Origin of the sequence: Streptomyces odontomachicola, assembly GCF_039605595.1 — a bacterium.
Lineage (GTDB): Bacteria > Actinomycetota > Actinomycetes > Streptomycetales > Streptomycetaceae > Streptomyces.
The window spans coordinates 1-225,588 of record NZ_JBCFOK010000007.1 but is presented as its reverse complement, the minus strand read 5'-3'; the positions used below and the strand labels follow the sequence as shown (position 1 = coordinate 225,588).

The following is a 225,588-nucleotide window of genomic DNA, read 5'->3' as shown; positions in this document are numbered from 1 at the left end:
TTCCTGACCGCGTTCTTCCGCACGCTGCCGAGCACCGTCGCCGAGGCCGCCTTCATCGACGGCGCCTCGCACACCAGGACCTTCTTCCAGGTCATGCTGCCGATGGCGAAGCCGGGGCTGATCAGCGTCGGCATCTTCAACTTCCTCGGCCAGTGGAACCAGTACATGCTGCCGACGGTCCTCAACACCCAGAGCGACCACAAGGTGCTGGCACAGGGCCTGGTCGAACTCGCCGTCAGCCAGGGCTACAAGGGCGACTGGTCGGGGCTCTTCGCGGGCCTGGTGATGGCGATGCTGCCGGTGCTCGCCGCGTACATCATCTTCCAGCGCCAGGTGGTGGCCGGGCTCACGGCGGGCGCGGTGAAGTAGCCGGACGGCGCACCGGCCGCCGCGCGCTCCGAACCGCGGCGCGCTCCGAACCGCTGGGCGGCCCCGGATTCCCGGGGCCGCCCGTCCGCGTGCGCTCACCCTCCGTAGAATCGGTCACATCTGAGCGCGGCCGCCGCCAGGTGCCGATGAAGGACTTGACGGGGGATAACCGCTCGGGCTCTGCTTAGAGTTCATATGTTGGAAACGGGTCGTATCCCGAAGACGTGGTGCGGCCGACGTGCCGGCGGTCGTGCCGGCCGTCGAGGCGGGAGTGTTGTCAGTGGTGGAGACACCGGGTTCGCAGTCCTCGCTGCACCGGGCGAATCTCGAACGGGTCGTGCGCGCCGTACGGATGGCCGGTTCGCTCACACAGGCCGAGATCGCGCGCACCACGGGCCTCTCGGCCGCGACCGTCTCCAACATCGTGCGGGAGCTGAAGGACGGCGGAACGGTCCAGGTCACCCCCACCTCCTCGGGCGGCCGCAGAGCACGCGCGGTCTCGCTGAGCGGGGACGCGGGCGCCGTGGTCGGGGTCGACTTCGGGCACTCCCACCTGCGCGTGGCGGTCGGCAACCTGGCGCACCAGGTCCTCGCCGAGGAGGCCGAGCCGATCGACGTGGACGCGTCGGCGGCCGAGGGCTTCGACCGCGCGGAACAGCTCGTACAGCGCCTCATCGAGGCCACCGGCATCCCGCGCGAGAAGCTGATCGGCGTCGGCCTGGGCGTGCCGGGCCCGATCGACGTGGCCTCGGGCGCGCTGGGCTCCACCGCGATCCTGCCGGGCTGGGCGGGCATCAACCCGCGCGAGGAGCTGGCCTCGCGCCTGGGCGTCCCGGTGTACGTGGACAACGACGCCAACCTCGGCGCGCTGGGCGAGCAGGTGTGGGGCGCCGGCGGCGGCTCGGCCGACCTGGCGTACATCAAGGTCGCCAGCGGCGTGGGCGCCGGGCTGGTCGTGAACGGCCAGATCTACCGCGGGCCCGGCGGTACGGCGGGCGAGATCGGGCACATCACGCTGGACGAGTCGGGCCCCGTGTGCCGCTGCGGCAACCGCGGCTGCCTGGAGACCTTCACCGCGGCCCGCTATGTGCTGCCGCTGCTGCACTCCAGTCACGGCACGGATCTGACCATGGCCAAGGTGGTGCAGCTCGCGGGGGAGGGCGACCCGGGCTGCCGGCGCGTGATCGCCGACATAGGGCGCAACATCGGCAGCGGCGTGGCCAGCCTCTGCAACCTTCTCAACCCGTCCCGCGTGGTGCTCGGCGGCGACCTCGCCGAGGCCGGTGACCTGGTCCTGGACCCCGTGCGCGATTCGGTCGCGCGCTATGCGATCCCCAGCGCCGCGCGGCAGTTGGCGGTCGTCCCCGGCACCCTCGGGGGCCGCGCCGAGGTGCTGGGCGCGCTGGCGCTGGTGCTCAGCGAGATGGGCGACGCCTCGCTGCTGGACGCGGTGGCCTCGGCGGGGGAGGGCGAGCCCGTCGGCGACGCGGGGGCCGACTCCGCCGGTACGGGGGCCCGTTCGGGCACCGCGGCGGACAACGGCAGCGGAGGGTCCGCGGGGCCGGGCGGCGAGGAGCCGGTGGCGGCCACGCGGGTGTGAGGAGGGGCGGCGCCGCAACTGTGGGGCGGCGCCTGGAAGTTGGCGCTTCGGGCCGGGGTTCGGCCCGCGGTTCGGCTCGCGGCGGTGTTCGCCGTTCCCTCGGCGACCCCTTCGCCGTTCCCTTCAACGTTCCGATTGCTAACGCATGGCATCGTTGCCATCTCGTTAAGGATTAACTTCTTGACGGTTGCCCTCCGTGCGAGTTGGCTTCCCGTCATCTCGGCCGCAACGGCGCGGCCCCATCACGGAGGTGAATCCTCGTGCAGGCAATCCTCAGGAAGACCCGGGTGCGTCGCGTCGTCGTCTCAGCGGCCGCGCTCTCCCTGGCCGCCGTCTCCCTCGCCGGCTGCGGCAAGGCCGGCGGCGGCAACGGCGGCAGCGGTGGCGGTGACGACAAGACCATCGGGCTGCTGCTCCCGGAGAACAAGACCACGCGCTACGAGACCTTCGACCGTCCGTACATGGAGAAGAAGATCAAGGCGCTGTGCTCGGACTGCACGGTGAAGTACAACAACGCGACGCAGGACGCCGAGACGCAGAAGAAGCAGTTCGACGCGCTGATCACACAGGGCGTCAAGGTGATCATCCTGGACGCCGTGGACGCGCAGGCCACCAGGTCGTGGGTGGACCAGGCGGCCAAGAAGGGCGTGAAGGTCGTCGCGTACGACCGTCTCGCCGAGGGTGATATATCGGCGTATGTCTCCTACGACAACGAGAAGATCGGCCGCCTCCAGGGCGAGGCGCTGGTCGAGGCGCTCGGGAGCAAGGCCAAGAGCAGCCGGGTCGTGATGATCAACGGTTCGCCGACCGACCCGAACGCGCCGCTCTTCAAGAAGGGCGCGCACAGCGTGCTGGACAAGGGCGTCCAGAAGATCGTCTACGAGCAGGACATCCCGGACTGGTCGCCCGACCAGGCCAACCAGAAGATGAACGCCGCGATCACCAAGCTCGGCAAGAGCGGCTTCGACGGGGTCTACTCGGCGAACGACGGCATGGCGGGCGGCATCTCCACCGCGATGAAGAAGGGCGGCGTGAAGAACGTGCCGCTCGGCGGCCAGGACGCCGAACTCGCGGGCCTCCAGCGGATCGTGAGCGGCGACCAGAGCTTCACGATCTACAAGGCGATCAAGCCGGAGGCGGAGACCACGGCGGAGATCGCGGTCAACCTGCTCAAGGGCAAGAAGACCGACTCGCTGACTCCGAAGACGGTGGACAGCAAGAGCAAGAAGGGCATCCCCGCCCAGCTCTACAGCGCCAAGATCGTGACCAAGGACAACATCAAGGACACGATCATCAAGGACAAGGTCTACAAGGCCGGCCAGATCTGCACGGCGAACTTCGCCAAGGACTGCGCGGCAGTGGGCTTGCGCTGACGCCGACGTATCCGCCGGAAAACAACGATCGGAGCAGGCCAAGTGCCCAACGAACCCGTGTTGGCGCTGCGTGGCATATCGAAGCGGTTCGGTGCCGTGCAGGCGCTCACCAATGTGGATCTCGAGGTCAGCGGCGGCGAGGTGCTCGCGCTCGTCGGCGACAACGGCGCGGGCAAGTCCACGCTGGTGAAGACCGTCGCGGGGGTGCACCCCATCGACGGCGGCGCGATCGAGTGGGAGGGCGCGCCGGTCACGGTCCACCGCCCGCACGACGCGCAGGAGTTGGGGATCGCGACCGTCTACCAGGACCTCGCGCTCTGCGACAACCTGGACGTGGTCGCGAACCTCTTCCTCGGCAGCGAGCTGCGCGGCGCGAAGGGCGCCCGCGGCGTGGTCCTCAACGAGATCGCCATGGAGAAGCGGGCCAAGGAGCTGCTGGACACGCTGTCCATCCGCATCCCCAGCGTGCGCATCCCCGTCGCCTCGCTGTCCGGCGGGCAGCGGCAGGTGGTGGCCATCGCCCGCGCCCTCATCGGCGACCCGAAGGTGGTCATCCTCGACGAGCCCACCGCCGCGCTCGGCGTCGAGCAGACCGCGCAGGTCCTCGACCTGGTGGAGCGGCTGCGGGAGCGCGGCCTCGCGGTCATCCTCATCAGCCACAACATGGCCGACGTGCAGGCCGTCGCCGACCGCGTCGCGGTGCTGCGGCTCGGCAGGAACAACGGGGTCTTCCCGGTCGCGGAGACCTCGCACGAGACCATCGTCGCCGCGATCACCGGAGCCTCCGACAACGCGGTGACCCGGCGCCGGGCCCGTACCGGAGAGGCGAACACGGAGGGGTCGAAGTGAGCGAGACCGTCGACAAGGCAGGCGGCCCGCCGGCGCCGGGCAACGGCGCCCCGGAGGTCGTCGACCCGCGCCTCCTCGTACGCGAGCAGGGATTCGCGGGCTATGCGCGGGACTTCGCGCGGCGGGTGCGCGGCGGCGAGCTGGGTTCGCTGCCGGTCATCCTCGGCCTGATCGTCATCGCCGTGGTCTTCCAGTCGCTGAACTCCAGCTTCCTGTCAGCGGGAAGCCTCAGCGACATCGGCGTCTACATCGCCGGTACGGGGATCATGGCCACCGGCATCGTGTTCGTGCTGCTGCTCGGCGAGATCGACCTGTCGGTCGGCTCGGTGGCCGGCGTGGGCGCCGCGGTGTGGGCGGTGCTGAGCGTCACCCACGGGGTGAGCGACGGGCTGTCCGTGGTGATCGCGGTGCTGGCGGGGCTCGCCATCGGCGCGCTGCACGGCTTCTTCTTCGCCAAGGTCGGGGTGCCGGCCTTCGTGGTCACGCTGGCCGGCTTCCTCGGCTGGAGCGGCCTGCAGATCTACCTGATGGGCGAGGAGGGCAGCATCAACACGCCCTCCGGCAGCCTCGTGGAGAACCTCACCGGCTACTACTTCGAGGACGTCGCCGCCGCGTACGGCCTCGCGCTGGTCGCCGTGCTGGCCTACGGCGGCGTCCAACTGGTGGACGCCAGGCGCCGGGTCGCCGCGCGGCTGCCGTCCCGGCCGATGAGCGAGATCCTGCTGCGTACGGGGGCCGTGGCGGTGGTGTCCTTCGCGGTGGCCGTGGTGCTGAACCAGTACCGCGGGCTGCCGCTGGCGCTGGTCCTCTTCCTCGCGGTGCTGGTGGTCGCGGACTACGTGGTGCGGCGTACGACGTACGGGCGGCAGATCTTCGCGGTGGGCGGCAACGCGGAGGCGGCGCGGCGCGCGGGCATCAACGTGGAGCGCGTGCGCATCACGGTGTTCGCCATCGCGGGGATGCTCGCCGCGTTCGGCGGGCTGTTCATCGCCAGCCTCTCCGGCGGCGCGAACAAGAGCCTCGGTGCCGGGAACACCCTGATGAACGTGATCGCCGCCGCGGTGATCGGCGGCACGAGCCTGTTCGGGGGACGCGGCAAGATCTGGTCGGCGCTGCTGGGCATCCTGGTGATCCAGTCCATCCAGCAGGGCCTCAACCTGCTGGGCATGGCCAGCGAGATCCAGTACATGATCACCGGCGCGGTCCTGCTGGCAGCGGTCGTGATCGACTCGGTGTCGCGCAGGACGCAGAAGACGGCCGGGCGCACGTAGTTCCGCTGCCGCGGTGGGCCGATGTGCGGTGTGGCCGGCGCTCTGACCGCCGGTCCGGTGGGTGCGTGGTTGCTTTCCGCCGCGGCGGATACGTGGGTGGTTGCTTTCCGCCTGTGCCTCACGGGGCTGCCTGCGACGCTCAGCGCCTCCGGCAGCCCCTTGCCTCCGCTGCGGCGGAGGGTCGCGTTCCGCGTGCGCCCGGAGCGCACCGCTGTGGCTGTGCTTCCGCGCGGCGACCCGCTGCGCCGTGGCGATGGCGCCGTACCCCCTCTCCCGCCGCAGCGGCGGGTGCGTACGGCGGTGGCGGCCGGCGGTGGCGGCGTGGCCTGCGGTGGGCAGGGATAGCGGGGCCGGAACCGTCGTGGGGAACCGCAGGAGGCGATGCGGAGGTCCAGCCGTAGGAGGGGGTCACTTCGCGGGAGACAGCGCCCGGCCGGGGTGACTCAGATCGCACCGCCGGATCACCCTCCCCGCCCCGGGAACATTAGACTCGGCGGAATCGGCACTGCCCGAACAGCACAGCTCGACAGCAAGGAGGCACCTGTGCAGAAGGGGCCGCGCGCAGCGCGTCCGTCCGGCGATGCGGAGACCGGTGAGCGGCGCACGCTGCTCAGCCGCATCGCGGGCCCGCGCGATCTCGACCGGCTGAGCCAGGAGGAGCTGGAGCAGCTGGCACGGGAGATCCGGACCTTCCTCATCGAGTCGGTCTCCAAGACCGGAGGACACCTGGGCCCCAATCTGGGCGTGGTCGAGCTCACCCTCGCCCTGCACCGGGTCTTCCACTCCCCGCAGGACAAGGTGCTCTTCGACACCGGCCACCAGAGTTACGTGCACAAGCTGCTCACGGGCCGCCAGGACTTCACGGGGCTCCGCACGAAGGGCGGCCTCTCCGGCTACCCCTCGCGGGCCGAGTCCGAGCACGACGTGATCGAGAACAGCCACGCCTCGACCGTCCTGGGCTGGGCCGACGGCCTGGCCAAGGCCAACGAGGTGCGCAAGAAGGACGACCACGTGGTCGCCGTGATCGGCGACGGCGCGCTCACCGGCGGCATGGCCTGGGAGGCGCTGAACAACATCGCCGCGGCCAAGGACCGCCCGCTGGTCATCGTCGTGAACGACAACGAGCGCTCGTACTCGCCCACGATCGGCGGCCTGGCCAACCACCTCGCCACCCTGCGCACGACCAACGGCTACGAGCGCTTCCTCGCCCGCGGCAAGGAGGTGCTCAACCGCACCCCGGTCGTCGGCAGGCCGCTGTACGACACCCTGCACGGCGCCAAGAAGGGCCTGAAGGACTTCATCTCGCCGCAGGGCATGTTCGAGGACCTCGGCCTGAAGTACGTGGGCCCGATCGACGGCCACGACAGCGAGGCCCTGGAGTCGGCGCTCCAGCGCGCCAAGCGCTTCGGCGGCCCGGTCATCGTGCACTGCCTCACCGAGAAGGGCCACGGCTATCAGCCGGCCCGCCAGCACGAGGCCGACCAGATGCACGCCGTCGGCGTCATCCACCCGGACACCGGCCTGCCGGTGAAGTCCTCGGGCGCCGACTGGACCTCGGTGTTCGGCGAGGAGATGGTCAAGCTCGGCCGCGAGCGCGAGGACATCGTGGCCATCACGGCGGCGATGATGCGCCCGGTGGGGCTGCACGCGTTCGCGCAGGAGTTCCCCGACCGGGTCTACGACGTGGGCATCGCCGAGCAGCACGGCGCGGTCTCCGCCGCCGGGCTCGCCACCGGCGGCCTGCACCCGGTGTTCGCGGTGTACGCCACGTTCCTCAACCGGGCATTCGACCAGGTGCTGATGGACGTCGCCCTGCACAAGTGCGGCGTCACCTTCGTACTCGACCGTGCCGGCATCACCGGCTCCGACGGCGCCTCGCACAACGGCATGTGGGACATGTCGGTGCTGCAGTGCGTGCCGGGGCTGCGGATCGCCGCGCCGCGTGACGCCGACCAGGTGCGGGCCCAGCTCCGCGAGGCGGTGCAGGTGGACGACGCGCCGACCGTCGTCCGCTATTCGAAGGGCGCGGTCGGCCAGCCGGTCGCCGCCGTCGGGCGCGTGGGCGGCATGGACGTCCTCCGCGAGGCCGGTGAGCAGCGCCCCGACGTGCTGCTGGTCTCGGTCGGCGCGCTGGCGCCGATGTGCCTGGAGGTGGCCGAGCTGCTGGAGAAGCAGGGCATCTCGACCACGGTGGTGGACCCGCGCTGGGTCAAACCCGTGGACGAGGCCCTGGCGCCGCTGGCCGACGAGCACCGCGTGGTCGTCACGGTGGAGGACAACAGCCGCGCGGGCGGCGTCGGTTCGGCCGTCGCGCAGGCGCTGCGCGACGCGGGCGTGGACGTGCCGCTGCGGGACTTCGGCATCCCGGAGCGCTTCCTCGACCACGCCTCGGTCTCCGAGATCAAGGCCGAGATCGGGCTCACCGCGCCGGACATCGCACGTCAGGTGACGGGCCTGGTGGCCCGCATCGACGGACGGTACGACGACGAGCACGCCCCCGGTGCCCCGGAGGCCGCGCGCGACTGAGCGGAGCCTTCTCGGTAGGCGGAGTCATTGAGGCAGGCAGAGCCTTCGAGTCAGCCTTCGAGGCCGTGTGATTGCGGCCCCGTGTCCGAAAGACGGACAGCGCGTCCGTCTTTCGGTGGCTGAGATCTACTCTGTGCCACAGCCCCCGGCCGGGCCGGACCACCCCAGCGGTGTCCGGCCCGGCCGACGTGTGTGCGGCCGCGCCGGTCGCGTCGCACGAGTCGCTTCCCCTCGAGGGGGTAGCCTCCGGGGCGTCCATGGATCAATTCCGGCCAACCGGCCAGCGGACAAGTGGTGCACGGAGGACTGCCGATGAGCACAGTGCAGAGAGGACCGGAGCGCAGAGGCGGAGGTCTCTTCGCGACGAAATCCGTCGAGCAGTCGATCCAGGACACCGACGAGCCGGGCACCCGGCTGAGGAAGTCGCTCAGCGCCTTCGACCTGATGATCTACGGCGTCGGCATCGTCATCGGCACCGGCATCTTCGTGGTCACCGGCACCGTCGCGAAGCAGTACGCGGGCCCGGCCGTCGCGCTCTCCTTCGTCGTCGCCGCGGTCGTGTGCGGCCTCGCGGCCATGTGCTACGCCGAGTTCGCCTCCACCGTGCCGGTGGCCGGATCGGCGTACACCTTCTCCTACGCCTCGCTCGGCGAGCTGCCCGCCTGGATCATCGGCTGGGACCTGGTGCTCGAACTCGCCCTGGGCGCCTCGACGGTGGCCGGCGGCTGGTCGCAGTACATCGTCCAGCTCCTCGACAGCATCGGCATCACGGTGCCGGCGGCCCTCACGCACGGCGGCGACGGCTTCGGCTTCGACGTGTTCGCGGCGCTGCTCGTGCTGGTGATCACCGGCGTACTGCTGGCCGGAATGAAGCTCTCGGCGCGGGTCACCTCGGCCGTCGTCGCGGTGAAGATCACCGTGGTGCTGGTGGTCATCATCGCCGGCGCGTTCTTCATCGTCGGCGACAACTACCAGCCCTTCATCCCGCCGTCGCACGGCGTCGAGGCGGGCACCTCGGGGCTGCTGACGCCGCTGTCCCAGGAGCTGTTCGGCTTCACGCCCTCGCAGTTCGGCATCATGGGCATCTTCTCCGCCGCAGCCGTCGTCTTCTTCGCGTTCATCGGCTTCGACATCGTCGCCACCGCGGCCGAGGAGACCAAGAAGCCCCAACGGGACATGCCCCGCGGCATCTTCGGCTCCCTCGCGATCTGCACCGCGCTGTACGTGGCCGTCTCGCTGGTCGTCACCGGCATGCGGAAGTACAGCGAACTCGACGACGCGGCCCCGCTGGCCTCCGCCTTCAAGGCCGTCGGGCAGGACTTCTTCTCCGGGCTCATCTCCTTCGGCGCGGCCGTCGGCCTCACCTCCGTGGTGATGCTGCTGCTCCTCGGCCAGACCCGGGTGTTCTTCGCGATGAGCCGGGACGGGCTGCTGCCCCGCGCCTTCTCCAAGGTGCACCCCAGGTTCGGCACCCCGTACCGCACCACGATCCTGCTCGGCGTCGTCGTCGCGCTGATCGCAGGCTTCTTCTCGGTGACCGAGCTGACCGAGATGGTCAACATCGGCACCCTGTTCGCCTTCGTGGTCGTCTCGCTCGGCGTGATCATCCTGCGCCGCACCCGTCCCGAACTGCCGCGCGCCTTCCGTACGCCGTGGGTGCCCGTGGTGCCGATCCTCTCGGTGCTGGCCTGCCTGTGGCTGATGCTCAACCTGAGCATCGAGACGTGGCTGCGGTTCGGCGCGTGGATGGTGCTGGGCGTGATCGTGTACTTCGCGTACGGCCGCCGCAACAGCCGGCTGCGCCAGCGCCGTGCGGAGCAGGTGACCGAGGGCTGAGTACCGGGGGCCCGTGCTGAGGGCTCCCTTTCGTCCGCTTTGCGACGGCGGGGCGTATAGGTTGGCGGCATGCCGTCGCCTTCCGCCCCGTCGTCGTCTGCGTACGCCGCATCGCGCCCGTCCCCCTCGCGCGGGGGCGGGCGCGGCGTCGTGTCCGGCGGGCGCGCGGGCTACTGGCCGCGGCTGCTCCCCGTCCTCGCGGCGCTCGCCGTGCTGACCCGGCTGCCCTCCTTCGCGCGGCCCGTCTGGAACCCGGACGAGGGCTTCCTCGCCACCCAGGCGCGCATGCTCGCCGGCGGCGGCAGGCTCTACGACACGGTCGTGGACCGCAAGCCGCCGCTCGTCCCGTGGCTCTACCAGGGCGCGTTCGCCCTCTTCGGCGACGGCTCGCTGTGGCCGCTGCGGGTGGCCGCGGTGCTCGCCGTGCTGGCCGGCGCCGCGCTCGCCGCCTCGCTGGCGCGCCGCCGCTGGGGCGAGCGCGCGGGGGCCGTCGCCGGAGTGCTGTACGTCCTCGCCTCGGTGGGGCTCAATCCGGAGGACACCCAGGCCGCGACGTTCGAGGTCTTCATGCTGCCGTGGACGGTGGCGGCGGTGTGGTGCGCGGACCGCGGACGTTGGCTGTTCGCGGGGCTGTCCGTGGCGGGCGCGATGCTGTGCAAGCAGACCGGGGGAGCGGTGCTGTTGCCGGTGCTGTTCCTGCTGTGGCGCGACAGGGCCGGGTGGTGGGCGCTGTTGCGCGCGCTGGTCGGCGCCGCCGCGCCGGTGGTGGCGTGCGCGGTGGCCTTCGGGCCTGGGCGGTTCGTGTACTGGCTGGCGACCGGTTCCGGGGCGTACGCCTCCGTGGCGGGCGCCGGGATGCGGGCGCTGACCCGCGGCCTGGGCAGCACCGGGATCCTGCTGCTGGCCTGCGCGCCGTTCGTGCTGGCGCTGCTGTACGCGGGGGTGGCGCGGCGCGAGGGGGCGCTGCGGGGGACGGCCGACCTGTGGGTGTGGCTGGGGAGTTCGGTGCTGGGTGTGCTGGTGGGGTTCCAGTTCTACGGCCACTATTTCCTGCAACTGGTGCCGCCGCTGGCCCTGCTGGGGGCGGCCGCGCTGTGCGCGTTGCGGCCGCGGACCGCTGTTGTGGCCGTTGCCGCGACGGGGGTGCTGTGCGCCGGGTATGTGGGGTGGGGTTACGTCGCCGAGCGCGCCGAGCTGGATCATGCGCGGCGGGTGGCGGCGGCGGTCCGCTCCCATGCGTCGCCCCCTGAATCGGTGCTGTTGTGGGGCATGCACCCCGAGGGCTATTGGTTCGCCGACAGGGCCCCGGCCTCGCGCTATCTGACCGCGGGTTTCCTGACGAACTTCAGCGGTGGGCGGGGCGGAGTGCGGGTCGGCGAGCAGTACGCGATGGACGGCGCGTGGGCGCATTTCCGGGGGGAGTTGGCGCGCGAGCGGCCCGCCGTGATCGTGGACGACGCGCGGGGGGCGGAGTACGGGGTGCCGCGCACGCCGACGTTGCGCGCTTACGTGGCGCGGCACTATGTGCGCGCGGGCACGGTCGATGGAGCGGTGCTGTACGTGCCGCGGCGATAGGCCCGATGGGTGCGGCCCGGGCGGGGTGGCGGTCCGCTGTGCCCACACTCCCCACGGCGCGAATCGTCCAACTAGAGGTCTAGACAACGGACTTGCCCTCCGGGTCTACTGAGCCGCGTTGCGTGCCGAGACGAGGAGGTGTCGGGAGTGACCCCTGCGCTGGGACGGCGCCGATTCCTGGCCGCGGCCGGGGCCGCGGCCACCACCACGGCGCTCGGCGGCTGCGCCGGCCTCACCGGCGGCTACGCGCCCGACGGCCTCGTCGTGCACTCGCAGCTCGGCGGCAACGCACCGGGCGCCCCCGCCTGGGCGCGGGCCTCCGACGCCTTCCGGCGGCAGAACCCGCACATGCCGCTGAAGGTCCTCACCAACGCGGACGACCTCCAACAGGTCTACGAGACCGCCAAGCTGGCCGGCAAGGAAGCCGACGTCGTGCTGGTCAACCTCTGGGACAAGGCGCTCGCCTGGACCGACGTCGGCGCGACCGTCCCGGTGAACCGCTACCTCGACGCCTGGGGCCTCCGCGACCGCGTCATCGGCGCGCCCCTCCGCGAGTGGACGGACAAGCGGGGCCGCATCCAGGGCTTCCCCTTCCTGCGGACCAACTGGCCCGTGGTGTTCAACGAGAAGCTGCTGCACAGCGCGGGGGTGGCGGAGATACCCCGTACCCACGACGCCCTCATCGACGCGGCGAAGAAGCTGCGCCGCAAACGCATCACGCCCGTCGCCATCGGCGGCAACGACTGGAGCGGCCAGAAGCTGCTGCTCCAGATCATGCAGGCGTACGTACGGGCCGACGAGGCGAAGCACGTGATGGCCAGCGGCGACTTCAGCGGCTCGCCGGGCGCGCGGCGCGGCATCGAACTGTTCGTGGAGCTGCGCGACGCCGGCGTCTTCGGCGAGGACGCGCAGGGCGTCACCTCCGACCTGATGACCACCCAGGTCGCCACCGAGAAGGCCGCCTCGGCCTCGCTGATGTCCTCCGCGATGGCCAAGATCCCCAACGGTCCCGCCCGGCACATGACCGTCGGCGGCTTCCCCGTACCCGGCGACGCCGTCTACCCGAAGCCGACCATCATGCGCGCCAACGCCTCCCAGGGCATCTGGGTCAGCCCCAACGGCGAGCGGAAGATCGAGCGCGTGGAGCGGTTCGTGCGCTTCATGTACAGCGAGGAGACCGTGCGCACCTTCGTGCACGGGGGCCGCGACGTCGCCCTGCACACCGACGCGCTCAGCACCGGATTCCCGCTGGTCGCGCAGGGGCAGCGGCTCGGCGAGGGCGAGGACAGCCCGGTCAGCGAGGTGGTGTGCCCCGACATCCACATCCCCGCCGCCGTGACCCAGCCGCTCATCCAGGCCACCGGCACCGCGTTCGGCCCCGGGGCCGGCGCGCGGAAGGTCCGTACGGCCATGGAGCACGCCTACCGCAGCACCGACACCTGACGAAGCCGGACGGCCGACGCCCGACTCCCCTTACGCGCCCACCTCTTGGAGGCCGCCATGTCCACGGCATCCACGTCCGCCTCGGCGACCGCGACGACGCTCGCCCCGGACCCGCGGCATGCGGGCGGCGCGCCACCGGCCGGCGGGAGGGCGGTGCCGCGCTCGCCCACCAAGGGCCCCACGTGGCTCGCGGTGCCCGCGCTGGCCTGGTACCTGGTCTTCATGCTCGGTCCGGTGGCCGCCATCTTCGTGATCGCCTCGCTGCACTGGCCCGGCATGCTCCAGCCGCGCAGCTTCGCGGCGCTGGACAACTACCGCACGGTGCTGGCCGATCCGGTGTTCTGGCAGGCCGTGCGCAATACCGGGGTGCAGCTCGCCGTCGCGTTGCCGGTGATGCTGGTGTGCGCGTACATGCTGGCGTACTACCTCGTACAACGCCCGCCCGGGCACAGGCCGTTGCGCTATCTGCTCTTCGTGCCAGGCCTGATCTCCACGCCGGCGAAGGCGATGTTCTTCTACGCGGCGCTCTCCCCCGACGGCCTGGTCAACGGCATCCTGCGGGACCTCGGCCTGGGCTCGCTCGCGCGCGTGTGGCTGGCCGATCCGGACACGGCGCTGTACGGGATCGTCGCGCTGGACATCTGGGCGGGCATCGGCTTCACCGCCGTGCTGATCGCGGCGCGGCTCGGCAGCGTGGGGGACGAGATCGCGGAGGCGGCGCAGCTGGACGGCGCGGGGCACTGGCGCGCGATGTGGCGCATCCACTTCCCGATCGTGCGCGACTACGTCGGCGTGGTCGCGATGCTCCAGTTCCTGTGGACCCTCTTCGGCTCGGCGCAGCACGTGCTGCTGCTGACCAAGGGAGGCCCGGGCGACTCCTCCACGACGCTCGCGTATCTCGTGTACCAAAAGGCGTTCCTGCAAGCCGACTTGGGATACAGCCAGGCCGTCGGGGTGTTCCTCTTCGCCGCCGGGCTGGCCGGAATGCTGCTGATCCGCCGCGCGCTGCGGCCGAGCCACTGACCGCCGAGCCACTGACCGCCGTACGAGCCACCGAGGAGGTCCCCATGAGCACCCGCTCCGGACGGCGGCTGCGTCCCGCCTGGATACCCGCGCACCTGCTCGCCTGGGGGTACGCGGCGCTGCTCGTCGTGCCCCTCTACTACTTCCTGGTCTCCGCCTTCAAGGACAACGGGGGGATCTTCGGCAGCCCGCTGGGCCTCCCGGACGGCGCGCTCTCCGGCGGCGCGCTGAGCAACTTCACCGGCTCCTTCCGGCTCGCCGGGCTCGGCGGCGCGATCGCCAACTCCGCGCTGGTGACCGCAGGGGGACTGGTGGTGACCCTGCTGCTCGCCGTGCCCGCCTCCTTCGCGCTGGCCCGCAGCAGGGGCGCGGCCGGGCGGATCATGGAGCGGGTCTTCTCGCTGGGCTTCCTGGTGCCGACCTTCGCGGCGCTCTTCCCCACCTTCCTGCTGGCAGCGGCCACCGGCCTCTTCCACACCCGCACCTTCATGGTGCTGCTGCTCCCCGCCACCGCGATGCCGCTCTCCGTCGTCCTGCTCACCCAGTTCATGCGGGCGGTGCCGGGCGAGCTGGAGGAGGCGGCGCGGATGGACGGCGCGGGCACCTTCGCGGTGCTGCGCCACGTCTACCTGCCGGTCTGCCTGCCGGGCATCGCCGCGATCGTGCTGCTCAACTTCCTCAACTTCTGGAACGAGTACCTGTATTCGCTCATCCTCATCGGCCCCGACCCCGAGCTCCGCACCATCCAGGTGGCGCTTCCCACACTGGTCGCCACCGCCGGAACGGACTACGGACTGCTCGCGGCGGGCACGGTGATCACACTGGTGCCGGTGTTCGCCGTGTACTCGCTGCTCCAGAAGCGGATGCAGGCGGCGCTGCTGAGCGGTGCGGTCAAGATGTGAGCCCGCGCCGCGCGACCACTGAGCGCGCCCGCCGCCGGAGGACACCCGCCGCTCAACGACGAGTGAGGAGAGCTGAGCTTTCATGAAGCGCTTCAGTGACCGGCTGGCCCACGACCCCGACGTGCTGCCCTGGCTCGGCGTGAACTTCTGGTCCAGGACCGGCGGCCCGCTGATGTGGCGTTCGTACGACCCGCGCACGGTACGCGAGGAGCTGCGGGTGCTGCGCGAGCACGGGCTGAACATGACCCGCTCGTTCTTCTACTGGCCGGACTTCATGCCGACCCCGTACACCGTCGACGAGGCGCTGTGCGTGCACTTCGCCGACTTCCTGGACGCGCACCGCGAGTACGGCATGAAGACCGTGCCGACCTTCATCGTCGGCCACATGTCGGGGGAGAACTGGGACCCCTCGTGGCGGGGCGGCCGCGACCTGTACGGCGACGTGTGGATGGTGTCCCGCCAGGCGTGGTTTGCCAAGGAGATGACCCGCCGCTTCCACCGGCACCCGGCCATCACGGGCTGGCTGGTCAGCAACGAGATGCCGATCTACGGGCGGGTGCCGGGACAGGACCCGGCGCCCCGCGAACACGTCAACTCCTGGGCCGAGGCCATCGTCAACGCGGTCCGCGCCACCGGGGCCCCGCAGCCCGTCTCGCTGGGCGACGGCGCCTGGGGCATGGAGGTCATGGGCAAGGAGAACGGGTTCTCGCTGCGCGAGACCGCCGAGCTGATCGACTTCGCGGGCCCGCATGTGTACCGGATGGAGAACGACCGGATACGCCAGCACCATCGCGCCGCCTTCGAGTGCGAGCTGGCGGCCGTCGCCCGCAAGCCCGTGATCCTGGAGGAGTTCGGGCTCTCCACGGACTTCGTCTCGGAGGAGAACGCCGGGGTCTACTACCGCCAGACCCTGCACCACTCGCTCCTCGCGGGCGCCACCGGCTGGATCGCCTGGAACAACACCGACTACGACGCGCTGGCGGCGCAGCCCCCGTACGACCACCACGGCTTCGAGATGCACTTCGGCGTGACCGACACCCAGGGCCGCCCGAAGGCGCCGCTGCGCGAACTCGCCGCCTTCTCCGAGGTGCTGGAGCAGGTCGACTTCGGCAACTGCCGGCGCGCGGACAGCGACGCCGCGCTGATCGTCCCGGCCTTCCTGGAACGCGGCTTCCCCGTGGGGTACGCGGCCGACCGCCCGGTCGTCTTCGAGTCGCTGCGCCAGGGCTACACCGCGGCGCGCGAGGCGGACCTGCCGCCGGTCCTCGTACGCGAACAGGACGGGCTCCCCGAGGGCCCCGCAGCGGAGGGCGTGCGGCTCCATCTGCTGCCCTCCACGCGGCAGTTGCTCGCTCCCACCCGCCGCCACCTGGAGCGGCTGGCGCGCGGCGGGGCGACCGTCTACCTCTCGTACTGCTCCGGCGAGCAGGGCACCACCCGCGGGCCGTGGTTCCAGGACCTCAACGGGCTGTTCGGCGTGGAACTCCAGCTCTCCTACGGTCTCGCCGAGCCCATCGAGGACGACACCGTCGAGCTGACCTTCACCGAGGACTTCGGGAGCATCGCGGCGGGCGAGACGCTCCGCTTCGACCTGGGCGGCTACCGGGGGAGCGACGACAGCAGGGCCTTCCTGCCGGTCGTGCCGACCGGTTCGCGTGTGGTGGCGACCGACGGACACGGGCGCCCCGCGGTGCTCCGGCACGCGCTGGGGGAGGGGGAGACGGTGCTGTGCACGTACCCCCTGGAGTATCTGGCGGCGCGCACCCCGCGGGTCAATCCCGAGCAGACGTACCGGCTGTACGAGGCGCTCGCTGAGGTCGCGGGGGCCTCGCGCCCCGTGCGCACGGGCACCCCGCTGGTGTCGGCCGACGCCCTCGTGCACGAGGACGGCCGCCGCTTCGTGTGGCTGATCAGCCAGGCGGCCGAGCGGACGACGGTGCGCCCCGGCGTGGACGGCTCGCTGCACGAGCTCGGCACCGGCAAGGAGACGGCCGCGGTCGAGCTGGAGCCGTACGGCGTACGGGTGCTGGAGCTGCGCGGCGCCTCCGGCGGGGTGTGAGAGGGGCCTCCGGCGGGGTGTGACCGGTTCTGACCGGCTCGATCGCCGGAACCGGGGGCGGCGGGCCTGGCATCATCCCAGGCATGCAGAGTGACCTCTTCAAGGACGAGTATCTCGCCAAGGACCCGGCCGCCTCCGGGATGTCCCTCCAGAACGGCAAGTCCATCAAGTACGCCGTGAACGGGGAGTGTTACGCGCGCCAGGGCGCGATGGTCGCCTTCCGCGGGAACCTCCAGTTCGAGCGCCAGGGCCAGGGCGTCGGCGGCTACATCAAGCGCAAGGTCACCGGCGAGGGCCTGCCGCTGATGGCGGTGCGCGGGCAGGGCGAGGCGTGGTTCGCGCACGAGGCGGCGAGCTGCTTCATCGTGGACATAGCCCCCGGTGACGCGCTGAGCATCAACGGCCGCCACGTCCTGGTCTTCGACTCCTCGCTCTCCTACGACGTGAAGATGGTCAAGGGCGCGGGGATGACCGGCGGCGGCCTGTTCAACAGCGTGTTCACCGGCCAGGGCAGGCTCGGCATCACCTGCGAGGGGGAGCCGATCGTGATCCCCGTACGCCCGCAGCAGCCGGTGTACGTCGACACGGATGCGGTGGTGGGGTGGAGCGCGCAGCTCTCCCCGTCCCTGCACCGCTCGCAGAGCGTGGGCTCCATGCTGCGGGGTGGCTCGGGCGAGGCGGTCCAACTCGCCCTGGAGGGCGAGGGCTTCGTGATCGTGCGGCCCAGCGAGCTGCATCCGCAGCCGGCCGCGTCCTGAGACCTGGCCTTTGACCGCCGGTCGGGCGCGCTGTGGGTCGCCTTCCGCTGCGGCGGGATGTGGGTTGGGTGGTTGCGACGGCTTTGTGAGTTACGGGTCGGCTTACGACGCTCCGCGCCTCCAGCCGCCCCTCGCTCCCGCCTGTGGCGAACGCCGGTAGCGCTTCCTCCTCACGAGCTGTGGGCAGTCGTTCCGCAGGGGCGGAACGGGTGGGCACAGCGGACGTAAGCCCCCCCCGCCCTCCGCAACCCCGTTGCCAACGGGGCCCGGGGCGAAGCCCCGGAAACGCCGACGGCGCCCGTACCCAGGGAAGTTGGGTGCGGGCGCCGTCCGCGTACAAGAGAGGCGTCACGCAGGGACGCTGGCCACCCCAGGCCCCAGGAAGCGCTTCCCGACCGCGCGCTCGGACACACCCGCGCGATCCAGGTACGGCGTGATCCCACCGAGGTGGAAGGGCCACCCGGCCCCGGTGATCAGGCACAGGTCGATGTCCTGAGCCTCCGCCACCACACCGTCGTCCAGCATGATCCGGATCTCCTCGGCGATCGCGTCCAGCGCCCGGTCCCGCACCTGCTCCTCGCTCAGCACGGTGTCCCCGACCTGGAACAGCGAGGCGACCTCGGGGTCCAGCTCCTGCGTACCCGGGACGTACAGGTTCCGCTTGCCCGCCTCGACGACCCGCCCGAGGTTCTCGGAGACGCCGAAGCGCTCCGGGAAGGCCGCGTTGAGCGTGCCGGCCACGTGGTGGGCGACCGCGGGGCCGACCAGCTCCAGCAGCACGATCGGCGACATCGGCAGCCCCAGCGGCGCCAGCGCGCGGTCCGCGACCTCGACCGGCGTGCCCTCGTCGATGGACCGCAGCACCTCGCCGAGGAACCGGGTCAGCACGCGGTTCACGACGAAGGCCGGCGCGTCCTTCACGAGCACCGCGGTCTTCTTCAGCGACTTCGCGACCGAGAAGGCGGTCGCCAGCGACGCGTCGTCGGTCTTCTCGCCGCGCACGATCTCCAGCAGCGGCAGGATCGCGACCGGGTTGAAGAAGTGGAAGCCCACGACCCGCTCGGGGTGCTTGAGCTGCGAGGCCATCTCGCTGATCGACAGCGAGGAGGTGTTCGTGGCGAGGATCGCGTGCTCCGGCACGGCCGCCTCGACCTCGGCGAACACCTTCTGCTTGACGCCCATCTCCTCGAAGACGGCCTCGATCACGAAGTCCGCGTCGGCAAAGGCGGTGGCCTTGTCCAGCGAGCCGGTGACCAGGGCCTTCAGGCGGTTCGCCTTGTCCTGGTTGACGCGGCCCTTGAGCAGCAGCTTGTCGATCTCCTCGTGGACGTAGCCCACGCCCTTGTCGACCCGCTCCTGGTCGATGTCGGTCAGCACGACCGGCACCTCAAGGCGCCGCGCGAAGAGCAGCGCGAGCTGCGAGGCCATCAGGCCCGCGCCCACGACGCCGACCTTGGTGACCGGGCGGGCCAGGTTCTTGTCCGGCGCGCCCGCGGGCTTCTTCGCGCGCTTCTGCACGAGGTTGAACGCGTAGATGCCGCTGCGCAGCTCGCCGCCCATGATGAGGTCGGCGAGCGCCTTGTCCTCCTCCTCGAAGGCCGCGCGCAGGTCGCCGTCCTTGGCCTTGGCGATGATGTCCAGCGCCCGGTAGGCGGCGGGAGCGGCGCCGTGCACCTTGCTGTCGGCGATGCCCTTGCCGCGCTCGACGGCCTGGTCCCACGCCTCGTCACGGTCGACCTCGGCGCGTACGACCTCCAGCTCGCCCTTCAGCACGGACGCGGTCCAGCGCAGCGACTCCTCCAGGAAGTCCGCGCCCTCGAAGATCGCGTCGGCGATGCCCAGCTCGTAGACCTGCTTGCCCTTGAGCTGCTTGTTCTGGTTGAGCGAGTTCTCGATGATCACCGAGACCGCGCGGTCGGCGCCGATCAGGTTCGGCAGCAGCGCGCAGCCGCCCCAGCCCGGTACGAGGCCGAGGAAGACCTCGGGCAGCGAGAACGCCGGCAGCGCCTTGGAGACGGTGCGGTACGTGCAGTGCAGACCGACCTCGACGCCGCCGCCCATGGCCGCGCCGTTGTAGTACGCGAAGGTCGGCACCGCGAGGTTCGACAGCCGCTTGAAGACGGCGTGCCCGCCGCGGCCGATGGCCAGCGCGTCCTCGTGCTTCGTCAGCACCTCGACGCCCTTGAGGTCGGCGCCGACGGCGAAGATGAACGGCTTGCCGGTGATGCCGACGCCGACGATGGAGCCCTCGGAAGCCTCCTTCTCGACCTGGTCGACGGCCTCGTCCAGCTTGGCCAGCGACTGCGGCCCGAAGGTGGTCGGCTTGGTGTGGTCCAGGCCGTTGTCCAGCGTGATCAGGGCGAACCTGCCCGCACCGCCGGGCAGGTCGAGGTGGCGCACGTGCGCCTCCGTCACGACCTCGTCAGGGAAGACCTCTGCCGCGCCCTTGAGCGTCTCTGCGATGTTGCTGCTCACTTGTTGCCCTCCCAGTGGGGGTTCTCCCAGATGACGGTCCCGCCCATGCCGAAGCCGACGCACATGGTCGTCAGGCCGTACCGCACGTTGGGCTGCTGCTCGAACTGCCGCGCCAGCTGCGTCATCAGCCGCACGCCGGAGGAGGCCAGCGGGTGCCCGAAGGCGATGGCGCCGCCGTACTGGTTGACCCGCGGGTCGTCGTCGGCGATGCCGTAGTGGTCCAGCAGCGCCAGGACCTGCACGGCGAAGGCCTCGTTGATCTCGAAGAGCCCGATGTCGTCGATCGAGAGACCGGCCTGCGCGAGCGCCTTCTCCGTCGCGGGCACCGGACCGACGCCCATGACCTCGGGCTCCACACCGGCGAAGGAGTACGAGACGAGCCGCATCTTGACCGGGAGCTCGAGCTCCCGCGCCACGTCCTCGGCGGCGAGGAGGGAGGCGGTGGCGCCGTCGTTGAGGCCCGCCGCGTTGCCCGGGGTCACGCGCCCGTGCGCGCGGAACGGCGTCTTGAGCCCGGCCAGCATCTCCAGGGTGGTCCCGGGCCGCATCGGCTCGTCCTGGGTGGCCAGGCCCCAGCCGGTCTCCCCGGCCTCGGCGTTCGTACGCCGCACCGAGACGGGCACCAGGTCGGCCTGGATGTTGCCGTTGGCGTACGCCTTGGCGGCCTTCTCCTGGCTGCGCGCCGCGTACTCGTCGGCACGCTGCTTGGACAGGTGCGGGAAGCGGTCGTGCAGGTTCTCCGCCGTCATGCCCATGAACATGGCGGACTGGTCGACCAGCTTCTCCGACACGAAGCGCGGGTTGGGGTCGACGCCCTCGCCCATCGGGTGCCGCCCCATGTGCTCGACACCGCCGGCCACGACGAGGTCGTACGCGCCGAAGGAGATGGACCCTGCGGTGGTCGTCACCGCGGTCATCGCACCGGCGCACATACGGTCGATGGAGTAGCCGGGAACGGTCTGCGGCAGCCCGGCGAGGATCCCGGCGGTCCGGCCGAGGGTCAGGCCCTGGTCGCCGATCTGGGTGGTCGCGGCGAGCGCGACCTCGTCGATGCGCTCCGGCGGCAGGTCCGGGTTCCGGCGCAGCAGCTCCCGGATGCACTTGACGACCAGGTCGTCCGCGCGGGTCTCGTGATAGATGCCCTTGGGGCCCGCCTTGCCGAACGGGGTACGGACGCCGTCGACGAAGACGACGTCCCTAGCGGTACGAGGCACGTTGGCTCTCCTCCAGGTGCGGTGTGTACGCCGAGCGGCGCGCTTCCCGCCGCCCATGCTACTTGTCGGTAACCACCAGGCAAGAGCCGCCCTGGGTGAGGGGCACACGTCACATCGAGCAGCGGCGAGCAGCCGAGAAATGTCTTCCGCCGCAGCGGCGAGCAACCACGCGCACAAAGCCACCGGCGGTGACAGCGCGAAGCGCGCCGCGGCGACAGCCGGAAAGAAGCCGGCAGCGAAAAGCGGCCGGAGCGGAAAGGCACCGAAGGGCGGCGTTAGCCGTCCTTCGCGGTCAGCTCTCCTTCGCGGCCAACGCCCCCGCGAGGAGCGGGGCCGTCTGGGAGATCTGCCACTCGCGCGCGCCCAGCGCCCGCAGCGCCTCCACGACGCCCTCCTCGGACGCGGCGGGCGGCTGCCAGCACAGCCTGCGCACGGTGTCGGGGGTGAGCAGATTCTCCTGCGGCAGGTCCAGCTCCTCGGCGCGGGCCACCACGGCGGCCTTCGCCGCGGTCAGCCGCGCGGCGGCCGCCGGGTCCTTGTCGGCCCAGGAACGGGGCGGAGGCGGTCCGTTCAACGGCTGGCCCTGCTGGGGCAGCTGCTCCTCGGGCAGCGCCTTCGCGCGCTCCACGGCGGCCTGCCACTGCTCGAGCTGCTTGCGCCCCATGCGGTGCCCGAAGCCCGAAAGGCCGGCCAGCGCCTGCGCGTTGGCCGGGACCGCCAGCGCGGCCTCCACGATCGCCGCGTCCGAGAGCACCTTGCCGGGGGAGACGTCACGCTTCTGCGCGATGCGGTCCCGCGCGGTCCACAGCTCCCGCACGACGGCCATCTGGCGGCGCCTGCGCACCTTGTGCATGCCCGAGGTGCGGCGCCAGGGGTCCTTGCGCGGGGGCGGCGGCGGGGCCGAGGCGATGGCGTCGAACTCCTCGCGGGCCCAGGCGAGTTTGCCCTGCCGCTCCAGCTCCTCCTCGAGCGCGTCCCGCAGGTCGACCAGCAGCTCCACGTCCAGCGCCGCATACCGCAGCCAGGGCTCGGGCAGCGGGCGGGTGGACCAGTCCACGGCGGAGTGGCCCTTCTCCAGGGCATACCCCAGGACGTTCTCCACCATCGCGCCGAGGCCGACCCGCGCGAACCCGGCGAGCCGCCCCGCGAGCTCGGTGTCGAACAGCCTGCTGGGCAGCATGCCTATATCGCGCAGACAGGGCAGGTCCTGGGTCGCCGCGTGCAGCACCCACTCCGCGTCCCCCAGCGCGCTCCCCAGGTCGGAGAGGTCCGGGCAGGCCACCGGGTCGATCAGCGCGCTGCCCGCGCCCTCGCGGCGGAGCTGGATCAGATAGGCGCGCTGTCCGTACCGGTAACCCGAGGCGCGCTCGGCGTCCACGGCGACCGGCCCTCGGCCCCCGGCGAAGGCGGCGATGAGCGCGGCGAGCCCGTCAGCGTCCGCTGTCACCGGGGGGATGCCCTCGCGGGGTGCGAGCAGGGGGACCGGCGCCGGACCCGAGTCGTGGCGGGTGCCGTCGGAAGAGCCCGGGGACGGGGTCTGAGCTGCGGGTGCTGATGCGGTCTCTTGGGCGTCGGTCACCCGTCAAGGGTAGCGGCGCGCACCGACGGCGAAACGCCCGCCGACGGAACGTTCCATCGGCGGGCGTCGCACCGCGTGCACGCGGCGGGCCTCAGTGGATGATGCCGGTGCGCAGGGCCACCGCGACCATGCCGGCGCGGTCGCCGGTGCCGAGCTTGCGGGCGATGCGCGCGAGGTGGCTCTTCACGGTGAGCGCGGAGAGCCCCATCGAGACGCCGATGGCCTTGTTGGACTGGCCCTCGGCGACCAGCCGCAGCACCTCGACCTCGCGGCCCGAGAGCTCGCGCAGTCCGCCGGGGTGACCTGGACCGCCGGGCCCGCCGCCGGGCCGGCGGTGCAGCCTGTTGGCCGCGGCGCCGATCGGGGCAGCGCCGTGCCGGGTGGGCATGGCGCCGCCGAGGTTGTTGCGTGTGCCGGTGACGACGTAACCCTTGACGCCTCCGGCGAGGGCGTTGCGTACCGCGCTGATGTCGTCGGCCGCGGAGAGGGCGAGGCCGTTCGGCCAGCCCGCGGCGCGGGTCTCGGACAGGAGGCTGAGCCCCGAGCCGTCGGGGAGGTGGACGTCGGCCACGCAGATGTCGCGTGGATTGCCGACTCGGGGACGGGCCTCCGCGATCGACGACGCCTCGATGACGTCCCGCACGCCGAGGGCCCAGAGGTGCCGGGTGACGGTGGAACGCACACGGGGGTCGGCGACGACGACCATGGCCGTCGGCTTGTTCGGGCGGTAGGCGACCAGGCTTGTGGGGTGCTCAAGCAGAACAGACACCGGGCCTCCTGGGGAGTGGGACGGAACCGACTCGGCGACCGGGGAACTCCGGACGAGTCGGGGTGTTCCGGGTGGAAGGGTCACTCACTCCTTCGGCAGCTCCCGCGGCCGCCTTTAGAGAAAGATCACGAAACGGTGAGAGCGTTCCCGCGGAATCAAAAGCCCGCTCGACCCCGCCCGCGCCCGCCCCTCCCGAAGCCCCCGCGCCCCTCCCGTACGCCCCGTCACCACTTCTGACGTCACATCAGGTGGTGCTCGTGCCACCCCCTTCCGGTTCCCGCCCTGCCGCGCTGCCGCCGCTGTCGCCGCTCAGGCCGGGCGCGGGCCGCGCCGCTGCGGGAGCGGCACCACGGGGGCGCCGTCGCCGCCCTCCGGCGGGAGGCCCGCGCACTGGCAGAGCAGTTCGCACCAGGCCGTCAGGTGCGCCGCCAACTCCGGTGCCGCGGTGGGCGATCCGCCCTCCGGGGTCCAGCTCGCGCGGAGCTCCAGCTCGCTCTCGGGCGGCCGGTCGCCGAGCCGCCCGAAGAACTGCGAGCCGACACGGGTGACCGTGCCGCTCGGCTCCCCGTACCCGGCCGAGCGCGCCTCCAGGGCGCCCGTCAGCCAGGACCAGGTCACCTCGGGCAGCAGGGGGTCGTCGGCCATCTCCGCCTCCAGCTCGGCGCGGGCAAGCGTGACGATGCGGAAGGTGGACTGCCACGCCTCCTGCCCGTCCGGGTCGTGGAGCAGGACGAATCTGCCGTCCGCCAGTTCCTCCCGCTCCTCCTCCGTACTGCCTCCCGCGCCGCCTGCCGTGCCGCGCGCCGCCAGGACGGTCGCCTCCAGCGCGTAGCTGTGCGGGGCGAGCCGTTGGGGCGCGGGGAGTTCGCTGAGCCGGACCTCCTGCCGCGGCCTGGTGCCGATCAGGGCGTCGACGGCCTGCCGGAAGAGCGGTGGGAGTTGATCCCCGCCCCCCTCCGTACCGCCGCCTGATCCCTCCGTCATCTGTGGTCGAGCCGCTGCCATGGGCGGAAGGGTAGGCGGAAGCGGCGGCCCGTTCGCGGAGGGACACTCGCGGGCGTGCGAGACTTCTGGGCGTGAGTGCCAACGAAAGCCTTGCGGCTCAGCAGACGAATCACGCGCACGCCGCGGACCCCGCCCAGTCGGTCTTTCTGAAGGCGTGCCGGCGCGAGCCGGTCCCGCACACGCCGGTGTGGTTCATGCGGCAGGCCGGGCGCTCGCTGCCGGAGTACCGCAAGCTGCGCGAGGGCATCGCGATGCTCGACTCGTGCATGCGGCCCGACCTCGTCACCGAGATCACGCTGCAGCCCGTGCGCCGGCACAACGTGGACGCCGCGATCTACTTCAGCGACATCGTCGTCCCCCTCAAGGCGATCGGCGTCGGCCTCGACATCAAGCCGGGCGTCGGGCCCGTCGTCGAGCAGCCCTTCCGCAGCCGCGCCGACCTGGACCGGCTGCGCCCGCTGGAGTCCGGCGACGTCTCGTACGTGACCGAGGCGGTCCGCAATCTCACCGGTGAGCTGGGCGGCACTCCCCTCATCGGCTTCGCGGGCGCGCCGTTCACGCTGGCCAGCTACCTCGTGGAGGGCGGGCCCTCGCGCAACCACGAGCACACCAAGGCGCTGATGTACGGCGACCCGGAGCTGTGGGCGGAGCTCGTGGACCGGCTCGCGGACATCACCGCCTCCTTCCTCCAGGTGCAGATCGAGGCCGGCGCCTCGGCGGTGCAGCTCTTCGACTCGTGGGTCGGCGCGCTCGCGCCCGAGGACTACCGGCGCTCGGTGCAGCCCGCCTCCGCGAAGGTCTTCGACGCGGTCGCCCCGTACGGCGTGCCGCGCATCCACTTCGGCGTCGGCACCGGCGAGCTGCTGCACGACCTCGGCGAGGCCGGGGCCGACGTGGTGGGCGCCGACTGGCGGGTGCCGGTGGACGAGGCCGCGCGGCGGGTCGGCCCCGGCAAGGCGATCCAGGGCAACCTCGACCCGGCGCTGCTGTTCGCGCCGAGCGAGGCCGTGGAGACGCAGGCCGGGCGCATCCTGGAGGCCGCGCGCGGGCTCGACGGGCACATCTTCAACCTCGGCCACGGCGTGCTGCCGGACACCGAGCCGGAGGCGCTGACCCGGCTCGTGTCGTATGTGCACGAGCAGAGCGCTCGGGGCTGAGGCGTGGTGCGGCGGGGCTGAGGCGTGGTGCCTCAGCCCCGTGTTCGCGGGTTGCGGGCCTCGGCCCCGTGGGCGGTGAGCTTCGGCCCTGCGGGCCCTAGCCGCGTTCGCGTACCGCTGCGACCGCCTTGCGGGCCGCGACCTGCACGGGGTCCCAGACCGGTGAGAACGGCGGCGCGTAGCCCAGGTCGAGCATGGTCATCTGCTCCACCGTCATGCCCGCGGTGAGGGCGACAGCCGCGATGTCCACGCGCTTGCCCGCGCCCTCGCGGCCGACGATCTGCGCGCCGAGCAGCCGTCCCGTACGGCGTTCCGCGAGCAGCTTCACGCGCATCTCGCGGGCGCCCGGGTAGTAGCCCGCGCGGCTCGTGGCGTCGGCCGTCGCGGTCACGAACTGGAGCCCGGCGTCCTCCGCCTGGGACTCCAGCAGCCCCGTACGGGCGATCTCCAGGTCGCACACCTTGCTGACGGCGGTGCCGACGACGCCGGGGAAACTGCCGTACCCGCCGCCGATGTTGGCGCCGATGACCTGGCCCTGCTTGTTCGCGTGGGTGCCGAGCGCGATGTGCCTGTTGCGGCCCGAGACCAGGTCGAGGACCTCGACGCAGTCGCCGCCCGCGTAGATGTCGGCGTGTCCGCGTACCCGCATGGCCCGGTCGGTGAGCAGCCCGCCCGACTCGCCCAGCGGCAGGCCCGCGTCGCGCGCGAGGGTCGTCTCCGGGGTGACGCCGAGGCCCAGCACGACGATGTCGGCGGGGTGTTCGGCGTCCTCCGTGCACACGGCCCGTGCGCGGCCGTTCTCGTCGGTACGGATCTCCGTGACCGCCGAGCCCGTGAGGGTCGTGATGCCCATGCCGTCCATCGCCTCGTGCACGAGTTTGCCCATGTCGGGGTCGAGGGTGGTCATGGGCTGTTCGGCGCGGTCCAGGACGGTGACCGAGTAGCCGCGCTTCACGAGGGATTCGGCCATCTCGACGCCGATGTAGCCCGCGCCGACGACGACCGCGCGGCGTCCGTTCCGGTGGGTGGGGTTCTTCTCCGCGCGCTCCAGGTCGTCGAGGACCGCCTCGCCGTCCTCCAGGGTCTGTACGCCGTGTACGCCGGCCGCGTCGATGCCGGGGATGGGCGGGCGGACGGGGCGCGCGCCGGTGGCGAGCACGAGGGTGTCGTAGCGCGTCCACTCCTCCGTGCCGTCGCTGCTCCGCGCCTTGACCCGCTTCTTCTCCGGATCGAGCGCGGTCACCTCGGTGTGCGTGCGTACGTCGATGCCGCGCTCGCGGTGCGCCTCGGGGGAGCGGGCGATCAGGTCCTCGCGGTTCTCGACGTCGCCGCCGATCCAGTACGGGATGCCGCAGGCGGAGTACGAGGTGAACGCGCCGCGCTCGAAGGCCACGATCTCCAGCTCGGCGGGGTCGGTGAGCCGCCGAGCCCCGGACGCCGCGCTCATCCCCGCCGCGTCGCCCCCTACGACGACCAGTCGCCGTGCTGCCATCTCTGCTCCTCGCGTGAGTGGTTGCGTCTCCGAGTGCCCAGTGTGCGGTCCCCGCTTTGACCGCCGACCGCTTTGCGCTGTGGGTTGCTCGCCGCCGCTCCCCGCTACTAGCTGTGGGCATTCGTTCCGCAGGGGCGGAACGGGTGGGCACAGCGGACTTGCGCCCCTGCACCCGCCCAGCCACGCACCCAACGGGGCCCGGGGCCCCGCCCCGCAGGGGCCGCGCCGACCCCGTGTCGGCATAAGCCCTGGTCGGGACCTATTAGCGTGGGGGTATGCGCGTAATCGTGGTGGGTGGTGGCATCGCGGGGCTCGCCGCGGCCGAGCGGCTCGTGCGCGACGGCGCCGAGGTCACCCTGCTGGAGGCCGCACCCCGCTGCGGCGGCAAGCTGCTGACCGGCGAGGTCGCGGGCGCGGCCGTGGACCTCGGCGCCGAGGCCATGCTCGCCCGCCGCCCCGAGGGCGTGGACCTCGCGCGCGACGCCGGACTCGGAGACGCGCTGACCGCCCCTGAGCCCGTCGGCGCCGCGATCTGGTCGCGCGGCGACCTCGTCCCCATGCCCAAGGGCCACGTGATGGGCGTGCCCGGCGACCCCGCCGCGCTGGAGACCCTGCTCTCCGCCGAGGGCCTGCAGCGGATCGCCGCCGACGCCGAACTGCCGCCGACCGAGGTCGGCGAGGACGTCGCGATCGGTGAGTATGTGGCTGAGCGGCTCGGACCCGAGGTCGTGGACCGGCTTGTGGAGCCCCTGCTCGGCGGGGTGTACGCGGGCGACGCGTACAAGATCTCGATGCGCGCCGCCGTCCCGCAGCTCTACGAGGCCGCGCGCGCCCACACCTCGCTGCTGGAAGGCGTACGGGAGATCCAGGCGCGGTCGCAGGGGACCTCGGGTGGGCCCGTGTTCGCCGGGATCGAGGGCGGGATCGGGCGGCTGCCCGGAGCCGTCGCCGAGACGCTGCGCGCCGCCGGAGCCGACATCCGTACGGGCACCCCGGCGAAGGGACTCCGCCGCTTCCCCGAGGGCTGGCAGGTCAGCGTGGACGGCGGCGTGCTCACCGCGGACGCGGTGGTGCTCGCGGTGCCCGCCTTCCCCGCGGCGAAGCTGCTCGCGGCGGAGGCGCCGGCGGCCGCATGGGTGCTGGAGGACATGGAGTACGCCTCCATGGCCCTGGTGACCCTCGCGTTCCGCCGCTCTGAGCTGGGGGATCGCGTGCCGGGCGGCAGCGGTTTCCTCGTTCCGCCGGTGGACGGGCGGAACATCAAGGCCGCGACCTTCTCCGCCAACAAGTGGCGGTGGAGCGCTGCTCAGGATCCTTCGCTCTTTCTGCTGCGCGCCTCGCTGGGGCGGTACGGGGACGAGGCCGTGCTGGAGCGCGAGGACTCCGAGCTGGTCGAACTCGCCCTCCAGGACCTGGAGTCGGCGACCGGCCTGACCCACGGACGTACCGCGGCACCCGTCGACGCGGTCGTCACGCGCTGGGACGACGCGCTCCCGCAGTACCCGGCGGGCCACCTGGAGCGGGTGGAGCGTGTGCGCCGGTACGCCGCGCAGGTCCCGGGCCTGGCGGTGTGCGGAGCCGCGTACGGCGGGGTCGGCATCCCCGCGTGCGTGGCCGACGGGCGGCGCGCGGCAGAGGCAGTGACGGGGCGGACCCTGCAGAGGGCCGGACAGAAGAGCGAGTGAGAATAGAGCCATGACTGACGCATCCGAGAGCACGGCGGACAGGACCCCCAACGCGGGCAAGAAGGCGAAGGACCTCAACGAGGTCATCCGCTACACCCTCTGGTCGGTGTTCCGGCTGCGCGACCTGCTGCCCGAGGACCGCGGCGGGTACGCGGAGGAGGTCGAGGAGCTGTTCGCGCAGCTCGCCGCGAAGGACGTGGTGGTGCGCGGCACCTACGACGTGTCCGGGCTGCGGGCCGACGCTGACCTGATGATCTGGTGGCACGCGGAGGACTCCGACGCGCTGCAGGACGCCTACAACCGCTTCCGCCGCACCCGCCTCGGGCGCGCGCTGGATCCTGTGTGGTCGAACATGGCGCTGCACCGCCCCGCCGAGTTCAACAAGTCGCACATCCCGGCGTTCCTCGCGGACGAGGAGCCCCGCGCGTATGTGAGCGTCTACCCCTTCGTGCGCAGCTACGAGTGGTATCTGCTCCCGGACGACGAGCGCCGCACGATGCTCGCCGACCACGGCAAGATGGCCCGCGGCTTCCCCGACGTGCGCGCCAACACGGTGCCCGCCTTCTCGCTGGGCGACTACGAGTGGATCCTCGCCTTCGAGGCCGACGAGCTGTACCGCATCGTGGACCTCATGCGGCACCTGCGGGGTTCGGAGGCGCGGCGGCACGTGCGCGAGGAGGTCCCGTTCTACACCGGGCGCCGCAAGCCGGTGTCCGAGCTGGTGGCAGGGCTCGCATAACGGCCTGATGCATGGGGAAGGGCGGCCGGTCGACCGGCCGCCCTTCGTCTTTTCCGCGTGATGCCCGCCGCTCAGGTGCCCTGCCTGCCCGTCTTCGCGGGCTTCGGCGCGTGCCGCGGCGCGCAGTCCGCGCGCTCGCCCGGCGTCTTGCCGTCCAGCAGGTAGTGCTCCAGGTGCCGGTCGGCGCAGGAGTTGCCGCCGGCGACGCCGTGCGTGCCCGCGCCCTTCTCGGTCACCAGCGAGGAGCCCGGCAGCCGCCGCTGGGTCTCCAGCGCGCCGCCGTACGGGGTCGCCGCGTCCCGCGTCGCGGCGAGCAGCAGCACCGGGGGCAGGCTGCCGTAGGCCGCGCCGACCTCGACGGGCTGCGACTGGGCGCCCTTCCAGTACGCGCAGGGCAGGTTCATCCGCAGGTTCTCCCACGTGTTGAAGGGGGCGACGCGGGTGGAGCGGGTGTTGTCCCTGTCCCAGCGCGACCAGTCGCGGGGCCAGGGCGCGTCGGAGCACTGCACGGCGTTGTAGACGGCGTTGCCGTTCTCGTCGTCCTTCGCCTTCTTCATGTCGGGCTCGGCGATCTTCGACAGCGCCTTGAGGTCGCCCTTGCGGAACTCCGAGAGCGCGGCCGCGTAGGAGGGCCACAGCTGGTCCTCGTACCCGACGTTCACGTAGGCGAGCATCAGCTCGCGCGAGCCGATGGTGCCGCCGGCGGCCTTGCGGTCCAGGCGGCTGCGGACCTCGTCGTACGAACGCTGCACGGCCTGCGCCGAGTCGCCCAGGCCGTAGGCGTCGTGGTGCTTGGCGACCCAGCGCTTCCAGTCGTTCCAGCGGCGCTCGAAGGCGGGGTTCTGCTCCAGGTTGGAGCGGTACCAGACCTTCTCCCTGCGCGGGTCCACGACGCTGTCCAGCACCATCCTGCCCACGTGCCGGGGGAAGAGCGTGGCGTACACCGAGCCCAGGTACGTGCCCCACGAGGCGCCCATGAAGTCGAGCTTCCGCTGCCCCAGCGCGGCGCGCAGCACGTCGAGATCGCGCGCGTTGTCGGGGGTCGTGTAGTGCGCGAGCCGCTTGCCCTGCGCCTTGTAGCAGCCGTCCGCGTACGCCGCGGCCTCCCGGCGCACCTTCCGCTTGTCGGCGGCCGAGGGCCTGCGCGGCGAGTAGTGCGGGCCGCGCTGGAACTCCTTCGGGTCCTGGCAGGACAGCGGCGCCGAGCGGCCGACCCCGCGGGGCGCGTAACCCACCAGGTCGTACGCCTGGTTGAGGCGCTTCCACATGCCGCCCATGACCTTGCCGTACATGGGGAAGACCATGCCGTTGGCGCCGGGCCCTCCCGGGTTGTAGAGCAGCGGGCCCTTCCGCTCCTTCGCCGGGCCCTTGGCGCGGGCGCGGCTGACCGTGAGCCTGATCTTCTCGCCGCCGGGCTTCGCGTAGTCGACGGGCACGGTGACGGTGCCGCACTCGACGTAGCGGGGCAGGCCCTCGGCTGCCGGGCACTTCTTCCAGTCGACCCCGGCCCGCGCGGCGGCCCGCGCCGCTTCGGCCGTGCCGCGCGCCTCCTCGCCCGCGTGCGGGCCGTACTGGGAACCCGCGATGCCGGCCACCGCCGCCCGCGGGTCCTGCCGCCCGGTGTCGGGCGAGGGTACGGGGGCGCCGCCGGCCGGTGCTGCGGTGGCGGCCGTCATGGCCATGGCGCCGAGGGCGGCGGAGATCGCGGCTGCGCGCACGGGGTCCTCGTTCCGGTGTGCTGGGGTCCGGTGATCAAAAACCAAGGACAGTGCGGCAGTTGGGGTGTGTAAAGCACCTTCGGGCGGTGTCGCGGCATACCGCCCGATGTGACGCATGCGGGCGCGCCCGGCTGGGCCCGTTCGCGTCAGTGTTCGTGCGGTGCGTGCCCCGCGTGCCCTTCTCCGCGGTAGCGCAGCCCCATCCCGTTCCGCAGCCGGAACAGGAGCGGCGGCCTGGGCGCGGCGCGCACCCCGTACCAGCGCCGGACGCGTGCGCGTTCGCGGCGGCCCATGGGGTGCTTGACCACCAGCAGCCACTCGGCGAAGTCCATGGCGTCCCTGCGGTAGCCGCCGCTCATCGGACGGCCCCTCGCGTACGCGACGAAGGCGCCGCGGAACTCCTTCTCGCCCAGGATGCGCGGCAGTTCGGGCGCGACCTTGGCGACCACGTCGGCCCGCTTGGCGACCAGCGCCCGGCGCTGCACCTCCAGGCGCTCCGCGTCGAAGCCCTCCGGGTCGGGGCCGCCCGCGACGAGCGAGGAGAGGAGCGCGGTCTGCGCGGCGGAGAGGCGCGCGCGGGCGGCGTCCATGGCGGGCGCGCCGCTCTCGGTGGGCTCAGGCACGGGTGCGGGCCTCCTCAGCGGCGCGGGCCCCGTCCGCCTCCCGTACCACCGCGCGGATCGCGTCCAGCTCGGCGGCGAGTTCGGCGACCGGCGGGAAGTCCTCGTCGCGCTCCAGCATCACGCCCGGCAGGGCGGTGCGGGCGCACAGTTCGCCGAGGACGTCGAGCACAGGACGGGTCACCGGGTGGCCGTGGCTGTCGTGCCAGACGCCGTCCCGCTCCACACCGCCCGCGACGTGCACGTACGCCAGTGCCTCCAGGGGCATCCGGTCCAGCGCGGCGGCGGGCTCCTCGCCGCGGTTCACGTGGTTGGTGTGCAGGTTGGCCACGTCGATGAGCAGCCCGCAGCCCGTGCGCTCGACCACCTCGGTCAGGAACTCGCTCTCGGTGAGCTCCTCGCCTGGCCAGTTGACCAGCGCCGCGATGTTCTCCACCGCGAGCGGCACCGGCAGGGACTCCTGTGCGACGCGGATGTTGGCGCACAGCACGTCCAGCGCGTCCCGTGTGCGGGGCACCGGCATCAGGTGCCCCGCCTCGATGCCGCCCGCGCGCACGAACGCGATGTGCTCCGTCACCAGCGGCGCGTCCAGCGCCTCCGCGCACTCGGCGAGCGCCGACAGGCGCGCGGGATCGGGGCGTTCGGCGCCGCCGAGGCCGAGCGAGACGCCGTGCGGGACCACGGTGGTGCCGCGCCGCCGCAGCCGCTGGAGCGGTTCGGGGAGGTGGCCCGGGCAGAGGTTCTCCGCGACCGCCTCGACCCAGTCGATGCCGGGCAGCCCCTCGATGCCCTCCGCGATCTCGGGCCGCCAGCCGATGCCGGTGCCGAGCGGCGTCGTCGCCTTCACGCGCGTACCTCCCCGTTGTGTCCGTGGCCGTCGGTACGTCGCCGTGCCCCGGCCCTGTGGCTTCTCCTGCCACACAGGGAGAGGACGAATCCCGCGCCCGTGCGGTTCAGAGGCGGATGTGAGGGTGGTACGCGGCGACCGTGCAGGACCCGGGCGCGATCTCCGTGAAGCCCGCGTCCTTCACCAACGGCAGCCCCGACGCGGTGAGTCCGGCCCAGCGCTCGGTGCCGGCCGAGCGCACCGCGAGCGGGAACCCGGCCTCGCGCCAGGCGGCCCGCGCGTCCCCGTCCAGCTCCCACCAGGCGAGCTGCGCGCCGTGCCCGGCCTGCGCCATCGTCTTGCCGGCCGACATCTCCAGCTCCGGGTTGAGCCACAGCACCGGGGCGCCGGGCTCGGGCGCGGCCGGCGGCTCCGGGTCCTCCAGGTCGGTGCCCGAGACCTGGAGCCTGGCCAGGTCCTTGGGCCAGCCGTCCAGGGGCACCGGCGGGAAGACCCGCACCTCCGCCGTCTTCCCGCGCACCGTGATCCCCGGCAGCGCCTCGGCGCGCCGCCACTCGGCGCCGCGCGCCCGCCGCACCACCTTCCGGATGCCGCGCTCCTCCCACAGCCGCACCGTCTTCGCCCAGGCGCCGTCGTCCTCGGTGCTGCGCTCGTCGGCGAGCAGCGTCAGCACGGCGCGCGCCGCGGTCTCCAGCGCGTCGGTACGGGCGGGCGGCGCGGCGCGCTCTATGCGCACCACCAGGGGCAGCACATAGCGGGAGGCGGCGTCCTCTGCGGCCTCCCGCGCGGAGTACGCGGTGGGGTCCTGGGCGGCGGAGCCCTGGTCAGCGGGGCTCTGGTCGGCGGGGGTCGGTGACTCGTTCACGTGTCCAGTTTCCCACCGGGCCCGGCACGCCCGTTCCGCTAGGGTCCAAGCCCATGAGCACGCCCATGAGAGCCGTGAGCACGCCCATGAGACTGCGCGGGGTCGGGCGCCGGTACGGAGCCGCCGGGCCCTGGGTGCTGCGCGACGTCGACCTCGCGCTGCCGGAGGGCGCGCTGCTCCGCTTCGAGGGCGCCAACGGGGGCGGCAAGTCCACCCTGCTGCGGCTGCTCGCCGGGGTGGACGCGCCCAGCGCCGGGCGGATCACCGGGCGCCCGCGCTGCGGCTACGTACCGGAGCGGTTCCCGGCCGCGCTGCCGCTCACCGCGCGGCGCTATCTGACCCGGCTGGCCAGGGTGCACGGGCTGGACAGGGCCGAGGCGGCGCGGGCGGCGGGGGAGTGGCTGGAGCGGTTCGGGGCCGGGCGGTTCGCGGGCACCCGGATGGACCGGCTCTCCAAGGGCAGCAGCCAGAAGGTCGCGGTGGCCCAGGCACTGCTGGCGCGCCCCGGGCTGCTGGTGCTGGACGAGGCGTGGACGGGCCTGGACGCGGCCGCCCGCGCCGAACTCGACCGCGCCGTCGCGGAACGCGTCACCGACGGCGGCACCGTCGCCTTCGTCGACCACGACCCCCGCCGCCTCGCGGGGAGGGCGGACGCCGCGTACCGGGTGACGGACGCCGCGCTCGTCCCCGTACGGCCCGTACCCCCGCAGCAGTCGCAGGCCGCACCCGCCGTCGTGATCGAAGCCGAGGGCCCGCCGGGCGCAGATCCGCCGCCGCTGCCGGGCGGTACGGAGGCCGAGCACGGGCCAGGGGGCACGCTGCGGCTGACCGCGCCCGAGCCGTTCTCGGACGCGGTGCTGCGGGCGCTGCTCACCGCGCGGCCGCCGTGGCACGTCCGTACGGTCACGCGCACGCGAGAAGGGGGCCGGGCGTGAACACCCTTGCCGCGCTGGTCGGTTACCACTTCGCGCTACTGCTCCGCTCGCAGCGCTGGCTCCCGCCGCTGCTGCTGTACGCGGCCCTGCTGGTCGTCGCCGTGCAGTGGGGGCAGCCCGTGCTCGACTCGCTCGGCTATGCGGCCGCCGTCCTCCTGCCGGTGACCGCCTGGCTGGTGCGGATCTGCGTGACCGCCGAACCCGAGGCGGCGCGGCACGTCCTCGCCGCCGCAGCGGGGCCGCGGCGGGTGCACCTGTCCTCGGTGCTCACCGCCGCGGCCGCCGCCTCGGTGTGCGCCCTCGCGGGGACCGCCGGCGTGCTGGCCGTCTGCGACCCGCACACCAATGACCACCGCACGCCCGTGTCCTTGCCCGGCGCCGCGTGCGCGGGCCTGGTCGCCGCGCTGACCTGCGTACTCCTCGGCGCCGCCGTCGGCGCCCTGTGCAGCAGGCCGCTGCTGCGCAGCACCGGGCGCGCGGTCCCGGCCATGCTGCTCGCGGTCCTGCTGGTGCTGGTCTCCGGCGCCTCGCCCGCCAACGCGGCGGTGAGCGGCCTGGTCACGGGGTCCCGTGACGGTACGGTCGCCGTGCCCTGGGCGCCGTGCGCGGCCGGGGTCCTCGCGTTCGCCGCGTGCGCGGCGGTCGCCTGCGCGCCGGCGGGGAGGCGTACGCCGTGAAGCGGGGCGCCGGTCAGTGCCGCCAGGGTCCGGTCACGGCGAAGGTCGTGCCCGGCGTATAGCAGTTCACGAACATCGTGCGCTGGTCGGGCGAGAAGGTGACGCCCGCGAACTCGCCCCACTCCGGCTTCTCCGGGGTGCCGATGTTCTGCCGCCCGCGCGCCATCGGGTAGACCGTGCCGCGCCGGGTCACCCCGAAGACGTGCTGCGCGCCCTCGCCGTCCTCGCACACCATCAGGCCGCCGGAGGGCGCGAGCGTGATGTTGTCCGGCTCGTCGCCGGGTAGCTGCACGTCGGTGTCGGGGCCGAAGACGATCACCAGGGTGAGGCGGCGGCTCCGCGGCTCGTACCGCCAGATCTGCCCGAAGTGGTCCGCCTTCGAGCCCTCCTTGGTCTTCGCGTAGCTGGACACGAAGTACACGCAGCTGCCGCCCCAGTAGCAGCCCTCCAGCTTCTGCGCGTGCGTGATGCCGCCCTTACCGAAGTCCTGGAACCGTACGGGGGTCTCCTTGGCCAGCGGATCGGGGACCTTCACCCACTCGATGCCGGTGAAGGACTTGCCCGTCTCCTGCACCACCGACAGGTCGGGCACGCCCGGCACCCGCATGGCCTGCAGTTCGCCGCCCGCGTGCAGGGAGCCGTGGCCGCCGTTGGGCTTCTCCGGCAGGAAGCGGTAGAAGAGCCCGAAGGGCTTGTCGAACGCGTCCTCCGTCTCGTACACCACGCCGGTACGCGGGTCGAAGGCCACCGCCTCGTGCTGGAAGCGGCCCATCGCGGTGAGCGGTTCGACGGAGGTGGGTCTGCGCCGCGAATACCCCACCTCGAAGATGAAGCCGTGGTCCTTGGTGTACCCCTCCTCACCGGCTCGGAACTCGGTCTCCTCGCAGGTCAGCCACGTGCCCCAAGGGCTGGGCCCGCCCGCGCAGTTGGTGGAGGTGCCGGCGATGGCCACGCGTTCCCGGAGCAGTTCGCCGCGGCCGTCGACCTCCAGGGCCGTGCAGCCGCCCTTGGCCTCCGGGTCGTAGGTCAGCCCCTTCACCGTGGGGACGGGGACCTTGGCGTCCATGCGGTTCTCGTGATTGCGCACGAGCCACGTGCGGCCTTCCCTCGTACCCCGGAAGGCGGCCATGCCGTCGTGGTGGCTGGGCACCTTGCCCTCGCCGCTGCGGAGTTGCTCCCCCTCGCGCGAGAGGATGCGGTATCTGAACCCCTTCGGCAGGTCGAGCACGCCCTTCGGATCCGGCACGAGCGGCCCGTACCCGGAGGCCCCGCCGGTGCCCTGTGCGGCGGCCGTCCCCGAGAACAGCTCGGGGATCGCCCCGGAGAACGCGATGCCCACGCCCAAGGCACCCGACCCAGCCAATACCTGACGTCGCGTCGTCGACATGACCCAGCTCCCTGAATTCCGCATAACCGGACAGGTGACCAGGTGTGTGTACCACGGCCGCGCAGGGGCGGATACGCCCGTGCGTTTGGTTTCTACGCGCGTGCGTGGGGCGCTTCGCGCCCGCAGACACCGACCGCGTGCGGGCGGCCCGCGCCGAGACCGCGGACGGCCGCCGCTGTTGATCGCTTTCCGCTGCGGCGGACAACGATGGCTCCCGCCGGGCGCGGGCGGCCGGTCCCCTTTCCCGCCGGGCGCGGTGGCCCCACCCCCCCTTTCCCGCCGCAGCGGGAAGTCGGCCGGCGGGGCTGGGCGGCGGTGAGAGCGCGGCTTGCGCTGAGGCCGCCGGCGGGTGCCGCTCGGGGCGCTCTCCGCTGCGGCGGGAGAGGCTTCCAGGCGAAGCGGCGCGGAAGAAAGCAGCGGGGGCGTGCCCCTAGCGCGAAGGGGAAGGGCCCGCGGCGTTAGCCGTGGGCGTCGCGGGACAGCGCCGTCAGGCGCGAGATCGCTCGGAAGTACTTCTTGCGGTAGCCGCCCTTCAGCATCTCCTCCGAGAACAGCTCGTCGAAGGGAACGCCGGAGGTCAGCACGGGTATCTCGCGGTCGTACAGCCGGTCCGCCAGCACCACCAGGCGCAGCGCCGTCGACTGGTCGGGCACCGGGCGTACCCCGGTGAGGCAGACCGTGGAGATGCCCTCCGTGAGCGCCCCGTACCGGCTGGGGTGCACCTTCGCGAGGTGGTCGAGGAGCGCGGGGAAGTCGTCCAGCGTCGCCCCCTCCCGCGCGTACGCGGCCTTGGTGACCTCCTCGTCGCTGCGCGGCGCCGGCGCCTCGGGCAGCCCGCGGTGCCGGTAGTCCTCGCCGTCGATGCGCAGCGTGCGGAAGTGCGCCGCGAGGCCCTGGATCTCGCGCAGGAAGTCGGCAGCGGCGAACCGGCCCTCGCCCAGCTTGCCCGGCAGCGTGTTGGAGGTGGCCGCCAGCGCCACGCCCTGCTCGACCAGGCGGGAGAGCAGCGAGGAGACGAGCACCGTGTCGCCGGGGTCGTCGAGTTCGAACTCGTCGATGCACAGCAGCCGGTGGTCCGACAGCGTGCGCACGGTCTGCTGGAAGCCGAGCGCGCCGACCAGGTTGGTCAGCTCCACGAAGGTGCCGAACGCCTTCAGCTCGGGCGCAGCGGGGGTCGCGTGCCAGAGCGAGGCGAGGAGGTGGGTCTTGCCGACGCCGTAGCCGCCGTCGAGGTAGACGCCGCGCGGCCCGCTCGGCGCCGCGCTCTTCGGGGCCCTGCGGAACAGCCGCCCCAGTCCCCCCTTGCCGCCCCCGCCGGAGGCCGTCGCCCCGCCGAGCCCGTCGGCGAAGCCGCCGAGCACCCGCACGGCCTCGGCCTGACTGGGCTGCTGGGGGTCAGGTATGTACGTGTCGAAGCGGGCGGACTGGAAGCGCGGCGGCGGCACCATCTCGGCGACCAGGCGCTCCGCGGGCACATGGGGCTCGCGGGCGCACAGGGACTGCGGGGTCGCTTCGGCGGTGCTGGATATCTGAGCGGGGGAGGTCGACACGCCCCTCATGGTAGTTGCCGCTGACCAGCCGCCGCCGGGCCCGTGTGCCGTGCCACACTGCGCTGCATGCAACGTCTGTTCCCATCTGGTGCATCTCCTGTATTCGTCACAAACAGCACTTCGAACACTTCCGGCCCATCCGGGGCGCATGACTCCGGAACGCACGACCCGGCGCGGGAAGCGGAGGCGGGGGAGCGCTGGAGCCTGGACGCGCTCGCCGAGGAGTACGCCTATCCGCGTACCGCGACTGACGAGAACGGCGCACCCTGGCTGCGCGCGAACATGGTGTCCTCACTGGACGGTGCGGCCCACCACGACGGGCGATCGCAGCCGCTGTCCTCCGACGCCGACATGCGGATCTTCGGGGTGCTGCGGGGCCTCGCCGACGCGGTGGTGGTGGGCGCGCAGACGGTGCGTCAGGAGGGCTACCGGCCCGCCCGCGCCCGGGAGGCGTTCGCCGAGCGGCGGGCCGCGGCGGGGCAGGGGCCCGCTCCGGCCATCGCCGTGGTGAGCGCGAGCCTGGATCTGGACTTCACGCTTCCGCTGTTCACGGCCCCGCTGGTGCCGACCCTGGTGGTCACCGGCGCCGGCGCCCCGCAGGACCGGGTGGCCGCTGCCAGGGAGTCCGGCGCCGACGTCGTGTTCGCCGGGGAGGGCGCCGCGGTGGACCCCGCGCGCATCCCCGGAGCCCTCGCGGAGCGCGGTCTGCGGCGGCTGCTCACCGAGGGCGGGCCGCGCCTTCTGGGGCAGCTGGTGTACGCGCGTGCGCTGGACGAACTCTGCATGACCCTTGCCCCGCGCCTGACTTCGGGTGACGCTGCGCGCATCGTGAACGGCCCCGGGATCGAGACGCCTGTGGACTTCCGGCTCGACGGGGTACTGGAGGAGGCCGGTTTTCTCTTCACTCGATACCGTCGGAGCTGACAATGAACGGAATAAGACGTTCCGCTTAGCCTCTGTTGGGCATGCTGTCAGGCGCAGGCCCCGTGCGACCCACGGGGCAGGATGGTTTCTGTCGGGGCTTCGGGCCCCGCTGGGAAGAAGGGCACCCGTCGTGTTCACGACCGTGTTGATGATCGAGAAGCCGCTGGTGTCCGCCGACGTGGAGCTCGTCACCACCCTGCACGGTGACGAGCACGTGTCCTTCGTCGTGCTGATGCAGCCACGCGGTGACCAGGACAGGCTGCTGCGCGCCCTGGACGACGTGGCGCTCGGCGAGCTGGGCGAGGCCGTCGAGGAGGGCGACGAACCGGAGGGCGGAGAGGCGCTGCAGCCGGCCGAGCGCGCGCTGGAGCACTCGCTGAAGGTGCTGCGGGACACCGGCGCCGAGGCCGTCGGACAGGTGATCCAGAATCACCCGCTGGACGTGCTGAAGTCCGTGGTGGAGGAGTCGGGCGCCGACGAGGTGATCGTGCTGACGGCCCCGCACCTGGTGGAGGAGTTCTTCCACCGCGACTGGGCCTCGCGCGCGCGGCACAAGGTGGGCGTACCGGTGCTCAAGCTGTTCGCGCACACCGACTGAGCGAAGGGGCGTACGGGGCGCGCGGCCCGGGCGGCACGCGGCGGGCGGCGCGGACCCCGGGTACCTGTGTACCGGGCCCCGTACGCCGTCCGTACCACCGCATAAGGTTGGGGCCGGCGTGTCCCGCGCCCCGAATCCGCAGAGTCCTGGAGTTGAGTTCCCGCATGGCAGCAGCCTCGCCCTCCCCCGAGCACCGGGGCGTACCGGCCGATCTGGAGCGGCCGCACTTCATCGGCATCGGCGGAGCGGGAATGTCCGGCATCGCCAAGATCCTCGCGCAGCGCGGCGCCCGCGTGGCGGGCAGCGACGCGCGGGACTCGGCGACCGCCACCGCGCTGCGCGGCCTCGGGGTGACGGTGCACATCGGGCACGAGGCCGGGCATCTCGCGCAGGACGCCACCGCCGTCGTGGTCTCCAGCGCCATCCGCGAGGACAACCCCGAGCTGGCCGCGGCCAAGGAGCGCGGGCTGCCCGTGGTGCACCGCTCCGACGCGCTGGCCGCGCTGATGGAGGGGCTGCGGCCGCTCGCCGTCGCCGGCACGCACGGCAAGACCACCACCACCTCGATGCTGGCGGTCAGCCTCGGCGCCCTCGGCCTCGACCCCTCGTACGCGATCGGCGGCGACCTGGACGAGCCCGGCTCCAACGCGCACCACGGCGTCGGCGAGATCTTCGTCGCCGAGGCGGACGAGAGCGACCGCAGCTTCCACAAGTACGCGCCCGAGGTGGCGATCGTGCTCAACGTGGAGCTCGACCACCACGCCAACTACGCCTCCATGGACGAGATCCACGAGTCCTTCGAGATCTTCGCCGGGCGGCTGCGGGAGGGCGGCACGCTGGTCGTGTCCGCCGACCACGAGGGCGCGCGCGAGTACACCCGGCGGCTGCGCGCGAGCGGGAGCGCCCCGCACATCCTCACCTACGGCGAGGCCGAGGACGCCGACGTACGCGTGCTGAAGATCAGCCCGCAGGGCCTGGCCAGCGAGGTCACCGTGCGGCTGGCGTACGGCGAGGAGCTGACCTTCGGCGTCTCCGTGCCAGGCCGTCACTACGCGCTGAACGCGGTCGCCGCGCTCACCGCCGGCACCGCCATGGACGTCCCGGCGGGCGAGCTGGCCACCGCGCTCGGCACCTACACCGGGGTGCGCCGCCGCCTCCAGCTCAAGGGCGAGGAGCGCGGCGTGCAGGTCATCGACTCCTACGCGCACCACCCCACCGAGATGACCGCCGACCTGGAGGCCATCCGCGGAGGCGCGGGCGAGGGCCGTGTGCTGGTGCTCTTCCAGCCGCACCTCTTCTCCCGCACCCAGGAGCTGGGCACCGAGATGGGCGAGGCACTGGCGCTCGCCGACGCCTCGGCCGTGCTCGGCATCTACCCGGCGCGCGAGGACCCGATCCCGGGCATCACCAGCGCCCTCATCGTGGACGCCGCGGTCGCGGCCGGCGCCGATGTGCGGCACGCCACCTCCCGCGAGGAGGCCCCGGAGCTGGTCGCCGGAATGGCACGCCCGGGCGATTTCGTTCTCACCATGGGCGCGGGCGATGTCACCGACCTCGGTCCCGAGATCCTCGCCCGCCTCGCGGCGACGGACGGCAAGTAGGAGAAGGGGACGGCACCGAGATGGGCTACGAGAAGGACAAGCCGGACGAGCAGTGGCGCGCCGAGCTGACGCCCGCGGAGTACCACGTGCTCCGCGAGGCCGGCACCGAGCGCCCCTTCACCGGCGAATACACCGACACCGAGACGACGGGCGTCTACAACTGCCGCGCCTGCGGGGCCGAACTCTTCCGCTCCACCACGAAGTTCGCCTCGCACTGCGGCTGGCCCAGCTTCTACGACCCGGCCGACTCCGACGCGGTCGAGCTGATCGAGGACCGCTCGATGGGCATGGTCCGCACCGAGGTGCGGTGCGCTTCCTGCGGCTCGCACCTGGGCCACGTCTTCGAGGGCGAGGGCTACGGGACGCCGACCGACCAGCGGTATTGCATCAATTCGATCTCGCTGCGGCTGGAGCCGGAGGGCTCCTCCTCCTAAGGGCTCCCAAGGGTTTTTCGCGTGACCGCCCCGCCCCTCCCGACGGGAGGGGCGGGGCGTTGTGCGTGAGAGGGGATCTCGGCCCGCGGAATATCCGGTGGTGCGGCGGCAGTTCGTTTGTACGCTGCACCCAATCGGTCCGACCCGTCCCCGTCCCCGGAGGCTCTGCTCATGGCGCAGGCGAGAACCGCCGTTCCGTCCCCGTCCGAATCGCCCTCGCGAATACCCGCCGCACCCAGCGGAGTCGACGGCTCCCAGGGCGCGGCTGCCGCGGGAGAGCAGCCGGGCCGTGCGGGCCGCGCGATGGTTCCGGTGCTCGCCTTCGGCGGCATCTCCGTCGCGGTCATGCAGACCCTGCTGGTGCCGGTCGTCGCCAAGCTGCCGCAGCTGCTGTCCACGGCGACCTCCAACGCCGCCTGGGTGATCACCGCGACGCTGCTGTCCGGCGCCGTGGCCACGCCCATCATGGGCCGGCTCGGCGACCTGTACGGAAAGCGCCGCTTCATCCTCGTCAGCCTCGGGCTCATGGTGCTCGGGTCGCTGGTCTGCGGCTTCACCTCCTCGCTCGTGCCGATGGTCGCGGGGCGCGCCCTCCAGGGCTTCGCGATGGGCGCCATTCCGCTGGGCATCAGCATCATGCGCGACGAGCTGCCGCCCGAACGGCTGGGCTCCGCCATGGCGTTCATGAGTTCCTCGCTGGGCGTGGGCGGCGCGCTGGGCATGCCCCTCGCCGCGTACGTGGCCCAGCACACCGACTGGCACGCGCTGTTCTTCGGCGCGGCCGGGCTCGGCGCGGTGGCCATGCTGCTGGTGCTCGCGCTCGTACCGGAGTCCCGGGTGCGCACGCCCGGGCGCTTCGACGTGCTCGGCGCGCTCGGGCTGTCCGCCGGGCTCGTCGCCCTGCTGCTGCCGGTCTCCAAGGGCGGCGACTGGGGCTGGGGCAGCGGGCTCACGCTGGGCATGTTCGGCGCGGCCGTGGTGATCTTCCTGCTGTGGGGCGTGCTGGAGCTGCGGGTCAGGGACCCGCTGGTCGACCTCCGTACGACCGCGCGCCGCCAGGTCCTGCTGACCAACCTGGCCTCCATCGCCGTCGGGCTGGCCTTCTACGCGCTGACGCTGGTGCTGCCGCAGCTACTGCAACTGCCGCGCGCGACCGGGTACGGGCTCGGGCAGTCCATGGTCGTCGCCGGGCTCTGCATCGCGCCGATGGGCGTCGCGATGATGCTCGTCTCCTCGCTGTCCGCGCGGCTGTCCGCCGCGCGCGGGCCCAAGACCTCGCTGATGACGGGGCTCGTGCTGCTCGCCGTCGCGTACCTGTCCGGCATGGCGCTGATGGGCGCCGTGTGGCAGGTGGTCGTCACCTCGGTGCTGGTGGGCATCGGCATCGGGATCGCGTACTCCGCGATGCCCGCGCTCATCATCGGCGCGGTCGACCCGTCCGAGTCCGGCGCGGCCAACGGGCTGAACACGCTGATGCGTTCCATCGGCACGTCCACGTCGAGCGCCGTGATCGGTGTGGTGCTGGCGAACATGACGGTGGGGTTCCGGGGTTCGTCCGTGCCCGGTCTCGACGGGTTCCGTACGGCGTTTCTGATCGCTGCGGGGGCCGCGGTGCTGGGGCTGGTCATCGCCGCGTTCCTGCCGGGGCGTGGGGCCGCGGCCTCGCGGGTTGCCGCGCCTGCGGTTGCGTCTCCGGGTGCGCCCGTGGTCGAGCAGCCGGTCGCGGAGGCTGATCTCGCCTCGCTGCGCGGGCATGTGCGGGGTGCGGACGGGGAGCCGCTGGCCGGCGCGAGCGTCACGCTTGTCGATCACGGTGGGCGTCAGCTCGGTGTCGTACGGACCGAGGCTGACGGCTCCTATGCGCTGGCGCTGCCCGAGGGCGGGCGCGGGCGCGCGGGGGCGGTGCTGGTCGGGTCGGCGCCGGGGCATCTGCCGAAGGCCACGCCGTTCGGCGCGCCGGAGCCCCGGGGCGGGCGCTACGACATCCTGCTGCGGCCCGCGGGCACGCGGGTGCGGGGGACCGTACGGGCGCGTGGCGGGCGCCCGTTGGCCGAGGCGCGGGTCACCCTCCTCGACGCGAACGGCGAAACGGTGGCGAGCGGGGTCACGGGGGAGGACGGCGGCTACGACTTCACCGGAGTGCCGGAGGGGGAGTACACGATCGTCGCGGGCGGATTCGGCCCAGTGAGCGAGCCGGTTTCGCTGCGGGGGGCCGATGTGGAGGGGCACGTGCTCCGGTTGGTTTGAGCGCGCGTGTTGAGCGTTGCGTCGTGACCGCCGGTCGGGTGCGCTTTTGGTTGCTTGCCGCTGCGGCGGGATGTGGGTGGGTGGTTGCGCCCGACTTTGTGAGTTACGGCCCGCCCGGAGACGCTCCGCGCCCCCGGTCGGGCCTCCGCCCGGTCTGCGGCGTCCCCGGATTGCGTACGAGCCGTCACGCCGGGTCTGTGGTTCCGCACCCCGCGACTCGCTGCGGGCCTCCGCTTCTGCCGCCCGCCTCCCCCCCCCACTAGCTGTGGGCCATCGTTCCGTCGGGGCGGAACGGGTGGGCACAGCGGACCGCAGCCCCCAGCGTCAGCGCCCCCGCACCAACGGGGCCCGGGGCGGAGCCCCGGTCAGCGGAGGATCGCTGCGGATTCCGGAGGGAGTTGGAGCACGTCGCCGGTCACCGCCGTGCCGGGGGACCACGCGGCCAAGAGCGCGAGGTCCCCCGCGGGCAGGGGAACGGCAGCCGGCGCCGCGCCGAAGTTCACCGCGACGTGCAGCGGCCCGTTGCGCAGCAACAGCCACCGCGCGTCGGCGTCGTACCCCACTTCCGCTTCCCCCAGCGGCGTATGCGCCAGCACAGGATGCTCATGCCGCAGCGCGACCATCCGCCGATGCCACGCCAACAGCCGCGCGTGCGGCGTACGTTCGACCTCGGACCAGTCGAGACACGAGCGGCGCCGAGTCGCGGGATCCTGCGGATCGGGGATCTCCGACTCCGCCCACCCATGCGCCGCGAACTCCCGCCGCCTCCCCTCCCGTACCGCCTTCGCCAGCTCCGCGTCCGTATGGTCGGTGAAGAACTGCCACGGCGTGGACGCCCCCCACTCCTCGCCCATGAACAGCATCGGCGTCCCCGGTGCCAGCAGCACCAGCGCCGCCGCGCAGCCCAGCAGTCCTGGGGAGAGCGAGGCGGACAGGCGGTCGCCCTGGGCGCGGTTGCCGATCTGGTCGTGGGTCTGCGCGTACGCCAGGAAGCGGTGCGCGGGAACGGGCGCGAGCGAGGTGTCCACGGCCCGCCCGTGTTCACGGCCGCGGAACGAGGAGTACGTACCGTCGTGGAAGAACGCGCCGGTCAGCGTCTTGCGCAGGGCGTACAGCGGTTCGCGCGCGAAGTCCGCGTAATACCCCTGGGACTCGCCGGTCAGCGCGGCGTGCAGCGCGTGGTGGAAGTCGTCGTTCCACTGGGCGTGCAGGCCGTGCCCGTGCACGGTGCGCGGCGCCGTCGTACGCGGATCGTTCAGGTCGGACTCGGCGATCAGGAACAGCGGCCTGCCGGTGTGCGCGGCCATCGCGTCCACGGCGCGCGAGAGCGCGGCGAGGAAGTGGTCGGCGCGGGTGTCGGCGAGCGCGTGCACGGCGTCCAGGCGCAGCCCGTCCAGGTGGAAGTCGCGCAGGAAGGCGAGCGCGCTGCCGATGAGGTAGGCGCGCACCTCGTCCGAGCCGGGCGCGTCGAGGTTGACGGCCGCGCCCCACGGGGTGCGGTGCGTGTCGGTGAAGTACGGGCCGAAGGCGGGCAGATGGTTGCCCGAGGGGCCCAGGTGGTTGTGCACCACGTCCAGTACGACGCCGAGGCCGTGGCCGTGTGCCGCGTCCACGAAGCGGCGGAGTCCGTCGGGGCCGCCGTACGGTTCGTGCACGGCCCACAGGGACACGCCCTCGTACCCCCAGCCGTGCCGGCCGGGGAACGGGCAGACCGGCATCAGTTCGACGTGCGTCACGCCCAAGTCGGCGAGGTGGCCGAGGCGTTCGGCCGCCGCGTCGAAGGTGCCCTCCTCGGTGAAGGTGCCGACGTGCAGCTCGTAGAGGACGGCGCCGGGGAGGGCGCGGCCGCGCCACGGGTGCCGCCAGGTGTACGTGGAGGGGCACGGGGTCACCGCGCTGAGGCCGTCCGGGCCGTCCGGCTGGCGGCGGGAGCGGGGGTCGGGGAGCGGGGGGCCGCCGTCCAGGGCGAAGCCGTAGCGGTCGCCCGGGGTGGCGTCGGCCTCCGCTGTCCACCAGCCGGGGCGGTGCGGGTCGGGGGCCATGGGGTGGGTGGGGCCGCGCTCCAAGTGCAGCGTGACGTCCGTCGCTTCGGGGGCCCACACCTCGAATTGCATACGGCCCATTTTGCGCCACGCCCCCGCCCTGCGCTGGTCGCCTTGCGCTACGGGGCGCCGCGTGATTGCCCCTTTTTCACCGGGGCTGCGCCCCGGGCCCCGGGTGGGTGCGTGGCTGGGCGGGTGCGGCGGCGGGAGCGGAGGCCCGCAGCGAGGCGCGGGGTGCGGAACCACAGCCCCGGCGCGACGGCTCGTACGCGGCTCTCCGGGGACGCCGCAGACCGGGCGGAGGCCCGGCCGGAGGCGCGGAGCGTCGTAGGGCGGGCCGTCACTCGCAAGTCGGGCGCAACCACACACCCACATCCCGCCGCAGCGGGAAGTCACCCACAGCGGAAGCGGTCGGCGGTGACATCGCTATCCGCGGAGACGCGAGGCGCGCTTGGCCGGTCACGTGTCATTGTTCGGCTACCGAACCCCACCCCGCCTGGACACCCGCTCGTACGCTGCGGAGAATCGTCCGCATGACGTCGATCGAATTCAGCGGTAATCCGCCGCGGCTGTCCGATGCGGAGCGGGACCGTGCGCTCGACGTGCTGAGGGAGGGGGCGGCCCAAGGGCGGCTGTCCCAGGACACGTTCATGCGCCGGATGGATGTGGTGCTGCGCGCCCAGTGGCAGGGCGAGCTGCACGCCGTGCTGTACGACCTCCAGGAGCCCAGGCAGCGCAACAGCGGCTGGCTGACGCAGGCGATCGGGAAGGTGTCGGCGTTCCCCGGCGCGCTGCGCAGGGCGTGGCAGGCGGAGCGGCTGCCGGAGCTGCTGCTGCCGCGCCCCGGCCCGTACCCGTTCAGCATCGGCCGCGCCCCCGGTTCGATGCTGCGGCTCACGCACTACACGGTCTCGCGCATACACGCGCAGCTCCGGACCACGGAGAACGGCTGGTCGCTGCGCGATCTGGGGTCGAGCAACGGTACGTGGGTGAACGGGAGCCGCGTGACGGGCTCGGTGCGCGTGCGGCCGGGGGACCAGGTGAGGTTCGGGCAGGTCGGCTTCCGCCTGGGCGAACCGGACTGGCACGCGGCGCCGCCGCCCCAGTCCACGACCCCTCCGGCGACCCCGACGACTCCGCCGGCGGTCCCGCCGCCGCCCCAACGCCCGCCACAGTAGGCGGCGTTCCGCGGTTCCGGGGTTCTGCGATTCCGGGGTCCCGCGGTTCGGACCCCAGCGGCATCGCTGAGTACGTGGCCCCGTACGGGAGAACCCCTACGGGGCCGAACCCGTAAGGGCGCAGCCCTTACGGGTCCCGCACGAGCAACGCCACCGGCCCATCGGCGAACAGCCCGGCCACCGCACATCCGCCCGCACCCCCTACGGGGCGCCCGGAGAGGACATCGCGCCACCGCCCCTCCGGCAGCGGCAGCCGCGTGTCGCGCCAGCCGCCCGCCGCGTGCAGCCGGAGCCCGAGCCGGGTCACGGCGGTGACCACACGTTCCGACCTGGTGAAGGCCAGGCAGTGCGGCGCCGCCTCGCCCTCCGCGTACAGCGGCCTGTACGTGCCGGAGTCCGAGAACCACTCGGAGTGCGAACTCCGGAGCCGCAGCGCGATGCGGGTCAACTCCTGCTTCTCGCGCGAGAGTTCACACGCGTCGACCGCCTCCGAGACGTCGCCTTCCCCCAGTGGCGCGCGGTTGTCCGGATCGGTCAGCGCCCGGTACACGCCCTCGCTCCCCTGATACACCTCCGGGACCCCCGGCATGGTGAGCTGGAGCAACGCCATGCCCAGGACATTGGCCCGTACATACGGGGCGAGGGAATCCAGCAGCGCGGCCAGCGGCCCCCGCGCCCCCGGCTCCGCCTCAGCGACGGCGGCAGCGAAGCGTTCCGCTTCGTCCTCGTACGGCGCGTTCCGCTCCGTCCACGTCGTCCGCAGCCCCGCCTCGCGCACGGACTTCAGCAGCCACCCGGAGAGTTGGCCCGGTTCACCGCCGCCGCCCAGGCCGAGGACCGTCTGCCAGGCGGTCCACGCGGTGTGCCGGTCCGGCGCGAGACCGGTGAGCGCGTCGGTCCACGGGTCGGCGAGGAAGCCCGACCAGCGCTCGGGGCACTCGGTGAGCAGCGCGATCGCGGCCCGTACGTCCGCGCTCCGCTTCGTGTCGTGGGTGGAGAGCACGGTGCCGGCGAAGGGGTGGTCGCGCTGCCGGGCGGCGCAGTACGCGTGGAAGTCGTCGGGCGGCACGGCGGGCCGCCCGGGTTCGCCGCCCACCTCGCAGGCGGAGAGCAGTGGCACGTACCGGTAGAAGGCCGTGTCCTCAAGGGACTTGGCGCGCAGCGCCGACGCGACCTGCCCGAAGCGGGCGGCGAAGTCCCGCCGGTCACCGGCCGCGCGGGCGGGGGCCCCGGCGTCCGGCGCCAGTTCCCGCCCCAGCGCGGCATCCCGTACGAGGTCGACCGCGCGCACCTCGTCCGCCCCGCCGCACGCCTCCCGCGCCCCCTCGGCCGCGGCCTCGACCAGGGCCACGTCCCGCTCACTCACCTCGGGGTTCCCCTTAGGGGGCACGTCGACGTACGGCCGGTACACCGGCAGCCGCACCAGCACCTCGCGCAGCGCCGTGCGTACCGCCTCGGCCGAGTGGTCGCGCAGCCCGGCCGCCCCGGCGATCCGCAGCGCGGTGCGGGTCAGCCGCTCCGTCTCGGCGACGAGTTCATGCCGTACGAAGTCACGCGCGGCGGCCCGTGCGGTGGGCTCCCACGCGCCGCCCGCCTCAGGGTCGGCGCCGGTGAACTGCCCGTAGAGCGCGGTGAGTTCGCCGTACCCGTAAGGGTCGAGGAAGGCGCCGTCGATGCGGTGCAGCGCGTCGTACCCGGTGGTCCCGGCGACCGGCCAGGAGCCCGGCAGCTCCTCGTCCCGCGCGAGGATCTTCTCGACGACCGTCCAGCGGCCGCCGGTCTCCCGGCGCAGGCGGGAGAGGTACGGGCCCGGGTGCGCCAACCCGTCGGGGTGGTCGACGCGCAGCCCGTCGGCGACGCCCTCGCGCAGCAGCCGGAGCAGCGTCGCGTGGGTCGCGTCGAACACCTCGGGGTCCTCGACCCGCACGCCGATGAGCTCCGAAATGGTGAAGAAACGGCGGTAGTTGAGCTCGGTGCGGGCGAGACGCCACCAGGCGAGCCGGTAGTGCTGCGCGTCGAGGAGGGCGGGGAGGGGGAGCCCTTGGGTGTTTTCCCGTAGGGGTAGGGGGCGCCCCCGGTACAGAAGAGTGGCATGGGGGTCTGACAGAGGGGGGTCCGCCTGTGGGGGAGGCGGCGGCTGGGGCGCCGACGGGTCGTGGTCCGGCAGAGCTGGGTCCGACAGGGCCGGGGCCGTCATGTGGTCGAGTTCCTCGTCCAGGGGGCCGGCGAGGATGGGGAGGAGGACGCGGGTGGTGTCCGTGGGGGCGGGGCCCTCGTGTCGCGGGCCCGGTTCCGTATCGCCGCCGCCTTCCCACTCGATGTCGAACCAGCGCGCGTACGGCGAGGTCGGCCCCTCCCTCAGGACGCTCCACAGGGGAGCGTTCGCGCGGAGGTCCTCGGGGACCGCCATGTGGTTCGGGACCGTGTCGAGGATCAGGCCCATGCCGTGGGACCGCGCGGTGCGGGACAGGGAGCGCAGGCCCTCCTCGCCGCCCAACTCCTCGCGTACGCGGGTGTGATCGGTGACGTCGTAGCCGTGGGTCGAACCGGGCGCGGCGGTCAGCACGGGCGACAGGTGCAGGTGCGAGACGCCCAGGGCGGCGAGCCGGGGTACGGCGCGTTCGGCGGCGGCGAAGGGGAAGCCGGGCTGGAGCTGGAGCCGGTAGGTGGCAGTGGGGGCGGCTGCGGGGAGCGGGGCGTCCGGCGTCATACGAACCTACGTACCCGCGCTCGGTGCTTTCGTGCGTCCTGTCCCTCGGGTGCCCGAGGCGTGCGGGTTAGCTTCGGGCGATGGCTGGAGCGCTGCTGGCGACCTATCGGACGGTGATCGGCTTCTCGGGGCCGCTGCTTCCGGTGGTGTCCTTCCTCGGCAGGCTCCCGACGGCCATGTGCCAGCTCGGCAGCGTGCTGCTGGTGGCCGCGACCAGCGGCAGCCTCGGCACCGCCGGCATCGTCGGCGGGGCGCTCGCCGCGGGACAGACCGTGGGGGGTCCCGTGGTGGGGCGCCTCGCCGACAGGTTCGGGCAGCGGCCCGTCGTGCTGTGGGCCGCGCTGCTGAACGCCGTCGCGGTGGCCGCCCTGGTGGCCGCCGCGCTCCTGCGTACGCCGACCGTGCCGCTGTCCGTGATCGCGCTGCTGGCCGGTCTGAGCGTGCCGCAGGTCGGGCCGATGTCCCGGAGCAGGCTGGTGGCGATGGCGCGCGGCGCCGAGGCCGACGAGCGCACCGTGTCGGCGGCGCTCTCCTTCGACGGGACGCTGGACGAGATCTCCTTCGTGCTGGGCCCGGCGCTGGTCGGGGTGGCCGCGACCGTGGCGCACCCGGCGGCGGCGCTGATCCTCGCCGCGGCGCTGCTCGCGGTGTGCGGTTCCGCCTTCGCGCTGCATCCGACGGCGCGGCGGGTCGCGCGGGCACCCGTAGGGGAGGGGCCCGTACGGGGCGCGGCCCTTAGGGGGCGGGTGCTTAGGGGGTGGGCCCGTAAGGGCTCAGCCCTTACGGGGCGGTCCCGTAAGGGCTCGGCTCCTACGGGGTGGACCCGTAAGGGCCGGGCCCCTGCGGGGTGGGCCCGCAAGGGGAAGCCGCCCCATCGCGACCCGCGCACCGTCCTCGCGCTGCGCGCCTCGGCCGCCTTGCAGGGCGGGATGTTCGGTGCGTGCCAGGCCGGGATCACTGCGCTGACCGCCGACCTGGGCGCGGCCGAGCACTCCGGTCTTGTGTACGGGGCGATGGGCGTGATGAGCGCGTTCGCGGGGCTGGCGATGGCCTCCGTGCCGCCGTCCGTCCCGCTGCCGCTGCGGTGGCGGCTGGCGACCGGCGCGGCGCTGGTGCTCGCGCTTCCGCTGCTGGTGGTGGGGTCGCTGCCCGCGCTGTACGCGGTGGTGGTCGTGCTGGGCGCCGCGTACGCGCCGCACCTCATCACGCTCTTCGGGCTGACCGAACGGGCCGCGGACGAGCGCCGGTTGGCGGAGGTCATGGCCTTCATGACCAGCGCGATCGTGGGCGGCCAGGCCCTCGCGCTGGCCCTCTCGGGCCCGCTCGCCGAGGCGGCGGGCCCGCCGGCCGCGTTCGCCGTGGCGGTGGGTGCCGCCGCGCTGGCCTGCGCGCTCGCGTGTGTGATCAGGCCCGGCGGGACCGCCGCGTCGCGTTCTCGCGCGGGGCAGCGGCTCCCCGCTTCGCCGGACACCCCCATGCTCCGCCGCAGCGGAGGGTGACCACCGGTCGAGTGGCCGGCGGTGACAGCGGAACGGGCCCACACGGCGCGGGCCCCCAGAGCGGAGCGCCTCACGCGGGCCGCTGGAGAACCACCAGGCTCCGGTCCGTCAGCGTGATCCGGTCGCCCGCCTGGACCTTGTTCCCGGTGTCGCCCGGCGGTTCCTCGCGGGCCGTGTCCACCACGACCTGCCACTGGCGGCCCTGGTCGGCGGGGACGGTGAAGTCCAGCGGCGCGAAGTGCGGGTTGAACATCAGGAGGAAGGAGTCGTCCTCGATCCGCTCGCCGCGGGTGCCCGGCTCGGAGATGGCGCTGCCGTTGAGGAACACCGTCAGCGCGTTGGCGTGCGCCGCCTGCCAGTCGCGCTGCGCCATCTCCTCGCCCTCCGGTGTGAACCACGAGATGTCGGAGAGCTCGTCGTGCGTGCCCTCGACCGGGCGGCCGTGGAAGAAGCGGCGCCGCCGGAACACCGGGTGCTCCCGGCGCAGCCACACCATCCCCCGTACGAAGGCGAACAGCTCCTCCGCCTCCGAGGCCCCGTCGTCCCCTTCGCCGTCCGGCTGCGGCCACCGGACCCAGGAGAGCTCGCTGTCCTGGCAGTACGCGTTGTTGTTGCCGCCCTGGGTGCGGCCGAACTCGTCGCCGTGGCTGAGCATCGGCACGCCCTGCGAGAGCATCAGCGTGGCGAGGAAGTTCCGCATCTGGCGGCGGCGGAGCTTGCGTACCCCGGGGTCGTCGCTGTCGCCCTCGACGCCGCAGTTCCACGAGCGGTTGTAGCTCTCGCCGTCCCTGTTGCCCTCGCCGTTGGCCTCGTTGTGCTTCTGGTTGTACGAGACGAGGTCCCGCAACGTGAAGCCGTCGTGGCAGGTCACGAAGTTGATGGAGGCGAGCGGGCGGCGGCCGTCGTCCTGGTAGAGGTCGGAGGATCCCGTCAGCCGCGAGCCGAACTCGGCGAGCGTGCGCGGCTGACCGCGCCACAGGTCGCGGACGGTGTCGCGGTAGCGGCCGTTCCACTCCGTCCACAGCGGCGGGAAGTTGCCCACCTGATAGCCGCCCTCGCCCACGTCCCACGGCTCGGCGATCAGCTTCACCTGGCTGACCACGGGGTCCTGCTGGACCAGGTCGAAGAACGAGGACAGCCGGTCCACCTCGTGGAACTGCCTGGCCAGCGTCGCCGCCAGGTCGAAGCGGAAGCCGTCCACGTGCATCTCGGTCACCCAGTACCGCAGCGAGTCCATGATGAGCTGGAGCACGTGCGGCGACCGCATCAGCAGCGAGTTCCCGGTGCCCGTGGTGTCCATGTAGTAGCGGGGGTCGTCCGCGAGGCGGTAGTACGAGGCGTTGTCGAGGCCGCGGAAGGAGAGGGTGGGCCCCAGGTGGTTGCCCTCGGCCGTGTGGTTGTAGACGACGTCGAGGATCACCTCGATGCCCGCCTCGTGCAGCGCGTGCACCGCCTGCTTGAACTCCAGCACCTGCTGGCCCCTGTCGCCCCAGGACGCATAGGAGTTGTGCGGCGCGAAGAACCCGATGGTGTTGTAGCCCCAGTAGTTGGCGAGCCCCGCCTCCGAGAGCCTGTGGTCGGTGACGAACTGGTGCACCGGCATCAGCTCGAGCGCCGTCACGCCCAGCGAGGTCAGATGGTCGAGGACCGCGGGGTGGGCCAGCGCCGCGTAGGTGCCGCGCAGTTCGGGAGGGAGCGCGGGGTGCCGCATCGTCAGGCCCTTCACATGGGCCTCGTAGATCACCGTGTGGTGGTAGTCGGTGCGCGGCGGGCGGTCGTCGCCCCAGTCGAAGTAGGGGTTGACCACGACCGAGGCCATGGTGTGCGGTGCGGAGTCCAGATCGTTCCGCTGCTCCGGGGAGCCGAAGTGGTAGCCGAAGACGGCCTCGTCCCAGTTGACGCTGCCGCTGACAGCGCGCGCGTACGGGTCGAGCAGCAGCTTCGCGCTGTTGCACCGGTGGCCGCGCTCGGGCTCGTACGGACCGTGCACGCGGAAGCCGTAGCGCTGGCCCGGCATCACCCCGGGCAGATAGGCGTGCCGCACGAAGGCGTCCGACTCGCGCAGCGCGACGGCCGTTTCGGAGCCGTCGTCATGCAGGAGGCACAGCTCGACGCGCTCCGCCGCCTCGGAGAACACCGCGAAATTGGTGCCCGCGCCGTCGTACGTGGCGCCGAGCGGATACGCCTGTCCCGGCCAGACCTGCATGCGGGCATCTCTTCCTGTCGCGGGTGCCGTCGGTCGTGGGCTGCACCGCAGCATCCTTGCGTACGCGGGGCCGCACACTCGAAGCCATCCGTCATCTTCCCCCGGATGGGCGCCGACCTGCACCCCGTACACGAGCGTGGCGCGGTGCGGCGCTACCGTCCCTGCCCGCGGCGGGAGTTGACCGGGGTTCCGGGTGCGGTCCGGTGCCCGGATCGGTAGGCTTCCTTGATCGAACAGCGGGGTCCGGAAGGCGGTGCGCAGGTGGGCTCGGGAGGACTTGAGCTCCCCCCAGGTGAGGGCGGTGAGAGCGACACCGCCGAGGTGCCTGCCGGGGCGGTGTCGCTGGCACGCCCCATGGAGATCGGCGCGGATCTGGAGTGGAGCGCCGACGCGTGGGCCGAGGTGCGCACCCGCGCGCAGCGCGCAGGGCGCGCCTACATCTGGCTCAATCTGGTCGAACAGCGCATGCGCGCCGTGGTCGCCGCCGTCCTGCGCCCGATATACGAGCCGGTACACGGCGACGAGTGGGTCATCGCCGCGGCCGGACCCGCGGGGCAGGAGTGGGTGCGCAGGGCGGTCGCCGTGCGCGAGGTGAGCCGCCGCAAGGGCTATCTGCTCGACCCCGCCGACGACAACATCCTCTCCTTCCTCACGCTGCCGCAGCTCCGCGAGCTGATGGTGCAGCACTGGCCGTGCTTCGAGCCGTACTTCGCCGACCGGCGCGAGGTGGAACTCGCCCTGGACGAGCTGGAGGTGGCCCGCAGCGCGGTGGCCCGCAACCGCGCCCTCTCCGAGACGGTCCTCGCGCAGGCCGAGCGCATGTGCGCGAAGCTCCTGGAGGTGCTGGGCGCGCCGGGGGACCAGTCGCCGATGTCGCAGCGGCTGCCGGTCGACGCGGTGGAGAACCTGGTGGGCGACCGGTTCGCCGACGTGGTGGCGGTGCACTCCGACCGGGTGCGGCTCCAGCGCAGGCTGCCGGCGGAGGACCTGTTCGGCGGCGCGCGCAGGCTGGACGCCGTCGGCATCGGGCTCAACCTGCTGGTGCAGAACTACTCGGGCCGGCGTCTCCTGCGGCTCGCCGAGTCCGGCTGCCGCATCAGGCTGCTGTTCCTCAACCCGGCCAGCAGCGCGGTGCGCCGGCGGGAGCGCGAACTCGGCCTGAAGAAGGGCGAGCTGAGCCGGTCCGTGGAGACCAACATCCTGCACATGCGCCGCGTGCGGGCCAGGCTGCGGGACACCGCCGCCTTCGAGATCCACGTCTTCGACGAGACGCCGCGCTTCACCGCGTACCTGGTGGACGGGGACAGTGCCGACGGGCTCGCGGTGGTGCAGTCCTACCTGCGCCGTGTGCGCGGCATGGAGGCGCCGGTGCTGGTGCTGCGCGGCGGCGGGCGCAATCTGGTCGAGGGCGGCGGCCGCGGCAAGCCGCAGGACGCGGACGCGCAGAGCGGGCTCTTCGACGTCTACCGCGAGGAGTTCGAGACGGCCTGGGCGGACTCCCGGCCGGTCTCCTGAGGGCCTTCCTCCCGGGCGCGCGGTGGCGCGCCGGGGCGGCGGATCAATTCGATTGAGCGAGACGAACCGTCTCGCCTAATGTCGGCGGCATGCAGACGACCTCATCCCGTGCGGGACGCCCCGCGCACATCGCCATGTTCAGCATCGCCGCGCACGGCCATGTGCGGCCGAGCCTGGAGATCGTCCGGGAGCTGGTGCGGCGCGGCCACCGGGTCACCTACGCCGTCCCGCAGGCGCTCGCCGGCGTCGTCGCGGAGACCGGCGCCGAGCCGAGGGTCTTCCCCTCCACGCTGCCCTCCCCGGACGCCGACCCCGAGGAGTGGGGCACCGAACTCGTCGACCAGCTCGAACCGTTCCTCGACGACGCGATCCAGTCCCTGCCGCACCTCGCCGCGCTGTACGAGGGGGAGGGCGGGGGCGAGGACGCGGGGGACGTTCCCGACCTGGTGCTGGCCGACTCCGCCTCGTTCGCCTCCCGGGTGCTCGCGCACCGCTGGGGCGTCCGGCACCTCCAGCTCACCGCGCACATGGTCGGCTGGGACGGCTACCGGGAAGAGGTGGCCGAGCCGAAGTTCGCCGAGCTGCGGCGTACGGAACGGGGGCGCGGCTACTGGCGCAAGTGGCGCGAATGGCTGGACGGCAACGGCATCGCCACCGACACGGTGACCTTCATGGGCGAGCCCGACCGCGCCCTCGTACTGATCCCCAAGGCGCTCCAGCCGCACGCCGACCGCGTCGACGAGAGCGTCTACACCTTCGTCGGGCCGTGCCTGTACGCGGGCGAGCCGGGCGGCGAGGACGCGTGGCAGCGGCCCGCCGGCGCAGGGAAGGTGCTGCTCGTCTCGCTCGGCTCGGCGTTCACCAAGGAGCCGGACTTCTACCGGGAGTGCGTGAAGGCGTTCGGCGACCTGCCCGGGTGGCATGTGGTGCTCCAGATCGGCCGCCATGTGTCCGCCGGTGAACTCGGCCCCGTACCCGGCAACTTCGAGGTGCGCTCGTGGGTCCCGCAGCTCGCGGTGCTGCGGGAGGCCGACCTGTTCGTCACGCACGCCGGCGCGGGCGGCAGCAGGGAGGGGCTGCTCACGGGCACGCCGATGATCGCGGTCCCGCAGGCCGCCGACCAGCCCGGCAACGCCGCGATGCTGGAGTCCCTGGGCGTGGCCCGGCACCTGCCCAAGGAGGAGGCGGACGCGGCGGCACTGCGCGCGGCCCTGGAGTCGCTGGACGGCGACCCGGAGGTGGCGGCCCGCTGCGCGGCGATCGCCGAGGAGATCCGCGCGGAGGGCGGAACGGAGCGGGCGGTGGAGGTGATCGAGGGGATGCTGAGCAGGGAGGCGCGGTGACCGAGGGGCGCTGAGCGGTTCCTGAGTGACGCGGGGCGGGGCCGTCCCGCCCCGCCTATGCTCGGCGCATGGCTGGTCACGAGGGTGTGTATGTGGCGCTGTTGTGCGGGATCAACGTCGGTGGGCGCCGCAAGGTTCCCATGGCGGAGCTGCGGCGGCTGCTGAGCGAGGAGCTCGGGTGGGGCGGCGTGCGCACCCATCTGCAGAGCGGCAACGCGGTGTTCCGCACCGCGGACCCCGAGCCCGGGGAGCGGCTGGAGCGCGCGCTCGCCGGGCACTTCGGCTTCGAGGTGCGGTGTGTGCTGCGCACCGCCGCCGAGCTGGACGCCGAGGTCGCCGCGTGCCCCTTCCACGTGGAGGGCATCGACCCCGCGAAGCTGCTGGTGCTCTTCCTCGACGAGACGCCGGAGCCGGGGCACTTCGACGCGCTCGACCCGGCGGCGTACGCGCCGGACGAGTTCCGGCAGGTCGGGCGCGCGGTGTACTGCCGCTTCCCGGACGGCATGGGGCGCAGCAGGCTGCCCGCCGCGCTCACCTCTCTCCGGCCGCGGCTCACCGCAACCGGGCGGAACTGGCGCACGGTCAACCGGCTGCTGGAGATGGCGGAGGAGACGTAGGCGAGCCCCGGGGGACAAGGGGGTAGTGGTCCGGTTGTGGGGTCCGGTGCCCGGGGCGGCGACGGAGCGTTCCCGTCCGCTCGCGCTCGGCATCCCCGCTTCGTTGTATGCGTCACACTTCGGCGAGCCGCGCTTGAGCCGCGCGTTCCGCTGCGCCAGGGTTTCGAAACGTCGCCCGCCGCGCCTCACCCCCACGGGGCGCGGCGGGCCGTTCAATGTTCAGCCAACTCGGGCCCCGGTGCGCGCTGTTCGGCATTCGAGAAATGCAACGAACACGTTGACGCTGCACGCCAAATGCTGGCATGCTCCTTCTTGTGAATCAGTCCGCGAAACTCGTAGCGCGCCTGCACGTCGATCTGCGACGGCACGCCAGCGCCATCTGTGCCGCTGGCGCGTGACGCACGCCCTCCGACTGATCTTCATCGCGCCCGCCGCCGTCTGCCGTTGACGCAGGGCGGCTGAGTTCCCCCCCCCCCCGCAGGCCGGACCCTTCCGAACCCTTCCGGTCGCATCGGCGCGAATTTCCTTCCCCCGTTCCGTGGTGATTTCCGCGTACCCGATCGCGGTTCTCCCACGGAATGCCGGAGCGTGCTTTCGCAGAATTCCCCTGCCTGCTTTCCGATTTCGCGTACCGAATGCGGAGACACCCTCGTGCTCAGCACCAGCACCGCCAGAACCAGCATCGGCACCTCCAGAAGAAGAACCCTCGCGCTGTTCGGCGCCGCGGCGGCCGGCGTCGCGACCGCCGGGTGCGGCACCGCGCTCGGCGGCGGCCAGCAGCGCACCCGCACCGTCCGCTACCAGGGCTGGGCCGGCACGGTTACGCCCGCCGAACTCGCCGAGGACCTCGGCTATCTGAAGGGCGTGCGGCTCCGGTGGGTCGGCAACACCACCAGCGGGCCGCAGGACATCCAGGCCGCCGCCACCGGGGACGTCGACTTCGGCGGCGCCTTCAACGGCGCGGTGGTCAAGATGGCCGCGGCCAAGGCCCCCGTGAAGGCCGTGATCAGCTACTACGGGGTCGACAAGTACCGGTACACCGGCTTCTACGTACGCCGCGACAGCCCCGTACGCACCGCGCGGGACCTCATCGGCAAGCGCGTCGCGATGAACACCCTCGGCGCGCACTCCGAGGCGATGCTCGACACCTACCTCAAGCGGCAGGGGCTCAGCAGGGCCGAGGCCGACAGGGTCGAACGCGTCGCGCTGCCCCCGGTCAACACCGAACAGGCGCTCCGCAAGGGCCAGATCGAGGTGGCCGCGCTCGGCGACATCATCCGCGACAAGGCCCTGGAACACGGCGGCATCCGCGCCCTCTTCGACGACCACCAACTGCTCGGCAGCTTCAGCGCCGGCACCTATGTGATGGCCGACCGCTTCCTGGAGACCAACCCCGACACCTCTCGCATCTTCGTCACCGGCGTCGCGAAGGCCCTGGAGTGGTCCAGGCGCACCCCGCGCGAGGAGGTCGTGGACCGCATGGTGCGCATCGTGAAGCGCCGCGGCCGCAGTGAGGACACCGATCCGCTGCGCTACTGGGAGTCGTACGGGGTCCCGGCCACCGGCGGCCGGGTGGCCGCGCGCGACCTCAGCCGCTGGGCCGACTGGCTCTCCGCACGCGGCGACATCGAACCCGACGCGGTCCACACCCGGGACTTCTACACCAACGACTTCAACCGCTACCGCCCGAGCCACAGCCCGAGCCACAGCCAGAGCCACGCCCACAGCCACCGCGCAGGGAGCACCGGCCGATGAGCAGCGCCCCGAATCCCGTACCTGACCAGCAGACACCGAAACTCCGCCTGGAGCGGGTCGGCAAGACCTTCGCGGCCGGTGGTGGCGGTGCGCGCCGCCGCCTCCGCCGCGGCGCCCGGGACCGCTCCGTCGCGGCGCTCCAGAACGTGGAACTGGACATCGCGCCCGGCGAGTTCACCGTGCTCGTCGGCCCCAGCGGCTGCGGCAAGTCCACCCTGCTCGACCTCCTCGGCGGGCTCGACACCCCCACCAGCGGCCGCATCCTGTTGGACGGCGAACCGGTCACCGGGCCCGGCCTGGACCGGGGCATCGTCTTCCAGCAGTACGCGCTGCTGCCCTGGCGCACGGCGCTCGGCAACGTCGAGTTCGGCCTGGAGGCCACCGGGGTGCCGCGCCGGCAGCGTGCGGAGCGCGCCCGCGAGGCGCTCGCCCTGGTCGGCCTCGGAGGCTTCGCCGACCGGCATCCGCACGAGCTGTCCGGCGGCATGCGGCAGCGCGTCGCGATCGCCCGGAGTCTCGCGTACGACCCCGACGTACTGCTCATGGACGAGCCGTTCGGCGCGCTCGACGCGCAGACCCGCGAGTCCCTCCAGGACGAGCTGCTGCGCATCTGGGAGCGGACCGGGAAGACCATCGTGTTCATCACCCACGGCATCGACGAGGCCGTCTATCTGGGCCAGCGCGTCGCGGTGCTGACCTCGCGGCCCGGGCGGGTGAAGGAGACCGTGCGGATCGGGATCGAGGGGCGTACGGAGGCCGAGGACCTGCGCTCGAGCCCGGAGTTCGCCGCCTACCGGCACCGCATCTGGGAGCTGCTGCACGACGAGATCGACACCGCGCGGCGGCAGCAGGCGCCGGTGGGCGAGGAGGAGGTGGCCGCGGCATGAGCAGCACGCTGACCGCACCGGAGAAGAACGCGTCGCAGGGCACCGCGCCGGAGAAGCCCGCAACCGAGGAAGCCGTCGCCGAGCCCGCCCCACCCGAGGCGGAGCGGGACCGCCGCGGCGTGCCCGCCGTCGTGGGCGGTGCGCTGCTGCGTGCCCTCACCCGCAGCGCGGCCGTGCTGGCGCTGCTCGCCGTGTGGGAGGCCGCGCCCCGGCTCAACCTGGCCGACCGCACCTTCCTCCCGCCGTTCTCCGAAGTGGCCGCCGCCTGGTGGGAGTTGCTGGTGGAGGGCCAGTTGCTGGAGGACGCGCAGGCCAGCCTCGGGCGCTCGCTCGCGGGATTCGCGCTGGCCGTGCTGGTGGCGGTGCCGCTGGGGCTGCTCATCGGCTGGTACCGGCCCGTCGCCGACTTCCTCAGCCCCCTCCTTGAGCTCTTCCGCAACACCGCGGCGCTCGCCCTGCTGCCGGTGTTCGTGCTGCTCCTCGGCATCGGCGAGACCTCCAAGGTGTCCATCGTGCTGTACGCGTGCACCTGGCCGGTGCTGCTGAACACCATCAGCGCCGTGCGCACCGTGGACCCCACGCTGCTGCGGCTCGCCGCCTCGCTGAACCTTCCGCCGCTGCGGCTCTTCCAGAAGGTGATCGTGCCCGCCTCCGTACCGGTGATCTTCACCGGCATCAGACTGGCGGGCGCCACCGCGATCCTCGTGCTGGTCGCCGCCGAGATGGTCGGCGCCAAGGCCGGGCTCGGCTTCCTGATCAACAACTCGCAGTTCAACTTCGCCATTCCGCAGATGTACGCGGGGATCCTCACCATCTCGGCCGTCGGCGTCGGCTTCAACCAGCTCCTCGTCCTCCTCGAACGCCGGGTCTCCTCCTGGCGCACCGCCTGACCCGCCGCAGCGCAGGAAGGGAAACCCCATGACCGACACCACCGACCGCACCGGCTACGACGTCCGCCGCATAGGCGGGCGCATCGGCGCCGAGGTGCTGGGCGTCGACCTCACCCGCGAGCTCGACGCCTCCCTCGTACGGCACCTGAACGGCGCGCTGCTGGAGCACAAGGCGCTGCTCTTCCGCGACCAGCACCTGGACGACGCGCAGCAGCTCCGCTTCGCCTCCTACTTCGGCGAGCTGACCAAGGCCCACCCGACCGTCCCGTCCGTCGAGGGCCGGCCCAACATCCTCCCCGTGGACGGCGATTCGGGGGTGCGCGCCAACCACTGGCACACCGACGTGACCTTCGTGCGCACGCCGCCCAAGGCCAGCACGCTGCGCAGCATCGTGGTGCCCCCGTACGGCGGGAACACGCTGATCGCCAACGCGGCCGCCGCCTACCGCGACCTGCCCGAGCCGCTGCGCGAGCTCGCCGACAGGCTGTGGGCCGTCCACACCAACGACCACGACTACGCGGCGCCGAAGAACGAGAAGGCCGCCGAGCACCGGCGCGTCTTCACCTCCACGAAGTGGAAGACCGCGCATCCGGTGGTGCGGGTGCACCCGGAGAGCGGCGAGCGCGGGCTGTTCATCGGCGGCTTCGCGCAGAGCCTGGTGGGCTTCGGCCCGTCCGAGTCGCGCGACCTGCTGCGCATCCTCCAGTCGTACGTGACCCGGCCGGAGAACCTGGTGCGGATCCTGTGGGCGCCCGGCGACCTGGTCCTCTTCGACAACCGGATCACCCAGCACTACGCGCCCGACGACTACGGCACCCTGCCGCGGCGGCTGCACCGGGTCACGGTGGCCGGCGACGTGCCGGTCGGCACCGACGGCTCGGCCAGTTACGCCGTGGAGGGCGACCACGCCGAGCACTACACACCCGCCGTCGCCTGACGCCCCCCACCACGCCCTAAGGAGAGAACCCCGCCATGGCTCCCACCGCCCTCGCGCCCGAACCCCCGCTCGTGGGCTACCTGGTGCTGGTACCCGAAGGCACCGATCCCGCGGAACTCCTCGCCCCCACCGGTACGCGAGCGGAGGTCCGCCCGGTCACGCACGTGCCGGAGACCCTGGTCCCCGAGCCTGCTCCCTCGCCCGCCCCGTCGCCGGGCCGCGGCGTGCACATCGACACCGAGCGGCACATCGCCGAGGTCGACGGCGTGCAACTCGACCTCACCTACCTGGAGTTCGAGCTGCTGGCCCACTTCGTGGCCAACCCGCACCGCGTGCACTCCCGCGACCACTTGGTCAGCACGCTGTGGGGCTACAGCCACATCGGAGACGGCCGCACGGTCGACGTCCACATCGCCCGCCTCCGCCGCAAGCTGGGCCCCGCCCACCGCCGCCAGATCGTCACCGTACGAAGGGTGGGCTACAAGTTCGTGCCGGGGACGCCGTGAGTGGTCCTCGCAAAGAGCGACCCCTGACCCGCTGAGGCGGGTCAGGGGTCGCGGGCTCGGTCGGCCTTTACGCCGCCGTGAGGCCGAAGTGGTGCTCTGCCGCTGCCTGTTCGTAGCGCAGCACCAGGAGTTCGGCCAGTTCAGGGGCCGGGCCCAGGACGTCGGCCAGGGTGTCGGCGCCGGCCGACTCCGCTCCGGACACGATGCGGTCGGGGAGGAAGCCCGGGGCTATCACGTACGGGGCGACGGCTACGCGGTCCACGCCGTCGGCGCGCAGGGCGCGGACCGCGTCGGCCGTGCGGGGGAGGGATGCGGAGGCGAACGCAGGCCGCACGGCGCACCAGCCAGTGGTACGCCGCCACTCCCGCGCGACATCTGCGATCACTGCGATCGCCTCCGGGTCTGAGGAGCCCGCCGAGGCCAGCACGACCCCGGTGGACGGTTCGTCACCGGGCCGCAGCCCGGCCTCGTACAGCCGCCGCTCCAGCGCACGGGTCAGCAGCGCGTGCGGACCCAGCACCGGCGCCCGCCGCACCGACAGGCCCGGCAGCCGCGCTGTGACCTCGGACAGCACCGAGGGTATGTCGGTCTTCGCGTGGAAGGCCCTGGTCAGGAGGAGGGGGAGCGCCACGACCTCGCGCACCCCCTCCGCGTACAGGCCCTCCAGCGCGCCCCGCACCGACGGCACGTCGAAGTCGAGGTAGCCGACCTCCACCCGCAGCCCGGGCCGCAGCTCCCGCACCCGCGCGCAGAGCGCGGCGACGGTCGCTGCGTGCCGCGGGTCGCGGCTGCCGTGCGCGATGACCACGAGTGCGGGTCCGGGGGCCGGATGGTGCATGGTGCTTTCCTCGTTCTCCTACGTACGCCGTGTGCTGGACGCTCAGTGCCCCGAGGCCAGGAGGCCGCGGTTGCGGAGTACGCGGCGTTCGACCGGGGCGAAGATGAGCAGTTCGATGCCGATGCCGACCAGGAGGATGAGGAGGATGGCGGAGAGGACCAGCGACATGTCCTGCTGCATCCGGGCCTGGTCGAGGAGCTGGCCGAGGCCCGTGCCCAGGTCGGGGGACTGGGCGATGAGTTCGGCCGCCATCAGGGAGCGCCAGGAGAAGGCCCAGCCCTGCTTCAGGCCCGCGATGTAGCCGGGCAGCGCGGCGGGCAGCAGGACGTGCCACACCCCGCGCAGACCGGTCGCGCCGATGACCTTGCCCGCCCTCAGGTGCATGGGCTGGATCTGGTCGACGCCCGCGACGATGCCGTTCGCGATGGAGGGCACGGCGCCGAGCAGCACCACGGCGTAGATGGTCGCGTCGGTCAGGCCGAACCAGATGATCGCGGCCGGCACCCAGGCCACCGAGGGCAGCGACTGGAGCCCGGACAGGATCGGCCCGATCGCCGCGCGTACGGGACGTACCCGCGCCACCGTCAGGCCCAGCACGGTGCCCGCGACGAGCGCCACGGCGAAGCCGAGCGCGCCGCGCGAGATGCTGTTCCAGACGTAGCCGAGGAGCGTGCCCTCCAGCCACTTCTGGCGCAGCGACCCGGCCACGTCCGCCGGGCTGGGCAGCGCCGAGTGCGGCTTGAGCTCCAGTGCGTACGCGAGCTGCCACAGCGCGAGGACGAGGACGACGGCGATGACCGGCGGGAGCACCTTGCCGCGCAGCACCTCGCCGAGCGTCCTGCGCGGCGCGGCGTGCGTGTCCAGGACGTCGAGGCCCGCGCCGAGATCGGCGAGTCCGTTGCCGTTCTTGGTGTCCTGGGCGGCCTTGGAGTCCTTGCCGGCCTTGGAGTCCTGGGCGCTCGTGCTCCCGGTGACGGCCGTGCCGTCGGCGGCGGCCTCGCCGTTCCCGGAGCTGTCTTCGGAGCCGGGCGCGGGCGTCCCGTCGGCCGGCGTGGTCTCAGTGCTGGCCATGGCGGCGGATCTCCCCACGGAGCTGTTCGGTGATCTCAAGGGACAGGTGGGCCACATCGGCGTCCTCGATGCGGCGCGGGTGCGGGATGTCCACGTCCCACTCGCGGGCGATGCGCCCGGGGCGGGAGGAGAGCAGCACCACGCGCTGCGCGAGCCGCACGGCCTCGCGCACGTTGTGCGTGACGAAGAGGACGGACACGTTGGTCTCCGACCAGATGCGGGTCAGCTCCTCGTGCAGGACGTCCCGCGTGATGGCGTCCAGCGCCGCGAACGGCTCGTCCATCAGCAGCAGTTGGCTGTCCTGCGCGAGCGCGCGGGCCAGCGCGACGCGCTGCCGCATGCCGCCGGACAGCTCGTGCACCCGCTTGCGGTGCGCGCCCTTGAGCCGCACCAGCTCCAGCAGCCGCTCGGCCTCGCCGCGGCGCTCCTGCTTGGGGACGCCGCGCATCTTGAGGGCCAGTTCGATGTTGCGGCCCGCGGTCAGCCACGGGAACAGCGCGTGCTCCTGGAACATCAGCGCGGGCCGGCCGCCGGGCACCTCGATGGCGCCCGAGGTGGGCGTGTCCAGCCGGGAGATGAGGTTGAGCAGCGTGGACTTGCCGCAGCCCGAGGCGCCGAGCAGGGTCACGAACTCGCCGGGCGCGACATCGAGGCTGATGTCGTCCAGCACGAGCTGCCGGGCGCCGTCCCGGCCGAAGGACTTGGAGACGCCGTCGAGGCGGGCGGCGAACCCGGCGTCGTGCGGGGCCTGCTGCGCTGGCACCTCGGCTTCTGCCGGGGTTTTGCTGAGGAGCGGTGCGGTGGGCATCGCTTCACCTCCGGAAGGTGGTGCGGACGGAAAGGCGCGTGGGACGGGGTACGGCGGTGCGTACGCGGTGCTGTCAGCTCCCGGCGCCGAGGCCGGCGTCGTCGACTGCGGGCTTCCCCTCGCCCTTCAGCACCTTGTTGAGCAGCGTGAGGTCGTAGATGCCCTTGAGGTCGGCCGACTTCTTGAGCAGGCCGGTGCCGCGGGCGTTCTCCGCTTCCCGGTCGAGCGTGGAGGCCAGCGGATCGTCGGTGACCTCGATGTCCTTGAAGGCGGGGTCGAGGACCTTCGGGGGCAGCGAGCCGCCGTTGGCGGCCAGCTTCGCGTTGACGGCCTTCTTCGCGTCGGCCGGATGGCCCTTGATCCACGCGTTGGCCTTCACCGAACCGCGGATCACCGCCTCCACGGCCTTCGGGTGCTTCTTCAGGAAGTCCTGCCGCACCACGAGGTTGGTGGTGACGAACTTGCCCTTCGGCCACAGCTTCTTCTCGTTCAGCAGCTTCTTGCCGCCCTTGTCCGCGATCTTGGACGCGGTGGGCTCCGGCACCCAGGCGCCGTCGATGCCGCCCTGCGAGAACGTGGTCGGGATCTCCTTGTTGTCCTGCCGCAGCACGGAGACGTCGCCCTTGCCGGTCTCCGCGTCCACCTTCAGGCCCTTGCCCTTGAGGTAGTGGAGCAGCGCCACGTCCTGGGTGTTGCCGAGCTGCGGGGTGGCGATGGTCTTGCCCTTGAGATCGTCCAGCGACTTGATCTTCTTCGGGTTCACCACCAGCGAGGCGCCGCCCGAGGTGGCGCCGGCCACGATCTTCAGGTCCTTGCCGCCGGACTGCACATAGCCGTTGATGGCGGGCGAGGGACCGACCCACGTCATGTCCACGGCCTTGGCGTTCAGCGCCTCGATCGCGGCGGGGCCCGCGTTGAACACCTGCGGCACGGCCTTCGTACCGCCGAGCTCCTTCGGTATCTCGCCGCCGTCGCGCAGGCCGGCGAGCGGGGTGGCGTGGGTGACGTTGGCGAAGTAGCCGATGCGCACCTTGTCGAGGCCGTCGACCTTCTCGCCGCCGGCGGCGGCCGGTCCCGTGTCCTTCTTGACGGCCTGGGAGCCGTAGCCGCAGGCGGTCGCCGTCAGCAGCAGGGGCAGCGCTACGGCGGCGGCGAATACGAGGCGCGGGGCGCGGCGGGTGGATGACACAGAGGGGTCCTCTCGTGCGGGACGGAAGAGCGGCGGACTGCGGGGGAGCGGAGCGGACGTACGGGGTGTGCCGCGGCGGTGAGCGGGCGCAGCGGCCCGTACGCCGCCGGGCACAGGTGCCCGTCTGTCAGCGGGCGCATCGGCCCACTCCGCCCTGGCCGCTTCCGCGCGCCCCGGAGCCGATCCGGCCGCCCGTCTGGTCGAACGTCGAGAACGCCTCTGTGTGCAGGGTCATCTCTAGAAGTCCCAGCCCTCGTCGTCGGGTTGGAGCGCCTGCGCCGCGGCGGCCCGCGCCGATTCGGCGAAGGCGTGCCCGGCCATGCCCGCCGTCAGCGTGGTGCCGTCGGAGGGGTCGATGAGCAGGAAGGAGCCGGTGCGGCGGGAGTCGGCGTAGTGGTCGACGGGCAGCGGCTCGGAGGTGCGCAGCACCACGCGGCCGATGTCGTTGGCCACCAGCTCGCCGGGCTCGGGGTGCTGGGAGAGGTCGTCCAGCGTGAGCCGCGAGGGGATCTCCTTCACGATCGCCTTGACCGTGCGGGTGGTGTGCTTGAGCAGCACCCGCGCGCCCGGCCTGAGCGGCGAGTCGTCCAAGTGGCAGACGGTGGCGGTCAGATCCTGGGTCGGCTCGACCGTGGCGTCGGCCGGGACGATGCTGTCGCCGCGCGAGATGTCCAGGTCGTCGGCCAGCAGCACGGTCACCGACTGCGGAGCCCAGGCCACCTCGACGCTCTCGCCCAGCTTGTCGAGCCCCGTGATCGTGCTCGTACGGCCCGAGGGCAGGACGGTCACCCGCTGGCCCACGCGCAGCACGCCGGAGGCCACCTGGCCCGCGTACCCCCGGTAGTCCGGGTGCTCGGCGCTCTGCGGGCGGATCACGTACTGGACGGGGAAGCGGGCCACCTCGTCGCTCGGGTCGTGCGTGACCGGGACGGTCTCCAGGTGCTCCAGCACCGTGGGGCCGCCGTACCAGTCCATGTTCGCGGAGGGGGTCACCACGTTGTCGCCGACCAGCGCCGAGATGGGGATCGCGGTCACCTCGGGGACGCCCAGCGAGGTGGCGTACTCGGTGAACTCGGCGGCGATGCGCGCGAAGACGGCCTCGTCGTAGCCGGCGAGGTCCATCTTGTTGACCGCGAGGACCACGTGCGGCACCCGCAGCAGGGCCGCGACCGCCGCGTGCCTGCGGGTCTGCTCGACCACGCCGTTGCGCGCGTCGACCAGCACCACGGCCAGCTCGGCCGTGGAGGCGCCGGTGACCATGTTGCGGGTGTACTGCACGTGCCCCGGGGTGTCGGCCAGGATGAACCGGCGCTTCGGGGTGGCGAAGTAGCGGTAGGCCACGTCGATGGTGATGCCCTGCTCGCGCTCGGCGCGCAGGCCGTCGGTGAGCAGCGCGAGGTCGGGGGCCTCCTGGCCGCGCGCGGTGGACGCGCGCTCCACGGCCTCCAGTTGGTCGGAGAGCACCGACTTGGAGTCGTGCAGCAGCCGTCCGACCAGCGTGGACTTGCCGTCGTCGACGGATCCGGCGGTGGCGAAGCGCAGCAGCGAGGTGGCCGCGAGGGCCTCCTCGACGGCGGCGGGGGTGGGCTGGGAAGTGGACATCTCTAGAAGTACCCCTCGCGCTTGCGGTCTTCCATGGCCGCCTCGGACAGCTTGTCGTCGGCGCGGGTGGCGCCGCGCTCGGTCAGCCGGGAGGCGGCGATCTCGGTGATGACCTTCTCGATGGTGTCGGCGTCGGAGTCCACGGCGCCGGTGCAGGACATGTCGCCGACGGTGCGGTAGCGGACCTTGCGCGTCTCGACCGTCTCGCCGTCCTTGGGGCCGCCCCACTCGCCGGGGGCCAGCCACATGCCGGAGCGCGCGAAGACCTCGCGCTCGTGCGCGTAGTAGATCGCCGGGAGTTCGACCTGCTCGCGGGCGATGTACTGCCACACGTCCAGCTCGGTCCAGTTCGACAGCGGGAAGACACGGACGTGCTCGCCGGGCGAGTGGCGGCCGTTGTAGAGCTGCCACAGCTCGGGACGCTGGCGGCGCGGATCCCAGCCGCCGAACTCATCGCGCAGCGAGAAGACGCGCTCCTTGGCGCGTGCCTTCTCCTCGTCCCGCCGACCGCCGCCGAAGACCGCGTCGTGGCGGCCCTCTTCGATGGCGTGCAGCAGCGGAACGGTCTGCAGCGGGTTGCGGGTCCCGTCAGGGCGCTCCTTCAACTCGCCCCGGTCGATGAACTCCTGTACGGAGGCGACCTCCAGGCGCAGCCCGTGCTCGGCCACCACCCGGTCCCGGTACTCCAGCACCTCGGGGAAGTTGTGCCCGGTGTCCACGTGCAGCAGCGCGAAGGGCGGCGGCGCCGGCGCGAACGCCTTCAGCGCCAGGTGGAGCATCACGATGGAGTCCTTGCCGCCCGAGAAGAGGATCACCGGGCGCTCGAACTCCCCGGCCACCTCGCGGAAGATGTGCACCGCCTCCGACTCCAGGGCGTCCAGGTGCGACAGCGCGAACGGGCTGTCGTCCGGATTCCCCAGCCCGCCGGCCGCGTGGGTGCTCGCAGCGGTCGTCACGCCAGTCCCCTCTCAGCCAGCAGCGCGCGCAGCGCCGCGGTGGATTCCCTCACGTCCTGCCGGTGCGCCTCGATCACCAGATCCGGGTGCTCGGGCGCCTCGTACGGGTCGTCCACGCCGGTGAGCCCGTTGATCTCGCCGGCCGCCTGCTTCGCGTACAGGCCCTTCACATCGCGCTCGGAGCACACGTCCACCGGAGTGGCCACGTGCACCTCGACGTAGCCGGTGCCCTCGGCCTGGTGGCGCTTGCGCACCGCCTCGCGGCTGTCGGCGTACGGGGCGATGACCGGCACCAGCACGGTCACCCCGTGCGAGGCGAGCAGCTCGGCGACGAAGCCGATGCGCTGCACGTTGGTGTCACGGTCGGTCCGGGAGAAGCCGAGTCCGGCGGAGAGGAAGGTGCGTATCTCGTCGCCGTCCAGCACCTCCACCCGGCGCCCCTCGCCGCGCAGCTCCTCCGCCAGCGCGTACGCGATCGTGGTCTTCCCGGCGCTGGGCAGCCCGGTCAGCCACACCGTCGCCCCTAGCTCGCCGTTGGCGGCGCCGCCCATCTCCCGCTCCCTGCCTGTTCGTCCACTCATGTCTGCTCGCCCGTCCCGGCCCGGCCCCGCGTGCCCGGCGCTCAGTGCAGTCCGCACTCGGTCTTGCCGCGTCCGGCCCAGCGTCCGGCCCGCGCGTCCTCGCCCTCCAGCACGCGCCGGGTGCAGGGCGCGCAGCCCACCGACGCGTAGCCGTCGTGCAGCAGCGGGTTGGTGAGGACGCCGTGCTCGGCCACGTAGTCCTCCACGTCCTGCTGGCTCCAACGGGCGATCGGGGAGATTTTCACCTTCTGGCGCTTCTCGTCCCATCCGACGACCGGCGTATCCGCGCGCGTCGGCGACTCGTCACGGCGCAGACCCGTCGCCCACGCGTCGTACTCCCGCAGCCCCTCCTCCAGCGGCCGCACCTTGCGCAGCGCGCAGCACAGGTCGGGGTCGCGGTCGTGCAGCTTCGGCCCGTACTGGGCGTCCTGCTGCGCCACCGACTGACGCGGCGTCAGCGTGATCACCTCGACGTCCAGCACGGCCTCGACCGCGTCCCTGGTGCCGAGGGTCTCCGGGAAGTGGTAGCCGGTGTCCAGGAACACCACGCGCACGCCGGGGAAGACCCGCGAGGCGAGGTGCGCGACGACGGCGTCCTCCATGGAGGAGGTGACGCAGAAGCGGTGCCCGAAGGTGTCGGCCGCCCAGCGCAGCACGTCCAGCGCGCCGGCGTCCTCCAGATCGCGGCCCGCCTGCTCGGCGAGGCGCTTCAGCTCCTCGGGGGAGCCCGTTGGTGTGCCGTTCTGTGCTGCCTGTTTCTGCTGTGCGGTGGTCATGCGGTGGTGCCCCCTTCGGTGGGGTCCTCGCGGCGCAGCCCGGAGGCCAGCAGCCCGAGGAACTTCAGGCGGAACGCGCGGTTGCAGGCGGAGCACTCCCAGGCGCCCGGGCCTTCCTCGGAGGGGCGCAGGTCCTCATCGCCGCAGTACGGGCAGTAGAACGGCGCGGCGCGCTCGCTCACTTGAGGGCCCCTTCCTCGGCGCGGGCCGCCCACTGGGCGAACCGCTCGCCGTCCTCGCGCTGTTCCTGGAAGGCGCGCAGCACGCGCTCGATGTAGTCGGGGAGTTCGTCGGCGGTGACCTTCAGCCCGCGCACCTTGCGGCCGAAGCCGGGCTCCATGCCGAGCGAGCCGCCCAGGTGCACCTGGTAGCCCTCGACCTGCTCGCCCTCGGCGTTGGTGACGAGCTGCCCCTTGAGACCGATGTCCGCGACCTGGATGCGGGCGCAGGAGTTGGGGCAGCCGTTGAGGTTGATGGTGACCGGCTCGTCGAAGTCCGGGAGCCTGCGCTCCAGTTCGTCGATGAGCGAGGAGCCGCGGCCCTTGGTCTCCACGATGGCCAGCTTGCAGAACTCGATGCCGGTGCAGGCCATGGTGCCGCGCCGGAACGGCGAGGGAGAGCTGGTCAGGTCCAGCGCCGCCAGGCCCTCGCGCAGCGAGTCGAGCTGCTCCTCCGGCACGTCGAGGACGATCATCTTCTGCTCGACGGTGGTGCGCACACGGCCCGAGCCGTGCGCCTCGGCGAGATCCGCGATCTTGCTCAGGGTCGCGCCGTCCACCCGGCCCACGCGCGGCGCGAAGCCCACGTAGTACCGCCCGTCCTTCTGCTTGTGCACGCCCACGTGGTCGCGCCACTGCTGGAGGGGCTTCTCCGGGGCCGGGCCGTCGGCCATCTTCCGGAGCAGGTACTCCTCCTCCAGCACCCGGCGGAACTCCTCCGGGCCCCAGTCGGCGACCAGGAACTTGATGCGGGCGCGGGTGCGCAGCCGCCGGTAGCCGTAGTCGCGGAAGATCTTCACGACGCCCTCGTGCACGTCCGGCACGTCCTCGACGGGCACCCATGCGCCGAGACGCACGCCGATCTTCGGGTTGGTGGAGAGCCCGCCGCCGACCCAGACGTCGAACCCGGGCCCGTACTCGGGGTGCTCCACGCCCACGAACGCCACGTCGTTGATCTCGTGCGCGACGTCCAGCAGCGGCGAGCCCGAGACGGCCGTCTTGAACTTCCGCGGCAGGTTCGAGTACGCGGGGTTGCCCACCACGCGGCGATGGATCTCCTCCACCGCCGGGGTGCCGTCGATGATCTCGTCCTCGGCGATGCCCGCGACCGGCGAGCCCAGCACGACGCGCGGGGTGTCGCCGCAGGCCTCGGTCGTGGAGAGCCCGACGCCCTCCAGACGGCGCCATATCTCCGGCATGTCCTCGACCCTGATCCAGTGGTACTGGACGTTCTGCCGGTCGGTGATGTCGGCGGTGCCGCGCGCGAACTCCTGCGAGATGTCGCCGATCACCCGGAGCTGCTGGGTGGTGAGCTGCCCGCCGTCGATGCGGACGCGCAGCATGAAGAACTCGTCCTCCAGCTCCTCCGGCTCCAGCACGGCGGTCTTGCCGCCGCTGATGCCGGGCCTGCGCTGGGTGTAGAGGCCCCACCAGCGCATCCGGCCGCGCAGGTCGGCGCCGTCGATGGACTGGAAGCCCCGGTGCGCGTAGATCGTCTCAATGCGGGTCCGCACATTGAGACCGTCGTCGTCCTTCTTGTTCTGCTCGTTGCCGTTGAGCGGGGTCAGGTGGCCCTTGGCCCACTGGCCCTCGCCGCGGTGGCGTCCGGCCTTGCGGCGGGCGGGAGCGGGACGGTCGGATGAGTCGGCCATGGGTGATCCTTCGGGCGGACGGCGGCGGGCGCGGGGTCGTCGGGGTAGGACGCCGTGCACGGCACACGGGCACTGGGCACACGCGTACCGCGTCAGGTGCGGCAGGTCAGGTCAGGCGGGAAGAGCGCGCGCCCGGGGTCTCGGGGGCGGCTCGGGTCAACGGCGGTGCTGTGACTGTCAGCCCGCCGGACAGATGGCGCTGGACATGCGGCCGAGGTCGACGTGGCGTCGACTCACCAAGGCGATTCCAGCTCGAGACATGACGGAAGCGTTGCACGCGCGTGAGATGGCAGTCCACTGCTTTCCGAAATGCGGACAGATCTGTCCCGGATGCCGAGACAATGTGGTGCCGGTCACACACCGCCGAGGTTTGCCCCGGCGGTGTGCGGGAGTGGGCAGATGCGTACGGGGGCCGTGCTCGGCGGAGTGCTCAGCGCTGTGCGCCAGGCCAGGGTCCGGGAGCCGGGGTGTACGGCTCCTCCTCGGTGCGGGTGTCGTACAGCCGGAAGCCGCGTCCGCGGTAGTTGGCCATCGCGTGCGGCCCGTCGTCGCTGCAGGTGTGCACCCACACCCGGCGCGTCCGCGGGTGCCCGGGCCAGCGTTCCGCCAGGTCCCAGGCCCGCGCGGTGCCGAACGACAGCAGGTGGCCGCCGAGTCCGCGGCCGCGGAACGCGGGGAGCAGCCCGAAGTAGCTGATCTCCACGGCGCCTTCGCCGTTGCCCTCCCGCTGATCCTGCTGCGTGCGGTCTTCCCTCGCCGCGTTCAGCTCGATGAAGCCGGCGGGCGTGCCACGGTCGTACGCCACCCACGTCTCCACGCCGGGCCGCTCCAGGAAGGCCCGCCACTGCGCGTACGTCCACGGCAGTCGGTCGGTCCAGGTGACGTCTCCGCCCGCCGCCGTATAAAGGAAGCGGCTGAACTCGGGGCTGGGCACCTCGGCCCGTTCGATCCGTATCGCGGACGAAGTGTCCGGAATACGGGCGGGGGAGAGGTCCCCGGGGTCGGTCTGCTCCAGGTACCAGACGGTCACCGTGCGGGTCGCGGGCGCTCCGGTGTGCCCGGCGGAGGTCGAGGTCTCGCTGCTCATGGGCCCCTACTCAACCACCCGCCGGGCGCGCCCGTTCCGTCGCTCAGCAGTCGCGCGGCATGCGCGGCTCAGTCGCGGAGCATCCGCAGCCCGCGCAGGCGGTTCAGCGCGGCGGCCGTCTCGAAGCGGCGCGGCACCGCGAAGTCCTCGTCCCGCACCGACAGCAGCTCGGCCACCCCGCCGTCGCCCTGCTCGCCCAGCAGCTCGCCGTCCAGCAGGTCCAGCGCCTCGGACAGGGTGCGCCTCCCGTCCGCGAAACCGCGCCGCACCAGCACCTCCAGCGCGTGTCCGATGCCCACGACCTGCCGCGGGTCGGAGATCTGCTCCACGGCCCGCAGGTCCACCTCGTGGTCACCGAAGGTCAGCGCGTCCTCGCCGCGCGCCTTCAGCCGCGTACGGCCGCGCGCGGTCGAGTCCAGCGAGTCCGGGTCGGGCCTGCGGTGCACCACGGCCGGGAAGTGCTCGGCCTCCGCGCGCCGCCCGGTGGGCACCGAGGCGACCTCGCGGGCCCGCTTGGTGACGTCCGAGGGCTGGTACGCGTCCATCATCAGCACCCGGTCGGCGACCTCCAGATAGTCGCCCGAGCCGCCCATCACCATCACCGTGGACACCCCGTGGTCGCGGTGCAGCGAGCGTACGGAGTCGACCAGCGGCGTCAGCGGCTCGCGCTCCTTCGCCACCAGGGCCTGCATCCGCGCGTCGCGGATCATCAGGTTCGTGGCCGCCGTGTCCTCGTCGATGAGCAGCACCTTCGCGCCCGCCTCGACGGCCTCGCACAGCGAGGCGGCCTGCGAGGTGGAGCCCGAGGCGTTGTCGGTGGAGAAGTCCGAGGTGTCCGAGCCCGTCGGCAGGTGGTCCACGAAGGCGTGCACGTCCACCCGCTCCACACGGCGCCCGTCTTCCGCGCGCAGCTTCACCGTGTCGGCGCGCGAGACGACCAACTCCCGTCCATCACCCGGAACGTGGTCCCAGATGCCGGTCTCCAGCGCGCGGAGCAGCGTCGACTTGCCGTGGAAGCCGCCGCCGACCACGAGGCTCACGCCCTCGGGCACGCCCATGCCGGTCACCGCGCCCGCGTGCGGCAGGTCAACGGTCACGCGCAGCTCCTCGGGAGCGGAGAAGGCCACCACGCCCTCGCCCGAGGCCGGCCGGTCGTCCACGCCGCTGCGGCGCGGCAGCACCGCGCCGTCCGCCACGAACGCGACGAGCCCGCGCGGCGCCAGCGCCTCGCGCAGCGCGTGCGAGTCCTCGACCGTCTCCACGAAGCGGCGCACCTCGGCGGGGTCCAACGCGTCCTGGCGCAGCGCCCGTTCGGCGATCCGCGGGAGCAGCTCGCACAGCAGGCGCTGCGCCGCGCGCCCGTCGATGCGCCGCCCGTTGCCCGGCAGCGCGGCGCCGAGCCGCAGCGTGACCGATCCGTCCTCCCCGCTCACCGTGCACGAGCTGCGGTCCAGCACCTCCTGGCCGCCCGCGTCGATCTGCACGGCGCGCTCGCCCTTCGCGACCTGCCTGGCCTCCCGCGCGAGACGACTGGCCAGCGCACGGCGGCGTACCGCGTCCGACCACAGGTCCGGCTCGAAGCCGGCCAGCTCACCGGGTACGTGGAGGGCAGCGCGGGCCGGCGGCGCGTACGGGTCGGACTGCGCGCGCACCAGCTCCAGCGTCCAGCCGCCGGGCATCCGCCACTCGCCGACCAGGCCCTTGTAGCGCCCGTACTGCCCGCCGTCGAGCTGCCGCAGCTCGTCCGAGAGCCCCTGCCGCGGGCCGCGCGGCCTGTGCTCGCGCACCTCCTGCTCGCGGTGTCCGCCGTGGGGGCCGCCCCTGCGGGGGCCGCCGCCGCGATAGCCGCGGTCGCCGCCGCGCCGGCCGCCCTGTCCGCCCTGGCCGCCGTATCCGCCGTGACCGCCGTGTCCGGGTCCGGAGCGTCGCACTGCGTGGCCTCTTTCTGCGCTGGGTTCGCGTTCGCCGGCTTCTGCCGAATGCTCCATCTTCCCGGTACGCCTTGGGCCTCGGCAAACGGGCCGCTGCGGGCCGCTGCGGGCCGCTGCGCGGTGCGGCGCCGATGCTTGTTCCTTTTCGCTGTGGTCGCCGCCTGCTTCTTTCTTGCGTTCCGCTGTGGTGTTCGGTCGCTTCGCGTCTTGACCGCCGACGGCCTCCGTCTGTGGTCGCCTTTCGCTGCGGCGGGATTCGGGTGGGTGGTTCCGGATGCCTTGTGTCTTGCGGGGCGGCCTCCGACGCTTCGCGCCTGCGGCCGCCCCTTGCCCGGCAGCGTGCCTGTGGGGCTTTCCGCTGCGGTGTTCCGGTCTGCTGTGGAGGGCGTCGGCCCCACCCCCGTCGGGGCCGACGCCTGAGGTTCAGAAGCGCACGGGAAGCGTGCGCAGGCCGCGCAGGAGGCTCGGCCTCCACTCCGGGGCCGGCTCGGTCGCGTCGTACGCCAGGCCGGGGAAGCGCTCCAGCAGGGCGCGCAGGCCGATGGCCGTCTCCAGGCGTGCCAGGGGTGCGCCGAGGCAGTGGTGCACGCCGTGGCCGAAGGCCAGGTGGGCGCGGGCCTCGGCGAGGTCGCGGTGGATGTCGAAGCGCTCGGGGGCGTGGAAGCGGCCGGGGTCGCGGTTGGCCGCCGCGATCGAGAGCACCACGCGGTCGCCGGCCCCGATGTGCGTGCCCGCGATGGTCAGCGCCTCGGCCGCGTACCGGAACGTGCCCGCCTGCGCCGGAGGTTCGAAGCGCAGCGTCTCCTCCACGGCGCCCTCCGCCAGCTCCGGGTCGGCCCGCAGCGCGGCGAGCTGGTCCGGGTGCGAGAGCAGCAGGTGCACCGCGCTGGAGAGGGAGTTGACCGTGGTCTCGTGGCCCGCGACCAGCAGGAGGAAGGCCATGCCGAGGAGTTCGCCGGGGTCGAGGCGGTCGCCGTCCTCGTCGTGGGTGCGGACCAGCGCGTGCAGCAGATCGCCCTCAGAGGCCGGCCCCGCGGTCCGCTTGTCCTCGATGAGCCGGGTCAGGTACGCGGTCATCTCGCCCATCGCGCGGGTCGCCGCCTCCGGGTCGGTCGCCGCGACCATCTCCGTCGACCACGAGCGGAACGAGGCGGTGTCCATGCCGGGCACCCCCAGCAGCTCGCAGATCACCGTGAGCGGCAGCGGCAGCGCGTACTCCTCGACCAGTTCCGCGCGCCCCCTGGGCGCCATGCCGTCCAGGAGCTCGTGCGCCCGCTCCTCGACGCGGGCCCGCAGCGCGCCGATCCTGCGCGCCGTGAACTCGCGGGCCACGAGCGAGCGCAGCCTGGTGTGGTCCGGCGGGTCGACCTGGAGCATGCTCGTGCCGATCGAGTACAGGCCGTCGCTGTCGTACTCGCTGGAGAGCCGCACGTCGTTGCCGAGGCGGGTGTCGGCGAGGGCGGCCCGCACCTGCTCGTAGCCGAGCACCATCCAGGCCGTGTCCCCGTTGGGGAAGGCGACGTGGTGCACGGGGCCGCGGTCGCGGAGCGCGCCGAGCGCCGTGTGCGGGTCGGCGTTGAAGTCCGCGGTCAGCGCGGCGAGTTCGACGGTCTCCGGGTGGTCCGCCTGCTGCCTGTGCTCGGTGTGCATCGGTGCTCCCGTCGTACGGTGAGGGCAGGGGTGAATCGGGGAGTGCTCCCCGGTTTCTTGCCTGAGCCGACTGTACGACAAAGTGGGGAGTAGTCCCCAGTACGGGGGTGCGGGATGGCGTGATGCGTGCGGTGCGGCGTGATGCGGTGCGATGCGGTGCGTGACCTGGGGCGGGCGTGGGCCCGGGTACGGCGCGGGACCGGGCGTGGTGGCTGGCCCGGGTACGGTGCGGCGCATGAGAAGGGATGCGCAGCGGAACCGCGAACTGATCCTCGCGGCGGCCCGCGAGGTGTACGCGGAGCAGGGCGTGGAGGCGCCGCTCGATGTGATCGCCCGCCGCGCGGGGGTCGGCAACGCCACCGTGTACCGGCGCTTCCCCGACCGCGCCGCGCTCATCGAGGCCGTCTTCCACGACACCCTCGCCGGGGTGCTGGAGGCGGGCGAGGCGGCGCGCGCCGCCGAGGACCCCTGGGCGGGGCTCACCGCCTACCTGGAGGAGGTCTTCGGCGTGCTCGCCGGCGACCGCGGCGCGAACGACCTGATGACGACGGGCATCGCGGGGGTCAGCACGCTGGAGACCCTGCACGGGCACAACGCGGAGACCCTGCGCGGACTGCTGGAGCGGTGCGCCCGGAACGGCCTCGTACGGGGCGATGTGGTCGTCGAGGACCTGCTGTTCAGCCTCGCGGCGCTGGGGCGGGCCGTGCCCTCGCTGGAGGCGGTGGTGCCGGGCGCGTGGCGGCGCCCGCTCGCGCTGCTGCTGGACGGGCTCCGCGCGGAGGGCGCGCACGCGTTGCCGGCGCCACCGCTGAGCGCGGAGGAATTGGGCGGGGCGCTGCGGGAGTTGGACATCGCGCGGAGCGGGAGCGCTCCGCGTTAGGCCGCTTCTTGTGTGGTCGCGTCCCGTTCGCGTGTCGCGTCGGTCTCCGGCGCTTCGGCCGCTTCCTCGGCCGTTTCTTCGGTTGCGGCTTCCTTCTCGGCGCCCGCTTCAGGCTCCGTCTCCGCTTCGGCTTCCGTCTCGGGTTCCTTCTCGTCCTCGGCCTGCGCCGTGGCGGGGACGGCGTACTCCGTGAAGTGGCCAGCGGTCGTGAAGCCCAGGGCGCGGTAGACCGGTTCGCCGTCGGCCGACGCCTGGAGCACGGCGGTCTCGTAGCCGTGGTCGCGGGCCGTACGCAGCGCGGCGCGGGTCATCGCCGTACCGAAGCCGCGGCGGCGGAAGCGGGCCAGCGTGCAGATGTTGTACAGGCCGGCGGTGTCCTCGGTGAAGAAGACCTCGGCGCAGGCGACGGGGCGGGTGTCGAGGTAGCCGACCAGGTACGTGGCGGAGCAGTCCTCGGCGAGCGCGGCGGGCGCGGTCTCGGCGGCGAAGCGCAGCACCGTTTCGGCGGGCGGGGTCCAGTTGCTGGCCAGCACGGTGGCGTAGTCGGCCAGCCGCTCCACGGTGGTGACCGGCTGGATGCTCAGCTCCTCGGGCGGCTGCGCCTCCAGGTCCGGTACGTCGCCGAGCGTGCCGGTCATGGCGGCCTCCGACTCGGCGGGTTCGAGACCGGCGGCGGTCAGGCTCTCGGAGAGCGTGCCGGGCGTGGACTCGGGGCCCACCCACCACGAGAACGTGCGGCCCGTGCGCTTGAGCTCCGCGAGGGTCTCCGCTATGCGGGTCTCCTCGTCGGTGGCCGAAAAGCGCGCTCCCGCAACGATGTTGAACGTGTCGTCGTCCAACCCGCTGTCGACGACCAGCAGATCGCCGGTCTCCCGCACGCTCATCCCCGGTGTGCGCCGGTGCAGATGGGCCGCGTGTTCCGCGAGGTTCTGCTCCATGCTGTGCGCGCTGCCGCGCGCTTCACTCGCCATCGACATCGCGTACCAGTGGACCACGAGTGGCAGCCCGGCCGCTGTTCGGGGCACGCCGAAGACCTGACGACCGCCGACGGCTTCGGACGAGTGGTTGCTTCCCGCTGCGGGGGGGGGCGCCGCGGATTCCGCTCCCCGCCCCCCCACCGAGGTGTGGGCAGTCGTTCCGCTAGGGGCGGAACGGGTGGGCACAGCGGAACCGCAGCCCCCGCACCCGCCCAGCCCCGCACCCAACGGGGCCCGGGGCGAAGCCCCGTTCAGTCCGTCACGGGGCGGGCGCGATCCACGATCGCGCCGAGGTCCAGCGTCGCCGGCAGTGTGCCGAACGCCGCGCCCCAGTCGCCCCCCAGGCGCGAGGCGCAGAACGCGTCGGCGACGGCGGAAGGCGCGAACCGCACCAGCAACGCCCCCTGAAGAACCAACGCCAACCGCTCCACCAGCCTCCGCGCCCGCGCCTCGATCCCGTCCAAGTCGGCCAGCTCCGCCAGCAGATCCTTGATCGCCCCGTCCAGCCGGTGGTCGGCCCCCCGCGCCCGCCCCACCTCCGTGAGGTACGCGTTCAGCGCCTCCGGCGACCGCTGCAGCGCGCGCAGCACGTCCAGCGCCTGGACGTTCCCCGACCCCTCCCAGATCGAGTTGAGCGGCGCCTCGCGCAGCAGTCGCGGCATGCCGGACTCCTCCACGTACCCGTTGCCGCCCAGGCACTCCAGCGCCTCGCCGGCCAGCGGCGTCGCCCGCTTCGTCACCCAGTACTTGGCCACCGGCACCGCCAGCCGCAGCAACTGCCGGTCGTGCTCGGCCTGCTGGTCGTCCCCGCCCGAGGCGTTGCCCGCCGCGCTGTCGTACGCCGCCGCCAGCCGCAGCGCCAGCGTCGTCGCCGCCTCGGACTCCAGCGCGAGATCGGCGAGAACGTTCCGCATCAGCGGCTTGTCGATCAGCTCGCCGCCGAACGCGCTCCGGTGCGCCGCGTGGTGGGTCGCCTGCGCCACGGCCTGCCGCATCAGCGCGGCCGAGCCCGTCACGCAGTCCAGCCGGGTGGCCGCCACCATCTCGATGATGGTCGGCACGCCGCGGCCCTCCTCGCCGATACGCCGCACCCAGGTCTGCCCGTCGAACTCGACCTCGCTGGACGCGTTCGAGCGGTTGCCCAGCTTGTCCTTGAGGCGCTGGATGCGGAAGGTGTTCCGCGACCCGTCCGGCAGCACCCGCGGCAGCAGGAAGCACGTCAGCCCGCCCGGCGCCTGCGCCAGCACCAGGAACACGTCCGACATCGGCGCGGAACAGAACCACTTGTGCCCGGTCAGCGCGTACTCGCCGTCACCGGCCAGCGGCACGGCCACCGTCGTGTTCGCCCGTACGTCGCTGCCGCCCTGCTTCTCCGTCATGCCCATCCCGGCGATCGCCCCGGACTTGGCGGAGGCCGGGCGGCTCAGCCCGAAGTCGTACGTGTGCGAGGCGAGCAGCGGTTCCCACTCGGCCGCGACCGAGGGCTCCTTGCGCAGCGCGGGCACCGCAGCGTGGGTCATCGACACCGGGCAGCCGTGCCCCGCCTCGACCTGGCTCCACACGTAGAAGCCCGCGGTGCGCAGGAGCTGTCCGTCCGTGCGCGACCAGGCGTCCGTCAGACCGGCCCGCACAGCGCGGTCCATCAGGCGGTGCCAGGAGGGATGGAAGTCCACCTCGTCGACGCGGTTCCCGTACCGGTCGTGCGTACGGAGCACCGGCTCGTTCTCGTTCGCCTGCGTGGCCCATTCCTGCGCCTCGGCCGAGCCCGCGTCCCGTCCCAGCGAGGCCAGTTCGGAGCGCACCTCCTCGGCGTGCGGGGAGGCGGCGTACCGCGCCACGCCCTCGGTGAGGGCCGGGTCCGCGCTGAAGACGTCGTAGTCCACCAGGGGCGGGGCCTGGTTGGTGACGGTGTGTGTCGAGGCAGGCATGCCAGATACGTTAAGGAGGTGCAAGCAGCAGACGAAACCCCTGAGCAGCCACGGCGCAAGGGCGCTTTGCGCCGGGCGCGGGTCCGGGCGCGCGTCCTGTACCGGAACGTGCCCAAGCGCCGGCTCGCCTGGCTGCTGCTCAAGGACACGGTCAACTCGTGCATGGAGTACCGGGTGCTCGGGCTCGCCGCCGAAGCCGCGTTCTTCACGCTGATCTCCATCCCGCCGCTGCTGCTCGGCCTCATCGGGATGCTCGGCTACCTCGACCTGTGGATCGGCACCGACACCATCGCCTCGATCCGTACGAACTTCCTCGACGCGTCGGCCGCGGTGCTCTCCGACCGGGGCGTCGACCAGCTCGCGCGCCCGCTCATCGACGACGTCATCAGGGGTGGCAGGCCGGATGTGATCTCGCTCGGCTTCGCGCTGGCGCTGTGGTCGGGCTCGCGCGCGGTCGCCGTCTTCATCGACACGATCACCGTGATGTACGGGCTGGACGGCCAGCGCGGCATCGTGAAGACGCGGCTGTTGTCCTTCGTGCTCTATCTGGTGGCCCTGCTCATCGGCGCCGTCGCGCTGCCGCTCATGGTGGCGGGACCTGACGCCGTGCTGCGCCTCGTACCCCAGGCGCAATGGCTGGTCAGCGTCTTCTACTGGCCGACCGTGCTGCTGCTCTCGGTCGTCTTCCTGACGACCCTCTACCACGTGTCCGTGCCCGTGCGTTCGCCCTGGCGGGAGGACATCCCCGGCGCGCTGGTCGCGCTCGCGATGTGGGTGCTGGGCAGCTTCCTGCTGCGGATCTACATCACCACGACGGTGGAGGGGCCGTCCTTCTACGGGTCACTGGCCGCCCCCGTCGCGGTGCTGTTGTGGATCGGGGTGTCCGCCTTCGCCGTGTTGGTGGGGGCCGCGGTGAACGCGGCCATCGACCACGTGTGGCCCTCCGTCGCCACCGCCGCGGCGCGCCGCGTCACCGAGAAGGCGCGCGAGGACGCCGCGGCCGAGGTCGTCGCGGCGGCCGCGGCGCGCCGCGCGATGCGCGAGGCGGAGAGCGAGGGCGGCGAGGAGGGTGCGGACAAGGAAGCGGGCGACACCGCGAACCCGCCCGCCGAATTCCCCGAGCGCTGGACGAAGTTCCTCCCGCACGGCGACGTACGCGGCAGGCTGCGCACCCGCAACCGGCGCTGAGCAGCAGGGCACGGGACCCGCGGGAAAATCCTTGGCGCCGCTCCGTGCGCGCCGCTTAGCGTGAGCGCTCAGCCTCGCGAAGGGCGCATGATGTGAACTCCCGTCCTTTTTCCGCTAATTCTCCCTCGTCTCCTTCTTCTCCCGCTTTTCCTGGTACGCCGCTGCTGATGCGCCACGGCTGGGACACCGCCGTCGCCGACGCCTTCGCCCCGTACGAGGAGGAGGGCCTGCTGCCCGCCCGTGTCGTACGGGTCGACCGCGGAGCGTGTGAGGCGGTCGGCCCCGAGGGTCGGCTGAGCGCCCGTACCGCGGCCGTGGCCGGCGCCGATCCGGCCCGCGCGCTGTGCACGGGCGACTGGATCGCCGTACGGGTACGGGGCGACGGCGCGGAGCCCGAGGTGCGGGCGGTGCTGCCGCGGCGGACCGCCTTCGTGCGGGCCGTGTCCTCGCGGCGCTCGGAGAAGCCCGCGACCGGCCAGGTGCTGGCGGCCAATATCGACCACGCGCTGGTCGCCGTGTCGCTGACCGCCGATCCCGATCCCGGGCGCGTCGAGCGGTTCGTCTCGCTGGCCTGGGCGAGCGGGGCGCAGCCGCTGGTCGCGCTCACCAAGGCCGACCTCGTGCCGGACCCCGTGACGCTCGGCCGGCTCGTCGCCGACACCGGGGAGTCGGCGCCCGGCGTGCCCGTACTGGCCGTGAGCGCGACGTCCGGGCTCGGCCTCGACGCGCTGTACGCCGCCGTCGCCGGGGGTAGCTGCGTACTGCTCGGCCAGTCGGGAGCGGGCAAGTCCACGCTGGCCAACGCGCTGCTGGGGGAGGACGTCCAGGACGTACGGGCCATCCGCGACAGCGGCGGCAAGGGGCGGCACACCACCACCGCGCGCGACCTGCTGCCGTTGCCCGCCGAGCGCGGGGGCGGCGTGCTGATCGACACCCCTGGCCTGCGCGGGGTCGGGCTGTGGGACGCGGGGGAGGGGATCGCGCGGGCCTTCGCCGATGTCGAAGCTCTGGCCGAGGGCTGCCGCTTCCACGACTGCGGGCACGGTTCCGAACCGGGGTGCGCGGTGCTCGCCGCCGTGGAGGAGGGGGCGCTGTCGGTACGCCGTCTCGAGAGCTACCGGAAGCTGCTGCGGGAGAGCGCGGGGCGCGGCGGTAACGTGCGGCCGTGAGCACCTTCGGCCGTCGTGAATTCCAGCTCGTGCTGCTGCGCCGCATGGCGGACTTCCAGCAGGGGCGCGTGGAGGACGCGCTGCGCGCGCTCGGCGCCGACCGCGCCGAGATGCGGGAGGCGAACAGGCGGTGGCAGGCGATGATCCGCTCGCCGCGGGGGCGGGGCGCGGTCTCGCGGTACCGCTCCGTGCTGGGCCCGCCCGTCGCGTCCGTCCCGCGCCGCATCGGCGACCTCGCGTGCGAGGCCCTGAGCTGGGAGCTTCCGCTCTGGGCCACGTTGCGGTTCGAGGTGATGGTCGCGCCTGGCGGCGCGGTGTGGAATGAGTGGCTGGTGCGGGCGCCGGGGGCGTCCGCACCCGTGTTGCGTGGTGTCGAGGATCTGGTGCCGTGGTCCTGCACGGTGGACGAGGTGGCCCGAGCGTTTCCCCCGGCCCGCCCGCTGGAGGGCTCAGCGCCTTCGCGCTGGCGGCTCGCCTTTACTGCCCCGGATGAGTCGGGTCACCTTTCCGAGCTGACGGCCGAGTTCACTTGGGGCCTACTCCAGCGCCTGCTTTGACCGCCGGTCGGCCGCGCTTTTGGTCGCTTTCCGCTGCGGCGGGTTTTGGGTGTGTGGTTGCGCCCGACTTTGTGCCTTACGGCCCGCCCTACGACGCTCCGCGCCTCCGGCCGGGCCTCCGCCCGGTCTGCGGCGTCCGCGGGTTACGTACGAGCCGGCGCGCCTGGCGCTACCCCCTACTAGGTGTGGGCAGTCGTTCCGCTAGGGGCGGAACGGGTGGGCACACCGGAACCGCAGCCCCCTGCACCCGCCCAGCCTCGCTCCTAACGGGGCCCGGGGCGCAGCCCCGGAACGCGGGGGCCGGACAGCCATGTCCGAAACCCGCCAGAAGCGCGGCGCGGCGCGGCACACAATGGACACGTGATGACCAACGACAGCAGGTACGAAGCGGTCCGCAGCCGCGACGCCCGCTTCGACGGCGTGTTCTACCTCGGCGTAAAGACAACCGGCATCTACTGCCGCCCGAGCTGCCCCGCCGTCACCCCGAAACGGGAGAACGTCACGTTCTACCCGTCCGCAGCCGCCGCCCAGGGCGCCGGCTACCGCGCCTGCCGCCGCTGCCGCCCCGACGCGGTCCCCGGCTCGGCGGAGTGGAACGTACGCGCCGACCTCACAGGCCGCGCCATGCGCATGATCGCCGACGGCGTCGTCGACCGCGAGGGCGTCGCAGGCCTCGCGGCCCGCCTCGGCTACAGCCCGCGCCAGGTGCAACGCCAGCTCACCGCGGAACTCGGCGCTGGCCCCGTGGCCCTCGCCCGCGCCCAGCGCGCCCACACCGCAAGGGTGCTGCTCCAGACCACGGAGCTGCCGGTCACGGAGATCGCCTTCGCCTCCGGCTTCGCGAGCGTGCGCCAGTTCAACGACACCCTGCGCGAGATCTACGCCCGCACCCCCACGGCGCTGCGCGAGAACGCGGCGCGCGGTGGCCACGGGCCGGCGCGCGCCCTGCACCGCGCGCACGGCAACGGCGTACCCCTGCGCCTCGCGCACCGCGGCCCGTACGCGGCCCGGCAGGTCTTCGGCTTCCTGGAGCGCCGCGCCATCCCGGGCGTCGAGGAGGTCACGGCGGATCCCGCCACCGGCGCCCGCACCTACCGCCGCACCCTGCGCCTCCCGTACGGCAGCGGCGTCGCCGAGGTCGCCGAGCCGCCCGAGGAGCGGCGCGGCTGGCTGGAGTGCCGGCTGCACCTCGCCGACCCGCGCGATCTGACCACGGCCGTGCAGCGCGTGCGGCGCCTCTTCGACCTGGACGCCGACCCGTACGCGGTCGCCGAGACCCTCGGCAGGGACCCGGCCCTCGGCACCCTCGCCGCCGCGCACCCGGGGCTGCGCTCGCCGGGCGCCGCCGACCCGTACGAGCTCGCCGTGCGGGCCGTGCTCGGCCAGCAGATCACCGTCGGCGCCGCCCGCACCCTAGGGGGGACCCTGGTCTCCGCGTACGGGAAGCCGCTGGCCGCGCAGGACGGTGGGCTCACGCACCTGTTCCCCGAGCCGGGCGTGCTGGCCGGGGCGGGCCTCGCCGAGCTCGGCATGCCGGAGTCGCGCCGCTCCGCGCTGCGCGGCCTGAGCGCCGCCGTCGCCGACGGCGGGGTCGTCCTCGACCCCGGCGCCGACCGGGACGAGGCCGAGCGCGCGCTGCTGGCGCTGAGCGGCATCGGCCCCTGGACGGCCGGCTACATCCGGATGCGCGCCCTGTCCGACCCCGACGTCTTCCTTCCGGGCGATGCGGGGGTACGCCATGGCCTGACCCTTACGGGGGCCGACCCCGCGAGCTCGGGGCAGTGGCGGCCCTGGCGCTCGTACGCCCTGCACCACCTCTGGAACGCCACCGGCACCACCGACACCGCCGACGAGGAGAGCGCCCGATGACCGCCCGCTTCACCACGTACGACAGCCCCCTGGGCACGCTGCTGCTCACCGGCACGGCGGACGGCGCGCTCGCCTCGCTCACCGTGCCCGGCCAGACGGGCGCGCCGGCCACGGACGGTCTGGCGCGCGACGACTCCGCCTTCCGGGAGGCCCGGGCCCAGCTCGACGCCTATTTCGCCGGTGAACTCAAGGAATTCCGGCTGGAGTTCGCGACGCCCGGTACGGAGTTCAGGCGCCGGGTGTGGGAGGCGCTGGAGACCATCCCCTACGGGGCGACCACCACCTACGGGGAGCTCGCGGCCCGCATCGGCGCCTCCCGCGCGGCGGTGCGCGCCGTCGGGGGCGCGGTCGGCGCCAACCCGCTGCTGATCGTGCGCCCCTGCCACCGCGTGATCGGCGCCGACGGCACCCTTACGGGGTACGCGGGCGGGCTGGAGCGCAAGCGGCAACTGCTGGAGCTGGAGGGCGCGTTGCCGGAGTGAAGGCCCCGGTCCCGGCGGCTCACTCCGCCGTGCCGTTGTCCGTGTCGTTCCCCGTACCGTTCTCCAGGCCCCAGCTGTGCACCCACCGCGGGTGGATGCGGATCAGCTCGTCGCTCATCCCGGCGCCGAGGCCGTGCGGCCGCCCCGTCAGCAGCTCGGCCTCGCCGCGGATCTCCACGCCGCGCGCGCCCTGGGGCAGCGGCCCCGCGACGTCGTCGACGACGAGCGAGAGCTTGGGGTTGGCCCGCAGGTTCCGCCAGCGTTTGGTCTTCCCGAGTGCGAAGCCGCCGGTCAGGATCGTGCCGTCGTCCTGCGGGAAGAACCCCACCGGATTGGCCTGCGGCTGCCCCGAGGGGTCCACGGTCGCGAGCCGGCCGAGGCGCTGGGTGCGCAGGTAGGCCAGTTCGGCGGCGTCGAGGCTCCGGCGGCGTGTGCTGTTCCCGGGTGTTTCCCTCGTGTCGCTCATGGCCCCACGCTGGCATCCGCACCCCGTAGGGGTCATCGGCCGCCGGACCCATGTGCCGGCGCACCGGACTCAGGACCAGAGGACCAGGCCCAGCCAGCCGCCCGCCACCAGCAGGCACGCCATGAGCTGTACGAGGGTCCGCCAGCCGCATGCGCGCATCGTCGTACGCGTCGAGGCGGCCGCGGCCCCGTGGCTGCCGAGCCGGGCGCGCTCCCACCCGTAGACACCCCCGAGGAACCCCGGTACGGCGCCCACCACGGGGATCACGAAGAACCCCGCGATGCCCCCGCAGCCCGCCAACAGCAGCGCGCCGCGCGGCACTTCCCGCGGCCGGCGCAGCCGGTCGGGGAGCACGAGCTGCACCGCCTGCTGGGCGAGCAGCAGCCCCGTCGAGGCCACCAGCAGCCACCACGCCGTGGAGGTCTGCACGGTCATGGCCCACCAGAAGACCGCGGCCCAGACGACGAGCGGCCCCGGGATCGCCGGCAGCACGGTGCCCAGCAGTCCCAGCAGCATCACCATGCCGACCAGCAGATGCTGCCAGGCGCCCATCGTCCCCGTGGTCCCCATGGCCCAAGCCTGCCGGACGGTCATCCCGTACGCCCGCCGGAGGGAACCGGTCTGAACTTTCCGAGCGGCCTTCCCCGGACCGGAGCACGGTGGACAATATGGGCATGAGCCAGCAGGGGGAGCACCGCGAACCACGGCAGGCCGAACGGGACGACTGGTGGGCCGAGTTGTACGACCCCGAGTCACCCGACACCGGCCGCACCCGAGCAGGCGACACCCTCGACGACCGCTACACCTCCATCCGCAACACGGTGGGCCCCGAATCGGCCCCGCCCCTCCCCGCCCCACGGGTCCCCGAGGGTGAATACGGCCCACCGCCGACAGCGCCCCAGGAGGCCCCGGACACCTCGGACAGCCCGGAGGGGGCCGCGGCCCCACGCCCCGAGCGGTCTTCGGCCCCCGAGGCGTCCCCGCGCCCTGAACGGGCGCCCGGTTCGGAGCCGCCCCACCTCGAAGAGCCCCCGGACCCGACCCTGGTGTCAGGGGAGGGCGCGGACCCCAGGGCCTTCCCGACCCCGAGGTCAGGGGAGGGCACGGCCGCCGAGGCGACCCCCGCCCCTGAGGGCCCCCTGACGCCCGAAACGGCTCCGGCACCCGATTGGGCCACCCCCGAGACGCCTTTGAGTGCCGAGGGCCCCACGGAGGCCGCGGAGCCCGAGACGCCCCAGCCCCCCGAGGAAGCTCCGGTCGCGCCCTGGGAGGAGGCGGCGGCCCGGACACCCGAGGCCCCTCCGGAGCCCGAGTCCGCGCCGGAATCCGGCTCCGCGCCGGAATCCGGCTCCGCGCCGGAATCCGAGTCGGCCCCGGAGTCCGAGTCGGCCCCGGCCGAGCCCGTGCCGGAAACCGCGGTGGCTCCGGAACTGGAGGAGGCGGCGGAGTCCGAGCCCGCCCCGGCCCCGGAGGCCGAGGAAGGCGCGGGGCCCGCGTTTGATGTTCGGGCGGCCGAAGTCGTTGCTGGACCCTCGTTTACGGGGGAAGCGCCGCCTGCTTATGACCCCGAACCCACCACCCTCCCGCTCGCCGACCCCGCCGCGCTCGGCGAACTCGCGCCCGACACCGTGCTCGACGGCGCACAGCACGGCGCGCTCACGTTGCGCGCCGTGTCGTTGCGCGGTGACTCGGCGCGGTACCGCGCGGCGGTGCGCCAAGAGGCGCTGCTCAACGCCCGGTTCGGGACGGAGGACGACGCGCTGCTGCTCGTCGCGATCGCCTCGGGCCCGCGCGGCGGCACGGACGCGCACCGTGCCGCGCGCGAACTGTGCCAGACCATCGGCAGTGCCGTCGGCCGCAGCCACGCCCGCCTCTCCGAGGACATCAGGCTCGGCCGCCGCGGCGCGCTCAAGTCCGGCCTCAACCGGCTGACCGACCGCGCGTACGGCAAGCTCCGCGCCCAGGCCGCCGCCCTCGGCCTCGAACCCGAGGACTACACCGCCGACCTGCGCTGCCTCCTGCTGCCCGCCGACCCCGAGTGCGCGACCAGGGTGTTCTTCGGGGTCGGGTCGGGCGGGCTGTTCCGGCTGCGCGAGGGGGAGTGGCAGGACATCGAGCCGAGCGCGCGGGAGTCCGATGCGGTGGGCGGGCCCGTGCTCTCGTACGGGGCCGAGCCGGCGGCGGATCCGCGGGCCACGATGCGTCTGGGTGCGGCCGGGCCCGAGGCGCCCTCGCCCGAGTCGTTGCCGCCCGGTTTCGCGCCGGCGGTGTCGGTGCCGCGGCCGTTCCGGTTCCGGGCGAGTGTGGGGCAGAAGGGGGACACGTTGTTGCTGTGCAGCGCGGGGTTGGCGGAACCGCTTCGTGGGGAGCGGGAGTTCGCGAACGAGCTCGCCGTGCGGTGGGCGGGCCGTGCGCAGCCGCCGGGGCTCGCCGCGTACCTCGCCGACGTACAGCTCCGCGTACGCGGCTACGCGAACGACCGCACGGCGGCAGCGGTCTGGGAGGCGTAAGGAACCACAGACCAGGCGCGACGGCTCGTACGCAATCCGCGGACGCCGCAGACCGGGCGGAGGGGCTGCGGCCGGCGCGGAGCGTCGGTGGCAGGCCCGTAACTCACAAGTCGGGCGCAACCACCCAACCCACATCCCGCCGCAGCGGGAAGCAACCACAAGCGCGGCCGACCGGCGGTCACAGCGCGGCGCCGCACAGGCGGCCGGCCAAGCGAAGCGCTAAAGCGTTGCGTGATCCCGCATCAGCCGCTCAGCCGTCACCACGTCGCGGCTCGTCAACGCGTCGAGCAGGGCCACGTGTTCGGAGGCCTCGCCCAACAAGGCCGCCGCGCTGCGGGAGCCGGGGACGGGGGCCGGGCGGCGCTGCACCCTGCGCTGGACGTCGTCGACGATCTCGACGAGGCGCCGGTTCCCTGTGACCTCCAGGACCGCGCGGTGGAAGGCGCGGTCGGCGGCCGCGTACGCCACCCGGTCGCCCCCGGTGGCCGCCGTCAGCGTCTCCTCGGCGAGCGGCCGCAGCTCCTCCCACCGCTCGCGGGGCGCGCTGTGCGCGGCCCGCAGCACCGTGGGAATCTCCAACAGCATCCGGATCTCGGAGAGTTCGGCCAGGTCGCGCGCGCTGAACTCGGCGACGCGGAAGCCGCGGTTGGGCACCGTCTCCACCGCGCCCTCGCTGGCCAGCTGCTGCATGGCCTCGCGTACGGGCGTCGGCGAGACCCCGAAGCGCTCGGCCAGCGCGGGCGCGGAATGCACCTCGCCGGGCGCGAGTTCACCGGACAGCAGGGCCTCGCGAAGGGCTTCCAGCACCTGCCCCCGTACGGAGTGCCGCCGCGGCATCTTCCGCCCGGAAGCCGCAGCAGGAGGCTCGGGCGCCGGCGGCACCACAGGCGCGGCCGGCGCCGCCGGCTCGCTGTGCACATGCTCTCCGCGCACTGGAGCATCTCCGCGCACCGGAGCCCCGCCCTGCCGGGTCTGCGTGGGGACGCTGGGCCGGAGCGCTGCGTGAGACGCCCGTATGGCGGTCTCCGATCTGGTCTGCTCCATCTGTCCCCTCCAGGCGATGTATGAGAACGATTGAGAACGATAGGCGGGCGTGGCCGGAGTTCAAACCTCGATCTTTTCAGCTAAGGTAAGCCTTACCTGTTCGTGATCTGTTGAATCGGTGGTCCCCATGGCCGTGAACGCACCCGCCGTATCCCACGGCACCGCGCCCGCGACCGGTTCCGCTTCCCCGCTCACCGCGGCCTACGACCGGCTGACCGAGGTGTTTCCCACACTTCAGGTGATCGAGAGCGCGGCCCCGCTGACCGGCGAGGGATGGATCACCGCGCGCAGTCTCGCGGAGGGCGGCCCTGCGGCCGACGCCTTCCTCGCCTGGGACGCGGCCCAGATCGAGCGCGACTACGGGCAGCAGGGGCGCCCCGACGTGATCGCCAGCTTCGCGCTGCACCGCTACGCCTTTCCGCTGTGCCTGCTGGTGACCGTGCCCTGGTTCCTGCACCGCAGGGTCCCGCGCATTCCGCTGGACGCGGTCTCGTACAACCGTGACCTGGGACGGATCTCCGTACGCATCGAGGACTTCGCGTGCCTGCCCGGCGATCCGGCGGGCGGCTCTGCGGGGGCGAGGACCGTGCCCGGCGAGGAGGCCCTGCGCGCCGAGGTGCGCGCGGCCGTGGCCGAGCACATGGAGCCGGTACTGGAGGGCTTCAGGCCGCGGGTGCGCAGGGGTGCGCGGGCCCTGTGGGGCATGGCGACGGACGAGATCACCGAGGGCGTCTGGTACCTGGGGCGGCTGCTCGGCGAGGAGAAGCGGGCCGTGCGGGAGGCCGCGGCGCTGCTGCCGGGCCGCACCGCCCCGTACGCGCGCGGCGCCTCCTTCCGCGAGCTGAGCGGGCCCTGCGGGGAGCGGCTGCAGACCCGGGACCGGGCGAGCTGCTGCATGTACTACACGCTGCGTCCCGAGGAGACCTGCGTCACCTGCCCGCGGACCAGGGATGCCGAGCGTATCGAGCGACTGGCCCCCACTCGGTAACCCGTTCGACCGAAAATCCACCTATCCGTGGGCACTGCCGCCCGTTGGCGGCCTCTTGTGGCGAATCCCCCTGCTCGGTCGCGCCGCTGAGCCAAGATGCTCGGCGGAAGACAGCCGACCGACCCGAGCAGGGGCACCCCGATGAGACTGACGGACATACCGCTGAACTGGGTCGTGGCGAGCGCCGTACTGCTCGTCGGCACCCTGGCGGCGGTTCTGGTGATGGGCCACTCGCGCAAGCAGCAGGACCGCAAGGCCGAGGCCGCGGACTCCTGGGAGCGCATGGAGGAGCGCCGCCGCCGCAAGGAGACGGTGTACGCCACCGCCGCCTATCTGCTGTTGTTCTGCTGCGCCGCGGTCGCAGCGGCCCTCTCCTTCCACGGGCTCGTCGGCTTCGGCCGGCAGAACCTCCAGCTTTCCGGCGGGTGGGAGTACCTCGTCCCGTTCGGCCTGGACGGCGCGGCCATGTTCTCCGCCGTGATCGCCGTACGGGAGGCCAGCCACGGTGACGCCTCGCTCGGCTCGCGGCTGCTGGTGTGGCTCTTCGCCGGCGCGGCCGCGTGGTTCAACTGGGTGCACGCGCCGCGCGGCATGGGCCACGACGGCGCCCCGCAGTTCTTCGCCGGGATGTCGCTGTCCGCCGCGATCCTCTTCGACAGGGCGCTGAAGCAGACCCGCCGCGCCGCGCTGCGCGAACAGGGTCTGGTGCCGCGCCCGTTGCCGCAGATCCGGGTCGCGCGCTGGGTGCGGGCGCCGCGCGAGACGTTCGGCGCGTGGTCGCTGATGCTGCTGGAGGGCGTGCGCACGCTGGACGAGGCGGTGGACGAGGTACGGGACGAGCGCCGCAAGACGGAGCAGGATCGTATCCGCAGGAAGGAGCAGGAGAAGCTGGAGCGTGCGCGCGTGAAGGAGCTCAACCGCCAGCACCGCGGGCGCGGTTGGGGACGCGGTGCGCGGCTTCCCGCGGCGGAGCCTGCGCCCGCTCCCGCGGTCGCGCCGGTCGCCGAAGAGGCGGCGGTGCCCGGTCAGTTGCCGGTGAGGTCGCGGCCCGCGTTGCAGGCGGTCGTGGACGAGGGCGCCGCGCGCGGCTCCGAACGCGGCGCGGAACGGGCCGAGCGGCCCTCCTCCGACGCCCCCGCGGAACAGCGCGAGGAGGAGGGGAAGTCCAACGCCGCCAGCCCCCGGCTCGACACGCTGGAGGAGAAACTCGCCGAGATCGAGCGGCAGTTCGGCTGAGGCGCGGCTGAGCTGCGGCTGAGCTGTGACCCGTTGATCCCCTGACCCCCTGTCGCCCCCGAGGGCGGCAGGGGGTACGTCGTACGGGCGTCAGGCCGACAGGTGGGACTCGAGCCAGGTCGGGATGCCGCCCAGGAGGCGGAACAGGCGTGAGGCCTCCTCGCGCAGGCGGCTGGCCTCGGGGTCGGAGACCACTCCGGCCAGGGCGACCAGGGCCGGCGCCATGCCCACGAGGAAGCCCAGGTCCTCGCGCAGCCGGAGGGATTCGGTGAAGCCGTGGCGGGCCTCGGCCAGTTCGCCGTCGCGGAGCGCGAGGCCCGCGAGCTGCCGCCAGGTGAAGGAGCACAGCAGGGTGTTGCCCTGCGCGGTGGCGCCCGCGTGGGCGCGCCGGTAGGCGGCGCGCGCCGACTGCGGGGTGTCGCTGAGCTGTTCGGCGAGGAGTCCGCGCCGGAAGTCCAGCAGCGCGCGGCCGCGCGCCGCGGGTGCCAGCAGGGCCGCGGCTCTGCCCAGTGCTGCGCGTGCCTCATCGGCTCTGTCCCGTACGCCCAGGATCGTCGCGGCGTACGCGAGTTGGCCGCGCTCGCAGGCCGCGGCGCCGCGCTCGTCGTCGTCCTGCGCGACGGCCTCCGCGGCGCGCAGCGCGTCCTCGGCCGCCTGCCAGCCGTCGGCGGTGAACATGCACTGCTCCACCAGCAGCGCCGCTCTGCGCAGCGCCGCCGCGGAATCCTCTGCGGCGTACGGCTCCAGCAGCGCCGCCGCGTCGTCCCAGCACCCGCGGGAGCGCAGCCGCCACACCGCGCGGTCCAGGGGTGAGGAATCCGGATGATCCAGCCGTACCGAACGTGACATGGCGGTCTCCGCCACAGTTCCCTCCCCAAGCGCGCCGTCGAGCTTCGAGCCGGATGTGTGCGCATCTCAGCACGTTCGGTGCGGCACGGCCAAGGGGCTGGTGTGAATCAGTTCACAAACTTTGACTTCACGCGTCCTCCTGCCAAGCGGCGTTCCGCAGCAGCCGCAGTCCGTTGAGGCCGACCAGGATCGTCGAGCCCTCGTGGCCCGCGACGCCCAGCGGGAGCGGCAGCGTGCCCACGAGGTCCCAGGTGACCAGGGCCGCGATGGCGGTGGCCGCGATGACGAGGTTCTGCACGACGAGGCGGCGTGCGCGGCGGGAGAGGCCCATCACGGCGGGCACGGAACGGAGTTCGTCCCGCACCAGGACCGCGTCGGCACTCTCCAGCGCGAGGTCGGAGCCCGCGCGCCCCATGGCGAGGCCGGTGTGCGCCGAGGCCAGTGCCGGGGCGTCGTTCACGCCGTCGCCCACGAGCAGCAGCCGCTCGCCCGATGCCTCGGCCTCGCGTACGGCGGCGACCTTGTCCTGCGGCAGCAGCCCCGCGCGCACCTCGCCGCAGCCGGTCTCCGCCGCCAGCCGCTCCGCCGCGCGCCGGTGGTCGCCGGTCAGCAACAGGGGTGCGGCGCCGGTGAGGTGGCGCAGGCGGCCCACGGCGTCGCGGGCGTACGGACGCGGCCGGTCGGCGAAGCCGAGCACTCCCAGGGGCGCGCCGTCGGCGAGGACGACGGCCACGGTGAGGCCGGATTCCTCGGTGCGGGCGATGAGTCGGGCGAGCTCGTCCTCTGCGCGGGTCTCGGCGCCGGCCTCGGAGGGGGCGCCCGCGGTGGCGCGCACGGGCATCCGTGCCGGGGCGCCGATCTCGATGTGCACCCCGTCGACGACGGCGCTCACGCCCCTTCCGGGGCGCGCCTCGAAGTCCCGTACGGGGAGGGACGGGAGGTGTGCGGCGGCGGACACCACGGCCCGGCCGAGGGGGTGTTCGCTGCCGCGCTCCGCCGCGGCGGCCAGGGCCAGGAGCCGGTCGCGGTCCGGGCGTCCGTCGTCGTCGCCGAGCGGGTGCGCCTCCGCCAGCCGGGGCGCGCCTTCCGTCAGCGTCCCGGTCTTGTCGAAGGCCACGCGCGTCACGGTGCCGAGCCGCTCCATGACCGCGGCGGACTTCACCAGCACGCCGTGCCGTCCCGCGTTGGCGATGGCGGCGAGCAGCGGCGGCATGGTGGCCAGCACGACCGCGCAGGGAGAGGCCACGATCATGAACGTCATGGCCCGCAGCAGCGCGGCCTCCAGCGCCTCGCCGAGCGCCAGCGGTACGAGGAAGACGGCGAGGGTCGCGGCGACCATGCCCAGCGCATAGCGCTGCTCGACCTTCTCGATGAAGAGCTGCGCCGGCGCCTTGGTGCGGCTGGCCTCCTCGACCATGCCGACGATCCGCGCGATGACGGACTCGCCCGCCTCGCGCTCCACCCGCACCCGCAGCGCGCCGTTGCCGTTGAGGGTGCCGGCGAACACCTCGTCACCCGCGGCGCGCGGCACCGGGAGCGGCTCGCCCGTGATGCTCGCCTGGTCCACGTCGCTGCTGCCCTCGGTGACCGTGCCGTCGGCGCCGATGCGCTCGCCGGGCCGTACGAGGACGGTGTCGCCCGGCCGCAGCGCCGCGGTCTCCACGCTCTCCTCGGTGCCGTCCGCCGCGATGCGGGTGGTGCGCTGCGGGGCGAGACCGAGCAGGCCGCGTACGGAATCGGCCGTGCGCTGGGTCGCGAACGCCTCCAGGGCGCCGGAGGTGGCGAAGATGACGATCAGCAGCGCGCCTTCCAGCGGCTGGCCTATCGCGGCGGCGCCGAGCGCGGCGACGACCATCAGCAGATCCACGTCGAGGGTCTTCTCGCGGAGTGCGGAGAGGCCCTCCTTGGCGGGCTCCCAGCCGCCTGCCGCATAACAGACGGCGTACGCGCACCAGGCGGCTGCCTCCGGTGCGGGCGACAGATGCAGGGCGAGCCCCACCAGGAACGCGAGGGCCGCGAGCGCGGCCCAGCGTGCCTCGGGAAGTCGGTGGATCCGGGTCATGGCCATGAGCGCGTGACACCTCGTACGGTCATCAGTGGCGGTCGACATGAACGAATGAATAGGCGTTCATGTATTGCCGGACCGTACCATGCCTGTCATGGGACACGGAGTCGAACGCCAGGGCGCTCCCGCGGCGAAGCTGGACGCGGAGAGCGCGGCGTCGGTGGCGGCGACGCTCCAGGCGCTGGGCACGCCCTCGCGCCTGCTGATACTGGCGCGGCTGCGGGAGGGCCCGCTGCCGGTGACGGAGCTCGCCGACTCGGTGGGCATGGAGCAGTCGGCGGTGTCCCACCAGCTACGGCTGCTGCGGGCGTTGAGCCTGGTGGGGAGCGAGCGGCAGGGGCGGCGGATCGTGTATTCGCTGCACGACAATCACGTGGCCCAGCTGCTGGACGAGGCCGTCTACCACATCGAGCACCTGCAGCTGGGCGTGCGCGACGCTTGAGGCCGCGCCCGCCCCCGCCCTGTGCGGGCCGCTTCGCGCCGCGGGGGTGGCCCCTCGCTGCCCCTTTCCGGGGCTGCGCCCCGGGCCCCGTTGGGTGCGGGGGCGCTGGCGCTGGGGGCTGCGGTCCGCTGTGCCCACCCGTTCCGCCCCAGCGGAACGACTGCCCACAGCTCGTACGGGGGGCGAGTACGGAACCGGCGGTGCGCAACCTCGTAGCGAGTCGCGGGGCGCGGAGCCGCGGACCAGGCGCGACGGCTCGTACGCAATCCGGGGACGCCGCAGACCGGGCGGAGGTCCGTCCGGTGGCGCGGAGCGTTGCCGGGCGGGCCGTAACTCACAAAGTCGGGCGCAACCACACACCCACATCCCGCCGCAGCGGGAAGCAACCCGCAGCGCAAAGCCGTCGGCGGTCGTCAGTGGACCCGGGGAAGGCCCGGACCCTCGCAGGACTTATCCGTCGCAGGGAGCCGGCCCCCAAGCAAGTACGCCGCCACCGCCCCGTCCACACACCCGTTGCCCCGGCTCGCGAACACCCCATGCGAGTAGTCGTTTTCGAGGGTGATCAGGCGGGAGCCTGGGAGCGAGGGGCGCAGAGCCAGGGCCCCGGAGCGAGGCGTCACCGGGTCGTGGGACGAGGTGACCAGCAGGGCCCCACGCGCGGCCGGACCACCCAGCCGGGTGCGCTCGGCACCACGCGGCCAGTACGCACACACCGTCGCCTCCAACCCCGTCAGCACGGGCCGGGAAGAAAGGGAACGCAGACCGCGGATGTCACGCACGACCTCCGATGGCGACGGGCCCGGCCCGTCGCCACACTTCACGGCCCGATTCGCCGCCTCGAAGTTCCGCGACTCCGCCCCGGAGAAGGGCGATTCGGGCCGCAACCCGGCAACCGACCCGGACCGGAGGAACCCCCGCAGCCCCTCACCCAACCCCTGCCACCGCTCCGTCCGCCCCAGCGCGTCATACACGGCCCGGTCGAACTCGGCCGGCCCGAACCCGTCCACAGGGCGCCGCTCAAGCGCACCCCGCACCCGCGCATAGGACGCCCGCACCTCACCCTCCGTACCCCCGAGCCCGAAGTGCCCCTCATGCCGGGCCAGCCACCCGAACAGCACCGCGCGCTGCCCTAGCAGCGCCCGTGCCTGGCGTACGTCGAAGTCGTGCCAGTCCCACGGGCCCACGACGCTGTCCAGGACCATCGGGCCCGCGTGCCGCGGGTGTTCGGCGGCGTACGCGGCGCCCAGGTAGGTGCCGTAACTGACCCCCAGATACGCGATCCGGCGCTCGCGCAGCGCCGCGCGCACGGCATCCATGTCGTGCGCCGTCTCCCTCGTCGACAGGTGCGGCAGCGCGCGCCCGAGATGCCGCGCGCAGTCACCGGCCATCGCGGACTGTCCCTGCAGGTAGGCGCGTTCGGCGGCCGCATCGCGTGGTACGGGATCGGCGCCCGGCGCGTCGAAGTGACCGCCCATGCGGCCGCAGCCGGCGGGCGCGCTGTGCCCCACGCCGCGCGGGTCGAAGCCGATCACGTCGTACGCGCGCCGCACCCGCTCCGGGAGCTTGGCGCGCTTGGTGACCGCGTAGTCGAGCCCCGTACCGCCGGGCCCGCCGGGGTTGACCAGCAGGACGCCGCGGCGCTCCGACGGCGTGCCGGAGGCCCGTACGCGCGAGACCGCGATCCGTATGCGCTCGTCGTCGGGGTGTGCGCGGTCCAGCGGTACGCGCACCGAGCCGCACTCGACGCGCGCCGGGCCGGGCGGGTCGGGAACCGAGGCGGGGCACCGCCCGAAGTCGATCCGGGGCGGCGGGGAAGCGGCCTCGGCCGGGGCGGCCGTCAGGGCGGAGCCGACGGCAACGAGCGTGCAGAGCAGGGCGGTCGGGCGGCGGAAGGCAGCCACGGCGGTTCGGTGTGACACGGGTCTCGCTCTCCGGAAGCGGCGACGGAAATGACAAATGAAAATCATTGTCGATAGTGTGTCCGCGGTCAACGGCCGATACGAGGCGAGCGAGCAGGGCGAAGGGGAACCGTGGGGCATCTGCTGATGGTCGAGAGCTGGGTCGGGGCGATGAGCCGGCTGCTGCCGCGGGCGATTCTGGACGCCGGGCACCACTTCACCTTTCTGACCCGGGACCTGCACCACTATCTGCGTGCGGCCCCGGAGGGCACGGCGCATCCGCTGCTCGGCGCGCGGAACGTGCTGACTGCCGACACCAACGACCCCGGAGCGCTGGCGGAACAGGTCGCGCGCCTGCACGGCGCGCTCGGCTTCGACGGGGTGCTGACCTCGTGCGACTACTACCTGCCGACGGCCGCGCTGCTCGCGGACCGGATCGGGCTGCCCGGCGCGCCTGCGGAGGCGGTGGAGGCGGCGTGCCGCAAGGACAGGACGCGGCGGCTGCTGGCCGAGGCGGGCGTGCCGGGGCCGCGGTTCGCGGTGTGCGAGGGCGCGTCGGCTGCGGCCGAGGCGGCGCGCGAACTCGGGTATCCGCTGGTGTTCAAGCCGGTGGACCTGTGCGCGGGGATGTTCGTGCGGAGGGTGGACGACGAGGCGCAACTCGCCGAAGCCTGCCGCGCGCTGGACGGCTTCCCGGTCAACGCGCGCGGCCAGCTCAGGTCGCCGTCCGTGCTGCTCGAAGAGCTGCTGGACGGTCCCGAGGTGAGCGTGGAGACGGTGTCGTACGCGGGCACCGCGCACGTCGTCGGGGTGACCGACAAGAGCGTGGGCGGGGCGCCCGCGTTCGTCGAGACGGGGCACATGTTCCCCGCCGGGCTCGCGGAGGCCGAGGCGAAGGAGGCGGCCGGCACGGCGGTGGCCGCGCTCGACGCGCTCGGCCTGGACGGCACCGTGGCGCACACCGAGATCAAGCTGACCTCGTACGGGCCCCGCGTCGTTGAGGTCAACCCGCGGCCCGCGGGCAACCGGATCACCGAGCTGGTCCGCCACGTCACCGGCGTCGACCTCGCGGCGGCCTGCGTGGACACCGCACTCGGCCGCGCGCCCCAACTGACCCCGCGCGAAACGGGGGTCGGGAGCGCCGCCATCAGTTTCCTGGTGCCCTCGGACGACGGCGTGCTGGAGGGCTTCGAAGGGGCCGAAGGGCTGGCCGAGCTGGACGGCGTACGGGAGGTCCAGTTCGCGGCCGCCGGGAAGAGCGTCAGGGCCGCGGCGGACAACAACGGCTACCTCGGCCATGTGATGACCGCGCACCCGGAGCCCGGCGCGGCGCGCGAGCGGGCCGAAGCGCTGCTGGCCGGCGTGCGCCCGCTGGTGGGTGAGCGATGAGCGGGGCGGCAGGACTGCGGGAGAAGGCCCCGGTGCGGGCGTACGGAGACCTCGTACGGGCCGTGCGGGACGGCGAGTTCGGGCCCGACCCCGGCGCGCTGCGGATCAGCGTGGCCTTCGGTACGACGCAGGCCGTACGGCATCAGGGGCGCGGCGGCGGCTACCGCAACGAGGTGCTGAGCCTGCGGCTCGGCGCGGCCGTCGGCTCCTGCGCGGCCGAACCCGGCGCGCTGCCCGGCGCGGCGATCGAGGACTGCGTGGGCGCGGACGTCGGCACGCTGCTCGGGCACGAGCTGGCGGCGGTGCGGGTGGCGGCGCTGGACGCGTACCTGATGCACGTGCTGCCGCACACGCCGGAGAACGGGGCCAGGCCGTTCCGGCTGCCGGGCGGAGGCTCGCTGGAGAAGTCGCGGGCGCGGGCGAGGGCCGTGGTGGATCTGCTGGAGGTTCCCGAGGGCAGCCGGGTGCTGGTCGTCGGGGTGGTCAACTCGCTGCTGGAGGCGCTGCGTTCGCGCGGGCTGCGCTATGTGCCCTGCGATCTCAAGGGCGGGCGCACCGAGTGGGGCGAGGAGATCGTGACGGACGCGCTCGCCGCGGCCGGGCGCTGCGACGCGCTGCTGGTGTCCGGTATGACGCTGGGCAACGGGAGCTTCGAGCCGCTGCGCCGGTACGCGCTGCGCAGCGGAACCCCGCTGGTGATGTTCGCGCAGACCGGGAGCGCCGTGCTGCCCCGGCTGCTGGGGGCCGGGGTGAGCGCGGTGAGCGCGGAGCCGTACCCGTTCTTCTGGCTGGACGGCGGGAGCGGCACCCTGCACCGGTACGGGGGCGGCGCGGCGGGCCGCAGGGCAGGGGGTGCGCGATGAGCCCCGTGACGGTGCCCTCGGCCTCCGAGGAGCGCGCCCCCGTACCGGAGTCCGGCTGTCCCGCTGCCGGTGACGAGTCCCCTAAGGGGAACCCCGAGCTGCTGGCGCTGGTCGGCCGCACCCCGCTGGCCCGCATCGGCGTCGATCTCCCGCACCCGCAGCCAGGATTCTGGGCGAAGCTGGAGGGTCTCGGCGCGGGCGGCATGAAGGCGCGGGCCGCGGTGTCGATGCTCAGGGGCGCGCGCCGCCGGGGCGAACTGCGGCCCGGCGCGCCGGTCGTGGAGTCCACCTCGGGCACCCTCGGCATCGGCCTGGCCTTCGCCGGGCAGGCGCTCGGCCACCCCGTCGTCCTGGTCGGCGACGCCGAACTGGAGCCGTCCGTACGGCAGTTGCTCCGCGCGCACGGCGCGCGCCTGGAGCTCGTGGACCGGCCGTGCGAGCGCGGCGGGTGGCAGGCCGCGCGGCTGGAGCGGCTGCGGCTGCTGCTGGAGACGCTGCCCGGCGCGTACTGGCCAGACCAGTACAACAACCCGGACAACACGGCCGGTTACGCCTCGCTCGCCGACGAGCTGGCCGGGCGGCTCAGCCGGCTGGACGTGCTGGTGTGCAGCGTCGGCACCGGCGGGCACAGCGCGGGCATCGCCGGGCCGCTGCGCCGCCGCTGGCCGCGGATGCGGCTGATCGGGGTGGACGCGACCGGCTCCACGATCTTCGGGCAGCCGCAACGGGCCCGCCTGATGCGCGGGCTGGGCAGCAGCATCCATCCGCGGAACGTGGATTACGCCGCCTTCGACGAGGTCCACTGGGTCGGCCCGGCCGAGGCCACCGACGCGTGCCGGCGGCTCGCCCGCGGGAGCTTCGTGAGCGGCGGGTGGAGCACCGGCGCCGCCGCGCTGGTCGCCGCGTGGGCCGCGCGCACCGAGCCCGGCGCCGAGGTCGCCACCGTGTTCCCCGACGGGCCGCACCGCTACCTCGGCACTGTGTACGACGACGACTTCACCGCCGCGCACGGCATCGACCCCGACCGCGCTGCGGCGCGTCCGCACGAGATCCCGCACCCCTGGGCGGCGGAGGCGCACGGCTGGACGCGCTGCACGACCGTGCTCGATCCGGCGGCGCATAACCCTGCGACGGCGCATCCCGCGGCGACGACCCCTGCGGCGGCGCATCCGGCGGCGACGAACCCTGCGAGGAGGACCATATGAAGGCCCGGCTGCGCACCGTACGGCTGAGGCTGAGCGAACCGCTGCGCATCTCGCGCTCCACCATGGACGCGCGCGAGGCCGTCTGGCTCACCGTCGAACACGGCGGGCTCAGCGGCCATGGCGAGGCCGTGACCAGCGGCTATTACGGGCTCGACGCGCAACGGCTGGGGCGGCTGCTGGGCACGGCGTGCTCCGCGCTGGCCCGTTTCCCCGACCCGGAGAGCGCGCTCGGGGTTCTGCGCGCCGGTGAACCGGACGCCGGTGCACTGGACGGCGGCGAACTGGACGGCGTACGGGGCGAGGACGTGCCCCCTGCCGTCACCGCTGCGGTGGAGTCCGCGCTGCTGGACCTCGCGGGGAAGCGGGCCGGGGAGCCGGTGCACCGGATGCTGGGAGCGGCCGAACCACCGTGTGCTCCCACCGCGCGCACCATCGGCATCACCGGCACCGCGCACGTCGCCGCGTTCGCGGAGCGGCTGGTGCGGGACGGCTTCTCGGTGCTCAAACTCAAGGCGGGCGCGCCCGATCCGGAGGACGACCTGGCGCGGGTGCGCGCGGTCCGCGAACGCGCCCCGCACGCGCGCCTGTTGCTCGACCCCAACGGCGCGTGGAGCCCCGGCGAGGCGCGGCGGCTGCTGCCCCGGTATGCCGAGCTCGGGGTGTCCGCGGTCGAGCAGCCAGTGCCGCCGGGCGATCCCGAGGGCCTGGCCCGGCTGGCCGCCGCATCGCCGCTGCCGGTGATCGCGGACGAGGACGCCGTGGACCTGGAGGACGTACGGCGGCTCGCGGGCCGCGTCCAGGGCGTGAACGTCAAGCTCGCCAAGTGCGGGGGCGTGTACGCGGCTTTGCGCATTGCGGAGCTGGCCGAGGGCTCGGGCACCGGGCTGATGCTGGGCTGCCTTACCGCCAGCTCGCTCGGGCTCGCGCCCGCCGTACACCTCGCCCACCTCGCCGAATGGGCCGATCTCGACGGGCATCTGCTCCTCGCGCACGACCCCTGGGAGGGCATCGGGGGTACGGACGGGACGGTGCGGGTCAGCGGGGACGCGGGGCTCGGCGTACGGGAGGTGCGGCCGCCGGTGCCGGTCGCCGACCTTGCCGGCTCCGAGGGCGACGGCGGTGCGGAAGGGGGGCTCCGGCATGCGGATATGGCGTGAGATGCGGCGGTTCCCGCTCGCGATCCGGCTGCTGCTGGTCAACCAGCTCGGCGTCAACACCGGCTTCTACCTGCTGATCCCGTACCTCGCCACGCACATGAGCGAGGACCTGGGGATGTCGGCCGCGGTCGTCGGCATCGTGCTGGGCGTGCGGAATCTGAGCCAGCAGGGGTTGTTCATACTCGGCGGTTCGGCCGCCGACAGGCTGGGTGCGCGCGGCGTCATCATCGCCGGTTGCGCCCTGCGTACGGCAGGATTCGGGCTGTTCGCGCTCGGCGACGGGCTGCCCGTGCTGCTCGCCGCCTCGGTGCTGAGCGGGCTCGCCGGCGCGCTGTTCAACCCGGCGGTGCGCGCGTACCTGGCGCAGGAGGCGGGGGAGCGGAAGGCGGAGGCGTTCGCGCTGTTCAACGTGTTCGCCACCACCGGCGCGCTGGTCGGTCCCCTGCTGGGCAGCGCGCTGCTCCTGGTGGACTTCCGCGCCTCGGCGCTCACGGCGGCGGCCCTGTTCGCGCTGCTCACCGTGGCGCAGGCGATGGTGCTGCCCGCGCGCGAGGTGCCGCCGGCGAAGGGCGGGGTGCTCGCCGACTGGCGTGAGGTGCTGGCGAACCGCCGCTTCCTGGCCTTCGCGGTCGCGATGGTCGGCATGTTCACGCTGCAGAACCAGCTCTACCTGCTGCTGCCCGACGGCGCGCGGCAGGCCACCGGGTGGCCGGGCGCCGCCGGTGCGGTGTTCCTCGTCGGCACGGTGGCCAATCTGACGTTGCAGCTCCGCATCACGCGCAGGCTCAAGTCCCGTTCGCCGCGCGCCCGTTGGGTGGTGGTCGGTCTGGCCTTGATGGGGCTCGCGTTCGTGCCGCCGCTCGCCGTCGCCGCGCGGTCCGGCGGTCCGCCGCAGGGCACCGGGTACGCCGTGCTCGCGCTGCTTCCCGTGCTCGCCGGGGCGCTGCTGCTGTACCTGGGCGTCATGGTGGCCCAGCCCTTCGTCCTGGAGATGGTCCCCGACTTCGGCCGCTCCGAGCTGACCGGCACGTACTTCGGCGTCTTCTACGTCGTCTCCGGCATCGCGGCTGCGGGCGGGAACGCGCTGGTCGGCTGGGCGATGGACGCGGGCGGCACGGACGGCGCCCGATGGCTGCCCTGGCTGTGCTGCCTCGCCTTCGGCCTCGTCTCGGCAGCGGCGGTCGCCTGGCTGCACAGGCGCCGCGCCCTGCCCGCGCCGGAGCCCCAGCCCGCGACGGCGTCGGCGAAGGCGGGGGCCGCGGCGTGACGGAGAACGCGATGACCCCCACACCCCCGGAGCTCTCCGTGCGCACGCTGCTCACCGACAATCCCGCGCTGTACGAGGCGAGGTTCCCCGACCCCGAACGGGTCGCGGCCCGCTGGGCCGAGGACTGCCTGCGGCGGTACGGGGCCGGGCGGCGGGTGGTGGACCTCGGGTGCGGTACCGGGCGGGACGCGGAGCGGCTGCATCTCGCAGGGCGCGAGGTGACGGGCGCCGACGTGTCAGAGGCGATGCTCGCGTACGCGCGCGAGCACCACCCAGGACCCGCCTACACCCACGCCGACCTGCGCCGTTTCGATCTCGGTTCGCGGGCGGCCGACGCCGTGGTCTGCCTCGACAGCGCGCTGCTGTACTGCCACACCAACGCCGACCTCGACGGCATGCTCGACTCCTGCCGCCGCGCCCTGGAACCGGGGGGCCTGCTCGTCGCCGAGATGCGCAACGGCGCCTTCTTCCTCGGCCGTACGGAGCTGCTGGACGCCCCCGCCACGCACTCCTTCACCTGGCAGGGCGTCACCTACCGCTCGGTGACCAGGCTGTGGGTGGACCGCACGGACCAACTGCTGCGCCGCAGCCGGATGTGGACCGCCGACGATGGGTCCCCGCCGCAGGAGCAGCGCTCGGCGTGGCGGCTGCTCTTCCCCCGTGAGCTGCGGCACTTCCTCGCCGCGCACGGCTTCACGGTGCTCGAACTGCACGACGGGCCGGGGCCGCGCACCGACCCGCGCTGGTACGAGGGCGACCGCCCCGGCACCCGCGCCGACGGCGACCGGCTGCACCTGGTCGCCCGCCTGACCAGCTCGTACGAGAGCGCGTAAGGCCCGTTCCCGCCCGGAGAACCGCCGTTCTCCGTCCTGAACAGCCCCTGAATCGCGAGGAGTTCTGCCATGTCCGACCAGAAATCCGGTCCGTGCTCCGATCCGTCCCCCGGCCCGTACCCCGGCCCGCCGCGCCGCGGTCTGCTCGCGGCGGGGGCGGGCGCGGCGGCGGTCGGCGCGCTCGGGCTCGCCGGCTGCGGCGGGCCGCGGGGCGGGGTGGCGGGCGGTGGCGCCGGGAAGCCCCGGCGCGGTGGGCGGCTGCGCGCGGCCTTCGCGGGAGGCGGCGCGAACGAGACGCTCGACCCGCACCTGGCCAACCTGTACGGCGATGTGGCGCGCGCGAAGGCGATGTTCGAGAAGCTGGCCGACTACCGCGCCGATCTGTCGGCCGCGCCCCGGCTGGCCTCCGGCTGGGAGCCGGGCAGGAAGCTGGACCGCTGGCGAGTGACGCTGCGGGAGGCCGACTTCCACGACGGCAAGCCGGTGACCAGCGAGGACGTGCTCTACAGCTTCCGCCGCATCACCGACCCGAAGAAGGCGTACCGCTCCAAGGCCGACCTCGAACCGGTCGACCTCGACGCGAGCCGCGCCGTCGACGAGCGCACCGTCGAATTCCGGCTCAAGCGGCCGACCGCCGAATTCCCCAATGTGCTGGCGGCGTTCGGGGCGTACATCGTGCCGAAGGGGGCGGATTCCTTCGACCGCGAGCCGGTCGGCTCAGGCCCCTTCCGGCTGGTGTCCTTCGACCCCGGCAAGTCCACCCTGCTGCGCCGTAACGCGCACTACTGGGACGGCGCCCCGTACCTCGACGAACTCGAATTCCTCGGCGTGAATGAGGAGTCGGCGCGCATCAACGCGCTGCTCGGCGGCCAGATCGAGTACGCGCACGAGCTGAGCCCCACCACCGCGCGGGCGCACGAGAACGGCGGACAGATACGCATCGTGCGGCTGCGGAACAGCGACATGCAGGCGTTCGCGATGAAGACGGACAGGCCGCCGTTCGACGACAAGCGGGTGCGCGAGGCGTTCTTTCTCATCGCCGACCGCAAGGAGCTGGTGAACGGCGCCCTGTCCGGCGCCGGCGAGATCGGCAACGACCTGTTCGGGAAGGGGTACGCGTACTACCCGGAGGGGCTGCCCCAGCGTGAACAGGACCTGGACCGCGCGCGGAAGCTCCTCAAGGAGGCGGGCGCGGAGAACCTCAAGGTCACCCTGGACACCGCTGACGTTGCCGCCGGATTCCCGGAGGCGGCGGGCATCCTCCGCGACCAGGCGGCGAAGGCCGGGGTGAAGGTGCAGGTCAAGACCGGTTCGCCGGACAGCTATTGGAGCGACATCCTCGACTCGGGGGTCCTGTGCAGCTACCGCTCCGGCGCCATGCCCATCGACATCCACCTCTCGCAGCGGCTGCTCACCGACTCCAGCACCAACGCGACCCACTGGCGGCACAAGGACTTCGACGCGCAGTACCGGCGCGCCCAGTCCACAGCGGACAAGAAGGAGCGCACCGCGCTCTTCGAGCGGATGCAGCGGCGGCTGTACGCGGAGGGCGGCTTCCTCGTCTGGGGCTTCGCCGACTCCCTCGTGGGCACGGCCCAGCGGGTCGGCGGCGTCGAGCGCAACGCGCCCGCGAACACCCTCGACTGGGCACGCTTCGACAAGGTGTGGCTGGCGTGAGCAAGCCCCCTGAGCTGGGGAGAACGGTCGTTCTCGCGGTCGCGCGCGCCTGGTCGCATGGCCGTTCGCGTGCCCGGCCGCGCTCATGGCTGCGCTCCTGGCTCGTACGGCGGCTGCTGCTCGGAGCCGCGCAGACCGCGGCCGTCGTGCTGCTGGTCTTCGCGCTCACCGAGGCGCTGCCCGGCGACGCGGCGGTCGCCCTCGCGGGGGACCAGCCCGACCCGGCGCGGATCGCCGCGATCCGCGAGGCCATGCACCTCGACCTGCCCTGGTACGCGCGCCTGCTGGACTGGGCAGGCGGCCTGCTCCACGGCGACCTGGGCGCCTCCCTCGTGACCGGGCGCCCCGTCGCCTCGTACCTGACCGGCGCCCTGGCCCCCACGCTCACCCTCGCGGCGCTCACCCTGGTGCTGCTCGTACCGGTGTCGGCCGGGCTCGGGGTGCTGGCCGCGCGGCGCGAGGGCGGCAGGCTCGACCGGGTGATCAGCTCGGTGACGCTGGGGGTGTACGCGGTGCCGGAATTCGCCCTCGGCGTGCTGCTCGTGGCCGTCTTCGCGCTGCGCCTCGGCTGGCTGCCGCCCACAGCGGTCGGCTACGGCTCCGACCTGCTGGCGCGCCCCGCCGCACTGGTGCTGCCGGTACTGGTACTGCTCGCGCGCCCCGTGTGCTCGCTCAGCCGCCTGGTGCGCGCGGGCATGATCGAGGCGCTGGCCTCCCCGTACGCGGCCCAGGCGCGGCGCTGCGGGATACCGGAGCGGCGCGTGCTGCTCGCGCACGCGCTGCCGAACGCGGTGGCTCCCGCGGCGCAGCAACTGGCCCGCACCGCCGACTGGCTGCTGGGCGGAGTGATCGTGGTGGAGGCCCTGTTCGTGATTCCCGGCCTGGGCACGGTGCTGATGGACGCGGTCTCGGCGCGGGACCTGCCGGTGGTGCAGGGCCTCGCGGTGCTGTTCGGGGTGGCGACGGTGCTGCTCAACCTGGGCGCCGATGTCGCGGTGCGGAGGCTGGCGCCGCGGGTGGGGGTGGTGGCGTGAGAACGGTCGTTCTCCCGAGGCCGGGCCGGTGTGTGAAGGGGGAGTTGGTGTGAGAACGGTCGTTCTCGCGAGGTCAGGGCGGTTCGCCGTCGGCCTGGTGATCGTCGGTGTTCCCCTCGTACTCGCCCTCGCCGGGCCGCTGTTCGCGGGGCAAGCGGGGCCGCGGTCGGCCTCGTTCACGCTCGGCGGCGGCCATGTGCTCGGGTCCGACTTCATGGGGCGGGACGTGTGGCGGCAGGTGCTGCTCGGCGGGCGGACCGTGGTCCTGACCGCGCTCGCGGCGACCGCGCTGGCGTATCTGTGCGCGCTGCCGGTCGGCTGCGCCGCCGCGCTGTCCGGGAACGGGCGGCTCGAAGAGCTGCTGATGCGCCCGCTGGACGTGCTGCTCGCGGTGCCCTCGCTGCTGATGGTGCTGCTGGTGGCCACCGTGTTCCCGCCGGGCCCTGCCGGGCTCGCCGTGCTGGTCGCCCTCGTGAACGTTCCTGATACCGCGCGCATCGTGCGGGCCGGCGCCGCCGAGGCCGCGGCGCGCCCCGCTGTGGAGGCGCTGCGCCTCCAGGGCGAGGGCCGCTGGCGCATCGGCGTGGGCTACGTGGGCCGCGCGGCCCTGCGCACCCTGCTTGCCGACGCCGGGGTGCGGATGACGGGGGTGCTGTATCTGGTGGCGACCGCCGCGTTCCTCGGCGTGGGCACCGCGCCCGACGCCGCCGACTGGGCGGTGATGGTCGACCGCAACCGCACCGGACTGTTCCTCCAGCCCTGGGCGGTGGTGGTTCCCGCGCTGCTGATCGTGGCGCTGTCGGTGGGCACCAACCTGCTGTGCGACGCGGCCCTCGCACGGCCTCGCGCACGCCGTACGAGGACGAAGGAGCTGGGGCGCGCATGACCGCCGAGGACCGTTGCCGCGAGAGAACGCCCGTTCTCGCGGCGGAGGTCGAGAACCTGCGTGTACGGGTCGGCGGTTCGGCCCTCGTCGACGGGGTGTCGCTCCGGGTGCGCGCGGGCGCGGTCACCGCGCTGGTGGGCCCGTCCGGCAGCGGCAAGACGACGACGGGGCTCGCGCTGCTGGGCGAGTACCCGCGCGGCGCGGAGACCTCGGGCGCGGTCCGGGTCCACGGGGGCGGCCCCGTCGGCTACGTACCGCAGCAGCCGTCAGCGGCCCTGAACCCCGTGCGCCGCGTGGGCGCGCTGCTCGGCGACATCGCGCGGCGGCAGGTGCGGGCGGAACAGGCGGCGGATTCTTTGCCGCTCGGGGGGCGCCGGGCCGAGGCGCGTGCGCGGGTGCTTCGCGCGCTGGAGGCCGCGCAACTCCCGGACGGCGAGGCGGTGTTGAGGCGCTATCCGCACCAGCTCTCCGGCGGTCAGCAGCAGCGGGTCGTGCTGGCCCAGGCCCTGCTGCTCGGCGCGCGTGCGGTCGTCGCCGACGAGCCCACGACCGGGCAGGACGCGCTGACCAAGCGCCGCATCGTGGCGGAGCTCGCCGCGCTGGCCCGGCGCGGCATCGGCGTACTGCTCCTGACCCACGACCTCGACGTCGTACGCGAACTGGCCGACGAGACCGTCGTGTTGCGGGACGGTCGGGTCGTCGAGCGCGGGCCGACGGCCGAGGTGTTCGCGGCGCCGGAACAGGGCGAGCTTCTGGGCGGTCCGGGGCGTGCGGAGGGCGCGGCGGTTTCCTGTGCGGCCGGCGGCGTCGACGGGGGGCTCGAGGTCCGCATCGCCTCGGCCTCGTACCGTACGGGGGCCGGTGACGGCGCCACCGTCCTGCGCGGCGTCGAACTGGAGCTCCCCTCCGGCGAGTTGACCGCCCTCGTGGGCCGCTCCGGGAGCGGCAAGACGACCCTGGGGCGCTGCCTGGCCGGTCTGCACCGCGCGTACGAGGGTGAGGTGCGGCTGGACGGCGTGCCGCTCCCCGCGAGCGTGCGGGCGCGGGACCGGGGGCAACTCGCGGCCGTGCAGTACGTGTTCCAGGACGCGCGCGCCTCCTTCGACGAGCATCGCACCGTACTGGCGCAGACCGCGCGTACGGCGGAGCGGCTGCGCGGGCTGTCCGGCGCCGAGGCGGCGCGCGAGGCCGGGGAGGCGCTGCGGCGGGTGGGCCTCGACGGGGATCTGGCGGCCCGCCGTCCCGGCGCGCTCTCCGGCGGGGAGCTGCAACGCGCCGCGCTCGCCCGCGCGGTGCTGGCCCGGCCGCGCGTCCTGGTCTGCGACGAGATCACCTCGGGGCTCGACGCGGTGTCGCGGCGCGCGGTCCTCTCGCTGCTGGCCGGGATGCGCGAAGAGCACCCGAGAATGACCGTTCTCCTTATCACGCACGACCTGGAGGCGGCGGCGATTGCGCACCGGATGGCCGTTCTCGACGGGGGAGAGATCGTCGAAGTCGGCCCGGCGGAACGGGTGTTGAAGCGGCCTCGGCATCCGCTGACCGCGTCCCTGGTCAGCGCCGCCGCGTGGGAGAAGGCCCCGGCCTCCGGATGACCCGGTGCGGCGGCCCTGGCCGGGCGGGTGTGACACAGCGCACCCGTCCGGACACGGAGAACTCTGTACGAACTCACGTCCGTCTGTCCAAGGTGTACCTGTGCACACAGCACCGAGGGAGGGGACATCCGTGGACAGGGGCCGTTTACCAGGCGGTCGGGGCACCACTCGCGGGACGGCCATCGCCATGGTGGTACTGACGACCCTGAGTGTGCTGTTCGTCCTCATCGCCCTCGTCAGGGCGCTGCTCGGCGCCTGACGGCGCGGGGCGTCAGTGGCGCGTGTGGTCGGAGTGCGCGTGGCCGGACTGTCCGTGGCCGGTGTGCTGCTCGTGGTCGGCGCCGTGGCCGTGGTGGGCGTGCACCACCGCGTGGCCCTTCCCGCGGGAGATCATCCACCGGTTGACCGGGACGGTCAGCACGAAGGCCACCGCCAGCGAGAAGGCGAGCGAGCCCCAGAACAGCGCGTCGGCGAGCCCCGCGTCCATCGCGCCGGGAACGCCCACCATCACGCCGTTGTCGACCAGCTCCATCACGGCGATCGACGCCGTGTCCGCGGCGAGTGCCACCTTCACCGCCTGCCGGAGGGGCACCCCGGCGCGGAGTACGCCGCGCATGGTCAGCGCGTAGCCGAAGAGGAACGCCAGCGCGACGGAGAGCACCACGGTGCCCGCGTTGTGCAGGCCGGCCGCTGTGCCGATCACCATGCCGAGCACCTCGCCCATGGCGCAGCCGGTGAGGCAGTGCAGGGTGGCCAGCGCGGCCATGCGCCAGCCGTTCCCGGTGTGGTCCGAGCCGTGCTCCATGATGACCTCCAGCTCTCCGCTCCGTACGGGGCGCTGGGGTGAACGCTATACCCCTGAGGGGTATTCCATCTGCGTACACGCCTAGAGCGGGCCGTCACACACAGTCGTACTGCTTACACGTAGGGGCACGACGGGGCGGGCCGGAGACGTGGAAGGGCCGTAACGCCCGCTGGGCGTGCGGGGGTTACGGCCCTATGCCGGTGCTTGGAGGGCGTCGGCTTCCTGTGGAGCAGCCGCTCAGCTCTTCAGCGACTCGGTGAAGGACGTCCATGCCTCAGCGGGGAACAGCAGCGTCCCGCGAGCCGGGTCCTTGGAGTCGCGTACGGGCTGCAGGCCGGCGGAGGCGAAGCCGTCCGCCACCTCCACGCAGTCGCCGTTGGTGGAGCTGTAGCTGCTCTTCCGCCACGTGGCGGTGCTCAGGGCGGAGTCGGTGTCGCGCATGCTCACGTTCCTCTCGCGTCGATGCTGGAGCACTGCGGGATCCTGCCCCCGCGCCTCCCGGTCAACTCATCCGCAACGCCAAAAAGAAGTCCAACTTGTCCTCCAACCTCGACAGATCACGCCCCGTCAGCTGCTCGATCCGCCCCACCCGATACCGCAGCGTGTTCACGTGCAGGTGGAGCTTTCCCGCGCAGCGGGTCCAGGAGCCGTCCGAGGAGAGGAAGGCCTCCAGGGTGGGGACCAGTTCTGCTCGGTGGCGGCTGTCGTAGTCGCGGAGGGGGTCCAGGAGGCGGGCCGTGAAGGCGCGGCGTACGTCGTCGGGGACGAAGGGGAGGAGGAGGACGTGTGAGGCGAGTTCCTCGTGGCCGGCGGCGCAAACGGGGCCGGGGCGGGCCGCGGCGACCCGCCGCGCGTGGCGGGCCTCCTCCAGCGCGCCGCGCAGCCCCTCGGCGGAGTGCACGGCCGCGCTGACGCCGACGGTCAGGCGCCCGTCCTCGCCGAGGCCCCGTTCCAGGGGCCGGCGCAGGGTGTCCAGGAGGGCGTCGGCGTCCAGGCCCTCCGCGCCCTCGGCGGCCTCCTCGCCCTCGGCGACCGCGGGCAGCGGCACCAGCGCGACCGCCTCGTCCCCGGTGTGCGCGACGGCGATCCGGTCCGAGACGTCGGGCCCTGTGGAACGCGGCCCGGTCAGGGTCTCTTCGAGGAGGGTCTGCGCCACGGGGCCGCCCTCCAGGCCGCTGTCGGCCCACTCGACGCGGGCGACCACGACCTGCCAGTGCGGTGCGCTGCCCAGACCGGGCAGCAGCACCGGAGCGGCCACCCGCAGACGCGCGGCGATCTCGGCGGGCGGGGCGCCGGACTGGACCAGTTCCAGCACCTCCTGCGCGAGGCGGCGGCGTACCGTACGGGACGCGTCGCGCCGGTCCCGCTCCACGGCGATGAGCTGGGTGACGCCCTGGAGCAGGTCCAGGCGCTCGGCCGGCCAGTCGCCCGCGTCCGCCTCGACCGCCAGCAGCCAGTCGGAGAGCACCGTCTCGCGCAGGTCGCGCTGCTCCTTGCCGTCCTCCGACGGGGGCCCTCCGGGCACGGCAGCGGTGCTGCGGATGGGGAAGAGGGAGTAGGTGACGCCTTCGGCCGCCGTACGGAAGGGCCCGGGGCGACCCGTGCGCACCGCCGACAGCAGCTCGCCGGCGAGCTTCGTGCGCACCTCGGCGGGGAGCTCCCCGGCGTCCCCCGAGCCCGCGACCGCGCGGCCCGTGGGCGAGAGCACCCACGCGCGCAGGTCGAGGTCGGAGCCGAGCAGGTCGAGGACGACGTCGGGGCCGCTGCCCGCGGGGCCCGGCGACATCAGCTTCCTGTGCCGGTCCACCACCGCGGCCAGGTCGCCGGCCCGCTCGGTGGACACCTGCCGCACCACGTGCTCGGTGATCGTCGCGAAGGCCACCCGCTCGGGGACCGAGAAGAGCGGCAGCCGGTGCCGTACGCAGGCGTCCCGCAGGTCGTCGGGCACGGGGCCCATCTCGGCCTCGCCCGCGGCCAGTCCGGCCACCCCGGCCGAGGCCAGGATCCGTACGAAGGGCTCGGAGTCCTCCGGCGTGCGGCGCCAGGCGAGCCCGGTGAGGACGAGTTCGCCGCCGGACAGATAGCGGCTGGGATCCCGCAGGTCGGTGGTCATCACACCGCGTACGGTGCGGTCGAGTTCGTCCTCGCCGCCCAGGAGCTGGAGGCCGAGCGAGCCGGTCTCCAGCAGGGTGCGCAGCCGCATGATGGTCTGCCCCGTTCTGTCGTTCCGCGTTCTGTGGTGCCGTGCGTGGGCTTCTGCCAGGGCCCTCGCGGCGCTGCGCCGCTTGCCCGGATGTTGCCGGTGGAATGCCGCGAGGTTTCTGTTCCCTCGCTTTCGTTCGAATCTACAAGACCCGCCACCTGCCCGGCCAAACGCTTCATGGTTTCGGTGACTGCACCGCGTGGCCCAGCGCTCGGTGTACTGAGGCCGCACCGCGTGAACAGGACATGAACACCGGAACGGCGGACCGCGCCGGGCACAGCGCGCCCGGCCCGCAAGCGATCGACGAGCCCGGACCGCAGCGATCGAGAAGAGACACCCATGGAGTTCCTGCGCCCTGCCGGCTGGGAGGAGGCGCTGGCCGCGAAGGCCGAGCACCCCACGGCCGTGCCCATCGCGGGCGGGACGGACGTCATGGTCGAGATCAACTTCGACCACCGCCGCCCCGACCACCTGCTGGACCTCAACCGCGTCACGGAGCTCCAGGAGTGGGAGTCCGGCGCGGACACCGTACGGATCGGTGCCGGTGTCCCGTACACGCGGATCGTGGAGGAGATGCGCGGCGAGCTGCCCGCGCTGTCCCTCGCCTCGCACACCGTCGCCTCTCCGCAGATCCGCAACCGCGGCACCGTCGGCGGCAACCTGGGCACCGCCTCGCCCGCTGGCGACGCGCACCCCGCGCTGCTCGCCGGGGGCGGCGAGGTGGAAGTGGAGTCGGTGCGCGGTGCCCGGCGCATCCCGGCAGAGGAGTTCTTCACCGGGGTGAAGCGCAACGCGCTCGCCGAGGACGAGCTGATCAAGGCCGTGCACCTGAAGAGGGCCACAGGGCCGCAGCAGTTCTCCAAGATCGGCACCAGGAACGCCATGGTCATCGCGGTCTGCGCGTTCGGTCTGGCACTGCACCCGGACACCCGCACCGTGCGGGCGGGCGTGGGCTCGGCGGGCCCGACCCCGTTCCGGCCCACCGACGCCGAGAGCTTCCTGAACGCGGCGCTGGACGAGGGCGGCTTCTGGGAGAGCGGCCGGACCCTCACGCCCTCCGTCGCGAAGCAGTTCGCCGATCTGTGCGCGGGGGCCTGCAACCCCATCGACGACGTACGCGGCAGTGCCAGATACCGCCGCCACGCGGTCGGTGTCATGGCGCGCCGCACGCTCGGCTGGGCCTGGGAGGGCTACCGCGGGACCCGCGGCGGCTCCCGTACGACCGAAGGGGGCGCACAATGCGCGTGAGCTTCACCGTCAACGGACGCCGGCACGAGGCGGACGACGTCTGGGAGGGCGAGTCCCTGCTGTACGTGCTGCGCGAGCGCATGGGCCTGCCCGGCTCCAAGAACGCCTGTGAGCAGGGCGAATGCGGGTCCTGCACGGTACGCCTGGACGACGTTCCGGTGTGTTCCTGCCTGGTCGCGGCCGGGCAGGTCGAGGGGCGCGAGGTCGTCACCGTGGAGGGCCTGGCCGAGCACGCCAGGCAGCGGGCCGCGGGCGGCGGGGCCTGCGCGACCGGTGCCTGCGGGGCGGCGGCCGGGACGGCTTCCGCCGACGGGACGACCTCCGCCGACGGGGCCTCCGCTGCCGGGGTGACCTCGGCCGCCGCCGAGCAGAGCTGGGAGCCCAAGCCCACGGAAGACGCCGACGCCCGACTCTCCCCGATCCAGCAGGCGTTCATCGACGCCGGCGCCGTGCAGTGCGGCTTCTGCACGCCCGGCCTGCTGGTGGCGGCCGACGAGCTGCTGGAGCGCAACGAGCAGCCCTCGGACGCGGACATCCGCGAGGCGCTGTCCGGCAACCTGTGCCGCTGCACCGGCTACGAGAAGATCCTGGACGCCGTGCGGCTCGCCGCCGCGCGCGGCGACAGGGCACACGGACAGGCGGTGTGACCATGACGGAAACCGCGAGGAACGGCGCCACCCGCACCCCCACCGAGATCACCCAGGGCAGTGCCACGCGCGGCGGCATCGGCGAGTCCACGCTGCGCCCCGACGGCACCCTCAAGGTGACCGGCGAGTTCGCGTACTCCTCCGACCTGTGGCACGAGGACATGCTGTGGGGCTTCACCCTCCGCAGCCCGCACGCGCACGCCGAGATCAGGTCGATCGACGTGTCGGAGGCGCTCAAGACACCGGGCGTCTACAGCGTCATGACGCACGACGACCTGCCCGCCGTGCGGTACTTCGGCCTGGAGCTCAAGGACCAGCCCGTGCTGGCCGAGGACCGGGTGCGCTATCACGGCGAGGCGGTGGCCATCGTCGCCGCCGACCATCCGGAGACCGCGCGCCGCGCCGCCATGAAGATCGTGGTGGAGTACGCCGAACTCCCGCCCGTGCACGACGAGGAGAGCGCGACCGGCGAGGGCGCGACCGTGCTGCACCCCGGGCGCGAGGACCACCACGCGGGCCACGTGCCGCACCCCAACATCGTCCACCGGCAGCCCGTGAAGCGCGGCGACGTCGCGAAGGCCAGGGCGCAGGCCGATGTGATCGTACGGAACGACTACGAAGTGGGCATGCAGGACCAGGCGTTCCTCGGTCCGGAGTCGGGACTCGCCGTCCCGGCCGAGGACGGCGGCATCGACCTGTACATCGCCACCCAGTGGCTGCACGTCGACCGCGACCAGCTCGCCCCTGTCCTCGGCCTCCCCGCCGACAAGGTGCGGCTGACCCTCTCGGGCGTCGGCGGCGCCTTCGGCGCCCGGGAGGACCTCTCCATGCAGGCGCACGCCTGCCTGCTGGCGCTGGCGACGGGAAGGCCCGTCAAGATCGTCTACAACCGGTACGAGTCCTTCTTCGGGCACGTGCACCGGCACCCCGCCAAGCTCACCTACGAGCACGGCGCCACCAAGGACGGCCAACTCCTCTACATGACCTGCAGGATCGTGCTGGACGGCGGCGCCTACGCCTCGTCCTCTCCGGCGGTCGTCGGCAACGCCGCTTCCCTCGCGGTCGGCCCGTACGAGGTGGACAACGTCGACATCGAGGCGCTCGCCCTCTACACCAACAACCCTCCGTGCGGGGCGATGCGCGGCTTCGGCGCGGTCCAGGCGTGCTTCGCGTACGAGGCGCAGATGGACAAGCTCGCCGAGGCCCTGCACATGGACCCGGTCGAACTGCGCCAGAAGAACGCCATGTCGCAGGGCTCGGTCATGCCGACGGGCCAGCAGGTGGACTCCCCGGCGCCGGTCGCGGAGATCCTGCGCCGCGTCAAGGCCGCCCCGCTGCCGCCCGAGAAGCAGTGGGAGACCAGCGAGGGCGACGGCACCGAGGTCGATGTGCGGGCGCTGCCCGGCGGGCTGTCCAACACCACGCACGGCGAGGGCGTCGTGCGGGGCGTCGGCTACGCCGTGGGCATCAAGAACGTCGGCTTCTCCGAGGGCTTCGACGACTACTCCACGGCGCGGGTGCGCCTGGAGGTCGTCAACGGCGAGCCCGTCGCCCTGGTGCACACCGCGATGGCCGAGGTCGGGCAGGGCGGCGTCACCGTGCACGCGCAGATCGCCCGCACCGAACTGGGCGTCACCAACGTGACCATCCACCCCGCCGACACCCAGGTCGGCTCGGCTGGCTCCACTTCGGCCTCCCGGCAGACGTACATGACCGGCGGCGCCGTACGGCACACCTGCCAGGCCGTACGGGAGAAGGTCCTGGAGCTGGGCCGAGCCAAGTTCGGCACCTACCACCCCGCATGGGCGCGCGCCGAACTCCTGCTGGAGGGCGGCAAGGTCGTCACCGACGGGGGAGAGGTGCTGGCGTCCCTGGCCGACGTGCTGGAGGGCGAGTCCGTCGACGTCGAGAAGGAGTTCAGGCACCGGCCCACCGAGGCCTTCGACCTGGACACCGGGCAGGGCTTCGGGCACGTCCAGTACAGCTTCGCTGCGCACCGGGCCGTGGTCGAGGTGGACACCGAACTCGGCCTGGTCAAGGTGATCGAGCTGTCCTGCGCCCAGGACGTGGGCAAGGCGCTCAACCCGCTGTCGGTGGTCGGCCAGATCCAGGGCGGCACCACCCAGGGCCTCGGCCTCGCCGTCATGGAGGAGATCGTCGTCGACCCGTCGGCGAAGGTGCGCAACCCGTCCTTCACCGACTACCTGATCCCGACGATCCTCGACACCCCCACCATCCCGGTGGACTACCTCGAACTCGCCGACGAGCACGCCCCGTACGGGCTGCGCGGCGTCGGCGAGGCGCCGACGCTCTCGTCGACGCCGGCCGTCGTCTCGGCCATCCGCAACGCGACGGGCCGCGCGCTGAACCGCGTACCCGTCCGTCCCGAACACCTCACCGACTGAACCGGGCCGGTGAGGCCGTTCGACTGAAGACCCTCCGGGCGGGACGCACCGGGACGTCACTCCTCGTCCCGCCCGGAGCCTCCCTGCACACCCCGTGTGTGCGCCCTTTCGTCCACGTACGTCGTCCCCCATGCCTACGTACGGGTCGTCTCCCTCGTCTCGGGCCGTCCCCCGGGTCGTGCATTCCCAAATCTCCGCTGTTGCGCGGAGGGCCCCTCTGAACCTTGGGAGCAAGCACCATGACCCAGCAGCAAGTCGAGCCGACGACGTCGGCGGAGGACGCGGGCTCCGGCTCGCGCGTCCCCGCCGGGCGGTCGTGGCTCGACCGGTACTTCCACATATCCGACCGAGGGTCGACGGTGGGCCGCGAAGTGCGCGGCGGCATCACGACCTTCATGGCGATGGCCTACATCGTCCTGCTCAACCCCGTGATCCTGTCCGTCCCCGACGTCTCGGGCCACACCCTGGACGGCGGCCAGGTCACCACCGCCACCGCGTTCGCCGCGGCCGTCACCACCCTGGTGATGGGCATCGTCGGCAACGTGCCGCTGGCGCTGGCCGCGGGACTCAGCGTCTCCGCGGTGCTCGCCTTCCAGGTCGCACCCGAGATGACCTGGTCGAACGCCTTCGGCATGTGCGTCGTCTACGGCGCCGTCATCATCCTGCTCGTGGTCACCGGACTGCGGCGGCTGATCATGGACGCCATCCCGCTGGCCATGAAGCACGCCATCACCATGGGCATCGGCCTGTTCGTGTGCCTCATCGGGCTCGTGCAGGCGGGCTTCGTGACCAGCATGCCCGGGCCCGGCGGCGTCGCCGGCGAGAAGCCCATCCAGCTCGGCACGCACGACATGCTGACCGGCTGGCCCGTGCTCTGCTTCGCGGTCACGGTGCTGCTGATCTTCATGCTCCAGGTGCGCAAGGTGCCGGGGGCGATCCTGATCGGGATCATCGGCGGGACCCTGTTCGCGGCCGCGGTGCACCAGTTCGCCGGGCTCGACAAGAAGGACTGGGGCGGCCGCAACGCGCCGGAGATCGGCGGCAGCATCGTGTCCAAGCCGGACTTCGGGCTGCTGGGCAACGTGTCCTTCGGGGGCATCGCGCACGTGGGCGCAGTGACGGTGGGCGTCATCGTGTTCACCCTCGTACTGGCCGGGTTCTTCGACGCCATCGGCACCATCATCGGCATCGGCCAGCAGGCCAATCTCGCCGACGAGGACGGCAAGATGCCAGGGCTCACCAAGGCCCTCGCCATCGACGGTGCGGGCGGGGTCGCGGGCGGCTTCGCCGGCGCCTCGGGCCAGACCGTGTTCGTGGAGTCCACGGCGGGCGTGGGAGACGGCGCCCGTACGGGGTTCGCGAGCGTGATCACCGGGCTCGGCTTCGCGCTGTGCCTGTTCTTCACGCCGCTGGCCCAGGTCATCCCGACCCAGGTCGCCGCGGCCGCGCTGGTCGTCATCGGCTCGATGATGATGACCAACGCACGGCACATCGACTGGAACGACCCCTCGGTCTCCATCCCGGTGTTCCTGACGACCGTGCTGATGCCCTTCACCTACTCCATCACCGCGGGCATCGCCGCGGGCTCCATCTCGTACGTCCTCATCAAGGCCGTACAGGGCAAGTGGCGCGACCCGGGATGGCTGATGTGGGGTCTGTCGCTGGTCTTCCTGGTGTATTTCGCCCTCAGTCCGATCGAGGGCTGGCTCGGCGCGAAGTAGCGTCGGCCTCCCGAAGGCCGGCAGGGCCGCTAAGGAGCACACAGATGCTGGACATCGCTGCCGAACTGCACCGCTGGTGCGCGGAGGGACGCGACTTCGCCGTGGCCACCGTGGTGGCCGTCGGCGGCAGCGCGCCCCGGCAGCCGGGCGCCGCGCTCGCCGTCGACGCGGGCGGCGAGGCGGTCGGCAGCGTGTCCGGCGGATGTGTGGAGGGCGCGGTCTACGACCTGTGCCAGGAGGCCCTGGAGAGCGGTTCCGCCATGACGGAACGCTTCGGCTACAGCGACGAGGACGCCTTCGCCGTGGGCCTGACCTGCGGCGGGGTCATCGATGTGCTGGTGGTTCCGGTGCGTGTGTCCTCGCCCGTACGGGAGACGGTGGCCGCCGTGGTCGCCGCCGCCTCCCGCGGGGAGACGGCGGCACTCGTACGGGTCACCGACGGGCCCTCCTCGCTGCTGGGCGCCGCCCTGTGGCTGGGGCCCGACGGCGAGGTCGCCGGGTCGCTGGGCGGGCCCGCGGCGCTGGACCGTACGGCCGCTGCCGAGGGCGCGGCGCTGCTCGACGCGGGGCGCACGGCCACGGTCACCGTCGGCTCGGAAGGCAGCCAGTGCGGGCGCGCGGTCACGCTGCTGGTGGAGACGCGGGTGCCGGCGCCGCGGATGCTGGTGTTCGGCGCGATCGACTTCGCGGCCGCGCTGGCGCGGGCCGGGAGCTTCCTGGGGTACCGCGTCACCGTGTGCGACGCGCGGCCCGTCTTCGCGACGGCCGCGCGCTTTCCGGACGCCGACGAGGTGGTGGTGGAGTGGCCGCACCGCTACCTCGACGCGCAGGCCCCGCATCTGGACGCCCGTACGGTCGTGTGCGTGCTGACCCACGACGCGAAGTTCGACGTGCCGGTGCTGGAGCGGGCGCTGCGTCTGCCGTTGGCGTACGTGGGCGCGATGGGCTCCCGCGTGACCCACGAGGACCGGTTGCGCCGGCTCCGCGAGGCGGGGCTGGGCGAACTGGAGCTCGCCCGCCTGCACTCGCCGATCGGCCTCGACCTGGGCGCCCGCACACCGGAGGAGACGGCGCTCTCCATCGCCGCCGAGATCGTGGCCCTGCGCCACGGCGGCACCGGCCGCCCCCTCCACGGCGCCCACACCCCGATCCACCACGAGCACCGGCCTCCATGGCCCCGCTCGGCCTGAACCGCCTGCAGCGGCGTCAGGTCGTGGACGGGCCCAGGGCTACTGTCAGGTCCAGTTCCACGCGTTGGCCGGGGAAGCCCAGGGACGCCACGCCCAGCAGGGTGCTCGCGGAGGTGAACGCGGGGGCCAGCGCCGAGGCGTTCAAGCGGTGCCAGACCTCCGCCAGCACCTCCTCCTCCGTGCTCGCCACGTAGATCACGGAGCGGACCACCTGCTCCGGCGCCGCGTCGATCGCGGCCAGCGCGGTCAGGGCGTTCGCCGCGACCTGGTCGGTCTGCGGCAGCGCCTCGCCGGGGGCGACCACCGCGCCCTCCGCGTCCAGCGGGCACTGCCCCGCGAGATGGGCCGTCCGGCCCGCCTCGACGATGGTGATGTGGTGGTAGCCGGGAGTCTCGTGCAGCCCGGAGGGGTTGAGGCGGGTGAGCGAGGGCGCGGTCGTCATGACCGGCACCCTTCCAGGACGGGAGGGGTGAGGGCCACGCATTTTCCGGCGCCGCGACGGCGTACGAGACGAGCAAGACGCCTCAGAACAAGCGGATGTCCGCCAGCAGCGCCCGGTGGTCCGTCCCGTGGAAGGTCAGGAAGCGGGCGTCCACCGTGGTCATCGGCGAGCTCGTCAGCACGTGGTCGATCTGGGCGCCCAGCGGAGAGGCGCCGGACGGCCACGTCGGCGTGCGCGACTGCCCGGTGAGCCGCGCGGCGTCCCGCATCCCGGTGTCCAGGATCCGGCGGAACGCGGCGTGATCCTGCGAGGAGTTGAAGTCACCGGCCATGAGCGTGGGCGTGTCACCCCGCGCGGCGGCGAAGGCGCGCAGCCTCCCCAGCTCCGTACGCCACGTGCCCAGCGACGACGGCTCGGGCGGCATCGGATGCGCCACCTGCACCCGCACGGACCGCCCCCGCACGTCGGCGACCGCGCCGGGCATCGCCATCTCCCCGCGCACCGCCTCGGACTCGCGCAGCGGGAACTCGCTGAGCAGCGCCGACCCGTCGGATGAACGGTCGGTGCCGGCGCCCATGATGATGCGGTACGGATACGCCTCCTTGAGCGGCCCCGAGCGCAGCGCGTCCGCGCACCGCAGATCGCACTCCTGCACCGCGACGAACTGCGGCCGCTCCCTGCGTACGGTGTCGACGAGGTCCTTCGTGGCGCCCCCGAACTGGAGGTTCGCGGTCAGCACGCGGAAGCGCGCCGCGGAGGCCCGCTCCTCGGCGCCCGACGCCGCGTCGGGCCCGTACGGCCGCAGGAACCACCCCGTCGCGGCGAGCGCCAGCACCGCGGCGCACACCAGCACCCACCGCCTGGCCAGCGCGCCGATCAGCAGCGCCAGCCACCCCGGCACCAGGAACCACGGGAGGAACGCGAGGACTTGGGGGAGCGGCGTGGGCCCGTCCGCGTCGGCCGCGCGCGCGGCGAGCGGCAGGCTCATGCCCGCGAGGGTCAGCCAGGCGGCCCAGGCGAGCAGGCGCAGCCGTCGCCGGCGCGGCCGCCGCCCGCCTCGCAGACCGGCCGGACCGCCGCGGCGCCGGTCCGGCGCCTGCAGTCCGTGGTGGCTCTCTTCCCCCGTCAGCACACCCCCGATGGTGCCTCATCGCGCGCGCGGTGCGCCGAAGGACCCGCGCCCGCCGGTCATTTGGCGCGATCACCGCGCGGAGCGGCACGGAATGGCCGATACCGTGTCGGCCCGCCGAACCCCCGTACGGCCAAGCGGGAAACCCCCGTACGGCCCGGTCGCACGCACACCCGAAGCGCACGCACACCCAAGCCGCGCCGCCCCCTCACCTGTTGCGCGGCGTCTCGTCCGGGAAGATCTTGGTGACCATGTCGCCGTCCTCGGTGAGGTAGCCGTGCAGCATGCCGGGGCTGCTGTGCGGCGCGTCGAAGGTGCCGTCGGGGCCGAGCGCGATCACCCCGCCGTCGCCGCCCAGCTTCGGCAGCCGCTTGATCAGCACCTCGTACGCCGCCGACGCCACGTCCTTGCCGCCGAACTCCACGAGGTTGGCCAGCGTGGAGGTCGCCGCGCCCCGGATGAAGGTCTCGCCGTGGCCGGTGGCGCTGGCGGCGACGACGCCGTTCTTCGCGTAGGTGCCGGAGCCGATGAGCGGGGAGTCGCCGACACGGCCCGCCATCTTGTTGGTGGTGCCGCCCGTGGAGGTCGCGGCGGCGAGGTTGTCGTCCTCGTCCCTGGCGACGGCGCCGACCGTGCCCTTGGTCGAGGAGCCCGGCGCCCCCACGTCCTCGCCGTCGTCCTTGCCCTGCTGCTTGCGCTCCTTCGCCTTGGCGCGCTGGAGCTCCTCCCAGCGCTGCTTGGTCGAGTAGTAGTCCTGGGTGACCGTCTTGAGGCCCTGCGCCGCGGCGAAGTCGTCGGCGCCCTCGCCCTGGAGCAGCACGTGCGGGGTCTCGTCCATGACCTTGCGCGCGGCGGACACCGGGTTCTTGACGTTGCGCACACCGGCCACCGCACCGGCCTTCATGTCGGAGCCGCGCATCACGGAGGCGTCCAGCTCGTGGTCGGCGTTCTCCGTGAAGACCGCGCCCTTGCCCGCGTTGAACAGCGGGTTGTCCTCCAGCTCGCGCACCGCGGCCTCGGTCGCGTCCAGGCTGCTGCCGCCGTCGTCCAGCACCCGGCGCCCGGCGCGCAGCGCGTCGGACAGCCCGTCACGGTACGCCCGGGCCTCCTTGTTGCTGGTCGTCTTCCGGTCCAGCGCCGTGCCCGCGCCGCCGTGCACGGCCAGCACGACGCGGTGCGCGTCCGGCTTCCCCTTCCCCGCCGGCGAGGAGCCGTCGGCCGCAGCCGCCCCGTGCCCGCCGGGGAGCGCGGCGAGCGCGGCGACGGAGAGCGCCGCGAGGGCGGCCAGGGCGGGCAGGAGCAGGCGTCGGGGACGGGTGCGCATATGTCCTCCTGGTGGGGGCGTACCGGCCGGAGTGGGAGCCCGGCCGAGGGGAGCGACCGGCGGCACACTAACCGCGCTCCGCGCCCCGCGACAGACGGCGATGGCATACGGAGGGCGGCCCCCGCCGGCCACCCCGTGCCCCGGAGCGCGCCGGAGCAGCACGGAACACCACGGGGCGCTCCCGCGTACCGAAGGAACGGAAGTGCGCCGTACCCGGCGACTGACGAAGGAACGGGTGTCAGGATGACCCCCGGGGCGCCAGGTCACTGGGGCTGCCGAGGCGAGCGAGGAGGACGAGGACAGATGACGGCCACCGAAGCCTTCCGGTCTGCGCGCGACACCCTGCTGCGGCACCGCACGGACTACGACGCGGCGCGCGCCGCGTTCAGCTGGCCCCGGCCCGAGCACTTCAACTGGGCGCTGGACTGGTTCGACCGGATCGCGGAGGGCAGCGAGCGCACCGCGCTGCACATCGTCGAGGAGGACGGCACCGAGATCCGCATCGGCTACGACCAGATGCGCCGCCGCTCGTCGCAGGTGGCGAACTGGCTGCGCGCCCAGGGCGTACGGGCCGGCGACCGGCTGCTCCTGATGCTCGGCAACCAGGCCGAGCTGTGGGAGACCCTGCTCGCCGCGATGAAGCTGCGCGCCGTGGTGATCCCCGCGACCCCGCTGCTGGGCGCGGCCGACCTGCGCGACCGGGTGGAGCGCGGCGGCGTGAAGCACGTGGTGGTGCGGCGCGAGGACACCGCCAAGTTCGCCGACGTGCCGGGGAGTTACACCCGCATCGCGGTGGGCGGCGACGAGGTGCCGGGCTGGGAGGCGTACGAGGACGCGTACGGGGCGAGCGCGGAGTTCACCCCCGACGGGCCGACCCGCGCCGACGACCCCCTCCTGCTGTACTTCACCTCGGGCACCACGGCCCTGCCCAAGCTCGTGGAGCACACGCATCTCTCGTACCCCGCGGGGCACTTGGCGACGATGTACTGGATCGGCATCCAGCCGGGCGACGTGCACCTCAACATCTCCTCGCCTGGCTGGGCCAAGCACGCCTGGTCCAACTTCTTCGCGCCGTGGAACGCGGAGGCCACGGTCTTCATCCACAACTACAGCCGCTTCGACGCGCACCGGCTGCTCAGCGAGATGGAGCGGGTCGGCGTCACCAGCTTCTGCGCGCCGCCGACGGTGTGGCGGATGCTCATCCAGGCCGACCTGACCGCGCTCAAGAAGGTCCCGCGCGAGGTGGTCGCCGCGGGCGAGCCGCTGAACCCGGAGGTCATCGAGCGCGTCCGGCGGGACTGGGGCGTGACCATCAGGGACGGCTTCGGGCAGACCGAGACCGCCGTGCAGGTGGCCAACTGCCCAGGCCAGGAGGTCCGTCCGGGCTCCATGGGCAAGCCCACGCCCGGCTTCGAGGTGACCCTCCTCGACCCCGCGACCGGGCGGCCCGGCGCGGACGAGGGGGAGATCAGCCTCGATCTGTCGGCGGGGCCCGTGGGGCTGATGACCGGGTACCACGGCGATCCGGAGCGCACCGCCGAGGTCATGGCGGACGGCTTCTACCGGACCGGGGACATCGGGGCGCGGGACGCCGACGGGTACATCACGTTCGTGGGGCGCGCCGACGAAGTGTTCAAGGCCTCCGATTACAAGATCTCCCCCTTCGAGCTGGAGAGCGCGCTGCTCCAGCACGAGGCGGTGGCCGAGGCCGCGGTGGTTCCCTCGCCCGACCCCGTACGGCTGGCGGTGCCGAAGGCGTACGTGGTGCTGAGCGCGGGGTGGGAGCCGGGCGAGGACACGGCGAAGGCGATCTTCGCGCACTCGCGGGCCGCGCTCGCCCCGTACAAGAGGGTGCGGGTGCTGGAGTTCTCCGAGCTGCCCAAGACGGTGTCGGGGAAGATCCGCCGCGTGCAGCTCAAGGACCACGCGGCGGGCAACCCGTCGACGGAATACCGCGACAAGTGACGGCGACGAGCCGTCGCGACAAGTAGCGGCGCCCGCGCGGCCGTTACGTGCGCAGGAGGTCGTCGGCCGCGTCGTTGACGGGCTGGGGCGTGCCGGTCAGGTCCAGGACGAAGAGGGGCACGCTCAGCTCGTCGGCGCGGGTGCGGGCCTCGCGCGCGTACCCGGCGAGGGAGAAGCAGACGGCGACGGCGGTCTCGTTGAGGCCGTTCAGCCAGAGCGTCTCGATGGCGCGCAGCGCGGTGAGGCTGGTGGTCGGGTCCACGTGCCCGACCACTCCGGTGCCCCGCACGTCCACTCCCGAGGCCGGGCGCTTCTCGGTCATCCGCACATCCGCGTACCCCAGCCAGCGCAGATACTGCGCGGCCGCGGTGCGCGCGTCCTGCGCGGTGCGGATGGTCACGGGCTGGAAGGCGGGCCGCGGCCTGGGCGGCGCGGGGCGCACCGGCGGCTTCTTGCGCGCGGGCTCGGGAGGCTTCGGCCGCTCGGGGCGTGCGTCGGCGCCGCGCTCAATGCGCTGCGCGGGAGCGCCACTCGGGCCGCCCTCCAGCGTTCCGTCCAGGAACGCCGGCGACTCGGGTCCTGCCGGCTCGCCGCCCGTGCCCGCGGTCAGCCGCTCGTGGTCCACCGGCAGATGCAGGCACGCGCCGCAGCCGCAGCCCAACTCGGGGTGCGGCCAGTCCGCTTCGGCACCGCAGCAGCCGCAGCGCACGCGCACCCAGGAGCCGGCCCAGGTGCGATGCTCGACCAGCACGGGCTCGGCGCCGTCGCGCACCGGCAGGGTCACGGGAGCCCCGCAGGCACACGGATAGACCGGAGGCGTGTAGGAGTGCTCGCGGCGGCAGACGGGGCAGCGCACGGGCACGCTCTCGGCCATTGTTCGGGCTCCAGTGGGCTCGGACGTACGCGACGGGTGCGGGGCACCGCTGGGGCGTCCCCTCGTATCGTCCCCGATGGCGGCGGGGAGAAGAAGTCGAACGGCGGGTTGTCGGCCTTCGTTGCACGATCCGGCGGCTTCCGGCATCCGGTGCGCACGCGGCCGTACGGCCATGTCACCGTACGGACCTCACCGTACGTCCTCGCCGTGTGGCGCCGCGCTCACGGAAGCGGACATGGTTGTGTCCCCGCACCGGCGACCACCCCTCATCACTGCGGATCGCCGGTACGGGGACCGCGCGTCGGGCCGACCTCCCAATCGGGCCCGTCGCGCCGCTCGTCGGAGCGGTGCCGCCTCGCCTCTACCGCGTCCTCGCGGCTCGGCGGCACCGCCCTGCGCGGGTCACGCGTCGCGCAGCTCGCGCACGGCCTTCTCCACGCGCTCGCCGTACTCCCGGTCGGCGGCGGTGAAGTGGGCCACGCACTTCTCGATCACGTCGTCGCGGGAGACCTGCGAGAGGCCGCCGGCGATGTTCGCGATCAGGCGCTTCTGCTCCTCCTCCGACATGAGCCTGTAGAGCTCGCCGGCCTGGAAGAAGTCGTCGTCCTTGGAGTGCTGGGCCGCCTCGTGGTTGCCCGTGTAGCCGTTGACCGGGCGCGGGGCGGAGAGCGCCGCACCGGTCTCGGCGGGGCCGTCGTACGAGTTGGGCTCGTAGTTCTTGGCGTACCGGTCGTAGGCGTTGGACGCCATGAAGCCGTCCCGGCCGTAGTTGCGGGCCTCGGTCGCCTTGGGCGCGTTCACCGGGAGCTGGGTGTGGTTGACGCCCAGCCGGTAGCGGTGCGCGTCGGCGTACGCGAACAGCCGGCCCTGGAGCATCTTGTCCGGCGAGGGGCCGATGCCCGGCACGAAGTTGTTCGGCGAGAACGCGGACTGCTCGACCTCGGCGAAGACGTTGTCCGGGTTGCGGTCCAGCACCAGGCGGCCCACGCGCTGCAGCGGGTAGTCCTTGTGCGGCCACACCTTGGTGAGGTCGAACGGGTTGAAGCGGTAGTCGGCCGCCTCGTCCGCGGGCATGACCTGCACGTACAGCGTCCAGGACGGGTACACGCCGCGCTCGATGGACTGCAGCAGGTCCGTCTGGTGGCTGTTCGGGTCCTCGCCGGCGGTCTTGGCGCCCTGCTCGGCGTCGAGGCAGCGGATGCCCTGGTTCGTCTTGAAGTGGTACTTGACGAAGAAGACCTCGCCCTCGGCGTTCGTCCACTGGTACGTGTGCGAGCCGTAGCCGTTCATGTGGCGGTACGAGGCGGGGATGCCGCGGTCGCCCATGAGCCAGGTGACCTGGTGGGTGGCCTCGGGGGAGTGCGCCCAGAAGTCCCAGACGTTGTCCGGCTCCTGCTTGCCCGTGAAGGGGTCGCGCTTCTGGGAGTGGATGAAGTCGGGGAACTTCAGCGGGTCCTTGATGAAGAAGACCGGGGTGTTGTTGCCGACGAGGTCGTAATTGCCCTCCTCGGTGTAGAACTTGAGGGCGAAGCCGCGCGGGTCGCGGGCCGCGTCCGGGCCGCCGAGGTTGTCCGCGACGGTGGAGAAGCGGATGAACGTCTCGGTGCGGCGGCCTACTTCGCCGAGGAAGTGGGCACTGGTGTAGCCGGTGACGTCGTCGGTCACCTCGAAGTAGCCGTACGCGCCGGACCCGCGGGCGTGCACCACGCGCTCCGGGATGCGCTCGCGGTTGAACCGCGCGAGCTTCTCCAGCAGGTGCTGGTCCTGGAGCAGAATGGGGCCGCCGACGCCGGCGGTGGCGGAGTTCTGGTTGTCGGCGACCGGTGCGCCCGACTCGGTGGTCAGCGTGGGCTTCGACATGGTGACCTTTCGTGCGAGCCATACGGAAGGCATTTTCCGCATGTTGGAGCCTAGGGAGCGCCTCATAAGGCGTCAACACTTTGTTGAAAAACGGCCGGGCTGCTGAATGCCGGACTGCTGAGAGATGACCGGGCGGCGGCGACGCCTGGGCGCGACAGGACAGGTGTCAGCGCCGCCGCCACCCGGAGTCCAAAGCCCCCCTCGGGCCCCGGCCGGTGGTACGTACGTGGAGCGTGCGGGTCGGTCGGCGGTGTCAGTCGACCTTCACGCCGGAGAGGCGGCGCACAGAGCGGACCAGCGCGGAGTGGTCCAGGCCGCCGTCGCCCTGCTGCCGCAGCGCGGCGACGAGCTGGCCGACGAGCGCGCCGGCCGGAACGGCCGCACCCACGTTGCGGGCGGCGTCGGTGACGATGCCCATGTCCTTGTGGTGCAGGTCGATCTTGAACCCGGGCTGGAAGTTGCCGGCCAGGATGCTGTCCTTCTTGCGGGCCAGCACGGTGGAGCCCGCCAGGCCGCCGCCGAGCACCTCGAGGGCCGCGTTCAGGTCGGCGCCGGACTTCTCCAGGAAGACCACGGCCTCGGCCAGCGCCTCGATGTGCACGGCGACCATGAGCTGGTTCGCCGCCTTCACGGTCTGGCCCGAGCCGTGCGGGCCGCACAGCACGATGGTCTTGCCGAGGGCCTCCAGCACGGGCTTCGCCTCGTCGAAATCGGCCTGCTCGCCGCCGACCATGATGGAGAGCACGCCCTCCACGGCGCCGGCCTCGCCGCCCGACACCGGGGCGTCCAGGACCTTCACGCCCTTCTTCTTCGCGGCCTCGGCGACGTCCACCGAGGTCTGCGGCGTGATCGAGGACATGTCGATGATCAGGCCGCCGGGCTTGATGTGGTCGAGCACGCCGTCCTCACCGAGCACGACCTCCTCGACCTGCGGCGAGGCGGGAACCATGGTGATCACCACGTTGGCGTCCTTGACCGCCTCGGTGATCGAACCCGCGCCCTTGCCGCCGTCCTTGACGAACGCCTCGACCTTGGCCTGGTCGCGGTTGAAGGCGGTGACGTCGTAGCCCGCCTTGACGAGGTTGCGCGCCATGGGAGCGCCCATGATGCCGAGGCCGATGAACGCGACCTTGGTGCTGTCCGCGGTGTAGCTCATGAGGGTCTTGCCTTTCGGGTCCGGAGGCTGAGTGCGGTGGTTCTTCCACGCCCTGACGGACGGACTGGGAAGCGGGGACACGAGGTGCGGCGGTACGGGTGCGCGAAGCGCTGGGTCACGCCTTGCGCAGCGGCTGGGGCAGCCACCCGAAGGAGCTCGCGCTCGGGTTGTCGCCGGGCTTGTACTCGAGCCCGATCCAGCCCTCGTACCCGGCCTTGCGCAGCCGACCCAGCAGGTCGGTGAAGTTCAGCTCACCGGTGCCGGGGGCGCCGCGGCCCGGGTTGTCGGCGATCTGCACGTGCGCGGTCTTGTCCGCGTACGCGTCGATGATCTGGTGCAGGTCCTCGCCGTTCATGGACAGGTGGTAGAGGTCCATGAGGAACTTGGCGTTGCCGAGGCCGGTCGCCGCGTTCACCTTGTCCACGATCTCGATCGCCTTCGGGGCGCTCACGATCGGGCACTTCGGCGACTCCGGCTCGTTCAGCGCCTCGATGAGCAGTACGGCGCCGATGCGGTCGGCGGCCCGGGCTGCCAGCTTGAGGTTCTCCAGCGCGAGTTCGTCCTGCTCCTGCGGCGAGGCGCCCTCCACGCGGTTGCCGTACAGGGCGTTCAGCGCGGTGCAGCCGAGGGACTGCGCGAAGTCGGCGCACACGTCGATGTTCCGGCGGAACTTCTCGGACTCCTCGCCCGGGATGGACAGCGCGCCGCGGTCGGGCCCGGGAAGCTGTCCGGCATAGAAGTTGAGCCCGGTGAGCCGCACGCCCGCGTCCTTGATCGCGTGGCGCAGCGCGTCCAGCTCGGACTGCTCGGGTACGGGGGCGTCGACCCACGGCCACCACAGCTCGATGGCGGAGAACCCGGCGGCGGCAGCGGCGGCGGGGCGCTCCAGCAGCGGCAGCTCGGTGAAGAGGATCGAGGCGTTGACGGTGAACCGGTAGTCGGCGCTGCCGATTTCGGCGAGGGGGGCCACGGGATCGCGCTCCCTTCCTGAGTTTTTCCGGGAGATTCCGAATGACGGAAGTAAGTTTCTACGTGATGGAAGATTGCTACCAGGTCACGGGAGCTGTCAAGGCTTGCCGGACGTTTTTTGCTCCTCGGACACCCGGCGGACCCCGCGGCCGTGGGTGCGCGGCGCCGCACAGCGGTTAGGTTTGTCGCCGTGAGATTGCGAGTTGAGTTCACTACAGAGCCGTTCGATCTCGAGGAACCACCGGGGCACGCGCTGGTGGCCCGCGATGTCGTGCAGGGCGCCGAGCTGGACGCGGTGGACGTCGGTCCGTTCGGCAACACGGCCGAGGGGGCGGCCGACGAGGTGCTCACGGCGGTGGACGCGCTGCTGCGCAAGTCCCTCGCCGCCGGGGCGACGCGGGTGTCGCTCCAGGTCAACGTGGTGGACCGCGAGGGGGAGGGGAAGACGGATGACGGACCCCGGTGACCACCCCTTCGCCGCGGCGGTGAAGCCGCTGGTGGACGCGATGGGCGGGCAGATGGTGCCGCCGTCGCAGGCGCAGGGCGACGACGTCGTGCTGGCGTGGGAGGGCGAGGACGTGGTGGCGGTCCAGTTGCCGCACCTGTCCGACTCGCTCGACCACATCCTGGCGGAGCTCCAGCGGCGGCACGGCATGCCGCTGTCCGAGCTCGACCGCAAGAGCAAGCAGTCGGTGGTGCGGATTCTGGAGACGCGGGGGGCGTTCTCCGTGCGGCACGGGGTCGAGACCGTGGCCGCGGCGCTCGGCGTGAGCCGCTTCACCGTCTACAACTACCTCAACCGCGAGAAGGGCGAGTAGCCCCTCTCGGCACCCCAAAGCGCTCCGGCCTCCGGCCGGGGCGCTTTTTGCGTGCGGAGCGCCGTAGGGCGGGCCGTCACTCACAAGTCGGGCGCAACCACCCACCCGCATCCCGCCGCAGCGGAAAGCAAGCAGAAGCGCACCCCACCGGCGGTCATCGCGCGAAGCGGCACAGGCGCTCTCTTGACGGCTGCTCTCTTGACGGCGTCAGCCACCGCGCTTACCTTGCTTCCATATCGCAGAACATGACTTCCGCATGGTGAAAGGCGCGCGGTGGAAGTCGCGTGATGGGTCCCCGCATAAGTAGCGAAGCAGGAGTGCGCGATGCCCCGAATGACAGCCGCCCGCGCGGCCGTTGAGATCCTCAAGCGCGAAGGTGTGACCGAGGCGTTCGGTGTGCCCGGAGCGGCGATCAACCCGTTCTACGCGGGGCTGAAGGCCGCCGGCGGGATCAACCACACCCTCGCCCGGCACGTCGAGGGCGCCTCCCACATGGCGGAGGGCTACACCCGTACCGCACCCGGCAACATCGGCGTCTGCATCGGGACTTCGGGCCCCGCCGGCACCGACATGATCACCGGGCTCTACTCCGCCATCGGCGACTCGATCCCGATCCTCTGCATCACCGGGCAGGCCCCGGTCGCTGTGATCGAGAAGGAGGACTTCCAGGCCGTCGACATCCAGGCCATCGCCAAGCCGGTGGCCAAGAAGGCGACGACGGTCAAGGAGGCCGCGCAGGTCCCGGGCGTCTTCCAGGAGGCGTTCCACCTGATGCGCTCGGGCCGCCCGGGCCCGGTCCTGATCGACCTGCCGATCGACGTGCAGCTCACCGAGATCGACTTCGACCCCGAGCTGTACGAGCCGCTGCCGGTGCACAAGCCGCGCGCCACCCGCAAGCAGGTCGAGCACGCGGTGAAGATGCTCACCGCGTCGGAGCGCCCGCTCATCGTCGCGGGCGGCGGCATCATCAACGCGGACGCCTCCGAACTGCTGGTGGAGTTCGCCGAGTTGACCGGTACGCCGGTGATCCCGACCCTCATGGGCTGGGGCACCCTCGCCGACGACCACGAGCTGAACGCCGGCATGGTCGGCCTCCAGACCTCGCACCGCTACGGCAACGAGAACTTCCTCGCCTCGGACTTCGTCCTCGGCATCGGCAACCGCTGGGCCAACCGCCACACCGGCAAGCTGGACAAGTACACCGAGGGCCGGAAGTTCGTCCACGTGGACATCGAGCCCACCCAGATCGGCAAGATCTTCGCCCCGGACTTCGGGATCGTGTCCGACGCCAAGTCCGCGCTGGAGCTCTTCGTCGAGGTGGCACGGGAGCTCAAGGCCGCCGGTGAGCTGCCCGACCGCTCCGCGTGGGCCGCCGAGACCCAGGAGCGCAAGGCCACGCTCCAGCGCCGCACGCACTTCGACAACATCCCGATGAAGCCGCAGCGGGTGTACGAGGAGATGAACAAGGCGTTCGGCAGGGACGCCGTGTACGTCACCACCATCGGCCTCTCGCAGATCGCCGGCGCCCAGATGCTGCACGTCTACAAGCCGCGGCACTGGATCAACTGCGGCCAGGCGGGCCCGCTCGGCTGGACCGTCCCCGCGGCCCTGGGCGTGGCCAAGGCCGACCCGGACGCCGAGGTCGTGGCGCTGTCCGGCGACTACGACTTCCAGTTCATGCTGGAGGAGCTGGCCGTCGGCGCCCAGCACAACATCCCGTACGTCCATGTGCTGGTGAACAACTCCTACCTGGGCCTGATCCGCCAGGCGCAGCGCAACCTGGACATCGACTTCCAGGTGAACCTGGAGTTCGAGAACATCAACTCCCCGGAGCTGGGCGTCTACGGCGTCGACCACATCAAGGTGGTCGAGGGCCTGGGCTGCAAGGCACTGCGTGTCACCGACCCCGCGAAGCTGGGTCAGGCCTTCGAGGAGGCCAAGAAGCTGGCCGCCGAGCACCGGGTCCCGGTCGTCGTCGAGGCGATCCTGGAGCGGATCACCAATATCTCGATGAGCGGCAGCGACCTGGCGTCCGTGAACGAATTCGAGGAGATCGCCACGGAGCCCGAGCACGCTCCCACGGCCATCAGGACGCTGAAGGTCTGAGGCCGCTCAGGGGCGGCACACGGTCGCGGGAGACCCCGGCATATGCGTCCGACAATGCGTGCCGCGGGGCTCCCCGTGTCCCTCAGTGCCGCCCCATGAGCACCCCTCTCAAGAGGCTCGCGCGACCCCTGGGTAACTCATGGGTAACCCTCGATGACCTCCTCCGTTCCGGCCCGGGTAGCAGCGGGCCGGAACGGGGGCGACCCGCGTTTCAAGCGCGGGTTTTTTCTGTTCATGCATCTTCAACAAACTGTTGACTCAGGGTTCTTGGGGGGCTTAGCTATTCCCAGCCCGAACAGCACCACGGCCACGGAGGCCCACGTGACTTCGTCTGACGCATCAGGTCTGACCTGGTTCAACTCCGCCGGCGAGGGCGATGCCCGCGCGGCGCTCACCGAGGTCTGCGCCTCGGGTTCCTGGGTGGGGAAGGTGCTCGCCCAGCGCCCGTACGCGTCGGAGGAGGAGCTGGCCGCCGCGAGCGATGCCGCGATGGCCGAGCTGACCGCCGAGGACCTGGATCAGGCCATGGCGGGCCACCCGCCGATCGGCCGGCCGAAGCCCGGCGACCCGACCTCCTCGCGCGAGCAGCGCGGGATGGCGGGGGCCTCCGAGGAGCTCAAGGAGGAGATGCTCGAACTGAACCTGGCATACCAGGACAAGTTTGGTCATGTCTTTCTGATCTGCGCGACCGGCCTGACCGGGGAGCAGATGCGGGACGCCGTGCGTAACCGCATCGACAACTCCCCGGAACAGGAGCGGGAGATCGTGCGCGGTGAGCTCACGAAGATCAACCGCATTCGCCTCAACCGCCTTGCGGAAGAAGGAGCTTGAGCAGCATGAGCACCACCCAGCACTCCGGTGACACCGCCTCGGTGTCCACGCACATCCTGGACACCAGTGTCGGGCGCCCGGCAGAGGGCGTGGGGGTCCGGCTGTCCGTACGCTCCGGCAGCGGTGCTGACTGGGCCGCGCACGGCACGTCGAAGACCGACGCCGACGGGCGCTGCAAGGACCTGCCGGTGCTGCCGGCGGGGACGACCCACGTACAGCTCTACTTCGAGGTCGAGCCGTACTTCCGTAACAAGGCAGACAACCAAGCCGAGGAACAGCAGGACGCCCCCCGCGTAAGGGACAGCGGTGTCTTCTTCCCCGAGGTGACCATCACGTTCGCGGTGGAGCCCGGGGAGCACTACCACGTACCGCTGCTGCTCAACCCGTTCGGCTACTCCGTGTACCGAGGGAGCTGACACCTCTATGCCCACGATTCTCGGCCAGAACCAGTACGGCAAGGCGGAAAACCGCGTCGTCAAGATCGAGCGGGACGGCGACACCCACCACATCAAGGACCTCAACGTCTCGGTCTCGCTCCAGGGCGACCTGGACGACGTCCACTACTCGGGGTCGAACGCGCACGTCCTGCCGACCGACACCACCAAGAACACCGTCTTCGCCTTCGCGAAGGAGCACGGGATCGAGTCGGCCGAGGCGTTCGGCATCCTGCTCGCCCGGCACTTCGTGGAGAGCTGCGAGCCGATCGGGACCGCGCGCATCCGCATCGAGGAGTACTCCTGGGAGCGGATCGCCACCTCCGAGGCGAACTCCAAGTTCATCGGCGCCGACGACGTACAGCACTCCTTCGTCCGCAAGGGCCAGGAGACGCGCACCGCGCAGATCACCTACGACGGCAGCGGCTTCGAGGTCCTCAGCGGCCTCAAGGGCCTGACCGTCATGAACTCCACCAACTCGGAGTTCTGGGGCTACATCAAGGACAAGTACACGACGCTCCAGGAGGACTACGACCGCATCCTGGCCACCGAGGTGGCCGCGGTGTGGCGGCACAACTGGGACTGCGACGAGAAGCGCCGGCCCAACTTCGAGAAGAGCTACGAGCAGACGAAGAAGCACATGCTGCACGCCTTCGCCGAGACGTACTCGCTCTCGCTCCAGCAGACCCTGTACCAGATGGGCTCGCGGATCCTGAACTCCCGCGGGGAGATCGAGGAGATCCGCTTCTCGATGCCCAACAAGCACCACTTCAAGGTGGACCTCTCGCCCTTCGACATGAAGAACGAGGCCGCGGACGGCGCCGTGTACTACGCCGCCGACCGCCCCTACGGCCTCATCGAGGCAACGATCCTTCGGGACGGCGCGGAGGCCCGCATACCGGTTGACATGACCAACCTCTGATCGCGGGATTGCCACGTCCCCGGGGGCCCGCACCCCGGGGACGTGGCATACCGGAGGGAACGACGATGGCAAAGCCTGCAAAGACGGAGGCCGACGGCCCAGGCCCTGAGGACTCCAGCACAGCATCCAGCACGTCCCCGTCCACCGCCTCTTCCGACGGTTCCGGCGCCGACGCGGCGTCCGACTGTCACCCCGTGGACGAAAAGCTCCCCCTCAAAAGGCTTCTCCCGGCCTCTCTCCAGCACATCGCCGCCATGTACGCCGGCGTTGTGGCCCCGCCCCTCATCGTCGGCCCTGCCTGCGGTCTCAGCATGGCAGGACAAACCGCACTGATCGCCGCCAGCCTGCTGATCGCGGGCTGCGCGACGCTCCTCCAGACACTCGGCATCGGCAAGTGGGTGGGCAACCGCCTCCCCTTCGTCAACGCCGCCTCCTCCGCCGGAATCGGCCCGATGCTCGCCATCGCCCAGGGCGCGCACCCCGACCACAAGATCCAGACGGTGCTCGGCGCCGTGATGGTCGCCGGGGTCTTCTGCCTCGCGGTCGGCCCGTTCTTCGGCAAGCTCATGCGGTTCTTCCCGCACCTGGTCACCGGCGTCGTCATCACCCTGATCGGCGTCTCGCTGATGTCCGTGCCCGTCGAATGGGCACGCGGCGGCGATGTGAAGGCCCCCGACTTCGGCGCCCCCTCGAACCTCGCGCTGGCCGCGTTCACGCTCATCGTGATCGTCACCATGCAGCGGCTGTTCACCGGCTTCTTCAAGCAGGTGGCCCTGCTCGCCGGCATGGTGGTCGGCACGCTGGCCGCGCTCCCGTTCGGGATGCTCGACGCCTCGCGCTTCGAGACGGCGCCGGTCTTCTCGCTGCCCACCCCCTTCCAGTTCGGCATCCCCGAGTTCCAGCCGGCCGCCATCGTCTCGATGATCATCGTGATGCTGGTGCTGATGACCGAGAGCTCCGCCGGGATGCTCGCGATCGGCGAGATCTGCGACCGCGCGGCCGACGGCGACACCATCAACAGGGGCCTGCGCACCGACGGGCTGGCCACCTTCTTCGGCTCGATGTTCGGCTCCTGCGCCACCAGCGCCTTCGCCCAGAACGTCGGCGTCGTCTCGCTCACCAAGGTCCGCAGCCGGTACGTGGTCGCGGCGGCCGGCGGCGTGCTCGTCGTGCTCGGCCTCTTCCCGATCCTCGGCGCGGTCGTGTCCCTGGTGCCCTTCCCCGTACTGGGCGGAGCCGGCATCGCGCTCTTCGGCACCATCTCGGTGAGCGGCATCCGCACCCTGGCCAAGGTGGACCTGGGTGAGGGCTCCAACATCGTCATCGTCGCCGTGTCCCTCGGCATGGGCCTGATCCCCGTGGTAGCCAAGGACTTCTACGCCGACTTCCCGTCCTGGATCCAGACCATCCTGGGTACGGGCGTGAGCGCGGGCGCACTGACCGCCGTCGTGCTCAACATCTGCTTCAACCATCTCGGCACCCGGAAGCGCAAGGCGGGAGCGGTCCTGTCATCCGCGCCCGTCGCCTCCGGCACTCAAACCACCTGAGGGTCCTGCCGTGCCCACACCCGAGTGAGAACGAGGTAACACCTCAAATGGCAGACAACAGGGCAGAAGACGTGGCGGACACCGCCGGGCGAGCCGCACGCATCGTCATCGAGAACTGCGCCGTCGCCACCGTCGACGCCGGTGACACGGAGTTCGCCTCCGGGCACATCGTCGTCGCGGACAACCGGATCGAGTCGGTGGGCGCGGGACCTGCGCCCACGGCTCTGGAGAACGTGGTGCGCCGGATCGACGGCACCGGCCACCTCGCGACCCCCGGACTGGTCAACACGCACCACCACTTCTACCAGTGGCTGACGCGTGGCCTCGCCCAGAACGCCAACCTGTTCCAGTGGCTGGTGGCGCTCTACCCCACCTGGTCCCGCATCGACGAGGACATGGTGTACGAGGCGGCCCGCGGCTCCCTGGCCATGATGGCCAGGGGCGGGGTGACCACGGCGATGGACCACCACTACGTCTTCCCGCAGGGCACGGGAGACCTGCTCGGCGCCGAGATCCGCGCCGCTCGCGAACTGGGCGTGCGGTTCAGCCCGACCCGGGGCTCCATGGACCGCGGCGAGAAGGACGGCGGGCTGCCGCCGGACTTCGCCGTCGAGACCACCGAGGCCGCGCTCGCCGCGACCGAGGAGGCCGTCGACACGTACCACGACCCCTCGTTCGACTCCATGCTGCGGATCGGCGTCGCGCCCTGCTCGCCGTTCTCCGTCAGCACCGAACTCCTGCGGGAGGCCGCCGAGTTGGCCCGCCGCAAGGGGGTCCGGCTGCACACCCACGGGTCGGAGACGAAGGAGGAGGAGAAGTTCTGCCACGAGCTGTTCGGCATGGGCCCCACCGACTACCTGGAGTCCACCGGCTGGCTCGGTGAGGACGTGTGGATGGCCCACTGCGTCCACATGAACGACGCGGACATCGCCGCGTTCGCCCGCACCGGCACCGGAGTGGCGCACTGCCCGTCCTCCAACGCCCGTCTCGCGGCGGGCATCGCGAGGGTCCCGGACATGCTCGGCTCCGGAGTGCCGGTCGGGCTCGGCGTGGACGGCACGGCCTCCAACGAGAGCGGCGAGCTGCACACCGAACTGCGCAACGCGCTGCTCATCAACCGCGTCGGCCACGGCGAGGACGCCATGACGGTGCGTCAGGCCCTGCGCCTGGGCACCTACGGCGGCGCCCAAGTGCTGGGCCGCGCCCAGGAGACGGGCTCGCTGGAGGCCGGCAAGCTCGCCGACCTGGTGCTCTGGAAGCTCGACGGCCTCGGGCACTCCACGATCGACGACCCGGTCGCGGCGCTCGTCCTGGGCGCAGCGGCACCCATCACCCTGTCCCTGGTCAACGGCCGACCGGTCGTGGAGGACGGGCATCTGACCACCGCGGACGAGGACGACATCGCCCGCGGCGCGCGGGACCAGGCGCACCGCCTGGCCCGCATCGCCGCCGACGCCGGCTGATCCCGGCGGCACGCGGCAGCGGCACGGCGCCGTACGACAGCGGCCCGACAGCCGCATGGCACAGCACGACAACACGGCGGTACGCACGACGCAGCGCGGCCGCACCACAGATCTCCGGCCGGGAGGGACGGCTCCCGGCCGGGGCCCCAGCAGCCGAGCGGGATGCTGGGGCGCGTTCCGGGGGCGGGGCACACACCCGCCCCCGGGGCGGTCCCTCACCCCCGTACGGGCAGTGCGCGTACGGGATTCCGTCCTTCCACACGGGCGCAACGGCACAGCGGCGCACCACATCGGACGACCGCCTCAGCCCGCGCATCTCGCGTACCCCCACACCGCACCACCTCCCTGAAAGCGGGTGCCGGACCATCCGGCGCTGAACATCGACAGGAGGAACGCTGTGGCCGAAAAGCCCAGGTTCACCGAGCAGGAACCGCCAGGAGAACCACCGCAGGAGAGAGCGGCCGAGCAGGCCGGGGCCGCGGGGAAGCACCCCGTCGACCAGTCGCTCCCCGTGCTCAAGCTCGCCACCACGGGCCTCCAGCACGTCGCCGCGATGTACGCGGGCGTGGTGGCGCCGCCCCTGGTGATCGGGGCCGCCGTCGGCCTCTCCGTCACCGAGATGACCTTCCTGACCGGGGCCAGCCTCTTCATGGCCGGCATCGCGACGCTGCTCCAGACCCTCGGGTTCTGGAAGATCGGCGCCCGGCTGCCGTTCGTCAACGGCGTCACCTTCGCCTCGGTCGCGCCGATGCTGGCGATCAACAAGTCCGAGGGTCCAGAGGACGCGCTGCCGATCATCTTCGGCGCCACGATCATCGCCGCCGCGCTCGGCTTCCTCATCGCCCCCTTCTTCTCCAAGCTCGTACGGTTCTTCCCGCCGGTCGTGACCGGCACCGTCATCACCCTGATCGGCATCTCCCTGATGCCGGTGGCCTTCAACTGGGCCCAGGGCGGCGACGAGAAGGCCCCCGACTACGGGGACGGCGCGAACATCGCGATGGCCGGCGTCACGTTGGTCATCGTCCTGCTGCTCCGCCGCTTCACGAGCGGCTTCCTGAAGCAGATAGCCGTCCTGCTCGGCTTGGTGATCGGCACGCTGATCGCCATACCCGTCGGCATCACGGACTTCTCCGCGCTCAAGTCGGCGTCGATCGTGGGCTTCCCGGAGCCCTTCCACTTCGGCGCGCCGCAGTTCGCGCTGCCCGCCATCATCTCGATGTGCATCGTGATGCTGGTGTCCATGACCGAGTCCACCGCCGACATGCTGGCGCTGGGCGAGATCGTGGAGAAGCCGGCAGGCGAGAAGACGATCGCGGCCGGTCTGCGCGCGGACACGTTGGGCTCCTTCGTCAGCCCCTTCTTCAACGGCTTCATGTGCAGCGCGTTCGCGCAGAACATCGGCCTGGTCGCGATGACCAGGATCCGCAGCAGGTTCGTGGTGGCCGCGGGGGGCGGCATCCTGATCCTGATGGGCCTGTGCCCGGTCGCCGCCGCACTGATCGCGACCGTTCCGCAGCCGGTACTGGGCGGGGCGGGGGTCGTCCTGTTCGGCTCGGTCGCGGCGAGCGGCATCCAGAACCTGATGAAGGCGGGGCTGGACCGCGACAACAACGTCCTGATCATTGCCGTCTCGCTCGCGGTCGGCATCATCCCGATCGCCGCGCCGGACTTCTACCACGCGTTCCCGGACAGCGCGAAGATCATCCTCGACTCGGGCATCTCCACGGGCTGCGTGACGGCCATCGTCCTCAACCTCGTCTTCAACCACATCGGAAGGTCGAGGCGCGAGGCGGACGACGTCACGGCGCCGATGGAGCCGGGGGGTGAGATCCCGCACCAGCGCGCGGAGACGGGGAGCGCGGCCGGTACGCACTGAGGCCTTCGGCCTTCTCCGATTCCTCTTTCCGGGGCCGGTCACGAACGCGGTTCGTGACCGGCCCCGGCGCGTGACGCGCCGGGATCAGGTTTCGGCCAGTCCTCTGAGGCTTGTTGATGTTCCCTCGCCCCCAGAACTAGCGTCGGCGTGGTCATGACATCTCGGGGGAAGGATTTCATGCGCCACAAGAGAAGAGCGCTCACCGGCGTGCTCGCAGCGATGGTGTTGGGTGCCGGTCTGGCGCCGCCCGCGCTGGCGGACAATCTCCCTGACCAGGAGGCAAAGTCCCGGAGCGGTTCACACGAAGAGCGCAAGCCGAAGGTCGACATCAGCTTTTCCGAGCCGCAACTCGCGGCACCGCCTCCGGCGTACGGCCCTCACAACCCACCGCGCGTGGCACAGCGCAATACGGGAGGCGGCCCTGCCGGGGCACGCGAGAGCAAGAAGATGAAATGTGCCAAGGAGGACGGCCGGAAGCGCACCGTGTGCATCCGGATCGGACGGGACAGGAACGGAAACACCGATGTCGGGGCAGCGACCAAGAAGAGGCTGAAGGCCGCGAGCCACGTCCCTTGGTGTGACGCGCAGCCCGTCGGCAAGGCCTATATGACACGCACTGAGGCCTGCCTGAAGGACATCACGCCCATCTCCCTGTTTTACATGTACGACGGCAAGGAGATCGGGTGGGCTGACTTCGCCATGCAGCAGGAGATACAACTCCACGGCAATCAGGACGAGTTCGATCAGTACATGACCCTCGTGCCCACCAGGATCGACCGGAATCTCGGCACGGTCCAGATGAAGTGGTGGGCCACCGACGACTGCACGGACTGTACGAAGTCCCAGCAGAGGTGGCGGGGCGAGCCCCTGTGGACGGGGCCGGAGGACCGGCACACGGCACGTGGGCTGTATCAGACCAAGTGGAACGGCAAGGGACGGGAAGACGTCCTGCTGAACTGGGAGTTGGGCGGCCGCATTTCGCGGTACCCGCTGGAGGTGTACGAGGACCTCGGAACCACGGACCCGGATCTCGAAATCCGGTGTGACTCGGAAGTGGCCGAGAGCGCGGGATGCGTGTTCCCGAAATACCGGCCAACGTACCCGTTCAACTCGAAGAAGTACCCCGCGGCTGCCGCTCACGCCTGGCTGATGAAGGAGAAGCTCCCCAACCATCCGGGCAGCAAGAAATACGGCAGGCCACTCTCGTACCTTCCCGAGGACAACAAGCACGGGCGGGACCCGGACGACAACCGCGCCGTCATCTGCCGACCGTACAAGTACCACCCGGATACCGCTCTGGTGACGGCTGCGGATCCGACCGACAGGCCGAGCTGTGACGAACTCGCCTTCGCTGCGACGTACCAGAGCGGGGGCATGCCGGCCAGCATGGGCGGTACCAATCCGGTCGCCTCGGGAGACCAGTGCGTGCAGACGGTCGCCACCCGGCTCCGGTACGGCAAGTGGAAACTCTATGACGATGACCGGTATGCGGCGCCCACATGGAAGGAAGTCTGCGGGCGCTCGTCGATGTCCAGGTGGATGAATTCCGGGTCCATGGGGCGGTTTTCGAGCTTTGCCGCCACGTTCCGGATGATGGACGAGGACCAGTACTGGATCGATACGCCGGGATTCGAGCATTGCAGGAGTGACAGGCCTACCGTCACTTGCCGGTTCGCCGGGTAACTGTTACCTGTGCCTCGCTGACCTGTACGCACCGGACGAGGAACCATGAAGTCACTTCGGGAACTGGAAGCGTCGTGGCGGCGCATCGAGAGCTGGCTGTCCGTCAACGCGCCGACGAGCCACGCGTGCGTGAACGCTCCGGCTGAATCGCGCGAGATCGATGAGGCGGAGGCGACGATGGGGCTGGCCTTTCCGCCTGAACTCCTGGGGCTGCTGCACCTGAGCAATGGGTGCACCGAGCCGCCGGAGAATCCCGATGCGGCTGCGTTCCTGCCGGGCGGACAACGGCTGTTGGGTGCAGCGGAGATCGCTGCGTACAGGCAGGGCCAGCTTGTACAGGTGGAGACGTCGGACCTGGACGAGGACGAAGCTGCCCTCTGGTGGCACCGCGCCTTCGTGCCCTTCACCGAGCACACCTCTCCGATGTGTCTCCTCATCGATCAGAGGTCCGGCCCGCACCACGGCGCGGTCAGGAACTGGATGGACGAGACCGGACCGAGCAAGCCGAGATGGCCGTCCCTGAACGGTTTCCTTGCGGCAGTCGCCGACGCGTTGGAAGGCGGCCCGGCTGTACGGGGCAAGTTGCCGTACGCCGAGGGTGAGGGAGTGTTGGCCTGGCGGCCCGTGCAGTGAGAGGCCCGCCCGTGGTGGGCGGGCCTCTCACCCCCGTTGGCCCGGGGACGAAGCTAGGCGGACCCCGGAGGACGGGCCATCACCCACACGAGTGAACGCCTTTGCGGCAGCACGTTTTGCGCCAGCCGGAACGCGGCCTTCAACTCCCGCGTGTGGTGTACGAGATGAAGGCGCGCCACGCGGCGGGGGAGAGTGCGAGGTGTGGGCGCGCCGTGTCTTTGGAGTCGCGTACGTGGATGGTGCGCGGCGCCACCGCGACCTCGACGCATTCGTTGCCGTCTCCGCCGCTATGGCTCGACTTGCGCCAGGAGAGGGCGACTTCAACGCAGCTGTCGTTGTCCCCTGTGCTGTAGCTGCTCTTGGACCATGCCTGCTCGGGGGTGCTCATAGCGCTCCTCGCATCCGCGTCAGCAGGCCCACGGAGTCCTCGGGAGTGAGGGCCTGCGAACGCAGTTTTGCATACCGCATCTGTAGAACGCTGACCTCGTTCGCGTCCGAGATGAGGGTCCCCGTGCGTTGCCCCTCGGAGTACCCGAGCCACTGGTTGTCCGGGGTCTCCAGCAGCCGCAAGGGCCCCTCCAGCCCGGCGTGGATGATGCGCTTCAGCGGCATGACTTGGATCTCTACGTTGCGGATCTCTGCGCAGCCCAGCAGGTGCTCGACCAGCCCCTGCGTCACACTCGTACCCCCTGTGTGCCGCAGCAACAGGGACTCTTCCACGATGAAGCTGAACAGTGTGTTGGGCTTGTTGTGCAGCAAGTCCTGACGTTCCAGACGTGCGACGAGCCTTGCTTCGATCTCCTCGTCGCTCAACGGCGGAACTGTGCAGTGCAGCACCGCCCGCATGTACGCCTCCGTCTGCAACAGGCCCGGCACCGCGAGGCATTCGTACATGGCCAGGCTGATCGCGTGCTTCTCCAGCTTCGCCCACTGGCGGAACCAGGACGCCAACCCCGGTTGGCGCGACAAGTGTTGCGCTGCCTCCCTCAAGGCGCCGAACGCGTTCAACACCTCCCCCGCGCGTTCCACGAAATCCCGCTGCGGGAAGCGGCGCCCCTGCTCGATGCTCGCGACCGTCTCTCGCGAGTACTGGATGCGCTCCGCGAACGCCTCCTGCGTCAGTCCCGCTCGCTCGCGGAACACGCGCAACACCGCCCCGAACGTCCGCAAGCTGTCCGATCGTTCGGGCTCGTTCCCGGTTTCCGTGCTCTGCGCCATATCCGGCAACCCTCTCGTGGCCGAGCTCCCCGCTCGTGAACTCACCCAGGGTTACGGGTCACCCCACCCCTGTCCACCCTCCGCACACGTACGCTGACCCGCCGTACGAGTTGCTGCCCTGGTACAAACCCGGACGCGGCGGCAAGGCTCTCCCCCATGGCAACGCAGTCCGACACGGACAACCTGGTCACGGTGCGTGTGTTCACGCAACGCTTCAGCGCCACCCGGCGGGGCGCGCGGCTGGCGCGAAGGCTCGCGCTGCATCAGCTCGACGTCTGGGGCCTCCCGTACGGCGGCATCGTCTCCGACACCGCCGCCGTCCTCGTCGCCGAACTCGCCGCGAACGCCGTCACCCACGGCCGCGTACCGGGCCGCGACTTCGAACTCGTCCTCAGCCACATCACGACCCCCGCCCGGACCTCCGTACGCATCGAGGTCTCCGACGCCCGCGCGGAACGCCGCCCGCCGCAGGCCCCCGGCGTACCGGCCCCCGACGACGAAACGGGCCGCGGCCTGCTCCTGGTCGAAGCCCTCGCGACCCGCTGGTCCGTCACCGACCGCCCGTCGGGTCCTGGCAAGACCGTGCGCGCCGAACTCGACCTGTAGCGCCGGGCCCTAGAGCCGCGCGAGGCGTGCGGCGTCCTCCGAACCGGGGTCCGCCGTGTAGACCATGACGCGCAGATCGCTTCCCGCGACGGTCAGGATGTCGCAGTCCAGCGTCACCGTGCCCACCTCAGGGTGGTCGATCGTCTTGCGCGCCGACTCGTGGCGGCCCACCGCCCCGGACTCCCACAGTTCAGCGAACCGACCGCTGCGCGAACGGAGTTCGGCGACCAGGGACCGCAGCCGCGCGTCGTCCGGATAGGCGGCCGCTGCCGTCCGCAGGTCGGCGACCATGGCCGTCTCCAGGTCGGTACGAGCCCGCGCGGAGAGCCGTACGCGGCCGCCGGGGCCGAGGAACGTGCGCCACACGCCGTTGCGTTCGTGACCGCTCCAGCCGGAGGGGTCGCTCATCAGCGCCGCGTACGCCCGGTTCGCCACGAGCAGCGTCCACATCGCGTCGTACACCGCGACCGGGGTCCCTTCGAGGCGGTCCAGCATGCGCCGCACGCCCGGGGTGAGCTCCCCGGGAACCGTCCCGGGGCCCGGGGAGCTCAGCCCGGCCAGCAGAAAGAGGTGCCCGCGCTCCTCGCCCGACAGCCGCAGCGCCCTCGCCAGCCCCTCGACGACCTGCGCCGACGGGCTGGAGACGCGGCCTTGTTCGAGGCGGGTCACGTAGTCGGCCGAGATGCCGGCCAGCACGGCCAGCTCCTCGCGGCGCAGCCCGGCCGCGCGCCGGTGCCCGCCGGCGGACAGCCCGGCGTCCTCCGGCGCGACCCGGTCCCGCCAGCGCCGCACCGCCCGCCCGAACTCCTCCTGACCGGGCTTCTCCCGACCGGACTCCGCCGTCGCCATGGTCACCAGTGTGCCGCGCCACCCGGTACGTCTCAGCGCGGGTACGTCGCGGCGCGGGCATGTCTCCGCGCGGGGGTGTGTGAGCGCGCCGCCTCCGGACAGCCTGGTACTCCCGATCCCAGGAAAAACTGACTGCTGGCTGCCCGCGGCGCGCCGCCGCAGTCTGGACGCATGACCACCACACTGATCACCGGAGCCAACAAGGGCCTCGGCTATGAGACCGCCCGGCGCCTGCTCGCCGCGGGCCACACCGTCTATCTCGGCAGCAGGGACCCCGAGCGCGGCCGCGGCGCCGCCGAGGCACTGGGCTCGCGCAACGTGCGCAGCGTACGCATCGACGTCACCGACGACGCCTCCGTCGCGGCGGCGGCCAAGGAGGTCGAGGCCGAAGCGGGCGGTCTCGACGTGCTGGTCAACAACGCCGGCATCGAGGGACGCGACAAGAGCAACGACGTGATCGGCGCCGCGGACGTCACGGCAGACCAGATGCGCGAGGTCTTCGAGACGAACGTCTTCGGCACGGTCCGCGTGACCCACGCCTTCCTGCCGCTGCTGCGCCGCTCGGCCGCGCCGGTCGTGGTCAACCTCAGCAGCGGACTGGCGTCGCTGACCAGGGTCACGACGCCGGGCACGCCCACGTTTGCCTACCCGGGCGTCGCGTATCCCGCGTCGAAGGCCGCGGTCAACATGACCACCGTGCAGTTCGCGAAGGCCTTCCCCGAGATACGCGTGAACGCGGTGGAGCCCGGCTACACGCGGACGGACCTGAACGGCAACACCGGCGTGCAGACCGTCGAGGAGGGCGCCGAGATCATCGTCCGCATGGCGCAGGTCCCCGCCGACGGCCCGACGGGCGGCTTCTTCTCAGCGGAGGGGCCGCTGCCCTGGTGAAACGGGTGGGCGACGGCGCGCGGGCCCGACGTCCACTCTCACATCGCGTCCCCGTAGCCCATGGAGGAGTAACCCGTCGGGGCGCGGGTGCCGTCCGAGTCGCCCTCGCTGTGGTGCGGCTGGGCGTGGCCGGGAAGCAGGTGGGACGGCAGGGCCGCGGCGCCGGCCACCAGCATGGCCGCGGCCACGGCGGACAGGGCGGTGCTGCGCAGGGCCGCGCGGGCCACCTTCCGGGCGAACGACATGGCAACTCCAGCAGAACGGTGCGAAACGGGACCTCTTCCGCACCGCATGGAAGTGCAGCCGCACAGCCCGGAGCAAGCGGGTGGCCCGTGCGGCCACCTGATCGGCCGAGGTCGCGAGGGAGCACGGCGAACGGACGGGCGCGCACCCGCGTACGGCGCGCACCCGCCTACCGCACCGCACCACCCGCGCGCCGGTCAGCGGCCGCCCGCCCAGGCACACAGCTACTCAGGCACTCAGGTACTCAGGCGCCGCCCCCGGCATCCCGATCCCGTACGTCGAAACCCGCCCCAGCAGAGAGGAGTTCGCTCAGGTCCGCACCGGGACCGTGCTCCACGGGCTCCGCGCCCCTGCGGAACAGCCGTGCCCCCGCCGACACCCCGCCCAGCTCCAGCCGTTCGCCGGCGCGCCGCAGCCACGTGCCTTCGCGCAGCCCCAGCACCGGCACGTCGTTCTCCTCCAGGAATTCGGTGAGGCGCTTCTCGCGGGTCTCGCCCATGTGCGCGCTGTCCGGCGCCGGGTCGAGGTAGTGCGGGTTGATCTGGAACGGCACGAGGTCCAGCGTGCCGAAGCCCTCGGGCTGCACGATCGGCATGTCGTTGGTGGTGCGCACGGTCGGGCAGGCCATGTTGGTGCCGGCACTGGAGCCCATGTACGGGGCGCCCTCGGCCACCCGTTCGCGGACCGCCTCCAACAGGCCGTGCCGCTGCAGGGACTTGAGCAGCCGGAAGCTGTTGCCGCCGCCGATGAACACCGCCTCGGCCTCCCGCGCCAGACGCGCGGGCTCCCCGGTGTGCACGCCGCGCACCCGGATGCCGAGCTGTTCCATGAACGCCGCGACGGCCGCCGTATAGCCGTCGTGGTCCGCCTGCGCGTAGGGCACGAAGAGCAGTTCGCGCACGCCGCGCAGGTGGTCGGCGATCACCTCGTGGGCGTGCTCCAGATAACCGCGGCCGGGCGCCGTGGAGTTGGAGAGGAGCAGGAGCTTGGACTCGGCCGGCATGTGATCCGCCTTTCGATCGTTCCGATGGTGAGGTCTCTCAACGGGATGTGCGGTTCTCGGGGCGTCCGCGGCGCGGCGTCAGCAGCTCGCCCAGGCGCGCGGCCGCCGACCACAGGGGACGCAGCAGCTCCTCGCGCGGTGAGCCCAGCGACTCGTGCGGGCCGACCAGGCTGAGCGAGCCCACCGGCTGCGCGCGTACGGTGACCGGCACCGCGAGCCCTGCCGTGGCCGGGTCGTACTCGCCCTCGGAGAAGGCGTAACCCTCCGCCGGCACACGGGACATGAGCTCCTCCAGGCGCTCCGCCTCCGTCACGGTCAGCTCGCTGAACCGGGCCATCGGGCGGCCGTAGAGCAGCGCGGCGCGCGCGCCGGGGGCGAGCAGGCCGAAGTACGCGCGCGAGGTGGCGCCCGCGTGCGCCGGGTACAGCTCGTCGGCGAGCCGGTAGTGGCGCAGCGGGCCCGAGGCGCCGTCGGCGGACTCGACGCAGCGCATGTGGGCGCCGTCGGGGACCGCGTACAGGGCGGTGATGCCGGTCTCCGCCGCGAGTTCGCGCAGCGCGGGGCGTACGAGTCCGGCCATGCCGCCGTGCCGTTCCCACGCGGTGGACAGGTGCCAGACGGCGGGCCCGAGCCGGTATCTGCGGGTGATCTCGTCGGAGACGAGGAAGCCGCGGTGCGCGAGGGAGGCGAGCAGCCGCTGCGCCACCGACTTGTCCCAGCCGAACTCGGCGGCCAGGTCGGTGACCCCCCACTCCTCGCGGTCCTGCGAGAAGGCGAGCAGCACCTGCAGCACCCGGTCCGCGGTCTGGAGAGGAGCGCGCTGGGCTCCGCCGGGCCGCTCAGGGTCTGTGGTCATGAGGGCAGCCTAGCGCTATATGTAACCCCTTCTCTCATATAGAGAAAGTCTTGCTGTGAGGAGAACGGCAGGGGCACTCTGCGAAACAAGCCAAGCACCACACCGCACCAGGGAGTCGCAGTGCTCAAGCACGTTCTCGACACCATCGACCTGCTCGACCGGCCGCAGGCGGACGGCGAACTCCTCGCCGCCTACCTCCGCTCCGTACGGGACGCGGCCGCCGCCGTCGCCGCGCCCGACGGGCCCAAGCCGGAGATCACCGTGACCCGGGTCGAGGGCGAGCGCGGCGGCACCGACTTCGTGAAGGTTCTCGTGCCCGGCAGCCGCGGCAGGACGAACGGCGGTGACGCGCCGACCCTCGGCATCCTCGGCCGCCTCGGCGGCGTCGGCGCCCGCCCCGAGCGCACCGGCATCGTCTCCGACGCGGACGGCGCGGTCGCCGCGCTCTCCGCCGCCGCCAAGCTGCTCGACATGCACGGTCGCGGCGACGTGCTGGAGGGCGACGTCCTGCTGAGCACCCACGTGTGCCCGGACGCGCCGACCCGCCCGCACGACCCGGTGCCGTTCATGGACTCGCCGGTCTCGGTCCTGGAGTGCAACCGCGCCGAGATCGACCCGGCCATGGACGCCGTGGTCTCCATTGACACCACCAAGGGCAACAGGCTGCTCAACCACCGCGGCGTCGCGCTCTCCCCGACCGTGAAGCAGGGCTGGATCCTGCGGGTCAGCGACGACCTGCTCGGAGTGCTGGAGACCGTCACGGGCGAGGCGGCACGGATACTGCCGATCACGACCCAGGACATCACCCCGTACGGAAACGGCGTGCATCACATCAACTCGATCATGCAGCCGTGCGTGGCCACCGACGCGCCCGTGGTCGGGCTCGCGCTCACCACCCAGAGCGCCGTCGCGGGCTGCGCGACCGGCGCCAGCCACGAGACGGACATCGCGGCGGCCGGGCGGTTCGCGGTGGAGGCGGCCAAGGAGTTCGGGCGGGGCGCGGCCGCCTTCCACGACGAGGCCGAATTCGCGCGGCTCGTGGAGCTGTACGGACCGATGACCGCGCTCCAGTCCACGGCCGGAGCCGACGAGACCTGAACCAGACCGGGCCACGTGCCCCTCAACGAGGCCGCGCCTCCGCGAGGGGGCCCGCCCTCCTCCCGCCACGGAGCGCCCCATGAGTCACACCCCGGCCCCCGCAGAGGCCGAACCCGCCGCGCGGCGCGCGCACCCCCGTGCGCTGGAGCCCGTCACGCTCGTCGTGACCGTGCTGCTCTCGCTGCTCGGCTCCGTCATCGGCCTGGTGCTGATCACCACGCTGGGCATCGCGCCCAACACCTCGGTCATCGGCGCGCTGCTGGCCATGCTGATCGGGCGGATCTCGTTCGCCGCGCTGTCGCGCATGCGCGATCCGCACCGTCAGAACCTGGTCCAGTCGGCCGTCTCGGGATCCACCTTCGCCGCGGCGAACTCCCTGGTCACGCCCATCGCCGTGCCCTTCCTCATCGGCAAGCCCGACCTGGTGTGGCCGATGCTGGCCGGCGCCGTCGCCGGGCTCGCCGTGGACAGCTGGGTGCTCTACCGCGTCTTCGACTCCCGCCTGCTGCCCGCAACGGCCGCCTGGCCGGCGGGCATCGCGGCCGCCGAGACGATCAAGGCGGGCGACGAGGGAGGACGCAAGGCCAGGCTGCTCGGCGTCAGCGCGCTGGTCGGCTTCGTCGGCTCGCTGTTCAAGCTGCCGATGAGCGCCGCGGGCGTGGCCTTCCTGGGCAACATCTGGGCGCTGCTGATGTTCGGCGTGGGCCTGCTCGTGGCCCAGTACGCCCCTGGCCTCCTCGACGTGGACCTCAGCGCCAACTACGTACCGCACGGCGTGATGATCGGCGCCGGCCTCGTCGCGCTGGTCCAGGCGGTGCTGCTCATGCGCGACCGCAAGGCGAAGCGGGAGGCCGCTGAGCAGCGCCAACGCCCCACGTCCGGGGACCACTTCACGCCCGAGGTGCGCACCGTCGACGCGCGGCGGCTGCGCCGCGGGCTGCTGGAGGGGCTGGTCCTCTTCGTCGCCGGCGCCTTCCTGGTCGCGCTGCTCGGCGGGATCGCGGGCGGCCTGGGCGGCGCAGGGCTGCTCGGCTGGGTGCTGCTCGCCGGAGTGGCCGCGCTGGTGCACCAGTTGATCGTGGGTCTCGCGGCGATGCACTCGGGATGGTTCCCGGCCTTCGCGGTCACGCTGATCTTCCTGATCGTCGGCCTGGTGCTGGGCATCCCGATGGTGCCGCTGGCGCTGCTGGTCGGGTACGCGGCCTCCACCGGGCCCGCGTTCGCCGACGTCGGCTTCGACTTCAAGGCGGGCTGGCTGCTGCGCAAGGACGCGGTGCCCTGGCATCCGTACGAGATGGACGGGCGCCGCCAGCAGTACCTCTCCCAGCTCGTCGGCTTCGCCGTCGCGGTCCTGGTGGTCGCGGTCGCCTGGAAGCCGTTCTTCGAGGGCGGCCGGGTCCCGCCGGTGGCGCAGGTGTACGTGGACACCATCAAGGCCGGGCTCACCGACACCCACGCGCTGACCATGATGCTGCTGTGGGCGGTGCCCGGCGCGCTGATCCAGCTCCTCGGCGGCTCCTCGCGGCAGATGGGCGTGCTGCTGGCCACGGGCCTGCTGGTCGCCACGCCCCAGGCGGGCTGGCTGGTGCTGATCGCGCTCGCCGTGCGCGTCGCCTACCGCCGCTGGGACCGCCGCCGCAAGGCGCGCTCTCCGGAGGACGAGGTCGCGACCGGCGACGACGCGGCGGACAACGAACTCGCGCTCGTCGGCGCCGGATTGGTCGCCGGCAGCTCGATCAGCGACGTCAGCCAGATCTACAAGGCGCTGTGATCCACATGACGACGAACCCCGCCCTCGGCCTGGTCACCATCGGCCAGGCACCCCGCACCGACCTGCTCGACGACGTACGCCCGCTGCTCGGCGGCCTGCGCCCGGTCGAGCACGGCGCCCTGGACGGCGACCGCTTCGACGGCCCGGACGCCGCCCGCACCCGCGCCGAGGTGGCACCGGAGCCAGGCGAGGCGCCCCTCGTCTCCCGCCTCCGCGACGGCGGTTCGGTCCTGCTCGGGCACGGGCCGCTCGCCCCGCGCATGCGGGACGCGGTCGCCCGCTGCGAGGCCGAGGGCGCCACCGCGACCCTCCTCCTCTGCACCGGCAACTTCCCACCCGTACCCGCCGAACGCCCGCTCCTGTACGCGGAACCGCTGGTCCAGCAGGGCGTACGCGCCATCGCCGGCGCCGACCCCGTGGGCGTGATCTGCCCGCTTCCCGACCAGCGCGAGGACGTGGCCCGCCGCTGGGCGCGGCTGCTGGAGGGCCCCGTACGCACCGAGCCCGCCGATCCGTACGCGCCCGACGCCCACGATCAAGTCGCGCAGGCTGCCCGCCGGTTGGCCGCGGCGGGCAGCCGCTGGCTCGCCCTGGACTGCATCGGCTACACCCAGGCCATGCGCGAGACGGCGGCCGCGCACTCCGAGGGGGTGCCGGTGCTGCTGGCCCGCGCCCTGGCGACACGCCTGGCGGCGGAGGCGGCCAGTTCCCTTGCGTGACACCTCCTGATGACGTCGTACGAACTTCACGCGCGGGAAATGGAGTTCGGCACGGCGCGGCGGCAGGATTCCCGTCCATGGACGGATTCCAGGAGGGCACGGACGAGGCCGCGTACGACCGCCGCAGACTGGCGCAGCGGCTGAGCGGCGAGGCACGGGCGCGGGGCGTCGGGCGGCGCGGACTGCTGGGCCTGGCGCTCGCGGCGGGAGCCGGGACCGCACTGCCGGCGGGGCTCCCGGGCACGGCGTCGGCCCGCACACGGGGCACCTCCTCCTCCGGGAACGGGAAGCCCGGCATCGTGAAGCCGCTCCCCGAGGACCTGTTCACGGTGCGCGGCACCAACGCCGAGACCCGCTTCGAGGCGCTGCGCGGCACCGGGCGGCACACACCGGCCGACCGCTTCTTCGTGCGCAACCACACCTCCACACCCCGGCTCGACCCGGACACCTGGCGGCTGCGGGTATGGGGGAGCGGGCTGCGCGGCGGCGGCGCGGAGTTCACCCTCGACGACCTCCGGCGCCTCCCGGTCACTGAGACGACCGCGCTCATCGAATGCGCGGGCAACGCGCGCAGCTTCTACGACACGCAGCAGAGGCAGAGCGTGAGCGGCACGGCGTGGAGGCTCGGCGCCGTGGGGAGCGCGCGGTGGCGCGGCGTACGGCTCGGCGAGGTGCTGCGCCGCGCGGGCCTCGCGCGGAACGCGGTCGATGTGATGCCGCGCGGCCTGGACGCGCCCTTCGTGGACGACGGCCGCGAACTGGGCCGCGTACGCCGCCCGTTGCCGCTGGCCAAGGCCCTGGACGACGTGCTGCTGGCGTACGAGATGAACGGTGAGCCGCTGCCGTACGACCACGGCTATCCCGTACGGGTCGTCGTGCCCTCCTGGGTGGGGATCTCCTCCATCAAGTGGCTGGGCGACATCGAGGTGGCGGCCGAACCCCTCTATTCGCCCTGGAACACCGAGCTGTACCGGCTCTTCGGGCCCGCGCACCCGCCGGGCGGCAGCGCGCCGCTGACCCGCCAGACCGTCAAGTCCGCCTTCGAACTGCCCTGGGACGCGCGGCTGCCCGCGGGGCGCCCGCGGCTGCTGACCGGGCGCTCCTGGTCGGGGCGCGGCGGCATCCGCTCGGTCGAGGTCAGCACCGACGGCGGCGCGCACTGGACCCCGGCGGCGCTGCACGATCCGCCGCGCGCCGCCAACTGGACGCGCTGGTCGTTGCCGTGGCGCCCCACGGGAGACGGCCCGCGCTCACTGCTGGCGCGCGCGACCGACACCCGCGGGACGGTGCAGCCGGAGCGGGCGGTCTTCAACGAGCAGGGGTACCTGTTCGGGGCGGTGGTGCGGCACCCCGTACGGGTCGGCTGAGGGCCGGCTGAGGGGTGGTCCCTCAGCCTTGTGGGGTCAGCCGCCTGTCGTCATCCGCCGCAGACGGGCGCGGTGGTCAGCGACCCGCCGCCGTTCTCGTCGTCGGTGCCGAGGATGCCGTTCTCGCTCTTTCCGCCGTCGGGGCAGGACAGGGCCTCGATCTTGTGCCCCGCGAACTTCTTCACCAGCTCGGGCTTCTCGGACACGTCCAGCGCGATGCCGCTGCCGCCCTCGGCCTTCACCGTGCCCGCGTCGTACACGGCCGAGTCGAACGGGCCGTCGTCGCCCGGGTCGGAGGCCGAACTCACCAGCAGGCGGCCGTCGTCGGTGATCTTCGTGTCGGAGGCGTGCCGGACGTTCTTCTCCGGGTACGGGACGCTGAGCTGCTGCTTCGTGACGTCGCCGAAGTCGGCCTTGCCGCCCTTGCCGAGGGCGATGGGGGCCGCGTACAGGGTGGCCGGGGTCTTGCCGTCGCCGCGGTCGCCCCATACGGCGGCGAGCCTGCCGTGCTGCGAAGTGAGCGCGAAGTTCTCGATGTTGGCGCCCTTGGCGAGGCCGGGCAGCGCGAAGCCGTCGCCCGCGGCCTGCGCGGTGTCGCCGGAGACGTGGATGCGGTAGCCCTTGCCCTCGCTGGCGACGGCGATGTAGTCGCCGGGCGCGCCCGGTACGGCGTCGAGGGCCTCCAAGTCCTTCGGGACGGGGGAGCCCTTCCAGGTGAGCGTGCGCACCTGGGGCTTCTGACCCTCCTCGTGGGTGACCTCGGCTACGCGGTTCTGGCCCGGCTCCTTGTTGTCGCGGACGATCAGGGACCGGTCCTTGCCCATGGGGGCGATGCCGCTGACGCCCTCGGTCATGCCGTCGCCGATCTTGTGCCAGTCGCCCGTGGAGCCCTGGGCGTTGAGCGCACCGAGGGTCACGCTGAGCGCGACGGCCGCGCCGCCCGCGAGGGGCAGCAGGATCTTCCGAGTCATGCGCCATCCCTTCTCGTGCGCGCCGTGACGCGCGTAGACGATTGCGCGAGAACGTAGTGGGCGTGGCGGGAGGGGCGCAATGAGGCGCAAGTGACACGTTGCGCGGCCTTTACCCGCGGGGCTCGCCCCGCGACGGTTTCCGTGGGCGCGGGGCGGCACGTGCGCGGAACCACGAAACCGTCGCGACGCCTCGTACGTCACCCGCGGACGCCGCAGACCGGGCGGAGGCCCGTCCGGTGGCGCGGAGCGTTGCCGGGCGGGCCGTAACGCACAAAGTCGGGCGCAACCACCCACCCGAATCCCGCCGCAGCGGGAAGCAACAAGAAGCGGACCCGACCGGCGGTCAAAGCGTGAATCGCGCAAAAGCGGCCCCGCACCCCAAAGGCACGGGACCGCCACACGGGGCCCGGGAACCCCGAGCTGCCGGACTCAGTCCAGCAGCTCGTACGCCGGCAGCGTGAGGAACTCCTCGTACTTCTCGTCCAGCGCGACCCGCAGCAGCAGGTCGTGGGCCTGCTGCCACTTCCCGGCAGCGAAGGTCTCGTCGCCGAGCTCGGAGCGCAGCGCGGCCAGGTCGTCGGCGGCGACCTTGCGGACCAGCTCCGGCGTGACCTTCTCGCCGGTGTCGAGGACGACGCCCGCGTTGATCCACTGCCAGATCTGGGAGCGCGAGATCTCGGCCGTCGCCGCGTCCTCCATCAGCCCGAAGATGCCGACGGCGCCCAGCCCCCGCAGCCACGCCTCGATGTAGCGCGTGCCCACCTGCACCGCGTTGACCAGCCCGTCATGGGTCGGCTTCGCGTCGAGGGAGTCGACCGCGATGAGGTCGGCGGCCTTCACGTCGACGTCCTCGCGCAGCTTGTCCTTCTGGTTCGGGCGGTCGCCCAGCACCTTGTCGAAGGACTCCATCGCGACCGGAACGAGGTCGGGGTGCGCGACCCAGGAGCCGTCGAAACCGTCCCCGGCCTCCCGGTCCTTGTCGGTGCGGACCTTGTCGAAGGCGATCCGGTTGGCCTCCGCGTCCTTGCGGGACGGGATGAACGCGGCCATGCCGCCGATCGCGTGCGCCCCGCGCTTGTGGCAGGTGCGCACCAGCAGCTCGGTGTACGCGCGCATGAACGGCGCCGTCATGCCCACCGCGTTGCGGTCCGGCAGCACGAACTTCTCGCCCGCGTCACGGAAGTTCTTCACGATCGAGAACAGGTAGTCCCAGCGGCCCGCGTTCAGCCCCGCCGCGTGGTCCCGCAGCTCGTAGAGGATCTCCTCCATCTCGTACGCCGCGGTGATCGTCTCGATCAGCACGGTCGCGCGCACGGTGCCCTGCGGGATGCCGCAGTAGTCCTGCGCGAAGACGAAGATCTCGTTCCACAGCCGGGCCTCGAGGTGCGACTCGGTCTTGGGCAGGTAGAAGTACGGGCCCTTGCCCATGTCCAGCAGCCGCTGCGCGTTGCGGAAGAAGTACAGGCCGAAGTCGACGAGCGCGCCCGGAACCGGCTTGCCGTCCAGCGTCAGGTGCCGCTCGTCCAGGTGCCAGCCGCGCGGACGCACCACGACGGTGGCCAGCTCGCCGGCGTCCTTGAGCGCGTACGACTTACCGGACTTCGGGTCCGTGAAGTCGATGCGGCGCTCGTACGCATCGGTCAGGTTGAGCTGGCCGCCGATGACGTTCTCCCAGGTGGGAGCGGAGGCGTCCTCGAAGTCGGCGAGCCAGACCCTGGCGCCGGAGTTCAGCGCGTTGATGGTCATCTTGCGGTCGGTGGGACCGGTGATCTCGACACGGCGGTCGTTCAGCGCCGCCGGGGCCGGGGCGACCTGCCAGTCGCCCTCGCGCACCGAGGCGGTCTCGGGAAGGAAGTCCAGCGTGCTGGTGCGGGCGATCTCCTCGCGCCGCTCGTGACGCTTGGCCAGCAGCTCGTCACGGCGGGGGCCGAACCGGCGGGCGAGCTCGGCGACGAACGCCAGCGCCTCCTCGGTCAGCACCTCGTCCTGACGCTCCACCGGCGTCGCGTCGACGATTTCCAGCGGGGACGGCGCTGGTGCGGACATGTGTGTCACTCCTTCAGCAGGGGCGGTGCCTGACGGCCGGCGAAGGCCTCCCGGTGGTCTCGCGGCACGGGGTGCCGTCGGGTCCCGCAGGGCTCCGGGGTCCGGTCGCTGGCGCCGTCCTATGTAGTGGGCGCTTCTGACCAGTGGAGAATAGTTTCCTTATGGTGGAACTTCAACGGTCTGTCGACATCGAGATATCTCACATCCGCCTCCGGGGCCTTCGGGGCGGCGCAGAGTGCCACCCCTGTTACGGTGCGCCGCCAACTCCCGCACCGGGTACCCCTCTTGCGCCCGTATCCCGCCCGTATCGGGCCCCGTCACGGAATCGGTGCCGCGCGCACAGCGGATTCCTTTACTTCTCTTTGGTGATTCACAGACTCTCTCCTTAAGCTCTCGGTATGATCCAGGAATGGGCCACGGGGCTGATGAGCTCTCTGGGAGCGGTCGGCGCGGGCATCGCCATCGCGCTGGAGAACCTCTTCCCGCCGCTCCCCTCAGAAGTGATCCTTCCGCTGGCCGGGTTCACGGCACAGCAGGGCCGGATGAGCCTGGTGGCCGCCATCGTGTGGACCACCGCCGGCTCGCTGGCCGGCGCCCTCGCGCTCTACTGGATCGGGAGACTCCTGGGCCGCGACCGCACGGTCGCGCTCGCGGCGCGGCTGCCGCTGCTCAAGGTCGCGGACATCGAGAAGACCGAGGCGTGGTTCCGGAGGCACGGCACCAAGGCGGTGTTCTTCGGCCGGATGATCCCGATCTTCCGCAGCCTCATCTCGGTGCCCGCCGGGGTGGAGCGGATGCCGCTCGGGATCTTCCTGGTGCTGACAGGACTCGGCAGCCTGATCTGGAACTCCCTTTTCATCCTCGCCGGTTACGCCCTCGGCAGCCAGTGGCACCTGATCACCGAGTACGTCGGCGTGTACTCCAAGGTCGTGCTGGCGGCGGCGGTGCTGGCCGTGGCCGCCTTCCTGCTGCGCCGCGTGTTCCGCGCCGGCAGCGGCAGGCGGCGCCGCGCCCCGGGAGAGCGGGACGGGCCACCGGGCGAGACACCAGGCGGGACCCCGGAGGAGAGGGAACGCGTCGGAGGATGAGCCCTGTTGCCGCCCTGCCCTGCCCCCCCCCTCAGCCGGTGAGCCTTCTCACGCCTCCAGCCGCTTGAGGTCCTCCGGGGTGTCGATGTCCTCGGGCGAGGCGATGTCCCCGCACTCCACGAGCGCCAACTCGCCCGCGTGCGCGCGCAGATAGGACCGCGCGCCCTGGTCGCCCCGCGCACCCTCCGCGATGCCCGCCCAGTGCCGCGCACCGGCCAGTACGGGATGCCCGCGCCGTCCCCCGTAGCAGGCGGCGGCCAGTGTGTCGGCCGTATCGCACGCGCCCCGCACTCTGGCCACGGCGTCGGCCCCGATCCCGGGCTGGTCCACGAGGGAGAACAGCGCCGCGTCCACGCCGTCCTCCGTACGCGACGAGCCGAGCGCGTCCAGTGCCAGGCGCAGCGAAGTGCCCATGCCCTCGGCCCAGTCGGGGTTGTCGAGCAGGACGCAGCCCGCCAGGTCGGCGCGCGCCGCCACCTCGCGCGCCGGTGCCGCACCCAGCACTACGTACAGGGGGGAGCACCCGCCCTCAGCGAGCGCTCTGACAGCATGTTCGACCAGGGGGCGACCATGGTGGGGGAGCAGGGCCTTGGGGCGTCCGCCCAGCCTGCGGCCGCCACCCGCCGCGAGCAGGACACCGGCGACCCGCGGGGCCGCCTCCTGTGGAACAGATGCCATGACCCTTCTCTACACCCTCGCTGTGACGCAGGTGGCGGGGGAAGCGCGGAGGGTGGTTCAGGGGTGGCGCAGTGTGGCGAAACCGATTGCCAACGGCCCTTCCGGAAGGCAGAATTCCCGCCCTGAATATCGCACTCCGTGTGGCGCGGTGCGCGGAGCGTGTCGTTTAATGTCGGGGCCCTCCCGAGGCTGACCACCGTGCGGAGGCGCAGGCATTCTCGGTGTGGGGGAGATCAGTGGTACGAGGCGATGCGGAGGCGGCCGCGACGCGAGCGGCCGTCGTGCCGGACGGTGAGGACCCGCGTGTGGCCGCTCTGCGGCGCGCGGTGACCCGCCTGCGAGGCGAACTGGACGCGTATCCCGCCGACTTGCGGGACCGCTGCACGGCGGAGGAGCAGCTCGCCGCGCTGGAGGAGATGGCGCGCGGCGGCCCCGAGGTTCCGGAGCTCCGGCACGCGCTGCTGCTGGTGGCCTCGGCGGTGGGCTCGGTGAGCGCACTCGCCGCCGCGCTGGCGGACGTACGGAAGGCGGTCGAGCTTTTCGGGGACCCGCCGAGAAGCTGACCTCTCACGCGAGGGTGCACCCTCGTGGTGCTGAGCTCCGGGTCGCTTCCGCCGCGTGCCGCTGCTGTCCGGACTGAACTCGCGTGTTCCTGCGGGCCGTTGGCCATGGACCGCCGACGGCTCCCGCAGTGGTTGCGTGCCGCTGCGGCGGACAGGGGTTTTACGCCCTGTCCGGGCCGAGCCTCATGCCGTCGTGTTCGCCAGGGTCGCGCTCAGGTCCTCCGCCACCTCGTGCAGCAGCGGGACGAACTTGTCCGTCGCCGCGTCCGTCACGCGGCCCGCGGGGCCCGAGATGGAGACCGCGGCCGGGGTCGGCGAGTCCGGCACCGCGACCGCGATGCACCGCACCCCGATCTCCTGCTCGTTGTCGTCGACCGCGTACCCCGCATCCCGCACCTGCTCCAGTGCCTGCAGGAAGCCGTCGGCCGTGGTGATCGTCTTCTCCGTGGCCGCCGGCATGCCGGTGCGGCCCAGCAGCGCCCGTACCTCCTCGGCGGGGGTGTGCGCGAGCAGCACCTTGCCGACGCCCGTGGAGTGCGGCAGCACCCGGCGGCCGACCTCGGTGAACATCCGCATCGAGTGCCGCGAGGGCACCTGCGCCACGTACACCACCTCGTCGCCGTCGAGGAGTGCCATGTTGGCGGTCTCGCCGGTCTCCTCGACCAGCCGCGCCAGGTACGGCCGCGCCCAGGTGCCCAGCAGGCGGGACGCGCTCTCGCCGAGGCGGATCAGGCGCGGGCCCAGCGAATAGCGGCGGTTCGGCTGCTGGCGCACATAACCGCAGGCCACCAGGGTCCGCATCAGGCGGTGGATGGTGGGCAGGGGGAGGCCGCTGCTGCTGGAGAGCTCGCTGAGCCCGACCTCGCCTCCCGCGTCGGCCATCCGCTCCAGCAGGTCGAAGGCACGCTCAAGTGACTGCACTCCGCCGGTGGCGGGGGCAGGGGTCTTCCGGTCGGCGGACGGCGGCACGTCGCATTCCTTTCTCTGGGCGGCGCTGCCTGCGGGCTGGGCCGCATGCTACCGGCAGGCCCGGCTCCCCACATGGCTCGCGGCCCGGCGTACTGGCCGGTCAGTGCGGGTTTGTCCGCATCTCCCCTCCGCTCTTGACGCCGTCGATCGTCAGGAGAGACATTCTGTATCCCGAAAGCGTACTTTCAATTTGTGGAATTCGCCAAGAGGGAAGGGTCTTGACTGGCCGTGTGCGCGAGTGAAGACTTCAACAGAACGTTGAACACTTTCGCGGGAAGCCCCGCGAGGGGTTCGGCACCGCACGGCAACAGAAGAACAGGAGGGCAGCCTTGACCGACGTCCCCGAGGCCCCCGGCGGGCACGAGGTAGAGCTGCTGCTGCGCTCGACACGCGTCCTCACTCCCGAGGGTACGCGCGCGGCGTCCGTGGCCGTCGCCGGCGGCCGCATCGCGGAGGTGCTCCCGCACGACGCCCAACTGCCGCCCGGCGCGCGCCTGGAAGACGTCGGCGACCACGTGGTGCTGCCCGGCCTCATCGACACCCACGTGCACGTCAACGACCCGGGCCGCACGTCCTGGGAGGGCTTCTGGACGGCCACCCGCGCGGCGGCCGCCGGCGGCATCACCACCCTCGTGGACATGCCGCTCAACTCCCTGCCGCCCACGACCACCGTCGACAACCTCCGTACGAAGCAGGAGGTCGCCCGCGACAAGGCGCACATCGACGTCGGCTTCTGGGGCGGTGCCATCCCCGGCAACTCCAAGGAGCTGCGCCCGCTGCACGAGGCCGGGGTGTTCGGCTTCAAGTGCTTCCTCTCGCCCTCGGGTGTGGATGAGTTCCCCGAGCTGCCGCGCGAGGAGCTGGAGACGGCGATGGCCGAGATCGCCGCCTTCGACGGGCTGCTGATCGTGCACGCCGAGGACCCGCACCACCTGGAGAGCGCACCGCCCGCCAGCGGCGGCACGTACGGCAGCTTCCTCGCCTCCCGTCCCCGCGAGGCCGAGAACGACGCGATCGCGCTGCTCATCGAGCTGGCCAAGAAGCACGGCACCCGCGTGCACGTGCTGCACCTGTCCTCCAGCGACGCGCTGCCGATGATCGCGAAGGCGCGCGGCGAGGGCGTGCGGATCACCGTGGAGACCTGCCCGCACTTCCTCACGCTCACGGCGGAGGACGTGCCGGACGGCGCGACCGAGTTCAAGTGCTGCCCGCCCATCCGCGAGAAGGAGAACCAGGACCTGCTGTGGCAGGGCCTCGCGGACGGCGTGATCGACTGCATCGTCTCGGACCACTCGCCCTGCACCGCCGACCTCAAGACCGGCGACTTCGGCACCGCCTGGGGCGGCATCTCCTCGCTCCAGCTCGGCCTCCCCGCGATCTGGACCGCGGCGCGCGAGCGCGGCCACAGCCTCGAGGACGTCGTGCGCTGGATGTCGGCCGAGCCCGCGAGGCAGGTCGGGCTCCAGGGCCGCAAGGGCGCCATCGCGCCGGGCCTGGACGCCGACTTCGCGGTCCTCGCCCCCGAAGAGACCTTCACCGTGGACCCGGCCGGGCTCCACCACCGCAACCAGGTCACCGCCTACGCCGGGCTCACCCTGCACGGCGTCGTGCACTCGACCTGGCTGCGCGGCGAGCGCATCGCCGACCGCGGTGAGCCGACACAGAAGACCGGACGACTGATTGAGAGGCCCACGGCATGACCGCGGCGAACCCCGGGATACCCAGCTTCACCGGCGACGCGAGCCCGTACGGCGGCGGTGACCCGTACGCCGACTACCGCACGGCCGACTTCCCGTTCGCTCAGCTCGCCGACCTGGCGGACCGCCGCCTGGGGGCCGGAGTCATCGCGGCCAACGACGAGTTCTTCGCCGAGCGCGAGAACCTGCTCAAGCCCGAGCGCGCCGAGTTCGACCCCGAGCACTTCGGCCACAAGGGCAAGATCATGGACGGCTGGGAGACCCGCCGCCGCCGCGGCGTCTCGGCCGAGGTCCCGCACCCGACCGACGAGGACCACGACTGGGCCCTCGTACGCCTCGGCGCCCCCGGCGTCATCCGCGGCGTGGTCGTGGACACCGCGCACTTCCGCGGCAACTACCCCAAGGCCGTCTCCATCGAGGCCACTTCGGTCGACGGTGCGGCCTCCCCCGAGGAGCTGCTCGCCGACGACGTGAAGTGGACGACGATCGTCCCGCGCACCGACATCGGCGGCCACGCCGCGAACGGCTTCGCCGTCGACGCCGAGCAGCGCTTCACGCACCTGCGCGTGAAGCAGCACCCCGACGGCGGCATCGCCCGGCTGCGCGTGTACGGCGAGGTCGCCCCGGACCCGGCGTGGCTGGGCGCGCTCGGCACCTTCGACCTCGTCGCGCTGGAGAACGGCGGCGCGCTGGAGGACGCCTCCGACCGCTTCTACTCGCCGGCCACCAACACCATCCAGCCCGGCCGTTCGCGGAAGATGGACGACGGCTGGGAGACCCGCCGCCGCCGCGACAAGGGCAACGACTGGATCCGTTACGCCCTCGCTGGCCAGGCGCGGATCCGCGCCGTGGAGATCGACACCGGCTACCTCAAGGGCAACTCGGCCGGCTGGGCCTCCCTTTCCGGCAAGGACGGCGAGAACGGCGAGTGGGTCGAGCTGCTGCCCCGTACCCGCATGCAGCCCGACACCGTCCACCGCTTCCTGCTGGAGGACGCCCCGGCCGTCACCCACGTACGGATCGACATCTACCCGGACGGCGGGATCGCGCGGCTGCGGCTGCACGGTTCGCTGACCGAGGAGGGCGCGCGGCGCCTGGCGGCGCGCCACCAGGAGCTCGGCGGCTGACCCACGGGGCGGCCGGGCCGACCTGAGGGCCCTTCGCATCGCCCGGTCCCGCCCGCTCGGCGGGGCCGGTGCGCCCGGCGGCCGGGGAGTGACGGCGCTCCCCGGCCGCCGGTGGCGTGTCCGCGCTCGTACGGGGTCCGGCGCGACCTCATACGAGTGACGGGCGAATGCAACTACCGCCACATAGGGGAGAGTTCACGCGCAAGCGTGCCCCACACGGCGGAAAGGCCCCTCGTGCGCGACACCCTCACGGCGCTCGTCTTCGTGCTCCTGCTCTCCGGCGCGGTGGCCGGTCTCTACCGCTGGCGTCAGGTGCGCGGCGACAGACCGCGCGACGACGACGCCGACGTCGGCATCGTGGACTACGCGACGATGTGGGTCGGCGTGCTGTACGCGATCATGCTCGGGCTCGCGGTGGTCGCGGTCTGGGACGCCCGCAACGGCGCCTCGGACAACGCCCGCGACGAGGCCGTGGCCCTGCGCGAGATCCAGGACTCGGCCGAGGTGCTGCCCGCGGCGCAGCACGAACGCATCGACCGGGTGCTGCACGACTACGTACGCGGCGTCGTCGACGACGAGTGGACGCAGATGCGCGACCACGAGCGCATGGACCCGCAGAGCGAGCGCCGCTTCCAGCATCTGCGGGACGCGGTCTCGGACTTCCAGCCCAAGACGGCCCAGCAGATCACCGTCTACAACACCCAGGCCAAGCAGCTCGCCGACGCGACGGCCGCCCGCGCGGTGCGGGGCGACGACGCGAGCCAGGGCGGGGAGATGTCGCCGATCCTGTGGTTCGGCGTGGTGATCGGCGCGGTCATCACGATCGCCTTCGCCTTCGCGTACCCGATCACCCGCGGCTGGCCGCAGCTCGCCGTGGTCACCACCATGGCCGCGATGATCGCCTACACGCTCTTCGTTATCTGGACGATCAACCCGCCCTTCGGCGGCTCGATGCCGGTCGAGCCCGACCAGCTGCAGCAGCTCCTCGCCACCGGCGACTGACCTCGCAGCGACCCCTTCACGACCCTCCGCGCCCCCTTCGCGGCCTCTTCCGGGAGGCACGTGAGCCCGCGTTCCCGCGGCCGCTCCCGTGCCTCCCTTCTCTGTGCGGCATCCGCCTCGCTTACGAGGCCGTCACCTGCGGCCCCTCCGGCCGCCGGCGAACACCGCCGCCAGTACGGCGGGCACCATGACCACCAGGATGGTGGAGGACATCTGCGTGTCGTCCGCCTGCGGTTTGCGGTCCTCGGGGACCGGCGGCACATCCGGGACCTTCGCCACGGGCTGCGGGGTGCGGCGCTCCGGAGGCTTCGAGGGCGGGGGAGCGGGCTTGCGGGCCGGCTCGGGCGGCGGAGTGGGGGACGGCGGCGGCGGTTTCGGCGACGGCGTTTTCGGCGACGGGGGTGCGGGCGTCGGTGTCGGCGTCGGCTTGGGCGGTGGGGGCGGCGGTGGCTTCGGCGCGGGCTCCGGCGGCGGCTTCGCCGCACCGCACCCGTGGTTGAACTCGACGCGCCCGTGCGCCGATCGACCCGTTCCCGGCGGGTCGACCCGCGCCGAGGTGCGGCCCTCCAGGCACAGCGAGGGCAGCCCGCCGGGCCCGCGCCCGCGCACGTCGACCCGCGTGTGCGTACCCGCGGAGACGGAGGCGCCGGGACGCGGCTGCGAGGGGTGGGGCAGTGAGGATCTGGGCAGCGAATCCAGGCCGCCGATACGGGAATCGGGTCTCGGTACGTCCAGGTGGCCGTCGTCGTCGGGAGGCGCGGAGCCGCAGAGCAGGGCCGCACACAGCAGAACCGGCGCGGCCGAAGCCGCGCCTCGCGCGAGGTGGTTCATGCCCGCATCGTGCTCGCCGAGCCGCACGCGCCAACCGGAAGCCCAGGTGATTCCGCCTTCCGGGGGACAAGGGGGGTCTCGGTGATCTCCGTAACGGGCCGGACTTCGCGTGAACGATGGGAAAAATCAAGGGACTTGGCGTTGACACCGGCTCTACGCGCGTCACCATATGAGGCATGAGATTCCCCCCACGTATCACGCGCATCGCAGCCGTCACGGCCCTCGCGGGCGGTCTCCTCGCGGGCGGTCCCGCCCTCGCCGGCGCGGCGGTCTCCGACCACGCCGCACCGGCCCACAGCGCCTCCGTACGGACCGCGGCGGCGCAGGCCGACATCGGCAAGATCTGCTACAAGAAGCTGCCGTCCGAGGCCCACGACACCCTCAAGCTCATCGAGAAGGGCGGGCCCTACCCGTATCCGCAGGACGGCACCGTCTTCGACAACCGCGAGGGCATCCTCCCGGACCAGGACAAGGGCTATTACCACGAGTTCACGGTGAAGACCCCGGGCTCCGAGGACCGCGGCGCCCGCCGCATCGTGACCGGTGACAAGGAGAAGAAGGAGGACTACTACACGGCCGACCACTACAAGTCCTTCGACGCGGTGGACTACGGCTGCTGACGGTCCCCCACGACCGCTCGCGCAATCCCGTACCAGGGCGCCCGGCCACCCGTGCCGGGCGCCCTCGCATGCCCGGCTCCGGGAGGCGCGTGCACGCGCCTGCACAGGCGCACACCTCTGGCGGGACCGCCGTTCCGGGGGCGGCAGTTGGGGCCCGGGCGTACCGGTGGGCACGGCGTACGCTCGTGTGCGGTGCCGTGCCGCGGGGCGTCGGGCGGGAGTGCGAGAGGGGCCGCCCTGGGGGTGGCTTTGACGGCGTGAGCGGGTAACGTTCCCCACAGAGAGTGATGCTGGCATGCCACTTGTGGGGAGATACGGGTGACAAACGGACCGGAAGCGGTCACGTGCGGTGAGGCAATGCTGCTGATGCTGGCCGAGCCCGGCATCCCGCTCGACCGCGCGGTGTCCTTCCGCCGTTCCGTTGCGGGAGCCGAGTCCAATGTCGCGCAGGGCCTGGCCCGGCTCGGCCACTGGGCGCGCTGGATCGGCCGGGTCGGCGACGATCCGGCGGGCGAGGCGGTGCTGCGCGAGCTGCGCGCCGACGGAGTGGACGTCTCCTGCGCCGAGATGGACCCGGACGCCCCCACCGGCATGCTGCTGCGCGACAGTCATCCGCGGCGCGCCATCGACGTGCAGTACTACCGAGGGGGCTCCGCCGCCTCGCTGCTCGGCCCGCAGCACATCAGGCCCGAGGCGCTGGAGGGCGTGCGCGTCGTGCACGTCTCCGGCATCACGCCGATGCTCTCCGCCTCCGCCGCGCAGGCCACATGGGCACTGATCGAGCGCGCGCGTGCGGCGGGCGCCGCGGTGTGCCTCGACCCCAACGTGCGGCGCAAGCTCGGGAGCGACCACGCCTGGATCAGGACGGTGGGCCCGCTGCTGCGGGAGGCCGACCTCGTGCTCGCGGGGGAGGACGAGCTCGAACTGCTCCTGGGCGGCGGCGCGGAGGAAGGCGCCAAGGCGCTGCTGGAGCTGGGCCGCGCGCACACCGTGGTGGTCAAGCGCGGCGACCGTACGGCGGTGGCGCTGAGCCCCGAAGGGCGCTGGGAGCAGCCGCACTTCGAGGTGCCGGCGGTCGATCCTGTGGGCGCGGGCGACGCCTTCGCCGCGGGGTGGCTGTCGGCCTGGCTGCGCGGGCTCGGTCCGCAGCGGGCGCTCGCCGAGGGGGCCGCGGTGGCCGCGCTGGTGGTGCAGTCGCCCACCGACACCGACGGGCTGCCCACGGCGGCGGGCCGGGACAGGGCCCTGCGGGGTTTCGCCGAGGGGAGCGATACCGTACACCGCTAGGCACAACCGGAAACGTACGGCAGAAGCGAACAAGCGCGCAGCGCACCGCGCATGGGACACCTCCCGCGCAGCTCGTACGTACCGCACGGCCCGCACGTACCGCACAGCAGGAAGCACCACGCACCACCGACCGGAACGCGTTCAGAGGACAAGAGAGGCGGCGAACTGCCGTGTACCGCTGGGAGATCACCCGCGCCGCGCTGGAACAGCGCGTCTTCGCCATCGTCCGCAGCGACAGCTACGAGCGCGCGACGGCGGCGGCCGACACCCTTCTCGGCGCGGGGATCACCAGCCTGGAGATCTCGCTGACCACTCCGTACGCGCTGGAGGCCATCGCCACGCTGCGCCGGGAGACCGGTGACGACTGCGTGATCGGCGCGGGCACCGTGCTGGACGCGCCCAGCGCGCGGATGGCGGTGGACGCGGGCGCCCGCTTCCTGGTCTCGCCCGCGCTGGACACGGAGGTCATACGCACCGGACACCGTTACGGCGTGCCGGTCTTCCCCGGTGTCGCCACCCCCACCGAGATGATCTCCGCGCTGGAGGCCGGCGCGGACGCGCTCAAGCTGTTCCCCGCCTCGGGGCACAGTCCCCGCTGGCTGAAGGACGTGCGCGCGGCGCTGCCGCAGGCGCCGCTGCTGCCCACCGGCGGGGTCACGCTGGAGAACGCCCCCGACTGGATCGCCGCCGGGGCCGTCGCCTGCGGCATGGGCTCCGCGCTCGCCGAGGGGGACAGGGAGACCGTCACCAAGCGGGTCACCGAGCTCCTCCAGCGGCTGGAGGACGCGGTCCCGGCGGCCGGACCGCGCGGATCGCGCCGGGCCCGGCGCTGAGTACGGAGCGGGCTTCGGGGCGGGGCGCGGGACCGGGGTGCGTCCCCGGGGTCGCCGATTAGGGTGAGCGGATGCGGATCAGCGAGTGCCGGGAAGAAGACGTCGCCGTCCTCGATCAGCACATGCCGTTTCTGAGCGCGGGGGCGCGGCACGCCGGCAGATTCGCCAGGCAGCGCGAGGGTACGGCGACGCTGCTGGTCGCCTGGCGGGACGGCGGTCCCGTCGGGAGCTGCGAGGTCCGCTGGGACGGGTGCGAGGCGCCCGAGGTGCGGGCCGCGCACCCCGGCTGCCCCGAGGTGAACGGGCTCAGCCTGTGGCCCGAGGCGCTGCGCAGCCAGGAGGTGAGCAGCGCGCTGCTGGGCGCGGCCGAGGAGCGGGCCGCTGCGCGGGGCAGCGCGCACCTGGGGTTGGGCGTCGAGAAGAACAACCCCCGGGCCGAGGCGCTTTACAAGAGCCTCGGATACCTGCCGTCCGTCCCGTACCTCGACTGCTGGTCGTACGAGGACGGCGAGGGGGTCGGGCATCGGGTGGCGGACGCGTGCGTGTTCATGGTGAAGGCGCTGCCTGACGTCGTGGGGTGAGTGCGCGCAGCGCCCCCCCCCGTACGAGCTGTGGGCAGTCGTTCCGCAGGGGCGGAACGGGTGGGCACAGCGGACTTGCGCCCCCTGCACCCGCCCAGCCCCGTACGCAACGGGGTCACCCCGCGGGGATCTCCGGCATCCGTACCGACCGTCCCTCGCGGCGCGAGAGTTCGCAGGCCTCGGCCACGCGGAGGGCCGTCAGGGCCTCCCAGCCGTCGCACGGGTTCGGCGTCTCGCCGCGGGCCGCGCGCAGGAACGCGGCCAACTCCGCCTCGTACGCCGCCTCGAAGCGGGACATGAAGGACTCGTGCGGGGCCGGAGCAGCCGCGGAAGCAGAGGGCTCCGTCGACGTGAGCGGCGTGCGGGCGTCCAGGCCCACCGCCAACTGGTCCTTCTCGCCCGCGAGTTCCATCCGCACGTCGTACCCGGCCCCGTTCATCCGCGTCGCCGTCGCCGTGCACAGCGTCCCGTCGTCCAGCGTCAGCAGCACCGCGGCCGTGCCCACGTCGCCGGCCTCGTGGAACATCGGCGGACCCGCGTCCGAGCCCACCGCGTACACGGTCTCCACCTCGCGCCCCGTGACCCAGCGCAGCACGTCGAAGTCGTGCACCAGGCAGTCGCGGTAGAGCCCTCCGGAGTGCGGGAGGAATTCCGCGGGCGGCGGCGCCGCGTCCGAGGTGATCGCGCGCACCGTGTGCAGCCGCCCGAGCCGGCCCGCGCGCAGGGCCTCGCGGGCCGCCTCGTACCCGGGGTCGAAGCGGCGCATGAAGCCGATCTGGAGCAGCGTTCCCGCCGCGTCCACCGCGCGCAGCGCGTCCAGCGTGCCGGGCATGTCGAGGGCGACCGGCTTCTCGCAGAAGGCGGGCAGCCCGCGCTCCGCCGCCGCGCGGATCAGCGCCGCGTGCGAGGCGGTGGCGGAGGCGATCACGACCGCGTCCAGGTCCTGCGCGAGCAGCCCGGCGGGGGCGTCGGCGGCGGTGACGTTCCCGCCGAGCGACTCGGCCGTCGCGGCGGCCCTTTCGGCGTCCTGGTCGGCGACCGTGAGGTGGGTGACCTCCGGGTTCGCGATGAGGGTACGGGCGTGGAAGGCGCCGATCCGGCCGGTGCCGATGAGTCCGATGCGCATGGCGGACACGCTGCCCGGGGCGGTCCGGGCTGTCAATGGAATGTCCGGACAATCGAACCTGACGTTCCCACGGAGTGGGGGAGAGGACTACGCTCCCCACGTGACCAAGAAAGCCCCCGTCGATCCGGCCGATCTCAAGTTCAGCGTGGACCGCACGAGTCCGGTTCCGCTCTACTTCCAGCTTTCCCAGCAGCTCGAGTCCGCCATCGAGCACGGGAGGCTCGCGCCGGGCAGTCTGCTCGGCAACGAGATCGAGCTCGCGGGGCGGCTCGGCCTCTCCCGGCCCACCGTGCGGCAGGCGATCCAGGCGCTCGTGGACAAGGGCCTGCTGGTCCGCCGCCGCGGCATCGGCACCCAGGTGGTGCACAGCCAGGTCAAGCGCCCGCTCGAACTCAGCAGCCTGTACGACGACTTGGAGGCGGCGGGCCAGAAGCCGGCCACCCGGGTGCTCTCGTACGCGACCGTGGAGGCGAGCGCGCAGGTCGGGGCCGCGCTGGGCATCGCCGAGGGCAGCGACGTACGGAGGGTGGAGCGGCTGCGGCTGACGCACGGCGAGCCGATGGCGTACATGACGAACCACCTGCCGGCCGGACTCCTCGGCGAGGACGGCGCGGAGCTGGAGTCCACCGGGCTGTACCGGCTGCTGCGCAGCGGGGGCGTCACGCTGCACAGCGCGCGCCAGGCGGTCGGCGCGCGCTCGGCCACGCCGGAGGAGGCCGAGCTGCTGGGCGAGCCGGAGGGTGCCCCGCTCCTCACGATGGAGCGCACGACCTACGACGACACGGGCCGGCCCGTGGAATACGCCTCGCACCTCTACCGGGCGACCCGCTACGCCTTCGAGTTCCAGCTCCTGGTGCGGCCGTAGCGTTCCCTGCACTTCGTGCGGATTCATTGACGCTCTCTCAGCGCCCCGCTACAACTCCGCCATGGTGCTTCGGCGTTCAGCGCGCAGAGCTAGACGTACGGCGATGGCCCTGGCCGCGGTGGCGGCACTCGCGGCAACGGCCGGATGCAGCGGTTCCGGTGGCAAGGAGTCCGAGGACGGCGACGGCGAAGGCGTGAAGACGCCCCGCATCACCGTCGCCATGGTCTCCCACTCCGGTGAGGGCGACACCTTCTGGGACATCGTGCAGAGCGGCGCCAAGGACGCGGCGCGCAAGGACAACGTCAGGTTCGACTACTCCAACAACAAGGACGGCGGCCAGCAGGCGCAGCTCGTGCAGGCCGCGATCGACAAGAAGGTGGACGGCCTGATCGTCACCCTCGCCAAGCCGGACGCGCTGCGCGCCGTGGTGAAGAAGGCGGTGCGGGCCGGCATCCCGGTGGTCACCATCAACTCCGGCGCGGAGTACAGCGCCCGCTTCGGCGCCCTCACGCACATCGGCCAGGACGAGCGGGTGGCCGGCGAGGCCGTGGGCAGGGAACTCACGGCGCGCGGCAAGAAGAAGGCGCTCTGCGTCATCCACGAGCAGGGCAACGTCTCGCTGGAGGAACGCTGCGCGGGTGCGAAGAAGACCTTCAGGGGCAGCCTCACCACGCTGAACGTCGACGGCACCGACATGCCCGGCGTGCAGTCCTCGCTGGAGGCGAAGCTCCAGGCGGACAAGGGGCTGGACGCGGTGCTGACGCTGGGCGCCCCGTTCACCGCCGCGGCCGGAAAGGCGAAGGAACGTGCGGGCAGCCCGGCCGAGGTCGACACCTTCGACCTGAACGCGCAGGTAGTGAAGGACATGAAGGCGAAGCGGATCGGCTTCGCCGTGGACCAGCAGCCCTACCTCCAGGGCTACGAGGCCGTGGACGAGCTGTGGCTGCACGCCTACAACGCCAACGTGCTCGGCGGCGGGAAACCCGTGCTCACCGGCCCGCAGATCCTCACCCGCGACGACGTACCACGGCTGGAGAAGTACACGGAGCGCGGGACCCGGTGACCGCCGGGCCGATCACGGTGACGGATACTTGTGCGGAGATCCGCGGTGATAACCGGAGCAAACGCACCGGCACGGGGCGCCCCGGCGGCCGCCGCGGGGAGCAGCAGCATCCGCACCGAGAGGGCAGAACCGCGTGTCCACGCAGCAGGCCGACGGGCAGCAGGCCGACGGCAGATCCGGCACGGCACGGCGCCGCGCCCGTACGCGTACCGCCGTACGGGGCCGGACCGCCGTACGGGTCCTGGGGGCGCTGATGGCGACGGTGATCGCGGCGGCCCTCGCGGGGTGCAGCAGCACGGGCGGCAAACGCGCCGAGGACAAGGCGAACGCGCACGCGGGCGTCGGCGCGGGCGGCAAGGTCGGCACGCCGCGCTGGAAGGTGGCCATGGTGTCGCACTCCGGCGAGGGCGACACGTACTGGGACATCGTGCAGAAGGGCGCCGAGGAGGCCGCGGCCAAGGACAACGTCGAGTTCCTGTACTCGCACGACAAGGAGGCCGGGCGCCAGGCGCAGCTCGTGCAGGCCGCCATCGACAAGAAGGTGGACGGCCTGATCGTCAGCCTCGCCAAGCCCAGCGCCATGAAGGGCGTGGTCCAGCGTGCGGTGAAGGCCGGCATCCCGGTGATCACCATCAACTCGGGCCAGGACGAGTCGAAGAAGTTCGGCGCGCTCACGCACATCGGCCAGGACGAGGTGATGGCGGGCGAGGCCGTGGGCCGCGAGCTCAACAAGCGGCACAGGAAGAAGGCCGTCTGCATGCTCCACGAGCAGGGCAACGTCGGGCACGAGGAGCGCTGCCGCGGTGTGAAGAAGACCTTCGACGGCAAGGTCGAGGACCTGTATGTGGACGGCACCAACATGCCCGGCGTGCAGTCTTCCGTGGAGGCCAAGCTCCAGTCCGACACGAAGGTGGACGCGGTGCTGACGCTCGGCGCGCCCTTCGCGCCCACCGCGGCGAAGGCCGCGCAGGACGCCAACAGCGACGCCGAGGTCGACACCTTCGACCTCAACGACCAGGTGGCGGCGGGTCTCAAGGACGGCTCGATCGGCTTCGCCGTGGACCAGCAGCCCTATCTCCAGGGCTACGAGGCCGTGGACCTGATGTGGCTGCACCGCTACAACGCCGACATGCTCGGCGGCGGCAAGCCCGTGCTGACGGGCCCGCAGATCCTCACGAAGAAGGACGCCGACACCCTGTCCCAGTACACGAAGCGAGGGACCCGATGACGGCCGGCACCCCGGCACCGACCCCCGCCTCCGCGCCCGCTCCCGAGGGCGGGGGCGGCGGCTCCGACGAGAGACTCCTGCACCGTTCGCTGCTGCGGCGGCTGCTGTCGCGGCCCGAGCTGGGCGCCGTGGTGGGCGCGGTCGCGGTGTTCCTGTTCTTCTCGTTCGCCGCGGACAGCTTCCTGCGCGCGTCCAGCCTCTCCACGGTGCTGTACGCGTCGTCCACGATCGGGATCATGGCGGTGCCGGTGGCGCTGCTGATGATCGGCGGCGAGTTCGACCTGTCCACCGGCGTGATGGTGACCTCCTCCGCGCTGGTCTCCTCGATGGCCAGCTACCAGATGACCGCCAACGTGTGGGTGGGCGTGCTGGTCTCGCTGGTGGTGACCCTCGCCATCGGCTTCTTCAACGGCTACATGCTGGTCCGCACGAAGCTGCCGAGCTTCATCATCACGCTGGGCACCTTCCTGATGCTGACCGGGCTCAACCTGGGCCTCACCAAGCTGATCAGCGGCACCGTGTCCACCAAGGGCATCGGCGACATGGACGGCTTCTCCTCGGCGCACGCGCTGTTCGCCTCGCAGCTCACGCTCGGCCCGGTGAACCTCCAGATCACGGTGGTCTGGTGGCTCGCGCTGATCGTCCTCGCCACCTGGATCCTGCTCCGTACGAAGGCCGGGAACTGGATCTTCGCGGTGGGCGGCGGCGAGCACACGGCCCGCGCGGTGGGCGTCCCGGTGGCCCGCACCAAGATCGGGCTCTACCTCGGGGTGGCGCTCGGGGCGTGGATCTCCGGGCAGCACCTGCTGTTCAACTACGACGTGGTGCAGTCGGGCGAGGGCGTCGGCAACGAGCTGATCTACATCGCCGCTGCCGTCATCGGCGGCTGCCTGCTCACCGGCGGCTACGGCTCGGCGGTGGGCGCGGCCGTCGGCGCGTTCATCTTCGGCATGACCAACAAGGGCATCGTGTACGCGCAGTGGAACCCGGACTGGTTCAAGTTCTTCCTGGGGGCGATGCTGCTGCTCGCCACCCTGCTCAACGCATGGATCCGCAAGCGGGCGGAGGCGAGCCGATGACCCCCTCGACCTCGCAGGACAAGGCGCCGGAGGCGCGCGGCGACGCGCCGCGCCCGCTCGTCGAGCTGGACGGCGTCAGCAAGTTCTACGGCAACATCCGCGCGCTGGAGGACGTCTCGCTGGAGGTGCACGCGGGTGAGATCACCTGCGTGCTCGGCGACAACGGCGCGGGCAAGTCCACGCTGATCAAGATCATCGCGGGGCTGCACCGGCACGACGCGGGCGGCTTCCGCATCGAGGGCGAGGAGACCCGGCTCTCCTCGCCGCGCGAGTCCCTGGACCACGGCATCGCCACCGTCTACCAGGACCTGGCCGTCGTACCGCTCATGCCGGTCTGGCGGAACTTCTTCCTGGGCTCGGAACCGACCGTCGGGCGCGGCCCGTTCAAGCGCCTCGACGTGGACGCCATGCGCCGCACCACCCACGAGGAGCTGGCGCGCATGGGCATCGACCTGCGCGACGTGGACCAGCCCATCGGGACGCTGTCCGGCGGCGAGCGGCAGTGCGTGGCCATCGCCCGCGCCGTCTACTTCGGCGCGAAGGTGCTGGTCCTGGACGAGCCGACCGCCGCGCTCGGCGTGAAGCAGTCAGGCGTCGTGCTCAAGTACGTGGCCGCCGCGCGGGACGCCGGGCTCGGCGTGGTTCTCATCACGCACAACCCGCACCACGCGTACCTGGTCGGCGACCGGTTCGTGCTGCTCAAGCGCGGTGCGATGGCCGGCAGCCACGAGAAGGCGGACCTGGAGCTCGACGAGCTGACCAGGCAGATGGCGGGCGGCAGCGAGCTCGACCAGCTCAGCCACGAGCTGGAGCGTGCCCCCGCGCCGCACCTCGGCGGCGGCCGCGCGGAGTGATCACGCACGGCCCCGGGTACCGGTGCGCCCGCACGCCGGTGAGGCACAATCGGCGAGCGGGCACCTACCGGACCCGCACGGCCCGGGCGGGACGGACCAGGGGTCCGCTCCGTACGGCCGCGACCACAGACCAGCAGACCGGTACCGACCAGCACACCGGCACACCACGCCGTCACGCAGAGACGAGAGGACCGTTGCGCGCAGCAGCATCAGGCAGCCGCCGCCCCGAGCCCTCACGCCGTACGGGGAAGTCGGGGGCGGAGCGGGCATGACCACGTACCGAGAGCGCGCGGAGCGGATCCACCGCCGCCGCACCAGCGCACCCAGCCACAGCGTCCTGCGCACGGTCAGCACCCGGGAGCGGCGCTCGCCCGACTCGGCGCCGCGGGTGCCCACCGTCGGCATCGACATCGGCGGCACCAAGGTGATGGCCGGCGTGGTCGACGCGGACGGCAACATCCTGGAGAAGGTCCGCACCGAGACCCCGGACAAGTCCAAGAGCCCCAAGGTCGTCGAGGACACCATCGCCGAGCTGGTGCTCGACCTCTCCGACCGGCACGACGTGCACGCCGTGGGCATCGGCGCGGCCGGCTGGGTGGACGCCGACCGCTCCCGGGTACTCTTCGCGCCGCACCTCGCGTGGCGGGACGAGCCGCTCAAGGACGCCCTCACCTCGCGCCTCGCGGTGCCGGTGATGGTCGACAACGACGCCAACACCGCGGCCTGGGGCGAGTGGCGGTTCGGCGCGGGACGCGGCGAGGACCACCTCGTCATGATCACCCTCGGTACGGGTATCGGCGGGGCGATCCTGGAGGACGGCCGGGTCAAGCGCGGCAAGTACGGGGTGGCCGGCGAGTTCGGCCACATGCAGGTGGTGCCCGGCGGGCACCGCTGCCCGTGCGGCAACCGCGGCTGCTGGGAGCAGTACAGCTCGGGCAACGCGCTGGTCCGCGAGGCCCGCGAGCTGGCGGCCGCCGAGTCCCCCGTCGCGTACGGGATCATCGAGCGGGTCGCCGGCCACATCCCGGAGATCTCCGGGCCCCTCATCACCGAACTGGCGCGCGAGGGCGACGCCATGTGCACCGAGCTCTTCCAGGAGATCGGCGCCTGGCTGGGCGTCGGCATCGCCAACCTCGCCGCGGCCCTCGACCCGTCCTGCTTCGTCATCGGCGGCGGCGTCAGCGCCGCCGACGAACTGCTCATCGACCCCGCCCGGGACGCCTTCAGGCGTCAGCTCACCGGCCGCGGATACCGACCGGAGGCACGCATCGTGAAGGCACAGCTCGGCCCCGAGGCGGGCCTCGTCGGCGCCGCCGACCTCTCCCGTCTCGTCGCGCGCCGCTTCCGCCGCGCCAACCGGCGCCGCCTGGAGCGGTACGAGCGCTACGAACGCGCCGCCGACCAGCTCCGCAAGGCGGTGGGCCAGTGACCGCGCAGCAGACCGTGCAGCCGCACTCCGACGACGCGCACCACGAGCCGGTGCTGCCCCAGCAGGGCCCGCCGCACCGGCCCAGGCACCGGGTGCTGACCCTGCTCATCGTGGTGCTGCTCATCGCGATCCCGGCGGGGTACGTGGTGCTCTCCGCCTACCAGAGCCGGGACAGCGGCGAGGACAAGCAGCGCATCGCCGCCGCCTCCGGGCTGACCTACAGCCAGCCGAGCAAGGTGCAGCAGAGCATCTACGACGTACCGGTGCCGGCCGACGGCAAGCGGATCGCCTACTACGAGACCAACTCGTGGAAGACCAGCAGGCTGTATGTGCAGTTCCGCACGACCGAGAAGCACCTCGACGAGTTCCTGGGCACGATCGGCACCGACCGCTCCGCGCTCCAGGACGGCAAGGTGACCATCAGCCGCGAGCACGCCGACATGGTCGGCTGGAATCTGCACCAGAGCGGCCACTCCTACTGGGGCACCCACCATGACCAGGCAGGACGCCAGCCCGACCTGGACATCACCGTCGACACGTCGTACAAGGGACAGCCGCGGGTGTACGTGGTCTCCACGGCCCACCCGTGAGGTTGTTCCCTTCTCAACAGACCCGGACGCAGGCCCGTACATGTCAGTCGGTAGCGTGAACGCGTGAGCGAGACCAAGACAGCCCAGACACTGCAACACCGTGTAGACGGTCCCGACGGTGCCCCCGTGCTCGTCCTGGGACCCGCGCTCGGCACCACCTGGCACATGTGGGACCGGCAGATCCCGGAACTCACCAGGAACTGGCGGGTGCTGCGCTTCGACCTGCCGGGCCACGGCGGCGCGCCGGCCTACGGCGCGAAATCCGCCTCCGAGCTCGCGGACCGGCTGCTGGCCACGCTGGACGCGCTGGGCGTCGACAGGTTCGGCTACGCGGGCTGCTCGCTGGGCGGCGCCGTCGGCGTGCAGCTCGCGCTCACCGCTCCGCAGCGGGTGTCCTCGCTCGCGCTGGTCTCCTGCGCGCCCCGGTTCGGCACCCCCGACGCCTGGCGGCAGCGCGGCGTCGTGGTGCGCACCAACGGCCTGGACCCGATCGCGCGCTCCACGCCCGAGCGCTGGTTCACCGCCGGCTTCGCCGGTGCCCAGCCCGCCATAGTGGAGTGGGCCGTGCAGATGGTCCGCACCACGGACCCCGGCTGCTACATCGCCTCCTGCGAGGCCCTGGCCTCCTACGACGCCAAGACCGACCTGGATCGGATCGGCGTCCCCACCCTCGTGGTGTCCGGCGCCGAGGACGAGACCACGCCGCCCGCCGACGCGCGCGCCCTGGTCGCCGGGATACCGGACGCGCGGCTCGCCATCGTGCCCGGCGCCTCGCACCTGACGCCGGTGGAACAGCCCGGCGCCGTCACCGAGCTGCTGATCAAGCACTTCACCACCACCTGGCAGGAGTCCCCGGCAGGGCCGCCGGCCCCCGCGCCGGTGATCACCCCGCAGCCGCAGCAGGCCAGCGCCGTCGCCGAGCTGGAGACCGCGGAGGCCGCGGCGATCCGCACCGACCCGTACGAGGGCGGCATGAAGGTGCGCCGCGAGGTGCTGGGCGACGCGCACGTGGACCGGGCGGCCGAGAAGGCCGACGACTTCACCCAGGACTTCCAGGACTTCATCACCCGCTACGCCTGGGGCGAGGTGTGGACCAGGACCGGCATCGACCGCCGGATGCGCTCGGTGGTCACGCTGACCGCGCTCGCCGCCGGCGGGCACACCGGGGAGCTGGCCTTCCACACCCGCGCCGCGCTGCGCAACGGCCTCACCCCGGACGAGATCAAGGAAGTCCTGCTGCACGCCTCGCTGTACGTGGGCCTGCCCGCGGCGAACTCCGCCTTCGCGGTGGCCCAGAAGATCATCCAGGAGGACACCTCCCCGGAGTCCACCGAGGACTGAGCGGGGCTGTACGGGGTTGAGCGGGACCGTACGGGGCTGAGCAGGACCGAACGGGGCTGAACGGGGCCGGGCGGGGCCGAGTGGGCCGAGCGCGCCCGGGTCCTGCCCCCGGAGGCACAATGGGTCCCATGGACTTGATCAAGAAGGGGCACTCCTGCGTACGGATCGAGGAGGAGGGGCGCACCCTCGTCATCGACCCGGGCGGGTTCAGTGAGCCGGACGCCGCGGTCGGCGCCGACGCGGTGCTCGTCACCCACGAGCACCCCGACCACTTCGACGAGGGCAGGCTGCGCGCGGCGCTGGAGGACAATCCGGCCGCGCAGATCTGGACCCTGCGCAGCGTGGCCGAGCAGATCGAGACCGCCTTCCCGGGGCGGGTGCACACCGTCGGCGAGGGCGACGCCTTCGAGGCGGCGGGCTTCGAGGTGGAGGTGCACGGGCAGCTCCACGCGGTGATCCACCCGGACATCCCGCGCATCGCCAACGTGGGCTATGTCGTCGGCGGCAAGGTGTTCCACCCCGGCGACGCGCTCACCGTGCCGGACCGGGAGATCGAGACCCTTCTGCTGCCGGTGCACGCGCCGTGGAGCAAGGTCTCCGAAGTGATCGACTACGTGCGGGAGGTGGCCCCGCAGCAGGCCATCGACGTGCACGACGCGCTCCTCACCGACCTGGCCAGGCCGGTGTACGACGGCATGATCGAGAATCTGGGCGGCGCCCCGCACAGCAGGCTGGCCCCCGGGGAGACTGTCGGTCTCGCGCGGTAGATTCCGGGTATGCGTATCGCGACCTGGAACGTCAACTCCGTCACCGCCCGGCTGCCGCGGCTGCTCGCCTGGCTGGAGAGCTCCGAGACCGATGTGGTCTGCCTCCAGGAGCTGAAGTGCTCCGCCGAGGCGTTCCCCGCCGAGCAGCTCCGCGAGGCGGGGTACGAGGCGGTGGTCAACGGCGACGGACGGTGGAACGGCGTCGCGGTGCTCTCCCGCGTCGGCATCGAGGACCCGGTCGTGGGCCTCCCCGAGGGACCGGCCTACGACGGCGCGGAGGAGCCCCGCGCCGCCGCGGCCACCTGCGGCGGCGTCCGCGTCTGGTCGGTGTATGTGCCCAACGGCCGCGAGGTGGACCACCCGCACTACGCGTACAAGCTGGAGTGGCTGGACGCCCTGCGCCGCACGGCGGAGAAGGGCGCGCCCGGCGAGCAGCCCTTCGCCATCCTCGGCGACTACAACATCGCGCCCACCGACGACGACGTGTGGGACATCTCCCGCTTCGACGGCGCCACCCATGTCACGGAGGCGGAGCGTGCCGCGCTCTCGGCGCTGCGCGAGGCGGGCCTGTCCGACGTGGTGCCGCGCCCCCTGAAGTACGACCAGCCCTTCACGTACTGGGACTACCGCGAGCTGGGCTTCCCCAAGAACAAGGGCATGCGCATCGACCTGGTCTACGGCAACGCGCCCTTCGCCTCGGCGGTCAAGGACGCCTATGTGGACCGGGAGGAGCGCAAGGGCAAGGGCGCCTCCGACCACGCGCCCGTGGTGGTCGACCTGGAGCTGTGAGCCGGCCGTGAGGGGGCGCGGCGCCCGGTGAGGGCGTGCGGGGCGCTGCCGCGCGCCCTGTGGTGCTGAGGGCGTGCGGGATGCCACGCTGGCAGTTCGGGCTGCCTTCGCGAGGTGACATGCGGTGAACATCCCCTTTCTCGACCACTGGCGGAGACGGCACACGAGCGGCGCGGCCGGCGGCACGGGCGTGGCCACCGACCCCCTCGCCGAGGACCCCGAGCGCGCTGCCGAGCTGCTCTCGGAGTGCGAGCTGCTGCGCTATCACGCGGGCGGCGCCGGTGTGCGGCTCGACGACACCGCCGATTCGCTGAGCGCGCTGGACCAGCTCCTGCCGCGCTGGCGCGACGACCCCGAGGTCACGCCGTGGCTGGGCAGCGACGCGGGGCTGTATCTGGGCACGGTGATCGTCCGCACCGTCCCCGGCGCCTACTGGCGGCTGCGCCCCGACGGAGAGCCCGTGGTGCGCCTGCCCTCCGAGCGCGAGATCGACGTACTCGCCGAGGGCACGTCCTGGGCGGAGACGGGCACGCCGGAGCTGTCGCAGGTGTACGGGGAGGCGTCGGAGGGCTAGCGCCCCGAGCACAGTGCCGCTCACCCCGTGAACGGGATCGCGTACTCCAAGCGCCAGCGGTCCGCGCGTACCACCAGGTCGGACGTCTCCACGGGGTGGTCGTTCTCGTCGTAGTGGGTGCGTTCCACCGCCGTCACGCACTGGCCGGGGGAGCAGCCCAGGCTCTCCGCCTCGGGGCTCGTGGCGGGGCGGGCGGTGACCAGCTCCGCGGCGCGCACGATGCGGATGCCGATGGCGGCGAAGCGGCCGCGCACGCCGCGCCGCGCGTACGGACCGAGCTCGGGGTGCACCACGTCGGTGCCCTCGGTGAGGGCCAACGGCTCCCAGCTCGTGGCGAGTTGGACCGGGCGGCGGTCCGCCAGGTACTCGTACTGGGTGCGCATCACGCGGTCGCCCTGCGCGATGCGCAGCCGCTCGGCCACCCGCGCCGTGGCCGTCGCCGGCGCCGAGGTGGCCTCCCACACGAGCGCGGCCACCGGCTCCTCGCCGGCCGCCGCGATGTGCGCGGCGAAGGGCGAGTCCACCGCGCCGGTGGAGCGCAGCAGGGTGCCGGCCGGCGCGCGGTCGGAGACGAACACGCCGCGGCCGAACTGCCCCTCCGCGTACCCCGCGGCCTTGAGCACCCGCACCGCGCGGTCCACGGTCTGGTCGCTGGCCTCGTACGCGCGCTTGAGCTCGGAGCGCGAGGGGATGCGGGAGCCGACCCGGAGGCTGCCGTCGTCGATCTGGCGGCGCAGATCGTCGGCGATCCGCTGGTACACCGGCCTCGTCATCTTCGGCTCCCTTCGCCTCACCTCACCCGCCGGCAGCCGCCTGGGCACACCGTCGGCCGGGCGGCTGTCCGGCGAGGCTAGGTACGCAGGAGTGCCCTCCGTACCTAGGCGGGGGAGCGGGGAAGAGGATCACCGGCCGTGCCGCGCAAGGGCGTTGCGAGGTTCCGAGTATGGCGGGGCGGATGCGGCGCGGTACGGAGTTCGCCGGTACGGGGGACGGGCGCGGGGCGTGGGGCGGTGGGCGCACGGGAGTTGGGGGCCGCCCGCGCCGGGCTCCGGGCGCGGGCGTGTCCTGCCCGATGAGTCCGAAACGTCGGGATAGTTTCCGGTTTCTATGGAACCGGAACCGCTGATCGAGCTGCGCGGCGTCAACAAGCACTACGGAAGTCTCCATGTCCTGCAGGAGATCGAACTGACCGTGGGCCGCGGGGAAGTCGTCGTGGTCATCGGCCCGTCCGGCTCCGGCAAGTCCACGCTGTGCCGGACCATCAACCGCCTGGAGACCGTGGAGTCCGGCACCGTGCGCATCGCGGGGCAGCCCCTCCCGGAGGAAGGGAAGGAGCTGGCGCGGCTGCGCACCGAGGTCGGCATGGTGTTCCAGTCCTTCAACCTCTTCGCGCACAAGACCGCGCTGGCCAACGTGATGCTGGCCCCCGTCAAGGTGCGCAAGCGCCCCAAGGCCGAGGCCGAGCAGAGCGCGCGGCAGCTCCTGGACCGGGTCGGGCTCGCGGCGCACGCCGACAAGTACCCGGCGCAGCTCTCCGGCGGACAGCAGCAGCGCGTGGCCATCGCCCGCGCGCTGGCCATGGATCCCCAGGCGCTGCTCTTCGACGAGCCCACCTCGGCGCTCGACCCGGAGATGATCAGCGAGGTGCTGGAGGTCATGCAGCAGCTCGCGCGGGAGGGCATGACCATGGTCGTCGTCACCCACGAGATGGGCTTCGCGCGCTCGGCCGCGAACCGTGTGGTGTTCATGGCCGACGGCCAGATCGTCGAGGACCGGTCCCCCGAGGAGTTCTTCACCGCGCCGCGCAGCGACCGCGCCAAGGACTTCCTGTCCAAGATCCTGAAGCACTGAGAGGGGACGGGACCGTGCCGTCGAAGCGCAACCGCCTGCGCAACAAGCCCGCCGCACGCGCCGCCGTCGCCCTGTGCGCGCTCGCGCTGCTCGCCGCCGGATGCGGCCGTGCGGGCAGTCCGCCGGCCGTCGGGCCGCAGCCGGGGAAGCTGCCGCGGTACGCCGTCGACCAGGGCTTCCGGCTGCCGGACTCGGCCACCTGGAAGCGGGCCAAGGCGCGCGGCCACCTCGTCGTCGGCTCCAAGGAGGACCAGCCGGGGATGGGCGAGATGAACCCGGCGACGGGCAGGTACTCCGGTTTCGACGTGGAGATCGCCAAGATGATCGCGGCCTCGCTCGGCTTCGACCCGCGCACCCAGGTCACCTTCAAGGCCATCGCCTCGGCCAACCGCGAGACGGCCCTGCAGAACGGGCAGATCGACTACTACGTCGGCACCTACACGATCAACGACGGGCGCAAGAAGCTGGTCGGCTTCGCGGGCCCGTACTCCATCGCGGGGCAGCGGCTGCTGGTGCGCCGCGACGAGAAGGACATCACGGGCCCGGACACCATGAGCGGGCGGAAGATCTGCTCCGCCGTCGGCTCGACCCCGTACCAGCGGATCACCGAGGACTACCCGAAGGCCGTCGCCGTCGCCTACGACTCGTACGCGATCTGCGTCGACAACCTGCTCAACAAGCAGGTCGACGCGGTCACCACGGACGACACGATCCTGCTCGGCTACGCGGCCAAGAAGCCGCGCGACATGCGGGTCGTGGGGCCCCAGTTCTCCAAGGAGCCCTACGGCATCGGCCTGCCCAAGGGCGACAAGGCGCTCGGCCGCGCCATGAACGCCGCGCTCACCGCGCGGGAGAAGAACGGCGACTGGAAGCGCGCCTACGACGCGACGCTCGCGCTGTCCGGCGTGCCCGCGCCCCGCCCGCCCGCCGTCGACCGCTCGCTGACGAGCTGAAGGGCACGCCGATGAACGGACTCGACGTCCTCACCGACAACTACGCGCTCTACGGCGAGGGCTTCCTCGGCACCATCGAACTCACCGTCTACTCCTCGGTGATGGCCCTCGTGCTCGGCGTGATCGTGGCCGGCTTCCGGGTGGCGCCCGTGCGGGCACTGCGCGCACTCGGCACGGCCTGGGTCACGGTGCTGCGCAACACCCCGCTGACCCTGCTGTTCTTCGCGCTGCTCCTGGGGCTGCCGCGGTTCGGCGTGGCGCTGCCCTTCGAGGTGTTCGCTGTGCTGGCGCTGGGCTGCTACACCTCGGCGTTCATCTGCGAGGCGGTGCGCTCCGGCATCAACACCGTGCCGCTCGGGCAGGGCGAGGCGGCCCGCAGCCTTGGGCTGTCCTTCGGCCAGACGCTCACAGGGATCGTGCTGCCGCAGGCGTTCCGCACGGTGATCCCGCCGGTGGGCTCGACCCTGATCGCGCTCGCCAAGAACTCCGCCATCGCCGGTTCCTTCAGCGTGGTCGAGCTGCTGAGCACGTACAAGACGCTGAACGAGAACGGCTACAGCGTGGTCTGGGCGTTCGTGTGGATCGCGCTCGGCTATCTGATCCTGACCCTGACCATCAGCGCGCTCTTCCACGCGATGGAGCGCCGCTGGGGAGTCCCGAGGTGAGCCCCTTGACGTTGCTGACACGGTCGCCGCGGAGCAGGCTCCAGGCCAGGGCCAGCGCGCTCTACGACATCCCGGGCCCCAAGGCGCGCGCCCGGCACCTGCTGTACGGGGTGCTCACCGCGGCCGTCATCGTGGTGCTCCTGGTGCTGGCGGTCGGACTGCTCGTGCACACCGGGCAGTTCGCCGCGATCCGGTGGCGGCCCTTCACGTACGCGGGCATCCAGGAGCTGCTGCTGCGGGGGCTCGGCAACACGCTCAAGGCGTTCGCCTGCGGCGCGGTGCTGGCGCTGGTGCTGGGCGCGGTGCTGGCGGCCGGGCGGCTGTCCGACCACAGGGCGGTGCGCTGGATCGCCACGCTGTTCGTGGAGTTCTTCCGTGCCATGCCGCTGCTGGTGATGATCTTCTTCATCTTCGTGGCGCTCCAGGTGCAGGCGCTGCCCGCGCTGGTGGCGGGGCTCGCGCTCTACAACGGCTCGGTGCTCGCCGAGGTCTTCCGCGCGGGCGTCCACTCGGTCGACCGGGGCCAGCGGGAGGCGGCGTACGCGCTCGGGCTGCGCAAGACGCAGGTCATGGTGCATGTGCTGGTGCCCCAGGCGGTGCGCGCCATGCTGCCGACGATCATCAGCCAGCTCGTGGTCGCGCTGAAGGACACCTCGCTCGGCTACCTGATCACCTACGAGGAGTTCCTGCACGCGGGCAAGCTGATCGCCATCAACCTCGACTACGGGATGCCGTTCATCCCCGTGGTGCTGGTGATCTCGGCGATCTACATCGGCCTGTGCATGCTGCTCTCCTGGTTCGCGCGCTGGGTCGCGCAGCGGGAGCGCAGGAACGTGAAGACCGAGGCCGTGGACCTGGACGAGCAGCAGGTGGGGCAGGCCGGGCCTACGATGCCGGGTTCCTCTCGGTAGTACGGGGGTTCGGCGCGGCGTGGGGCAGCGGGCTCAGGGCCGCCGAGGAGACGTCCGCGACCTGTTCCACCACGTCGGGGCCGTACGCCTGGGAGTTGACCACCTTCAGGACCAGGCAGAAGCTGCGGTCGGTGCCGTGCTTGCGGGCCAGTTGCGCGTAGTTCCTGGCCAGATGGCGGGCCGCCGCCTGGTTGGTGATGGCGCTCTGGCCGCAGATCAGGAACACCGGGCGGGTGCCCCCGTTCCGCCCCGCGGTCAGGCGGGCCAGCAGCACGTGCTCGCGCAGGCCGTCCTCGTACCGGTAGCGCTCGGAGCCGACGGTGAACGCGCCGCCGTCGGGGCCGAGTCCGTGCTCGGTGTTGACCCGCACGCCGGGGAGCAGGGCCTGGAGGTGGGCCGCGGTGCGGCGGTTCGAGGTCGGGCCCCCGATGCAGAACTCGGTGCGCTCGCCGAAGCCCTGGCGTGCCGCGTCGTGCGAGACGAACTCCGCGTGCGCGCCGCACTCCTTGATCACCGCGGAGAGCTCCAGCAGCGCGTACACGTCGCGGCGGTTCACCGAGTGGTCGCTCGGGGCGCTGGCGTGCCTGTTGACCACGAGCAGGCAGGCGGACTCGTCCGGCAGTCCGAAGAACCGCTGCTTGCGCCGGAGTTTCCTGCGCCACAGGAACGTACGGCCGGTCCAGCCCAGCGCGGCGGTCAGCACGGCGGTGAGCACGCCGAGCAGGATCTCGCGGAGATTTTCGACCATGGCCGGAGCGTACTTGCCGGTTCCGTGATGTGCTGACGCGTCCGCGACATCCGGCTAGGCTTCGTGGATCTTGGAACTTCCGTCTCCTGGAGGTGCACCATGCGGCGTCAGCGCCAGCGCCACTCCGCCAGACTCCTCGCCGCCTTCACCGCGGCGGCAGCGGCCGTCGGCACGCTGACGGCGGGAACGGCACCGGCCCCCGACTCCTCGCAGAGCGGCGGGAGTTCGAGCCCGCCGGCCAAGTCGCCCGTCGCGGTCGGCAGCGGCGGAGCCGTCTCCAGCGTGGACGCCGACGCCTCGGCCGCCGGGATCGAGGTGCTGCGCAAGGGCGGCAACGCCACGGACGCGGCGGTGGCCACGGCGGCCGCGCTGGGCGTGACCGAGCCGTACTCCTCGGGCATCGGGGGCGGCGGCTACTTCGTGCACTACAACGCCAGGACCGGCAAGGTCGGCACGATCGACGGCCGCGAGAAGGCGCCGCTCAGCGCCGATGAGAACCTGCTGCTCGGCAAGGACGGCAAGCCGCTGCCCTTCGACGAGGCGGTCACCAGCGGACTCGGCGTCGGCACCCCGGGCACGCCCGCGACCTGGCAGTCCGCGCTGGACAAGTGGGGCAGCAAGCGGCTCGGCGACACGCTCGAGCCCGCGAAGCGGCTGGCGTCGAAGGGCTTCCGGGTCGATGAGACCTTCCGCAAGCAGACAGCGGACAACGAGAAGCGCTTCCGCGACTTCCCCGCGACGGCCGAGCTGTTCCTGCCCGGCGGCAAGCTCCCCGAGGTCGGCTCGACCCTCAAGAACCCCGACCTGGCGCGTACGTACGGGGAGCTGGCCCGCAAGGGCCCCGCGGCGATGTACCGCGGTGACCTGGGCAAGGACGTCGTACGCACGGTGCGCAAGCCCCCGGTGCGGGACGGCGCGCAGCGGAACGTCCGCGCGGGCGACATGACCGAGCGGGACCTGCGGGAGTACCGCGTGCGCGAGCAGAGGCCGACGCACAGCAGGTACCGCGGGCTCGACGTGTACGGCATGGCCCCCTCCTCCTCCGGCGGGACCAGCGTGGGCGAGGCGCTCAACATCCTCGAGCGCAGCAGGATGAGCAAGCTCAGTGAAAAGCAGTACCTGCACCGGTACTTGGAGGCGAGCCGCATCGCCTTCGCCGACCGCGGCCGGTGGGTCGGCGATCCCACCCAGGAGGACGTGCCCACCAAGGGGCTGCTCTCGCAGAGGTTCGCCGATTCGCGCGCGTGCCTGATCCGCGACGACAAGGCGCTGACCAGCCCGCTCGCGCCCGGCGACCCGCGCCACCCGGAGCGCTGCGACAAGGGAGGGAAGGCCGCGCCGACGACGTACGAGGGCCCCAACACCACGCATCTGACGGCCTCCGACAAGTGGGGCAACGTCGTCACGTACACCCTCACCATCGAGCAGACCGGCGGCAGCGGGATCACCGTGCCGGGGCGCGGCTTCCTGCTCAACAACGAGCTGACCGACTTCTCCTTCGCGCCCGCGCAGAAGGGCGTGCCTGACCCCAACCTGCCCGGGCCCGGCAAGCGGCCGCGCTCCTCGATGTCGCCGACGCTCGTGATGAAGCACGGGAAGCCGGCGCTGGCGCTGGGCTCGCCCGGCGGCGCGACCATCATCACCACGGTGCTCCAGACGCTGGTCAACCACGTGGACCGGGGCATGCCGCTGGTCGACGCGATCGCCGCGCCGCGCCTGTCGCAGCGGAACGCGGCGGAGACGGAGGCCGAGCCGAAGCTGTACGGGAGCCCGGTCGCGAAGCAACTGGAGGCGCTGGGCCACAAGTTCAAGCGCACCGACGAGATCGGCGCCGCGACGGGGATCCAGCGCCTGCCGGACGGCCGCTGGCTGGCTGCCGCTGAGCGTGAGCGGCGTGGCGGGGGCAGCGCGATGGTGGTGCGTCCGACTCCGTGACCGGTCGCGTGGTCTCGCCCCCTCGTGGGGCGGACCGCCGTCCCGCTGCGTGACACTTCGCGCTTGATTCCCTCTGCGCCACTGGGGCCGGTGCGTGACCCGCCGTCACCGCCGGCCCCTTGGGCTGTGGTCGCCCGCCGCCGCGGCGGGAAGCATGGCGGAATCCGTAAGTGAACTTCCTGCCCGAAAGGTTGTCTTGCGGGGGTTCTTCGCTATGAAGCCTCGTATGAGCACTCATGGTGAACGGACCGTGTTCCTCACGGTCAATGGGGAGAAGCGCGAACTGACGGGTGTGGACCCGCGGATGACGCTGCTCGACCTGCTGCGCGAGCGGCTGGGTCTGACCGGCGCGAAGAAGGGCTGCGACCGGGGCGAGTGCGGTGCCTGCACGGTGCACCTGGACGGGAAGCGGGTGCTGTCCTGCCTCACCCTGGCGCTGTCGGCCGCCGACCGCGACGTGGGAACGGTCGAGGGCCTGGCATCGGCCGGCGGCGAACTGCGCGTCATGCAGCAGGCGTTCCACGAGCACGACGCGTTCCAGTGCGGCTACTGCACGCCGGGTCAGCTCATGTCGGCCGTCGCGTGCGTGCGCGAGGGGCACACGGGCAGCGCCGAGGAGATCGCCGAGTGGATGAGCGGCAATCTGTGCAGGTGCGCGGCCTACCCGCAGATCACGGCGGCGGTCGCGGCGGCCGCGGCCGTCTCGGGTGACGGCGGCGCGGGCGACCGTGGACCGGCCGGCGGCGGCGCGGTGCGGTTCGGCGAGGGGGAGGGCGGTGGCGGGACATGAGGGAGTTCGCGTACGAGCGGGCGGCCGATCTCGCGGGGGCGCTCGCCGCGCTCGCCGAGCCCGGTACCCAGCCGCTGGCCGGCGGCACCGAGCTGCTCAACTGGCTGAAGGAGGGCATCGAGGAGCCCGACCGCCTGGTGGACATCGGCGCCCTGCCCCTGGACGAGGTGACCGCGTCCCGCAGCCACCTCGTGCTCGGCGGCACGGCCCGGATGAGCGCGGTCGCCGCGCACCCGGAGGCCGCGGCCTTCCCCGTACTGGTGCAGGCGCTGCTCCTCGGCGCCTCACCGCAGTTGCGCAACATGGCCACCCTCGGCGGCAACCTCCAACAGCGCACCCGCTGCCCGTACTTCCGCGCCGAGCACGGTGAGCTGCCCTGCAACAAACGCACCCCGGGCTCGGGATGCGCCGCGCTGATGTCGGGGGAGACCGAACGGCACGCGCTCTTCGGCTGGACCGAGGAGTGCGTGGCCACCCACCCCTCCGACCTCGCGGTGGCGCTCGCCGCGCTGGACGCGGAGATCCGCACCGAGGACGCGGCGGGAGGGCGGCGCACCCTGTCGGCCGCCGAGTTCCACCTCACCCCGCAGGACGCGCCGCCGCACCGGAACACCGTGCTGCGGCCCGGCGAACTGATCACCCAGGTGCGGGTGCCGTGGGGGAGCGCCACGCGCAGGTCCCGCTATGTGAAGGTGCGCGAGCGCGCCTCGTACGAGTTCGCGCTGGTCTCGGCTGCCGTGGTGCTGCCGCGCATGGAGGGCGGCGCCTTCGGCTCCGTACGGATCGCGCTCGGCGGCGTCGCGCACCGGCCGTGGCGGCTGTACGCGGCCGAGGAGGCGCTGGCGGGCGTCGGGCCCGACGACGTGGCGGGCCAACGGCGCGCGCTGGAGCGGTCGTTCGACGAGGCGCGCCCGCTGCCGGGCGGCCGGAACGCGTACAAGCGCGAACTCGCCCTGCGCACCGCGCTGCGGGCACTGCGCGAGGCGGCGTACGCGGAGGACGGCGGAGGCACCGCGACGGACCGGCACACCACGGACGTCGGCACGACGGACCGGCACACGACCGACGTCGGCGCCGCCGACCGGCACACGACGGACTCCGAAACCGTGGACAGGCACACGACCGACAGCGAGCCGGACACCGGACCGGACACCGGGCGAGGCACCGGGGAGGGGGAGCGGTGATGAGCGTGACGGAGACGCCCCCCGCGGGGTACCGGCGGCCCGACGGGCCCGAGAAGCTGACCGGGACGGCGCGCTACGCCGGCGACACCACGGCGGCGGGACTCGACCCCGCCGACCACGCGGCGCTGGTCACCGCCGCCGTGCCGCACGCGCGCATCGCCTCGCTCGACATCGAAGCCGCGCTCGCCGCGCCCGGCGTGACCGCGGTGCTGACGGCGGCCGACCTGCCGCCGATGGCGCTGGAGACGCCGTTCCCGCTGGGCCAGCCGCTGCTGCCGATGCACGGCGGCCTCGCCGCGCGGGTGCGCTACGAGGGCCAGCCGCTGGCGATCGTGCTCGCCGCGACGGGCGAACAGGCGCGGTACGCGGCCCGGCTGGTGCGCGCGGAGTACGACCGCACCGAGCAGGTGCGCGCCTTCGAGGGCGCGGAGGACGCGGTCCCGCGGGTGAACATCACGCCGCCCGAGGAGGAGCGCGGCGACCTCGGCGCCGGGCTGGCCGCGGCGCACACCACCGTGCGCGAGACGTACGAGACCGCCGACCGGCACCACAACCCCATCGAGCCCTCGGCCACGCACGCGCGCTGGGAGGGCGACAGGCTCACGCTGCACGACAGCGTGCAGTCGATCACCGGCACGCGGGACGCGCTGGCCGCGGTCTTCGGGGTGCGCCCCGAGGACGTGCGGGTGATCTGCCCGTTCACCGGGGGCGGCTTCGGCTGCAAGGGCTTCGTGTGGCCGCATCAGGTCCTGGCGGCGGCCGCTGCCAGGGCGGTGGGCCGCCCCGTGAAGCTGGTGCTCACCCGCGCCCAGATGTTCACCGCCTGCGGCCACCAGCCGCGCACCCGCCAGACCGTCACCCTCGGCGCCGACGAGGAGGGACGGCTCACCGCGCTGGAGCACCGCTCTGTCAACGCGAGCGCGCTGGACGGCGACCACGGCGAGGAGACGACCCCGGGGTCCACCTGGATGTACGCCTCTCCCGCGATCCGCGTCCGGCGCCGCGTCCGGCATCTGACCCGCGCGATGCCCACGCCGATGCGGGCGCCGCACGAGGGTCCCGGCATGTTCGCGCTGGAGTGCGCGATGGACGAGCTGGCCTGGGCCACCGGCCTGGACCCCGTCGAACTGCGGCTGCGCAACGAGCCGGAGGCCGACCCCATGAGCGGGCTGCCCTTCTCCTCGCGCAAGCTGCGGGAGTGCCTGCGCACCGGCGCCGAGCGCTTCGGCTGGGCGGAGAGGGCGAACAGGGCGCCCGAGCCGCGCAGTTGGCGCGAGGGCGACGAACTGATCGGCTGGGGCATGGCAGCGGCCACCATGGAGACCTTCCCTCCCGGCCCCACCCTCGCGCGGGTCGGCGTGGACCGGGGCGGGCGGATCATGGTGGAGGCCGCGACCGAGGAGATCGGCACCGGGCAGCCCGCGATGATCGCCACCATCGTCGGCGAGGTGCTGGGCGTGCGGCCCGAGGAGGTGCGGCGCCTGGAGTGGGGCGACTCGGACCTGCCGGACACCCCGATCACCGCGGGCTCCACCTCGACCATGGGCCTCGGCTCGGCCGTGCACGCCGCCGCGGTCAAGCTGCGCGGGATGCTGGAGACAGGGGACCGCCCGGGGGCCGGCGAGGAACTGGTGGCCGAGGCGTCCTGGCGGCCCGACACCACGGAGCGCGCGGGCTACTCCACGCACACGTACGGCGCCGTGTTCGCCGAGGTGCGGGTGGACGAGCAGCTCGGCACCGTACGCGTGGCACGCTGCACCGGCGTCTACGCGGCGGGCCGCATCGTGAACCCGCTCGCCGCGCGCAGCCAGATGACCGGCGGCATGGCCTGGGGCATCGGCCAGGCGCTGCTGGAGGACTCCCGATTCGACGAGCGCTTCGGCCGCTTCACCAGCAAGAACCTGGCGGGGTACGTGGTTCCGGTGAACGCCGACGTGCCCCCTCCCTCCGCGCTCGATGTGTCCTTCGTCGACGACCACGACCCGGTGGCCAGCGCGATCGGCGCGAAGGGCATCGGCGAGCTGGGCGCGGTCGGCGTGGCCCCCGCGCTGGTCAACGCGGTGTACCACGCGACGGGCGTGCGGGTGCGGAGGCTGCCGGTCTCGGTGCCCGACCTGGTGGGCTGAGCCCGGGGGCGGGGAGGGAACGGAAAGGAGGGTGTAGCCCGCGCGTAACGCGGGTCGTAACACCGCGGGTGTTGCATGCGTCGCATGCCCATGTCTCAACAGCGCGCCGCCGCATGCCCGTTGGAAGCGTTCGCCGGGGAACTGCGGCGGCTGACCGGGCTGCTCGATCCGCGGGAGGGCTGGTACGCGGTCTTCGCCGGGGGTGATCCGGCCGGGCTGCGGGACTGTCTGGAGGGGCGGGAGGTCCCGCCGTGGGACGTGCTCGCCTCGCTGCTGCACGACGTGGCGGTCCGGCACGGCGCCGGGACGGCGCACGCGGCGCGGCGGCGCCTGGGCGAGAGCTACCCGCGCGCGGTTGCCGCGTACGACGAACGGGCGGGCGGTGAGGAGGCGCTGCGCGGGCGCCTCCGGGCGGCCGAGAGGGAACGGGAGGCCGCGGCGGTGCGTGAGCGCGGACTCCTGGCGGAGGGCGCGTCCGCCTCCGAGGCGGCGTGGGCGCGTGACTACCGCGAGCGGACCGAGGCCCGCTGCGCGGAGCTGCGGGCGCGGCTGGAAGGGGGACGGCCGGCGACCCCGGTCACCGGCCCGTCTCCTGACGCGGGCCCCGCCCCGGACCCGGACCCCGTCCCCGCCCCGGGCCCCGCCCCGGCCCCGGTCGAGAGGCGGGCGCGGGGCGGCGGTTCGCGGTTCGCCGGGGTGAAGGGTGCGGGGGAGGATCCGGGGCCCTCGCTCGTACCGCCTGGCATGGAGGCGGGAGGTGCGGCGGCCCCGCAGGGCGGCGCGCGCTTCGCGGGGGCGGTGGACGACGCGGGTCCCGTGCACCGTGATCCCGACGCGGAGGAGCTCGACGTCGCGCGGGAACGCGCGCGGGACGTGCTGCGCGAGCTCGCGGCGCTGCACCGCGCCGACCGCGCGGGAGGGGCGCATGTGCGGCTGTGCGCCGCGGCCCGCGGACCGGCCCTGGAGCTCGCCGTGCTGGTGGGGGAGCTGGACGCCGCGGGGTGGGCGGCCGACGGTACGACCCTGCTGTGGGAGGCGGCCTGCCTTCCGCCCCGCGAGCTCGCGGCGGCGGCCGACGCGCTCGCCGCGACGGGGCGGGACGCCGAGTGCGCCCAGTTGCTGCGGCAGGGGGTGGCGCGCCCCGTGGAGGAGGTGGCGGAAGCGGCGCTGGAGCTGCACGGGGCGGGCCGCTTCACCGAGCTCGGCACGCTGCTCGCGGCGCTGATCCGTTCCCGTACGCCGGTGGAGACGGCGTCCGCGGCCCACGCGGGGCCGCGGGTCCTGGTCCCGGCACTGCTCTCCGCGGCCCGCGAGGTCTCGCCCCACGCCTACGACTCCACGGCGAACGCGCTGCGGGGTACGGGACTGCCGGGGGTTCCGGAACATGCCTAGGCGCTCTGCGCCCCTCGCCCCCTCAGCGCCCCCGCGCCCGCAACGCGCCGTCCGTCGCGGTCAGGACGATCAGCAACGCACTCAACACGGCCGTGACGGTGGCCACTTGGTGCAGCCCCGCGTCGGTGGCGCGGGCCCCGTAGCACAGCGCGATCAGGCTGGACGCGGTGATCGCGCCGATGTACTGCGCCGTGCGCTGGAGCCCCGCGGCCGCGCCCACGCCGTCGCGGGGCGCCTGCGCGGCGACGGCCGCCTGGTTGCCGGTCCCGGCGAGGCCCTGCGGGAGCCCGAAGAGCACGGCCGCCGCGAGCAGCACGGGCAGCGGGGTGCCGTGCCCGGAGAGCAGCAGCACGCCGCTTCCGGCGAGCAGCACGACGGCGGCCAGCGCCAGCGGCCCCGCGATGCCCTTCGTGCGGGCGCCGAGCAGCGAACACACCGCCGCCGCCACGGACATGGGGAGGGTGACGAGCCCGGCATGGAAGGAGGACATGCCGTGCGCCTCCTCCAGCCACTGCGCGAAGCCGTACATGACGCAGTAGATGACCAGGTACGCGAGCCCGTGGCGCGCATAGGTGCGCACCAGCGGGCCGTTGCCGGCGAGCATCCGCAGGTCCAGGAAGGGCCGCGGGGTGCGCAGTTGCCACCACACCAGCGCGCAGCCGAGCGCGGCGGCGGGCAGGAGCAGCAGCCACTCCGGGTGCGCGAGGTCCATCAGGAAGAGCATCCCGACGGTGAGGGTCGCCGCGAACAGGGCGATGCCGAGCGGGTCGAGGGAGTGTGCCGCGCCGTGTTCCCGGTCCTCCGCCGCGCTCCCGTCGTCGCGGGGCAGCCACAGCAGCGCGAGCAGCAGGCCGATCAGCGCCACCGGGATGTTCACGGCGAAGATCGCGCGCCAGCCCAGCGTCGCGGCGAGCGCGCCGCCCAGCACCGGGCCCACGGCCGCGCTGCCGAGCGAGGCGAGGGAGAGCCGCGCGAGCACCGTACGCGGCACCTGCCGCCCGAGCCGCGCCGCGCGCAGCCGCAGCATCGCCATGGCGCACGGGTACGCGGCCGACGTACCGATCCCCAGCAGCACACGGGAGGCGATCAGCCACCCGAAGGCGGGCGCGAGGGCGCCGACCAGCCCCGCGGCCACCACGACCAGCAGCCCGGCGAGGAACACCCGCCGCGCGCCGAGCAGATCGGCCAGCTTGCCCATGGTGGGCTGCGCGACGGCGCTGGCCAGGTAGAGCGAGGCCACCAGCCACGCGGTGTCGGCGGCACCGACACCGAAGGCCCGGCCGATCGCGACCAGCGCCGTGGCGATCATCGTGGAGTTGACCGGGTTGAGCACCGCGCCGAGCAGCAGCGGCGTCATGAGGCGGGCGCCGAAGGGGGAGCGGTCCCCGGGATCGGCGGGGCCGGCCGCGGTACGGGGCGCGGTGTCCGCGCCCGGGGTTCCTGTGTCCGCGGCGCCCGCGCCGCTCGCCGTACCCCTGGCTATCCCGCTCACTGCTGCATCAGGCGCTTCATCAGCTCGTTCGCCTCGGCCAGCGTGCGGCGCTCGTCCGCCGTGAGGCGGGTGTCCACGGCCTCGGCCAGCCAGTCGTACTTGGCCCTGCGCACCGTGGCCAGGGTGTCCCGCCCGAGCTGGGTGAGGGCGAAGACGACCTGCCGCCCGTCGGTCGGATGCGGGCTGCGCTCGACGATGCCGTGCTCCTCCAGCACGCCGAGGGTGGCCCGCATGGACTGCGGGCGGACCAGCTCGGCGCGGGCGAGCGCGGCGATGGTGGTGGGGCCCTCCGCGTCGATGCGGTGCAGGACCGCGCGCTGCGAGGGGGTCAGCCCGTCCTCGGTGGGCGACGCGGCGCGGAGCCTGCGGTGCAGGCCGCCCACGGTCACCGCGAGGTCGGCCGCGAGGTGGCCGCTGTCCTGGGCGCCCTTGTGAGCGCTGTCCCTTCCCATGCGGCCGACGGTAAATCTCGACAGGGAAACTTGCAAGTTTCCCTGTCGAGTCCTCCGGCTCCGGGAGGTGCGTCAGTCCCCGGTCGGCACCTCCAGCCGGGACGGCCGCCCCTCCGGCGAGGAGAAGGAGAGGCGGGAGCCGGAGGAATTGTGGTCGATGTAGAGCGGATCGGCCCCGTCCACGACCAGCGCCAGCCTGTGTCCCCTGGGCACGTCGTACGCCGTCGAGAACAGGTCCGCCGACACCGGGAACGCCTTGCCCGGCTCCTTGTCGTGGAAGGTGAACGGCGCGTGCGTGACCAGCTTCCCGCCGCCGAGCGGGCCCACGTCGTAGAGGTACGCGATGCCCGTGCCGCTGGACTTCGCGCTCCGCACGGTGGTGTTCAGCCGCGGCGTGCCCCGTACCTTCAGCCCCTTCTCGTACGGCGCGCTCTTCCACACGGCCGCCCGCTCGCGGGGCAGCAGCGGCAGCGATACGCCGGGCGGCGCCTTGAGGAACTGGTCCAGGATGCTGGACAGGAAGATCACGCCGCCGTCCGCTCCCGAGTCCCGGCCGTTGATCTTCCGGGGCGCGGCGAGGTCGAGGGTGCGGCTGCCCGAGGGCACGTCCGACCAGCTCCGATAGCCCTCGTAGCCGCCGCCGGAACGGGACTTGAGGCGTACGGGGGCCTCCTGGTCCACGCCGTTGCGCTCGCCCTTGAGGTAGCGGTCGAACCAGCGGTGCGCGCTGGTCCACGTGTCGTTGGGCAGCCCGAGCAGCCCGCCCGCCTCGGCCGTCGCGTGGTCGCCCGGACGGAACTCCAGCCGCTTGGGGCCCTTGAGCTTCTCGAAGAAGTCGGCGTACTGGTTCGGCGGGAAGATCGAGTCGCCCCAGGCGTTGCCCATCATGATCGCGGGCTTGTTGCGGTTGATGCGGTCCAGCTCGTAGGCCGCCGAGCGCTTCTTCCCCCAGGCGATCATCTCGTCCTCCTTCGCGAGGTTGGAGGAGAGGAAGTCCTTGAGCACCTGCTTGAGTTCGGGGCTGGGGCGCCCGGTGAGCGCGCCGGCGCCGCCCAGCAGCCCCGCCGCCTGGGCGTGCTGCGTACGGCCGCTGTAGATGGAGCCGATCAGGTCGGCCCAGCCGCTCAGCGCGGCCACGGACTTGATCCGCTTGTCGTGGCCCGACGCCAGGAGCCCGATGCCCGCGCCGTACGAGACGCCCGCCATGCCGACCTTGGAGGGGTCGGCGGGGGTGTGGGCGAGGGCCCAGTCGATGACCTTGGAGGCGTCCCGCACGTCCTCGGGCCCGGCCGTCTCGATGTTCCCGCCGGACTGCCAGAAGCCGCGCGCGTTGTAACTGACCACCACATAGCCGGAGTCGGCGAACTTCTTCGCCTGCGCCAGATATTCGACCTGCGGCATGCCCCAGCTCGTGGGCAGCACGACGACGGGGAAGCGCTCGCCGGGCCGCGCGCCGGAGGGGGTGACGACGTTGGCCTTGAGCGTGGTGCCGCCGTCCCCGGCGATGTCGACGAAGCGGACGCCGGGCGCCTGCGCGGGCTTGTCGTCGGCGCGCACCGCGGGCGCGGCGGCCAGCGAGCCCGTCGCGACGATTCCGGCGGCGAGCGCGGTGAGAGCGGAGCGGCGGCCGCCGGTGCCGCGGCGGGTGAGGGAGCGGGGGATCCGTGGCGTGCCGGACGAGGCCATGAGCGGCTCCAGACGTCGTCGTCCTGTGGGGGACCGAAGTGACTGGAGAGTAAGGCGAGTTGCTTACCCGAGGTAACCCGTCGGTAGGTTACGTGCGGGTAACGAAGTCGCGTACGGCGAAAGGTGGCCGATTCGCCGGTGTCGCGCGAGTGGTCTTGTCACCGCCCACAAGCGGACTTACGGTCACAGCCTCACGTGATCTACGCGTGTCGCACATGCCGCTGCCCTTACGGAGGAGCTGCTCATGCCCGAGGTCGTGCGCGCCGCGCTGGTCCAGGCGACCTGGACCGGCGATACCGAGTCAATGATCCGGAAGCATGAGGAGCACGCGCGCGCCGCGGCCGCGCAGGGCGCGCGGGTCATCGGCTTCCAGGAGGTCTTCAACGCCCCGTACTTCTGCCAGGTGCAGGACCCCGGGCACTACAGGTGGGCCGAGCCGGTGCCGGACGGGCCCACCGTGCGGCGGATGCGGGAGCTCGCGCGGGAGACCGGCATGGTGGTCGTGGTGCCGGTCTTCGAGGTCGACGGCTCGGGCTTCTACTACAACACCGCGGCGGTCATCGACGCGGACGGCACGGTGCTCGGCAGCTACCGCAAGCACCACATCCCCCAACTCAAGGGTTTCTGGGAGAAGTTCTACTTCCGCCCCGGCAACCTCGGCTGGCCGGTCTTCGACACGGCGGTCGGACGTGTGGGCGTGTACATCTGCTACGACCGGCACTTCCCCGAGGGGTGGCGGGAACTCGGGCTCGCCGGGGCCCAGTTGGTCTACAACCCCTCGGCCACCTCGCGCGGCCTCTCCTCGTACCTGTGGCAGCTCGAACAGCCGGCGGCCGCTGTCGCGAACGAGTACTTCATCGCCGCGATCAACAGGGTCGGCACCGAGGAGTACGGCGACAACGACTTCTACGGCACCAGCTACTTCGTGGACCCGCGCGGCCAGTTCGTCGGCGACGTGGCCAGCGACAAGGAGGAGGAACTCGTCGTGCGCGACCTCGACTTCGGGCTGATCGACGAGGTGCGGCAGCAGTGGGCCTTCTACCGCGACCGCCGCCCCGACGCGTACGAGGGGCTGGTGCGGCCGTGACGCACGCACCGCACGGGGCGCCCGGCGAGCTCTACGACCGGCACCGCGCCGTCATGCCCGACTGGATGGCGCTCAACTACCAGCGGCCCATCGAGATCACCCACGGCGAGGGCCGGCATGTGTGGGACGGCGAGGGCAACCGCTACCTCGACTTCTTCGGCGGCATCCTCACCACCATGACCGCGCACGCGCTGCCCGAGGTCACCAAGGCGGTCAGCGAGCAGGCCGGGCGCATCCTGCACACCTCCACGCTCTATCTCAACCGGCCCATGGTGGACCTGGCCGAGCGCATCGCGGCGCTCTCCGGCATCCCCGACGCGCGGGTCTTCTTCACCACATCGGGCACCGAGGCCAACGACACCGCGCTGCTGCTCGCCACCAATTACCGCAGCTCCAACCAGGTGCTGGCGATGCGCAACAGCTACCACGGGCGCTCCTTCTCCGCGGTCGGCATCACCGGCAACCGCTCCTGGTCGGCGACCAGCCTCTCGCCGCTCCAGACCCTCTACGTCCACGGCTCGGTGCGCACCCGCGGGCCCTTCGCGCACCTCGGCGACGCGGAGTTCACCGCGGCCTGCGTGGAGGACCTGGAGGACGTGCTCGGGCAGACCCGGGGCAACGTCGCCGCGCTGATCGCCGAACCGGTGCAGGGCGTGGGCGGGTTCACCTCGCCGCCCGACGGGCTGTTCGGCGCCTTCCGCGAGGTGCTCCAGCGCGAGGGCATCCTGTGGATCAGCGACGAGGTGCAGACGGGGTGGGGCAGGACCGGGGATCACTTCTGGGGCTGGCAGGCGCACGACAGGGCAGGGCCGCCGGACATCGTCACCTTCGCCAAGGGCATCGGCAACGGCATGTCGGTCGGCGGCGTGGTGGCCCGCGCCGAGGTCATGAACTGCCTCGGCGCCAACTCCCTCTCCACCTTCGGCGGCAGCCCCGTCACCATGGCCGCGGCCAACGCCAACCTCAACCACGTGCTGGAACACGACCTGCAGGGCAACGCGCGCCGCGTCGGCGGCCTGCTGCTGGAGCGGCTGCGCGCCGCGGCAGCCCCGCTCGGCGTCGTACGAGAGGTGCGCGGGCGCGGCCTGATGATCGGGGTCGAGCTGGTGCTGCCCGGCGGCGACACCCCGTCGCCCGAGGCCGCCTCGTACGTGCTGGAGGCGGCGCGCGAGGGCGGGCTGCTGGTCGGCAAGGGCGGCGGGCACGCCACCGGCAGCGTGCTGCGCATCGCCCCGCCGCTGACCCTCACGGTCGCCGAGGCCGAGGAGGGCGCGGGAATCCTGGAGGGCGCGCTGCGCGCGGCCGACGCGAGGCTCGGAGGGAGCAGGTCATGACCGGCGACAGGACGGTGGTGCGCGGCGGGCTCGTGATCACCGCAGCGGACGAGGTGCACGCGGACGTCCTGATCGAGGACGGCAGGGTCGCGGCGCTCGCCGCGCACGGCAGCGACGCGGCACAAGCGTGGGGCGACGCGCGGGAGTTGGACGCGACGGACAGGTACGTCCTGCCGGGCGGCGTGGACGGGCACACGCACATGGACTTCCCGTTCGGCGGGACCTTCTCCTCCGACGACTTCGCCACCGGCACCCGCGCCGCTGCCTGGGGAGGCACCACGACGATCGTGGACTTCGCCGTGCAGACCAAGGGGCATCCGCTGCGCGAGGGCCTGGACATGTGGCACGCCAAGGCGGACCAGCAGTGCGCCGTGGACTACGCGTTCCACATGATCCTCTCGGATGTGAACGAGGGGACGCTCAAGGAGATGGACCTGCTGGTGGAGGAGGGGGTCACCTCCTTCAAGCAGTTCATGGCGTACCCCGGCGTCTTCTACAGCGACGACGGGCAGATCCTGCGCGCGATGCAGCGCTCGGCCGCCAACGGCGGGCTGATCATGATGCACGCGGAGAACGGCATCGCCATCGACGTCCTGGTCGAACAGGCCCTGGCCCGCGGCGAGACCGACCCGCGGCACCACGGCGAGGTCCGCAAGGTGCTGCTGGAGGCCGAGGCCACGCACCGCGCGATCCAGCTCGCGCGGGTGGCGGGCGCGCCGCTGTACGTGGTGCACGTGTCGGCCGAGGAGGCGGTCGCGGAGCTGTCCGCGGCGCGCCGCATGGGCCTCCCGGTCTTCGGTGAGACCTGCCCGCAGTACCTCTTCCTCTCCACCGACAACCTCGCCGAGCCGGACTTCGGCGGAGCGAAGTACGTGTGCAGCACGCCGCTCAGGCCGCGCGAGCACCAGGCGGCGCTGTGGCGGGGGCTGCGCACGGACGACCTCCAGGTGGTCTCCACCGACCACTGCCCGTTCTGCTTCTCGGGCCAGAAGGAGCTGGGCCGCGGTGACTTCTCCAAGATCCCCAACGGGATGCCGGGCGTGGAGCACCGCATGGACCTCCTCCACCAGGGCGTCGTGGAGGGACATCTGACCCGTCGCCGCTGGATCGAGCTGGCCTGCGCGACGCCGGCGCGGATGTTCGGGATGTATCCGAAGAAGGGCACGCTCGCGCCCGGTTCGGACGCCGACCTGGTGCTCTACGACCCGCACGCCGAGCAGACCCTGTCGGCGGAGACGCACCACATGAACGTCGACTACTCGGCGTACGAGGGCAAGCGGATCACCGGACGGGTGGAGACCGTCCTGTCACGCGGCGAGACGGTCATCGACCGCCGCGAGTTCACCGGGCGCGCGGGCCACGGCCGCTATGTGCCGCGCGGCATCTGCCAACTGCTGGGCTGACCAGGCGAAATGGGGTTCCGTCGATGACCATGGACTTCGGCCTCGTACTCCAGCCGGACCCGCCCTCCTCGCGCACCGTCGAGCTGATGCGGCGGGCCGAGGCGCGGGGCTTCCGGTACGGCTGGACCTTCGACTCCGCCGTGCTGTGGCAGGAGCCGTTCACGCTGTACGCGCGCATCCTGGAGCACACACGGGAGCTCACGGTCGGCCCGATGGTGACCAACCCCGCGACGCGCGCGCCCGAGGTGACCGCCTCCACCTTCGCCACGCTCAACGAGATGTACGGCAACCGCACGGTGTGCGGCATCGGCCGCGGTGACTCGGCCATGCGCTTCGCGGGGCGCAGGCCCACGACCCTCGCGCGGCTGAGCGCGGCCATGCGCACCATCCGCGACCTGGCCGAGGGGCGCGAGACGGACCTCGAAGGGCACCGGCTGCGCATCCCGTGGGTGGAGGGCGGGCGGCTGCCGGTGTGGATGGCCGCGTACGGGCCGAAGGCGCTGGCCATGGCGGGACGTGAGGCGGACGGCTTCATCCTCCAGCTCGCCGACCCGTATCTGACCGGCTGGATGGTGCGCGCCGTGCGCGAGGCGGCGGCGGAGGCGGGCCGCGACCCCTCCGGGGTCACCATCTGCGTGGCCGCTCCCGCGTATGTCGGGGACGACCTCGCGCACGCGCGGGAGCAGTGCCGCTGGTTCGGCGGCATGGTCGGCAACCACGTCGCCGACCTGGTGGCCCGCTACGGGGAGACCTCGGACGCCGTCCCCGGCGCGCTGACCTCGTACATCAAGTCCCGCCAGGGCTACGACTACGCGCACCACGGCCGCGCCGGGAACCCCGACACGGCCTTCGTGCCGGACGAGATCGTGGACCGCTTCTGCCTGCTGGGCCCGCCCGAGGCGCACGTGGAACGGCTGCGGGAGCTGCGCGAGTTGGGCGTCGACCAGTTCGCGGTGTACGCGATGCACGACGCGATCGAGCGGACGGTGGACGCGTACGGGGAGGAGGTCATGCCCGCGCTGGCCGACGGGAGTTGAGTGCGGCGCGGGCTAGAGGATCACGTGCGGCAGGAAGCGCGCGTACTCGTCGGTGACCAGCGCCTCGGACTCCCGGATGCCCAGACCCGCCGCCTCGCCGTCCACCACCCAGGCACCGAGCACCGTGCGGTTGCCGTCGAAGTCGGGGAGCGGGCACAGGGCCTGGTAGCAGCAGGGCTCGTCCCGCACCCCGGGCTCCGAGCCCGCCTCGTGCAGGGTGACGCCCTCGCCCTCGCGGCCCAGCAGGGGCTTCGCGGCCCAGCCGGTGCCGGCGGCGAGTTCGCGCGGGCCGTCCAGATACGCGGGCAGCAGGTTGGGGTGCTCCGGGTAGAGCTCCCAGAGGATCGCCATGAGCGCCTTGTTGGAGAGCAGCATCTTCCACGCGGGCTCGATCCACAGGGTGCTGCCGGTGCCTCCGCCGTTGTCCAGGGTGTCCAGCACATGGCCGCCGAAGGTGTCGGTCGCCAGCCACTCCCAGGGGTACAGCTTGAAGCAGGCGCGGATGAACTTGAGGCGCTGGTCCACGAAGCGGCCGGACAGCCGGTCCCAGCCGATCTCCTCGACCGGGATGGCCACGGTTTCGAGTCCGGCCTGTTCGGCGGTCTCCTGGAGGTAGGCCACCGTCATGAGGTCCTCGCCGAGCTCGTCGCTCGCCGAGTGCGCGAAGTGCAGGGGAGCGCCGGGAGGGAGCAGCGGGGCGTGCTTCTTCCACGCGTCCACCAGCCGCTCGTGGAGCGAGTTCCACTGGTCGGCGCCGGGGAAGCGGTCCTCCATCCAGAACCACTGCGGCGACGCCGCCTCCACCAGTGAGGTCGGCGTGTCCGCGTTGTACTCCAGCAGCTTCGCCGGGCCGCCCCGGCCGTCGTACCGCAGGTCGAAGCGCCCGTACAGGCTGGGCAGTTCGGCGCGGCGGCGCCAGGACTCCGCGACGCGCGCGGCGATCGCCGGGTCGGTGATGCCGAGGTCGGCGAAGCGGCCGTGCTCCACGATGTGCGCGGCCGCCGCCAGGCACATCCCGTGCAGCTCCTCGACGACGTCCTCCAGCGCCTCGACCTCGGGCAGCGTGAACGCGTAGTACGCGCTCTCGTCCCAGTAGGGGCGCAGCGAGCCGTCGGGGAAGCGGGTCAGCGGGTAGATGCAGCCCTGCTCCTCGACGGTTTCCTGCCAGTCGGGGCGCGGTTCGATGCGGTGCCGTTCCATGCGCGGGGCCCGTTCCTCGTGCGTTCCGCCGCCGTCAGCCGCCGAAGCTTCCGCCGGAGGAGGACGAGTCATCGTCGTCGCAGCCGAACCCGCCGCGCTCCACGGCCAGATCGTGGCTGAAGGTCCCGCCCTCGGCGCGGCGCCCCTCCACCTCGCCGCCGTAGTACCAGCGCGGTTCGGTGCCGGCGGCGCGCGCGGTGCGGGGCTTGGACGCGGGGGACCGGTCGGTCACCGCGTGGGTCTGCGTCACGTGGGTCTGCGTCGCGTTGGCCTGCATCGCGTCGGTCTTGTGCGTGCTGGACCTCTGCGTGGTGGCGCCGGACTGCGCGCCGCCGGGTGCGCACTCGCTCGCGCTGAGCGTCTTGTAGCCGCGGACGGCGTCGTAGCTGTCGCGGTCCACGCAGCGCTTGTCCGGCTCCGAGGCGCACCCGGACAGCGCGGCGGCGAGCGCGCCCATGCTGCCGAGGATCACCGTGCTGGAGCGCAGGGCGCGCGGGCGCGAGCGCGGTGCCTTGCGCGCCGAGGACTCCCGCGCCCGCGTGGACGCCGCCTCCGTGGACGGCGCCTGTGCGGACGGTGCCTGCGTGGACGGTGCGGACTGGGCGTGCGGTGCCATGACCCGTACAACTCCCCCGTGCTGACGATGCGTTGACCGCGCGCCAGCCTAGTGTCAGGTACGCGGCGTACGCGAGGCGTCCTCCGTCACATTCCGGGATTCCGTGCTGGTCAGGGCCTCGGGACTGCCCCCGTCCGCCCCCTTCTCCGCGGGTTCCTCCGCGCCCTTCCGAGTGGCGTCCTCCGTGCCGTTCTCCGCCCCGCCGTCCGTTCCGTCCTGCCGCATGGCGCGCGTCTCGCTCTTGAGGATCCGTACGGACCTGCCGAGCGACCGCGCGGCGTCCGGCAGCTTCTTGGAGCCGAACAGGATGACGCAGACGAGCACCACGATCAGCAGGTGCCAGGGCTCCAGGCCGTTGCGCAGCATCGTGGCCGTTTCCTTCCGCCGCTTTAAGACTTGCTACATTGCGCAACTATACAAGCCGGGGTGCGCGGCATCCCCTGCGGGCTCCGTCCCGCCGGGGCGCGCGTTTTTCCGCCCCGGCGCTGGCACGTCGTACGAGCGAGACGGTCGAGGTCGGACATGGCGGGAAGTCACAGGGCGGCGGCCCAAGGGCGGCGGCGCGGAAACGGGCGCGGGCGGCCGAGGCGGGCCAGAGCCCTCGCGGCGGGCCTGTCCTTCCTGGTGCTGCTCACTGCGGGCGCGGGGTGGGTGTATCTGCGCCTGGACGGCGACATCAGCACCTTCGGCACCGACGGGCTCAGCAAGGACCGGCCGGGCCAGGGAGCGGGCGGTCAGAACGTGCTGGTCATCGGCTCCGACTCGCGCTCGGGCAAGAACAGCGACTTCGGCGGGGGGAAGGGGGACGTGGGCCGCTCGGACACCGCGTTCCTGCTCCACATATACGACGACCAGAAGCACGCGGTCGCCGTGTCCTTCCCGCGCGACGCGCTGGTGGACATACCCGCCTGCAAGGAGCCGAAGGGCGGCTGGACGCAGCCGCAGAGCAACGTGATGTTCAACAGCGCCTTCACGGTGGGGCAGACCGCCGAGGGCAACCCGGCCTGCACGCAGAACACCGTGGAGCACCTCACGGGGCTGCGGGTGGATCACACCGTGGTCGTGGACTTCTCCGGGTTCGCCGGGGTGACCAGCGCGATCGGCGGGGTGCCGGTGTGCGTGCCGAACGACATCTACGAGGGCGACCTCAACCCCAACAAGGGCGCCAAGGGGCAGCGCGTCTTCCGCGAGGGCAAGCAGACCGTCGAGGGGCGCAAGGCGCTGGACTACGTGCGCCTGCGGCACGGCATCGGGGACGGCTCCGACATCGGCCGCATCAAGCGCCAGCAGGCGTTCGTGGCGAGCCTGATGAAGAAGGTCAAGGACCAGGGCTTCTCGCCGGGCACGCTGTTCCCGCTGGCCGAGGCGGCGGTGAAGTCCATGACCGTGGACGAGGAGCTGGGCTCGGCGCGGAAGATGGTTGCCTTTGCGATGCAGATGAAGGACATCGACCTGCACAACACGAAGTTCGTGACCCTGCCCTCGCACTACGCGGGCGCCCGGATCGGCGTCGACAAGCCCGCCGCCGACAAGCTGTGGGCCGACCTCAAGAACGACCGCCCGCTCACGTCGGGCGGGGGCGGCGGCGGGGGCAAGGGCTCCTCCGGCGCCTCCAAGAAGGCCGTGTCGGGGGAGGGCACGCAGGTGCGGGTGTCCAACGGGACCGCCGTCTCCGGACTCGCGGCGCGCGCCGCGGGGGAGCTCAAGGAGCACGGCTTCACGGTCACGGGGACGGGCAACGGTACGCAGGTGCCGACCACAGCCGTCTCGTACGGGCCCGGCGAGAAGGAGGGCGCGCAGAAGGCGGCCCGCCTGTTCCCCGGAGCAAAGGTCACCGAGGGGCAGACCCCCGGGGTCACGGTCACCCTCGGCGACGACTACGCGAGCCGCGACGCGCCCCCGGCCTCGGGCAAGAACAGGTCGGCCGACGACGACGTGTGCGCGGATCTGTCGTACGGGTGAGGGGAGTCGGGGCCCGGGTCTCCGTCCTGGGCCCCGACTCCGTCGCCGGCCGCGTACGGCTACGGCCGGTCGTACGCGGGCCGGCCGGCCCCCGCCGTCGTGTCCAGGAAGATCCAGTGGTCGGGCGGCAGGCCGGCGGGGGCCGTCGGCGGCACAGGGCGGATCTCCTCGCGCCAGTCCTCGCCCACGGCCTCCGCGGCGATGCCCCGCCAGAACCGCGCGGCCCCCGCGTTGGCCTCCTGGAAGGCGATGCCCCAGGCGCCGGGCCGGGAGCGCAGCAGCTCCAGGGCGGCCCGGCGGCCCACGCCGCGCCTGCGCAGCGCCCGTACGACGAAGAACGCCCCGATCGAGGTCGGCCCCTCGGACATCCGCCGGGTGAGCACGAACCCGCCCGGCGCCGCGCCCACCCCGATCAGCAGGGCCTCGCGCCCCGGCTCCTCGAAGAACCGCGACAGCCCCCGGAACCCGAACCTCCCGTCGGCCTCCGGGAGATGCCCGAGGAACTCCGACATGTCATGCCGGTAGAGCTGCGCCAACTGCTCGATGACGGGGCGGAGTTCGGCGTCGGCGGGCCGGAGGGTGACCGGTTCGGGATCGTCATGGGTCGGAGTCATCCGCGGATTCTCACACCGGTGACCCGTATCGGTGCTCGGCGCGCCGCCAAATTCCTGTGCGGCCCTCGCCCGGCCATGCTGGGATCTTCCACCATGAACGCACCGAACACCCCGCACACCGCCGGGCCCGACCTGCTCGCCAGGATGGAGAGGAACCTGGCCGAGCACGCCTGCCACCTGCACCGCGGCACGCCGGGCGCCACCGTCACGGAGACCGACGACCTGCTGGTCGCGGACAGCGGTCTCGACGACGACACGTTCAACATCGTCGCCCTGGCCCGCTTCACCCCGGACACGGCCCCCGTACGCATCACCGGGACCGCACGGGAAGTGGCCGCGACCGGCCGCCGGTTCTCCTGGTGGGTGGGTCCAGCCTCGGCGCCGTCCGACCTGAGCGACCGGCTCGCTGCCGCCGGGCTGCCCGCCGCCGAGCGGGAGACGGCCATGTGGGCCGAGCTGGACGGCGCCCTGCCCCGGCCCGCCGTGGAGGGTCTGGACATCCAGCCCGTGACCACGCTGGAACAGCTCGCCGACTACGCCGGAGTCCTCGCCGCGAACTGGAGCCCGCCGGCCGACACCGTCCGCCGCTTCTTCGTACGGTCCATCGCGCGGGCACTGGCCCCGGACTGCCCGGCCCGCTATCTGGTCGGCTACGCCGCGGGCCGCCCGGTGTGCTCGGGCGAGGTCTTCCTGCACGCGGGGGTCGCCGGCATCTACAACATCTGCACCCTGGCCGCCCACCGCCGGCGCGGCTACGGCGGCGCCGTCACCCTCGCCGCGCTGCACACGGCCCGGGACCTGGACCACCGCACCGCGGTGCTGCAGGCCTCGGCGGAGGGCGAACCGGTCTACCGGCGGCTGGGCTTCCGCCCCTGCGGCGAATTCACCGAGCACGCCGTCACGCCCTGAGCCCTCCTCCCGTGCTCCCTCTCGTTCCACACCCCGGCGCACCGCGCCAGCGCATAGCCGTAGACCGCCAGGACCAGGGCCAGCAGGGCGTAGTAGGCGGGCGGCAGCGGGCTCAGGCCCAAGGGGGAGGCCAGGGGCGTGAGGGGGAGGAGGAGGCCGGAGACGGCCAGGCCGGCGACCGCGAGGCGCACCGGCAGCGGCGTGCCCGGGGCTCCCCGGCCCGAGCGGAGCAGGAGCATGACCATGGCCTGGGTGAGCAGGTTCTCGGTGAACCAGCCGGAGTGGAAGGACACTTCGCCGCCCGGCGCGAGCGACCCGGGCACGGTGAGCGCCAGCACGCCGAAGGTCGCCAGGTCGGCCGCGGCGTTCAGCAGGCCGAAGCGCGTGATGAAGCGCAGCAGCGCGCGCGGGTGCAGCACGGCGGGCGCGCGCAGCGACCCCGGCGCCGGGCGGTCGAAGGCGAAGGCGAGCTGGGCCGCGTCGAAGCAGAGGTTCTGCACCAGCACCTGCGCCGGATACATGGGCAGGAAGGGCAGCAGCAGCCCGGCAGCGAGCATCGCGATGACGTTGCCGAGGTTGGAGGAGAGCACCGTGCGCAGATACGTCGCGACGTTGCCGCTCGCCGTGCGGCCCGCGGCGACCGCGCTGCCGATGGAGGTGAGGTTCTTCGCGGCGAGCACCACGTCGGCCGCCTCGCGGGTCGCCGGCGCCGCGTCCCTGGGGCACAGGCCGACGTCGGCCGCGCGCACCGCGGGCAGGTCGTTGACGCCGTCGCCGAGGAAGCCGGTGGTGCGCCCGCTGCCGCGCAGCGCGGTGACGACGCGGGCCTTGTGCTCGGGCGTGCAGCGCGCGAAGAGGGTGGTGCGGGCCGCCGCCTCGGAGAGTTCGGCGTCGCCGAGCCGGTCGATGTCGGCGCCGGTCAGCGCGGGGTGGTCCGCGGACCCCTTGCAGCCGGGCTCGCCTCCGTACAGCCCCAGTTCGCGGCAGACGCGGGCCGCCGTGCCGGGGTGGTCGCCGGTGAGGACCTTGACCTCGACGCCCTGCTCGGCGAGCGAGGCCAGGGCCTCGGCCGCGGTGGGCGTCAGCGCGTCGCGCAGCCCCACGAACCCGAGGAAGTCCAGGCCGTTTTCGTCGGCCGGCGTGTAGGGCCGCAGCCGCGCGGGCCGTTCCGCCACGGCCACGGCGAGCAGCCGCAGCCCCTGCGCACCGGCCTTCTCCGCGGCCAGCGCGTGCAGCCGCTCCCGCTCGGCGCCTTCCAGCTCGGCATAGCGGTGGCCGCCGTCGGCGTCCGGGAGCCGTACGCGCGCGCACCGCTCCAGCACGTCCTCCGGCGCGCCCTTGACGATGAGCGTGTGCCGCCCGGTGTGCCCTGGCCGCCGCACGACGGCGCAGGAACTGCGGCGTACGGGGTCGAAGGGAACGGCGGCCACCGGCTCGCACTCCCACAGCGCGTCCGGGGCCTCGGCGCCCGCGCGCGGGCTCCCGGCGAAGGTCTCGGTGTCCAGCAGCCCGCCCGGCTCGGCCGCCTCCAGCAGGGCCTCGTCGAGCGCGTCGGGCGCGGGCAGTTCGGCGAGGTGCAGGGTCCACATGCTGTTCATCGCGGCCCAGTGCGCGACGTCCGGCGCGGCGTTGCCCCGCGCGTCCAGCGCGCAGTCCAGCACCGGCCTGCCCTGGCTGAGGGTGCCGGTCTTGTCGGTGCACAGCACGTCGGCCGCGCCCAGGTCGTGCAGCGCGGGCAGCCGCTTCACGATCGCGGTGCCGCTGCGCGCGAGTACGGCCGAGCCGCGGGCCAGCGCCGTGGTGACGACGACCGGCAGCATCTCGGGGGTCAGTCCCACCGCGACGGCCACGGTGAACGGCACGGTCGCCAGCCCGCGACCGCGCAGCGCCGCGTCCGCGAGCAGCGCGGCCGGAGGGGCCAGCAGCATGAGCCGGATGAGCAGCCACGCGACGCCGTTCACCGAGCGGTCGAAGGCGCCGTTGTGGCGCGGTTCCCGGCCGCGCCAGGTGCCGGAGAACCGGGTGGCCGCGCCCGTCGCCAGCACCACGGCCGTGCCGTGCCCGGAGGCCACGCTGCTGCCCTGGAAGCAGAGCTCGGGGTGATCGAAGTCGACGGGGTCGTCGTCCGGGGCCTGGGTTGTCAGGTGGGCGGGGTGCGCCGGACCCGCCGGGGCCGCTGGACCTTCTCGACCCGCTGGACCTGCCGCACTCGCCGGACCCGCGGGATCCGCCGGGTACTTGGGTACGGGTGCCGACTCGCCGGTGAGGGCCTCCTGCGCCACCCGCAGGCCGGTGGCGCGCAGCAACAGGACGTCGGCGGGCACTGGTTCGCCGGGGCCGAGGCGGATGACGTCGCCGGGTACGAGCTGTTCGACGGGGAGTTCGCGGGGTGCGGGCGCGGCGTCCTCGTACGCGCGCCGCTGCACCGTCGCCGTGGTGGCGACCAGCTCGCCGAGCGCGGCGACGGAGCGGTCGGCGCGGTACTCGCCCGCGGCGCGCAGCCCGCAGGCCACCGCGACCAGCACGGCGATCACACAGGCCGTCGCCCAGGAGGCGATGGAGGCCGAGACGAGCCCGAGGAGCAGCAGCATCGCGGTGAACGGATCGCGCAGGCCGCGGGCCAGGCGGCGCGGCCAGCGGGCGGTGCGCTGGGCGGGCAGCACGTTCTCGCCGTACCGCGCGAGCCGTCGCTCCGCCTCGGCCTCCAGCAGCCCGCGCGGCCCGGTCTCCAGCCGGCGCAGCACCTCCAGAGGTGTGCCGGGGCGGCGTCCAGGACCCGCCAGGGTGCGCTGCGCCGCGTGCGGGAACCCGCCGGGACCGGTGTCCGCCTCGTGCTCCCGCGCCGGCGCCCCGTGCTCAGACCCCCACGGCATGTGCGTCAGGCCCCCAGGCCACATGTGCGTCAGGCCCCCAGGTCATGGGCCCTCCCCGGCGGTGCGGGGCGCCCGGCCTTGCGCTCGACCAGCCACTGCACGACGGGCACCACGTCGGGGTCGTCCACCAGATACACCACCCGGCGCCCCTCGCGGCGCGAGCGCACCAGGCCCGCGAGCTTGAGCTTCGCCAGGTGCTGGCTGACCGCGGGCAGCGCGCCGCCGACCCGCTCGGCGAGGTGGCTCACATCGCTCTCGCCCTGCGCCAGCGCCCACACGATGTGCAGCCGCGCGGGCGAGGCCAGCAGCCCGAACGCCGCGGCGGTCTCCGCGAGAACCTCAGCAGGCGGGTCCTCGAACTCGCCGACGCCTCTCGCCGCCACCGTCACTCTCCCGTCCCGGCCGTCCCCGCGGAACCGCGCTCCTCGTGGCCCCGCGGCCCTGTTGCCGCACCGATTCTAGGCGGGGGCGCACGGCGGGCGTACGGGAGTGGTGCGCGGCTCCGTGCCCGCCTGGTCTGTTCCGTGCTCACGGCACCCGCGCCGTCCACTCCCGCGGGGTCACGGCACCCGTGCCGTCCACTCCGGATTGGCGAACTTCGTGCGCACCAGCTCCTCCGCCCAGGCCAGCTCCCGGTCGCTGACCGCGCCGTCGGTGAGGCCGTAGCGGCTGCGGAAGGAGCCGATCATGCAGTCGATGACCTCGGCGCGGGGGAGCCCGGTCTGCCGCCGCAGCGGATCGACGCGCTTCTTCGCGGACTTGGTGCCCTTGTCCGACAGCTTCTCCTTACCGATGCGCAGGACGTCGGTCATCTTCTCGGCGTCCATGTCGTACGACATCGTCACGTGGTGCAGCACGGCGCCGGGTCCGCCGTGCGGGCCGACCACGCGCTTCTGCGCGGCGCCCGCGATCTTGCCGACCTCGGTGGCGATGTCGTTCAGCGGCTGATACCAGGCCTTGATGCCCATGTCGCCGAGCGCCTCCAGCACCCAGTCGTCCAGATACGCGTAGCTGTCGGCGAACGACAGCCCGGACACCAGCGACTGGGGCACCGCGAGGGAATACGTGATCGTGCTGTCCGGCTCGGCGAACATGGCGCCGCCGCCGGAGACGCGGCGCACGACGTCGACGCCGTGCCGCGCCGTGCCCTCCAGATCCACCTCGTTGCGCAGCGACTGGAAGCTGCCGATGATCACCGCGGGGCGGTCCCACTGCCACACGCGCAGGGTCGGCGGTCTGTTCCCCGCCGCGACCTCGGCGGCGATCACCTCGTCCAGCGCCATGTGCAGCGCGGGCGGCTGGGGCGCGTCGTGGATGAGCTGCCAGTCGTAGTCGCCCCACTCGGTGGCCTGCGCGAGGGCGCGGCGCACCGCGGTGGCGACGCCCTCGGTGGTCAGGCCGAGCATCACCGTGGACTCGGGCAGCGCGGCGTCGACGCGGGCTGCGAGCGCCGCCGCGTCGGTGTTGGCCGGGGCGCCCTCCAGGGCGGCGTCGATGGCGAGCAGCGCCTCGTCGGGTTCGAGGAAGAAGTCCCCGGCCACGCGCACGTCGCGCAGCGCGCCCCCTTCGACCTCCAGATCCACGACGACGAGCTTGCCGCCGGGGATCTTGTATTCACCGTGCACCGCGCTGCCTCCCGCTCCCGTTTCGTACCGCTGCCGCTTCGTTTTCCGCTTCGTGCCGCATCCGGTCTCACCGAGCGTAATGCGTCGGTCCGACAGCCGGACACGCGTGCCTGGCGGCGCTGATACCGGTATGCCGCTGCCCGTACGCGGCGCCGGTGTGCCCCCCCGTGAGCCCTCGCGCGCTCCCTTCTGGCGGCGGCGCCGGCGCGGCACAGGCGGCATGGCCACGCGCTCACCGGGGAACAGCGGGTCCGCTACGTGGAACAGATGCCGGCCGGCGCCGACGGCATCGGGTTCTGCGACGCGTCGGACGCGCGCGGCCTTCGCGGCGTGGCTGGGCGGAACGGGCGGGCACACCGGAACCGCCGGCCGCGAGGTCTCGCCCCCACGCACCCCACGCACCCCACGCACGCGCTCGGCGCGGGCGCCCACGCGGCTGCACCCCGCGCACAGGGCCCCGGCGGTCCCGCTGACGCGCTCAGAGCCAGAACTCCGGCCCGCCCCCGCGCCACTCGATGAGCTCCTCGTCGTGCAGGTCGATCGTGGCCACGTCGAGCCCCACGCGCCGCAGGAACTCGATCACGTCGACCATCCCCTCGGCGTGCCCGAGGGTGTTCCCGTGCGACGTGACCCGCCGCCGCCCCTCGGCGGAGGGCGGATGCACCACGATCGGAGCCGTCATGCCTCCCAGCCTGCGCCGACCGCGCCGCACACGCATCCGCCACGGGGAGGGCCGCGCCCCGCCCGCAGCGGTGTCAGGCCGGGTCGCAGCCGCCGTGCAGGGCGGCGAAGCCCGAGGTGACCAGGGGGCAGTCGAAGGGCTCGGGAACGTGGAGCTTCTCCCCGAACGGCAGGCTCAGCCGGGAGAGGTAGCCGCGCGGCGACGGATGCCAGAAGAGGGTCGTGGTCTCCTCCTGCATGTCGAGCAGGAGATAGACCGGCACCCCGCTCCTGCCGTAGACGGGCGTCTTGTCGTCCCAGTCAGCGTCCCGTGTGGACGCCGAGGTCAGCTCGGCGACGAGGGACAGCGCCTCACCGTCGACATACCGCTTGCCCGTGAGGAAGGCGCTCTCGGCCGCCACGTAGACGTCGGGGCCGTAGCCGCGCTCCGCCTCGGGGAAGGTGAAGAGATACGGCGCGCTGTCGGCGATGTGCCCCTCGGGGGCGTGCGGCTCCAACTGTGTGCGCAGGGACCGCATGACGGGGAGGTGGTACCCCTTGGACCGCGGTGACGCGACGATGTTCCCCCCGATGATCTCTGCCCGGTAGCCGTCGGGCACGTCCATGGCGAGCAGCGTCCGGCACAGCGCTTGGAAGCGGGCCGGGGCTGCGGGGACGTCTCTCGTCATCGGGTGGTCCGACATGACTGCCGTGATGCGCCTCCGCAGGTGGCTGATCCAGGTGACACACAGCGTAGCCACGGGCACTGACAGTCGCTCCCAGCGGAGATCAACTCCCGGCGGGCGTCAGCCGTTCCACCAGCGCCGGCAGCGCCTCGCCGATGGGCTCGCGGATGATCTCGTCGGCCAGGGCGTCGTACGGGGTCGGCTCGGCGTTCACGATGATCAGGTGTGCCCCGTTGTCCGCCGCGATCCCCGCGAGGGAGGCCGCCGGCTGGACCTGGAGGCTGCTGCCCGCCGCGATGAAGGTCTCGCTGGCCCGCGCGACCGCCATCGCCTCGCCCAGCACCTCGGAGTCGAGGGCCTGCCCGAACATCACGGTCGCCGACTTGAGGATGCCCCCGCACAGCACGCACGCGGGGTCCTCCTCGCCCGCCTCGACCCGCTCCAGGGCCTCGGCCATCGTGGAGCGCGCCTCGCAGGCGGTGCACAGCACGGTGCGCGAACTGCCGTGCAGTTCCAGCACCTTGCGCTCGGGAACCCCTGCGAGCTGGTGCAGCCCGTCGACGTTCTGGGTGATGACCCGTACGGGAACCCCCGAGCGCTCCAGCCGCGCCACCGCCTCGTGCGCGGCGTTCGGCCTGGCCTTCCAGGCGGGGCTGTCCCGGCGCATCTGCCAGGACCTGCGCCGCACCTCGGGGTCCGACATGTAGTACCCGTAGGTGACCAGCTTCTCCGCCTCGGGGTCGCGCCGCCACAGCCCCTGCGGGCCGCGGTAGTCGGGGATGCCCGAGTCGGTGGAGACGCCCGCGCCGGTGAGCAGGGCCACGGTGCCGCCGGGGACGGTCTGCTGCGCTGCTGCCATGCGGCCAGGGTAATCACGGGCTCCGGGAGGCGGGGCGGCGTCCCTCCCACAACTTCCTTCACCTCTGAACCACTTCACGGTCGCGCGCGGCGCCCGTAGATTCCCTGAGCGGAATTCCCCGACCGGTACAGCGATCCCGCACCGCCGACCCGCACAGCCGCCGTACGCAAAGGAGCACCCGCGCCCGTGTCCCCGCTCTTCACCACGCGCCCCACCCTCCAGGGCACCGTCGGCATGGCGGCGTCCACCCACTGGCTCGCCTCGCAGAGCGCCATGGCCGTGCTGGAGGACGGCGGCAACGCGTACGACGCAGCCGTCGCCGCCGGCTTCGTGCTGCACGTCGTGGAGCCGCATCTGAACGGCCCGGCGGGCGAGGTTCCGGCGCTGGTCGCCCCTGCGGGGGGACCCGTAAGGGTCCTGTGCGGGCAGGGCGTGGCACCCCGCGCCGCGACCCCCGCGCACTACACCGCGCTCGGCCTCGACCTGGTCCCCGGCACAGGACCGCTGGCCGCCGCGGTGCCGGGCGCGTTCGACGCGTGGATGCTGCTGCTCCGCGACTACGGCACCCGCCACCTGTCAGAGGTGCTGAAGTACGCGATCGGGTACGCGCAGCACGGCCACCCCGCCGTGGACCGCGTGGGGGAGACGGTCGAATCCGTAAGGGAACTGTTCGAGACCGAGTGGACCTCCTCGGCCGAGCTCTATCTGCGCGGCGGCAAGGCCCCGGCCCCCGGCGAACTCCTCAAGAACCCCGCACTGGCCGCCACATGGCGCCGCCTCCTCGGCGAGGCCGAGGCCCTGGGAGGCCGGGACAGGGAGGCGCAGATCGAGGCCGCGCGCCGGGTGTGGCGCGAGGGGTTCATCGGCGAGGAACTGGAGCGTGCCGCCGCGACCCCGACGCTGGACACCTCGGGGGAGCGGCACGCCGGGACCCTTACGGGAGACGACCTCGCCGCCTGGGAGGCCACGTACGAGGACCCGGTCTCCCTCGACTGGAACGGCTGGACCGTCTGCAAGGCGGGCCCCTGGTCCCAAGGCCCGTCCCTGCTCCAGCAGTTGGCGCTGATACCCGAGGACATCCCCTACGGGGGACGTGAGGGGCGCGCGGACGCGGCGTACATCCACCGCCTCGTCGAGGGCACCAAGCTGGCGATGGCGGACCGCGAGGCCTGGTACGGGGACGCGGCCGAGGTGCCGCTCGACGACCTGCTCTCCCCGGCGTACGCGGTCGAACGCCGGGCCCTGATCGGCCAGGACGCCTCGTACGCGCTCCGGCCCGGCAGTCCCGGCGGGCGCGTTCCGCGGGTCGCGCGGCACGCCACGGCGGTGGCCGAGGGTCACGAGAGCTTCGTCCCCTCGGGGGCGGCGGGAGCGGCGGGCGCCGGTGAGCCGACGGTGTTCCGCAACGGCGCCACCAGCGGCGACACCTGCCACCTGGACATCGTGGACCGCTGGGGCAACATGATCTCGGCGACCCCGAGCGGCGGCTGGCTGCACTCCAACCCGGTCGTGCCCGCGCTCGGCTTCCCGCTCGGCACCCGCCTCCAGATGACCTGGCTCGAAACCGGGCTGCCCAACACCCTGACCCCCGGCCGCCGTCCGCGTACGACCCTCACCCCGTCGGTCGCACTGCGCGACGGCGAGCCGGTCCTCGCCTTCGGCACCCCCGGCGGCGACCAACAGGACCAGTGGCAGCTCCACTTCTTCCTGGCCGCGGTGCTGCGCTCGCCCGTACGCGGCGGGCTCGACCTCCAGGGCGCCATCGACGCGCCCAACTGGCACACCGAGAGCTTCCCCGGCTCCTTCTACCCGCGCGCGATGCGGCCAGGGCACCTGACGGTCGAACCGAGCGCGGGCGAGGCGGCGTTGAGCGCGCTCCGCGCACGGGGACACGACCTGGAGACGGGCCCCGCATGGTCCGAGGGCCGCCTGAGCGCGGTGGCACGCGACCCGGAGACGGGAGTGCTGAGCGCGGCGGCGAACCCGCGGGGGATGCAGGGGTACGCGGTGGGCCGCTGAGGAGTCGTCGAGCGGCCGGTGAGGGGGCGCGAGGGGCGCGCCTCAGCGCCTCTCAGCCGGCCGTCCGCCGGGCGGAACAGGGCGCGGGCCCCTCGTTCTCCCCGGCGGTCTCGGCCTCCTCGCTGGCGGCCCAGGAGGCGAGGAGGCGCAGCCCCTCCTCGGAGGCCGAGCCCGGTTCGGCGGCCATCTCCAGGCCCTCGTAGACCTCGGAGTGGGGGGCGCGCCCCAGCGGGTCGGCGGCGAGCAGGTCCAGGCGGCCGTCGCGCACGAAGGCGGGCCCCACGGTCATCGCGTCGAGGGTCCACTGCAGGCTGCGGTGCGGCTGCCACTGCTCCTTCGTACGAGGACGCCGCGTGCGGGTCAGTAGTCGGGCGGTGAGCGCCACACGCGCGGTGCTGCCCCCGCGAGAGCCACCCGTAGCGTGCAGGCGTTCGCCGCGCGGCACCCGCGGTGGCCCCGTTCACGGCCCGTTCACGCCGAAGGCGGGCATCGCAGGTGGGCGCGGGGCCGCACCGTGGTTCCATGGAACGCATGATCGACGATGAGCTGGTCGCGCAGGTCGAGCGCGCTGTACGGAGCGCCGCCGCTGAAGAGGTCATGCCCCGCTGGCGGCAGCTCGGCGAGGCCGAGGTGCAGCAGAAGGCCGGGCCGCACGATCTGGTCACGGTGGCCGACCAGCGCGCCGAGGAGCATCTGACCCGCTCGCTCACCGCGCTGCTGCCGGGATCCGTGGTGGTCGGCGAGGAGACCGTGCACGCCAAGCCGGCCACGTACGAGGCGCTGCACGGCGAGGCGCCGGTGTGGATCGTCGACCCGGTGGACGGCACCCGCCAATTCGTGCGCGGCGAACGGGACTTCGCCGTCCTCGTCGCCCTCGCCCGGCACGGCGACATCCTCGCCTCCTGGACGTACGCGCCCGCGCTGGACCTGATGGCGGTCGCGCGCCGCCGCGGCGGGGCGCTGCTCAACGGCGAGGCGCTGAGCGCCGGTTCGCCGGAGCCGGGGGAGGAGCTGCGGGTGGCCACCTCGCACCCCGACTTCACCACTCCCGAGCAGAAGCACGCGCTGCTCGGCCTGCGTACCGAGGGCGTGGCCTCGCGGCCGTGCGGCTCGGCCGGACTGGAGTACCTGGCCGTCGCGCGCGGCGAACTCGACGCGCTCGCCTTCTCCTGGGAGGCCGCCTGGGACCACGCGGCGGGACTGCTGCTGGTCTCCGAGGCCGGCGGGGCCAGCGCGACGGTCGAGGGCGAGCAGTTCCGGCTCGCCGGCGGCAACGCGCTTCCCTTCACCGCGGCGCGGGACGCGGGAACGGTGCGGCGTATGGTGGGGCTGCTGCGCGACGGCGGCTGATCGCCCGCCGCCGGCCGTCTGCCCCGTACGCAGGGGTGACCGTCCGCGCAGCCGTCGTAGCTGACCTCAGCGCTGAGGTACGAGGGGAGAGCCGACAGGTGCCGAACGTGCCAAGAATCCGCGACGCCGTCGTCGTCGGGGCAGGACCCAACGGCCTGACGGCCGCGGTCGAACTGGCCCGCCGCGGCCTCTCCGTCGAGCTCTTCGAGGCCCGCGAGGGCATCGGCGGCGGCGCACGCACCGAGGAACTCACCCTCCCCGGCTTCCGGCACGACCCCTGCTCGGCGGTGCACCCCACCGGCGTCGGCTCGCCCGCCTTCCGCGCGATGCCGCTGGAGCGGTACGGGCTGGAGTGGCTGCACCCCGAACTGCCCATGGCACAGCCCTTCGACGACGGTACGGCGACCGTGCTCGCGCACTCCGTGGGCGAGACCGCGATGTCCTTCGGCGCGCGCGATGCGGGCGTCTACCGGCGTCTGGTCGCGCCCTTCCTCGGGCACTGGGACACGCTGGCCGCGGACTTCATGGGCCTGGGCTCGGTGTTCAACGGGCGCCTTCCGAAGGGCCCGGTGCGGCTCGCGCGCTTCGGTCTGCTCGCGCTCCAGCCGATCGAGTGGATCAGCCGGCGTTTCCACGGCGAACGCGCGAAGGCTCTGCTCGCCGGGCTCGCGGGCCATGTGATCGCGCCGCTGTCCACGCCGACGGTCACCGGGCCCGCGCTGTGCTTCGCGCTCGCCGCGCACGAGTACGGCTGGCCGGTGCCGCGCGGCGGCTCGCAGTCGATCTCCGACGCGCTCGCCGCGTACCTGCGCGAGCTGGGCGGCACGATCCACACCGGCGTCGAGGTCAAGCGCCTGGACGAACTGCCCCCGGCACGCGCGTACGTCTTCGACACCTCGCCCACCGCGCTGGCCCGCATCGCCGGGCTCGGCGGCGCGTACGACGGCTACCACTACGGCCCCAGCGTCTTCAAGGTCGACTACGCGCTGGACGGGCCCGTGCCGTGGGTCTCGGAGGAGGCGCGGCGGGCCGGCACCGTGCACGTGGGGGAGTCGGCGCGGGAGATCGACGCGGCGATGCGGGCCGCGGCGTACGGTCGGGGCCCCGCCGAGCGCCCCTTCCTGATCACCTCGCAGCCCTCGCTCGTCGACCCGTCCCGCGCGCCGGAGGGCAAGCACGTGCTGTGGGCGTACGGGCACGTGCCCAACGGCTGGGAGGGCGACGCGACGGAGCTGGTCGAGCGGCAGATCGAGCGGTACGCGCCCGGCTTCCGCGACCTCGTCCTGGCCCGCGCCACGGCGGGCCCGCCGCAGCTCGCGGCGCACAACGCGAACTATGTGGGCGGCGACATCGGGTGCGGGTCCGTGCAGCGATTGCAGCTGGTGCTGCGGCCCCAGCTCCGTCGGGTTCCGTATGAGACGGCGCACCCCGCCGTCTTCCTGTGCTCCTCGGCGACCCCGCCCGGGCCTGGGGTGCACGGCATGCCCGGCCACCACGCGGCTCGCGCCGTGTGGCGCCGCTTGCGCCGCTCCTGAGCGTTCCGCTCTGACCGCCGACCCGTTTGTGTGTGGTTGCCTGCCGCTGCGGCGGGATTCGGGTGGGTGGTTCCGACTGCCCTGTGAGTGACGGCGCGACCGGAGACGCTCCGCGCCGGCCGCAGCCCCTTGCCTCCGCGTGAGGCCCGACGTGATGCGGACGGTGCGTCAGGCGTCGCTCGCTGCGGTGGCGTAGTCGTCGTAGAAGCCGCGGCCGGTCTTCACGCCGAGGCGGCCGGTGTCGACGTACTCGTGCAGCAGTCGGCGGGGGCCTTCGGGCAGGTGCGGATTCTCCGCTGCGTAGTGGTTCTCGATGTCGAGGACGACGTCCAGGCCGACCTGGTCCATCAACCGGAACACCCCGAGCTTCGCGCCGGTGTTCACCCGGAACATCGCGTCGAAATCCTCCGGCGTGGTCACCCCTTCGGCCACGACCTCCAGCGCCTCGCGCTTGATCGCGGCCCAGACCCGGTTGAAGATGAAGCCGGTGCTCTCCCGGCGGGCCTCGAAGGGGTGCACTCCATAGCGCGGCAGCTCGTTCTTGAGCCGCTCGATGACCGCGGGGTCGGTGGCCCCGTCGCTCATCAGGTCGACCGCGTTCTGCGCCGGCGGCATGTAGAAGTGCGTGTTCAGTACCCGCTCCTTGTGCGCCACCCGGTCGACGAACAGACGGGAGGCGTAGGAGGAGGAGTTGCTGGCCAGGATGGTGTCGGCCGGGGCGATCCGGTCCAGATCGGCGAACAGGGCGCGCTTGAGCTCCAGCCGCTCGGGCACCGCCTCGATGACCAGCCACGCGTCGTCCAGTGCGGCTTCCAGGGTGTCGACGCCGACCACCCGGCCCTCGGTGGCGCCGGGCCGGGCGGCGACCACCTCCGGCAGCTCTGCGGTGACGTAGTCCAGGGCCGCTGCCCGTACGTCGGCAGACAGGTCGTACAGGCGCACCAGCCCACCGTCGGAGGCGAACATCATCGCGATGCGGCGGCCGAGGGTGCCTGCGCCGATCACCGCGACCGGGCGAGCGGCGAGCTGACGAGAAGTGTGGGTCATCACGGGACTCCCTGGTGCGCGTCCGGCCGGGCGGGTTGCCCGGCACGCGGACTCGATGCAAACTGTACTCAATGCATTTTGTATCGCAAGGGGAGTGGAAAGGAGCGTGGAGCAGTGCGCGAGTCCGAGGTGGCGCGTCAGCCGGTCACGCCGCTGGGGGTGCCGGTCTATCCGGTGCGGGCGACCCGGTTCACCGACCGTGAGTACTTCAACATCGTCTACCGCACCGACCCCGATGTCCTGCGCGCGGTGGTGCCCGAGCCGCTGGAAGTGCCCGAGCCGTTGGTGCGGTTCGAAGTGATGAACATGGGTGACGTCGAGGGCTTCGGCCCCTACCTGGAGTGCGGCCAGGCGATCGCCGTGGAGTTCGACGGCGAGGTGGGCGAGTACCTGCATGCGATGTATCTGGACAGCTTCGCCGCCACCGCCGCGGGCCGGGAGCTGAGTGCCTATCCGAAGGTGGCCGGCAGCCCGGCGCTGTTCACCGACACCGGTGCGCTGGTCGGCACCCTGGACCGCGGCGGCCAGCGGGTGGCCACCGCGACCATGCCCTACAAGTGGCAGCCCCTCGACCCCGATGCGGCCCGGGCGCAGATCACCGTGCCCACCTTCGCGCTCAAGCAGGTGCCCAACGTGTTCACCGGGCAATTGCGCGCCTCGGACCTGGTCCGCACCGAGATCACCGACATCGTGGTCAAGGAAGCCTGGACCGGGCCCGCCCGTCTGCAGCTGTTCGAGCACGTGATGGCCCCCCTGGCCGATCTGCCGGTGCTCGAGGTCGTCTCCGCCAGCCACATCCTCACCGACCTGACCCTCAGCCCGGTCAGCTCCGTACACGACTACCTCGACAGCGGCTCGCCACTCGACCACGAGGCAGGCTCGCAGCGGCCGACGGAGAGGATGGCCCCATGAATCACCCGACCACCCCCACGCCCGCGCCGGCCCGACCGACCCGACAGCGCAAGGCGACCCGCGCGCAGCTGATCGCCGCGGCCGCCGGCCTGTTCGCCGAGCAGGGCACCACCAACGTCAGCATCGGGGCGATATGTGAGCGCGCCGGGTTCACCCGCGGCGCCTTCTACTCCAACTTCAAGACCGTCGACGACGTCTTCTTCGCCCTGTACGAACAGCGCAACGCCGAGGTCCAGGAGCGACTGGAGGCGCTGGCCGCCGACGCGCCATCGCCTGAGCAGGCCCACTGTTCCCTGGAGTCCGTCGTGGCCACGGCGTTGCGGGCGCTGCCGATGGATCCGCAGTGGGTCGCGATCCGCACCAGTTTCGCGGCTCAGGCCCAGCACAGGCCAGAGGTCGCGGCCGTACTGCGCGAGCACGCCGAGCAGCTCCGCCGGCACCTCCAGCCGCTGCTGATGCACGCCCTGGAGCTCACCGGCCGTCGACCGCTGGACTCCCCGGAGGACTTCACCCGGGCCGTCATCACCGCGCACGTCGGCGCGATGACCCAGTCGCCGCTCCACGACGACCCCGAAGCCGTCCGCGAAGCCGTCGTCCGCGGCATTGTTCTGGGCCTGACCACAGGCCAGTGAACACCAGCGCCTCCGCTCAGCTCAGTGGCTGCTGGCGGTCCGCCCGTGAGGCGGGTGCCCCGAAACCCATGTAGTAAGTGACCTGTTCAGGCATAACTCCGTGAACGAGAAGGAGACATGGTGTCTCTGGTAATGAAAGCGCTCGTGCAGGTCCTACGGTTGCGGCCGAAGCCTCTCGCCTCGGCCGATGCGATCGCTGCGGAGGTCGACCGTGACCGCCCCGACGCCGAGGTGCCGCGCACACTCCTCAGGGCGTACGACGTCCGCCGCGGCAGCATCGAGGGCATGCCGGTCATCACGCTCACCCCGAAGGGTGTTGACCCAGTGGGGGAGCTGCTCTATACGCACGGCGGCGCGTACGTGCACCCGCTGGTCACACCGCACTGGAACATCATCGGAAGCCTGGGCCTGACCTCCCCGCTGCGCGTGACTGTCCCTCTGTACGCGCTCGCACCCGAGCACACCGGCGACGAGACCTACCCCAAGCTCCACAAGCTCTACGACAGCCTGACCGAATCCGGGCTGCCGGTGATCACCGCGGGCGATTCAGCCGGCGGCGCCCTCGCCATGGCTCTCACCATCCGCGCCCGGGACGAACACCGTCCTCTTCCCGACGCGGTCCTGCTGTTCTCGCCTTGTGCGGACGCGACCCTGACCAACCCCGAGATCCCAGCCATCGAGCCGCGAGACCCCATGGTCGGCAGCGAGGGAGCGCGATGGGCCATGAGCCGCTGGGCCGGCGACCGCCCCCTGCAACACCCCTGGCTCAGCCCGCTCAACGACAGCCTGCGTGCCCTGCCCCGGATCTCCGTCCTCCACGGCGAACGCGACATTCTGTACCCCGACGTCAAGAAGATGGTCGCCAAGGCCAAGGCCGCCGGCACCGACGCCGAGATCAACCTCTACCCCGACGCCTTCCACGTCTTCGTCGGCCTGCCCCAACTCCCCGAATCGCGGGCGGCCCTCGCCCACGCCAGAGGGATCATCAAAACCGTCACCGCGACCTGACCCCACCACGGGGCGGACGCCTCCCCGGGTTTCGCTGCCCGTCCCCGTCGTCAGGCGTCCTTGAGCGAGCTGGATCATGGTCATGCCCTCGCACTCCTGAGGTGGGCGTGACATCTGACGAGAGAACTCCGCGCTGCCGCCGGTTGGCTGCTGGTCGGCCCGCTCCGGAATCACCGCGGTCGCCCCGCGCTCAACGCCCGTACCGCCGCAGGATGTTGTCCCCCTCCACCACGAGCCGCTCCCTCAGGCGCCGCATCCCTGACCGCCCCGCGTAGAACTCCTGCAACGCCCCCGCAGCCACCTTGTCCTTCCACTCCGCATACCCCCGCACCCCCTGCGACCGCGGCGCCCGCAGATTCCCCCGCACCGCCACCCCCACATTCCACCCGTACCGCCGCTCCCGCGGCATCGCCGGATGCCGCTCCGCCGCCGGCGCCGTCGGCAACAGCCAGTCACCCGCGGCCAGTTCGGCCATCGCCCCCGGCGCGAGAAGGTGCGCCACGAACCGCGCCGCCTCCGCGGGCCACGCGCAGTCGTACGACACCGAAAGCGTCTGCGCGCTGCTCTCCTGCACGGCCCCGCGCGGCCCGGCAGGCGCCGGCAGCACCACCCACTCGAAGCCCTCCGGCGCCTGCTGCGCCACCTGCTGCCGGAACGCGAACCCCAGCGGCAGCATCGCGTACCGCCCCCCGAAGAACCCCGGCAGCGCATCGGCCCCGCCCAGCCCCAGAGCAGAGGCGGGCGCCGCGCGATAGCGGTGCACCTGCGCGTGGATCAGCCGCGGCAGCGCCTGCTCCGGCTCCTCGAAGCGCACCCGGTGCCCGGAGCCCTCCGCCTCGAAGTACCGCCCGCCGAAGGCCGCCGAGAGGTTCAACGTCACGCTCACCGGCTCCTTGAGCGCCCACGCCGTCCCGTACCGCCGCCGCTCGCCCCTCCCGTACGACAGCTCCCGCGCCGCCTCCGTGAACTCCTCCCACGTCCAGGGCTGCCGGGGCGCCGGCGGCCGTATGCCCGCCCTGTCCAGGAGCCGCCGGTTGGCCACCAGCACGCGCGGCTCCTGGAGGAACGGCACCCCGTACAGCCGCCCGTCCCACGTACCGTTCGCCGCGGCCCGGCGGGGGAGCGAGGCCAGGAAGCCGTCGGGGAGGAGCGGGCCGAGGTCGCGCAGATAGCCGCCGAAGGCGAAGTCGGACAGGTCGTCCGAGGCGTCGTGCACGATGTCCGGCGCCTCGCCCGCCTCGAACGAGGTGACCAGCTGATCGTGCACCCCGTCCCAACTGCCCTGCCGGTAGGCGACCTGTACGTGGGGATGGGACCTGTTCCACTCCGCCACCAGCCGCTTGTTCGCCGCGACCGACTCGCGCTGCCACGCGAGGGAGAGGAACTGGAGCCGCACGGGGCCGCCCCCGCCGCCGCGCCTGTTGCTACTGCACGCTGACGCCGCCACCGCCGCCGGGGCCGCGAGCGCCGCAGCGCCCGCCGCGCGCAGCACGGCCCGCCGCCTCACCCCCGTACCGCCCAATTCCATGCCGCCGCATCCCGCACCGCTCACCCCTTCACCGCCCCCGTCAGCAGCCCGCCCGTCAACCGGCGCTGGATCAGCAGGAAGAACAGCAGCGAGGGGAGCGTGGCCAGCAGCGCGGCGGCGGCCAGCGGGCCCAGGTCGGCCGCGCCCTCGGCGCCGATGAACCGGGTCAGGATCACCGACATCGTCTGCTGCTCCGGCGACTTGAGCAGCACCAGCGCGAAGAAGAACTCGTTCCACGCCGTGATGAACGCGAACAGCAGCGTCGCCGCCAGCCCCGGCGCGAGCAGCGGCAGCACCACCGAACGCAGCGTCCGCCACCGTCCGGCCCCGTCCACCATGGCGGCCTCCTCCACCTCCCGCGGCACCGCCCGTACGAAGCCGTGCAGCATCCACAGCGCGAACGGCAGGCTCCACACCACATACACCGCGAGCAGCCCGCCCAGCGAGTCCACCAGCCGCAGGGTCTTCAGCACGAGGAACAGCGGGATGATCACCAGCACCAGCGGGAACATCTGGCTGACCAGCGCCCACACCAGCGTGGCCCGCCCCACCCCCGAACGGAACCGCGCCACCGCATACGCCGCCGGCGCCGCCAGCAGCACGCACAGCACCGCCGAACCGCCCGCCACCAGCAGGCTGTTGAACGCCGCGTGCAGCAGCGGCTGCTGGCCCAGCGCCTCGGCGAAGTTCGCCGTGGTCGGGTGCCGCGGGATCCAGTCCGGATCAGGAGAGCCCAGCTCCCGCGGCCCCTTGAACGCCGTGGACGCCAGCCACGCGGGCGGCAGCACCAGGAACGCCAGATAGCAGGCGAGCGCCGCGTACTGGCCGGCGCGCCCGAGCGCTCGCCCCGTACGCCGCCTCATTCCTCCACCGCCCTGAGCCGGTTGCGCAGGAAGACCGCGAGCAGCACCGCCATCACCGCCGTCATCGCCGCGCCCATCGCCGCCGCGTACCCGAACTGCCCGTACCGGAACGCCTCCTCGTACGCGAAGAGCATCGGCAGCCGGGTGCGCCCGCCGGGACCTCCGCTGGTCAGCACGTAGACCAGGCCGAAGGAGTTGAAGTTCCAGATGAAGTTGAGCGCGGTCACCGCGGCCGCGACGGGGCGCAGCGCGGGCCACGTCACCGAGGCGAAGCGCCGCCACGGGCCGGCACCGTCCAGCGCCGCCGCCTCGTTCAGCTCGTGCGGAACGTTCCGCAACCCGGCGAGCAGCGTGACCGTGGTCTGCGGCATCCCCGCCCAGACCCCGACCAGGACGACCGCGGGCAGCGCCCACCCGAAGTCCGCCAGCCAGTCGCGGCCCCGGAGCCCGAGCAGGTCGTTCAGCACGCCCGCGTCCGGGTGGTAGACCAGCCGCCACATGATGCCGACGACCACCTCGGGTACCGCCCACGGCAGCAGCGCCAGGGTGCGGGCCAGCCAGCGCAGCCGCAGCCGCTGCCCGAGCAGCAGGGCCAGACCCAGCGCGAGCGCGAACTGCAGCGCGGTGACCGCGACCGCCCACACCAGCCCGATGCGGAACGACTCCAGGAAGAGCGAATCCCCCGCCAGGACACGGAAGTTCTCCGCGCCCGTGAAGTGGGTCTCCGCCGTACGCCCGAACCGCGCGTCGGTCACCGCCAGCCCGAGCCCGTAGGCCAGCGGCACCACGCTGAGCACCAGCACCGGGACCAGCGCGGGCAGGATCAGCAGCCAGGCGTCCACCCGCGGAGCGGGAAAGGGCTCCCCTTGCCGACGAACTCTCCGCCCGCGGCGCACCGGCTGCCCCGCCCTACTCCGCCGGGCTGCGTATCTCGTCCCGCATGCCGTCGACGCGCTCGGCCAGCTTGTCGAGGTCGACGTCGGCGGGTGGCGTCGTCAGCGATTCCGGAGAGTTGTCGGCGATGCTGCCGGAGGCGCCCGTGTCGCCCCAAGCGCAGACCGCCATCGTCATCTTCTGGCCGATCTGGTCCTTGGTGAGGACCTCGCACGTCAGCGGATCGCCGGATCCGCTCGGCGTGATCCTTTTGCGGGGCACCGCGACCTCGCTGCCCGGGTTCTCCTCCATTCCCTTGAGGAAGCTGTTGGGCGAATCCTCGTCGGACTGCTCCGAGTTGACTCCCGAGAACAGGAACTGCTGCCGGGTGTCCTCGGAGGCATACAGACCCATGTACGGGGTGTCGCCCGCGCTCAGGTCCGGATTCTGCGCCTTGGCCGTGTCGCTCATGTCCTTGGCCAGCCGCAGGTCGCCGTTCTCCAGTGTCTTGGGCAGGCTCACCGTGTACTCGGGGCTGCGGCTGCCGCCGCCGAGCGCTATGCCGATGACGACCAGCAGGACGACGGCCGCCGCGAGGCTGCCGAACACGATCGCCAGCACCTTGCCCGTGTTGCTGCGCTTGGGCGGCGGAGGCACGGGCGGCGCGCCCCAGGGCCCCGCGGGCATCTGCTGCCCGAACGGCCCCGGTTGGCCGGGCGGCGGCGCGAACTGCGCCCCGGCGTACGGCTGTTGCGGCGGTGGCGGCTGCTGCGGCGCGCCCGGTCCGTACGGTCCCGGCGTCCCTCCGTACGGCCCCGGTGCCCCTCCAGGCGGAGGCGGCGGTGGTGCGCTCATGCTCGTTCCTTCCCCGTTCATGTCCCCCGTTCACATTGCCTGCCAACAGTACAAGCAGCCACTGACAACGGATCTTGAGAAGAAAGAAAGAGCAGGCGGGGGCTCGTCCCGCGTCAGACGGCGTCAGAGCGACTGCGGGTGGCGGAACAGCCGCTTCGGGTCGTACGCCGACTTCACCTTGGCGAGGCGGGACGCGTTCGCGCCGTAGTAGGCGCGGCGCCAGTCCTTCAGCTTCGGGTCGCTGTAGTTCTGGTACGCCTGTCCGCTGGCCCACGGGCGCATCGCGTCGTAGGTGGCGTCCAGCCACGCGCGGTGCCGCGAAACGGTCGTCTGCGAGGCCGAGTCGGGCCAGGAGATGATGTACTGCGCCAGGAAACGGGCGTTGCGGTGGACGAAAGCGGTCGACTGCGGTCCGACCCGGTTCGCCGCGCCGCCCAGCGCGTCGATGGCGACGCTCCCCGAGCCGCCCCCGCTGAGCTGCGCCAGCTTCTCCACGCGGTGCAGCAGCGCCTTGATGCCGTCCGCCGGGATGCTGCGCGTGTAGAAGTCCGAGCGCGCCGCGTACGATTCGCGCGCCAGCTTGCCCTTGGCGCTGTTCCCCGGCAGCGAACCGGGCAGGTGTGCCTGGTGGATGCTCCACCCGGACACCCCGCCCATGATCTTCATGGCGTCCATGAAGGTGTGGTTCTTGATCGAGACCGAGGAGGCGGGTGCTCCCACCCGGTCGGCCAGGCGGTCGAGTTGGTTGGTGACGTCGCCGCGCGTGCCCAGCGAGAAACCGCCGAGCATGACCTTGCCGGGGCGGCCGCCGGCGGGCGCGGACAGATGCAGGTTCGCCCAGATCTCGTCCGCCGCGTCCGGCGCCCAGCGCTGCCACTCGCGCAGTACGGCGGCGGCCCGCGACCACGGCCAGCTCAGGAAGAAGGTGACGCCGTCGTGGGCCGGGTGGGTACGGAACTCAAGACCGGTCACGACGCCGAAGTTGGCGTTGCCGGCGCCGCGCAGCGCCCAGAACAGGTCAGGGTCGTGCGAGGCGTCCACGTCCCGTATGCGGCCGTCGGCGGTGACGATGCGCGCGCCGGTGAGACTGTCCGAGGTCAGCCCGTACGCGCGGGCCACCACGCCGACGCCGCCGCCCAGCGTCAGCCCGGAGACGCCGACGGAGGGGCACGAACCCGCGGGTATGGTGCGGCCGTGCCGGGCCAACCCGTCGTAGACGTCGATGAGTTTGGCGCCGGCGCCGATGCTGGCGCCCTGCTTCCCGTTCTGCTTCACCCAGGCCATCTTCTGAACGTCGATGACCATTCCCTGACCGGTGGACCAGCCCGCGTACGAGTGGCCACCGCTGCGTATCGCCACGGGTATCCCGTGGCGGCGCGCGAACGCGAGGCACTCCTTCACGTCCTGCGAGCCCGCGCAGTAGGCGACCCCGGCCGGACGTACGCCGTCGAAGCGGGGGTTGAACAGCTTGTGTGCCGCGCCGTAATGGGCGTCGCCCGGCCGCACCACGGTGCCGTCCAGGCCCTTCGCGAGCGCGTCCCACGCGGTGTCGGACGCGGAGGAACCCGCGACCGCGGCCCAGCCCGTTCCCCCGACGCCCGCGCCGAGCGCCAGTCCGGCGCCCGCGCGCAGCATGGTGCGCCTGCCCCAGCGCCGCGCGCCGGTGTCCTGCGTCGTCGCGCCGGTGCTGCTGTGGGTGTGCGTCATCCCCGATTCCCCCTCGGAACCGGCCGCCCGGCCCGGGGGGCCGCCCGCCCCGGGGGCCCGGTGAATGTGGGGGGCGGGGGGGCGGCGGGGCGGGAGGGGGGGGGGGGCGGGCCCCCACCCCCCCCCCGGGGGAACGGGGCCCCGCGATCCACGCGCCCGGAGGGGGGCGGGGGCCCCCCGGGGCGGCGGGGCCGACCTGGGGGCCCGGCGCAGCGCCCGGGCCCGCCCGGGCGGCGGGGCCGGGGGGCCCGGCGGCGGGGGAGTCACGGCGCCCCCCGGCCGCCGGTGGCGTGTCCGCGCTCGTACGGGGTCCGGCGCGACCTCAGACGAGTGACGGGCGAA

At 72.6% G+C, this 225,588-nt stretch carries 198 protein-coding genes and 2 pseudogenes (1 of these 200 only partly in view); 119 read left to right on the top strand and 81 right to left on the bottom strand.

Annotated features, from left to right (window positions below):
- The 13 genes from ABEE00_RS15505 to ABEE00_RS15445 form a co-directional block, all read left to right on the top strand.
- Positions 1 to 369: the 3' portion of a carbohydrate ABC transporter permease gene (locus tag ABEE00_RS15505; RefSeq protein ID WP_345746040.1), read on the top strand. 570 nt of this gene lie to the left of the window's left edge; 369 of the gene's 939 nt are visible here — the last part of the coding sequence; its start codon lies off the left edge, out of view; the stop codon is at positions 367 to 369.
- A 283-nt stretch (positions 370 to 652) separates the two neighbouring features.
- Positions 653 to 1,969, top strand: coding sequence for an ROK family transcriptional regulator (locus ABEE00_RS15500; protein ID WP_345746202.1), 1,317 nt, complete (start codon positions 653 to 655; stop codon positions 1,967 to 1,969).
- A 269-nt stretch (positions 1,970 to 2,238) separates the two neighbouring features.
- A complete protein-coding gene (locus ABEE00_RS15495; protein WP_345746201.1) occupies positions 2,239 to 3,342 on the top strand; it encodes an ABC transporter substrate-binding protein in 1,104 nt (367 codons plus the stop codon).
- Between the two features lie 42 nt (positions 3,343 to 3,384).
- Positions 3,385 to 4,191: an ATP-binding cassette domain-containing protein gene (locus tag ABEE00_RS15490; protein WP_345746039.1), complete on the top strand. Its 807-nt coding sequence runs from the start codon at positions 3,385 to 3,387 to the stop codon at positions 4,189 to 4,191.
- Complete coding sequence (locus tag ABEE00_RS15485) at positions 4,188 to 5,462, top strand: sugar ABC transporter permease (RefSeq protein ID WP_345746038.1); 1,275 nt, start codon at positions 4,188 to 4,190, stop codon at positions 5,460 to 5,462. The genes ABEE00_RS15490 and ABEE00_RS15485 overlap by 4 nt, the downstream gene beginning before the upstream one ends.
- A gap of 606 nt (positions 5,463 to 6,068) precedes the next feature.
- A complete protein-coding gene (gene dxs, locus ABEE00_RS15480) occupies positions 6,069 to 7,988 on the top strand; it encodes a 1-deoxy-D-xylulose-5-phosphate synthase (RefSeq protein WP_345746200.1) in 1,920 nt (639 codons plus the stop codon).
- 312 nt (positions 7,989 to 8,300) lie between these two features.
- Entirely contained in the window at positions 8,301 to 9,824 is a 1,524-nt protein-coding gene (locus ABEE00_RS15475; protein WP_345746037.1) for an amino acid permease, read from the top strand.
- A 69-nt stretch (positions 9,825 to 9,893) separates the two neighbouring features.
- A complete protein-coding gene (locus ABEE00_RS15470) occupies positions 9,894 to 11,399 on the top strand; it encodes a glycosyltransferase family 39 protein (protein WP_345746036.1) in 1,506 nt (501 codons plus the stop codon).
- Positions 11,400 to 11,546: 147 nt separating this feature from the next.
- A complete protein-coding gene (locus ABEE00_RS15465; RefSeq protein WP_345746035.1) occupies positions 11,547 to 12,842 on the top strand; it encodes an ABC transporter substrate-binding protein in 1,296 nt (431 codons plus the stop codon).
- A 57-nt stretch (positions 12,843 to 12,899) separates the two neighbouring features.
- Positions 12,900 to 13,865 (top strand): carbohydrate ABC transporter permease, encoded by a 966-nt coding sequence (locus tag ABEE00_RS15460; protein WP_345746034.1) that lies wholly within the window; start codon positions 12,900 to 12,902, stop codon positions 13,863 to 13,865.
- A gap of 44 nt (positions 13,866 to 13,909) precedes the next feature.
- On the top strand, positions 13,910 to 14,767 hold the full coding sequence (locus ABEE00_RS15455) for a carbohydrate ABC transporter permease (RefSeq protein WP_345746033.1): 858 nt from the start codon (positions 13,910 to 13,912) through the stop codon (positions 14,765 to 14,767).
- An 82-nt stretch (positions 14,768 to 14,849) separates the two neighbouring features.
- Positions 14,850 to 16,826 carry a cellulase family glycosylhydrolase gene (locus tag ABEE00_RS15450; RefSeq protein WP_345746032.1) on the top strand — a complete coding sequence of 659 codons (1,977 nt, stop codon included), beginning with the start codon at positions 14,850 to 14,852 and terminating at the stop codon, positions 16,824 to 16,826.
- Between the two features lie 83 nt (positions 16,827 to 16,909).
- Positions 16,910 to 17,584 (top strand): AIM24 family protein, encoded by a 675-nt coding sequence (locus ABEE00_RS15445; RefSeq protein ID WP_345746031.1) that lies wholly within the window; start codon positions 16,910 to 16,912, stop codon positions 17,582 to 17,584.
- A gap of 348 nt (positions 17,585 to 17,932) precedes the next feature.
- Here ABEE00_RS15445 and ABEE00_RS15440 read toward each other — a convergent pair whose 3' ends face one another.
- The 5 genes from ABEE00_RS15440 to ABEE00_RS15420 form a co-directional block, all read right to left on the bottom strand.
- On the bottom strand, positions 17,933 to 20,059 hold the full coding sequence (locus tag ABEE00_RS15440) for a 3-hydroxyacyl-CoA dehydrogenase NAD-binding domain-containing protein (protein WP_345746030.1): 2,127 nt from the start codon (positions 20,057 to 20,059) through the stop codon (positions 17,933 to 17,935).
- Positions 20,056 to 21,273, bottom strand: a complete 1,218-nt coding sequence (locus tag ABEE00_RS15435; RefSeq protein WP_345746029.1) for a thiolase family protein — start codon at positions 21,271 to 21,273, stop codon at positions 20,056 to 20,058. Before ABEE00_RS15435 ends, ABEE00_RS15440 begins: the two co-directional genes overlap by 4 nt.
- A gap of 292 nt (positions 21,274 to 21,565) precedes the next feature.
- A complete protein-coding gene (locus tag ABEE00_RS15430) occupies positions 21,566 to 22,852 on the bottom strand; it encodes a ribonuclease D (RefSeq protein ID WP_345746028.1) in 1,287 nt (428 codons plus the stop codon).
- Positions 22,853 to 22,943: 91 nt separating this feature from the next.
- Entirely contained in the window at positions 22,944 to 23,621 is a 678-nt protein-coding gene (locus ABEE00_RS15425) for a response regulator transcription factor (RefSeq protein ID WP_345746027.1), read from the bottom strand.
- A gap of 309 nt (positions 23,622 to 23,930) precedes the next feature.
- Positions 23,931 to 24,626, bottom strand: a complete 696-nt coding sequence (locus ABEE00_RS15420) for a DUF3000 domain-containing protein (protein WP_345746026.1) — start codon at positions 24,624 to 24,626, stop codon at positions 23,931 to 23,933.
- A 71-nt stretch (positions 24,627 to 24,697) separates the two neighbouring features.
- Here ABEE00_RS15420 and hemE point away from each other — a divergent pair, with 71 nt between their 5' ends.
- Complete coding sequence (gene hemE / locus ABEE00_RS15415) at positions 24,698 to 25,783, top strand: uroporphyrinogen decarboxylase (RefSeq protein ID WP_345746025.1); 1,086 nt, start codon at positions 24,698 to 24,700, stop codon at positions 25,781 to 25,783.
- Between the two features lie 97 nt (positions 25,784 to 25,880).
- Here the strand turns inward: hemE and ABEE00_RS15410 are convergent, their stop codons facing one another.
- Positions 25,881 to 27,275 carry an FAD-dependent oxidoreductase gene (locus ABEE00_RS15410; RefSeq protein ID WP_345746024.1) on the bottom strand — a complete coding sequence of 465 codons (1,395 nt, stop codon included), beginning with the start codon at positions 27,273 to 27,275 and terminating at the stop codon, positions 25,881 to 25,883.
- 275 nt (positions 27,276 to 27,550) lie between these two features.
- Between ABEE00_RS15410 and hemG the strand changes: the two genes are divergently transcribed.
- Entirely contained in the window at positions 27,551 to 28,960 is a 1,410-nt protein-coding gene (gene hemG / locus ABEE00_RS15405; RefSeq protein ID WP_345746023.1) for a protoporphyrinogen oxidase, read from the top strand.
- Between the two features lie 10 nt (positions 28,961 to 28,970).
- Positions 28,971 to 29,699, top strand: a complete 729-nt coding sequence (gene hemQ, locus ABEE00_RS15400; protein ID WP_345746022.1) for a hydrogen peroxide-dependent heme synthase — start codon at positions 28,971 to 28,973, stop codon at positions 29,697 to 29,699.
- Positions 29,700 to 29,770: 71 nt separating this feature from the next.
- Here hemQ and ABEE00_RS15395 read toward each other — a convergent pair whose 3' ends face one another.
- The 3 genes and pseudogenes from ABEE00_RS15395 to ABEE00_RS15385 form a co-directional block, all read right to left on the bottom strand.
- The gene (locus ABEE00_RS15395) at positions 29,771 to 31,417 is read right to left on the bottom strand and encodes an alpha/beta hydrolase (RefSeq protein ID WP_345746021.1); all 1,647 of its coding nucleotides are present in this window, start codon (positions 31,415 to 31,417) and stop codon (positions 29,771 to 29,773) included.
- 146 nt (positions 31,418 to 31,563) lie between these two features.
- Positions 31,564 to 32,884 (bottom strand): annotated as a pseudogene (locus ABEE00_RS15390) (multinuclear nonheme iron-dependent oxidase).
- A 106-nt stretch (positions 32,885 to 32,990) separates the two neighbouring features.
- Positions 32,991 to 33,749 (bottom strand): peptidyl-tRNA hydrolase, encoded by a 759-nt coding sequence (locus tag ABEE00_RS15385; protein ID WP_345746020.1) that lies wholly within the window; start codon positions 33,747 to 33,749, stop codon positions 32,991 to 32,993.
- A 53-nt stretch (positions 33,750 to 33,802) separates the two neighbouring features.
- Between ABEE00_RS15385 and ABEE00_RS15380 the strand changes: the two genes are divergently transcribed.
- Positions 33,803 to 34,684 (top strand): ATP-binding cassette domain-containing protein, encoded by an 882-nt coding sequence (locus ABEE00_RS15380; protein WP_451918586.1) that lies wholly within the window; start codon positions 33,803 to 33,805, stop codon positions 34,682 to 34,684.
- Positions 34,681 to 35,361 carry an ABC transporter gene (locus tag ABEE00_RS15375; protein ID WP_345746019.1) on the top strand — a complete coding sequence of 227 codons (681 nt, stop codon included), beginning with the start codon at positions 34,681 to 34,683 and terminating at the stop codon, positions 35,359 to 35,361. Before ABEE00_RS15380 ends, ABEE00_RS15375 begins: the two co-directional genes overlap by 4 nt.
- A 13-nt stretch (positions 35,362 to 35,374) precedes the next feature.
- Here ABEE00_RS15375 and ABEE00_RS15370 read toward each other — a convergent pair whose 3' ends face one another.
- Positions 35,375 to 36,748, bottom strand: coding sequence for an alkaline phosphatase PhoX (locus ABEE00_RS15370; protein WP_345746018.1), 1,374 nt, complete (start codon positions 36,746 to 36,748; stop codon positions 35,375 to 35,377).
- 458 nt (positions 36,749 to 37,206) lie between these two features.
- Positions 37,207 to 38,307 (bottom strand): cell division protein ZapE, encoded by a 1,101-nt coding sequence (gene zapE, locus ABEE00_RS15365; RefSeq protein WP_451918585.1) that lies wholly within the window; start codon positions 38,305 to 38,307, stop codon positions 37,207 to 37,209.
- Between the two features lie 57 nt (positions 38,308 to 38,364).
- Between zapE and ABEE00_RS15360 the strand changes: the two genes are divergently transcribed.
- From ABEE00_RS15360 to ABEE00_RS15340, 5 genes are all read left to right on the top strand, one after another.
- On the top strand, positions 38,365 to 39,222 hold the full coding sequence (locus ABEE00_RS15360) for a pyrimidine reductase family protein (RefSeq protein ID WP_345746016.1): 858 nt from the start codon (positions 38,365 to 38,367) through the stop codon (positions 39,220 to 39,222).
- A gap of 130 nt (positions 39,223 to 39,352) precedes the next feature.
- Positions 39,353 to 39,820 carry an indole-3-glycerol phosphate synthase gene (locus tag ABEE00_RS15355; RefSeq protein ID WP_345746015.1) on the top strand — a complete coding sequence of 156 codons (468 nt, stop codon included), beginning with the start codon at positions 39,353 to 39,355 and terminating at the stop codon, positions 39,818 to 39,820.
- A gap of 164 nt (positions 39,821 to 39,984) precedes the next feature.
- A complete protein-coding gene (gene murC, locus ABEE00_RS15350; protein WP_345746014.1) occupies positions 39,985 to 41,421 on the top strand; it encodes a UDP-N-acetylmuramate--L-alanine ligase in 1,437 nt (478 codons plus the stop codon).
- A 20-nt stretch (positions 41,422 to 41,441) separates the two neighbouring features.
- Positions 41,442 to 41,855 carry a peptide-methionine (R)-S-oxide reductase MsrB gene (msrB, locus tag ABEE00_RS15345; RefSeq protein WP_345746013.1) on the top strand — a complete coding sequence of 138 codons (414 nt, stop codon included), beginning with the start codon at positions 41,442 to 41,444 and terminating at the stop codon, positions 41,853 to 41,855.
- A gap of 303 nt (positions 41,856 to 42,158) precedes the next feature.
- Positions 42,159 to 44,102 carry an MFS transporter gene (locus ABEE00_RS15340; RefSeq protein WP_345746198.1) on the top strand — a complete coding sequence of 648 codons (1,944 nt, stop codon included), beginning with the start codon at positions 42,159 to 42,161 and terminating at the stop codon, positions 44,100 to 44,102.
- Positions 44,103 to 44,467: 365 nt separating this feature from the next.
- Here ABEE00_RS15340 and treZ read toward each other — a convergent pair whose 3' ends face one another.
- Positions 44,468 to 46,216, bottom strand: a complete 1,749-nt coding sequence (gene treZ / locus ABEE00_RS15335) for a malto-oligosyltrehalose trehalohydrolase (RefSeq protein WP_345746012.1) — start codon at positions 46,214 to 46,216, stop codon at positions 44,468 to 44,470.
- A gap of 461 nt (positions 46,217 to 46,677) precedes the next feature.
- Here treZ and ABEE00_RS15330 point away from each other — a divergent pair, with 461 nt between their 5' ends.
- Positions 46,678 to 47,322, top strand: a complete 645-nt coding sequence (locus ABEE00_RS15330; RefSeq protein WP_345746011.1) for a DUF1707 and FHA domain-containing protein — start codon at positions 46,678 to 46,680, stop codon at positions 47,320 to 47,322.
- Between the two features lie 127 nt (positions 47,323 to 47,449).
- Here ABEE00_RS15330 and treY read toward each other — a convergent pair whose 3' ends face one another.
- Positions 47,450 to 50,032, bottom strand: coding sequence for a malto-oligosyltrehalose synthase (treY, locus tag ABEE00_RS15325; RefSeq protein ID WP_345746010.1), 2,583 nt, complete (start codon positions 50,030 to 50,032; stop codon positions 47,450 to 47,452).
- A gap of 80 nt (positions 50,033 to 50,112) precedes the next feature.
- Here treY and ABEE00_RS15320 point away from each other — a divergent pair, with 80 nt between their 5' ends.
- On the top strand, positions 50,113 to 51,531 hold the full coding sequence (locus ABEE00_RS15320) for an MFS transporter (RefSeq protein WP_345746009.1): 1,419 nt from the start codon (positions 50,113 to 50,115) through the stop codon (positions 51,529 to 51,531).
- Positions 51,532 to 51,601: 70 nt separating this feature from the next.
- On the opposite strand, the gene glgX is transcribed toward ABEE00_RS15320, so the two are convergent.
- The gene (gene glgX / locus ABEE00_RS15315) at positions 51,602 to 53,737 is read right to left on the bottom strand and encodes a glycogen debranching protein GlgX (protein ID WP_345746008.1); all 2,136 of its coding nucleotides are present in this window, start codon (positions 53,735 to 53,737) and stop codon (positions 51,602 to 51,604) included.
- A 261-nt stretch (positions 53,738 to 53,998) separates the two neighbouring features.
- On the opposite strand from glgX, the gene ABEE00_RS15310 reads away from it, so the two are divergent.
- The 3 genes from ABEE00_RS15310 to ABEE00_RS15300 all read left to right on the top strand — a co-directional run bounded on the left by ABEE00_RS15310 (position 53,999) and on the right by ABEE00_RS15300 (position 57,212).
- Complete coding sequence (locus ABEE00_RS15310) at positions 53,999 to 55,252, top strand: SAV2148 family HEPN domain-containing protein (RefSeq protein ID WP_345746197.1); 1,254 nt, start codon at positions 53,999 to 54,001, stop codon at positions 55,250 to 55,252.
- Between the two features lie 89 nt (positions 55,253 to 55,341).
- The gene (locus ABEE00_RS15305; RefSeq protein ID WP_345746007.1) at positions 55,342 to 56,595 is read left to right on the top strand and encodes a macrolide family glycosyltransferase; all 1,254 of its coding nucleotides are present in this window, start codon (positions 55,342 to 55,344) and stop codon (positions 56,593 to 56,595) included.
- A gap of 68 nt (positions 56,596 to 56,663) precedes the next feature.
- Positions 56,664 to 57,212 (top strand): DUF1697 domain-containing protein, encoded by a 549-nt coding sequence (locus tag ABEE00_RS15300; protein WP_345746006.1) that lies wholly within the window; start codon positions 56,664 to 56,666, stop codon positions 57,210 to 57,212.
- A gap of 212 nt (positions 57,213 to 57,424) precedes the next feature.
- Here ABEE00_RS15300 and ABEE00_RS15295 read toward each other — a convergent pair whose 3' ends face one another.
- Positions 57,425 to 57,580: a hypothetical protein gene (locus tag ABEE00_RS15295; RefSeq protein ID WP_345746005.1), complete on the bottom strand. Its 156-nt coding sequence runs from the start codon at positions 57,578 to 57,580 to the stop codon at positions 57,425 to 57,427.
- On the opposite strand from ABEE00_RS15295, the gene ABEE00_RS35825 reads away from it, so the two are divergent.
- From ABEE00_RS35825 to ABEE00_RS15270, 6 genes are all read left to right on the top strand, one after another.
- Entirely contained in the window at positions 57,557 to 57,610 is a 54-nt protein-coding gene (locus ABEE00_RS35825) for a hypothetical protein (RefSeq protein ID WP_451918597.1), read from the top strand. The two genes, ABEE00_RS15295 and ABEE00_RS35825, sit on opposite strands and share 24 nt — an antisense overlap.
- Positions 57,611 to 57,863: 253 nt before the next feature.
- On the top strand, positions 57,864 to 58,967 hold the full coding sequence (locus ABEE00_RS15290; RefSeq protein WP_345746004.1) for an ABC transporter substrate-binding protein: 1,104 nt from the start codon (positions 57,864 to 57,866) through the stop codon (positions 58,965 to 58,967).
- Complete coding sequence (locus tag ABEE00_RS15285) at positions 58,964 to 59,854, top strand: ABC transporter ATP-binding protein (protein WP_345746003.1); 891 nt, start codon at positions 58,964 to 58,966, stop codon at positions 59,852 to 59,854. Before ABEE00_RS15290 ends, ABEE00_RS15285 begins: the two co-directional genes overlap by 4 nt.
- The gene (locus ABEE00_RS15280; RefSeq protein ID WP_345746002.1) at positions 59,851 to 60,744 is read left to right on the top strand and encodes an ABC transporter permease; all 894 of its coding nucleotides are present in this window, start codon (positions 59,851 to 59,853) and stop codon (positions 60,742 to 60,744) included. Before ABEE00_RS15285 ends, ABEE00_RS15280 begins: the two co-directional genes overlap by 4 nt.
- 28 nt (positions 60,745 to 60,772) lie before the next feature.
- A complete protein-coding gene (locus tag ABEE00_RS15275; RefSeq protein WP_345746001.1) occupies positions 60,773 to 61,681 on the top strand; it encodes a TauD/TfdA dioxygenase family protein in 909 nt (302 codons plus the stop codon).
- Positions 61,682 to 61,716: 35 nt separating this feature from the next.
- Entirely contained in the window at positions 61,717 to 62,187 is a 471-nt protein-coding gene (locus ABEE00_RS15270) for a winged helix-turn-helix domain-containing protein (protein ID WP_345746000.1), read from the top strand.
- A 67-nt stretch (positions 62,188 to 62,254) separates the two neighbouring features.
- On the opposite strand, the gene ABEE00_RS15265 is transcribed toward ABEE00_RS15270, so the two are convergent.
- The 14 genes from ABEE00_RS15265 to ABEE00_RS15205 all read right to left on the bottom strand — a co-directional run bounded on the left by ABEE00_RS15265 (position 62,255) and on the right by ABEE00_RS15205 (position 76,546).
- Positions 62,255 to 63,025, bottom strand: a complete 771-nt coding sequence (locus tag ABEE00_RS15265) for a sirohydrochlorin chelatase (RefSeq protein WP_345745999.1) — start codon at positions 63,023 to 63,025, stop codon at positions 62,255 to 62,257.
- Between the two features lie 42 nt (positions 63,026 to 63,067).
- The gene (locus ABEE00_RS15260) at positions 63,068 to 64,096 is read right to left on the bottom strand and encodes an ABC transporter permease (protein WP_345745998.1); all 1,029 of its coding nucleotides are present in this window, start codon (positions 64,094 to 64,096) and stop codon (positions 63,068 to 63,070) included.
- Positions 64,083 to 64,904 carry an ABC transporter ATP-binding protein gene (locus ABEE00_RS15255; RefSeq protein ID WP_345745997.1) on the bottom strand — a complete coding sequence of 274 codons (822 nt, stop codon included), beginning with the start codon at positions 64,902 to 64,904 and terminating at the stop codon, positions 64,083 to 64,085. The genes ABEE00_RS15260 and ABEE00_RS15255 overlap by 14 nt, the downstream gene beginning before the upstream one ends.
- 73 nt (positions 64,905 to 64,977) lie before the next feature.
- Entirely contained in the window at positions 64,978 to 66,093 is a 1,116-nt protein-coding gene (locus ABEE00_RS15250) for an ABC transporter substrate-binding protein (RefSeq protein ID WP_345745996.1), read from the bottom strand.
- 237 nt (positions 66,094 to 66,330) lie between these two features.
- A complete protein-coding gene (locus ABEE00_RS15245; RefSeq protein WP_345745995.1) occupies positions 66,331 to 67,695 on the bottom strand; it encodes a sulfate adenylyltransferase subunit 1 in 1,365 nt (454 codons plus the stop codon).
- A gap of 2 nt (positions 67,696 to 67,697) precedes the next feature.
- Positions 67,698 to 68,651, bottom strand: coding sequence for a sulfate adenylyltransferase subunit CysD (cysD, locus tag ABEE00_RS15240; protein WP_451918584.1), 954 nt, complete (start codon positions 68,649 to 68,651; stop codon positions 67,698 to 67,700).
- On the bottom strand, positions 68,648 to 69,232 hold the full coding sequence (gene cysC / locus ABEE00_RS15235) for an adenylyl-sulfate kinase (protein ID WP_345745994.1): 585 nt from the start codon (positions 69,230 to 69,232) through the stop codon (positions 68,648 to 68,650). Before cysC ends, cysD begins: the two co-directional genes overlap by 4 nt.
- 41 nt (positions 69,233 to 69,273) lie before the next feature.
- Positions 69,274 to 70,008 (bottom strand): phosphoadenylyl-sulfate reductase, encoded by a 735-nt coding sequence (locus tag ABEE00_RS15230; RefSeq protein ID WP_345745993.1) that lies wholly within the window; start codon positions 70,006 to 70,008, stop codon positions 69,274 to 69,276.
- Positions 70,005 to 70,190, bottom strand: coding sequence for a hypothetical protein (locus ABEE00_RS15225; protein WP_345745992.1), 186 nt, complete (start codon positions 70,188 to 70,190; stop codon positions 70,005 to 70,007). The genes ABEE00_RS15230 and ABEE00_RS15225 overlap by 4 nt, the downstream gene beginning before the upstream one ends.
- Positions 70,187 to 71,878 carry a nitrite/sulfite reductase gene (locus tag ABEE00_RS15220; protein ID WP_345745991.1) on the bottom strand — a complete coding sequence of 564 codons (1,692 nt, stop codon included), beginning with the start codon at positions 71,876 to 71,878 and terminating at the stop codon, positions 70,187 to 70,189. Before ABEE00_RS15220 ends, ABEE00_RS15225 begins: the two co-directional genes overlap by 4 nt.
- A 177-nt stretch (positions 71,879 to 72,055) precedes the next feature.
- Positions 72,056 to 72,139 carry a putative leader peptide gene (locus tag ABEE00_RS35820; protein ID WP_309471194.1) on the bottom strand — a complete coding sequence of 28 codons (84 nt, stop codon included), beginning with the start codon at positions 72,137 to 72,139 and terminating at the stop codon, positions 72,056 to 72,058.
- A gap of 169 nt (positions 72,140 to 72,308) precedes the next feature.
- A complete protein-coding gene (locus ABEE00_RS15215) occupies positions 72,309 to 72,965 on the bottom strand; it encodes a GNAT family N-acetyltransferase (protein ID WP_345745990.1) in 657 nt (218 codons plus the stop codon).
- A gap of 68 nt (positions 72,966 to 73,033) precedes the next feature.
- The gene (locus tag ABEE00_RS15210) at positions 73,034 to 74,896 is read right to left on the bottom strand and encodes an ABC-ATPase domain-containing protein (protein WP_451918583.1); all 1,863 of its coding nucleotides are present in this window, start codon (positions 74,894 to 74,896) and stop codon (positions 73,034 to 73,036) included.
- Between the two features lie 423 nt (positions 74,897 to 75,319).
- Positions 75,320 to 76,546, bottom strand: a complete 1,227-nt coding sequence (locus ABEE00_RS15205; RefSeq protein WP_345745989.1) for a cytochrome P450 family protein — start codon at positions 76,544 to 76,546, stop codon at positions 75,320 to 75,322.
- Positions 76,547 to 76,781: 235 nt separating this feature from the next.
- Between ABEE00_RS15205 and ABEE00_RS15200 the strand changes: the two genes are divergently transcribed.
- Positions 76,782 to 77,426 carry a TetR/AcrR family transcriptional regulator gene (locus ABEE00_RS15200; protein WP_345745988.1) on the top strand — a complete coding sequence of 215 codons (645 nt, stop codon included), beginning with the start codon at positions 76,782 to 76,784 and terminating at the stop codon, positions 77,424 to 77,426.
- A 176-nt stretch (positions 77,427 to 77,602) separates the two neighbouring features.
- Here ABEE00_RS15200 and ABEE00_RS15195 read toward each other — a convergent pair.
- Positions 77,603 to 78,364: pseudogene (locus ABEE00_RS15195) on the bottom strand (GNAT family N-acetyltransferase); the annotation flags it as partial.
- A gap of 290 nt (positions 78,365 to 78,654) precedes the next feature.
- Positions 78,655 to 80,331 (bottom strand): acyl-CoA dehydrogenase family protein, encoded by a 1,677-nt coding sequence (locus ABEE00_RS15190; protein ID WP_345745987.1) that lies wholly within the window; start codon positions 80,329 to 80,331, stop codon positions 78,655 to 78,657.
- Positions 80,332 to 80,349: 18 nt separating this feature from the next.
- Between ABEE00_RS15190 and ABEE00_RS15185 the strand changes: the two genes are divergently transcribed.
- The 5 genes from ABEE00_RS15185 to ABEE00_RS15165 all read left to right on the top strand — a co-directional run bounded on the left by ABEE00_RS15185 (position 80,350) and on the right by ABEE00_RS15165 (position 85,596).
- The gene (locus ABEE00_RS15185) at positions 80,350 to 81,519 is read left to right on the top strand and encodes a YihY/virulence factor BrkB family protein (RefSeq protein ID WP_345745986.1); all 1,170 of its coding nucleotides are present in this window, start codon (positions 80,350 to 80,352) and stop codon (positions 81,517 to 81,519) included.
- 167 nt (positions 81,520 to 81,686) lie between these two features.
- Positions 81,687 to 82,688: a ribosome small subunit-dependent GTPase A gene (rsgA, locus tag ABEE00_RS15180; RefSeq protein WP_345745985.1), complete on the top strand. Its 1,002-nt coding sequence runs from the start codon at positions 81,687 to 81,689 to the stop codon at positions 82,686 to 82,688.
- A 44-nt stretch (positions 82,689 to 82,732) separates the two neighbouring features.
- Positions 82,733 to 83,245 (top strand): hypothetical protein, encoded by a 513-nt coding sequence (locus tag ABEE00_RS15175; RefSeq protein WP_345746194.1) that lies wholly within the window; start codon positions 82,733 to 82,735, stop codon positions 83,243 to 83,245.
- A gap of 363 nt (positions 83,246 to 83,608) precedes the next feature.
- Positions 83,609 to 85,114 (top strand): AlkA N-terminal domain-containing protein, encoded by a 1,506-nt coding sequence (locus ABEE00_RS15170; protein ID WP_345746193.1) that lies wholly within the window; start codon positions 83,609 to 83,611, stop codon positions 85,112 to 85,114.
- Positions 85,111 to 85,596: a methylated-DNA--[protein]-cysteine S-methyltransferase gene (locus ABEE00_RS15165; RefSeq protein ID WP_345745984.1), complete on the top strand. Its 486-nt coding sequence runs from the start codon at positions 85,111 to 85,113 to the stop codon at positions 85,594 to 85,596. Before ABEE00_RS15170 ends, ABEE00_RS15165 begins: the two co-directional genes overlap by 4 nt.
- Positions 85,597 to 85,615: 19 nt before the next feature.
- On the opposite strand, the gene ABEE00_RS15160 is transcribed toward ABEE00_RS15165, so the two are convergent.
- Positions 85,616 to 86,062, bottom strand: a complete 447-nt coding sequence (locus ABEE00_RS15160; protein WP_345745983.1) for a PPOX class F420-dependent oxidoreductase — start codon at positions 86,060 to 86,062, stop codon at positions 85,616 to 85,618.
- Between the two features lie 69 nt (positions 86,063 to 86,131).
- Positions 86,132 to 86,614 (bottom strand): DUF456 domain-containing protein, encoded by a 483-nt coding sequence (locus ABEE00_RS15155; RefSeq protein WP_345746192.1) that lies wholly within the window; start codon positions 86,612 to 86,614, stop codon positions 86,132 to 86,134.
- A 122-nt stretch (positions 86,615 to 86,736) separates the two neighbouring features.
- Between ABEE00_RS15155 and ABEE00_RS15150 the strand changes: the two genes are divergently transcribed.
- On the top strand, positions 86,737 to 88,572 hold the full coding sequence (locus ABEE00_RS15150; RefSeq protein ID WP_345745982.1) for a protein phosphatase 2C domain-containing protein: 1,836 nt from the start codon (positions 86,737 to 86,739) through the stop codon (positions 88,570 to 88,572).
- Between the two features lie 219 nt (positions 88,573 to 88,791).
- On the opposite strand, the gene ABEE00_RS15145 is transcribed toward ABEE00_RS15150, so the two are convergent.
- Entirely contained in the window at positions 88,792 to 89,490 is a 699-nt protein-coding gene (locus ABEE00_RS15145; protein ID WP_345745981.1) for a GntR family transcriptional regulator, read from the bottom strand.
- 253 nt (positions 89,491 to 89,743) lie between these two features.
- Between ABEE00_RS15145 and ABEE00_RS15140 the strand changes: the two genes are divergently transcribed.
- Both ABEE00_RS15140 and ABEE00_RS15135 read left to right on the top strand, forming a co-directional pair.
- A complete protein-coding gene (locus tag ABEE00_RS15140) occupies positions 89,744 to 90,604 on the top strand; it encodes a (2Fe-2S)-binding protein (protein ID WP_345745980.1) in 861 nt (286 codons plus the stop codon).
- Positions 90,605 to 90,745: 141 nt separating this feature from the next.
- Positions 90,746 to 91,840, top strand: a complete 1,095-nt coding sequence (locus ABEE00_RS15135) for a DUF2637 domain-containing protein (protein ID WP_345745979.1) — start codon at positions 90,746 to 90,748, stop codon at positions 91,838 to 91,840.
- Between the two features lie 90 nt (positions 91,841 to 91,930).
- Here the strand turns inward: ABEE00_RS15135 and ABEE00_RS15130 are convergent, their stop codons facing one another.
- The gene (locus tag ABEE00_RS15130; RefSeq protein WP_345745978.1) at positions 91,931 to 92,689 is read right to left on the bottom strand and encodes a hypothetical protein; all 759 of its coding nucleotides are present in this window, start codon (positions 92,687 to 92,689) and stop codon (positions 91,931 to 91,933) included.
- 127 nt (positions 92,690 to 92,816) lie between these two features.
- Entirely contained in the window at positions 92,817 to 94,757 is a 1,941-nt protein-coding gene (locus ABEE00_RS15125) for a heavy metal translocating P-type ATPase (protein WP_345745977.1), read from the bottom strand.
- A 91-nt stretch (positions 94,758 to 94,848) separates the two neighbouring features.
- Between ABEE00_RS15125 and ABEE00_RS15120 the strand changes: the two genes are divergently transcribed.
- Entirely contained in the window at positions 94,849 to 95,196 is a 348-nt protein-coding gene (locus ABEE00_RS15120) for an ArsR/SmtB family transcription factor (RefSeq protein WP_345745976.1), read from the top strand.
- Between the two features lie 413 nt (positions 95,197 to 95,609).
- Here ABEE00_RS15120 and ABEE00_RS15115 read toward each other — a convergent pair whose 3' ends face one another.
- Positions 95,610 to 97,097 (bottom strand): alpha/beta fold hydrolase, encoded by a 1,488-nt coding sequence (locus ABEE00_RS15115; protein ID WP_345745975.1) that lies wholly within the window; start codon positions 97,095 to 97,097, stop codon positions 95,610 to 95,612.
- Between the two features lie 129 nt (positions 97,098 to 97,226).
- On the opposite strand from ABEE00_RS15115, the gene ABEE00_RS15110 reads away from it, so the two are divergent.
- The 11 genes from ABEE00_RS15110 to ABEE00_RS15060 all read left to right on the top strand — a co-directional run bounded on the left by ABEE00_RS15110 (position 97,227) and on the right by ABEE00_RS15060 (position 109,256).
- The gene (locus ABEE00_RS15110) at positions 97,227 to 98,483 is read left to right on the top strand and encodes an ATP-grasp domain-containing protein (RefSeq protein ID WP_345745974.1); all 1,257 of its coding nucleotides are present in this window, start codon (positions 97,227 to 97,229) and stop codon (positions 98,481 to 98,483) included.
- The gene (locus ABEE00_RS15105; RefSeq protein ID WP_345745973.1) at positions 98,480 to 99,346 is read left to right on the top strand and encodes a Rossmann-like domain-containing protein; all 867 of its coding nucleotides are present in this window, start codon (positions 98,480 to 98,482) and stop codon (positions 99,344 to 99,346) included. The genes ABEE00_RS15110 and ABEE00_RS15105 overlap by 4 nt, the downstream gene beginning before the upstream one ends.
- The gene (locus ABEE00_RS15100; RefSeq protein WP_345745972.1) at positions 99,343 to 100,551 is read left to right on the top strand and encodes a PLP-dependent cysteine synthase family protein; all 1,209 of its coding nucleotides are present in this window, start codon (positions 99,343 to 99,345) and stop codon (positions 100,549 to 100,551) included. The genes ABEE00_RS15105 and ABEE00_RS15100 overlap by 4 nt, the downstream gene beginning before the upstream one ends.
- Complete coding sequence (locus ABEE00_RS15095; RefSeq protein WP_345745971.1) at positions 100,548 to 101,708, top strand: dipeptide epimerase; 1,161 nt, start codon at positions 100,548 to 100,550, stop codon at positions 101,706 to 101,708. The genes ABEE00_RS15100 and ABEE00_RS15095 overlap by 4 nt, the downstream gene beginning before the upstream one ends.
- Positions 101,692 to 102,975 carry an MFS transporter gene (locus ABEE00_RS15090; RefSeq protein WP_345745970.1) on the top strand — a complete coding sequence of 428 codons (1,284 nt, stop codon included), beginning with the start codon at positions 101,692 to 101,694 and terminating at the stop codon, positions 102,973 to 102,975. Before ABEE00_RS15095 ends, ABEE00_RS15090 begins: the two co-directional genes overlap by 17 nt.
- An 11-nt stretch (positions 102,976 to 102,986) precedes the next feature.
- Positions 102,987 to 103,808 carry a class I SAM-dependent DNA methyltransferase gene (locus tag ABEE00_RS15085; RefSeq protein WP_345745969.1) on the top strand — a complete coding sequence of 274 codons (822 nt, stop codon included), beginning with the start codon at positions 102,987 to 102,989 and terminating at the stop codon, positions 103,806 to 103,808.
- A 69-nt stretch (positions 103,809 to 103,877) separates the two neighbouring features.
- On the top strand, positions 103,878 to 105,485 hold the full coding sequence (locus ABEE00_RS15080) for an ABC transporter substrate-binding protein (RefSeq protein ID WP_345745968.1): 1,608 nt from the start codon (positions 103,878 to 103,880) through the stop codon (positions 105,483 to 105,485).
- An 89-nt stretch (positions 105,486 to 105,574) separates the two neighbouring features.
- On the top strand, positions 105,575 to 106,519 hold the full coding sequence (locus tag ABEE00_RS15075) for an ABC transporter permease (RefSeq protein ID WP_345746191.1): 945 nt from the start codon (positions 105,575 to 105,577) through the stop codon (positions 106,517 to 106,519).
- Positions 106,520 to 106,568: 49 nt separating this feature from the next.
- Entirely contained in the window at positions 106,569 to 107,405 is an 837-nt protein-coding gene (locus ABEE00_RS15070) for an ABC transporter permease (protein WP_345745967.1), read from the top strand.
- Positions 107,402 to 108,997, top strand: a complete 1,596-nt coding sequence (locus ABEE00_RS15065) for an ABC transporter ATP-binding protein (RefSeq protein WP_345745966.1) — start codon at positions 107,402 to 107,404, stop codon at positions 108,995 to 108,997. The genes ABEE00_RS15070 and ABEE00_RS15065 overlap by 4 nt, the downstream gene beginning before the upstream one ends.
- Positions 108,998 to 109,127: 130 nt before the next feature.
- On the top strand, positions 109,128 to 109,256 hold the full coding sequence (locus tag ABEE00_RS15060) for a hypothetical protein (RefSeq protein WP_345745965.1): 129 nt from the start codon (positions 109,128 to 109,130) through the stop codon (positions 109,254 to 109,256).
- 12 nt (positions 109,257 to 109,268) lie between these two features.
- On the opposite strand, the gene ABEE00_RS15055 is transcribed toward ABEE00_RS15060, so the two are convergent.
- The 3 genes from ABEE00_RS15055 to ABEE00_RS15045 form a co-directional block, all read right to left on the bottom strand.
- Positions 109,269 to 109,802: a DUF4396 domain-containing protein gene (locus tag ABEE00_RS15055; protein ID WP_345745964.1), complete on the bottom strand. Its 534-nt coding sequence runs from the start codon at positions 109,800 to 109,802 to the stop codon at positions 109,269 to 109,271.
- A 237-nt stretch (positions 109,803 to 110,039) separates the two neighbouring features.
- Positions 110,040 to 110,243 carry a DUF397 domain-containing protein gene (locus ABEE00_RS15050; protein ID WP_345745963.1) on the bottom strand — a complete coding sequence of 68 codons (204 nt, stop codon included), beginning with the start codon at positions 110,241 to 110,243 and terminating at the stop codon, positions 110,040 to 110,042.
- A gap of 61 nt (positions 110,244 to 110,304) precedes the next feature.
- A complete protein-coding gene (locus ABEE00_RS15045; RefSeq protein WP_345745962.1) occupies positions 110,305 to 112,005 on the bottom strand; it encodes a PucR family transcriptional regulator in 1,701 nt (566 codons plus the stop codon).
- A gap of 339 nt (positions 112,006 to 112,344) precedes the next feature.
- On the opposite strand from ABEE00_RS15045, the gene ABEE00_RS15040 reads away from it, so the two are divergent.
- The 5 genes from ABEE00_RS15040 to ABEE00_RS15020 all read left to right on the top strand — a co-directional run bounded on the left by ABEE00_RS15040 (position 112,345) and on the right by ABEE00_RS15020 (position 119,216).
- The gene (locus ABEE00_RS15040; RefSeq protein WP_345745961.1) at positions 112,345 to 113,253 is read left to right on the top strand and encodes an FAD binding domain-containing protein; all 909 of its coding nucleotides are present in this window, start codon (positions 112,345 to 112,347) and stop codon (positions 113,251 to 113,253) included.
- A complete protein-coding gene (locus tag ABEE00_RS15035; RefSeq protein ID WP_345745960.1) occupies positions 113,244 to 113,900 on the top strand; it encodes a (2Fe-2S)-binding protein in 657 nt (218 codons plus the stop codon). The genes ABEE00_RS15040 and ABEE00_RS15035 overlap by 10 nt, the downstream gene beginning before the upstream one ends.
- A 2-nt stretch (positions 113,901 to 113,902) precedes the next feature.
- Complete coding sequence (gene pucD, locus ABEE00_RS15030) at positions 113,903 to 116,305, top strand: xanthine dehydrogenase subunit D (RefSeq protein WP_345745959.1); 2,403 nt, start codon at positions 113,903 to 113,905, stop codon at positions 116,303 to 116,305.
- A 239-nt stretch (positions 116,306 to 116,544) separates the two neighbouring features.
- Complete coding sequence (locus tag ABEE00_RS15025) at positions 116,545 to 118,026, top strand: NCS2 family permease (protein ID WP_345745958.1); 1,482 nt, start codon at positions 116,545 to 116,547, stop codon at positions 118,024 to 118,026.
- A gap of 44 nt (positions 118,027 to 118,070) precedes the next feature.
- Entirely contained in the window at positions 118,071 to 119,216 is a 1,146-nt protein-coding gene (locus ABEE00_RS15020; protein WP_345745957.1) for an XdhC family protein, read from the top strand.
- Between the two features lie 16 nt (positions 119,217 to 119,232).
- On the opposite strand, the gene ABEE00_RS15015 is transcribed toward ABEE00_RS15020, so the two are convergent.
- The 3 genes from ABEE00_RS15015 to ABEE00_RS15005 form a co-directional block, all read right to left on the bottom strand.
- A complete protein-coding gene (locus tag ABEE00_RS15015) occupies positions 119,233 to 119,658 on the bottom strand; it encodes a RidA family protein (RefSeq protein WP_345745956.1) in 426 nt (141 codons plus the stop codon).
- An 82-nt stretch (positions 119,659 to 119,740) separates the two neighbouring features.
- Positions 119,741 to 120,790, bottom strand: coding sequence for an endonuclease/exonuclease/phosphatase family protein (locus tag ABEE00_RS15010; RefSeq protein WP_345745955.1), 1,050 nt, complete (start codon positions 120,788 to 120,790; stop codon positions 119,741 to 119,743).
- A 205-nt stretch (positions 120,791 to 120,995) separates the two neighbouring features.
- On the bottom strand, positions 120,996 to 122,111 hold the full coding sequence (locus ABEE00_RS15005) for an isoaspartyl peptidase/L-asparaginase family protein (protein WP_345745954.1): 1,116 nt from the start codon (positions 122,109 to 122,111) through the stop codon (positions 120,996 to 120,998).
- Between the two features lie 303 nt (positions 122,112 to 122,414).
- Here ABEE00_RS15005 and ABEE00_RS15000 point away from each other — a divergent pair, with 303 nt between their 5' ends.
- Entirely contained in the window at positions 122,415 to 124,076 is a 1,662-nt protein-coding gene (locus ABEE00_RS15000; protein ID WP_345745953.1) for an AMP-binding protein, read from the top strand.
- Between the two features lie 43 nt (positions 124,077 to 124,119).
- On the opposite strand, the gene ABEE00_RS14995 is transcribed toward ABEE00_RS15000, so the two are convergent.
- The 4 genes from ABEE00_RS14995 to ABEE00_RS14980 all read right to left on the bottom strand — a co-directional run bounded on the left by ABEE00_RS14995 (position 124,120) and on the right by ABEE00_RS14980 (position 128,918).
- Complete coding sequence (locus tag ABEE00_RS14995; RefSeq protein ID WP_345745952.1) at positions 124,120 to 124,950, bottom strand: hypothetical protein; 831 nt, start codon at positions 124,948 to 124,950, stop codon at positions 124,120 to 124,122.
- Between the two features lie 402 nt (positions 124,951 to 125,352).
- On the bottom strand, positions 125,353 to 126,810 hold the full coding sequence (locus ABEE00_RS14990) for a catalase (RefSeq protein WP_345746190.1): 1,458 nt from the start codon (positions 126,808 to 126,810) through the stop codon (positions 125,353 to 125,355).
- A gap of 253 nt (positions 126,811 to 127,063) precedes the next feature.
- Entirely contained in the window at positions 127,064 to 127,966 is a 903-nt protein-coding gene (locus ABEE00_RS14985) for a 2-hydroxy-3-oxopropionate reductase (protein ID WP_345745951.1), read from the bottom strand.
- A gap of 115 nt (positions 127,967 to 128,081) precedes the next feature.
- On the bottom strand, positions 128,082 to 128,918 hold the full coding sequence (locus ABEE00_RS14980; protein ID WP_345746189.1) for a TIM barrel protein: 837 nt from the start codon (positions 128,916 to 128,918) through the stop codon (positions 128,082 to 128,084).
- Between the two features lie 207 nt (positions 128,919 to 129,125).
- On the opposite strand from ABEE00_RS14980, the gene ABEE00_RS14975 reads away from it, so the two are divergent.
- From ABEE00_RS14975 to ABEE00_RS14925, 11 genes are all read left to right on the top strand, one after another.
- Positions 129,126 to 129,401, top strand: coding sequence for a thiamine-binding protein (locus tag ABEE00_RS14975; protein ID WP_345745950.1), 276 nt, complete (start codon positions 129,126 to 129,128; stop codon positions 129,399 to 129,401).
- Positions 129,385 to 129,753 carry a helix-turn-helix domain-containing protein gene (locus ABEE00_RS14970; protein ID WP_345745949.1) on the top strand — a complete coding sequence of 123 codons (369 nt, stop codon included), beginning with the start codon at positions 129,385 to 129,387 and terminating at the stop codon, positions 129,751 to 129,753. The genes ABEE00_RS14975 and ABEE00_RS14970 overlap by 17 nt, the downstream gene beginning before the upstream one ends.
- Before the next feature lie 324 nt (positions 129,754 to 130,077).
- Positions 130,078 to 131,859 (top strand): glyoxylate carboligase, encoded by a 1,782-nt coding sequence (gene gcl, locus ABEE00_RS14965; protein WP_345745948.1) that lies wholly within the window; start codon positions 130,078 to 130,080, stop codon positions 131,857 to 131,859.
- A 321-nt stretch (positions 131,860 to 132,180) separates the two neighbouring features.
- On the top strand, positions 132,181 to 132,690 hold the full coding sequence (uraD, locus tag ABEE00_RS14960) for a 2-oxo-4-hydroxy-4-carboxy-5-ureidoimidazoline decarboxylase (protein WP_345745947.1): 510 nt from the start codon (positions 132,181 to 132,183) through the stop codon (positions 132,688 to 132,690).
- 5 nt (positions 132,691 to 132,695) lie between these two features.
- Positions 132,696 to 133,106 (top strand): hydroxyisourate hydrolase, encoded by a 411-nt coding sequence (gene uraH / locus ABEE00_RS14955; RefSeq protein WP_345745946.1) that lies wholly within the window; start codon positions 132,696 to 132,698, stop codon positions 133,104 to 133,106.
- Positions 133,107 to 133,113: 7 nt separating this feature from the next.
- On the top strand, positions 133,114 to 134,046 hold the full coding sequence (gene pucL, locus ABEE00_RS14950; protein WP_345745945.1) for a factor-independent urate hydroxylase: 933 nt from the start codon (positions 133,114 to 133,116) through the stop codon (positions 134,044 to 134,046).
- 65 nt (positions 134,047 to 134,111) lie between these two features.
- Entirely contained in the window at positions 134,112 to 135,593 is a 1,482-nt protein-coding gene (locus tag ABEE00_RS14945; protein WP_345745944.1) for a uracil-xanthine permease family protein, read from the top strand.
- A 47-nt stretch (positions 135,594 to 135,640) separates the two neighbouring features.
- Complete coding sequence (locus ABEE00_RS14940) at positions 135,641 to 137,056, top strand: 8-oxoguanine deaminase (RefSeq protein ID WP_345745943.1); 1,416 nt, start codon at positions 135,641 to 135,643, stop codon at positions 137,054 to 137,056.
- Between the two features lie 397 nt (positions 137,057 to 137,453).
- Positions 137,454 to 138,932: a nucleobase:cation symporter-2 family protein gene (locus tag ABEE00_RS14935; RefSeq protein WP_345745942.1), complete on the top strand. Its 1,479-nt coding sequence runs from the start codon at positions 137,454 to 137,456 to the stop codon at positions 138,930 to 138,932.
- A gap of 177 nt (positions 138,933 to 139,109) precedes the next feature.
- A complete protein-coding gene (locus tag ABEE00_RS14930; RefSeq protein ID WP_345745941.1) occupies positions 139,110 to 140,615 on the top strand; it encodes a hypothetical protein in 1,506 nt (501 codons plus the stop codon).
- A gap of 45 nt (positions 140,616 to 140,660) precedes the next feature.
- Positions 140,661 to 141,248 (top strand): SMI1/KNR4 family protein, encoded by a 588-nt coding sequence (locus tag ABEE00_RS14925; RefSeq protein ID WP_345745940.1) that lies wholly within the window; start codon positions 140,661 to 140,663, stop codon positions 141,246 to 141,248.
- A 139-nt stretch (positions 141,249 to 141,387) separates the two neighbouring features.
- On the opposite strand, the gene ABEE00_RS14920 is transcribed toward ABEE00_RS14925, so the two are convergent.
- Together ABEE00_RS14920 and ABEE00_RS14915 are read right to left on the bottom strand one after the other, a co-directional pair.
- Positions 141,388 to 141,636 carry a DUF397 domain-containing protein gene (locus ABEE00_RS14920; protein WP_345745939.1) on the bottom strand — a complete coding sequence of 83 codons (249 nt, stop codon included), beginning with the start codon at positions 141,634 to 141,636 and terminating at the stop codon, positions 141,388 to 141,390.
- Positions 141,633 to 142,466, bottom strand: a complete 834-nt coding sequence (locus tag ABEE00_RS14915) for a helix-turn-helix domain-containing protein (protein ID WP_345745938.1) — start codon at positions 142,464 to 142,466, stop codon at positions 141,633 to 141,635. Before ABEE00_RS14915 ends, ABEE00_RS14920 begins: the two co-directional genes overlap by 4 nt.
- A gap of 156 nt (positions 142,467 to 142,622) precedes the next feature.
- Here ABEE00_RS14915 and ABEE00_RS14910 point away from each other — a divergent pair, with 156 nt between their 5' ends.
- Positions 142,623 to 143,072 carry an ATP-binding protein gene (locus tag ABEE00_RS14910; RefSeq protein ID WP_345745937.1) on the top strand — a complete coding sequence of 150 codons (450 nt, stop codon included), beginning with the start codon at positions 142,623 to 142,625 and terminating at the stop codon, positions 143,070 to 143,072.
- A gap of 9 nt (positions 143,073 to 143,081) precedes the next feature.
- Here the strand turns inward: ABEE00_RS14910 and ABEE00_RS14905 are convergent, their stop codons facing one another.
- A complete protein-coding gene (locus ABEE00_RS14905; RefSeq protein ID WP_451918596.1) occupies positions 143,082 to 143,864 on the bottom strand; it encodes a helix-turn-helix transcriptional regulator in 783 nt (260 codons plus the stop codon).
- A 228-nt stretch (positions 143,865 to 144,092) separates the two neighbouring features.
- Here ABEE00_RS14905 and ABEE00_RS14900 point away from each other — a divergent pair, with 228 nt between their 5' ends.
- On the top strand, positions 144,093 to 144,812 hold the full coding sequence (locus ABEE00_RS14900; RefSeq protein WP_345745935.1) for an SDR family oxidoreductase: 720 nt from the start codon (positions 144,093 to 144,095) through the stop codon (positions 144,810 to 144,812).
- A gap of 38 nt (positions 144,813 to 144,850) precedes the next feature.
- On the opposite strand, the gene ABEE00_RS14895 is transcribed toward ABEE00_RS14900, so the two are convergent.
- The 3 genes from ABEE00_RS14895 to ABEE00_RS14885 form a co-directional block, all read right to left on the bottom strand.
- The gene (locus ABEE00_RS14895) at positions 144,851 to 145,057 is read right to left on the bottom strand and encodes a hypothetical protein (RefSeq protein WP_345745934.1); all 207 of its coding nucleotides are present in this window, start codon (positions 145,055 to 145,057) and stop codon (positions 144,851 to 144,853) included.
- A gap of 242 nt (positions 145,058 to 145,299) precedes the next feature.
- Entirely contained in the window at positions 145,300 to 146,058 is a 759-nt protein-coding gene (gene pepE / locus ABEE00_RS14890) for a dipeptidase PepE (RefSeq protein ID WP_345745933.1), read from the bottom strand.
- Positions 146,059 to 146,095: 37 nt separating this feature from the next.
- Complete coding sequence (locus tag ABEE00_RS14885) at positions 146,096 to 146,914, bottom strand: IclR family transcriptional regulator (RefSeq protein ID WP_345745932.1); 819 nt, start codon at positions 146,912 to 146,914, stop codon at positions 146,096 to 146,098.
- Positions 146,915 to 147,034: 120 nt separating this feature from the next.
- Between ABEE00_RS14885 and ABEE00_RS14880 the strand changes: the two genes are divergently transcribed.
- The 4 genes from ABEE00_RS14880 (at position 147,035) to ABEE00_RS14865 (ending at position 151,869) form a co-directional block, all read left to right on the top strand.
- On the top strand, positions 147,035 to 148,012 hold the full coding sequence (locus tag ABEE00_RS14880; RefSeq protein WP_345745931.1) for a DUF1177 domain-containing protein: 978 nt from the start codon (positions 147,035 to 147,037) through the stop codon (positions 148,010 to 148,012).
- A gap of 79 nt (positions 148,013 to 148,091) precedes the next feature.
- Positions 148,092 to 149,783, top strand: a complete 1,692-nt coding sequence (locus tag ABEE00_RS14875; RefSeq protein WP_345745930.1) for an OPT/YSL family transporter — start codon at positions 148,092 to 148,094, stop codon at positions 149,781 to 149,783.
- Between the two features lie 5 nt (positions 149,784 to 149,788).
- Positions 149,789 to 150,502: an AroM family protein gene (locus ABEE00_RS14870; protein ID WP_345745929.1), complete on the top strand. Its 714-nt coding sequence runs from the start codon at positions 149,789 to 149,791 to the stop codon at positions 150,500 to 150,502.
- Positions 150,503 to 150,579: 77 nt separating this feature from the next.
- A complete protein-coding gene (locus tag ABEE00_RS14865; RefSeq protein WP_345745928.1) occupies positions 150,580 to 151,869 on the top strand; it encodes a sulfite oxidase in 1,290 nt (429 codons plus the stop codon).
- 50 nt (positions 151,870 to 151,919) lie between these two features.
- Here ABEE00_RS14865 and ABEE00_RS14860 read toward each other — a convergent pair whose 3' ends face one another.
- Positions 151,920 to 152,840, bottom strand: coding sequence for a hypothetical protein (locus ABEE00_RS14860; RefSeq protein WP_345745927.1), 921 nt, complete (start codon positions 152,838 to 152,840; stop codon positions 151,920 to 151,922).
- A gap of 429 nt (positions 152,841 to 153,269) precedes the next feature.
- A complete protein-coding gene (gene aceB / locus ABEE00_RS14855) occupies positions 153,270 to 154,886 on the bottom strand; it encodes a malate synthase A (protein WP_345745926.1) in 1,617 nt (538 codons plus the stop codon).
- A gap of 398 nt (positions 154,887 to 155,284) precedes the next feature.
- On the opposite strand from aceB, the gene ABEE00_RS14850 reads away from it, so the two are divergent.
- The gene (locus tag ABEE00_RS14850; RefSeq protein WP_345745925.1) at positions 155,285 to 155,974 is read left to right on the top strand and encodes a DedA family protein; all 690 of its coding nucleotides are present in this window, start codon (positions 155,285 to 155,287) and stop codon (positions 155,972 to 155,974) included.
- A 48-nt stretch (positions 155,975 to 156,022) separates the two neighbouring features.
- Here the strand turns inward: ABEE00_RS14850 and ABEE00_RS14845 are convergent, their stop codons facing one another.
- The gene (locus ABEE00_RS14845; RefSeq protein ID WP_345745924.1) at positions 156,023 to 156,652 is read right to left on the bottom strand and encodes a nucleotidyltransferase family protein; all 630 of its coding nucleotides are present in this window, start codon (positions 156,650 to 156,652) and stop codon (positions 156,023 to 156,025) included.
- 281 nt (positions 156,653 to 156,933) lie between these two features.
- Here ABEE00_RS14845 and ABEE00_RS14840 point away from each other — a divergent pair, with 281 nt between their 5' ends.
- Complete coding sequence (locus tag ABEE00_RS14840) at positions 156,934 to 157,215, top strand: DUF5955 family protein (RefSeq protein WP_345746188.1); 282 nt, start codon at positions 156,934 to 156,936, stop codon at positions 157,213 to 157,215.
- A gap of 183 nt (positions 157,216 to 157,398) precedes the next feature.
- Here the strand turns inward: ABEE00_RS14840 and ABEE00_RS14835 are convergent, their stop codons facing one another.
- The gene (locus tag ABEE00_RS14835) at positions 157,399 to 158,184 is read right to left on the bottom strand and encodes an IclR family transcriptional regulator (protein WP_345745923.1); all 786 of its coding nucleotides are present in this window, start codon (positions 158,182 to 158,184) and stop codon (positions 157,399 to 157,401) included.
- Positions 158,185 to 158,513: 329 nt separating this feature from the next.
- Between ABEE00_RS14835 and allB the strand changes: the two genes are divergently transcribed.
- The 3 genes from allB (at position 158,514) to ABEE00_RS14820 (ending at position 162,010) form a co-directional block, all read left to right on the top strand.
- Positions 158,514 to 159,884, top strand: a complete 1,371-nt coding sequence (gene allB / locus ABEE00_RS14830; protein ID WP_345745922.1) for an allantoinase AllB — start codon at positions 158,514 to 158,516, stop codon at positions 159,882 to 159,884.
- A complete protein-coding gene (gene alc, locus ABEE00_RS14825) occupies positions 159,881 to 161,008 on the top strand; it encodes an allantoicase (RefSeq protein WP_345745921.1) in 1,128 nt (375 codons plus the stop codon). The genes allB and alc overlap by 4 nt, the downstream gene beginning before the upstream one ends.
- A 234-nt stretch (positions 161,009 to 161,242) precedes the next feature.
- The gene (locus ABEE00_RS14820; RefSeq protein ID WP_345745920.1) at positions 161,243 to 162,010 is read left to right on the top strand and encodes a bestrophin-like domain; all 768 of its coding nucleotides are present in this window, start codon (positions 161,243 to 161,245) and stop codon (positions 162,008 to 162,010) included.
- A 132-nt stretch (positions 162,011 to 162,142) separates the two neighbouring features.
- Here ABEE00_RS14820 and ABEE00_RS14815 read toward each other — a convergent pair whose 3' ends face one another.
- Positions 162,143 to 162,841, bottom strand: a complete 699-nt coding sequence (locus ABEE00_RS14815; RefSeq protein ID WP_345745919.1) for a hypothetical protein — start codon at positions 162,839 to 162,841, stop codon at positions 162,143 to 162,145.
- 176 nt (positions 162,842 to 163,017) lie between these two features.
- On the opposite strand from ABEE00_RS14815, the gene ABEE00_RS14810 reads away from it, so the two are divergent.
- From ABEE00_RS14810 to ABEE00_RS14795, 4 genes are all read left to right on the top strand, one after another.
- Positions 163,018 to 163,461, top strand: coding sequence for a guanyl-specific ribonuclease (locus ABEE00_RS14810; RefSeq protein WP_345745918.1), 444 nt, complete (start codon positions 163,018 to 163,020; stop codon positions 163,459 to 163,461).
- 357 nt (positions 163,462 to 163,818) lie between these two features.
- Positions 163,819 to 164,748 (top strand): sugar kinase, encoded by a 930-nt coding sequence (locus ABEE00_RS14805; RefSeq protein WP_345745917.1) that lies wholly within the window; start codon positions 163,819 to 163,821, stop codon positions 164,746 to 164,748.
- 170 nt (positions 164,749 to 164,918) lie between these two features.
- Positions 164,919 to 165,581 carry a bifunctional 4-hydroxy-2-oxoglutarate aldolase/2-dehydro-3-deoxy-phosphogluconate aldolase gene (locus tag ABEE00_RS14800; protein ID WP_345745916.1) on the top strand — a complete coding sequence of 221 codons (663 nt, stop codon included), beginning with the start codon at positions 164,919 to 164,921 and terminating at the stop codon, positions 165,579 to 165,581.
- Positions 165,582 to 165,652: 71 nt separating this feature from the next.
- Positions 165,653 to 166,162 (top strand): GNAT family N-acetyltransferase, encoded by a 510-nt coding sequence (locus ABEE00_RS14795; protein WP_345745915.1) that lies wholly within the window; start codon positions 165,653 to 165,655, stop codon positions 166,160 to 166,162.
- Between the two features lie 115 nt (positions 166,163 to 166,277).
- Here ABEE00_RS14795 and ABEE00_RS14790 read toward each other — a convergent pair whose 3' ends face one another.
- Complete coding sequence (locus tag ABEE00_RS14790) at positions 166,278 to 167,288, bottom strand: Gfo/Idh/MocA family protein (RefSeq protein ID WP_451918582.1); 1,011 nt, start codon at positions 167,286 to 167,288, stop codon at positions 166,278 to 166,280.
- Between the two features lie 100 nt (positions 167,289 to 167,388).
- Between ABEE00_RS14790 and ABEE00_RS14785 the strand changes: the two genes are divergently transcribed.
- The 11 genes from ABEE00_RS14785 (at position 167,389) to ABEE00_RS14735 (ending at position 177,867) form a co-directional block, all read left to right on the top strand.
- On the top strand, positions 167,389 to 168,153 hold the full coding sequence (locus tag ABEE00_RS14785) for a GntR family transcriptional regulator (protein ID WP_345745913.1): 765 nt from the start codon (positions 167,389 to 167,391) through the stop codon (positions 168,151 to 168,153).
- A gap of 103 nt (positions 168,154 to 168,256) precedes the next feature.
- On the top strand, positions 168,257 to 169,216 hold the full coding sequence (locus ABEE00_RS14780; RefSeq protein WP_345745912.1) for a sugar ABC transporter substrate-binding protein: 960 nt from the start codon (positions 168,257 to 168,259) through the stop codon (positions 169,214 to 169,216).
- Positions 169,217 to 169,469: 253 nt separating this feature from the next.
- Positions 169,470 to 170,444, top strand: coding sequence for a sugar ABC transporter substrate-binding protein (locus ABEE00_RS14775; protein WP_345746187.1), 975 nt, complete (start codon positions 169,470 to 169,472; stop codon positions 170,442 to 170,444).
- The gene (locus ABEE00_RS14770; protein WP_345745911.1) at positions 170,441 to 171,523 is read left to right on the top strand and encodes an ABC transporter permease; all 1,083 of its coding nucleotides are present in this window, start codon (positions 170,441 to 170,443) and stop codon (positions 171,521 to 171,523) included. Before ABEE00_RS14775 ends, ABEE00_RS14770 begins: the two co-directional genes overlap by 4 nt.
- Positions 171,520 to 172,377 (top strand): ATP-binding cassette domain-containing protein, encoded by an 858-nt coding sequence (locus tag ABEE00_RS14765; protein WP_345745910.1) that lies wholly within the window; start codon positions 171,520 to 171,522, stop codon positions 172,375 to 172,377. Before ABEE00_RS14770 ends, ABEE00_RS14765 begins: the two co-directional genes overlap by 4 nt.
- A gap of 268 nt (positions 172,378 to 172,645) precedes the next feature.
- Positions 172,646 to 173,806: an ROK family glucokinase gene (locus tag ABEE00_RS14760; RefSeq protein WP_345745909.1), complete on the top strand. Its 1,161-nt coding sequence runs from the start codon at positions 172,646 to 172,648 to the stop codon at positions 173,804 to 173,806.
- The gene (locus ABEE00_RS14755; RefSeq protein ID WP_345745908.1) at positions 173,803 to 174,396 is read left to right on the top strand and encodes a hypothetical protein; all 594 of its coding nucleotides are present in this window, start codon (positions 173,803 to 173,805) and stop codon (positions 174,394 to 174,396) included. The genes ABEE00_RS14760 and ABEE00_RS14755 overlap by 4 nt, the downstream gene beginning before the upstream one ends.
- 63 nt (positions 174,397 to 174,459) lie before the next feature.
- Positions 174,460 to 175,737: a bifunctional 3-oxoadipate enol-lactonase/4-carboxymuconolactone decarboxylase PcaDC gene (gene pcaDC, locus ABEE00_RS14750; RefSeq protein ID WP_345745907.1), complete on the top strand. Its 1,278-nt coding sequence runs from the start codon at positions 174,460 to 174,462 to the stop codon at positions 175,735 to 175,737.
- Between the two features lie 128 nt (positions 175,738 to 175,865).
- Positions 175,866 to 176,504, top strand: a complete 639-nt coding sequence (locus ABEE00_RS14745) for an MBL fold metallo-hydrolase (RefSeq protein WP_345745906.1) — start codon at positions 175,866 to 175,868, stop codon at positions 176,502 to 176,504.
- A 9-nt stretch (positions 176,505 to 176,513) separates the two neighbouring features.
- Positions 176,514 to 177,293 carry an exodeoxyribonuclease III gene (locus tag ABEE00_RS14740; RefSeq protein WP_345745905.1) on the top strand — a complete coding sequence of 260 codons (780 nt, stop codon included), beginning with the start codon at positions 176,514 to 176,516 and terminating at the stop codon, positions 177,291 to 177,293.
- 124 nt (positions 177,294 to 177,417) lie between these two features.
- Positions 177,418 to 177,867, top strand: a complete 450-nt coding sequence (locus tag ABEE00_RS14735; RefSeq protein ID WP_345745904.1) for a DUF6278 family protein — start codon at positions 177,418 to 177,420, stop codon at positions 177,865 to 177,867.
- A gap of 20 nt (positions 177,868 to 177,887) precedes the next feature.
- On the opposite strand, the gene ABEE00_RS14730 is transcribed toward ABEE00_RS14735, so the two are convergent.
- Entirely contained in the window at positions 177,888 to 178,640 is a 753-nt protein-coding gene (locus ABEE00_RS14730; protein ID WP_345745903.1) for a GntR family transcriptional regulator, read from the bottom strand.
- A gap of 334 nt (positions 178,641 to 178,974) precedes the next feature.
- Between ABEE00_RS14730 and ABEE00_RS14725 the strand changes: the two genes are divergently transcribed.
- From ABEE00_RS14725 to ABEE00_RS14710, 4 genes are read left to right on the top strand one after another with little or no spacing between them, the layout of a single operon-like run.
- Complete coding sequence (locus ABEE00_RS14725; RefSeq protein WP_345745902.1) at positions 178,975 to 179,718, top strand: amino acid ABC transporter ATP-binding protein; 744 nt, start codon at positions 178,975 to 178,977, stop codon at positions 179,716 to 179,718.
- A gap of 14 nt (positions 179,719 to 179,732) precedes the next feature.
- Positions 179,733 to 180,671: a glutamate ABC transporter substrate-binding protein gene (locus ABEE00_RS14720; RefSeq protein ID WP_451918581.1), complete on the top strand. Its 939-nt coding sequence runs from the start codon at positions 179,733 to 179,735 to the stop codon at positions 180,669 to 180,671.
- 11 nt (positions 180,672 to 180,682) lie between these two features.
- Positions 180,683 to 181,336 carry an amino acid ABC transporter permease gene (locus ABEE00_RS14715; protein WP_345745901.1) on the top strand — a complete coding sequence of 218 codons (654 nt, stop codon included), beginning with the start codon at positions 180,683 to 180,685 and terminating at the stop codon, positions 181,334 to 181,336.
- A gap of 5 nt (positions 181,337 to 181,341) precedes the next feature.
- Positions 181,342 to 182,247 (top strand): amino acid ABC transporter permease, encoded by a 906-nt coding sequence (locus ABEE00_RS14710; RefSeq protein WP_345745900.1) that lies wholly within the window; start codon positions 181,342 to 181,344, stop codon positions 182,245 to 182,247.
- Here ABEE00_RS14710 and ABEE00_RS14705 read toward each other — a convergent pair.
- Entirely contained in the window at positions 182,222 to 182,995 is a 774-nt protein-coding gene (locus ABEE00_RS14705; protein WP_345745899.1) for a hypothetical protein, read from the bottom strand. The two genes, ABEE00_RS14710 and ABEE00_RS14705, sit on opposite strands and share 26 nt — an antisense overlap.
- A 99-nt stretch (positions 182,996 to 183,094) precedes the next feature.
- Between ABEE00_RS14705 and ggt the strand changes: the two genes are divergently transcribed.
- The 5 genes from ggt to ABEE00_RS14680 all read left to right on the top strand — a co-directional run bounded on the left by ggt (position 183,095) and on the right by ABEE00_RS14680 (position 190,422).
- Positions 183,095 to 184,930, top strand: a complete 1,836-nt coding sequence (gene ggt, locus ABEE00_RS14700; protein ID WP_345745898.1) for a gamma-glutamyltransferase — start codon at positions 183,095 to 183,097, stop codon at positions 184,928 to 184,930.
- Positions 184,931 to 185,156: 226 nt separating this feature from the next.
- Positions 185,157 to 185,720: a (2Fe-2S)-binding protein gene (locus ABEE00_RS14695; protein WP_345745897.1), complete on the top strand. Its 564-nt coding sequence runs from the start codon at positions 185,157 to 185,159 to the stop codon at positions 185,718 to 185,720.
- A complete protein-coding gene (locus ABEE00_RS14690; RefSeq protein ID WP_345745896.1) occupies positions 185,717 to 186,904 on the top strand; it encodes an FAD binding domain-containing protein in 1,188 nt (395 codons plus the stop codon). Before ABEE00_RS14695 ends, ABEE00_RS14690 begins: the two co-directional genes overlap by 4 nt.
- 5 nt (positions 186,905 to 186,909) lie before the next feature.
- Positions 186,910 to 189,030, top strand: a complete 2,121-nt coding sequence (locus ABEE00_RS14685) for a xanthine dehydrogenase family protein molybdopterin-binding subunit (protein ID WP_345745895.1) — start codon at positions 186,910 to 186,912, stop codon at positions 189,028 to 189,030.
- A gap of 84 nt (positions 189,031 to 189,114) precedes the next feature.
- Positions 189,115 to 190,422 carry a hypothetical protein gene (locus tag ABEE00_RS14680; RefSeq protein WP_345745894.1) on the top strand — a complete coding sequence of 436 codons (1,308 nt, stop codon included), beginning with the start codon at positions 189,115 to 189,117 and terminating at the stop codon, positions 190,420 to 190,422.
- A 22-nt stretch (positions 190,423 to 190,444) separates the two neighbouring features.
- Here ABEE00_RS14680 and ABEE00_RS14675 read toward each other — a convergent pair whose 3' ends face one another.
- From ABEE00_RS14675 to ABEE00_RS14665, 3 genes are all read right to left on the bottom strand, one after another.
- Positions 190,445 to 191,914 (bottom strand): MFS transporter, encoded by a 1,470-nt coding sequence (locus ABEE00_RS14675; RefSeq protein WP_345745893.1) that lies wholly within the window; start codon positions 191,912 to 191,914, stop codon positions 190,445 to 190,447.
- Entirely contained in the window at positions 191,911 to 192,366 is a 456-nt protein-coding gene (locus tag ABEE00_RS14670) for a MarR family winged helix-turn-helix transcriptional regulator (protein ID WP_345745892.1), read from the bottom strand. The genes ABEE00_RS14675 and ABEE00_RS14670 overlap by 4 nt, the downstream gene beginning before the upstream one ends.
- Before the next feature lie 72 nt (positions 192,367 to 192,438).
- The gene (locus ABEE00_RS14665; protein ID WP_345745891.1) at positions 192,439 to 194,052 is read right to left on the bottom strand and encodes an alpha/beta fold hydrolase; all 1,614 of its coding nucleotides are present in this window, start codon (positions 194,050 to 194,052) and stop codon (positions 192,439 to 192,441) included.
- A gap of 244 nt (positions 194,053 to 194,296) precedes the next feature.
- Between ABEE00_RS14665 and ABEE00_RS14660 the strand changes: the two genes are divergently transcribed.
- Genes ABEE00_RS14660 through ABEE00_RS14645 form a run of 4 tightly spaced genes read left to right on the top strand, consistent with a single transcriptional unit; the run spans position 194,297 to position 198,913 of the window.
- Positions 194,297 to 195,139 (top strand): nitrilase-related carbon-nitrogen hydrolase, encoded by an 843-nt coding sequence (locus ABEE00_RS14660; protein WP_345745890.1) that lies wholly within the window; start codon positions 194,297 to 194,299, stop codon positions 195,137 to 195,139.
- A 53-nt stretch (positions 195,140 to 195,192) separates the two neighbouring features.
- Complete coding sequence (locus ABEE00_RS14655; protein ID WP_345746185.1) at positions 195,193 to 196,473, top strand: aspartate aminotransferase family protein; 1,281 nt, start codon at positions 195,193 to 195,195, stop codon at positions 196,471 to 196,473.
- Complete coding sequence (gene hydA / locus ABEE00_RS14650; RefSeq protein ID WP_345745889.1) at positions 196,470 to 197,876, top strand: dihydropyrimidinase; 1,407 nt, start codon at positions 196,470 to 196,472, stop codon at positions 197,874 to 197,876. Before ABEE00_RS14655 ends, hydA begins: the two co-directional genes overlap by 4 nt.
- Positions 197,877 to 197,905: 29 nt before the next feature.
- Entirely contained in the window at positions 197,906 to 198,913 is a 1,008-nt protein-coding gene (locus ABEE00_RS14645; RefSeq protein ID WP_345746184.1) for a TIGR03842 family LLM class F420-dependent oxidoreductase, read from the top strand.
- 12 nt (positions 198,914 to 198,925) lie between these two features.
- Here the strand turns inward: ABEE00_RS14645 and ABEE00_RS14640 are convergent, their stop codons facing one another.
- Genes ABEE00_RS14640 through tatA form a run of 3 tightly spaced genes read right to left on the bottom strand, consistent with a single transcriptional unit; the run spans position 198,926 to position 201,095 of the window.
- Positions 198,926 to 200,113, bottom strand: coding sequence for a glutathionylspermidine synthase family protein (locus ABEE00_RS14640; protein ID WP_345745888.1), 1,188 nt, complete (start codon positions 200,111 to 200,113; stop codon positions 198,926 to 198,928).
- A 34-nt stretch (positions 200,114 to 200,147) separates the two neighbouring features.
- Positions 200,148 to 200,729, bottom strand: coding sequence for a hypothetical protein (locus tag ABEE00_RS14635; RefSeq protein ID WP_345745887.1), 582 nt, complete (start codon positions 200,727 to 200,729; stop codon positions 200,148 to 200,150).
- Positions 200,730 to 200,783: 54 nt separating this feature from the next.
- The gene (gene tatA, locus ABEE00_RS14630; protein ID WP_345745886.1) at positions 200,784 to 201,095 is read right to left on the bottom strand and encodes a Sec-independent protein translocase subunit TatA; all 312 of its coding nucleotides are present in this window, start codon (positions 201,093 to 201,095) and stop codon (positions 200,784 to 200,786) included.
- A 156-nt stretch (positions 201,096 to 201,251) separates the two neighbouring features.
- On the opposite strand from tatA, the gene ABEE00_RS14625 reads away from it, so the two are divergent.
- Positions 201,252 to 202,691 (top strand): LCP family protein, encoded by a 1,440-nt coding sequence (locus ABEE00_RS14625; protein ID WP_345745885.1) that lies wholly within the window; start codon positions 201,252 to 201,254, stop codon positions 202,689 to 202,691.
- 59 nt (positions 202,692 to 202,750) lie between these two features.
- Here the strand turns inward: ABEE00_RS14625 and ABEE00_RS14620 are convergent, their stop codons facing one another.
- Entirely contained in the window at positions 202,751 to 203,305 is a 555-nt protein-coding gene (locus ABEE00_RS14620) for a GNAT family N-acetyltransferase (RefSeq protein ID WP_345745884.1), read from the bottom strand.
- A gap of 144 nt (positions 203,306 to 203,449) precedes the next feature.
- Here ABEE00_RS14620 and ABEE00_RS14615 point away from each other — a divergent pair, with 144 nt between their 5' ends.
- Complete coding sequence (locus tag ABEE00_RS14615) at positions 203,450 to 204,214, top strand: GNAT family N-acetyltransferase (RefSeq protein ID WP_345746183.1); 765 nt, start codon at positions 203,450 to 203,452, stop codon at positions 204,212 to 204,214.
- On the opposite strand, the gene ABEE00_RS14610 is transcribed toward ABEE00_RS14615, so the two are convergent.
- The 6 genes from ABEE00_RS14610 to ABEE00_RS14585 all read right to left on the bottom strand — a co-directional run bounded on the left by ABEE00_RS14610 (position 204,154) and on the right by ABEE00_RS14585 (position 210,917).
- Positions 204,154 to 207,087 (bottom strand): cation-translocating P-type ATPase, encoded by a 2,934-nt coding sequence (locus ABEE00_RS14610; protein ID WP_345745883.1) that lies wholly within the window; start codon positions 207,085 to 207,087, stop codon positions 204,154 to 204,156. The two genes, ABEE00_RS14615 and ABEE00_RS14610, sit on opposite strands and share 61 nt — an antisense overlap.
- Before the next feature lie 29 nt (positions 207,088 to 207,116).
- The gene (locus ABEE00_RS14605) at positions 207,117 to 207,470 is read right to left on the bottom strand and encodes an ArsR/SmtB family transcription factor (RefSeq protein ID WP_345745882.1); all 354 of its coding nucleotides are present in this window, start codon (positions 207,468 to 207,470) and stop codon (positions 207,117 to 207,119) included.
- A 177-nt stretch (positions 207,471 to 207,647) separates the two neighbouring features.
- Entirely contained in the window at positions 207,648 to 208,712 is a 1,065-nt protein-coding gene (locus tag ABEE00_RS14600) for a lipoate-protein ligase LplAB (RefSeq protein ID WP_345745881.1), read from the bottom strand.
- Positions 208,713 to 209,190: 478 nt separating this feature from the next.
- Entirely contained in the window at positions 209,191 to 209,394 is a 204-nt protein-coding gene (locus ABEE00_RS14595) for a hypothetical protein (protein ID WP_345745880.1), read from the bottom strand.
- A 73-nt stretch (positions 209,395 to 209,467) separates the two neighbouring features.
- Positions 209,468 to 210,061, bottom strand: coding sequence for a Uma2 family endonuclease (locus tag ABEE00_RS14590; RefSeq protein WP_345745879.1), 594 nt, complete (start codon positions 210,059 to 210,061; stop codon positions 209,468 to 209,470).
- A 100-nt stretch (positions 210,062 to 210,161) separates the two neighbouring features.
- Positions 210,162 to 210,917 carry an SIR2 family NAD-dependent protein deacylase gene (locus ABEE00_RS14585; RefSeq protein ID WP_345745878.1) on the bottom strand — a complete coding sequence of 252 codons (756 nt, stop codon included), beginning with the start codon at positions 210,915 to 210,917 and terminating at the stop codon, positions 210,162 to 210,164.
- Between the two features lie 234 nt (positions 210,918 to 211,151).
- On the opposite strand from ABEE00_RS14585, the gene ABEE00_RS14580 reads away from it, so the two are divergent.
- A complete protein-coding gene (locus tag ABEE00_RS14580) occupies positions 211,152 to 212,936 on the top strand; it encodes a gamma-glutamyltransferase family protein (RefSeq protein ID WP_345746182.1) in 1,785 nt (594 codons plus the stop codon).
- Positions 212,937 to 212,988: 52 nt separating this feature from the next.
- On the opposite strand, the gene ABEE00_RS14575 is transcribed toward ABEE00_RS14580, so the two are convergent.
- Positions 212,989 to 213,321, bottom strand: a complete 333-nt coding sequence (locus ABEE00_RS14575) for a hypothetical protein (protein ID WP_451918580.1) — start codon at positions 213,319 to 213,321, stop codon at positions 212,989 to 212,991.
- Between the two features lie 146 nt (positions 213,322 to 213,467).
- Here ABEE00_RS14575 and ABEE00_RS14570 point away from each other — a divergent pair, with 146 nt between their 5' ends.
- Both ABEE00_RS14570 and ABEE00_RS14565 read left to right on the top strand, forming a co-directional pair.
- Positions 213,468 to 214,286 carry an inositol monophosphatase family protein gene (locus tag ABEE00_RS14570; protein ID WP_345745877.1) on the top strand — a complete coding sequence of 273 codons (819 nt, stop codon included), beginning with the start codon at positions 213,468 to 213,470 and terminating at the stop codon, positions 214,284 to 214,286.
- 107 nt (positions 214,287 to 214,393) lie between these two features.
- Complete coding sequence (locus ABEE00_RS14565; RefSeq protein WP_345745876.1) at positions 214,394 to 215,821, top strand: phytoene desaturase family protein; 1,428 nt, start codon at positions 214,394 to 214,396, stop codon at positions 215,819 to 215,821.
- 168 nt (positions 215,822 to 215,989) lie between these two features.
- Here ABEE00_RS14565 and ABEE00_RS14560 read toward each other — a convergent pair whose 3' ends face one another.
- Entirely contained in the window at positions 215,990 to 216,868 is an 879-nt protein-coding gene (locus ABEE00_RS14560) for a 3-hydroxyacyl-CoA dehydrogenase family protein (RefSeq protein WP_345745875.1), read from the bottom strand.
- 114 nt (positions 216,869 to 216,982) lie between these two features.
- Here ABEE00_RS14560 and ABEE00_RS14555 point away from each other — a divergent pair, with 114 nt between their 5' ends.
- The 3 genes from ABEE00_RS14555 to ABEE00_RS14545 all read left to right on the top strand — a co-directional run bounded on the left by ABEE00_RS14555 (position 216,983) and on the right by ABEE00_RS14545 (position 219,420).
- Positions 216,983 to 217,780, top strand: coding sequence for an acetoacetate decarboxylase (locus ABEE00_RS14555; RefSeq protein WP_345745874.1), 798 nt, complete (start codon positions 216,983 to 216,985; stop codon positions 217,778 to 217,780).
- Positions 217,777 to 218,412: a TetR/AcrR family transcriptional regulator gene (locus ABEE00_RS14550; protein ID WP_345745873.1), complete on the top strand. Its 636-nt coding sequence runs from the start codon at positions 217,777 to 217,779 to the stop codon at positions 218,410 to 218,412. The genes ABEE00_RS14555 and ABEE00_RS14550 overlap by 4 nt, the downstream gene beginning before the upstream one ends.
- Positions 218,413 to 218,571: 159 nt before the next feature.
- Entirely contained in the window at positions 218,572 to 219,420 is an 849-nt protein-coding gene (locus ABEE00_RS14545) for an alpha/beta hydrolase (protein WP_345745872.1), read from the top strand.
- 190 nt (positions 219,421 to 219,610) lie between these two features.
- Here ABEE00_RS14545 and ABEE00_RS14540 read toward each other — a convergent pair whose 3' ends face one another.
- From ABEE00_RS14540 to ABEE00_RS14520, 5 genes are all read right to left on the bottom strand, one after another.
- Positions 219,611 to 220,948 carry an ABC transporter substrate-binding protein gene (locus ABEE00_RS14540; RefSeq protein ID WP_451918595.1) on the bottom strand — a complete coding sequence of 446 codons (1,338 nt, stop codon included), beginning with the start codon at positions 220,946 to 220,948 and terminating at the stop codon, positions 219,611 to 219,613.
- Between the two features lie 20 nt (positions 220,949 to 220,968).
- Positions 220,969 to 221,811, bottom strand: coding sequence for a carbohydrate ABC transporter permease (locus tag ABEE00_RS14535; RefSeq protein ID WP_345745870.1), 843 nt, complete (start codon positions 221,809 to 221,811; stop codon positions 220,969 to 220,971).
- Positions 221,808 to 222,707, bottom strand: coding sequence for a carbohydrate ABC transporter permease (locus ABEE00_RS14530; protein ID WP_451918579.1), 900 nt, complete (start codon positions 222,705 to 222,707; stop codon positions 221,808 to 221,810). Before ABEE00_RS14530 ends, ABEE00_RS14535 begins: the two co-directional genes overlap by 4 nt.
- Before the next feature lie 13 nt (positions 222,708 to 222,720).
- Positions 222,721 to 223,539: a hypothetical protein gene (locus ABEE00_RS14525; RefSeq protein ID WP_345745868.1), complete on the bottom strand. Its 819-nt coding sequence runs from the start codon at positions 223,537 to 223,539 to the stop codon at positions 222,721 to 222,723.
- 123 nt (positions 223,540 to 223,662) lie between these two features.
- The gene (locus ABEE00_RS14520; RefSeq protein WP_345745867.1) at positions 223,663 to 225,246 is read right to left on the bottom strand and encodes an FAD-binding oxidoreductase; all 1,584 of its coding nucleotides are present in this window, start codon (positions 225,244 to 225,246) and stop codon (positions 223,663 to 223,665) included.
- Between the last annotated feature and the right edge of the window lie 342 nt (positions 225,247 to 225,588).

What these genes read in the sequence shown, in the direction of transcription:
- ABEE00_RS15475 (WP_345746037.1), top strand. Translation starts at nt 8,301, where the DNA reads ATGAGCACAGTGCAGAGAGGACCGGAGCGCAGAGGCGGAGGTCTCTTC.
- ABEE00_RS15470 (WP_345746036.1), top strand. Translation starts at nt 9,894, where the DNA reads ATGCCGTCGCCTTCCGCCCCGTCGTCGTCTGCGTACGCCGCATCGCGC.
- ABEE00_RS15460 (WP_345746034.1), top strand. Translation starts at nt 12,900, where the DNA reads ATGTCCACGGCATCCACGTCCGCCTCGGCGACCGCGACGACGCTCGCC.
- ABEE00_RS15455 (WP_345746033.1), top strand. Translation starts at nt 13,910, where the DNA reads ATGAGCACCCGCTCCGGACGGCGGCTGCGTCCCGCCTGGATACCCGCG.
- ABEE00_RS15450 (WP_345746032.1), top strand. Translation starts at nt 14,850, where the DNA reads ATGAAGCGCTTCAGTGACCGGCTGGCCCACGACCCCGACGTGCTGCCC.
- ABEE00_RS15445 (WP_345746031.1), top strand. Translation starts at nt 16,910, where the DNA reads ATGCAGAGTGACCTCTTCAAGGACGAGTATCTCGCCAAGGACCCGGCC.
- ABEE00_RS15420 (WP_345746026.1), bottom strand. Translation starts at nt 24,626, where the DNA reads ATGGCAGCGGCTCGACCACAGATGACGGAGGGATCAGGCGGCGGTACG.
- ABEE00_RS15410 (WP_345746024.1), bottom strand. Translation starts at nt 27,275, where the DNA reads ATGGCAGCACGGCGACTGGTCGTCGTAGGGGGCGACGCGGCGGGGATG.
- hemG (WP_345746023.1), top strand. Translation starts at nt 27,551, where the DNA reads ATGCGCGTAATCGTGGTGGGTGGTGGCATCGCGGGGCTCGCCGCGGCC.
- hemQ (WP_345746022.1), top strand. Translation starts at nt 28,971, where the DNA reads ATGACTGACGCATCCGAGAGCACGGCGGACAGGACCCCCAACGCGGGC.
- ABEE00_RS15380 (WP_451918586.1), top strand. Translation starts at nt 33,803, where the DNA reads ATGAGCACGCCCATGAGAGCCGTGAGCACGCCCATGAGACTGCGCGGG.
- ABEE00_RS15370 (WP_345746018.1), bottom strand. Translation starts at nt 36,748, where the DNA reads ATGTCGACGACGCGACGTCAGGTATTGGCTGGGTCGGGTGCCTTGGGC.
- zapE (WP_451918585.1), bottom strand. Translation starts at nt 38,307, where the DNA reads ATGAGGGGCGTGTCGACCTCCCCCGCTCAGATATCCAGCACCGCCGAA.
- ABEE00_RS15360 (WP_345746016.1), top strand. Translation starts at nt 38,365, where the DNA reads ATGCAACGTCTGTTCCCATCTGGTGCATCTCCTGTATTCGTCACAAAC.
- murC (WP_345746014.1), top strand. Translation starts at nt 39,985, where the DNA reads ATGGCAGCAGCCTCGCCCTCCCCCGAGCACCGGGGCGTACCGGCCGAT.
- msrB (WP_345746013.1), top strand. Translation starts at nt 41,442, where the DNA reads ATGGGCTACGAGAAGGACAAGCCGGACGAGCAGTGGCGCGCCGAGCTG.
- ABEE00_RS15340 (WP_345746198.1), top strand. Translation starts at nt 42,159, where the DNA reads ATGGTTCCGGTGCTCGCCTTCGGCGGCATCTCCGTCGCGGTCATGCAG.
- treZ (WP_345746012.1), bottom strand. Translation starts at nt 46,216, where the DNA reads ATGCAATTCGAGGTGTGGGCCCCCGAAGCGACGGACGTCACGCTGCAC.
- ABEE00_RS15330 (WP_345746011.1), top strand. Translation starts at nt 46,678, where the DNA reads ATGACGTCGATCGAATTCAGCGGTAATCCGCCGCGGCTGTCCGATGCG.
- treY (WP_345746010.1), bottom strand. Translation starts at nt 50,032, where the DNA reads ATGACGCCGGACGCCCCGCTCCCCGCAGCCGCCCCCACTGCCACCTAC.
- ABEE00_RS15320 (WP_345746009.1), top strand. Translation starts at nt 50,113, where the DNA reads ATGGCTGGAGCGCTGCTGGCGACCTATCGGACGGTGATCGGCTTCTCG.
- glgX (WP_345746008.1), bottom strand. Translation starts at nt 53,737, where the DNA reads ATGCAGGTCTGGCCGGGACAGGCGTATCCGCTCGGCGCCACGTACGAC.
- ABEE00_RS15305 (WP_345746007.1), top strand. Translation starts at nt 55,342, where the DNA reads ATGCAGACGACCTCATCCCGTGCGGGACGCCCCGCGCACATCGCCATG.
- ABEE00_RS15300 (WP_345746006.1), top strand. Translation starts at nt 56,664, where the DNA reads ATGGCTGGTCACGAGGGTGTGTATGTGGCGCTGTTGTGCGGGATCAAC.
- ABEE00_RS15285 (WP_345746003.1), top strand. Translation starts at nt 58,964, where the DNA reads ATGAGCAGCGCCCCGAATCCCGTACCTGACCAGCAGACACCGAAACTC.
- ABEE00_RS15280 (WP_345746002.1), top strand. Translation starts at nt 59,851, where the DNA reads ATGAGCAGCACGCTGACCGCACCGGAGAAGAACGCGTCGCAGGGCACC.
- ABEE00_RS15275 (WP_345746001.1), top strand. Translation starts at nt 60,773, where the DNA reads ATGACCGACACCACCGACCGCACCGGCTACGACGTCCGCCGCATAGGC.
- ABEE00_RS15270 (WP_345746000.1), top strand. Translation starts at nt 61,717, where the DNA reads ATGGCTCCCACCGCCCTCGCGCCCGAACCCCCGCTCGTGGGCTACCTG.
- ABEE00_RS15265 (WP_345745999.1), bottom strand. Translation starts at nt 63,025, where the DNA reads ATGCACCATCCGGCCCCCGGACCCGCACTCGTGGTCATCGCGCACGGC.
- ABEE00_RS15260 (WP_345745998.1), bottom strand. Translation starts at nt 64,096, where the DNA reads ATGGCCAGCACTGAGACCACGCCGGCCGACGGGACGCCCGCGCCCGGC.
- ABEE00_RS15255 (WP_345745997.1), bottom strand. Translation starts at nt 64,904, where the DNA reads ATGCCCACCGCACCGCTCCTCAGCAAAACCCCGGCAGAAGCCGAGGTG.
- ABEE00_RS15245 (WP_345745995.1), bottom strand. Translation starts at nt 67,695, where the DNA reads ATGTCCACTTCCCAGCCCACCCCCGCCGCCGTCGAGGAGGCCCTCGCG.
- cysC (WP_345745994.1), bottom strand. Translation starts at nt 69,232, where the DNA reads ATGAGTGGACGAACAGGCAGGGAGCGGGAGATGGGCGGCGCCGCCAAC.
- ABEE00_RS15230 (WP_345745993.1), bottom strand. Translation starts at nt 70,008, where the DNA reads ATGACCACCGCACAGCAGAAACAGGCAGCACAGAACGGCACACCAACG.
- ABEE00_RS15220 (WP_345745991.1), bottom strand. Translation starts at nt 71,878, where the DNA reads ATGGCCGACTCATCCGACCGTCCCGCTCCCGCCCGCCGCAAGGCCGGA.
- ABEE00_RS35820 (WP_309471194.1), bottom strand. Translation starts at nt 72,139, where the DNA reads ATGTCTCGAGCTGGAATCGCCTTGGTGAGTCGACGCCACGTCGACCTC.
- ABEE00_RS15215 (WP_345745990.1), bottom strand. Translation starts at nt 72,965, where the DNA reads ATGAGCAGCGAGACCTCGACCTCCGCCGGGCACACCGGAGCGCCCGCG.
- ABEE00_RS15205 (WP_345745989.1), bottom strand. Translation starts at nt 76,546, where the DNA reads ATGCACACCGAGCACAGGCAGCAGGCGGACCACCCGGAGACCGTCGAA.
- ABEE00_RS15200 (WP_345745988.1), top strand. Translation starts at nt 76,782, where the DNA reads ATGAGAAGGGATGCGCAGCGGAACCGCGAACTGATCCTCGCGGCGGCC.
- ABEE00_RS15190 (WP_345745987.1), bottom strand. Translation starts at nt 80,331, where the DNA reads ATGCCTGCCTCGACACACACCGTCACCAACCAGGCCCCGCCCCTGGTG.
- rsgA (WP_345745985.1), top strand. Translation starts at nt 81,687, where the DNA reads ATGCGCCACGGCTGGGACACCGCCGTCGCCGACGCCTTCGCCCCGTAC.
- ABEE00_RS15175 (WP_345746194.1), top strand. Translation starts at nt 82,733, where the DNA reads ATGGCGGACTTCCAGCAGGGGCGCGTGGAGGACGCGCTGCGCGCGCTC.
- ABEE00_RS15170 (WP_345746193.1), top strand. Translation starts at nt 83,609, where the DNA reads ATGACCAACGACAGCAGGTACGAAGCGGTCCGCAGCCGCGACGCCCGC.
- ABEE00_RS15165 (WP_345745984.1), top strand. Translation starts at nt 85,111, where the DNA reads ATGACCGCCCGCTTCACCACGTACGACAGCCCCCTGGGCACGCTGCTG.
- ABEE00_RS15160 (WP_345745983.1), bottom strand. Translation starts at nt 86,062, where the DNA reads ATGAGCGACACGAGGGAAACACCCGGGAACAGCACACGCCGCCGGAGC.
- ABEE00_RS15155 (WP_345746192.1), bottom strand. Translation starts at nt 86,614, where the DNA reads ATGGGCGCCTGGCAGCATCTGCTGGTCGGCATGGTGATGCTGCTGGGA.
- ABEE00_RS15150 (WP_345745982.1), top strand. Translation starts at nt 86,737, where the DNA reads ATGAGCCAGCAGGGGGAGCACCGCGAACCACGGCAGGCCGAACGGGAC.
- ABEE00_RS15140 (WP_345745980.1), top strand. Translation starts at nt 89,744, where the DNA reads ATGGCCGTGAACGCACCCGCCGTATCCCACGGCACCGCGCCCGCGACC.
- ABEE00_RS15135 (WP_345745979.1), top strand. Translation starts at nt 90,746, where the DNA reads ATGAGACTGACGGACATACCGCTGAACTGGGTCGTGGCGAGCGCCGTA.
- ABEE00_RS15130 (WP_345745978.1), bottom strand. Translation starts at nt 92,689, where the DNA reads ATGTCACGTTCGGTACGGCTGGATCATCCGGATTCCTCACCCCTGGAC.
- ABEE00_RS15125 (WP_345745977.1), bottom strand. Translation starts at nt 94,757, where the DNA reads ATGGCCATGACCCGGATCCACCGACTTCCCGAGGCACGCTGGGCCGCG.
- ABEE00_RS15120 (WP_345745976.1), top strand. Translation starts at nt 94,849, where the DNA reads ATGGGACACGGAGTCGAACGCCAGGGCGCTCCCGCGGCGAAGCTGGAC.
- ABEE00_RS15105 (WP_345745973.1), top strand. Translation starts at nt 98,480, where the DNA reads ATGAGCGGGGCGGCAGGACTGCGGGAGAAGGCCCCGGTGCGGGCGTAC.
- ABEE00_RS15100 (WP_345745972.1), top strand. Translation starts at nt 99,343, where the DNA reads ATGAGCCCCGTGACGGTGCCCTCGGCCTCCGAGGAGCGCGCCCCCGTA.
- ABEE00_RS15095 (WP_345745971.1), top strand. Translation starts at nt 100,548, where the DNA reads ATGAAGGCCCGGCTGCGCACCGTACGGCTGAGGCTGAGCGAACCGCTG.
- ABEE00_RS15090 (WP_345745970.1), top strand. Translation starts at nt 101,692, where the DNA reads ATGCGGATATGGCGTGAGATGCGGCGGTTCCCGCTCGCGATCCGGCTG.
- ABEE00_RS15085 (WP_345745969.1), top strand. Translation starts at nt 102,987, where the DNA reads ATGACCCCCACACCCCCGGAGCTCTCCGTGCGCACGCTGCTCACCGAC.
- ABEE00_RS15080 (WP_345745968.1), top strand. Translation starts at nt 103,878, where the DNA reads ATGTCCGACCAGAAATCCGGTCCGTGCTCCGATCCGTCCCCCGGCCCG.
- ABEE00_RS15065 (WP_345745966.1), top strand. Translation starts at nt 107,402, where the DNA reads ATGACCGCCGAGGACCGTTGCCGCGAGAGAACGCCCGTTCTCGCGGCG.
- ABEE00_RS15055 (WP_345745964.1), bottom strand. Translation starts at nt 109,802, where the DNA reads ATGGAGCACGGCTCGGACCACACCGGGAACGGCTGGCGCATGGCCGCG.
- ABEE00_RS15050 (WP_345745963.1), bottom strand. Translation starts at nt 110,243, where the DNA reads ATGCGCGACACCGACTCCGCCCTGAGCACCGCCACGTGGCGGAAGAGC.
- ABEE00_RS15045 (WP_345745962.1), bottom strand. Translation starts at nt 112,005, where the DNA reads ATGCGGCTGCGCACCCTGCTGGAGACCGGCTCGCTCGGCCTCCAGCTC.
- ABEE00_RS15040 (WP_345745961.1), top strand. Translation starts at nt 112,345, where the DNA reads ATGGAGTTCCTGCGCCCTGCCGGCTGGGAGGAGGCGCTGGCCGCGAAG.
- ABEE00_RS15035 (WP_345745960.1), top strand. Translation starts at nt 113,244, where the DNA reads ATGCGCGTGAGCTTCACCGTCAACGGACGCCGGCACGAGGCGGACGAC.
- pucD (WP_345745959.1), top strand. Translation starts at nt 113,903, where the DNA reads ATGACGGAAACCGCGAGGAACGGCGCCACCCGCACCCCCACCGAGATC.
- ABEE00_RS15025 (WP_345745958.1), top strand. Translation starts at nt 116,545, where the DNA reads ATGACCCAGCAGCAAGTCGAGCCGACGACGTCGGCGGAGGACGCGGGC.
- ABEE00_RS15020 (WP_345745957.1), top strand. Translation starts at nt 118,071, where the DNA reads ATGCTGGACATCGCTGCCGAACTGCACCGCTGGTGCGCGGAGGGACGC.
- ABEE00_RS15015 (WP_345745956.1), bottom strand. Translation starts at nt 119,658, where the DNA reads ATGACGACCGCGCCCTCGCTCACCCGCCTCAACCCCTCCGGGCTGCAC.
- ABEE00_RS15005 (WP_345745954.1), bottom strand. Translation starts at nt 122,111, where the DNA reads ATGCGCACCCGTCCCCGACGCCTGCTCCTGCCCGCCCTGGCCGCCCTC.
- ABEE00_RS15000 (WP_345745953.1), top strand. Translation starts at nt 122,415, where the DNA reads ATGACGGCCACCGAAGCCTTCCGGTCTGCGCGCGACACCCTGCTGCGG.
- ABEE00_RS14995 (WP_345745952.1), bottom strand. Translation starts at nt 124,950, where the DNA reads ATGGCCGAGAGCGTGCCCGTGCGCTGCCCCGTCTGCCGCCGCGAGCAC.
- ABEE00_RS14990 (WP_345746190.1), bottom strand. Translation starts at nt 126,810, where the DNA reads ATGTCGAAGCCCACGCTGACCACCGAGTCGGGCGCACCGGTCGCCGAC.
- ABEE00_RS14985 (WP_345745951.1), bottom strand. Translation starts at nt 127,966, where the DNA reads ATGAGCTACACCGCGGACAGCACCAAGGTCGCGTTCATCGGCCTCGGC.
- ABEE00_RS14970 (WP_345745949.1), top strand. Translation starts at nt 129,385, where the DNA reads ATGACGGACCCCGGTGACCACCCCTTCGCCGCGGCGGTGAAGCCGCTG.
- gcl (WP_345745948.1), top strand. Translation starts at nt 130,078, where the DNA reads ATGCCCCGAATGACAGCCGCCCGCGCGGCCGTTGAGATCCTCAAGCGC.
- uraH (WP_345745946.1), top strand. Translation starts at nt 132,696, where the DNA reads ATGAGCACCACCCAGCACTCCGGTGACACCGCCTCGGTGTCCACGCAC.
- pucL (WP_345745945.1), top strand. Translation starts at nt 133,114, where the DNA reads ATGCCCACGATTCTCGGCCAGAACCAGTACGGCAAGGCGGAAAACCGC.
- ABEE00_RS14945 (WP_345745944.1), top strand. Translation starts at nt 134,112, where the DNA reads ATGGCAAAGCCTGCAAAGACGGAGGCCGACGGCCCAGGCCCTGAGGAC.
- ABEE00_RS14940 (WP_345745943.1), top strand. Translation starts at nt 135,641, where the DNA reads ATGGCAGACAACAGGGCAGAAGACGTGGCGGACACCGCCGGGCGAGCC.
- ABEE00_RS14930 (WP_345745941.1), top strand. Translation starts at nt 139,110, where the DNA reads ATGCGCCACAAGAGAAGAGCGCTCACCGGCGTGCTCGCAGCGATGGTG.
- ABEE00_RS14925 (WP_345745940.1), top strand. Translation starts at nt 140,661, where the DNA reads ATGAAGTCACTTCGGGAACTGGAAGCGTCGTGGCGGCGCATCGAGAGC.
- ABEE00_RS14920 (WP_345745939.1), bottom strand. Translation starts at nt 141,636, where the DNA reads ATGAGCACCCCCGAGCAGGCATGGTCCAAGAGCAGCTACAGCACAGGG.
- ABEE00_RS14915 (WP_345745938.1), bottom strand. Translation starts at nt 142,466, where the DNA reads ATGGCGCAGAGCACGGAAACCGGGAACGAGCCCGAACGATCGGACAGC.
- ABEE00_RS14910 (WP_345745937.1), top strand. Translation starts at nt 142,623, where the DNA reads ATGGCAACGCAGTCCGACACGGACAACCTGGTCACGGTGCGTGTGTTC.
- ABEE00_RS14900 (WP_345745935.1), top strand. Translation starts at nt 144,093, where the DNA reads ATGACCACCACACTGATCACCGGAGCCAACAAGGGCCTCGGCTATGAG.
- ABEE00_RS14895 (WP_345745934.1), bottom strand. Translation starts at nt 145,057, where the DNA reads ATGTCGTTCGCCCGGAAGGTGGCCCGCGCGGCCCTGCGCAGCACCGCC.
- pepE (WP_345745933.1), bottom strand. Translation starts at nt 146,058, where the DNA reads ATGCCGGCCGAGTCCAAGCTCCTGCTCCTCTCCAACTCCACGGCGCCC.
- ABEE00_RS14885 (WP_345745932.1), bottom strand. Translation starts at nt 146,914, where the DNA reads ATGACCACAGACCCTGAGCGGCCCGGCGGAGCCCAGCGCGCTCCTCTC.
- ABEE00_RS14875 (WP_345745930.1), top strand. Translation starts at nt 148,092, where the DNA reads ATGAGTCACACCCCGGCCCCCGCAGAGGCCGAACCCGCCGCGCGGCGC.
- ABEE00_RS14870 (WP_345745929.1), top strand. Translation starts at nt 149,789, where the DNA reads ATGACGACGAACCCCGCCCTCGGCCTGGTCACCATCGGCCAGGCACCC.
- ABEE00_RS14865 (WP_345745928.1), top strand. Translation starts at nt 150,580, where the DNA reads ATGGACGGATTCCAGGAGGGCACGGACGAGGCCGCGTACGACCGCCGC.
- ABEE00_RS14860 (WP_345745927.1), bottom strand. Translation starts at nt 152,840, where the DNA reads ATGACTCGGAAGATCCTGCTGCCCCTCGCGGGCGGCGCGGCCGTCGCG.
- aceB (WP_345745926.1), bottom strand. Translation starts at nt 154,886, where the DNA reads ATGTCCGCACCAGCGCCGTCCCCGCTGGAAATCGTCGACGCGACGCCG.
- ABEE00_RS14850 (WP_345745925.1), top strand. Translation starts at nt 155,285, where the DNA reads ATGATCCAGGAATGGGCCACGGGGCTGATGAGCTCTCTGGGAGCGGTC.
- ABEE00_RS14845 (WP_345745924.1), bottom strand. Translation starts at nt 156,652, where the DNA reads ATGGCATCTGTTCCACAGGAGGCGGCCCCGCGGGTCGCCGGTGTCCTG.
- alc (WP_345745921.1), top strand. Translation starts at nt 159,881, where the DNA reads ATGACCGCGGCGAACCCCGGGATACCCAGCTTCACCGGCGACGCGAGC.
- ABEE00_RS14815 (WP_345745919.1), bottom strand. Translation starts at nt 162,841, where the DNA reads ATGAACCACCTCGCGCGAGGCGCGGCTTCGGCCGCGCCGGTTCTGCTG.
- ABEE00_RS14810 (WP_345745918.1), top strand. Translation starts at nt 163,018, where the DNA reads ATGAGATTCCCCCCACGTATCACGCGCATCGCAGCCGTCACGGCCCTC.
- ABEE00_RS14805 (WP_345745917.1), top strand. Translation starts at nt 163,819, where the DNA reads ATGCTGCTGATGCTGGCCGAGCCCGGCATCCCGCTCGACCGCGCGGTG.
- ABEE00_RS14795 (WP_345745915.1), top strand. Translation starts at nt 165,653, where the DNA reads ATGCGGATCAGCGAGTGCCGGGAAGAAGACGTCGCCGTCCTCGATCAG.
- ABEE00_RS14790 (WP_451918582.1), bottom strand. Translation starts at nt 167,288, where the DNA reads ATGCGCATCGGACTCATCGGCACCGGCCGGATCGGCGCCTTCCACGCC.
- ABEE00_RS14780 (WP_345745912.1), top strand. Translation starts at nt 168,257, where the DNA reads ATGGCCCTGGCCGCGGTGGCGGCACTCGCGGCAACGGCCGGATGCAGC.
- ABEE00_RS14775 (WP_345746187.1), top strand. Translation starts at nt 169,470, where the DNA reads ATGGCGACGGTGATCGCGGCGGCCCTCGCGGGGTGCAGCAGCACGGGC.
- ABEE00_RS14770 (WP_345745911.1), top strand. Translation starts at nt 170,441, where the DNA reads ATGACGGCCGGCACCCCGGCACCGACCCCCGCCTCCGCGCCCGCTCCC.
- ABEE00_RS14765 (WP_345745910.1), top strand. Translation starts at nt 171,520, where the DNA reads ATGACCCCCTCGACCTCGCAGGACAAGGCGCCGGAGGCGCGCGGCGAC.
- ABEE00_RS14760 (WP_345745909.1), top strand. Translation starts at nt 172,646, where the DNA reads ATGACCACGTACCGAGAGCGCGCGGAGCGGATCCACCGCCGCCGCACC.
- ABEE00_RS14745 (WP_345745906.1), top strand. Translation starts at nt 175,866, where the DNA reads ATGGACTTGATCAAGAAGGGGCACTCCTGCGTACGGATCGAGGAGGAG.
- ABEE00_RS14740 (WP_345745905.1), top strand. Translation starts at nt 176,514, where the DNA reads ATGCGTATCGCGACCTGGAACGTCAACTCCGTCACCGCCCGGCTGCCG.
- ABEE00_RS14730 (WP_345745903.1), bottom strand. Translation starts at nt 178,640, where the DNA reads ATGACGAGGCCGGTGTACCAGCGGATCGCCGACGATCTGCGCCGCCAG.
- ABEE00_RS14725 (WP_345745902.1), top strand. Translation starts at nt 178,975, where the DNA reads ATGGAACCGGAACCGCTGATCGAGCTGCGCGGCGTCAACAAGCACTAC.
- ABEE00_RS14715 (WP_345745901.1), top strand. Translation starts at nt 180,683, where the DNA reads ATGAACGGACTCGACGTCCTCACCGACAACTACGCGCTCTACGGCGAG.
- ABEE00_RS14705 (WP_345745899.1), bottom strand. Translation starts at nt 182,995, where the DNA reads ATGGTCGAAAATCTCCGCGAGATCCTGCTCGGCGTGCTCACCGCCGTG.
- ggt (WP_345745898.1), top strand. Translation starts at nt 183,095, where the DNA reads ATGCGGCGTCAGCGCCAGCGCCACTCCGCCAGACTCCTCGCCGCCTTC.
- ABEE00_RS14695 (WP_345745897.1), top strand. Translation starts at nt 185,157, where the DNA reads ATGAGCACTCATGGTGAACGGACCGTGTTCCTCACGGTCAATGGGGAG.
- ABEE00_RS14690 (WP_345745896.1), top strand. Translation starts at nt 185,717, where the DNA reads ATGAGGGAGTTCGCGTACGAGCGGGCGGCCGATCTCGCGGGGGCGCTC.
- ABEE00_RS14680 (WP_345745894.1), top strand. Translation starts at nt 189,115, where the DNA reads ATGCCCATGTCTCAACAGCGCGCCGCCGCATGCCCGTTGGAAGCGTTC.
- ABEE00_RS14670 (WP_345745892.1), bottom strand. Translation starts at nt 192,366, where the DNA reads ATGGGAAGGGACAGCGCTCACAAGGGCGCCCAGGACAGCGGCCACCTC.
- ABEE00_RS14665 (WP_345745891.1), bottom strand. Translation starts at nt 194,052, where the DNA reads ATGGCCTCGTCCGGCACGCCACGGATCCCCCGCTCCCTCACCCGCCGC.
- ABEE00_RS14660 (WP_345745890.1), top strand. Translation starts at nt 194,297, where the DNA reads ATGCCCGAGGTCGTGCGCGCCGCGCTGGTCCAGGCGACCTGGACCGGC.
- ABEE00_RS14655 (WP_345746185.1), top strand. Translation starts at nt 195,193, where the DNA reads ATGCCCGACTGGATGGCGCTCAACTACCAGCGGCCCATCGAGATCACC.
- hydA (WP_345745889.1), top strand. Translation starts at nt 196,470, where the DNA reads ATGACCGGCGACAGGACGGTGGTGCGCGGCGGGCTCGTGATCACCGCA.
- ABEE00_RS14645 (WP_345746184.1), top strand. Translation starts at nt 197,906, where the DNA reads ATGGACTTCGGCCTCGTACTCCAGCCGGACCCGCCCTCCTCGCGCACC.
- ABEE00_RS14640 (WP_345745888.1), bottom strand. Translation starts at nt 200,113, where the DNA reads ATGGAACGGCACCGCATCGAACCGCGCCCCGACTGGCAGGAAACCGTC.
- ABEE00_RS14635 (WP_345745887.1), bottom strand. Translation starts at nt 200,729, where the DNA reads ATGGCACCGCACGCCCAGTCCGCACCGTCCACGCAGGCACCGTCCGCA.
- tatA (WP_345745886.1), bottom strand. Translation starts at nt 201,095, where the DNA reads ATGCTGCGCAACGGCCTGGAGCCCTGGCACCTGCTGATCGTGGTGCTC.
- ABEE00_RS14625 (WP_345745885.1), top strand. Translation starts at nt 201,252, where the DNA reads ATGGCGGGAAGTCACAGGGCGGCGGCCCAAGGGCGGCGGCGCGGAAAC.
- ABEE00_RS14620 (WP_345745884.1), bottom strand. Translation starts at nt 203,305, where the DNA reads ATGACTCCGACCCATGACGATCCCGAACCGGTCACCCTCCGGCCCGCC.
- ABEE00_RS14615 (WP_345746183.1), top strand. Translation starts at nt 203,450, where the DNA reads ATGGAGAGGAACCTGGCCGAGCACGCCTGCCACCTGCACCGCGGCACG.
- ABEE00_RS14610 (WP_345745883.1), bottom strand. Translation starts at nt 207,087, where the DNA reads ATGCCGTGGGGGTCTGAGCACGGGGCGCCGGCGCGGGAGCACGAGGCG.
- ABEE00_RS14595 (WP_345745880.1), bottom strand. Translation starts at nt 209,394, where the DNA reads ATGACGGCTCCGATCGTGGTGCATCCGCCCTCCGCCGAGGGGCGGCGG.
- ABEE00_RS14590 (WP_345745879.1), bottom strand. Translation starts at nt 210,061, where the DNA reads ATGACGAGAGACGTCCCCGCAGCCCCGGCCCGCTTCCAAGCGCTGTGC.
- ABEE00_RS14585 (WP_345745878.1), bottom strand. Translation starts at nt 210,917, where the DNA reads ATGGCAGCAGCGCAGCAGACCGTCCCCGGCGGCACCGTGGCCCTGCTC.
- ABEE00_RS14580 (WP_345746182.1), top strand. Translation starts at nt 211,152, where the DNA reads ATGGCGGCGTCCACCCACTGGCTCGCCTCGCAGAGCGCCATGGCCGTG.
- ABEE00_RS14570 (WP_345745877.1), top strand. Translation starts at nt 213,468, where the DNA reads ATGATCGACGATGAGCTGGTCGCGCAGGTCGAGCGCGCTGTACGGAGC.
- ABEE00_RS14560 (WP_345745875.1), bottom strand. Translation starts at nt 216,868, where the DNA reads ATGACCCACACTTCTCGTCAGCTCGCCGCTCGCCCGGTCGCGGTGATC.
- ABEE00_RS14550 (WP_345745873.1), top strand. Translation starts at nt 217,777, where the DNA reads ATGAATCACCCGACCACCCCCACGCCCGCGCCGGCCCGACCGACCCGA.
- ABEE00_RS14540 (WP_451918595.1), bottom strand. Translation starts at nt 220,948, where the DNA reads ATGGAATTGGGCGGTACGGGGGTGAGGCGGCGGGCCGTGCTGCGCGCG.
- ABEE00_RS14535 (WP_345745870.1), bottom strand. Translation starts at nt 221,811, where the DNA reads ATGAGGCGGCGTACGGGGCGAGCGCTCGGGCGCGCCGGCCAGTACGCG.
- ABEE00_RS14525 (WP_345745868.1), bottom strand. Translation starts at nt 223,539, where the DNA reads ATGAGCGCACCACCGCCGCCTCCGCCTGGAGGGGCACCGGGGCCGTAC.
- ABEE00_RS14520 (WP_345745867.1), bottom strand. Translation starts at nt 225,246, where the DNA reads ATGACGCACACCCACAGCAGCACCGGCGCGACGACGCAGGACACCGGC.